The organism is Tolypothrix sp. PCC 7601 (assembly GCF_025677855.1).
GTDB lineage: Bacteria > Cyanobacteriota > Cyanobacteriia > Cyanobacteriales > Nostocaceae > Aulosira > Aulosira diplosiphon.
This window is the reverse complement of sequence record NZ_CP064879.1, coordinates 8,304,693-8,535,378: the sequence shown is the minus strand read 5'-3', so window position 1 is coordinate 8,535,378 and position 230,686 is coordinate 8,304,693. Positions and strand designations below refer to the sequence as shown.

At 40.3% G+C, this 230,686-nt stretch carries 202 protein-coding genes, 3 pseudogenes and 1 CRISPR repeat array (1 of these 206 running past the window's edge); of the genes and pseudogenes, 111 read left to right on the top strand and 94 right to left on the bottom strand.

Annotated elements, in window-relative coordinates; genetic code table 11:
• Positions 1–986, top strand: the 3' portion of a protein-coding gene (locus tag HG267_RS34665) for a caspase domain-containing protein (protein WP_045870182.1). 1,081 nt of this gene lie to the left of the window's left edge; the window shows 986 of its 2,067 coding nt (coding positions 1,082–2,067); its start codon lies off the left edge, out of view; the stop codon is at positions 984–986.
• Positions 987–1,121: 135 nt separating this feature from the next.
• Here HG267_RS34665 and HG267_RS34660 read toward each other — a convergent pair whose 3' ends face one another.
• A complete protein-coding gene (locus HG267_RS34660; protein ID WP_155539206.1) occupies positions 1,122–1,367 on the bottom strand; it encodes a hypothetical protein in 246 nt (81 codons plus the stop codon).
• Positions 1,368–1,858: 491 nt separating this feature from the next.
• Between HG267_RS34660 and HG267_RS34655 the strand changes: the two genes are divergently transcribed.
• From HG267_RS34655 to HG267_RS34645, 3 genes are read left to right on the top strand one after another with little or no spacing between them, the layout of a single operon-like run.
• Positions 1,859–4,108, top strand: a complete 2,250-nt coding sequence (locus tag HG267_RS34655; protein WP_045870184.1) for a dynamin family protein — start codon at positions 1,859–1,861, stop codon at positions 4,106–4,108.
• Between the two features lie 11 nt (positions 4,109–4,119).
• On the top strand, positions 4,120–5,151 hold the full coding sequence (locus HG267_RS34650) for a hypothetical protein (RefSeq protein ID WP_045870185.1): 1,032 nt from the start codon (positions 4,120–4,122) through the stop codon (positions 5,149–5,151).
• Positions 5,152–5,167: 16 nt separating this feature from the next.
• A complete protein-coding gene (locus HG267_RS34645) occupies positions 5,168–6,460 on the top strand; it encodes a hypothetical protein (protein ID WP_045870186.1) in 1,293 nt (430 codons plus the stop codon).
• Positions 6,461–6,648: 188 nt separating this feature from the next.
• Here the strand turns inward: HG267_RS34645 and HG267_RS34640 are convergent, their stop codons facing one another.
• Both HG267_RS34640 and HG267_RS34635 read right to left on the bottom strand, forming a co-directional pair.
• Positions 6,649–9,171, bottom strand: coding sequence for a hypothetical protein (locus HG267_RS34640; RefSeq protein ID WP_045870187.1), 2,523 nt, complete (start codon positions 9,169–9,171; stop codon positions 6,649–6,651).
• 810 nt (positions 9,172–9,981) lie between these two features.
• Complete coding sequence (locus HG267_RS34635; protein WP_155539208.1) at positions 9,982–10,287, bottom strand: hypothetical protein; 306 nt, start codon at positions 10,285–10,287, stop codon at positions 9,982–9,984.
• 37 nt (positions 10,288–10,324) lie between these two features.
• On the opposite strand from HG267_RS34635, the gene HG267_RS34630 reads away from it, so the two are divergent.
• Positions 10,325–13,201 (top strand): GAF domain-containing protein, encoded by a 2,877-nt coding sequence (locus HG267_RS34630; protein WP_045870189.1) that lies wholly within the window; start codon positions 10,325–10,327, stop codon positions 13,199–13,201.
• A 198-nt stretch (positions 13,202–13,399) separates the two neighbouring features.
• Positions 13,400–14,371: a CHAT domain-containing protein gene (locus HG267_RS34625; RefSeq protein WP_228045243.1), complete on the top strand. Its 972-nt coding sequence runs from the start codon at positions 13,400–13,402 to the stop codon at positions 14,369–14,371.
• Between the two features lie 166 nt (positions 14,372–14,537).
• On the opposite strand, the gene HG267_RS34620 is transcribed toward HG267_RS34625, so the two are convergent.
• The gene (locus HG267_RS34620) at positions 14,538–14,744 is read right to left on the bottom strand and encodes a hypothetical protein (protein ID WP_045870190.1); all 207 of its coding nucleotides are present in this window, start codon (positions 14,742–14,744) and stop codon (positions 14,538–14,540) included.
• A 297-nt stretch (positions 14,745–15,041) separates the two neighbouring features.
• Between HG267_RS34620 and HG267_RS34615 the strand changes: the two genes are divergently transcribed.
• From HG267_RS34615 to HG267_RS34605, 3 genes are all read left to right on the top strand, one after another.
• Positions 15,042–15,947: a hypothetical protein gene (locus HG267_RS34615; protein WP_096621701.1), complete on the top strand. Its 906-nt coding sequence runs from the start codon at positions 15,042–15,044 to the stop codon at positions 15,945–15,947.
• Between the two features lie 57 nt (positions 15,948–16,004).
• Positions 16,005–17,663: a CHAT domain-containing protein gene (locus tag HG267_RS34610; protein WP_052335173.1), complete on the top strand. Its 1,659-nt coding sequence runs from the start codon at positions 16,005–16,007 to the stop codon at positions 17,661–17,663.
• A 282-nt stretch (positions 17,664–17,945) separates the two neighbouring features.
• Positions 17,946–19,688, top strand: a complete 1,743-nt coding sequence (locus HG267_RS34605) for a serine/threonine-protein kinase (RefSeq protein ID WP_081584013.1) — start codon at positions 17,946–17,948, stop codon at positions 19,686–19,688.
• Positions 19,689–19,698: 10 nt separating this feature from the next.
• On the opposite strand, the gene HG267_RS34600 is transcribed toward HG267_RS34605, so the two are convergent.
• Positions 19,699–19,998 (bottom strand): 30S ribosomal protein PSRP-3, encoded by a 300-nt coding sequence (locus HG267_RS34600; protein WP_045870192.1) that lies wholly within the window; start codon positions 19,996–19,998, stop codon positions 19,699–19,701.
• Positions 19,999–20,258: 260 nt separating this feature from the next.
• Here HG267_RS34600 and HG267_RS34595 point away from each other — a divergent pair, with 260 nt between their 5' ends.
• From HG267_RS34595 to HG267_RS34585, 3 genes are all read left to right on the top strand, one after another.
• Positions 20,259–20,624, top strand: a complete 366-nt coding sequence (locus tag HG267_RS34595) for a four helix bundle protein (protein WP_045870193.1) — start codon at positions 20,259–20,261, stop codon at positions 20,622–20,624.
• Positions 20,625–20,678: 54 nt separating this feature from the next.
• Positions 20,679–21,473 (top strand): TIGR01548 family HAD-type hydrolase, encoded by a 795-nt coding sequence (locus HG267_RS34590; RefSeq protein WP_045870194.1) that lies wholly within the window; start codon positions 20,679–20,681, stop codon positions 21,471–21,473.
• Positions 21,474–21,883: 410 nt separating this feature from the next.
• On the top strand, positions 21,884–23,530 hold the full coding sequence (locus tag HG267_RS34585) for a purple acid phosphatase family protein (protein WP_045870195.1): 1,647 nt from the start codon (positions 21,884–21,886) through the stop codon (positions 23,528–23,530).
• Positions 23,531–23,667: 137 nt separating this feature from the next.
• Here the strand turns inward: HG267_RS34585 and HG267_RS34580 are convergent, their stop codons facing one another.
• Entirely contained in the window at positions 23,668–24,936 is a 1,269-nt protein-coding gene (locus HG267_RS34580) for an ATP-binding protein (protein WP_081583999.1), read from the bottom strand.
• A gap of 330 nt (positions 24,937–25,266) precedes the next feature.
• Here HG267_RS34580 and HG267_RS34575 point away from each other — a divergent pair, with 330 nt between their 5' ends.
• From HG267_RS34575 to HG267_RS34565, 3 genes are read left to right on the top strand one after another with little or no spacing between them, the layout of a single operon-like run.
• On the top strand, positions 25,267–25,752 hold the full coding sequence (locus HG267_RS34575; RefSeq protein WP_045870500.1) for a DM13 domain-containing protein: 486 nt from the start codon (positions 25,267–25,269) through the stop codon (positions 25,750–25,752).
• Positions 25,753–25,793: 41 nt separating this feature from the next.
• On the top strand, positions 25,794–26,591 hold the full coding sequence (locus HG267_RS34570) for an SDR family NAD(P)-dependent oxidoreductase (protein WP_045870196.1): 798 nt from the start codon (positions 25,794–25,796) through the stop codon (positions 26,589–26,591).
• A 12-nt stretch (positions 26,592–26,603) separates the two neighbouring features.
• Positions 26,604–27,173, top strand: a complete 570-nt coding sequence (locus HG267_RS34565) for an NADPH-dependent FMN reductase (RefSeq protein WP_045870197.1) — start codon at positions 26,604–26,606, stop codon at positions 27,171–27,173.
• Positions 27,174–27,799: 626 nt separating this feature from the next.
• Here the strand turns inward: HG267_RS34565 and HG267_RS34560 are convergent.
• From HG267_RS34560 to HG267_RS34520, 9 genes are all read right to left on the bottom strand, one after another.
• Positions 27,800–28,114 carry a hypothetical protein gene (locus HG267_RS34560; protein WP_045870198.1) on the bottom strand — a complete coding sequence of 105 codons (315 nt, stop codon included), beginning with the start codon at positions 28,112–28,114 and terminating at the stop codon, positions 27,800–27,802.
• A 488-nt stretch (positions 28,115–28,602) separates the two neighbouring features.
• Positions 28,603–28,929: direct repeats of the CRISPR family, unit length 35 nt; unit sequence GTTTTCAATTCATCACCCCTCACGGGGATGGAAAC.
• A 582-nt stretch (positions 28,930–29,511) separates the two neighbouring features.
• The gene (locus tag HG267_RS34555; RefSeq protein ID WP_045870199.1) at positions 29,512–29,787 is read right to left on the bottom strand and encodes a hypothetical protein; all 276 of its coding nucleotides are present in this window, start codon (positions 29,785–29,787) and stop codon (positions 29,512–29,514) included.
• 723 nt (positions 29,788–30,510) lie between these two features.
• A complete protein-coding gene (locus HG267_RS34550; protein WP_081584000.1) occupies positions 30,511–33,735 on the bottom strand; it encodes an efflux RND transporter permease subunit in 3,225 nt (1,074 codons plus the stop codon).
• Between the two features lie 11 nt (positions 33,736–33,746).
• Positions 33,747–35,060, bottom strand: coding sequence for an efflux RND transporter periplasmic adaptor subunit (locus tag HG267_RS34545; protein ID WP_228045567.1), 1,314 nt, complete (start codon positions 35,058–35,060; stop codon positions 33,747–33,749).
• A 480-nt stretch (positions 35,061–35,540) separates the two neighbouring features.
• Positions 35,541–36,155, bottom strand: a complete 615-nt coding sequence (locus HG267_RS34540; protein ID WP_045870503.1) for a nitroreductase family protein — start codon at positions 36,153–36,155, stop codon at positions 35,541–35,543.
• Between the two features lie 342 nt (positions 36,156–36,497).
• Positions 36,498–37,520 carry a tRNA-dihydrouridine synthase family protein gene (locus HG267_RS34535; RefSeq protein ID WP_045870200.1) on the bottom strand — a complete coding sequence of 341 codons (1,023 nt, stop codon included), beginning with the start codon at positions 37,518–37,520 and terminating at the stop codon, positions 36,498–36,500.
• 167 nt (positions 37,521–37,687) lie between these two features.
• A complete protein-coding gene (locus tag HG267_RS34530; RefSeq protein WP_052335174.1) occupies positions 37,688–37,939 on the bottom strand; it encodes a hypothetical protein in 252 nt (83 codons plus the stop codon).
• Between the two features lie 82 nt (positions 37,940–38,021).
• Entirely contained in the window at positions 38,022–38,501 is a 480-nt protein-coding gene (locus tag HG267_RS34525) for a hypothetical protein (protein WP_052335175.1), read from the bottom strand.
• 128 nt (positions 38,502–38,629) lie between these two features.
• Positions 38,630–40,915, bottom strand: coding sequence for a response regulator (locus HG267_RS34520; RefSeq protein WP_045870201.1), 2,286 nt, complete (start codon positions 40,913–40,915; stop codon positions 38,630–38,632).
• Between the two features lie 722 nt (positions 40,916–41,637).
• Here HG267_RS34520 and HG267_RS34515 point away from each other — a divergent pair.
• Positions 41,638–45,108, top strand: a complete 3,471-nt coding sequence (locus tag HG267_RS34515) for a PAS domain S-box protein (RefSeq protein WP_052335176.1) — start codon at positions 41,638–41,640, stop codon at positions 45,106–45,108.
• Between the two features lie 435 nt (positions 45,109–45,543).
• Here HG267_RS34515 and HG267_RS34510 read toward each other — a convergent pair whose 3' ends face one another.
• Positions 45,544–45,831 (bottom strand): Mo-dependent nitrogenase C-terminal domain-containing protein, encoded by a 288-nt coding sequence (locus HG267_RS34510; RefSeq protein ID WP_045870203.1) that lies wholly within the window; start codon positions 45,829–45,831, stop codon positions 45,544–45,546.
• Positions 45,832–45,974: 143 nt separating this feature from the next.
• Between HG267_RS34510 and HG267_RS34505 the strand changes: the two genes are divergently transcribed.
• The 3 genes from HG267_RS34505 to HG267_RS34495 all read left to right on the top strand — a co-directional run bounded on the left by HG267_RS34505 (position 45,975) and on the right by HG267_RS34495 (position 49,671).
• Positions 45,975–46,196, top strand: a complete 222-nt coding sequence (locus HG267_RS34505) for a hypothetical protein (RefSeq protein ID WP_071989390.1) — start codon at positions 45,975–45,977, stop codon at positions 46,194–46,196.
• 306 nt (positions 46,197–46,502) lie between these two features.
• A complete protein-coding gene (locus tag HG267_RS34500; protein ID WP_052335177.1) occupies positions 46,503–47,963 on the top strand; it encodes a family 10 glycosylhydrolase in 1,461 nt (486 codons plus the stop codon).
• Positions 47,964–48,264: 301 nt separating this feature from the next.
• Entirely contained in the window at positions 48,265–49,671 is a 1,407-nt protein-coding gene (locus HG267_RS34495) for a sensor histidine kinase (protein ID WP_045870204.1), read from the top strand.
• Between the two features lie 136 nt (positions 49,672–49,807).
• Here HG267_RS34495 and aroF read toward each other — a convergent pair whose 3' ends face one another.
• On the bottom strand, positions 49,808–50,680 hold the full coding sequence (aroF, locus tag HG267_RS34490; RefSeq protein WP_045870205.1) for a 3-deoxy-7-phosphoheptulonate synthase: 873 nt from the start codon (positions 50,678–50,680) through the stop codon (positions 49,808–49,810).
• Positions 50,681–51,611: 931 nt separating this feature from the next.
• Between aroF and HG267_RS34485 the strand changes: the two genes are divergently transcribed.
• Entirely contained in the window at positions 51,612–52,094 is a 483-nt protein-coding gene (locus HG267_RS34485; protein ID WP_045870508.1) for a hypothetical protein, read from the top strand.
• A 928-nt stretch (positions 52,095–53,022) separates the two neighbouring features.
• A complete protein-coding gene (locus HG267_RS34480) occupies positions 53,023–53,727 on the top strand; it encodes a pentapeptide repeat-containing protein (RefSeq protein WP_045870206.1) in 705 nt (234 codons plus the stop codon).
• On the opposite strand, the gene HG267_RS34475 is transcribed toward HG267_RS34480, so the two are convergent.
• Complete coding sequence (locus HG267_RS34475; RefSeq protein WP_263420005.1) at positions 53,714–53,923, bottom strand: hypothetical protein; 210 nt, start codon at positions 53,921–53,923, stop codon at positions 53,714–53,716. The genes HG267_RS34480 and HG267_RS34475 overlap by 14 nt on opposite strands.
• Positions 53,924–53,928: 5 nt before the next feature.
• Here HG267_RS34475 and HG267_RS34470 point away from each other — a divergent pair, with 5 nt between their 5' ends.
• Positions 53,929–54,414, top strand: coding sequence for a glutathione peroxidase (locus HG267_RS34470; protein WP_045870207.1), 486 nt, complete (start codon positions 53,929–53,931; stop codon positions 54,412–54,414).
• Between the two features lie 29 nt (positions 54,415–54,443).
• On the top strand, positions 54,444–55,271 hold the full coding sequence (locus HG267_RS34465) for an SDR family oxidoreductase (protein WP_045870208.1): 828 nt from the start codon (positions 54,444–54,446) through the stop codon (positions 55,269–55,271).
• Positions 55,272–55,478: 207 nt separating this feature from the next.
• On the opposite strand, the gene HG267_RS34460 is transcribed toward HG267_RS34465, so the two are convergent.
• The 5 genes from HG267_RS34460 to HG267_RS34440 all read right to left on the bottom strand — a co-directional run bounded on the left by HG267_RS34460 (position 55,479) and on the right by HG267_RS34440 (position 60,498).
• The gene (locus HG267_RS34460) at positions 55,479–56,846 is read right to left on the bottom strand and encodes an NAD(P)/FAD-dependent oxidoreductase (RefSeq protein WP_045870209.1); all 1,368 of its coding nucleotides are present in this window, start codon (positions 56,844–56,846) and stop codon (positions 55,479–55,481) included.
• Between the two features lie 273 nt (positions 56,847–57,119).
• Positions 57,120–57,371: a hypothetical protein gene (locus HG267_RS34455; RefSeq protein ID WP_045870210.1), complete on the bottom strand. Its 252-nt coding sequence runs from the start codon at positions 57,369–57,371 to the stop codon at positions 57,120–57,122.
• A 387-nt stretch (positions 57,372–57,758) separates the two neighbouring features.
• Entirely contained in the window at positions 57,759–58,364 is a 606-nt protein-coding gene (locus HG267_RS34450; RefSeq protein ID WP_045870211.1) for a DUF2231 domain-containing protein, read from the bottom strand.
• Entirely contained in the window at positions 58,361–58,855 is a 495-nt protein-coding gene (locus HG267_RS34445) for a DUF2231 domain-containing protein (protein WP_045870212.1), read from the bottom strand. The genes HG267_RS34450 and HG267_RS34445 overlap by 4 nt, the downstream gene beginning before the upstream one ends.
• Positions 58,856–59,448: 593 nt before the next feature.
• Positions 59,449–60,498 carry a sensor histidine kinase gene (locus HG267_RS34440; protein ID WP_263420004.1) on the bottom strand — a complete coding sequence of 350 codons (1,050 nt, stop codon included), beginning with the start codon at positions 60,496–60,498 and terminating at the stop codon, positions 59,449–59,451.
• A gap of 160 nt (positions 60,499–60,658) precedes the next feature.
• On the opposite strand from HG267_RS34440, the gene HG267_RS34435 reads away from it, so the two are divergent.
• Together HG267_RS34435 and HG267_RS34430 are read left to right on the top strand one after the other, a co-directional pair.
• Positions 60,659–61,555, top strand: coding sequence for an alpha/beta fold hydrolase (locus HG267_RS34435; protein ID WP_045870214.1), 897 nt, complete (start codon positions 60,659–60,661; stop codon positions 61,553–61,555).
• 166 nt (positions 61,556–61,721) lie between these two features.
• The gene (locus HG267_RS34430) at positions 61,722–62,456 is read left to right on the top strand and encodes a glutathione peroxidase (protein WP_045870215.1); all 735 of its coding nucleotides are present in this window, start codon (positions 61,722–61,724) and stop codon (positions 62,454–62,456) included.
• Between the two features lie 68 nt (positions 62,457–62,524).
• Here HG267_RS34430 and HG267_RS34425 read toward each other — a convergent pair whose 3' ends face one another.
• Together HG267_RS34425 and HG267_RS34420 are read right to left on the bottom strand one after the other, a co-directional pair.
• On the bottom strand, positions 62,525–62,800 hold the full coding sequence (locus HG267_RS34425; RefSeq protein WP_045870216.1) for a hypothetical protein: 276 nt from the start codon (positions 62,798–62,800) through the stop codon (positions 62,525–62,527).
• 27 nt (positions 62,801–62,827) lie between these two features.
• Positions 62,828–63,301 (bottom strand): hypothetical protein, encoded by a 474-nt coding sequence (locus tag HG267_RS34420; protein ID WP_045870217.1) that lies wholly within the window; start codon positions 63,299–63,301, stop codon positions 62,828–62,830.
• Positions 63,302–63,593: 292 nt separating this feature from the next.
• Here HG267_RS34420 and HG267_RS34415 point away from each other — a divergent pair, with 292 nt between their 5' ends.
• Together HG267_RS34415 and HG267_RS34410 are read left to right on the top strand one after the other, a co-directional pair.
• On the top strand, positions 63,594–65,879 hold the full coding sequence (locus tag HG267_RS34415) for an ATP-binding protein (RefSeq protein ID WP_081584001.1): 2,286 nt from the start codon (positions 63,594–63,596) through the stop codon (positions 65,877–65,879).
• A 55-nt stretch (positions 65,880–65,934) separates the two neighbouring features.
• The gene (locus HG267_RS34410; protein ID WP_045870218.1) at positions 65,935–66,378 is read left to right on the top strand and encodes a response regulator; all 444 of its coding nucleotides are present in this window, start codon (positions 65,935–65,937) and stop codon (positions 66,376–66,378) included.
• On the opposite strand, the gene HG267_RS34405 is transcribed toward HG267_RS34410, so the two are convergent.
• Positions 66,345–66,557 (bottom strand): hypothetical protein, encoded by a 213-nt coding sequence (locus HG267_RS34405; RefSeq protein ID WP_155539211.1) that lies wholly within the window; start codon positions 66,555–66,557, stop codon positions 66,345–66,347. The genes HG267_RS34410 and HG267_RS34405 overlap by 34 nt on opposite strands.
• Positions 66,558–66,616: 59 nt before the next feature.
• On the opposite strand from HG267_RS34405, the gene HG267_RS34400 reads away from it, so the two are divergent.
• The 3 genes from HG267_RS34400 to HG267_RS34390 all read left to right on the top strand — a co-directional run bounded on the left by HG267_RS34400 (position 66,617) and on the right by HG267_RS34390 (position 69,056).
• On the top strand, positions 66,617–66,742 hold the full coding sequence (locus HG267_RS34400) for a hypothetical protein (RefSeq protein ID WP_255325205.1): 126 nt from the start codon (positions 66,617–66,619) through the stop codon (positions 66,740–66,742).
• A gap of 49 nt (positions 66,743–66,791) precedes the next feature.
• Complete coding sequence (locus HG267_RS34395; protein ID WP_045870219.1) at positions 66,792–68,462, top strand: ATP-binding protein; 1,671 nt, start codon at positions 66,792–66,794, stop codon at positions 68,460–68,462.
• Between the two features lie 321 nt (positions 68,463–68,783).
• Complete coding sequence (locus HG267_RS34390) at positions 68,784–69,056, top strand: hypothetical protein (protein ID WP_045870220.1); 273 nt, start codon at positions 68,784–68,786, stop codon at positions 69,054–69,056.
• A gap of 282 nt (positions 69,057–69,338) precedes the next feature.
• Here HG267_RS34390 and HG267_RS34385 read toward each other — a convergent pair whose 3' ends face one another.
• Positions 69,339–70,142, bottom strand: a complete 804-nt coding sequence (locus tag HG267_RS34385) for a class I SAM-dependent methyltransferase (RefSeq protein WP_210403090.1) — start codon at positions 70,140–70,142, stop codon at positions 69,339–69,341.
• A gap of 374 nt (positions 70,143–70,516) precedes the next feature.
• Between HG267_RS34385 and HG267_RS34380 the strand changes: the two genes are divergently transcribed.
• The 7 genes from HG267_RS34380 to HG267_RS34350 all read left to right on the top strand — a co-directional run bounded on the left by HG267_RS34380 (position 70,517) and on the right by HG267_RS34350 (position 77,129).
• Positions 70,517–71,341, top strand: a complete 825-nt coding sequence (locus HG267_RS34380) for an alpha/beta fold hydrolase (protein ID WP_045870221.1) — start codon at positions 70,517–70,519, stop codon at positions 71,339–71,341.
• 186 nt (positions 71,342–71,527) lie between these two features.
• Positions 71,528–72,121 carry a TetR/AcrR family transcriptional regulator gene (locus HG267_RS34375; protein WP_045870222.1) on the top strand — a complete coding sequence of 198 codons (594 nt, stop codon included), beginning with the start codon at positions 71,528–71,530 and terminating at the stop codon, positions 72,119–72,121.
• 20 nt (positions 72,122–72,141) lie between these two features.
• Positions 72,142–72,531: a tautomerase family protein gene (locus HG267_RS34370; RefSeq protein ID WP_045870223.1), complete on the top strand. Its 390-nt coding sequence runs from the start codon at positions 72,142–72,144 to the stop codon at positions 72,529–72,531.
• A gap of 337 nt (positions 72,532–72,868) precedes the next feature.
• Positions 72,869–73,318, top strand: a complete 450-nt coding sequence (locus HG267_RS34365) for an acyl-CoA thioesterase (RefSeq protein WP_045870224.1) — start codon at positions 72,869–72,871, stop codon at positions 73,316–73,318.
• Between the two features lie 515 nt (positions 73,319–73,833).
• On the top strand, positions 73,834–74,595 hold the full coding sequence (locus HG267_RS34360; protein WP_045870512.1) for a M48 family metallopeptidase: 762 nt from the start codon (positions 73,834–73,836) through the stop codon (positions 74,593–74,595).
• Positions 74,596–75,509: 914 nt separating this feature from the next.
• Positions 75,510–76,859 carry a glutamate-cysteine ligase family protein gene (locus HG267_RS34355; protein ID WP_045870225.1) on the top strand — a complete coding sequence of 450 codons (1,350 nt, stop codon included), beginning with the start codon at positions 75,510–75,512 and terminating at the stop codon, positions 76,857–76,859.
• Between the two features lie 84 nt (positions 76,860–76,943).
• Positions 76,944–77,129, top strand: a complete 186-nt coding sequence (locus tag HG267_RS34350; RefSeq protein ID WP_045870226.1) for a hypothetical protein — start codon at positions 76,944–76,946, stop codon at positions 77,127–77,129.
• Here HG267_RS34350 and HG267_RS34345 read toward each other — a convergent pair whose 3' ends face one another.
• A complete protein-coding gene (locus HG267_RS34345) occupies positions 77,130–77,600 on the bottom strand; it encodes an Hsp20/alpha crystallin family protein (protein ID WP_045870227.1) in 471 nt (156 codons plus the stop codon).
• A gap of 303 nt (positions 77,601–77,903) precedes the next feature.
• Positions 77,904–78,599 (bottom strand): rhomboid family intramembrane serine protease, encoded by a 696-nt coding sequence (locus tag HG267_RS34340; RefSeq protein ID WP_045870228.1) that lies wholly within the window; start codon positions 78,597–78,599, stop codon positions 77,904–77,906.
• A 217-nt stretch (positions 78,600–78,816) separates the two neighbouring features.
• Between HG267_RS34340 and HG267_RS34335 the strand changes: the two genes are divergently transcribed.
• Entirely contained in the window at positions 78,817–80,937 is a 2,121-nt protein-coding gene (locus HG267_RS34335; RefSeq protein ID WP_045870229.1) for a serine/threonine-protein kinase, read from the top strand.
• Between the two features lie 147 nt (positions 80,938–81,084).
• Here the strand turns inward: HG267_RS34335 and HG267_RS34330 are convergent, their stop codons facing one another.
• The 6 genes and pseudogenes from HG267_RS34330 to HG267_RS34305 all read right to left on the bottom strand — a co-directional run bounded on the left by HG267_RS34330 (position 81,085) and on the right by HG267_RS34305 (position 88,913).
• Entirely contained in the window at positions 81,085–82,131 is a 1,047-nt protein-coding gene (locus tag HG267_RS34330) for a CHAT domain-containing protein (protein ID WP_052335179.1), read from the bottom strand.
• Between the two features lie 47 nt (positions 82,132–82,178).
• A complete protein-coding gene (locus tag HG267_RS34325; protein WP_045870230.1) occupies positions 82,179–84,968 on the bottom strand; it encodes a GAF domain-containing protein in 2,790 nt (929 codons plus the stop codon).
• 470 nt (positions 84,969–85,438) lie between these two features.
• On the bottom strand, positions 85,439–87,199 hold the full coding sequence (locus tag HG267_RS34320; protein ID WP_045870231.1) for a serine/threonine-protein kinase: 1,761 nt from the start codon (positions 87,197–87,199) through the stop codon (positions 85,439–85,441).
• 390 nt (positions 87,200–87,589) lie between these two features.
• Complete coding sequence (locus HG267_RS34315) at positions 87,590–87,844, bottom strand: hypothetical protein (protein ID WP_045870232.1); 255 nt, start codon at positions 87,842–87,844, stop codon at positions 87,590–87,592.
• Positions 87,845–88,114: 270 nt separating this feature from the next.
• Entirely contained in the window at positions 88,115–88,273 is a 159-nt protein-coding gene (locus tag HG267_RS34310) for a hypothetical protein (protein ID WP_263420003.1), read from the bottom strand.
• An 82-nt stretch (positions 88,274–88,355) separates the two neighbouring features.
• A pseudogene (locus HG267_RS34305) lies at positions 88,356–88,913 on the bottom strand (HAD family hydrolase).
• A gap of 87 nt (positions 88,914–89,000) precedes the next feature.
• On the opposite strand from HG267_RS34305, the gene HG267_RS34300 reads away from it, so the two are divergent.
• The 3 genes from HG267_RS34300 (at position 89,001) to HG267_RS34290 (ending at position 93,582) form a co-directional block, all read left to right on the top strand.
• Positions 89,001–90,035: an isopenicillin N synthase family dioxygenase gene (locus HG267_RS34300; RefSeq protein WP_045870233.1), complete on the top strand. Its 1,035-nt coding sequence runs from the start codon at positions 89,001–89,003 to the stop codon at positions 90,033–90,035.
• A 352-nt stretch (positions 90,036–90,387) separates the two neighbouring features.
• Positions 90,388–91,308 carry a 3'-5' exonuclease gene (locus tag HG267_RS34295; protein WP_045870234.1) on the top strand — a complete coding sequence of 307 codons (921 nt, stop codon included), beginning with the start codon at positions 90,388–90,390 and terminating at the stop codon, positions 91,306–91,308.
• A gap of 1,431 nt (positions 91,309–92,739) precedes the next feature.
• Complete coding sequence (locus HG267_RS34290) at positions 92,740–93,582, top strand: tetratricopeptide repeat protein (protein WP_045870236.1); 843 nt, start codon at positions 92,740–92,742, stop codon at positions 93,580–93,582.
• Positions 93,583–93,927: 345 nt separating this feature from the next.
• Here the strand turns inward: HG267_RS34290 and fusA are convergent, their stop codons facing one another.
• Positions 93,928–95,937, bottom strand: a complete 2,010-nt coding sequence (gene fusA, locus HG267_RS34285; protein ID WP_045870237.1) for an elongation factor G — start codon at positions 95,935–95,937, stop codon at positions 93,928–93,930.
• Positions 95,938–96,468: 531 nt separating this feature from the next.
• On the opposite strand from fusA, the gene HG267_RS34280 reads away from it, so the two are divergent.
• Positions 96,469–97,398 carry a carbohydrate ABC transporter permease gene (locus HG267_RS34280; protein ID WP_045870238.1) on the top strand — a complete coding sequence of 310 codons (930 nt, stop codon included), beginning with the start codon at positions 96,469–96,471 and terminating at the stop codon, positions 97,396–97,398.
• A gap of 345 nt (positions 97,399–97,743) precedes the next feature.
• Here HG267_RS34280 and HG267_RS34275 read toward each other — a convergent pair whose 3' ends face one another.
• Both HG267_RS34275 and HG267_RS34270 read right to left on the bottom strand, forming a co-directional pair.
• Entirely contained in the window at positions 97,744–98,391 is a 648-nt protein-coding gene (locus HG267_RS34275) for a PEP-CTERM sorting domain-containing protein (protein WP_045870239.1), read from the bottom strand.
• A gap of 1,000 nt (positions 98,392–99,391) precedes the next feature.
• On the bottom strand, positions 99,392–100,066 hold the full coding sequence (locus HG267_RS34270) for a response regulator transcription factor (RefSeq protein ID WP_045870240.1): 675 nt from the start codon (positions 100,064–100,066) through the stop codon (positions 99,392–99,394).
• A gap of 1,132 nt (positions 100,067–101,198) precedes the next feature.
• Between HG267_RS34270 and HG267_RS34260 the strand changes: the two genes are divergently transcribed.
• From HG267_RS34260 to HG267_RS34245, 4 genes are all read left to right on the top strand, one after another.
• The gene (locus HG267_RS34260; protein WP_045870242.1) at positions 101,199–103,361 is read left to right on the top strand and encodes a Tex family protein; all 2,163 of its coding nucleotides are present in this window, start codon (positions 101,199–101,201) and stop codon (positions 103,359–103,361) included.
• A gap of 74 nt (positions 103,362–103,435) precedes the next feature.
• Positions 103,436–103,759 carry a 2Fe-2S iron-sulfur cluster-binding protein gene (locus tag HG267_RS34255; RefSeq protein ID WP_045870243.1) on the top strand — a complete coding sequence of 108 codons (324 nt, stop codon included), beginning with the start codon at positions 103,436–103,438 and terminating at the stop codon, positions 103,757–103,759.
• Between the two features lie 292 nt (positions 103,760–104,051).
• Positions 104,052–104,450 carry a phage holin family protein gene (locus tag HG267_RS34250; protein WP_045870244.1) on the top strand — a complete coding sequence of 133 codons (399 nt, stop codon included), beginning with the start codon at positions 104,052–104,054 and terminating at the stop codon, positions 104,448–104,450.
• A 147-nt stretch (positions 104,451–104,597) separates the two neighbouring features.
• Entirely contained in the window at positions 104,598–104,789 is a 192-nt protein-coding gene (locus HG267_RS34245) for a YqaE/Pmp3 family membrane protein (protein ID WP_045870245.1), read from the top strand.
• Positions 104,790–105,455: 666 nt separating this feature from the next.
• Here the strand turns inward: HG267_RS34245 and HG267_RS34240 are convergent.
• Positions 105,456–106,256, bottom strand: a complete 801-nt coding sequence (locus tag HG267_RS34240; RefSeq protein WP_045870246.1) for a hypothetical protein — start codon at positions 106,254–106,256, stop codon at positions 105,456–105,458.
• Positions 106,257–106,433: 177 nt separating this feature from the next.
• Here HG267_RS34240 and HG267_RS34235 point away from each other — a divergent pair, with 177 nt between their 5' ends.
• The 3 genes from HG267_RS34235 (at position 106,434) to HG267_RS34225 (ending at position 108,214) form a co-directional block, all read left to right on the top strand.
• A complete protein-coding gene (locus HG267_RS34235) occupies positions 106,434–106,658 on the top strand; it encodes a hypothetical protein (protein ID WP_045870247.1) in 225 nt (74 codons plus the stop codon).
• A 38-nt stretch (positions 106,659–106,696) separates the two neighbouring features.
• On the top strand, positions 106,697–107,044 hold the full coding sequence (gene petJ / locus HG267_RS34230; RefSeq protein WP_045870248.1) for a cytochrome c6 PetJ: 348 nt from the start codon (positions 106,697–106,699) through the stop codon (positions 107,042–107,044).
• A gap of 150 nt (positions 107,045–107,194) precedes the next feature.
• Positions 107,195–108,214, top strand: a complete 1,020-nt coding sequence (locus HG267_RS34225) for an aldo/keto reductase (protein ID WP_045870249.1) — start codon at positions 107,195–107,197, stop codon at positions 108,212–108,214.
• 477 nt (positions 108,215–108,691) lie between these two features.
• On the opposite strand, the gene HG267_RS34220 is transcribed toward HG267_RS34225, so the two are convergent.
• Positions 108,692–109,147, bottom strand: a complete 456-nt coding sequence (locus HG267_RS34220; protein WP_045870250.1) for a rhodanese-like domain-containing protein — start codon at positions 109,145–109,147, stop codon at positions 108,692–108,694.
• A gap of 197 nt (positions 109,148–109,344) precedes the next feature.
• Between HG267_RS34220 and HG267_RS34215 the strand changes: the two genes are divergently transcribed.
• From HG267_RS34215 to HG267_RS34200, 4 genes are all read left to right on the top strand, one after another.
• The gene (locus HG267_RS34215) at positions 109,345–109,944 is read left to right on the top strand and encodes a helix-turn-helix domain-containing protein (RefSeq protein WP_263419991.1); all 600 of its coding nucleotides are present in this window, start codon (positions 109,345–109,347) and stop codon (positions 109,942–109,944) included.
• Positions 109,941–110,546: a transposase gene (locus HG267_RS34210; RefSeq protein WP_045870252.1), complete on the top strand. Its 606-nt coding sequence runs from the start codon at positions 109,941–109,943 to the stop codon at positions 110,544–110,546. The genes HG267_RS34215 and HG267_RS34210 overlap by 4 nt, the downstream gene beginning before the upstream one ends.
• 1,191 nt (positions 110,547–111,737) lie before the next feature.
• On the top strand, positions 111,738–112,454 hold the full coding sequence (locus HG267_RS34205) for a response regulator transcription factor (protein WP_045874146.1): 717 nt from the start codon (positions 111,738–111,740) through the stop codon (positions 112,452–112,454).
• A 347-nt stretch (positions 112,455–112,801) separates the two neighbouring features.
• A complete protein-coding gene (locus HG267_RS34200; RefSeq protein ID WP_045874145.1) occupies positions 112,802–113,869 on the top strand; it encodes a DMT family transporter in 1,068 nt (355 codons plus the stop codon).
• A gap of 126 nt (positions 113,870–113,995) precedes the next feature.
• Here the strand turns inward: HG267_RS34200 and HG267_RS34195 are convergent, their stop codons facing one another.
• The gene (locus tag HG267_RS34195; RefSeq protein WP_045874144.1) at positions 113,996–114,916 is read right to left on the bottom strand and encodes a DUF4351 domain-containing protein; all 921 of its coding nucleotides are present in this window, start codon (positions 114,914–114,916) and stop codon (positions 113,996–113,998) included.
• Between the two features lie 252 nt (positions 114,917–115,168).
• Here HG267_RS34195 and HG267_RS34190 point away from each other — a divergent pair, with 252 nt between their 5' ends.
• A complete protein-coding gene (locus tag HG267_RS34190) occupies positions 115,169–116,038 on the top strand; it encodes a DUF5895 domain-containing protein (protein WP_045874143.1) in 870 nt (289 codons plus the stop codon).
• 100 nt (positions 116,039–116,138) lie between these two features.
• Here HG267_RS34190 and HG267_RS34185 read toward each other — a convergent pair whose 3' ends face one another.
• Positions 116,139–117,398 (bottom strand): murein transglycosylase A, encoded by a 1,260-nt coding sequence (locus HG267_RS34185; RefSeq protein WP_045874142.1) that lies wholly within the window; start codon positions 117,396–117,398, stop codon positions 116,139–116,141.
• Positions 117,399–117,653: a hypothetical protein gene (locus tag HG267_RS34180; RefSeq protein WP_045874141.1), complete on the bottom strand. Its 255-nt coding sequence runs from the start codon at positions 117,651–117,653 to the stop codon at positions 117,399–117,401. It abuts the gene before it with no gap.
• Between the two features lie 369 nt (positions 117,654–118,022).
• Between HG267_RS34180 and HG267_RS34175 the strand changes: the two genes are divergently transcribed.
• The 4 genes from HG267_RS34175 to HG267_RS34160 all read left to right on the top strand — a co-directional run bounded on the left by HG267_RS34175 (position 118,023) and on the right by HG267_RS34160 (position 128,415).
• Positions 118,023–118,253 carry a hypothetical protein gene (locus tag HG267_RS34175; RefSeq protein WP_045874140.1) on the top strand — a complete coding sequence of 77 codons (231 nt, stop codon included), beginning with the start codon at positions 118,023–118,025 and terminating at the stop codon, positions 118,251–118,253.
• Between the two features lie 617 nt (positions 118,254–118,870).
• On the top strand, positions 118,871–122,041 hold the full coding sequence (locus HG267_RS34170; protein WP_045874139.1) for a thioester reductase domain-containing protein: 3,171 nt from the start codon (positions 118,871–118,873) through the stop codon (positions 122,039–122,041).
• Between the two features lie 464 nt (positions 122,042–122,505).
• Positions 122,506–127,914 carry an ATP-binding sensor histidine kinase gene (locus HG267_RS34165; protein WP_045874138.1) on the top strand — a complete coding sequence of 1,803 codons (5,409 nt, stop codon included), beginning with the start codon at positions 122,506–122,508 and terminating at the stop codon, positions 127,912–127,914.
• Positions 127,915–128,253: 339 nt separating this feature from the next.
• The gene (locus HG267_RS34160) at positions 128,254–128,415 is read left to right on the top strand and encodes a hypothetical protein (RefSeq protein ID WP_210403138.1); all 162 of its coding nucleotides are present in this window, start codon (positions 128,254–128,256) and stop codon (positions 128,413–128,415) included.
• 124 nt (positions 128,416–128,539) lie between these two features.
• Here the strand turns inward: HG267_RS34160 and HG267_RS34155 are convergent, their stop codons facing one another.
• Positions 128,540–129,328, bottom strand: a complete 789-nt coding sequence (locus HG267_RS34155) for a hypothetical protein (RefSeq protein WP_045874137.1) — start codon at positions 129,326–129,328, stop codon at positions 128,540–128,542.
• Between the two features lie 476 nt (positions 129,329–129,804).
• Between HG267_RS34155 and HG267_RS34150 the strand changes: the two genes are divergently transcribed.
• A complete protein-coding gene (locus tag HG267_RS34150) occupies positions 129,805–130,083 on the top strand; it encodes a Calvin cycle protein CP12 (RefSeq protein ID WP_045874135.1) in 279 nt (92 codons plus the stop codon).
• A gap of 136 nt (positions 130,084–130,219) precedes the next feature.
• On the opposite strand, the gene HG267_RS34145 is transcribed toward HG267_RS34150, so the two are convergent.
• The 9 genes from HG267_RS34145 to HG267_RS34105 all read right to left on the bottom strand — a co-directional run bounded on the left by HG267_RS34145 (position 130,220) and on the right by HG267_RS34105 (position 135,027).
• Positions 130,220–131,035: a TlyA family RNA methyltransferase gene (locus HG267_RS34145; RefSeq protein ID WP_045874134.1), complete on the bottom strand. Its 816-nt coding sequence runs from the start codon at positions 131,033–131,035 to the stop codon at positions 130,220–130,222.
• 83 nt (positions 131,036–131,118) lie between these two features.
• Positions 131,119–132,504 carry a transposase gene (locus HG267_RS34140; protein ID WP_045874133.1) on the bottom strand — a complete coding sequence of 462 codons (1,386 nt, stop codon included), beginning with the start codon at positions 132,502–132,504 and terminating at the stop codon, positions 131,119–131,121.
• A 300-nt stretch (positions 132,505–132,804) separates the two neighbouring features.
• Positions 132,805–133,212: a hypothetical protein gene (locus HG267_RS34135; RefSeq protein ID WP_045874132.1), complete on the bottom strand. Its 408-nt coding sequence runs from the start codon at positions 133,210–133,212 to the stop codon at positions 132,805–132,807.
• Complete coding sequence (locus HG267_RS34130; RefSeq protein WP_045874131.1) at positions 133,209–133,436, bottom strand: hypothetical protein; 228 nt, start codon at positions 133,434–133,436, stop codon at positions 133,209–133,211. The genes HG267_RS34135 and HG267_RS34130 overlap by 4 nt, the downstream gene beginning before the upstream one ends.
• Positions 133,433–133,621, bottom strand: coding sequence for a hypothetical protein (locus tag HG267_RS34125; protein WP_045874130.1), 189 nt, complete (start codon positions 133,619–133,621; stop codon positions 133,433–133,435). Before HG267_RS34125 ends, HG267_RS34130 begins: the two co-directional genes overlap by 4 nt.
• 7 nt (positions 133,622–133,628) lie before the next feature.
• Positions 133,629–133,934 carry a hypothetical protein gene (locus HG267_RS34120; protein WP_045874129.1) on the bottom strand — a complete coding sequence of 102 codons (306 nt, stop codon included), beginning with the start codon at positions 133,932–133,934 and terminating at the stop codon, positions 133,629–133,631.
• Between the two features lie 3 nt (positions 133,935–133,937).
• Positions 133,938–134,126 carry a hypothetical protein gene (locus HG267_RS34115; protein ID WP_045874128.1) on the bottom strand — a complete coding sequence of 63 codons (189 nt, stop codon included), beginning with the start codon at positions 134,124–134,126 and terminating at the stop codon, positions 133,938–133,940.
• Between the two features lie 134 nt (positions 134,127–134,260).
• Entirely contained in the window at positions 134,261–134,629 is a 369-nt protein-coding gene (locus HG267_RS34110; RefSeq protein ID WP_045874127.1) for a hypothetical protein, read from the bottom strand.
• Positions 134,626–135,027, bottom strand: a complete 402-nt coding sequence (locus HG267_RS34105) for a hypothetical protein (protein ID WP_045874126.1) — start codon at positions 135,025–135,027, stop codon at positions 134,626–134,628. The genes HG267_RS34110 and HG267_RS34105 overlap by 4 nt, the downstream gene beginning before the upstream one ends.
• Before the next feature lie 595 nt (positions 135,028–135,622).
• Here HG267_RS34105 and HG267_RS34100 point away from each other — a divergent pair.
• Together HG267_RS34100 and HG267_RS34095 are read left to right on the top strand one after the other, a co-directional pair.
• A complete protein-coding gene (locus tag HG267_RS34100) occupies positions 135,623–135,874 on the top strand; it encodes a helix-turn-helix domain-containing protein (RefSeq protein WP_045874164.1) in 252 nt (83 codons plus the stop codon).
• A gap of 56 nt (positions 135,875–135,930) precedes the next feature.
• Entirely contained in the window at positions 135,931–136,494 is a 564-nt protein-coding gene (locus HG267_RS34095; RefSeq protein WP_052335416.1) for a hypothetical protein, read from the top strand.
• Here the strand turns inward: HG267_RS34095 and HG267_RS34090 are convergent.
• The 3 genes from HG267_RS34090 to HG267_RS34080 all read right to left on the bottom strand — a co-directional run bounded on the left by HG267_RS34090 (position 136,433) and on the right by HG267_RS34080 (position 137,869).
• Complete coding sequence (locus HG267_RS34090; RefSeq protein WP_155539622.1) at positions 136,433–136,735, bottom strand: hypothetical protein; 303 nt, start codon at positions 136,733–136,735, stop codon at positions 136,433–136,435. The two genes, HG267_RS34095 and HG267_RS34090, sit on opposite strands and share 62 nt — an antisense overlap.
• A gap of 364 nt (positions 136,736–137,099) precedes the next feature.
• Positions 137,100–137,288 carry a hypothetical protein gene (locus HG267_RS34085; RefSeq protein WP_045874125.1) on the bottom strand — a complete coding sequence of 63 codons (189 nt, stop codon included), beginning with the start codon at positions 137,286–137,288 and terminating at the stop codon, positions 137,100–137,102.
• Complete coding sequence (locus HG267_RS34080; protein WP_045874124.1) at positions 137,285–137,869, bottom strand: tyrosine-type recombinase/integrase; 585 nt, start codon at positions 137,867–137,869, stop codon at positions 137,285–137,287. The genes HG267_RS34085 and HG267_RS34080 overlap by 4 nt, the downstream gene beginning before the upstream one ends.
• Positions 137,870–138,082: 213 nt before the next feature.
• Between HG267_RS34080 and HG267_RS34075 the strand changes: the two genes are divergently transcribed.
• The 11 genes from HG267_RS34075 to HG267_RS34025 all read left to right on the top strand — a co-directional run bounded on the left by HG267_RS34075 (position 138,083) and on the right by HG267_RS34025 (position 146,035).
• On the top strand, positions 138,083–138,415 hold the full coding sequence (locus tag HG267_RS34075) for a hypothetical protein (RefSeq protein ID WP_045874123.1): 333 nt from the start codon (positions 138,083–138,085) through the stop codon (positions 138,413–138,415).
• 1 nt (position 138,416) lies between these two features.
• A complete protein-coding gene (locus HG267_RS34070) occupies positions 138,417–139,193 on the top strand; it encodes a hypothetical protein (RefSeq protein ID WP_045874122.1) in 777 nt (258 codons plus the stop codon).
• Positions 139,190–139,702, top strand: a complete 513-nt coding sequence (locus HG267_RS34065; RefSeq protein WP_045874121.1) for a hypothetical protein — start codon at positions 139,190–139,192, stop codon at positions 139,700–139,702. Before HG267_RS34070 ends, HG267_RS34065 begins: the two co-directional genes overlap by 4 nt.
• A gap of 2 nt (positions 139,703–139,704) precedes the next feature.
• Positions 139,705–140,343 (top strand): hypothetical protein, encoded by a 639-nt coding sequence (locus tag HG267_RS34060; RefSeq protein ID WP_045874120.1) that lies wholly within the window; start codon positions 139,705–139,707, stop codon positions 140,341–140,343.
• Complete coding sequence (locus HG267_RS34055; RefSeq protein ID WP_045874119.1) at positions 140,336–142,879, top strand: collagen-like protein; 2,544 nt, start codon at positions 140,336–140,338, stop codon at positions 142,877–142,879. Before HG267_RS34060 ends, HG267_RS34055 begins: the two co-directional genes overlap by 8 nt.
• Positions 142,880–142,885: 6 nt before the next feature.
• Complete coding sequence (locus HG267_RS34050; RefSeq protein ID WP_045874118.1) at positions 142,886–143,707, top strand: hypothetical protein; 822 nt, start codon at positions 142,886–142,888, stop codon at positions 143,705–143,707.
• Between the two features lie 113 nt (positions 143,708–143,820).
• Complete coding sequence (locus HG267_RS34045) at positions 143,821–144,177, top strand: hypothetical protein (protein ID WP_045874117.1); 357 nt, start codon at positions 143,821–143,823, stop codon at positions 144,175–144,177.
• Between the two features lie 39 nt (positions 144,178–144,216).
• Positions 144,217–144,582, top strand: coding sequence for a hypothetical protein (locus tag HG267_RS34040; RefSeq protein WP_045874116.1), 366 nt, complete (start codon positions 144,217–144,219; stop codon positions 144,580–144,582).
• The gene (locus HG267_RS34035; RefSeq protein ID WP_045874115.1) at positions 144,575–144,940 is read left to right on the top strand and encodes a hypothetical protein; all 366 of its coding nucleotides are present in this window, start codon (positions 144,575–144,577) and stop codon (positions 144,938–144,940) included. Before HG267_RS34040 ends, HG267_RS34035 begins: the two co-directional genes overlap by 8 nt.
• Positions 144,941–144,945: 5 nt before the next feature.
• A complete protein-coding gene (locus HG267_RS34030; protein ID WP_045874114.1) occupies positions 144,946–145,266 on the top strand; it encodes a hypothetical protein in 321 nt (106 codons plus the stop codon).
• Positions 145,267–145,555: 289 nt separating this feature from the next.
• The gene (locus HG267_RS34025) at positions 145,556–146,035 is read left to right on the top strand and encodes a hypothetical protein (protein ID WP_045874113.1); all 480 of its coding nucleotides are present in this window, start codon (positions 145,556–145,558) and stop codon (positions 146,033–146,035) included.
• Between the two features lie 491 nt (positions 146,036–146,526).
• Here HG267_RS34025 and apcB read toward each other — a convergent pair whose 3' ends face one another.
• Positions 146,527–147,036 (bottom strand): allophycocyanin subunit beta, encoded by a 510-nt coding sequence (gene apcB / locus HG267_RS34020; protein WP_045874112.1) that lies wholly within the window; start codon positions 147,034–147,036, stop codon positions 146,527–146,529.
• A 357-nt stretch (positions 147,037–147,393) separates the two neighbouring features.
• Between apcB and glnA the strand changes: the two genes are divergently transcribed.
• Entirely contained in the window at positions 147,394–148,809 is a 1,416-nt protein-coding gene (gene glnA / locus HG267_RS34015; protein WP_045874111.1) for a type I glutamate--ammonia ligase, read from the top strand.
• 251 nt (positions 148,810–149,060) lie between these two features.
• Here glnA and HG267_RS34010 read toward each other — a convergent pair whose 3' ends face one another.
• Entirely contained in the window at positions 149,061–150,791 is a 1,731-nt protein-coding gene (locus tag HG267_RS34010; RefSeq protein WP_045874110.1) for a GAF domain-containing protein, read from the bottom strand.
• A gap of 1,228 nt (positions 150,792–152,019) precedes the next feature.
• Between HG267_RS34010 and HG267_RS34005 the strand changes: the two genes are divergently transcribed.
• The gene (locus HG267_RS34005; protein WP_045874109.1) at positions 152,020–152,979 is read left to right on the top strand and encodes a cobalamin-binding protein; all 960 of its coding nucleotides are present in this window, start codon (positions 152,020–152,022) and stop codon (positions 152,977–152,979) included.
• A gap of 297 nt (positions 152,980–153,276) precedes the next feature.
• Here the strand turns inward: HG267_RS34005 and HG267_RS34000 are convergent, their stop codons facing one another.
• The 4 genes from HG267_RS34000 to HG267_RS33985 all read right to left on the bottom strand — a co-directional run bounded on the left by HG267_RS34000 (position 153,277) and on the right by HG267_RS33985 (position 157,527).
• Positions 153,277–153,576, bottom strand: coding sequence for a protealysin inhibitor emfourin (locus HG267_RS34000; protein WP_045874108.1), 300 nt, complete (start codon positions 153,574–153,576; stop codon positions 153,277–153,279).
• A gap of 164 nt (positions 153,577–153,740) precedes the next feature.
• A complete protein-coding gene (locus tag HG267_RS33995) occupies positions 153,741–154,823 on the bottom strand; it encodes a M4 family metallopeptidase (RefSeq protein WP_045874107.1) in 1,083 nt (360 codons plus the stop codon).
• A gap of 323 nt (positions 154,824–155,146) precedes the next feature.
• Positions 155,147–155,314: a hypothetical protein gene (locus HG267_RS33990; protein WP_155539620.1), complete on the bottom strand. Its 168-nt coding sequence runs from the start codon at positions 155,312–155,314 to the stop codon at positions 155,147–155,149.
• 68 nt (positions 155,315–155,382) lie between these two features.
• Positions 155,383–157,527: a peptidase domain-containing ABC transporter gene (locus HG267_RS33985; protein ID WP_045874106.1), complete on the bottom strand. Its 2,145-nt coding sequence runs from the start codon at positions 157,525–157,527 to the stop codon at positions 155,383–155,385.
• Between the two features lie 333 nt (positions 157,528–157,860).
• Here HG267_RS33985 and HG267_RS33980 point away from each other — a divergent pair, with 333 nt between their 5' ends.
• Positions 157,861–158,388: a hypothetical protein gene (locus HG267_RS33980; protein WP_045874105.1), complete on the top strand. Its 528-nt coding sequence runs from the start codon at positions 157,861–157,863 to the stop codon at positions 158,386–158,388.
• Positions 158,389–158,438: 50 nt separating this feature from the next.
• Here HG267_RS33980 and HG267_RS33975 read toward each other — a convergent pair whose 3' ends face one another.
• The 7 genes from HG267_RS33975 to HG267_RS41795 form a co-directional block, all read right to left on the bottom strand.
• On the bottom strand, positions 158,439–159,194 hold the full coding sequence (locus HG267_RS33975) for a phosphate ABC transporter ATP-binding protein (protein ID WP_045874162.1): 756 nt from the start codon (positions 159,192–159,194) through the stop codon (positions 158,439–158,441).
• 47 nt (positions 159,195–159,241) lie between these two features.
• Positions 159,242–160,081: a phosphate ABC transporter permease PstA gene (gene pstA, locus HG267_RS33970; RefSeq protein ID WP_045874104.1), complete on the bottom strand. Its 840-nt coding sequence runs from the start codon at positions 160,079–160,081 to the stop codon at positions 159,242–159,244.
• Positions 160,074–160,928, bottom strand: coding sequence for a phosphate ABC transporter permease subunit PstC (gene pstC / locus HG267_RS33965; protein WP_228045578.1), 855 nt, complete (start codon positions 160,926–160,928; stop codon positions 160,074–160,076). The genes pstA and pstC overlap by 8 nt, the downstream gene beginning before the upstream one ends.
• Complete coding sequence (locus tag HG267_RS33960; protein WP_045874102.1) at positions 160,909–161,763, bottom strand: phosphate ABC transporter substrate-binding protein; 855 nt, start codon at positions 161,761–161,763, stop codon at positions 160,909–160,911. Before HG267_RS33960 ends, pstC begins: the two co-directional genes overlap by 20 nt.
• Before the next feature lie 20 nt (positions 161,764–161,783).
• Positions 161,784–162,092, bottom strand: coding sequence for an ArsR/SmtB family transcription factor (locus HG267_RS33955; RefSeq protein WP_045874101.1), 309 nt, complete (start codon positions 162,090–162,092; stop codon positions 161,784–161,786).
• Positions 162,093–162,681: 589 nt separating this feature from the next.
• Positions 162,682–162,909 carry a hypothetical protein gene (locus HG267_RS33950; protein ID WP_045874100.1) on the bottom strand — a complete coding sequence of 76 codons (228 nt, stop codon included), beginning with the start codon at positions 162,907–162,909 and terminating at the stop codon, positions 162,682–162,684.
• 160 nt (positions 162,910–163,069) lie between these two features.
• Positions 163,070–163,255, bottom strand: a complete 186-nt coding sequence (locus HG267_RS41795; protein WP_052335415.1) for a transcriptional regulator — start codon at positions 163,253–163,255, stop codon at positions 163,070–163,072.
• Between the two features lie 176 nt (positions 163,256–163,431).
• Between HG267_RS41795 and HG267_RS33940 the strand changes: the two genes are divergently transcribed.
• The 7 genes from HG267_RS33940 (at position 163,432) to HG267_RS33910 (ending at position 169,186) form a co-directional block, all read left to right on the top strand.
• Entirely contained in the window at positions 163,432–164,007 is a 576-nt protein-coding gene (locus HG267_RS33940) for a TetR/AcrR family transcriptional regulator (protein WP_045874099.1), read from the top strand.
• A gap of 90 nt (positions 164,008–164,097) precedes the next feature.
• Positions 164,098–165,387, top strand: a complete 1,290-nt coding sequence (locus HG267_RS33935; protein ID WP_045874098.1) for an ABC exporter membrane fusion protein — start codon at positions 164,098–164,100, stop codon at positions 165,385–165,387.
• A gap of 95 nt (positions 165,388–165,482) precedes the next feature.
• Positions 165,483–165,818, top strand: coding sequence for a DUF2834 domain-containing protein (locus tag HG267_RS33930; protein WP_045874097.1), 336 nt, complete (start codon positions 165,483–165,485; stop codon positions 165,816–165,818).
• A gap of 14 nt (positions 165,819–165,832) precedes the next feature.
• Positions 165,833–166,999 carry an ABC transporter permease DevC gene (gene devC, locus HG267_RS33925; RefSeq protein WP_045874096.1) on the top strand — a complete coding sequence of 389 codons (1,167 nt, stop codon included), beginning with the start codon at positions 165,833–165,835 and terminating at the stop codon, positions 166,997–166,999.
• 114 nt (positions 167,000–167,113) lie between these two features.
• Positions 167,114–167,827 carry a DevA family ABC transporter ATP-binding protein gene (locus HG267_RS33920; protein WP_045874095.1) on the top strand — a complete coding sequence of 238 codons (714 nt, stop codon included), beginning with the start codon at positions 167,114–167,116 and terminating at the stop codon, positions 167,825–167,827.
• A gap of 317 nt (positions 167,828–168,144) precedes the next feature.
• Positions 168,145–168,798 (top strand): MotA/TolQ/ExbB proton channel family protein, encoded by a 654-nt coding sequence (locus HG267_RS33915; protein WP_045874094.1) that lies wholly within the window; start codon positions 168,145–168,147, stop codon positions 168,796–168,798.
• Positions 168,782–169,186, top strand: a complete 405-nt coding sequence (locus HG267_RS33910; RefSeq protein WP_045874093.1) for an ExbD/TolR family protein — start codon at positions 168,782–168,784, stop codon at positions 169,184–169,186. The genes HG267_RS33915 and HG267_RS33910 overlap by 17 nt, the downstream gene beginning before the upstream one ends.
• A 298-nt stretch (positions 169,187–169,484) precedes the next feature.
• Here the strand turns inward: HG267_RS33910 and HG267_RS33905 are convergent, their stop codons facing one another.
• The 4 genes from HG267_RS33905 to HG267_RS33890 all read right to left on the bottom strand — a co-directional run bounded on the left by HG267_RS33905 (position 169,485) and on the right by HG267_RS33890 (position 171,895).
• Positions 169,485–170,579 carry an AI-2E family transporter gene (locus HG267_RS33905; protein ID WP_045874092.1) on the bottom strand — a complete coding sequence of 365 codons (1,095 nt, stop codon included), beginning with the start codon at positions 170,577–170,579 and terminating at the stop codon, positions 169,485–169,487.
• A gap of 212 nt (positions 170,580–170,791) precedes the next feature.
• A complete protein-coding gene (locus tag HG267_RS33900; RefSeq protein WP_045874091.1) occupies positions 170,792–171,235 on the bottom strand; it encodes an NUDIX hydrolase in 444 nt (147 codons plus the stop codon).
• Positions 171,236–171,269: 34 nt separating this feature from the next.
• Positions 171,270–171,668 carry a hypothetical protein gene (locus HG267_RS33895; RefSeq protein ID WP_045874090.1) on the bottom strand — a complete coding sequence of 133 codons (399 nt, stop codon included), beginning with the start codon at positions 171,666–171,668 and terminating at the stop codon, positions 171,270–171,272.
• Positions 171,669–171,727: 59 nt separating this feature from the next.
• Complete coding sequence (locus HG267_RS33890) at positions 171,728–171,895, bottom strand: hypothetical protein (protein ID WP_155539617.1); 168 nt, start codon at positions 171,893–171,895, stop codon at positions 171,728–171,730.
• 53 nt (positions 171,896–171,948) lie between these two features.
• Here HG267_RS33890 and folD point away from each other — a divergent pair, with 53 nt between their 5' ends.
• From folD to HG267_RS33875, 3 genes are all read left to right on the top strand, one after another.
• On the top strand, positions 171,949–172,842 hold the full coding sequence (gene folD / locus HG267_RS33885; RefSeq protein WP_045874089.1) for a bifunctional methylenetetrahydrofolate dehydrogenase/methenyltetrahydrofolate cyclohydrolase FolD: 894 nt from the start codon (positions 171,949–171,951) through the stop codon (positions 172,840–172,842).
• 115 nt (positions 172,843–172,957) lie between these two features.
• Positions 172,958–173,887, top strand: coding sequence for a geranylgeranyl diphosphate synthase CrtE (gene crtE / locus HG267_RS33880; RefSeq protein ID WP_045874088.1), 930 nt, complete (start codon positions 172,958–172,960; stop codon positions 173,885–173,887).
• Positions 173,888–174,307: 420 nt separating this feature from the next.
• Positions 174,308–174,778 carry a divergent PAP2 family protein gene (locus tag HG267_RS33875; protein ID WP_045874087.1) on the top strand — a complete coding sequence of 157 codons (471 nt, stop codon included), beginning with the start codon at positions 174,308–174,310 and terminating at the stop codon, positions 174,776–174,778.
• A 172-nt stretch (positions 174,779–174,950) separates the two neighbouring features.
• Here the strand turns inward: HG267_RS33875 and HG267_RS33870 are convergent, their stop codons facing one another.
• From HG267_RS33870 to HG267_RS33825, 10 genes and pseudogenes are all read right to left on the bottom strand, one after another.
• Positions 174,951–175,586: a hypothetical protein gene (locus tag HG267_RS33870; protein ID WP_045874086.1), complete on the bottom strand. Its 636-nt coding sequence runs from the start codon at positions 175,584–175,586 to the stop codon at positions 174,951–174,953.
• 209 nt (positions 175,587–175,795) lie between these two features.
• Positions 175,796–176,125 carry an MgPME-cyclase complex family protein gene (locus HG267_RS33865; protein ID WP_045874085.1) on the bottom strand — a complete coding sequence of 110 codons (330 nt, stop codon included), beginning with the start codon at positions 176,123–176,125 and terminating at the stop codon, positions 175,796–175,798.
• A gap of 63 nt (positions 176,126–176,188) precedes the next feature.
• Positions 176,189–176,551: pseudogene (locus tag HG267_RS33860) on the bottom strand (SnoaL-like polyketide cyclase); the annotation flags it as partial.
• A gap of 86 nt (positions 176,552–176,637) precedes the next feature.
• On the bottom strand, positions 176,638–178,212 hold the full coding sequence (locus tag HG267_RS33855) for a group II intron reverse transcriptase/maturase (protein ID WP_045874084.1): 1,575 nt from the start codon (positions 178,210–178,212) through the stop codon (positions 176,638–176,640).
• A 603-nt stretch (positions 178,213–178,815) separates the two neighbouring features.
• Positions 178,816–179,172: pseudogene (locus HG267_RS33850) on the bottom strand (SnoaL-like polyketide cyclase); the annotation flags it as partial.
• A 243-nt stretch (positions 179,173–179,415) separates the two neighbouring features.
• Positions 179,416–180,138, bottom strand: a complete 723-nt coding sequence (locus HG267_RS33845) for a pyridoxine 5'-phosphate synthase (RefSeq protein WP_045874083.1) — start codon at positions 180,136–180,138, stop codon at positions 179,416–179,418.
• A 26-nt stretch (positions 180,139–180,164) separates the two neighbouring features.
• Positions 180,165–180,359 (bottom strand): hypothetical protein, encoded by a 195-nt coding sequence (locus HG267_RS33840; RefSeq protein ID WP_210403139.1) that lies wholly within the window; start codon positions 180,357–180,359, stop codon positions 180,165–180,167.
• Between the two features lie 35 nt (positions 180,360–180,394).
• On the bottom strand, positions 180,395–181,603 hold the full coding sequence (locus HG267_RS33835) for a glycosyltransferase (RefSeq protein WP_045874082.1): 1,209 nt from the start codon (positions 181,601–181,603) through the stop codon (positions 180,395–180,397).
• Between the two features lie 593 nt (positions 181,604–182,196).
• The gene (locus HG267_RS33830) at positions 182,197–183,408 is read right to left on the bottom strand and encodes a glycosyltransferase (RefSeq protein WP_052335414.1); all 1,212 of its coding nucleotides are present in this window, start codon (positions 183,406–183,408) and stop codon (positions 182,197–182,199) included.
• Positions 183,409–184,142: 734 nt separating this feature from the next.
• Positions 184,143–185,438, bottom strand: a complete 1,296-nt coding sequence (locus HG267_RS33825) for a chloride channel protein (protein ID WP_045874081.1) — start codon at positions 185,436–185,438, stop codon at positions 184,143–184,145.
• 263 nt (positions 185,439–185,701) lie between these two features.
• Between HG267_RS33825 and HG267_RS33820 the strand changes: the two genes are divergently transcribed.
• Positions 185,702–185,920: a hypothetical protein gene (locus HG267_RS33820; RefSeq protein WP_045874080.1), complete on the top strand. Its 219-nt coding sequence runs from the start codon at positions 185,702–185,704 to the stop codon at positions 185,918–185,920.
• Positions 185,921–186,417: 497 nt separating this feature from the next.
• Here HG267_RS33820 and HG267_RS33815 read toward each other — a convergent pair whose 3' ends face one another.
• The 3 genes from HG267_RS33815 to HG267_RS33805 all read right to left on the bottom strand — a co-directional run bounded on the left by HG267_RS33815 (position 186,418) and on the right by HG267_RS33805 (position 188,758).
• Positions 186,418–187,224, bottom strand: a complete 807-nt coding sequence (locus HG267_RS33815; protein ID WP_045874157.1) for a basic amino acid ABC transporter substrate-binding protein — start codon at positions 187,222–187,224, stop codon at positions 186,418–186,420.
• A 132-nt stretch (positions 187,225–187,356) separates the two neighbouring features.
• On the bottom strand, positions 187,357–187,782 hold the full coding sequence (locus tag HG267_RS33810; RefSeq protein ID WP_045874079.1) for a hypothetical protein: 426 nt from the start codon (positions 187,780–187,782) through the stop codon (positions 187,357–187,359).
• Positions 187,783–187,798: 16 nt separating this feature from the next.
• Positions 187,799–188,758, bottom strand: a complete 960-nt coding sequence (locus HG267_RS33805) for a hypothetical protein (protein ID WP_081584149.1) — start codon at positions 188,756–188,758, stop codon at positions 187,799–187,801.
• A 369-nt stretch (positions 188,759–189,127) separates the two neighbouring features.
• On the opposite strand from HG267_RS33805, the gene HG267_RS33800 reads away from it, so the two are divergent.
• The 4 genes from HG267_RS33800 (at position 189,128) to hisC (ending at position 193,171) form a co-directional block, all read left to right on the top strand.
• A complete protein-coding gene (locus HG267_RS33800) occupies positions 189,128–189,436 on the top strand; it encodes a hypothetical protein (protein ID WP_045874078.1) in 309 nt (102 codons plus the stop codon).
• 152 nt (positions 189,437–189,588) lie between these two features.
• On the top strand, positions 189,589–190,026 hold the full coding sequence (locus HG267_RS33795; protein ID WP_045874077.1) for an arsenate reductase ArsC: 438 nt from the start codon (positions 189,589–189,591) through the stop codon (positions 190,024–190,026).
• A 17-nt stretch (positions 190,027–190,043) separates the two neighbouring features.
• Positions 190,044–191,858: a PAS domain S-box protein gene (locus tag HG267_RS33790; RefSeq protein WP_045874076.1), complete on the top strand. Its 1,815-nt coding sequence runs from the start codon at positions 190,044–190,046 to the stop codon at positions 191,856–191,858.
• Between the two features lie 245 nt (positions 191,859–192,103).
• The gene (gene hisC, locus HG267_RS33785; RefSeq protein ID WP_045874075.1) at positions 192,104–193,171 is read left to right on the top strand and encodes a histidinol-phosphate transaminase; all 1,068 of its coding nucleotides are present in this window, start codon (positions 192,104–192,106) and stop codon (positions 193,169–193,171) included.
• Positions 193,172–193,193: 22 nt separating this feature from the next.
• Here the strand turns inward: hisC and HG267_RS33780 are convergent, their stop codons facing one another.
• Complete coding sequence (locus HG267_RS33780; RefSeq protein WP_045874074.1) at positions 193,194–193,388, bottom strand: hypothetical protein; 195 nt, start codon at positions 193,386–193,388, stop codon at positions 193,194–193,196.
• A gap of 118 nt (positions 193,389–193,506) precedes the next feature.
• Here HG267_RS33780 and HG267_RS33775 point away from each other — a divergent pair, with 118 nt between their 5' ends.
• From HG267_RS33775 to bioU, 4 genes are all read left to right on the top strand, one after another.
• The gene (locus HG267_RS33775; protein WP_045874073.1) at positions 193,507–194,757 is read left to right on the top strand and encodes a hypothetical protein; all 1,251 of its coding nucleotides are present in this window, start codon (positions 193,507–193,509) and stop codon (positions 194,755–194,757) included.
• Positions 194,758–194,827: 70 nt separating this feature from the next.
• Complete coding sequence (locus HG267_RS33770) at positions 194,828–194,998, top strand: DUF305 domain-containing protein (RefSeq protein WP_309227650.1); 171 nt, start codon at positions 194,828–194,830, stop codon at positions 194,996–194,998.
• A 28-nt stretch (positions 194,999–195,026) separates the two neighbouring features.
• Positions 195,027–195,221, top strand: a complete 195-nt coding sequence (locus HG267_RS33765; protein WP_045874072.1) for a heavy-metal-associated domain-containing protein — start codon at positions 195,027–195,029, stop codon at positions 195,219–195,221.
• A 252-nt stretch (positions 195,222–195,473) separates the two neighbouring features.
• Positions 195,474–196,496 (top strand): (S)-8-amino-7-oxononanoate synthase BioU, encoded by a 1,023-nt coding sequence (bioU, locus tag HG267_RS33760; RefSeq protein WP_045874071.1) that lies wholly within the window; start codon positions 195,474–195,476, stop codon positions 196,494–196,496.
• 218 nt (positions 196,497–196,714) lie between these two features.
• Here bioU and HG267_RS33755 read toward each other — a convergent pair whose 3' ends face one another.
• The 4 genes from HG267_RS33755 to HG267_RS33740 all read right to left on the bottom strand — a co-directional run bounded on the left by HG267_RS33755 (position 196,715) and on the right by HG267_RS33740 (position 202,008).
• Positions 196,715–197,272 (bottom strand): hypothetical protein, encoded by a 558-nt coding sequence (locus tag HG267_RS33755; protein WP_045874070.1) that lies wholly within the window; start codon positions 197,270–197,272, stop codon positions 196,715–196,717.
• A gap of 103 nt (positions 197,273–197,375) precedes the next feature.
• Complete coding sequence (locus HG267_RS33750) at positions 197,376–198,596, bottom strand: type II secretion system F family protein (protein ID WP_045874069.1); 1,221 nt, start codon at positions 198,594–198,596, stop codon at positions 197,376–197,378.
• Positions 198,597–198,822: 226 nt separating this feature from the next.
• The gene (locus tag HG267_RS33745) at positions 198,823–199,947 is read right to left on the bottom strand and encodes a type IV pilus twitching motility protein PilT (RefSeq protein ID WP_045874068.1); all 1,125 of its coding nucleotides are present in this window, start codon (positions 199,945–199,947) and stop codon (positions 198,823–198,825) included.
• A 45-nt stretch (positions 199,948–199,992) separates the two neighbouring features.
• Positions 199,993–202,008, bottom strand: a complete 2,016-nt coding sequence (locus HG267_RS33740) for a GspE/PulE family protein (RefSeq protein WP_045874067.1) — start codon at positions 202,006–202,008, stop codon at positions 199,993–199,995.
• A gap of 419 nt (positions 202,009–202,427) precedes the next feature.
• Between HG267_RS33740 and grpE the strand changes: the two genes are divergently transcribed.
• The 9 genes from grpE (at position 202,428) to HG267_RS33695 (ending at position 215,219) form a co-directional block, all read left to right on the top strand.
• On the top strand, positions 202,428–203,174 hold the full coding sequence (grpE, locus tag HG267_RS33735; RefSeq protein ID WP_045874066.1) for a nucleotide exchange factor GrpE: 747 nt from the start codon (positions 202,428–202,430) through the stop codon (positions 203,172–203,174).
• Positions 203,175–203,506: 332 nt separating this feature from the next.
• The gene (gene dnaK / locus HG267_RS33730; RefSeq protein ID WP_045874065.1) at positions 203,507–205,465 is read left to right on the top strand and encodes a molecular chaperone DnaK; all 1,959 of its coding nucleotides are present in this window, start codon (positions 203,507–203,509) and stop codon (positions 205,463–205,465) included.
• A 782-nt stretch (positions 205,466–206,247) separates the two neighbouring features.
• Positions 206,248–207,366 (top strand): molecular chaperone DnaJ, encoded by a 1,119-nt coding sequence (gene dnaJ / locus HG267_RS33725; RefSeq protein WP_045874064.1) that lies wholly within the window; start codon positions 206,248–206,250, stop codon positions 207,364–207,366.
• Complete coding sequence (locus HG267_RS33720; RefSeq protein WP_045874063.1) at positions 207,366–207,623, top strand: sulfurtransferase TusA family protein; 258 nt, start codon at positions 207,366–207,368, stop codon at positions 207,621–207,623. The genes dnaJ and HG267_RS33720 overlap by 1 nt, the downstream gene beginning before the upstream one ends.
• On the top strand, positions 207,620–208,720 hold the full coding sequence (rsgA, locus tag HG267_RS33715) for a small ribosomal subunit biogenesis GTPase RsgA (RefSeq protein WP_045874062.1): 1,101 nt from the start codon (positions 207,620–207,622) through the stop codon (positions 208,718–208,720). Before HG267_RS33720 ends, rsgA begins: the two co-directional genes overlap by 4 nt.
• Positions 208,721–209,391: 671 nt before the next feature.
• Positions 209,392–210,981 carry a glycoside hydrolase family 57 protein gene (locus HG267_RS33710; protein WP_045874061.1) on the top strand — a complete coding sequence of 530 codons (1,590 nt, stop codon included), beginning with the start codon at positions 209,392–209,394 and terminating at the stop codon, positions 210,979–210,981.
• Positions 210,982–211,432: 451 nt separating this feature from the next.
• On the top strand, positions 211,433–212,848 hold the full coding sequence (locus HG267_RS33705) for an NAD(P)/FAD-dependent oxidoreductase (protein WP_045874060.1): 1,416 nt from the start codon (positions 211,433–211,435) through the stop codon (positions 212,846–212,848).
• Between the two features lie 63 nt (positions 212,849–212,911).
• Positions 212,912–213,427: a DoxX family membrane protein gene (locus tag HG267_RS33700; protein WP_045874059.1), complete on the top strand. Its 516-nt coding sequence runs from the start codon at positions 212,912–212,914 to the stop codon at positions 213,425–213,427.
• 235 nt (positions 213,428–213,662) lie between these two features.
• A complete protein-coding gene (locus tag HG267_RS33695) occupies positions 213,663–215,219 on the top strand; it encodes a GMC oxidoreductase (RefSeq protein ID WP_045874058.1) in 1,557 nt (518 codons plus the stop codon).
• Between the two features lie 45 nt (positions 215,220–215,264).
• On the opposite strand, the gene glpK is transcribed toward HG267_RS33695, so the two are convergent.
• Positions 215,265–216,749 (bottom strand): glycerol kinase GlpK, encoded by a 1,485-nt coding sequence (gene glpK / locus HG267_RS33690; protein WP_045874057.1) that lies wholly within the window; start codon positions 216,747–216,749, stop codon positions 215,265–215,267.
• A 1,016-nt stretch (positions 216,750–217,765) separates the two neighbouring features.
• On the opposite strand from glpK, the gene HG267_RS33685 reads away from it, so the two are divergent.
• Entirely contained in the window at positions 217,766–218,533 is a 768-nt protein-coding gene (locus tag HG267_RS33685; RefSeq protein ID WP_045874056.1) for a phosphatase PAP2 family protein, read from the top strand.
• A 649-nt stretch (positions 218,534–219,182) separates the two neighbouring features.
• Here HG267_RS33685 and HG267_RS33680 read toward each other — a convergent pair.
• Positions 219,183–220,271, bottom strand: a complete 1,089-nt coding sequence (locus HG267_RS33680) for an aromatic ring-hydroxylating oxygenase subunit alpha (RefSeq protein ID WP_045874055.1) — start codon at positions 220,269–220,271, stop codon at positions 219,183–219,185.
• An 811-nt stretch (positions 220,272–221,082) separates the two neighbouring features.
• Between HG267_RS33680 and HG267_RS33675 the strand changes: the two genes are divergently transcribed.
• From HG267_RS33675 to hpnK, 5 genes are all read left to right on the top strand, one after another.
• Complete coding sequence (locus tag HG267_RS33675; protein ID WP_235623129.1) at positions 221,083–223,392, top strand: HD family phosphohydrolase; 2,310 nt, start codon at positions 221,083–221,085, stop codon at positions 223,390–223,392.
• A 1,178-nt stretch (positions 223,393–224,570) separates the two neighbouring features.
• A complete protein-coding gene (locus tag HG267_RS33670) occupies positions 224,571–225,401 on the top strand; it encodes a squalene/phytoene synthase family protein (protein WP_081584148.1) in 831 nt (276 codons plus the stop codon).
• A gap of 73 nt (positions 225,402–225,474) precedes the next feature.
• Positions 225,475–225,612 carry a hypothetical protein gene (locus HG267_RS33665; RefSeq protein WP_155539615.1) on the top strand — a complete coding sequence of 46 codons (138 nt, stop codon included), beginning with the start codon at positions 225,475–225,477 and terminating at the stop codon, positions 225,610–225,612.
• 12 nt (positions 225,613–225,624) lie between these two features.
• Positions 225,625–227,076 (top strand): hopanoid biosynthesis associated radical SAM protein HpnJ, encoded by a 1,452-nt coding sequence (gene hpnJ, locus HG267_RS33660; RefSeq protein ID WP_045874053.1) that lies wholly within the window; start codon positions 225,625–225,627, stop codon positions 227,074–227,076.
• Positions 227,077–227,230: 154 nt separating this feature from the next.
• A complete protein-coding gene (gene hpnK / locus HG267_RS33655) occupies positions 227,231–228,088 on the top strand; it encodes a hopanoid biosynthesis-associated protein HpnK (RefSeq protein ID WP_045874052.1) in 858 nt (285 codons plus the stop codon).
• 97 nt (positions 228,089–228,185) lie between these two features.
• Here hpnK and HG267_RS33650 read toward each other — a convergent pair whose 3' ends face one another.
• Positions 228,186–228,557, bottom strand: coding sequence for a DUF2237 family protein (locus HG267_RS33650; RefSeq protein ID WP_045874051.1), 372 nt, complete (start codon positions 228,555–228,557; stop codon positions 228,186–228,188).
• A gap of 597 nt (positions 228,558–229,154) precedes the next feature.
• Between HG267_RS33650 and HG267_RS33645 the strand changes: the two genes are divergently transcribed.
• Both HG267_RS33645 and HG267_RS33640 read left to right on the top strand, forming a co-directional pair.
• Positions 229,155–229,445: a hypothetical protein gene (locus HG267_RS33645; RefSeq protein WP_045874050.1), complete on the top strand. Its 291-nt coding sequence runs from the start codon at positions 229,155–229,157 to the stop codon at positions 229,443–229,445.
• A gap of 418 nt (positions 229,446–229,863) precedes the next feature.
• A complete protein-coding gene (locus tag HG267_RS33640) occupies positions 229,864–230,301 on the top strand; it encodes a DUF6918 family protein (RefSeq protein ID WP_045874049.1) in 438 nt (145 codons plus the stop codon).
• Positions 230,302–230,686 lie beyond the last annotated feature (385 nt).

Here is a 230,686-nt window from a genome sequence, read left to right as displayed (position 1 = left end):
CTATTCTCACTGGAACTCGTGCCGTAGAAGAAGCTCATTCCTACGGTCGGATGTGTTTGAAGGTCGAAATTCAAGCCCCTATAAATTATGAAACAGTCGCCAGCGAGTTGAGGGCTTTAATATCAGCGTCTAGTTTGATACAAGAAAACTCTCCAGAAGAAACTCCTGATGCACGCATTTATCTGATTCCACCACGCACAGAAGTAACACCAGAGGATGCAGTACCACAACTGGGAATTGTCACTCAACCTATATGGGCTGTCGTTGGCAAAGATGGTCAATTGATCATTCCCCTGCAAGTCGTTAAAAACACCAATGCTGCCCAAGTAGTCCGTGATAACTTGGAGAAGGTAGTGCGCTATCGTCAAACTTTATCTTTGCAAAACCCTAATCTAGATTCCCTCCTCAAAGATAAAGTTAAATTTATTCTCAAGCGGCAAGCAGCAGATAGTTCTTGGGTAGTCGCAGAACCAGAAAATAGTAGCGGACAAATTGTTTTTCAGGATGGCGAGCAGATTGCTTTGGAAATTGTTAATCAACATCATGTTCCTGTATATATTGGTATTCTCGATTTTGGTTTGACAGGAGCAGTTAGTTTACTCCACCCAATTGAGGGGTCTAACGAGCAGTTGGCTCCTGGACAATCTATTGAGATAGGCGTGCGTTACGGCGATGAAATTTATCTGTCCATACCTTCTGATTTTCCTTTCGTTCCAGTTAACAACAAGCAACAACTTATTGGGGAAACGGAAACTTTCAAACTCTTTGTGTCAACTCGTGAAACTGACTTTACCCTCAGGGTACAAGACTCTTTTGAACGCAGGCAAGTTGACACCAACCCCTTAAGACAATTGCTAGACATTGCATGGATGGGGGATGATGGACGCGATGTTATCCGCAGTCGTCTCCGCAATCATCGCCTTTCAGAAGAGGAATGGATAACGGTAGAGCGATCTTTTTTTCTGAGAGCGTTAATTAGCCCTTGAGAATAGCACTCTATATAGCTTGAATTGATAGATAAGGGACTTCCAGAAAATAAATTATCCAATAACTATTTTCTTTCTCCCCTCTGCTCCCTGCTCCCTGCCAAGAAAGCGATAGTATATTTTAGTTGGAAGTCCCTAAGGTATTTTCAAGAAATAAATTATTCCATCTTGTGGGGCGGGCATCTTGCCCGCCACATAAACTGGGCGGACAAGATATCCACCCCACAATAAATACTGGGGTATTTTTTTTAGTTGGAAGTCCCTAAATTCAGGGAAAATATCTAAAAGCAATAGCCCCGGAAGATATTTAGCACTGATGCCCAAGAGAAAGTACATTGTCACCTTTGATAATGGAGCAACAAATGTTGCTGTTGTTCGCATAGCGTTCCGCAGGAAAGGAATTAACCACAAATTGAAGTTTATTAAAAACTCTGTTTATAGATTTAGGAATTTTGAAAATTTTAGAATTAGATGTTTATTAAATTGAACTTAAATTATTAGTTTTGCATTTCAAGTAATGAAGAAACATAAATATTTTATATCAAGAATAATTCATTATCCTATTTTATACTTAAAGTTACTTGATATAATTTTTTGTAATTTTATTGCAATAAATAAACTTACAAATATTAAATTAAACCAAAGTTTTATAAATGGATTGGAAAAATATAGTAACTATGTTGTAGTAATTTTATAACAATCGTTTTATCTATAATGAGTATAAATTTTATATATAGTTAGTATGTATTAACTACTGCTAACATCGAATCATAAAATAAACTTTGTATTGCATCCATTGATGAAGCATTAAAATTTTATTTTTTTTGATGTCTTGTAACCATAAAATTCCACTCTCTATATATTTTTAAACAATGGCAGATATCCAGAAACAAATCAGTCAAGTAATCAACAAACGTCGGGAACAGCTACCACGAATTGAGGTACGCATTAAGCAAGCAGAAGAAGTAGAAAAAGGATTGAAAGAGTTAAACAACGCACTTGCTGATCTTGCCAATCACCCGAAAGCGACAGATGAATTACAAGTTTATATACGAGACTTTCAAAAGCATCAATTTAGCCAATGGATTACCAGCAGTATTGACCAATTAATAATCGCTAAAGCAAGGCTATTACGCGAAACTATTAATATAGGTGTTAGTGGTCAAGCGCGAGTTGGTAAGAGTACACTTTTACAAACAATTGCTGGACTTACAGACGAACAAGTTCCTACAGGATCAGGTATTCCAGTAACAGCAGTACGTAGTCGCTTACGTCATTCTACTACTCATTCACGAGCTATTCTCACCTTACACACCTTTGAAACATTTAGAGAGCAGATTCTTGAACCTTATCACAAAGAACTGAAGCTCTCCTCATGTCCCATTACACTTGCAGATTTTCAATCTTTTAATTATTCTCAACCGAATATTTTAGGTGATAATTCGCCTCACAGTTCAATAGTCTTATTAGAGCGTCTCCGCAAAATGCAGAAAGCTCTTCCTTCCTATTCCAATTACTTAACAGGAGAGACAAAGGAAGTCAGTTTACAAGGATTACGTTCTTGGGTTGCATATCCAACAAATGAGGAAGAAAAAAATCCCAATTGTCCACGACTTTACTTAGCTGTACGGGATGTTTTAATCGAATGTTCTTTTAAGGCTACAGATGTTGAAAATTTAACTATTATTGACCTTCCCGGATTAGGAGAACTTGATGCAAGTGCAGAAGAACATCACGTAGCAGGGTTGAAAAATGAAGTTGATTTAGTTTTATTAGTCAAGCGTCCAGTGGAAGGGTTAGCTTTTTGGAAAGCCGAAGATGGAAAAGCAGCCAATATTCTTGATCTAGCGCGTGGCGCTATTAAGCAACGTCGGGATTTTGTGATTCTTGTAGTTAATGGTGATGCAAGTTCACAACTTTTGCAGGTACTCTTAGACGACATTACCCGTCAAGCTAATGAAGGAATTCCTGATAAACACTATAAGGTATTACAATGTAACGCTACAGATTCATCTAGTGTGCGTGATTCCTTACTTAAACCATGTCTTGAGCATTTAGCAGAGCGACTGACCATAATGGATCAAGAAGTAATTGAATCAGCTAAGAGTGAATGGCTAACTACAATACAGCGTATTCAAGGAGTATTAGAAGATTTAAGAAAGGGATTAAAATCACAAACACCAAATTCAGTTGCATCACCTGAACTTTTTGATGAATTGGTTGGAAAACTACGAGAAAATATCGCAGTATCTTTAAAAGAAGAAGTTGTCCAAGAGCTATTCCAACAAGCTCGCAATTCGGAAGAGGAAGATACTAAATTAATTGAAACTATTCGTTTTATAGATAAACAAATTAATCAATGGGTAGAAGATGAAGGTTTTGGAATTGGCAAAGAACAATGGATTAGCAAAGCATATAAAAAGATACAGCTAGATACAAGTGAAGCTAAATTTGCAGTAGATGAATTGAACAGAATTAGAGTCGAAATTAGTGAAAGATACTGTCAAATAGATGATTACTTAGATACCAAGGTAGAAGATTTATGGGCAAAAATTAGTTATATTATTCGCAAACATACAGGTCAGCTTCTAGAAGCTACTCAAGATAGTAGAGAGTCCCTAGAAAAATTGGCAGAATTGTTAAAGAACGGCAGTGAATTTTGCCCCAACTTACAAAAAGCTGTAGATGAATTATTATCACTGAATATCAGTTATCGAACACATTTTCATCCACGAGTGAGAAAACAATTAGATTCACTAAATTTTAATGCTTTGCAACATATTTTGGTGACCAAATATAAATTTGGAGAAGAAAAGAAATATTCTGAAGAATTGTTTAAGAGAATGTCCGAACTTGCTATTCAAGCATCTGACAAAACAAAAAAAGCTCTTGTATCTGAAACCTTAACACCAGTATTAATCCTCCATGCAGCCGCAGAACAATTTGAAGATAGTCTAATTCGATCTGGAGAATCTGAAAAGGAATTTAAAAGGTTAGGACGATCCTATAGAGATGAAATCTGGCCTAGTACATTTAGTAATATTGATGCTGAAAATGCAAAAGTAACAAAAGTCCACCGAGCCATTGATATGTTAGAAAAAACGGTTAGGAGTTTTAATTAAGGAAATCACAAATGACAAATAATAATCAGGGATTAAATATTCAATATAAAATAGGAATTATTGGCCCAACTCGTGTCGGTAAAACCTCAATAATTACTGCTTTACTTGAGCAAGGAAAAGACTTACTGACAGGAACAGGTGTTTCCATAGAAGCTGTTGGTAATGCAACAAAAGCACGTATAAATGGCTATCGTGACAAACTACGAGGTTCATTAATAGCAGAGGAATTTAATCCTGGTGGACTAAGTGGAACTGAAGAGCCTTCTAGGCTAGAACTAACTATGCGTGTAGATAACAGTAACAGCAAACTTACCTGGGCTATACTGGATTATCCCGGTGCTTGGGTTGATGAAAGGTTCCGTCCTCCAGAGAGACAAAAAGATTGGGAAGATTGCCTAGCTTGGATTAGAGAGAGTATTGTCCTGTTAGTTCCCATAGATGCCGCTATAGTTATGGAGTCTTCAACTCCAAGCGAAAAACGAGCAGCTAATACTACTTTACAAATCAGTCAAACAGGAGATGTTGCACGTGAATGGGTTAAAGGAAGGATAAATAAAAAAGAACCAGGTTTATTAATACTTGTACCTGTAAAATGTGAAACATACTTTAGTGATAATGGAGGTCAAAGAAATCAAAGCGAAGAGCTACTAGAAAGTATCCAGCAGAAATACTATCAGGATTTATTGAGTTCTGTACACAAAGAAATAAATGGTGCTACAAATACACCACAAATATTAATTCAATATCATCCTATTGATACTATTGGATGTGTTGAAATTAAAAATACTCAATGGACTGTAGAAAATAATGACGCAGTATTTCAAGCAAATTATTTAGTTCGTCCTCCCCGTAAGTTTTCTCCCAAGGGTGCAGATGGACTAATTATTACTATTTGTCGTCAAATTATTAATCTAGAGAAGAATAAACAGCGAAATATAGTGAGCAGTTTGTGGCGATGGCTCACAAAAGAAGATAAAAAGCTACAAAATGCCATTGAAAAACTTCACTCCAAACCATTTAGTGAACGTGTAAAAGATTTGTAAATTGGAGATTAGTTAAATGTCTCAGATATTTATTCAAACCAGGGGAACGTCAATAGACTACAAATTCCTGATTAAATCACCATCGCCAACTTGGTGGAGGGATTATCGTGACTTGACTTCCTTTGAAGATCCAACTCTGATTATTGAAAATATTGATGGTAGCCCTCGTATTTATCTTAGTGCCATACCTTCGGAAAGAAAAGATCGTGTTAACACTCGTATCAGATACACATTAGTTGTGGAAATAGAAAAAGATGATCACACTTTAGATGATTTTGTTCTTAAATTAGTATCAACATGGGTAAATGAAGTAGGTCAATCATCTAAATATAAACCAATAAATAGCAAAATTGGTAATATGCTAGATAAACATTTTTCAGAAGAATTTGTAGATGGATTTTTGGGTTTAAAATATCCTGAAAATCAAAATATTGACGAGTTGAATGATAAATTAAAAAATTTCCAACAAGAAATTTCTAAATTGACCAAACCAGAAACGATATACGATAATGCTTCTTGGTGGGGAGGAATAGGTAATGAAAAAAATCGCCAAGATTGGATTGCATTAGTTGATAAATTAGTCTCAAATAAATCATATGGAAAAGCTTTATTTTTGAATCTAGCAGCAGAAGAAAACGATATACAAGATATATTAAGAGATACAACAGGACAAATAATTTGTTTAATAAATGGAAATTCTGATCAACAGCAGTTTTCTGTAATAGAAAAAATCAAAATTTTTATAAGCAAGCTCAAGCATCTAAAGTCATTTGTTGTGATATCTGTTTGCATATTGTTTGTATTCTTAATTACTTTTAATTTAATTGGTTTTTCAGGAAATAGATTGAGTGAAAGTAAGGTGATTCAGTATGTTGCAAAATCCTGTAAAGAAGAAAAAACATCTGCAAATTCTACTCCAACTTTACCAAAACCAGAAACTCAATCCACTGCTTCAAAGACTACTCCAAATTCACCAAAACCAGAAACTCAATCCACTGCTGCAAACTCTACTCCAAGTTTACCAAAACCAGAAACTCAATCCACTGCTTCAAAGACTACTCCAAATTCACCAAAACCAGAAACTCAATCCACTTCAAATTCACCCAAACCAGCAATTCCAGTCACAAAAGAAGAAATAGTTACAACAGAAGAACTAGCTGAAAAGTTAAACGTAAGTAAAGATGAGCTGCTTTCTGAGGTAAAAAAATGTCATGAAAGCTTCAAAACATGGTCAAAAAAATTTGAAAAAGGAACATGGGATTTTAAAATCAATGGTTCTCAACTAACCTTTAAAAAGGTTAATTTTTAATATGTCAACATCATGTATCTATCGGTTAAGGGGAAAAAGGGGAATGGGAAAAGGAAAAGAAAAAACCTTTAACCCTTCACCTTTAACCTTTTCCCCAAAATCAATTTTGAGTTCAAAACGCTTAACCGAGTAGTATTGATACAACCAGCAATATTAAAGTAAGGATGATTGCTATAGTTGCAATTAGCTTAAACTCGCCCAAGCCAAACTTTTTTTTCAATCAGTTCAGCAATTGGATGTTTAGTAGTGGCTCCAGGCTCAGTATCGTGATGCCATTTCTGCCAAATGCTGGCGGCGAGTTGAGAAAACTCACCCCCTACTTGATACCAACTCGGATTATCTTCTCTACTCCAGAGTTTACATAGCAAATCTAAAACTTTTTCAGAAGTGAGATTGTGCATGGGGTTCAATTTGTTTGCGTTGGATTTAGTTAAGCTATCTTCTTCCCTAAAAACTCTACTCAATCCTTCTTTGACGCTTAAATTGCTAATCTTTTCTGAACACCTGGAAATATTGAAAAGTGCGTCACAAATCCGTCTATTCAAACTTAAATATACAGCCCCTTTGAGTGCCTTTAAAAAAATCTCTAACGCATTGGTCGCATCATCTTGAATTAATAATAAATATTCTCCATCAAGCAAATAAATTTCTGAAAGCACGGCTTGCCAAAAATTATTACTGTGACCAGCAGTTAAATCCGTTTTAGCAAGTTTATCAGCAAACTTAGATGCCTGTTTTGGTAAATTCGTTTCTCCGACTCTGATCCAAGCTCTGCCTGCAAATGCTAGCCATCGAGAAGCTCGTTGAGCTAAACCAATACGTAATGCGTAGTGAGCTGCTCTGAGAAAATTTTCTGCGGCGGCTACAAGAGAGCTTTTCTCATCAGCAAGATAAAACTCTATACGGGCAACATTTCCATACATTTCCGATAATGCTAGATACACATCCCAACCAGGATCTTTGTAACAAGATCCTGGTTTAATTGCAGCTCGAATTTCCCTATCCCAGATTTCTAATCTCAGCCACTGACTTCTTTTAGTTTTATCAAATAAGTTTGGCTCGTGCCCACAAGAAAGCTCATATAGGTAGACTTCTGAACGAATCAGAGCTTGGATAGGAACAAGCTCTTGCTTGACTTTTTGGTCTTCCTCAAGGACTTGGTTCATTTCTTGAATGAGCAGTTGGGCGTTGCTGATGTTTCCTTGAAAATTGGATTGTCTTAGCTCTAAGCGTTTTGTCAGAAAATAGCAGCGATAAAAGTTGAGTCGATATGAAAAGTAAATATCCTCTTGAGGAATTTTCTTCAATTCTTCCCTAGCAGTAGAAGCGATTTTCTTAATTTCAACAGTTTGACATTCTTCATCAAGAAATTGAAATTTTTGAAAAGCTCTCCTGGCTCTTGTTAATCGCTTTCTCAAATCAGAGAGAGCTTTACAGGCTGAAGTATAAATTTGCAGATCTAGTTTGCCGGATGTACTTTGATCGCCTATCCATTGCTTAGTAGCATAGACGATCGCTTGCAACATCGTGATCATCGAGTCGCGATCTACCCAAATTCCTTGATAATGTGGTCTATTACCTAGAATTACTGTTGTTTCAACTAAAGAATCAATACTACTGTCTAGAGTTTTTGTTGATATGCTGACGTTGGCTATATGCTCTGCCAAGCCCATGTGTAAGCTCAAAGCACCTATCGCATTCTCAACGATTGTATTACCAGAAGTGTACATCCATTCAATCAGCTCGTGAGATTCGCCATCATAACTAAAGCTACAAGTCACTAAGGCCATAATCACAGGAGTGAGGGAATCAAGAGACTTGGCTTGTGGTTGCATTGTCCAGCATGAACCTGGAGTTTTCAGGGCACACTCTGCTTGATGACCTATTTGTACAAATTGAGCGTATAAATCACTATATTCCTTTTCTGCATTCACATATCGAGATAAAGTTTGAAATTCTGTCTTTTGCACTCTCAGGTGAAGATTGGGGAGATTTTTGAGCATTTGCTCTTTGATCGCAATGCTGATGAATAATCTGATAGCTTCTTGCTGGGTGAACTTTGTCTTACCTCCAGCTCTCAGCCTGTCCCTAGTCCGCTCTAGCTTGTCAATTACTTCCAGTCTTAGTTTTAAACCAAGTGTTGGGTGAGATTCCCAAAGATTATCAATCAGAGATGTGAGATAGTCGTTCTCTTGATATTTAAAATGTCCTTTGTTAGTAATTGCTATTTTGTGATTTGCGATCGCTAAAAACTCTTGAGTCGTAGGTACTAAGTCTTCAACCTCTAAAAACTCAAGCAATGCCACCACTTGAGCAATTTGAAAAAACCTTTTTGGGCTGACCTTAATAATACTAGCGTTATTTGGTAAGAAACCAGCCGACTCTAATAGTTCGTCAGTCCCAATCTCTCCCAATAATTCTCGTAGTTCGTTAGCATGAGGATGAGAGTCGATATCTTGGGAGGTTTTTTCACCCTCTGCTTTTGATTTTCTTTTCGATGGTTTATTGTTTTGCAGAGTTGTGCAAAGTTTGATTAAGTCTTGGCGATTAACTGGTAACCTTTTTTTTTCCTGATTGAGAAATTCAATCACAACTGGTCGGCTCACATCCATCCCTTTTGAGAGTTCTACCTGAGTTGCTCCCATTTTTTCTAGGAAGAAGTGAAGCATCTTCCTGAGCTCTTCTTGGTCTTCCATACTGTCTTTACTCATACTCTTGATTCTAGAGCTAGTAGTTGTCAATATAATTTACAGTAAACCTCAAATATATTCATTATTTGTAATCTCTTATACATAATTTATTTATTTTGCATCTTTTTTACGACATGTCATTTTAAACAGGCTTTTTTCAAATTTATACTCCTTATATTGTATATATAGCTACAATTTGCTGGTAAAATCTTGTTTATATATTGACATGTACATAATTATTTGCTAAATAAATTAGCAACCATTTATTCAGCAGTTGTAAGTTTTCTTAACACTGTGAAAAGAAAATAGCTAGGTTTAAACAAATCAATCAAATTGGATTCAGAGAAATTCAATGGGGCCTGAGTTAAGGCTAAGACAAAGTTGAGTGTTGTTGTGAGGATGTGAAGAGTTTCCTGATTCCGTGACCAAACCTAGCGCTTAAAAATGCAGCATCATCTAATACGAGAGGTAAAACGGTTTCAGCATTCGCCATTAGTAGCCCACAAAATTTAAGCTTTATTTTGCAAGTGATGAGAGCATAACTCTAACACATACATTTTTGTGCTGGATTGCCTTCATGAAAGTATTTGCAAACAATTAAATATTTGTTCACAAAACATCGATATAAATCACCAAATCGATGCCTCAGCTTTGCATATCCATTGCTAACAGATACTGCCAATTAATTAAATCTGGGAGAGTGCAAAATGCATAAATTTGTGGTGTGAATTAAGCATTTGTCCATGACAAATAAATTGAATTACAACTAATCTGATTGGAGTTTATAGCCATGACACCAAGACACTATAGTTTGCTATTGCAATTTACTGCTCAGTTCCTCAAATATTTTTTGCTAGCAATATTCGCTTTTGCGATTATGTCTATTTTATTCATTAGTTTTGGAGCTTCACATACTGTTGTTATGCTACTGCCTATTGCAGGCCATTGGTTTTCTAAGCTGGGAATTATCTTGTTGTGTTTAATCACCACAACGGTCATTTTAGAATCTTGGCGGTAAATATCGCTTGACCCGAAACCCAACGGGGTAAGGAGTTCTGGAGTGCGTTCGTCCTTGATGTTGCTGTAGGTATTCTCTGCATTATCCATCAAGGAGCGATCGCCAATCGCTACACCCACCCAACCTTTAGTAATTCATCACTTACAGGAAATGTATATGCATAATTCTCAACATTTTCCCGAAGATTTCAAAGCATTTGAACAGCAAATTCTCCAAGCTGAAAACCAAATAGCCAAAGCGACAACTGAACTCTTTCGCTTAGAATTAATTCTCGATCGCATTTGCCATGAAATTCAAGATTCATTGGGATTTGATTTTGTCAATATCTCCTTAGTCATGCCTGCATCAAACACTATTGAAGCAGTACATGGAATTGGTATCGGTAAAAATTGGGTGAATCGAGCCAGACATTACCTGGAGGACGATCCAGAATTACGAGATATTCAAGCAGATATAGTTAAAGAATGCCACACGGAGATTATCTCCGGGCAAAATGAACGCTTTGATAGTTGGATTTTTGAAACATTTGACCATCATCATCTTGTCCGCATTTTTACGCCGATTATTCTGATTCGAGATGAAAGCGGCAAAATTCTAGAGGATTGGTTTGAACAGTATGATTGGCAAGAGAATTTTGTTGCCAAGCAAATTGGGACTGAAAAGCAACATACTATTATCACTATGAAGCCAATACCAGGTTATGCTCCACCTAAAGTAATTGGCTCTGTAGAAGCAGGTTATGAGAATTGTGACACCAAAATCACCCATAAACAAGCGATCGCATTAGCTAAACTTGTGGCTCAAAGAGCGCTAGATATTCGTAAAGCACGTCTGCGTTATGTATTAGAAACTGTTGCTGAAAATGCTAGGCACATTTTAAAAGCTGACTTCACTACACTACACTTTTTGTGGGAACCACAGAAAAACCATTATATTTACGAAGTTTGTGCAGGCTGTATTGACCATCAGCTTCTCAAAGACTTTCCACCGCGCAAGCCAAGTTTAAATGGGTTAGGCTGGCAAGCTATTCTTGAGGGTAAACCTAAATTTTTACCAGATTTACCCAAAGCCAACGAAAATTCACAGCCAAGCTCTTTTAACCCAATAGCCCTGAAAGAAGGTTCTCGAACTTATGCAGCTTTTCCCTTATTACTCAATGGTAGCAACGCAAGTATAGAGGAAATCACTGCTCTTGATCGAGATAGTAGTAATCATCAACATCAAACTAGCCAAGGGCAACTAGAGCCTATTTGTGTAGGAGTTTTATACGTACACTTTCAGCGCGAACATCAATTTAATCAAGAAGAGTTGCAATTGGGCAAACAGTTTGCTCGTAATGCAGTTGATGCCATCTGGCACGCAATCACCTATCAACAGATGCTTGATAAAGCACGTCAATTAGCCACGATTCATTCAGTTGCTCAATCACTCAGTCGGATACCAGAAAATGCCGATTTATTAGGAGATATTGCCTGGAACACTTTAAATGTCCTTGCAGCCGATGTAGTGACCATTTATGCATATATTCAGACCGAAAATCATTTTTTACCTGAAGTTAGTTATGCAGGTCGTCTGAAAGAAGAGCAAAAAATGAAAGATACAAAGCTTGATCAGCAAGATGTACCATTTTTACTGATCAAACATGGAGAAAATATCTATGCTTCAATAGTTTCAAATGAGCCTATATTTAAAGACTCAGCTTTTAGTCAACGAGAAAAAATTCAGTCTGTAGCTGGAGTTTTACTCAGGGTAGAGCGAGACATCGTTGGAGTTATGTTCATTAATTATCGGCGACCTCATGATTTTTCGGGCGAAGAGAAACAAATTATTAATACTTTAGCTTCCTCCGCCGCAACTGCTATTAAAAATCAACGATGGTTACAAACATTAAGCAGTATTGACCGCCAGATTATTACTACATTAGAAGAAGATGAACTGTTGAAATTGATTGTACAGCAATCAGTACAAATCACGGGAGCCGAATTAGGAACCATTCGGTTGTTAGATTCTGTGAATAAATTGCTAGTCACGAAGGTTAGTTATCCTGAAAGCATACCAACTAGTCAAGCTCCAAAATACGGCACTCTAGACAAAGGAATTACAGGTTGGGTTGCTACTCATCGTCAGCCTGCATTAGTCAATGATGTTCAATCCGATATCCGCTATCAACCCTGCTTTACTAATGTGCGCTCAGAATTATGTGTGCCTTTGTTAGATAAGGATCGTGGTGTACTAGGTGTACTTAACGTAGAAGGACGTAAACCACAAGAATTTGACCAAGGGGATTTACGCAGGTTAGAAATTTTAGCAGATCTAGCGGTTATTGCGATCCAAAACGCAGAAACTAAAGAACAACTTGTGAAAACAGAAGCAATAGCTACCTTAGGTGAACTAGCAGGCCCGTTAGTTCATAAGATAAATAATTATGTTGGTGCTATTCGTATCTGGGCGCAGGATATTCTTGATGAAAATGATGATGGCGATTGCAGCAAGGCATTTGAAATTTTTTCCTTAGCAAATAAGGTGTTAGAGGATGCTGAATGTTTGAAGATTTGGCTGCAAGAACAACGTCAACCTCTTCATCTCAAAAAAGTAGTAATGCAAGCAATAAATCGAATGCAAATAAGTTCAAATATTCAGCAAAATTTGCACATTTTTGCCAGCTTACCGGAAGTATTTGCAGGTAAACAGCAATTGATATATGTCTTCGATAACCTCATCCAAAATGCGGTAGATGCCATACTGATGAAAAGTGAGCTAGGAGGTGAGTTATCACTTGAGGCTAGAATTGACGAAGAAGGTTTTGTGAAAATCACTGTTACTGATTCTGGTGTAGGTATTGCACGAGAAAATTTAGAAAAGATTTTCCAGCCTGATTACTCAACAAAGGGTGCTAGAAGAGGCATGGGTTTTGGACTATGGTGGACAAGATTTTATGTTGAGCGATTAGGAGGAAAAATATTAGTGAATAGTACCCTTGATGCAGGAACAAAGTTTTCTGTAATCTTGCCAATTTACAAATCGGGTATCTGATACCAATTTGAAGAATGATCGCTACAAATGTAAGTAGGAGAGCTTCTTATGGGGCGGACAAGATGTCCACCCCACAAGAGTTTTAATAATGCACTATTTTAGGCTTGCCATGCCACTACACATCTGTCGCATTCTTGTTTAAATTGGTATGAATTTGTAGCAGTAACTCCAGTTACAAAATTAAGTGCAGGAATTGAGATGAAATATTTGAAAGTGCTTCTGGTTGAAGACGGATCAGAATGGCAGAGTATTCTTCAAGAAAAGATTCGTCGTGCTCTGCAAGATACTAATAACTTAGACATTAGAGTTGTGAAAACTTTTGCTGAAGCTTATAAGTCCCTTAACGAAAGCCAATGGGATTTGTTAGTTACTGATATTGGTTTAGGGGATTCATTGATTTCGTCGCAAAAATTGGGAATTCAATTAATCGAATTAGCTAGCGAACGACAGATACCAGCAATAGCAGTTAGCGGAACGCCCCATTTAACTACTCAAGATTCTGCTGATTTAGTTACCGAGAATGGAGCTATTTTTTTTAGTAAGCAAAATTTTGATAGTAAAAAATTTATTGCTAAAATTCAGACGCTGATGTGTAAGCAGCAGGATTCAACGATGAAGGTAATTTTAATTTTGGCATCAAGTCCAGTTAATAAAGCAAGGCTGCGTTTAGACAAAGAAGTGCATGAAATTGATGAAGGTTTACGTCGTTCCGAGAAGCGCCATCAATTCAAATTAGAGCAAAGATGGGCTGTAAAAGCTGATGATTTGCGTCGAGCTTTGCTAGATATCGAGCCACAAATTGTCCATTTTTGTGGACATGGAAATGGTGAAGACGGACTGTTGATCCAAGATGAAGATGGCAATTCAAAACTTGTAAGTACAGGAGCTTTAAAAATATTATTTGAATTATGTGCTCATCATGTCGAGTGTGTTCTGCTCAACGCTTGTTATTCTGAGGTACAGGCAGATGCTATCGTCGAGCATATTAATCATGTAATTGGTATGAGTAAAGCGATTGGAGATCAAGCTGCGATTAAGTTTGCTACAGGATTTTATGATGCTATTGGGGCGGGTAGATCAGTGGAGACTGCTTATAAATTTGGTTGTAATGCTATTCAATTAGAAAATATTCCCGAACACTTAACTCCTAGACTGAAAAAGAGACAATAGTTTAATAATGCCCACTCAACGAAATTAGAATCGCCCAAACTTAGATTGTGGTTGGATAAATGACAGCTTGTGAACAGCGATACCTACGACACACTGCGTGAACGCTGGATTATTCCCCCATCCCCAACAGTTATAACTTCCGCTCCGCGACGGAGATGATCAACACCTACTTCCCAAAGGATATTGTCAGGCTTGAGCCACCCTGCGAGGGTGGAATGATATAACTACCATGTTGATCACGGCGATACGCCTCTGGAGTCGTTGCGCGATCGCCTACACTTAAAATTTGACGCAGAGTGTCTATATCTATTTCTGTGTGGGTTCCTCTGGCAAAGCGATTAAGAATGCTGTTAATGTTATTAGAATCCACCATCTCTCATAAGTTCTTAGTTTTATCTTACACAATTCAATGATTAAAATACTTAAGATTTTATTTAGTTTCTCTGTGTCTAAAAGCTGATATTAGTATGCTTTATGTCATATCTTGATCAAGATTAAAAATGTCTTCTTATTAATTTCGTCTAATACCAAAATATTCTTGTAATGTAAAAATTATACTTATGATCCTAAAAATATTTAGGAATCACAGAATCTACCTTGGTAGATTCTATTGATGTCACCAAATGCTTATTTATTCAAAACGGAAGTTTTCACAAAGGAGACGGTGTAGATGAACGATGAGCTAACCCCTCCAAACCCAGAACAGACAGATGCTTTATTATCTGACTTGCTACAAGAAGTTCAAAAATGGGAGGGAACTCTCGCTGGTGGAACAAAACTAGGCGTTGGGGGAGAAGCTGTTGACAGTCTGTTTAAAACAAAAGTCAGTTTTGGCAATCCTCAAGATAAGTTAATTCGCCTTACAGAGGAGACATTTAAAAATAGCGGTACTGAACTGATTGACATTTACAAGCAGCAGATACGCAACCAGTTCGACTTTTATTACATGACTTTTACCATAGATTTACGCCCTGAGCGAGGCGCGCAGTTTTGGCGGTTAACCTGCGAGCTAGATTTTGGGCCTAAAGGAAGCAAAGAACCAATTATTCAAAGCCTATTCCCATCTGATAAATGGCGTTCAGTGATGAGTTTTGGTGTAGGTATGGATGTGGGCTTGGGTGGTGACTTGGAATGGAGTGTAGGAATAGATAGTTCTCAATTGGCTAAATTGTTACCATCAATTCCCGATAATCTGAAAGCAAGCGTGTCAACTAAGGATAATTTAAAGGCTTTTCTTGCTGTTCCTGCTTACGGATATCAACTTGGTTACTCGGAAATTATTACCAATGGTGAAGGTAACTCTCTGTGTTACTGGCGTATTAATGATGACAATTTACAACGAATTGGGACAGCAAAATTTGCGATCGTCTTTAAAGTACCTCAGGGAACTGATTCTATAACTGTGAGGGGTACAGCATGGGCTGAACCAAAGATGAACTGGTTAACTTCTGCTTTAGAAGATGTAGCTGCTGCTTTATCGGAGCGTTTTCAGAGATTTTTGGGACAAGGGGATGATGCTGCAAGTAAATTCGCCCGTGGTGATGCCGAATTCTGGACTTTAAAACTTCCCAAATAAGCTGAATTTAAATCATTAAAATGTATTGCTAAGGCAAGGGTAAAAGCTAGTTTTGATATGAATAAAGGTTATTATACTTACCGCATCCGTATAGCTAATGTTGAGCGCGTGCAGGTAGAAAAATGGGACGCTCAACACAAGCTTTTGGGAGAACCTTCTGGTGTCTTTCGTTATCAAGATAACTTAGAAGAAATTAAATCCCTAATTAATACAGCACGAAATGACGAAATCAAAAACTCCAAGCAAGCACGTCTGATTGGAGAAGTTCTATTTAATAGTTTATTTGACGATACGCTGCGTCAGGACTTTGTAAATTTTCATTTCCAGGTTGTACAGCAACAAAGCCAACTGTTGCGAATCGAATTGGATATTGATGAACAAGGAATGCCTGAAATTGCTGCATTACCTTGGGAATTTATGTGTTTACCTGGGAATGCAAACTTAGGTGAAATTTGGATAGCTACAGATCCAAACTTAGTCTTTTCTCGCCGACGCGCCCAATGGCATCCAGCCCCACCTATTCAGCTAGAACAGGGAGAAAAGTTAAGAATTGCATTGGCGATCGCTTCTTTGCAAGAGTTAGGAGAAGTCGAACACGAGACAGTACAAACAGCATTGCAAGAACTAGCAAAAAGCCAACCAGAACATATTGAACTTTTGCCTGTTGTTAACCCAGCTACTCCCACAGCAATTGATGATTTGCTAGAACAAAAACCTCATATTTTTCACTTTATTGGGCATGGACGCTTGCAGAATGAAGATGGGGAAAATGTGGGTGAAATTGCTTTAGTAAAAAAAGTTTTTAATCAACAAAAAGTAAATTGGGTAGACGCTAGTTTTTTCGGCGGGCTTTTTAATCGTCATCGTCCAGGGATTGTATTTTTACAAGCTTGTGAAAGTGGAATGTCTTCTGCATCACAAGCTTTTGTAAGTGTAGCCTCGAAAATTGTGCAGCAGAATATATCTGTAGTCGTGGCGATGCAGTACGAAGTCTCTAATTTAACGGCAAGTCAGTTTGCTTACGAATTCTACGAGCGATTAGCCAAAGATTATCCGGTAGATATTGCCACGCAAAATGGACGGCGTACAGTAGCACTCGATACGCAATATCGCAAACGCGATTTCGCTATCCCTGTGATCTTTATGCGTGTGCAGGATGGGTATTTATTTAAACGTCAGGTTGTGAATCAGGTTTCCAGCGAATCTAGCCAAAAAGGTACTGCATTCCAACCAGGTAAGTATAACGTCAATATTGGAGAAGGTAATGATATACATATAGGCGATCGCATATACCAACAAAAATTTACATCTCTAGCTTCAGAATTGATTGCCACATTAAGTAATGCTAAGTTTCAGGGTAATGAAGGAGAGCAAGGTGGTACAGGAAGCTTTTATCAGTATGAAATTTTCTTAGAGAATGTAATTCTGGAGAATGAGCAAAATCAAGATCATTATCAAGAGTATAAGCTTAGTGGCAATTGGTCATCTTTTGTTTATAAATATGTCTATTTTTTCAACAAAGTGGTTGATACACCTTGGGGACATAACAGCAAACCTTATGGTCGCTTCCATATTGTAGTTAAAAGTACAAATGAAGTTTTGGATCAGATTCTGGTTAAAGCTGACCGAAAGAACGATGATCCAAATAACTACGCAGCTAACAAAGTTGAGCAATTTATTGAGTCGAAAATAAAGGAAATAAAACGCAAAAATTAACAGGAATACGGTGCAGTGAATGTTCAATCTGTGGAATATTCTCAGCAAGTCACAGCATTAACTTCTAAACTTTTGAGGTTAATGGTAACCCAATACTGCTCGGTTAAGGATTTTCAACTCTTAATTTGGTTTGGGGAAAAGTTGAAAGGGTAAGGGTTAAAGGTTTTTTCTGGCCCTTTTGCCCTTAACCGACAAGTATTGAATGGTAACCGAGCGTTAACTGAAATTAGCCATACTACATTTACCATAGATGTAATCTGGCTGAAAGTTTGGCAGGAAATTTTGCTGATACAAAACCGTTATCGTTTACTCCAGCTGATTGGGAAAGGGGGATTCTGTAAAACCTACCTCGTTGTGGATGAAAATCAATTTCCTCCTGTTCCGTGCGTTGTGCAACAATTTTCGTATTACAATCAAACACCAGAAAGCTTTGTAAAAGTAGCACAGCAGCTCAAGCTACTAGGCGAACATCCTCAAATTCCGGCTTTACTTTCCCATTTTCAAGATGACCAATATTGCTACTTAGTACAAGAATTTATCGCAGGTAGTAATTTAGCTACCATACTGGCAGCAGAAGGAAATTTCAGCGAAAATCAAATTTGGCAACTGTTAGCAAATATATTACCTGTTCTCAAATTTATTCGCGATCGCAATATCATCCACTGCGATATCAAACCCGAAAATATTATCCGCACTGCTGCTGGCGAATTCGTCTTAGTTGATTTTGCTGCAGCTCAACTAGTCAGTGTCATTGACCAGTTGATCAGTAAAATTTGTATAGGTAGCCCGGAATATATCGCACCAGAACAAGCGAGGGGAAAAGCAGTTTTTGCTAGCGATATTTATAGTTTGGGTGTCACTTGTATTTACCTACTTACCGAAGTTTCGCCATTTGATTTATACGATGTCGCCAATGATTGCTGGGTTTGGCAAGATTATCTGAGAAATCAGGTAAGCGAACGACTCACGAAAATCCTCAACAAACTGCTGCAACCATCCATCAGCCGCCGCTTTCAATCTGCTGATGAAGTCTTGCTAGCAATGGGAATTACAGACAAAACAAATCATCTGCGTTCATCTGCGTTCATCGGCGGTTGGCAATGCATACATACCTTGAGTGGCATTCCTAGCGCCTGTGCAGGGATAAACTGTGTTAGCTTCAACCCTGATGGTACAACATTAGCCAGTGGTGACGACAAAATTATTAAATTTTGGGACGTAAATAGTCAAAAACCCCTAGCTACCCTATCAGGACATTCTCAAGCAGTAAAATCAGTCGCCTACAGTCCTGATGGTAAACTATTAGCCACAGCTAGCGACGATCGCACTATTAAATTGTGGGATGTCAATCAATTACAAGAAATTTACACCTTAGCTGGACATTCACACGCCGTTAAATCCGTGGCTTTCAGTCCTGATGGGCAAATTTTGGCTAGTGGGAGTTGGGATAAAACAGTCAAACTGTGGGATGTCAATACTGGCAAAGAAATTTCTACTCTGAGTAAGCACCAATTACAGGTAAATTCCGTAGCATTTAGCCCTCAAGGGCAGCTTTTAGCCAGCACCAGTTTTGATCGGACAATTTGCTTATGGCAGCTTTCGCAAACGAGAGAATTTAAAAACCGCCCAGATTACACCTTGTTAGGCACCCTTTCGGGTCATGCATGGGCGGTTTTGACTGTCGCTTTTAGTCCCGATGGAAAAATTTTAGCGACGGGTAGCGACGATAACACGATTAAATTGTGGGAGGTAAACACTGGTCAGGTAATTACCACACTGTCAGGCCATTCTTGGTCAGTTTTAGCCTTGGCTTTCACATCGGATGGCACAATGTTGATTAGTGCCAGTCGCGATCGCACTGTTAAACTTTGGAATGTTAGCACAGCAACAGAAATTGCTACTCTCTCTGGCCATGCCGACTCTGTATCTACCATTGCTGTCAGCCCTGATGCACAACTGATTGCTAGTGGCAGCAGGGACAAGACCATCAAATTGTGGCACCTTGTAAAACAGCAGGGCAGCTAATGCGGCAATATCAGGCGCTACCTGTAAATGCCACTTCGGGAAACTTCAGTTGCGCTTCTGCCATCGGACGGTTTCTACCTTCCTCTTGCCAGTAGTTAATCACTTCTGTGGCTTTGTTGAGTAACTCAACACGATCCAAGTCACTAATCCAGTGTTTAGATTCTAGTTCCTTCTTTAACTCTTCCCAAGCATCGTTTCTAGGCCAGAAAAAGTACTTGGTTAAAGGACTGGTGCCTTTACCTACAACTTGGTCTACTGCGAGAGCAACGTTCTCGTCTAACCAAAGAATTTTCAAAATAAACTTGGTCAATCACACCTCCGGAGTATATCCCAGCATTACTTAACTAAGTCAGCGATCGCTTATTTTAACGCAATACCATACCAGATGGGTAAATAGTTTGGGCATTGGGCATTGGGCATAGGGCATGGGGCATGGGGCATGGGGCATGGGGTAGTTATGAGGGAATTCTAAAAAATAAATTATTCTGCTTAAATTCGTTGGTTGTGAACTGTCAATAATAACTATGGAATATTTTTTGAATTGGCAGTCCCTGAGTTTAGAGGAATTGTGTGAGAAGGCCTGATTTTGAAGATTTAGAGGTTTATCGATTAGCTGAAAAGCTAGCGAATGAAATTTGGCAGATTGTGAAGGTATGGGATAATTTCTCTCAAGATACTATGGGTAAGCAAATTGTTCGCTCTGCTGATAGTATTTGTGTGAATATAGCAGAGGGCAGAGGTAGGTATAATGACCAAGACAATCGGCGTTTTGTCAAGATTGCTAGAGGTTCTTTATACGAAACTATCAACTGGTTGCGATTAACCTACACCAGAAAGCTATTGACAACTGAACAGGTAAGCATCTTAAAACCGTTTCTGGATCAACTATTACCCAAACTCAATGCTTATCTCAAAGCTATCGGCAATAGAGAATAGAACAAACTTCTTTATGCCCCATGCCCCATGCCCCATGCCCCATGCCCTATATTTATGACAGAAAAATTATCACCAAAAGCGATCGCAGTTTTTGATATTGATGGCGTGATTCGCGATGTTAGTGGTTCTTATCGTCGCGCGATCGCAGATACTGTTGAGTATTTTACCAATCAAGCGTATCGTCCTACACCATTAGATATTGACCAACTGAAGTCTGAAGGTATTTGGAATAATGATTGGGAAGCATCCCAAGAGTTGATTTACCGTTATTTCCAAAGTCAAGGACAGCTGCGAGAACAACTACAACTTGATTACAACGATATAGTTACCTTTTTTCAATCTCGTTACCGAGGTACAGATCCCAACAATTTCACTGGATATATTTGTGATGAACCCTTGTTATTGCAACCCAGTTACTTAGAACAACTCACACAAGCGAATATTGCTTGGGGATTTTTTAGTGGTGCTACTCGTGGTTCGGCTAACTATGTTTTGCAGAAACGCCTGGGTTTACAGTCTCCTGTATTGATTGCAATGGAAGATGCGCCAGGTAAACCCGATCCCACAGGACTTTTTGCGACTGTACAAATCTTAGATAATGGCTGCGATGCTTTACCTACTGTGGTGTATGTAGGAGATACCGTAGCTGATATGTACACAGTAGAAAAAGCGCGCAATCAGCAGCCGCACCGCACTTGGATTGGTGTCGGCGTTTTACCCCCTCATGTGCAGGAAACAGCAGCGCGTCGTGATGCTTATGCTGAAACACTCAAAAAAGCAGGCGCAGCTATAGTTTTGAGTAATGTGCAAGAATTAACACCAGAGCAGATTCAAGACTTAGGCGGTTAAGCTTTTGCATCTGACTTTCATAATTTCATAGGTAATACCAAAATATAATTTTGAGCGAACCTAGAAACCTTTATGGGATCAGGAACGTTTTTGATTCATATCCGCCGTAAATTACGAATTACGAATTGGTATTACCCATGATTAAAAGTTTCCGCCACCATCACAAAATGGTAGCCCTAGTACAGCACGGCGGAAATCAACCATCTATTTGGAATGGGTAAAAAGCTTGCGGTATAAGTATTCTTTCTTTTTACTTTTTACTCCTGCGGAGTTCGCCAGTTGCTTTATGCCGGGGAACCCGTCCACCGCACTGGCTCACTTTTTACTTTTGCCTTGTTGTACTAGCCCTTTTATTTCTGCTTACTGTATGCTTTACGCTGGTAAGCGTGCGTTCATTTGGGCAAACAATTATGACATCAGCACCGCAATTGCTGACTGATCCATTTTTGCAACTACCAACTGAAACCTCAGTGCGAGTAGTTTGGTTTACAGAGTTCGCTGGTAGTAAACATACAGTCAATTACGGAGAAAATCTCAATCAGACTGCCCGTGCAAGTACAATGAAACTGAGTCGCGCTAGAGAAGATCAGCGATCGCATATCGGTAAGCAAGCTGGAGATGGTCAAGTTTATCAAAAACCTGTTTGGCGTGATATTTGGCGACATGAGGCTGAGGTAAGTGGGTTAACTCCTGGTGTGCGGGTGAATTATCAGATTACGAGTGTGCGGGAAGATGGGGAAAGCATCAGCAGCGATATTTTTACCCTTGCAGCTAATCCTAAACCAGGAACACCATTGAAAATTTTACTCACCTCAGACCATCAACTGAAGCCGATGACAGCAGCAAATCTGCAAAAGGTGGTTGAGACAGTAGGTAGAGTAGACGCTGTGTGGTTTGCTGGTGATTTAGTTAATATAAGCGATCGCGCTTCCGAATGGTTTGATGATCATCGCGGTGGTGCGTTCTTTCCTGGATTACAAGGGCGCGCTAACTATGAAATGAACCATAATGGAGTCAAAACTTCCTATACTGGCGGTAAAATCATTCAACACGCACCCTTGTTTCCCTGTATTGGCAATCATGAGGTGATGGGGAGATTCCAAAGAACAGCAACTTTAGATGATGAATTTAATGATACGATTCCCCGCGCCGTAGCTCAAAGATTATATAGCGGTAAATCCCTAAAAGATAATTCTTTTAATACTGATACTTACGAAGAAATTTTTACATTACCAACAAGTAAAACAGGCGGAAAGCGATATTATGCTGTTTCCTTTGGTGATGTGCGTTTAGTAGTTCTTTATGCCACTAATATGTGGCGCAGTCCTTACTTGAATGGTACATATAAAGGGAGATATGACGAAATTAGCCAAGATTTAAATAATCCTGAAAATTGGGGTTATGGACAGTTAATTTATGAACAAATTGCTAAAGGTAGCCAGCAATATAATTGGCTAGAAGCAGAACTTAATAGCAATGAATTTAAACAAGCAAAATACAAAGTTGTGATGTTTCATCATCCACCCCATACTTTAGGTGATAACATCGTCCCAGCTTATACAGAGCCAGTACAAATAATTGAACGAGATAATTTTGGTAATATCAAAGCAGTGCGTTACGAATATCCTAAAGATGCTGATTATCTCATCCGCGATGTCATGCCTTTACTAGAATCTGCGAATGTACAATTTGTTTTATATGGGCATTCTCATTTATGGAATCGCTTTGTTAGTTCTAGTGGAATGCACTTTTTAGAAACATCCAATGTTGGCAATTCTTATGGTGCAGCTTGGGGTGAGAGAAAGCGAGAAGTCCCATCTGGATATCAAGAAGAATATGTGGTATCTGGTGACCCAAATGGTCTAGAGCCAATAGTACCAACAATCGCTCCATTATTAGGAGAAGATGGTAAACCGATGCCTTATATTGCCAGTAACGACATCACAGTTTTTAGTATTTTCGACACAGCCACAGGTACAGTTAGCAGCTATCGTTTTGATACTCGCAAACCCGATTCTGAAGTAATTAAGTTTGATGAGTTTACTTTTAAAGCCTGATGTAGGGTGTGTTGTCGCGCAGCGCAACGCACCAAAATTGTTGTGTTTCGCTACAGATAATATTTTATATATTTCAAAGGGATAAAATCCAAAATCTTATCATTTTGTGGGGTGGACATCTTGTCAGCTTTCCAAGTTCAATTCAGAACAGGTAATTGCACAGTAACATCAGTTCCAGTTAACGGCTGAGACTGGATACATAATTTACCACCATGAGCATTTACAATGCGTTTAGTAATCGCAAGTCCCAACCCCGTACCTTCAGCTTTTGTCGAGAAAAATGGTTGAGAAAGCTTGCAGAGAATTTCTGGTGGAATAGGATTACCATCATTATGCACATTAATATAAACTGCATCAGGTAGCACAGTATTCACTTCCCACTTGATAACATCTCCATCTGCAACAGCTTCGCAAGCATTGCGGACAATATTAATAAAAACTTGTTTCAGCTTGTCCCTATCCCCAGAAATTTTTACCACAGAAGATGCAGGAATAAATTCAATTTTTCGATTTAACGCTTCTGGCATTTCCTGGATGGTTAACAGCAACTCCTGAATAAAATCATTTACATCCAATTCGCAAAGCTGCAATACTTGAGGTTTAGCGTAGAGCAAAATTTCGCTTAATAGCCGTTCTAAACGACCAGCTTCGCTCAATGCTAAAGATAATCTCTCTTGAGAAGCTTCCGTCAAAATAGTTTTCTTAAAATACTTCAATCCCATCACCATAGTAGTTAAGGGATTACGAATTTCATGGACAATAATCGATGAAAATTCACCAATAGCAGCTAATCTTTCCTGTTCAACTAACTTAGCCTGTACTGCTCGTAATTCTGCCGTCCGGTTTTCTACCTCTGCTTCTAATTTTTGATTAAATTCACATTGTTTTTGATATAAATGATAGTGATCAATTGCCGTAGCTGCGCGTTCCGCAAATAGTTCTACAATTTGAATTTCATCACTTGTAAATTCACGTGCTTGTTGATGAAAAGAGCAAATTGTCCCAAATACTTGACCTTCAGAAGTTTGTAAAGGTATGCCTAAATATGCACGATAACCAGGTGCAGGTTTGCCATATTTGGGATTAGCAATAGCATCCTCAACGGCTAACGTCCGCTTAACTTCCATGACTGTACCAATTAACCGACCATGTAATGCATAAACACGCGGTGCATCTTCCGGTATTTCAAGACTACTGGCTAGGATAGTTTCAAAACCTTCTTGGCAAAAGGTAACAACTGTCCAATCAACTGCTATTAACTCGCTAACTCCGCAAGCAATATTATGCAAATAGCTGCTTAATTCACCAGTCCGATAATTTAAAGAAGATAAAAGCTCGATTATTCTGCGTTCACGCTGCCAAGATTGGTGTTGTAACAACATTTGGCTATTACTGGTGTTACTCATGGATATAAGTTACCAAATTTATCAAAAAGAATGAAAAAATTAATGAATAAATTTTCTCTACCCACTAAAAAGTAGAGATTACAGGAATTTTATAGCCAAATTCTACTAGAGATAGATGCCGTGCGTATACAGCACAATTATGAATATTTGCTTAAATTAACTTAAAAATATGCAATCCCAACTCAAAATTGAGATTTTGCTGAGAAAACTATAAGAAATTTCAGGGTAAAATTTCAGCTTCAGCCCTGAAATTCCTTAGTTACGCATAATTTTTATCTTGAGTAACAAAGCAATAATTACTTTAAAGGTTAAACAAGAGGATTTTGAGTGATGCAATTCAAACCTTTATTAATAGTTAGTGCTGTTTCTTTAATCGTAGTTAGCTGTGTAGGAAATGTCTCGAAAAATCAGGATATTGTTAATGCATCTGTGAGTCCGATAGCAACGGCTCAAAATGTCTCTGCACATAAATCTGGTGCTTTTATTTCTGGTGAACATACAACTAAAGGCATAGTTCGCATTACTACCAAAAATGGTAAATCTATTCTGGAACTAGATAAGTCTTTTAAAACTTCTACTTCCGGCCCAGATTTAGTAGTCATCTTACATCGTTCAGATAACGTGCTGAAATCAACTCAAGCACCATCATATCCTTTAAAAAAAGATGATTATGTAATTATTGCACCTTTACAAAAATATAGTGGCGCTCAAAGTTATGCCATTCCTAACAACATTAATTTAGCTGATTATAAATCAGCCGCTATTTGGTGCCGGAAGTTTAATGCTACTTTTGGCGTGGCGCGTTTGAGTAGTTAAAACTTAGCTAAAAACTGAGAATTGCTGACAAGGAGATAATTATGAAATTAGCAGGAAAAGTTGCTTTGGTTACTGGTAGTAGCCAAGGAATTGGTCAAGGAATTGTAATACGTTTGGCTCAAGAAGGTGCAGATGTTGTGATTAATTATCGCTCTCATCCAGAGGGAGCAGAGGCAACTCTAGCAAAGGTGGAGGCTGCTGGTGGTAAGTGTTATATGGCTCAGTGTAGCCAAGCTCACGGTTACACAATTCAAGCAGATTTAGGAAGTGTAGATGAAGTCCAGCAATTAATTGCAGAAAGCATTCAGCATTTTGGCAAGTTAGATATTTTGGTGAATAATGCTGGAATTGAAAAACATGCACCATTTTGGGAAGTCTCTGAAGCTGATTATGATGCTGTGATGAATGTCAATTTAAAAGGAGTTTTCTTTGCGACGCAAACTTTCGTAAAACATTTGCTTGAAACTAAAAGAACCGGAAAAATTATTAATATTAGTTCCGTCCATGAAGAATTACCATTTCCTAACTTTACGGCTTACTGTGCCAGTAAAGGTGGGATGAAAATGCTAACTCGCAACTTGGCTGTTGAATTGGGTTCTCTGGGAATTACAATTAATAATGTTGCGCCTGGAGCAATAGAAACTCCCATTAATACTAAACTTTTAAACAACCCTGAAAAATTGGGGGCGCTATTACAAAATATTCCCCTTGGGCGTTTGGGACAACCACAGGATGTTGCTTCTCTAGTTGCATTCTTAGCTTCTGCTGATGCTAACTACATTACAGGTAGCACCTTCTTTGTGGATGGTGGATTGTTGTGGAATTATCAGGAACAGTAGATAGAAAAAACTATGGTAAATTCATCTTTATTTATTCCAGTCATCCTTGGCACTCCCCGTCAAGGTCGTCAAAGCGAATATGTTGCTAAATTTATTGTGGAACAAGTTGCCACACGCGATCGCCTCCAGACCGAACTGATAGATATTAGAAATATTGCGATCGCAACTGATGATGCAGGTGAATCAATCAAAGATCCTCAATTTTCCGCCACTATGGAACGCGCCGATGGCTTAATCATTGTCGCACCCGAATACAATCATGGTTATCCAGGTTTGCTGAAGCACGTACTCGATACCTGTCTTAAAGAGTACATCCACAAAGCTGTAGGAATATGTGGCGTGTCAGCAGGTTCTTTTGGCGGTACCAGAGTCATCCAAAACCTACTACCTGTAATGCGGGAGTTGGGACTAGTGACAATTTTTTATGACCTTAACTTTAGCGAAGTTCAGAACCTATTTGATGAGTCAGGTAATTTAATTGACAAACCAACATACATTCGTCGAATGTCAAGGTTTATGGACGAGTTAATTTGGATGTCAACAGTCCTCAAATATGGACGGGAAGTAATGAATTTGGAATGAGGGGATTGGGGATTAGGGATTGGGGATTGGGGATTGGGGATTGGGGATTGGGGATTGGGGATTAGGTAATGGGTAATGGTGATTTAAAACTATGAAATAGGCTATAACACCTGTTATAGGTCTATAAAGTTTCCATCCCCGTGAGGGGTAAGTGATTTAAAACATAATGCAGGATGGCATTCCTACAGGAGGTCATAGGAGTTGTTTCCATCCCCGTGAGGGGTAAGTGATTTAAAACCCTACTCTTGCAGAAAGCTTACCAAATAAGGCTTACATAACTGTAAAACTGAGGGGGGTCTGTTTTACCTGTCAATAGACTATAATTATTGACAATAAATACAGTCTTTAAGTAACTCAAACCCTTATACAGTAGGTTACCTGAGGGGGTCTACGAAACAATCAGCCTTTAAGACTTTGGACGACCCCCTCAGTTTACATTACTTAACAAAATGACTGCAGGAAACTAACTAATAGAGAATGTTTTAAAAGTCTTGCGGTTGATAGCAAAACGTTTTAGCTTCTCCTAAATCCTTTTTAAAAAGGGAGCTAGTACGATTTAGTTTTCAAGGTGCAGATTTTGGTATAAACAGTAGCATAGCGACCTACAAAATTCAATCTCTCAATTATTAAGAAAGCAAAAGCAGATATTGTTTTCTCAAAATGCCCTTTTGCTTTCTCGTTTGATGATATTTAGTAAGTAAAAGCAGATATTGTTTTCTCAAAATGCCCTTTTGCTTTCTCGTTTGATGATAGTTAGTAAGTAAAAGCAGATATTGTTTTCTCTCAATGACCTTTTGCTTTCTCATTTCAGTATATTCAGCAAGTAAGAGCAGATATTGCTTTCTCAGAATGACCTTTTGCTTTCTCATTTCGGTATATTCAGCAAGCAAAAGCAGAGATTGCTTTCTCCTTTGCGTCAGTGCATCACCGAACACCATCATCACTGTGTAGCCAAAACTATCAGAGATTTGCTAAAAGTACGTTAGCCGTTCGCCCTAGCGTTGCGTAGCAAAGAGAAGGCTTTAGCGGAGCGATCGCTCTTAATTGATATGCTAACTTTTATTATTGTTTTGGCTTTTGGTTTGTCTGTAATACTGAAAAGTTAATGTTTTCGGCTTTCAAAATTCTAAGTGTTTTGTTATACTATTACTCAACATTACAGTACCTCGAAAACTTAATATAACGTTTCCTAGTGAAAGTTAAAGTATTAGCTTTTACCTTTCACACGCAAATTTTTAGCGGGGGTATGCCAATGCTGGAAACCCTTATTCTTTCGTTGACCCCCGCTAATCGCTTACTGAGTAAGGCTTTAAGATGCTTGTCGTGGTGGCTTATTGTCAGTAAAGTATGCTTATTGATAGTAAAATTAGACCCCCCGCTAAAATGACACTTTCAAACCCAGTCATAGCAAGCGTTCTAAAAGGGTAGGGTTTTCAATTCATCACCCCTCACGGGGATGGAAACCTGTCGCTTGTGCCTGTTGCATACCAATTGTATAAAGTTTTCAATTCATCACCCCTCACGGGGATGGAAACTGTTATTAACTGCTTTAGCAGTTTTAATAACTGTAATGTTTTCAATTCATCACCCCTCACGGGGATGGAAACTGTTGTGTAAATAAATAAACCAAAAAAGAATTGGAGTAGTTTTCAATTCATCACCCCTCACGGGGATGGAAACGTCGACTTAATCAAAGGCAAGCATGGATTACCTTTGATTTTGTTTTCAATTCATCACCCCTCACGGGGATGGAAACCATACTTATAGGGATAGGGGGGAGGCATTCGCCATATGTGTCAACTTAAGCTTAAAGCTATATACGGCGCGTGTTGTACAAATACCTCGCGCCCTCATCCCCTAACCCCTTCTCCCGCAGGAGAAGGGGAACTAAATTTCTTACTCCCCTCTCCTGGTGGGAGAGGGGCTGGGGGTGAGGGCAGAACCTTGTCGCCAAGCGGGTTTCACGTTAAGTTGACACCAATGGGCATTCGCTTCCCTCGTTTTCAATTCATCACCCCTCAAGGGGATGGAAACTAGCAGTTATATGCACATTATCCTGTCTGCTTTGTAACTTCTTTGTCACCCTGTCGAGTATTTGATATAAAAAAATGAAGTATTCAAATTTGAACACTTCCTAAAAAGCATTGAGATATTTGGTATAGCTATTTCCGTGGTACTGATGATTGCAAGGACTCACACATATATCTGTCCTAATACTGCTCGGTTAAGCGATTTGAATTCAAAATTGGTTTTGGGGTAAAGGTTAAGGGTTAAAGGTTTTTTCTTTCCCTTGAACCATTCCCCTGTTCCCTTAACCCACAAGTATTGATATCTGTCGTTACTTTTCTTTATTTGTACTAGAGCGAATAGCTTTATCTAAATCTCGCAGTAATTCTTCTTCTGCATCTCGTTCTTGCTTGAGTTCGCGAACCATTTCTTGACTGGAGCCAATCAGCAAACCAGCAGCGCCACCAATAATGGCGTATTTTGCCGCCAAATCCTTATACATTGGGCTTGTATAGGGGGAAGGAAGTAAATAGGCAATAATAAAACCTATTCCTGCGCCTAATAGTGCGGTGACAATTCCAGAGAAAGCGATCAGTTTGGCGTTCATTTGCTTTGCTCCGATACTCAACACCCCTGTTATATCTTGTTTGGTTAAAGACTCATCATGAAGACTATGGGGAGCAAGGGGAAACAGAGAAACTCTGTTTTTGCACAGATACCCGTATCATGAATTAATTAACCGGACTTGATATGAAATTATTGGGGTACACTTTCATTGTCTCAGTGTATTTCTCAGTCGGATCGGAATCTTTAAAATTTTTTAATCAGCTGATATGGGTTTAGAGTTAGGTGTGTTAAGTACGGAGTCGGCATAATAGAAATTTGCGATCGCTCTTGGCTAGGATTTTAATATCACCTAGCTGGGGTTAAGCTCATTAGCGATTGATTTGTGACTTATTAAAGAAGCCGGCAGAATTGGGGGATTCTCCCCCAAACCCCCGATTGGGTGACGGTTGCGTCCCCCAAACCCCCTCCAAAATGATTGTTCGGTTTTTTGTTGAGTTAGTAGTTTTTTGGTTTTGTTAAGCTAAACCACATCTAATTTGCAATTGTATATTTATTGTGGGGGAGCCACTGTGTTGCGCGGGTTCCCCGCGTTGTAGCAAGTGGCGTTGGGCATCTTGCCCGCCCCATATATGCAAGTTAAATATGGAAGGTTAAGGGGGAAAGGGGAATGGGGAATGGGAAAGAAAAACCTTTAACCCTTAACCCTTAACCCTTAACCTTTCCCCCTTAACCAATTTTGAGAGCAGTATTGCTCTGCTCACATTTACCTGGAATCACCGGAACCGCGCTCATCACCACTCCCCACCCCAGCAGCTACTTGTTCCTCTTGTATATCAGAGTTAGGCGATTTGGTTTGATGAGCAGGTTTGCGTTTTAAGAAGCGTTCTTCTAAATTCTTGATGATGACATACAAAACTGGCACAATTAGTAAGCTTAAAACTGTTGCTACCAGTAATCCCCCAAATAACGCTGTTCCTAAAGACCAACGGGAGGCGGAACCTGCACCGGAGGCGATGACGAGGGGGAAGAATCCCAGCAATGAGGCGCTGGATGTCATGACGATGGGTCGAAATCGCTCTTGGGCGGCTGTTAAGGCTGCTTGGGTAATTGTCATTCCTTGCTCAAAGGCTTGGTTGGCGAACTCGACAATCAAAATTGCGTTTTTGGAGGCGAGTCCGATTAACATTACCAAGGCGACGTTGGCGTAAACATCGTTTACCAAACCGCGCAATGATAGCGCACTTAATGCACCAAACAAGGCTAAGGGTACAGTTAACAGAATAATTGCTGGGTCAACATAACTTTCATACTGAGCAGCTAGGGTGAGGAACACCATAATAATCCCGAAGCCGAAAATCAGAATCCCTAAGTTACCTGCGGATAATTCTTCGCGGGCGGTTCCTGTCCAATCGCTACCTACGCCTGGTAATGCGGTGGCGGTTACTGTTTGCTGCATGGCTTGGATTGCTTGTCCGCTACTGTAACCCTGTGCTTCTCTACCTTGGATACTGATGGAACGGAAGCCGTTGTAGTGAGAGATCACAGATGGCCCTGTAATGGGTGTGAGTTTGGCTACTTCACTCAAGCGCACCATTTGGTTGTTTGCCGATCGCACATAAAGTTGATTAATATCATCAGGCGATCGCCGATAATTGCCCTCGGCTTGGACGTAAACGCGATAGCTCTGCTGTCCCAAGGTAAAATCATTGACATACTGGGAGCCGATGGCTGCGCCCAAGGTGTTGACAGCTTGCTGAAAATCAACATTGAGTGCTTCTAGGCGATTGCGATCGAAGTCAATTTGAAACTGGGGTGTACTGGCGGTAAACTGCGTAAACACTCCACCTGCTAGGGATGGTTGTTGGTTGGCTTGAGCAATCACCGCTTGGGCGTTGGCGAAGAAGTCATCTATTGTCAATCTGCCATTGGTGCGGTCTTCTAGTTGTAACTCAAATCCCCCCAAGGTGCTAAAACCTTGAATTGGCGGCGGATTGACGGCGGTAATAATTGCTTCTGGGATGGTTTGAAATGCGCCATTAATTCGCTTTAAAATTGCTGAGGCGCTTTGGTTTGGGTTGGTGCGTTCCTCCCAAGGTTTCAGTTTGGCAAAGAAGACACCGCGATTTGAGCCGCTACCAGCAAAACCAAATCCGGAAGTTGCAAAAACGTTTTCAATTTCTGGTTCTTTTTGCAGAATTTGTTCAAGTTTGGTAATTACTTCATCTGTATAATTGAGGGCAACTCCATCGGGGCCTTGAATAATCCCTAAAACAATCCCCTGGTCTTCATTGGGTACAAATCCTGTGGGCACCTGGGTGAACATAAAATAAGTTCCAAATAATCCCACCACAAACAAGGCGACGACAGCATAACGCAGGCGAATTAAAAAGCGGACAATTGCCAGAAATCTATCGATAATCCATGCCACAACCTGATTAAATTTGGTAAAAAACCAGCCCAAGGGGCCGCGTTTGGGTTGCGGTGGACGCAGCAAAATCGCCGCCATACTGGGACTGAAGGTAAGGGCGTTAAATGTGGAAATCACAATAGAGAAGGCAATGACTAAGGCGAACTGCTGATACATTTTTCCGGTAGAACCTGGGAAAAATGCCACGGGAATAAATACCGCCATTAATACCAGCGATGTTGCAACTACCGCCCCCGTCAATTCTTCCATTGCTTCAAAGGAAGCTTGCAGCGGCCTGACTCCCTGTTCAATTTTGCGGGCGATCGCTTCCACAACGATAATTGCATCATCCACAACTAACCCTGTGGCTAAGATTAAGCCGAATAAAGTTAAATTGTTGAGGGAAAATTTGAATATGTAAGCAAATGCTAATGCACCAACTAGGGAAACCGGAATTGCTACCAGGGGAATAATTGTGGCGCGCCAGTCTTGGAGAAACAGAAAAATCACCAAGACAACCAGAACAATTGCTTCCACCAGAGTTTTCACTACTTCTTCTAGGGAAGCTTGCACAAAACCCACGGTATCGTAAACCACCTGGGTTTTTAATCCGGGTGGAAACTCTTTGCTTAACTCTTCCATCTGCGCTTCAATGTTTTTCGCCACATCTAGCGCATTACTTCCCGGTGATTGATAAATTGCCAGTCCAATCGCAGGTTTACCGTTATTTCTGGCATTGCTGGCGTAAGTCTCCGAGCCGAGTTCCGCACGTCCTACATCTCGGAGTTTTATTAAATCTCCATTACTCCCAGCTTTAATAACTAGGTTCTCAAACTCCGCCGCATTTTGAAACTGACCATTTACCCGCAACGGAATTTCATAGCTTTGTCCTGGGGGTATGGGTGCTTGTCCCAAGGTTCCGGCCCCAGCGAGAATATTTTGCGATCGCAGTGCTGTCGCCACATCTGCCACAGTTAATTGCCGACTCGCCAAGGCATTAGGATCGAGCCATAGCCGCATAGCATAGCGTTTTTCCCCAAAAATCGTCAAATCTCCGACTCCTGGCGTTCGCAGCAGTTGATCGCGTAAATTTAGGTCAATATAGTTACTAATAAATAGCGGATCGTACTCGTTATTTTCGGCATAGAAGGTATACACCAACAAAATACTTGTGGAAGCCGTTTGTGCTGTCACACCCAGTTGTTGCACGCTGGTGGGTAAGCGGGGTGTTGCCCTGGCGATGCGATTTTGTACGTTAACCTGAGCAATATTTTTATCAGTTTCTGCACCAAAATATACTGAAATTTGACTGCTGCCTGCGGAACTGTTCGAGGTCATGTATTGCATACCCTCGACACCGTTAATTTGCCGCTCTAGGGTTGTAGTCACAGCACTTTCAACGGTGGCAACATCTGCCCCGGTATAGTTCGCTGATACCTGAACCCGAATTGGGGCAATATCTGGCAGATAATTAAGTGGTAGTAGCGGAATACACAGGCACCCCAAAAGCAGAATCACTAGGGTACAAACGGTAGTTAACACCGGGCGTTTGATAAAGTTGTTCGCGATCGACACGCTCAAGTCTCCTGGATTTAGGATTGGGGTTGAATGGGTGTGCCTTCTCTCAGTTTGAGAATGCCAGAGGTAACAATGGTTTCGCCTGGTTTAAGTCCTTCCAGAACTTGATAATTCGTTCCTTGAATATCACCAAGACGCACTAAACGCTGATGCACAATTTGCTGTGGCTTGCCGTTAACAGTTGTATTTTCTGTGACAAAGACAAAACTTTGTCCGCCAATCCGAGAAATAGCCACAGTGGGAATCAATACCCCTGGTTGGCGATTCCAAATAATCCGCGCTTGCACATATTGCCCATCGCGCAATCTTCCTGGGGAATTATTAAAACGTGCTTTGCTTAAAATCGATTGTTGATTAGAACTAACTGTAGGAGAAATATAGTTAATTGCCCCCGTACCAATTACTTGCTGCGTCGTTGGATCGACTAACTGCACAGGTAAGCCAACTCGTAGTTGCTTCAAGCGATTGGAAGGTACAGAAAGATTTAAATCTAGGGCATCATTTTGAATAATGGTGGTGATAGTTTGCCCAGTGGAGACATAATCCCCAATTTTTACAGGAAATTCACCGACTATGCCATTAATCGGTGATACTACACGTTTAAGATTCACATTTACTTGCGCCGCAGCCGTACCTGCTTGGGCTTGGCGGATATTCGCCTGAGCTTGCCTAATACCAGCATTCGCGGCTGCAACTTCCTTATCTGCGGCTTGTAAATCCGCGATCGCACTTTGCACATTATTCCTAGCAATATCTAACTGCTGCGCTGCTAACGCCCCCTCTCTGACTAATTGTTGAGTGCGGTTCAATTGGGTTTGCTGAAGCTGAAGATTTGCAGCTACTTTAGTACGCTGTGCCTGGGCTTGTTGTAGCTGTGCTTGCGCCGTTTTTAACCCCGCTTGGGCAGCATTAGCGGCGGCGATGGAACTAGCAACATTTGCCTGAGTCTGATCCAAACTCAAAGATGCAATGGGCGTTCCCTTCTGCACCCGTTGCCCGCTAGACACGAGAATATTTTCAATTCGCCCCTGAATTTGCGGTTGTAGCGTCACTTTTTGCTGTGCTTCTAACGCTCCCACAAAATTGGTACTTTCTTCAGTCGTACTAGTGGCAACTTGCTGAACTTTTACTGGTAATGCGGCATTTTTAGCACCTGCGGCGGGAGCAGATTGAGTGGGAGCAGCTGCACGCTGATTCCCAAAACGAGAAAACACAGTCATCCCGCCAATAGCTAAGACTACACCCAGCCCCAACCCTACCAGCAGCCCTTGTTGTCCCGAAAGCCTTTTGAAAGCGGAATTATTGATTTTCGGATTAGGAGTTTCCATTAGCGCAACCTTCCACTGCCCAAGCAAAATTAACTGAATGTAAATTGGTAATTTACAGCGTTGTTCAGGTAAATGAGGTACGCAGGTAGGGGCACGGCACTGCCGTGCCCTTACAATTATCTGTACTTCGCCAACTTGCAATCTGCTGTATTTATGAACTAGTGATTTATCGTCAAAGTTATGAGAATTTGCTAGGGTTCAGATCCCCGACTTCTTGAAGAAGTCGGGGATCTCACAGCCCCACATGATTAACGCGATAGACCACTAAAGCGGAACAATTAATTATTAGCTGAACTAAATAATTAGTCCTCCAACCTGAGTAGGAAAATATTCATCTCAACTCTCAATACTTGTCGGTTAAGGAGAAAAGGGGAAGGGTAAAAGGGGCAAGAAAAAACCTTTAACCCTTACCCTTTCACCTTTTCCCTAAACCAAATTAAGAGTTTAAAATCCTTAACCGACAAGTATTGCCTCAAAACTTCAATCTTGGCTGTTGATAACTGGTGAGACTTGATTCCAACTACCAGAGAACACATAGGTTTCTAAAGGTTTGCGGCTGCGTAGCGCCAACTCTCGTTGCTGTAACTTTTCTGAGAGAGTTTGCGGATCGCCAAGATAGCCAAGGGCGATCGCAGCTACAGGCTCATAACCATCTGGAATGCTGTATACTTCTTTGGCTTTAGCTACATCAAATCCCGCCATTTGGTGAATAAATAGCCCTAATGCCATAGCTTGGATTGCTAAAGTAGTCGTCGCTGCACCGACATCATGAAAGGCGTGCCGATTTTCTGCACCGTTGCGCTCAAAGTTAAGTTTGGCTACGGAAATCATCAAAACTGGGACATTTTTCGCCCATTCTTGATTTCCTTCTACTAGGCAATCTAATAAACGTTGAAATTCTACTGGATTGTCTTTAGTAGCAACAATAAAACTCCACGGCTGCTCATTGTAAGAAGATGCTGCCCATCCTGCTGCTTCTAAAACAGTGCATAATTTATCTGTTTCCACTAGTTCCTCAGAAAACGCCAAAGGACTCCACCGTTCCCGCAGCAATTCTTCAACTGGATATAGAGTATCAGCAGTTTTGTTAGTCATGAGCAGCTCTTTTCTGGTAGCAATATTCATTACACCTTACCTCAAACTTTTATGCGCGCAGCAATCTATTAATAGTGTGAGTCACAGCTAGCTAAAAAAACTCCACCCTTAAGGGGATGGAGTTTGAAAATGGGCATTGGGCATGGGGCATGGGGCATGGTAATTTATTCTCTCCCAATACTACAAGGGATAGCGTTTTGAACTCAAAATAGCTTTTGGGGAAAAGGTGAAAGGTTAAGGGTTAAAGGTTTTTTCTTTCCCATTACCCATTACCCATTACCCATTACCCATTACCCATTACCCATTCCCCATTCCCCTTAACCGAAAAGACTTGGAAGTCTCTTACACACCTTGATAGGGTTCTAGGGCTAAAGTTTTTGTTTCTTCACCTAGGAGAAAGCGATCGCAAATTTTAAATAGTTCTACCTCGGTTTGTGCCTGACGCATCAGTCGCAGGAAATGCCCTTGGGCATCTACACTTAAAGCAATGTAATTGAGAAACATTTTTAGGTAGCCGACGCGCGCCCGCTCTGGTATATTGGGTGCTTCTGGGGTTTGCCATAAACGCTCAACATAGTTGCGTACTTCTACTAATGGCATGGGTGCGATCGCTTCTTTTCGCAAAGCTTGGCGAATTTGATTAAATAGCCAAGGATTCCCAATCGCCCAGCGTCCCACCATCACACCTGCTGCGCCAGTTTGAGCAAGTATTTCTAAGGCTTTTTTCGCTGAGTAAATATTACCGTTAGCCAGCACTGGACAATTTACCCACCTTACAGCTTCCGCAATCAAATTATATTTGACTGGGCCGTGGTACATATCTTTGACCGTACGACCATGCAAACTCAGCAAATCAATGCTGTGGCGATTAATTAAATCTAGAATCTTGTAAAAAGTATCTGTATTTTCAAAGCCTACACGCATCTTGACAGTCAAAGGGCGATCGCTAACGGCTTGTCGTAATTCTCCCAAAATCCGATCCACTTTTTCTGGCGTAAGCAGCAATCCACCCCCGACTTGCTTGCGATAGATTCTTGGTGCTGGACAGCCCATATTCAAGTCAACGCCAGCAATATTATATTTGCAGAGTTCCTTTGCTGTTCTGACCAAATCTGGAATACTTTCGCCAATCATTTGAGCAAAAACCGGGCGGCCTGTGTCGTTTTCGGTGATTGCTGCCAGAATGCTCCGATTTAGCCGTGAAGTCTCATTAACGCGGAAATACTCGGTAAAGAAATAGTCAGGGCTACCATATTGGGCAATGACTTTCATAAACCACAGGTTTGTCACATCCTGCATGGGTGCAAGCGCAGTGAGAGGTAAGCCTGTTTGCAGCGATTGAGGGAGCGATACCTGGGACGACATATAAGATGAAGAGCATTCGACAAAGCATCACTCTATCAAAAAATCGTTGCTGCGGTTCCAGCTATTGTGAGGGACTTCATATTAAAATCTAAAAAATCTGCTTATCTCTGCTGATAACTGCTTCAAAGCCAGCCAATTTCTACATTATCAAATTGAAAAATACTGTATCAAACACGTGGCTTTAAACGCTTTTCTCTACCGAGTAAAAAAACTAGATAAAAACGCTTTTTAAAAAAGGGAATGGAAAGCCTCATATCCACAGCATGATTCCTACTCACCCGATTTTCAAACACCCTTTTTAGCTCCGCTAATTGGACAGATGTAAAAGTAGCTGCTGTTTGAGGAGGAATACGGGCGAAGAATTTTTGTACAAATGGATCGGGTTGTGAATTAGGTTTGGTAAAACGGTTTTTTGGCATATTAGGTTCCTGGTAATAATCAATTTGGCAATTCGTAATTCGTGATTACAAAATAACTCAGTATTTAGATTTCATAGTATTATTAGAAATCGGGGCTGTGTTGATAATCCCAACACTTATCATCACGCCAGACTCTATTTGTATTTTCACATTCTGATTGGTCAGAAATCCAAGGAATTGAAGTTGGATAATAAGCACTGGATTTGGCAGCGCGAGAAGATAAAGCAAAAGAAAATATAGTATAGCTAGAAGCAGATATAATTCCGAGAATTGCTATGATAAACAAGATATTTTTAATAGTCCAAAAAGGATATAACCCTTTTTCATAGCGTAAACGCTTTTGAGAACGACGTTCTAAACCTCCTAGCAATACCAGATAAAACCTTAATCCTGGAATTGGTACTGTAACTCTAATGTCTAAAGGATGACGATTCCAAGAACTAGAGCCAAAACCCCTGTGTATAGCTGCTAATTGCTCTGCCGTAAAGGAATTTGCTATTTGGGGGTCAATTTCAGCGAAAAGCTGCTCAAAATTAGGATCTATATACTGAATATTTTTCATAATATCGGTGTTGGAATATACATAGTTATTACATAAGTCCTCTCTTTCATTCCGGACAGATGCTTCGCTTCATCAGGAACATAATTAGGCTTTAAAATTAATTCACATACAAGCAGGGAAAAGCCTTTTTAAAGACCAATGGCAGCTTGATATAAAGATTGAATGTTTTGTCCATCTTGAGGATACTCAACCACAGCACAATTGCAAACGGCTTGAAAGCGATCGCCATTGGCATCTGTGAATATTTGCTGGCGGAGAGTAGTTAAAATATTACCTAAGCGGTCTTTGACTTCTGGTTTGGTTAACCCAGAAAATCCGATGACAAATTCTCCATTGCCCCAATAACCAAGAACTTCGCCGCTACACAATGTAGATTGAAATAGACGACTCCATCGTTGCAATACTTGGTTACCAGTTTCATGTCCATATTTGCTGTTGATTTGGCGTAAATCTGTGATACTCAATATCGCCAAGCAAAGGGAATGCTGATGTTTTTGGGCTTGAATAATTAACTGCTGCAAGTCGCGGCTAGACTGTAACTGATTTGCTAATCCGGTGAGCGAATCTTTAGTAGAAAGCGACTGGAGTAAGCGACTGCGTTCTAAGCGATGATTAATCCGCGCTAATAGTTCTGCGCCTACTACTGGTTTAATTACATAGTCATCTCCGCCAACCGCAAACACCTGCTGCACGGTTTCTATGTCGCGGTGTGCGGTGAGAAACATAATCGGCAATTCCTGCCATTGCGGATCTGTGCGAACTGCTTGGCATAATTCTATGCCACTGATATCAGGCATTTCCACATCCAAAATCAACAAATCTGGTGTGGTGGATTGCAGTAACTCCCAGAAACGCAACGGCTTGTCTAATGCTGTCACCCGCATCCCCCAAGGTTCCAACATTGAGCGCAATGCAGCTAGAATCACAGGATCGTCATCGACAACCAAGACATTCACTCGTAAATCGTGAGTGCGCTGTAATAGTTGAGATGCAACATCCCAAATTTGAGCGGCTGTTACAGGTTGAGCTAAAAAACCCCGTGCGCCATACTGCGCCAAAGTTACGCGTTCTGCTAACTCATCAGCAGCTAGTACCACAACGGGTATAGGCGGAGTCCGAGTAGCTAAATCTGATAGCAACGCCAAACTTTCTTGTCGATGTCCCATTTCACTGACATTTAGCACCACTAAATCTGGTGATGTAGTTTGTAGTAGGTTTTTGGCTTCCGCTAACTTGGTAATTTGTTGCCAGTCTATACCTAAGTTGCCAACAAGTTGTTGCAAATGCGAACTCAGTTGCGGATTGGGGTCAATTAATAGTAATCGCTGACTAATTTCTTCTGCATTCAAGGTGGTAGTTGGATTGGAATTTTGCCCCATCAAATTGATTAAGTTACCCAACTCTTGAATTTGCGATCGCAATTGCGTTTTTTGAGCCGCAGATAATTTGGCATTTTTCCCCAAAATCTGCTCAATTTCCCGCGCTATCTGAGTACCCGTCTCTAGCTCAAACATTCCTAACACACCAGCTAGCTTATGAGCTTCTTTTTCTGCGGATTGGCGTAACTCTAGAGATAACTCTCCAGAAAGTGCAGCGGCGGCTGCTTGCAGTACCGCCATCCGTTGCTGCATCAACCCTTCATATTGATGCCACAACTTACTCATTGCTTGGTTAAACTGCTGTTGAATATTAGAGACGGGTAATTTTGGTTTATCCTCTCTTCTCTGCTCCCCCGCTGCTTTCACCGCTGGGTGCAATCGATATCCCAAACCATATACATTTTCAATCCAATCGACTGCGCCGACTGCTTTTAACTTTTGCCGCAAGCCTTTAATGTGCGATTTAACACTTTCTTCTTGGGGTGGATCGTCAAAAGTCCAGAGATGCTCGATAATATTTCCCCGGCTAAAAACTCGGGAAGGGTTGCGGATAAATAACTCGAGCAGGCTGTATTCTTTAGGTGTTAAATCTAGGAGTTTACCGTTAAATATTACTTCGCAACTACTTGGATCGAGACTTAATCCGCCAATTTCCAGCACTAGAGAAACAGGAGTATCACCCCGACGTAACAGCGCCCTCACCCTGGCTTGCAGTTCTCCTAAATCTAACGGTTTGATCAGGTAATCATCAGCACCAGCATCAAGCCCACGGATGCGATCGCTAGTTGCATCTTTGGCGGTAATTAACAAAATCGGGGTGGAGTTACCAGCAGAACGTAAGCGTTGACATAAACTAATACCGTCCAGTTTCGGTAATCCCACATCAATTAATATCAAATCGTAGTTATAAGCTTGACTATATTCCCAACCCGCATATCCATCTGGCGCGATGTCAACAACATAATTGTTTTGGGTTAAAGAATTTGCTAAGACACTGACTAAAATCTCGTCGTCTTCAATCAGCAAGATTTTCATTAATTCATTAAGTAGCTCGTGTTAAAAATTATCGTTATGGCAATGCAGAAGGCAGTCTAGATGAAAAAATTTTACAGCCAAGCATGAAAAACTCCACCCACAAGGGGATGGAGTTTTTGGGCATGGGGAATAGGGGATGGGGCATGGGAAAGAACATACCAATGCCCAATGCCCCAAGCGGCGGGGCAGCTATCCCTCTCCACCCACAAGGGGATGGAGTTTCCCGCCGCTTTCAATGAAAAGAACTCTTGTATAGAGGCGATTAATCGCGTCTCTCCAACTCAGCACTCTTCAAGTTCTATCGCAGGATAGATAAACACATACACCCACTGAAAGATAATCACTGTTAGCAAATGCTATAGAATTAGCGAATTTCTTCAGTTTTCCGTTCCTACTCGAACTCTTCTAAGAGCAGTTGGCTACAAAATTGAGAATCGTTGTGACGATAGTTACATTGAATCTTAATGTATTGACCAATAGTTCCTTGATGGTACAAGCCCCCAGATTTATCTGTGGAATCAATCCAAAATCCGTCTTGAAAAGTTTGCTCAACGGGGGGAACCCCCGCACGCAACTTTTCGCAAAATCTAAAATCTAAAATTGTTTGACGCTTAAGCAACCTCACACCAGCTCAAGAAATTGAACCATGCACCAGAGATTAACCCTCAGGAGTAGATTCAGATACTAGAACAGTACTTTCCAGAAACGGAGTTAAGTGTTTGATGACTGAGGCACATTCACAATTGCTCAAGGGCGATCGCAGCAGGTGGAAGGTATTGCTCACTAAACTGTTACACTATGGCGTTGCCTTATTATCAGTTGTCTTAGCACTGGTGATTAACCTGAAGTTAAGTCCGTATCTGGATGCAACACCAAGTCCACTATTTTTCGTCGCAGTCATGGTGAGTGCTTGGTATGGAGGTTTAGGGCCAGGACTACTAGCAACTGCTGTGTCTACAGTAGTAATTCATTACTTCTTTGTTGAGCCTGTCTACTCATGGAGTGTTTCTTATTCTGGCAGTTTGGTGCAACTGAGTGTTTTTCTCATGGCAGCTTTGCTGATTAGTTCACTGAACGAAGCACAAAGAGCAGCCAAAAGAAAGGCTGAGGCGAATTTGGGAGCATTAAGGCGGAGTGAGGCTAAGTTTGGTTGTTTGGCAGAGTCCAACATTATTGGCATTATTGTGGCGGATTTAAACGGCCCCATCTTGGAAGCCAACGACATATTTCTGCAAATGGTGGGCTACACCCAAGAGGAGTTACGGTCTGGGCGAATGCGTTGGCGGGAGATGACTCCGCCAGAATACCTGGAGGTGAGCGATCGCGCTGTTGAGGAGCTGCTCACAACTGGAGCCTGTAAACCTTTTGAGAAGGAGTATATTCGTAAGGATGGTTCTCGGATTCCGATACTGCATGGCGCTGTGATGTCGGGAGAAAATACCGTTGTTGGTTTTGTGCTTGATATTACTAACCGCAAACAAGTAGAGGAAAAACTACAGCGTACGAACCAGACGCTACAAACTCTCATTGATCTCTGTCCAGTTGCCATTGCTTTTCTTGATCCTCAAGGGATTGTCAAGTTGTGGAATCGCGCCGCCGAGCAAATTTATGGTTGGAGTGCAGAGGAGGTAATTGAGCAATTTATGCCCACTGTTCCCCATCGCCACCAAGAATTTCTAGCCAGTATTCAAACAGTATTGAGTGGGCGATCGCTCCATGCAATTGAAGTCCAGCATCAGCGCCAAGATGGGCAAATGATCGATGTGGAGATTTGGTCTAATTTAGCCCATGATGCTGAGGGAAATCCTGGTTGTTTGGGTATCGGTTGGGACATCACCCATCGCAAGCAAGTAGAATCGGCACTCCGCCAAAGTGAAGCTAGATACCAGGTACTAGTTAGTAATATGCCAGGAATGGTTTATCGCTATACGCCCTCAACCGATGGTTCGGCTGCTTTTACCTATGTCAGTTCCGGCGCAAGAGAATTGGTAGAATTGGCACCGGAGACGATTCTTCGAGATGCCAATGCTTTTTTCAGCTTAATTCATCCTGATGACTGGGCATCCTTTACAGATTCCGTGGCGATCGCTATTGCTAATTCACTACCTTGGGAATGGGAAGGACGGCTGATTACACCATCGGGACAACTGAAGTGGGTTCAGGGCCGTTCTCGTCCTGAGCAAACGGAATCTGGTAAAGCTTGGGATGGTCTGTTTTTTGATATTACTGATCGCAAACGCGATGAAGAAGCTTTACGCCGCAGTGAAGAACGCCTCCGCGTCAGTCAAGAACTTTCCCTTGATGCCTTTACTATTTTAGATAGCGTACGCGATCAAACCGGAGCAATCAGAGATTTTGTTTGGACTTATGTCAATCCCAAAGCAGCCGAAATTCTCAAGCATCCTGTGGAAGAACTGGTAGGAGCATATTTGCTGGAAGTGCTTCCTGGTAATCAATTTAATGCCGAGTTGTTTCAACGCTATGTCCAGGTTGTAGAAACGGGCAAAGCCCACGACATTGAATTATTCTACAATGCCGACGGGATTACGGGATGGTTCCGGAATATGGCCGTGAAGCTAGGGGATGGGGTAGCCATCTCGTTTAGCGATATTAGACGTAAGCAAACCGAGGCGGCGCTGCGCGAAAGTGAAGAACGCTTGCGATTGGCTTTAACAGCCACCAATCAGGGACTTTTCGACCTCAATGTGCAAACAGGTGATGGTGTAGTCAGCCCAGAATATGCTCAGATGCTAGGTTACGAGCCAGAACAATTTCAGGAAACCAACGCTCAATGGCGCGATCGCCTGCATCCCGATGACTTAGCATCAACTTATCAAGCCTATGAAGATTATATTGCGGGCAAAATAGATATTTATCGTGCCGAGTTCAGACTGCGAACAAAATCAGGTGCTTGGAAATGGATTCTTTCCATAGGTAAAATCGTCTCTTGGGATAGCCAGGGTCAACCTTTGCGAATGTTGGGAACCCATACGGACATTACCGAGCGTAAACTCTCCGAAGCAGAGCGAGAACGACTACTAGAAAGAGAACAAGCAGCCAGAGGAGAAGCCGAAACCGCCAACCGCATCAAAGATGAATTTTTAGCGGTGTTATCCCATGAATTGCGATCGCCTCTCAATCCCATTCTCGGTTGGTCACAGCTACTGCTGGCAGGTAAACTAGATACCACAACCAGCCAACGCGCGATCGCAACTATCGAACGCAACGCCAAACTGCAAACCCAACTAATTGACGATTTACTCGATGTCTCCCGGATTTTACGCGGTAAACTGGCTTTGCAAATTTCTCCAGTCAATATCGTGACAATTGTGGAATCTGCTTTAGAAACCGTGCGCCTAGCAGCAGAAGCAAAACATATTCAAATTCAAACAGTTTTTATAGATGATACTTTACAAGTATCTGGAGATGGGGCAAGACTACAACAAATAGTCTGGAATTTGCTGACTAATGCCGTTAAATTTACACCAGAAAATGGACAAGTTGAAATCTTTGTAGAGCAAATTGGCAACCATGCCCAAATTCAAGTAAAAGACAATGGTAAAGGTATCAGTCCAGAGTTTTTACCTTACGTTTTTGACTATTTCCGCCAAGAAGATAGCAAAACCACCCGCAGATTTGGGGGATTGGGTTTAGGTTTAGCGATAGTTCGTCATTTAACTGAACTACATGGCGGAACCATTTATGTAGATAGCCCCGGAGTTGAACAAGGAGCAACCTTTACAATTCAACTCCCACTCATATCTAGTTCCGTTTTTATTAATCAGGATGGCGAAACATCGCCACAAGTTTTCAGTTTAAAAGATATCAAAGTTTTAGTCGTTGACGATGAGCAAGATGCCCGTGAATTTGTAGCTTTTTTATTAGAGCAAGAAATGGCAACAGTCGTCATGGCTGCTTCTGGAAATGAAGCTTTAACAGCTTTAACCCAATTTCAACCCAACATCATTCTCAGCGACATCGGAATGCCAAATATGGATGGCTATATGTTGATGCAAAAAGTGAGAGCCTTACCACCAGAACAAGGCGGATTAATTAAAGCGATCGCTCTCACAGCTTATGCAGGAGAATATAACCAAAAACAGGCTCTCAAAGTCGGTTTTCAAAAGCATATTGCCAAACCCGTAGAGCCAGAAATTTTAATTAAAGCTATCTGTGAAATGATTAGGGCATAGGGCATAGGGCATAGGGCATTGGTAAGCTAAACCAAATCTAGTTTGCATAATCTGAAATTGTATATTTATTGTGGCGTTGGGCATCTTGCCCGCCCAATATATGCAAGTTAAATATGGAACAGACAGATAAATTCTTCGTAGGGGCACGGCATCCACAATCTTTTGGCATGTCCAATATCTTACAGGTGCCGTGCCCCTACAATCTGTCGCATTCTTGAAAATATTAGTGTATTGCTTTCAATAATATTCATATATAAATATGTTTTTCATCCTTGTCCCAGCATTTGAATGCAAGGAAAGGAGGTTAGCTGAATGTTCAAATACTATTACTACCTATAATAATTCAAAAACTCAATAAATTTGTAAATAACTAATGACAAATGACCAAAGACAAATGACAGCCTCAGCCAATTATCTTTAATTTCGCCGACATCCTTAGCAGTATTTTGTTACATCTTCTCCACATTCATCTACTAAGTATGACAAACACTTAAAACGCAGACCAACTACTTCTTCATAGAAGGGGTTGATTTTACACAAAGGTGGGATTTGAAAAAGTGTATGACCTAAAACTTTGACAGTTTTTTCAAAAGGGCAATGAGAGGGAATAATTGTGCATAATAGTTTAGCCAGATGAGAATTATGGATTTCGATACCATCAATTTGATATCGTATGTGATTTAATAAACTGTTATTCAATTGAGATTTATTTAGTACTTCCATTGCTCCAATTCCTCTGATTAATTTGTTGCACCTCTAAAAGTACAACTATCTTCAGAGAAAAACATCGTATAATTACTAAACTATTTTTTTATTTTTTGAAAATCAATTTTTGATTCAGTAAAATTACTGAAAGAACAGCCGCAATGTCAACACATTCCAACCAGCACCCAATTCTAACCCCAATTTTGCGATCGCCTGTACGTTGTACCCGTGAAACATTTTTTGATGTGATTGAGTTCTGGGTGGACAACAGAATCATGATTGAACTGCTAACAACAGAAATGGCAACTCAATACTTACAATTTACAACTTACCCAAAAACCAAAAAAATGTTTACAGCAGAATTGGTAGTAGCTAAAGTGTAAGTCATGTCAATAACATTGGCTGAGTTGTTAATTGATTAAATTGTCAGCATTATACTGAACTTAAAACTTCTCCTCTTAATCAAGAAGAGGAGAAGTTTATTATTTAGGAAATATCGTAAAACCTGGATGTAGTGCCCATACGTGCAATCTTTAGAATTTTTTAAGCTGGTTCTTTTATAATTCTCATCACACCGCCGTCTTGAACATGGTAAATTTGCTACTTGAAGATTAAGTAATGGGTAATTGGCAATTAGAACAAACATCCAATACTAAACTCCAAGCCAAGCATCAAACTCAACATCATTTATGGAAATTCGCGGCATTTGGCTCACCACAACAGATAGTAAAGTATTAGACGACAGAAAAAATATTGCCGAGGCGATAAAATTTCTCGCTGAAACTGGATTTAACGTTGTATTTCCTGTTGTCTGGAATCAAGGCTCAACTAATTATTCTAGCCAAGTGATGAAAGAAAAATTTGGCATAGAAATCAAAGAACGTTTTCGAGATAAAGTTAATAAAACAATTAAAGATCCTTTACAAGACCTAATTGAAGAAGCCAAAAAATTTGATATTGCGGTAATTCCTTGGTTTGAATATGGCTTTATGAGTTCTTATAAAGGAGATGGCGGAAAAATTATTCAAGCAAAACCTCAATGGGCTGCCTGTGGTGTTGATGGTAAACCCCTGGTTGTCAATGATTATTATTGGTTAAATGCCCTCGATCCCGAAGTCCAAGAATTTATATTAAGTATATTTTTAGAAGTCGTAAATAAGTATGGTGATGGCATTGCAGGCATTCAAGGAGACGATCACTTGCCTGCTTTTCCTATGGAAGGTGGTTATGATGAAAAAACTATTAAACGCTATCAAGATGAGTTTGGTCAACCACCACCACCACCACCAAAAAGAAGAAATCCTCTAGATCCAAAAGAACCACTAGATCCACTCTGGCAAAAGTCAGAATGGAGACAACAATGGCGACAATGGGTAACATGGCGAGCTGATATTCTTTCCCATTTTTTACACCGCCTCTATCGTGCAGTAATTAATGTCAACCCAGACTTAATTATTTCCATGTCTCCAAATAATTATCCTTGGTGTTATGAGAACTACCTCCAAGATTCGCAAACTTGGATTGATTGGGGATTAGTTGATTTAATTCATCCACAGATATATGACAAAGAATTGCAACTTTATCAAACAGGGATAGATAAGGTAATATCTAAACAATTTACACAACAGCAATTGCCACAATTAATTCCAGCTATTCTTTTAAAGAAAAGTACCTATAAAATTACTCCAGAATATTTAGAAACTGCCATCAAAACTAATCGTTGTCTGGGTATTCAAGGAGAAGTTCTGTTTTTCTATGAAGGTTTACGAGAAGATAATGATGCTTTAGCTAACGTTCTCAAATCTGGTGTTTACTCTCAACCAGCCGGAAAATTAGACCCAAAAGAAATTAAAAAAAATACTTTTACTCATCGACGCATTAATAATTATACAGAGATAAGTACATCACCAGAAAATATTATCAAGGTAGAATTTGATTTGGTTGAGCCATTTTCTGAAGGTTTAGCAGCCGTTAAAATGGGTTACAAATACGGCTACATTGATACCACTGGTAAACTCGTTGTCCGTATGGAATATGACAAAGCTGAACCTTTTTCAGAAGGAGTAGCTCTCGTCAAAATTGACGAAAAAGATGTCTATAGCGGCTATATTGATCAAAATGGAAAATTTATGAAGTTGCTGGCTAATTGATAGGCTATGCCAACTATCAATTTAACCCCTTTATCCATGCTATATGAAGATTAGTTTTTGTTAATCAATACCTGAGATTGCTCCTTAGCTGTTGGGAATACTAAACCTGAAAACATACAGCAGATTCGATGTTTATGAGGTACAGCAACTAATTGAAAAAAGTAATGAGAAATAAGTAGTGAGTAATAAGTAAATGTCCTATTCATTACTCATTACTCATTACTCATTACTCATGATGTACCTCACCTACTTCAAAAGTGCTGTAGGTTTATAACTCTGACTTAAGGTTTAGTTCACTACGATGCTGACTCAATCATCCTCAGAAACTTCCACTCAAGAACACAATCAACAGCTTGACAGAGAATTTATCAACTTGAAACTGATTGTAGAAGGGATTGCATCCCAAATTGGTGAAGCATTCTTTCAAGCTTGCGCCCATTATTTAGCAGAAGTACTGCAAATTCGGTATGCATTAATTGCCGAGTTTGTCAATGATAGTCAGCCCAGAGCTAGAGTTTTAGCATTTTGGGCAGGAAAAGACTTTGGTGAAAATTTTGAATATGACTTAGCAGGGACTCCTTGTGGTGTTTTGTATGAACAAGGACTGCAAATTTATCCTCAGTTGCTCCAACAACAGTTTCCAGAAGATCAAGATTTAATAACCTTGAATGCAGAGAGTTATCTGGGAATTCCGATTCTCGATCCTCAAGGTAAGCCTTTAGGACATATTGCGGGCTTGCATACTCAGCCATTAGAACATAACTATCAAGAACAGGAAGCTATTTTAAAAATATTTGCTGCTCGTTCAGCAGCAGAAATTGAGCGTCAGTTAGCTGAAAAGGCATTAAAACAGCAAAATATTTATTTACAAGCAACCTTGAAAAAGTTGCAACAAACCCAAGCGCAACTGATTCAGGCAGAAAAGATGTCAGGCTTGGGACATCTAGTTGCAGGGATTGCTCACGAAATCAATAATCCCATTGGGTTTATTCATAGCAACATTACTCATACTCAAGAGTATTTTAATACCCTGTTAGAATTGCTAGCAGCATATCAATCAGAATGTCCTCAACCATCTGCATTACTGCAAGAAAAAATTCAGGCAGCAGATTTGGAATTTATCCAAGAAGATGCTTCTAAAATGCTCAGTTCTATGCAAATTGGTAGCCATCGCATCCGTGATATTGTGCTGAGTTTACGGAATTTCTCACGATTTGATGAATCAGACAAGAAATCGGTAGACTTACATGAAGGTATTGAAAGCACTTTGCTAATTTTACAACATCGGCTGCAAGCAGAAAAACACCTACCAGAAATTACCATCATTAAGGAATATGGTAAATTACCCCAAGTCAACTGCTATGCTAGCCAAATTAATCAAGTATTCATGAATATTTTGAGCAATGCAATTGATGCTTTGAAATCTACCTTCCCCAGCATTTCATCACCAACTATTCGAGTCAAAACAGAAGCGATCGCAGATAGTAAAGCAGTCAGAATTTCAATTATAGATAATGGTGTGGGTATGGATGAAGCCACATTATCCCAAATATTTAATCCTTTTTTCACTACTAAACCCGTTGGTTCCGGTACTGGCTTAGGACTCTCCATCAGCTATCAAATTATAGTTGAGCAGCACGGTGGGAAATTAAATTGTGTATCTTCTTTAGGGCAAGGTGCTAGGTTTGTCATTGAAATTCCTGTTTAATTGGCGATGAAGTAGATGAGGGAGATGAGGGGGATGAGGTAGATGAGGAGGATGAGGAGGATGAGGTAGAATTACTTATTACCCATTACCCATTACCCATTACCCATTACCCCTTCCCCATTCCCCCTTCCCCACCTTACGCCGCCGCACAAAAAATAGGAGCAGATTTTACACCTACCCCTAAATCGGAAATATTGCGTCCAACTGCTGTGGCTACGGGCTTTAAACTATCAACCAAATTCACCATGTCTTCTAAAGACAAAGCTTGGCGTGCATCAGATACAGATTTTTCTGGTTCTGGGTGACACTCAATAATTAAGCCATCTGCGCCACAAGCTATAGCAGCCTTAGCCATAGGTGCTACTAATTCCCGTTTACCTACGGCATGGGATGGATCTACAATCACGGGTAGGTGAGTAATTTGCTTGAGAGCTGCGACTGCGCCTAAATCCAGTACATTGCGGGTGTAATTATCGAAGCTGCGGATACCTCGCTCACACAGCACCACATCCGAATTACCGTGACTCAAAATATATTCAGCAGCCATCACAAATTCTTCAATTGTCGCTGCTAGTCCGCGCTTGAGTAATATTGGCTTCCCAGCTTGTCCCAAAGCTTTGAGTAAGTCGAAGTTTTGCATATTGCGGCTACCAACTTGCAGCATATCAGCATGAGCCGCGACTACTTCAATTTGAGCAATTGACATTACTTCTGTGACGACTGGGATATTGTAACGCGATCGCACTTCTGCTAGAACCTCTAATCCTGCTTCTCCCATTCCTTGGAAAGCGTAGGGAGATGTGCGGGGTTTGTAGACACCACCGCGCAAAGCCTGTACAGGTGCAGCTGCTAACTTTTGGGCGACTGTTTCCATTTGTTCTAAGCTTTCCACTGTGCAGGGGCCACCAATAATCACTAATTCCTCACCACCGAAACTGACTGTTTCTGAGAGTTTGACAATTGTCTGATGGCTAGGATGGGATTGGGCGGCGAGTTTAGCATTAATCACGGTGAAATTCTCCTTGTATTTGGATTATGAGGTTGATGGATAACAAAAAACCCGGAATCTCATCTTGTGAGTTCCGGGTGCGTTGTGATGAATCGACATGACGCTATTTACCCGGAACTTGCTCTGGGCCAAAAGTAAAAGCTATAAAACCAGCTACCGCAATAGATCATGACGACGAAATACTCCTGAAAAAACAAAAACCGCAGAGGTTGCTCTGCGGTTCACCTGGCGGTTTCCATTAGGAAACTATTCACCGCCGGTGAACCGCCTTTTGCCAAAAATAAAAATAGGATTTGCTGCTAGAAATCATTACAGTACTTAACTAGATAATCTTTGATGTAAATTGATGTAAACCTAATATAAGAGCCACGATAACAGACACAGTTCCTTGCGTCAAGGCCCGCTCTCGTGTGAGGTTAAAAGCTGCTCGTGAAGAGAAGCGGAGACGCAGGGAAGGGGAATAACTTTCAATACTTGTCGGTGAAGGGCAAAAGGGTAAGGGGAAAAGGGGCAATAAAAACCTTTAACCCTTACCCTTTCTCCTGCACAGACGCTACGCGTAGCTTGCTTCCCCGCAGGGGTACACCTTTTTCCCAAACCAAATTCCGAGTTGCAACTCATCCCTTGGTTATGGGTTTTCCTGTCACCCACTTGTAACTATTAAGATTTAGATAAGCTGATAAATATTTTTAGGTGATGGGTATGGGAATTGCTGAAGTCTCAAAAATTTGACAATTCCGCGACTTACAAAACTGGCAAATATATTATTCTGCTATGGAGGTAATAATCAAAGGTCAGTCCTTGAGCCTTTTGAGAGCAACCCACAGGTGGCGCGCCACCCATTACAAATGTAATCACTACTATTACTTAGCCCGTAACTGCTAACTGTTGCAGCAACTCAATCACATTACTAGCCTACTTCTGTTTTATGATGCGTCGTTCCAAAATTTTAGCTACATCTTTCGACTACCAAGGAGCTTACCCCTGCCCAGTCTGTCGAGTTGGTAAAATTGCTCGTATGCCATTGATGGAAGCTATGGCTTGTGACTTCTGCCAAGAAATTTTTACTGTCAATTTAGAACAGCAGCAACTGAAAATGCCTTCTAGACAACCGCCATTGATTTGGCGTTGGAATGGTTTTAGTTGGACAGAAGCTCAATTAGAAGGTGTGGAACTCGGTTGGGGCTATGGGCTAGCTGCGATCGCATTTATTTTCCTACCTACCACTTTAATTGGCATCGTCGCTTACAATTTTCCCCCCACTCCCCATGAATTTATTACCTGGCTGCCATATATCTGGACTATATTAACTTTTTTGTTACATTTAGCAATTATTCTTTGGATTTGTATTGAGGTTTATCAAATTCCAATTGCCGCATATTTAAGAGCTATAAATCGTTGGCGAAATGGATAAATGGACAAATAGACAGATGGAGAAAAATGAATAATAACTATCGACTCCTAACTATCTAATTTTGCCAATAATTAAGTAACCATTAATGAACTGCGGACAGCAAAACGAAAGAAAATTTATTGTCTATACTCAAAAGTCAAGGTTCAAATAGATTTCTTAATGAACAGACTTTGAATTGTTTATCTGCGTTGTCTTCCTTCTACTTGCCAATTTTCAGTACCTAATACCTATTTATCAGTCAGTTGATTGCGGTAAAATCCTACAACCAAGGCTGAAAATTTTGCTTTTCTAGTCCTTAGGCCATAGTCCCTACTTATTAAATCAGCCATTATGAAGTATTTACACCCAGACAGATGAAGAATTATGATATTGCCTCTAGGTGTAACCAGTTCATAGTGGCCGATTAATAGCCCTTAAGCTAAGAGAAAGGTTATTTATGGACTGAGTTAGTCACTCTTGGCTTGTATAATAACCTATGTGAAAGTTTTTTCTGTGGGACTTGGCTATACAAGTAGTTGCTACAGAAATCCCCAGTCTCTCATCTCAAATTTAGAGAAAGGGTAAATTTGGCTTGCTATGAACTTAAGCCCATAATCAGCAGCCAGTATTCTATCTAGTGAGATTATCTACAATCATAGGAGCGTCGCTAAGAATTTATTGTCCAGTCAAGCAACAAAAAATTTGTTACCATTTTTAGACAATGTTAAAAGAGCAAATCATTAAGCACAAAAATAAAGGGCAGGTGGCTTTTACAATTACTAAAGCACCTGATAAAATTCCTCTACTTTATTAGAGAGAGTATTTTAATACGCTATCTTAAATTAGATGAGATATAAAATATTCGTAAAAAGTCGAAATTTAATAAATAATTAAGCCAACAGACGGATGCATCACTAATTATTAACTTGATTGTCCATAAAAACACCCTATGAGCGAGTTGGAGCGGTATTATAGAGTCTTGGAATTAGAGCCTGGAGCAACACTTGAAGAAGTAAACCAGGCTTATAAAGATTTGGTTTTTGTATGGCATCCCGATCGCATTCCCCAAGACAATCTCCGTTTACAACAAAAGGCGCAAGATAAGCTAAAAGCGATTAACGAAGCGCGTGATAAATTGCGTTCTATCAAAGTTAAGCATCAACCAACAACATACTCACAGCCGCATCAGCATCAACCGACAACATACTCAACGCCACATCCGTCACATCCGCCACATCCGCCTCAACCGAAAAAGTCACCGCCAACTAGCTATGAGCCATCATCTAAAAATACAGATTTGAGTGGCAAAGATTTTAGTCGAGCCAACTTGAGCAACAAAGATTTATCGGGGAGAAACCTGAGTTTTGCCAACTTGAGCGGTGCAAACCTCAGCGATACATTTATGCACAAAGTGAATCTCAGAGGTGCAGATTTATCGGAAGCCAATTTATTTAGAGCTAACCTCTTATTAGCAGATATGAGAGAAGCAAATTTACGTTCAGCCAACTTAATTGGAGCAGATTTGAGTGGCGCTGATTTGCGAGGCGCTGACTTAACAGGAGCGCGGATTCGCTCAGGCGATCGCCTTTTGGTTAAATTAATAGGAGCCAACCTCGCCGGCGCTATTATGCCTGATGGTTCTATTCATCATTAAAGTTGGGGCATAGGGCATAGGGCATGGGGCATGGGGCATGGGGCATAGGGCATAGGTAATTCCCAATTCCCCCCTCATCCCCCTCATCCCCCTCATCTCCCTCATCCCCCTCATCTCCCTCATCCCCAATCCCTTTTTCATCAAAAAACTTTGCCTGCAATGTGGGAAACTTGGCAATAGTTATCAAAAAATCCATTTAAGATGAGTACCAACATTTCTGACATTGCAGTCAAAACCATCAACGGTGAGGATAAGCTACTGAGTGAGTATGCTGGCAAAGTACTCTTAATTGTGAATGTGGCTTCCTACTGTGGTTACACGTCTCAATATGAGGGATTAGAAAGATTGAACCGAGAGTATAAAGACGCTGGCTTAAGGATTCTGGCGTTTCCTAGCAATGACTTTGGCGCACAGGAGCCGGGCAGCAACGAAGAAATTGTACAATTCTGTACGAGCAAGTACGGAGTTAGTTTTGAACTGTTCGATAAAGTTCATGCTAAAGATTCGGAACAGCACCCACTTTATACCCGGCTCACCAATGCAGTTGAGCCTACGGGGCCTGTTGCTTGGAATTTTGAAAAATTTTTAGTGAATAAGCAAGGTGAAGTTGTAGCTCGTTTTAAAAGCAGCGTCAAACCATATTCACCTGAATTAATTGCCACAATTGAAAGCGAATTAGCAAAATAGTTATCTAGACGAATTTGTTTTGAGAAATCATGAACATTGCAATCATTGGTTGTGGTTATGTAGGTTCTGCAGTTGCTCAATATTGGCGGCAAAAAATGAATTTTGTAGTGACTGCAACCACAACTACACCAACACGTGTATCCTCATTAGAACAAGTAGCCCAAAAAGTTGTCGTAGTTAAAGGTAATGATGCAGATGGGCTAAAAAAAGTATTAGAAAATCAAGATGTAGTGCTGTTAAGTGTGGGTGCAAAAGGTGCTGATTTTTATGAAGAAGCTTATTTACAAACTGCCAAAACTTTAGCCTCTATTTTGCCAGCATTTCCAAATGTACGGCAACTCATCTACACAGGTAGTTATTCTGTGTATGGTGACAAAAATGGTGAGTTTGTAGATGAAGAAACTACAGCTAACCCTAGCACTACCAACGGTAGAATTATGAAGGAAACCGAAGATGTTTTGCTATCAGCAGCTAGCGAACATCTGAGAGTTTGTATTTTACGCTTAGGCGGCATTTATGGCCCAGGTAGAGAACTAATCAAAATATTTGGTCGCCTTGCTGGTACTAGTCGTCCTGGTAATGGTGATGATGTCGCCAATTGGATTCATCTGGATGATATTGTGGGTGTGATTGAGTTTGCGCGCCAACACAATTGGCAAGGAATTTATAATGTAGTTGACGATGCACATCTCAGTAGCCGTGAATTCTTTGATAATGTGTTAAAAACACACAATTTACCGCCGATTAATTGGGATGCTTCGCTTCCAAGTAACCGTCCCTATAATGCTTGGGTATCAAATCAAAAAATTAAGGATGCTGGATATCAATTGATTCATCCACAAATGATATTTAAGTAAATATTTGATTCGAGATATAGTAGGATGCGTTAATAACGCATCCTACTATTAGGATTCATATTTGATTTCTGAACTAGACGTAGGGTGTGTTGTCGCGTAGCGCAACGCACCAAAGCTGAGAATACGGTGCGTTACACTTCGTGATAACACACCCTACACATACTTAGATTTTTCAATAATCAAATCGGATTCCTATACAAACGCATTCTACTGATTTTTATCCTCATCGCCCAGCATTTTCAATAATCTTCTGGCAGCTAACACACCTACAACTCCAGCACCTACTAATTCTGCTGCTTGTAAAACTTTTTTACCGACATCTTGATTGTTTAAGTGATGGTGAAAAATCTCATCATGCACCCATTCTTCAGTAGCTTTAAAGTCATGAATTGGTGTTGGTAATAATGTTAAATAAGTGCTTTGACGAATTAAGTGCGCGGGTTCGCCTGCAACTTCAAAAACATTGAAAAGGTTAGCAGCAGCATCATTTAACCCCAACTTTAAGAGAGTTCCCCGGATATTCACTTTCACAGGTTTCAGTTCTTCTCCGAGAGCGATCGCTTTTAAATTTTTGGCAATAGTTGCACCTTGTTGATAAGCGACTTGGGCTGTAGGTGGTAGGGAATTTCCCTGAACTGCTACACAATCACCACCCGCGAAGACTTCGGGAAAGTCGAGCAGTTGCATTGTAGGCGTAACGAGGGGGTGATTATGGCGATCGCGGTGTTCTTTGGGAATGGGTAAGTCTTGAATTAATGGATTGTTTGAGGTTCCGGCTGTCCAGATTGTGGTGTAGGTTGGTAAAGTTTGAACTTGCTCGTTAGTTTTATATTCAACAGAGTTGGAGTCCACCGCAGTAGCTTCAGCACCCCTAAGAATTTCGATTGGTACAGTGCGTTTTTGTAATTCTTGTTCGGCGTTGTGACGGAGTGGATCGTTAATATCGCCGTCGAGAATTTTTTCACCATGATTGAGCAGAACCACACGGATTTCCTGAGGATTTCCCCCTAAAGCGCTATACCAAAGTGGGAGAAAATCTGCCAAAGTTGCGGCCATTTCTACACCGGAAGCACCACCACCAACTATCACTACAGTTAGCAATTTTCGGCGTTGTTCTGCATCTTCAGTTTGCAAGGCTCTTTGTAAACAATCACGCAAATGTTTATCGAGTGCGATCGCATCTGCTTGTGTCCAAAATGGGAAAGCATTTGCTTTCGCACCCTTAACCTGATGATAGCCAGTCACACTACCCAAAGCTAAGACTAAATTACTGTAGCTATAGGAATTTCCCGAAACTAATTTTACTTCTCGTTGCTGCAAGTCTATAGAATCGACGGTATCTTGAACAAAAATTACCCCACTACCTTGAAGTAATTCCGAAAAGCGGGGTACTACTTGAAAACTATCCATCTCGCCATCAAAATATTCATAAAGTAAGGGCTTAAAACAAAAGCGTTCATTTTTATCAATTAATATCACAGAGCGAGGATAATGCTCGTGAGCTAAATGTAAGGCTGTAAATAAACCTGTAAAGCCACCACCTAGAATCACAGTTTGATACACTTGGCTGCTCATAAAATCTCCTATCTTGCAAAAGTTTTAGATAGTTAAATTGCTATTTTTTTCACGCCTAATCTGCTGAGTTAAATGAAGTACGCGGGTAGGAGCACGGCACTGCCGTGCCCTTACAAGTATTTGTTCCTCACCAACTTTTAATCTGCTGTATCTGCGTTTATCTGCGTTTATCTTCTTCCATCTGCGGTTAATTATTTATTCTCGTACCCCCCCCAATATTTCAACCGCTATAAATAGTTATTTGTATTGACAAATAACTCATGAAATATTCGCTTAGAGAAATAAGAAAAAGGCTATTAAACCCAAGCTGAGAATAACAGCTAGCAAAATCGCATATTCAACTCTGCGACTAAAAAAGCCCACCGCAGCAACTAGTGCGATCGCCAGCCCAATAATCCCCACATACTGCCCTTTTTGCAGATTTTTGGCAATGAGCGGGTCTTGTGCTGTACCTGGTGATGGGGTTTCTTGAATTGTTTTAGGTGCAAGCTCTGAGCCTGGTAATTGTTGTAATAACAAGTTCATTGAATACTCCTGAAAAACATCGATTTTCCGAATGATTTTATGCTTGACAAATGTAGAGCATAAAAAATAAAAACACTCATACTGCTTCATTGGAAAAATGATACGCATAGGCAAGCAGATGAAGTAATTTGTAGCAGTCAGTTATTGAATTGGTATCATACAACATCAACAAAATACTGAAATAATACCAATTCAAATAATGTTTACAACAGATAAATTCTTTGTAGGGGCACGGCACCAGTAAGATATTTAATATGCCAAAATATTGTGGATGCCGTGCCCCTACCTATCTGTCGCGTTCTTGTTTCAAAATGGTATAAAGTAGCTGAATTGACACTGAAATTACCTTTGCTATAGTTACCACAATCAAAGAACAAACAAGCATAATTATTTGAAGAACAAATCAGGATTTGTACCCTGTTGAAGTAATTTTGCAGCAGTAACATGAATGCCAAACTCTTCTCCTAATTGCGCCCCTAATGTTCCGTGAACATATAAAATGCCGAGGATGACAATTCCTAGTAACAAGTAACTCCACTGCACCTGTCTTGGTGAATCTTTGCGCCAACGGTAGCGTTGTAAGCCTCGCCACACAGCCATTCCCACCATAGTTGCTAACAACAACACACCACCTAAACCATGTAACAGCATTGTCAAAGGAGCGCTCAAACCCCAAGCACTCTTTTCGTTAACTGGTGGGTTTGCTAACAATAGCTCAAAAAATCCCGCCGCCACAGTGAAAAAAGTTACAGTCGCCGCCGCTAGGAGATTGTACCAACCGACATCAAACAGACCCGCACGGATAGCAGGAAGACCTAAAAATTTAAAAATCGGTTTTTCTATAGGAAAAAGTGTGGCTGCAATATCAAAGAGGATGGCAATAATAAATAAACCCAATGTTAGATGCACTAGTTGGGGATGCAGAGGAATTTCGTAGGGTAGTCCGTTAGCAGTGAGTTTTAATCCCAACTGATCGATAAGCTGCGAGTTCATCCCGAGACTCCCCGCTTCATGGCTTCCACAACTGGCTCTACATGAAAGCCATACACCCAAAACAGCTTGCTTCCTAAATACACTTGCAAGAACATCAAACAAATTAAAAATGTTGCTGCACCGAGATAAGCTGGTGGTATTTTTTGGGTACGGCGGTTGCGAATTACTAACCGCCAAGCTGCGATCGCCACTACAATGGCCGCTAACGACCAACCCATGATTATATGAAAATTCAGCGTTGGTTGAGCAGCTGCGTAAATATTAGCTAAACCCGCTTCAAACTGACCAAATATGACCGCCATAAAAATAGCGATCGCAGCCACAAACATATTCCAGAAACTCACCTCCAATAAACGCACGTTGCGGGTGAAATAGCCCACAACATCGCAGAAAAACGAGAAAAACACCATCGCTATCACAAAGTGAACAATGATGGGATGTAGAGGATCGGGGTACGGGAGATTCTGACTATTGAGAGGTAAAGCAGACATCACTTTTTCCTTGGCATATTCAGCGCTGTGATTACTGAAAGTTAGTAAACAAGTGCTTGAGCAAAATTAAAGTTCCAGGTGAAGGCAAAGGAATAGAGGATGTGTAATTAATTTTATTGAGGTAATTACCGCATTCAGTATTGGCTATTTAAGAAATTTAAATTATGCAATACTGTCAAAAATATATAATTACTAAAATAATTGATATATAAAATACAGGTATAAAACTACTATCTTAGGGATGATTTACAGCTTAATCAGTGTTGGTTTTTTATGAAATTATAAAATTTTATTATCAAAATTACTATATAGATTAATATATGCATTTCCATATCAGCGAACTTTGTAGTCAGTCATGCCCACAATATCAGGTCTTTGATTTAATTTTTACTTAGCAAAAGCTTGTCCGTAAATCAGTTCGCATTCACAAGTAACAATCATTTCCTACTGCAGCAAGATGCATTATAAGTCTTTATAGAAAATCCACTCATGTTATGTAATTTACTATTTCTTTAGATAGATATAAACCACCAGTACCAATCCATATCATGGGGATGAAATCCAAAATACGATAGCTGCTCATTATACCAACCTCAAATTTTAGCATCTATAAATAACGGAATTTCAATGACGAACTCTGCCCCTTTGCCTGGTGCTGAAATGCATTTCAAGGAACCTTTGTGTGTGTTGACAATAATTTGATAACTAATAGATAATCCCAAACCTGTTCCCTTTCCAACTTCTTTAGTTGTAAAAAACGGGTCAAACAATTGTCTCTGAATCTCTTCATCTATCCCTTGCCCATTATCTTTAATACTAATGACAACTACATTTTCATGTAACAAATGCGTGCGAATTTCAATAATACGGTCATCTTTTGAACTATGATTTTCTAAAATATCAATAGCATTGCTCAAAATATTCATAAATACTTGATTTAACTGGTCTGGATAGCATTCCACATTGGGTAATTCACCATAGTGTTTGATAACTTGAATACCAGAATTATCCTGTTGAGGGTTCAGTCGATATTGCAGGAGTAACAAAGTACTATCAATACCATCATGAATATCTACAGATTTTATTTCTGCTTCATCAAGACGTGAAAAATTACGCAGTGCCAAGACAATTTTATGAATACGTCTTGCACCTCTTTGCATCGACTCTAAAAGGTTTGGGATATCATTAACTACAAATTCTAAATCGTATTGTTGATTCAGAGCTTGAATTTCAGCATCCATCTGAAGGTAACGTTGCTGATAAATTTCATTAATAGCTACAAGGGCTTGAAAATATTCACCGAGATAAGAGAGGTTAGCCAAAATAAAATTTACAGGATTATTAATTTCATGGGCAATACCAGCCACTAGCTGTCCTAGGCTAGACATCTTTTCAGCGAGGAGCAATTGAGGTGCTTGCTGAAGCTTTTGTGTGATCTGCTCGAGATTTTGAGTTTGTTGTTTTAAATGATTTTCTGAGTTTCTTAGTTCTTTTTCTATCAGTAATTGCTCTGACATTTGAAGATTCAAGGGACGGTAAAGGAAAAAATATAACGATGGTGTAATGAGGATTGTCAGTAGCGTAGAATCTAAAAAAGTCTCAAGCAAATCCGGTATTTTTGGTAAAACCAGGAATAGTAACATCACAAATGTCTCGGCGCAGAATATTGATAATGCCATCCTGCTCAAGAAAAACCAAGGAGATTTTTGCATTTTGCATATCTAAGTAGATTTATTAATAAGATGCCCAAATCTACCGAGGAATTATATGATAAAAATGATTTTTCAGTGAATATCTAAACGTATGGCAGCAAATTATACAGAGTTTTACACTTGGCACAATTATCGCTGTGCTTACGAAGTTCATCAACCTAATAATGTAAATTCTGCAGGTATTCCTTTACTATTAATTCATCCCATAGGTGTGGGCTTATCACGGCAGTTTTGGCAAAGATTTTGTCGTGAATGGTATCAAGCAGGGCATCGTAATCCTATTTATGATCCTGATTTATTAGGATGTGGTGAAAGTGATATGCCTCACGTCGCCTATACTCCTAGCGATTGGGCGGAACAATTGCATTATTTCTTAAAAAATGTTGTGCAAACACCTGTAATTGTCATAGTGCAAGGTGCTTTATTAAGTAGTGCAATTAAATTAGTGCAAATAGAACCAAACTTGATTGACTCCCTAGTATTTGCTAGTCCTCCAGCTTGGCCGATTATGACGAAAGAATCACCAGTTTGGCAGCAAAAGCTAGCTTGGAATCTCTTTGATTCACCGTTGGGTAATGCTTTTTATCGCTATGCACGCACTCCCAAATTTTTGCGTTCTTTTTCCACTCGTCAACTATTTGCTAGTAGTGAGACAGCCGATCAAGAATGGTTAAATACTTTAGTTCAAGGTGCAGAAAATAGCGCCAATCGCTATGCAGTATTTTCTTTTTTAGCTGGGTTTTGGCGACAGGATTATAGTCATGATATCGCTGCTATTAAACAACCAGTGTTAGTAGTTGTTGGAGACAAAGCATCAAATATTAGCAAAGAAGGGCAAACAGAAACACCAGACGAACGTTTAGCTAACTACCTTGCTTATTTACCTCAAGGACAAGGAGCTAAATTGCCTGGACGCAATGTCCTACCCTATGAATCTACAGCAGAATTTGTAACTGCGATCGCACCTTTTATTCACTCTAGAGCTTAGAGGCTATTCCCTGGCTTTTACTACTCAGGAAAGTTGTTAATAAGTTGACAATTATACTAGTATATCCCGGCAGAAATGTAATCTCATGCACAACAGGAGAAAAGCTAAGAATATCAGCCTTTTGACTGTTGAAATTCTCAATAAATTGATTATCTAAGGAGGCCTGATGCTGTCCAATCGCCGTGGTCAACGAGTTCCTAATGTTACGTTTCGTACTCGTAAAAACAACCAATGGGTAAATATAACCACTAATGACCTGTTTGCCGATAAGACAGTGATTGTCTTCTCCTTACCAGGCGCTTTTACACCCACTTGTTCTTCTACCCACCTACCTGGTTATAACCAGTTGGCTAATGTATTTAAAGAAAATGGCGTGGATGATATTGTTTGTATTTCCGTCAATGATGCCTTTGTCATGAATGAATGGGCTAAAGACCAAGAAGCCACTAATATTACTTTGATACCTGATGGTAACGGAGAATTTACCGAAGGTATGGGAATGCTAGTAGATAAAACAGAACTGGGCTTTGGTAAACGTTCATGGCGCTATTCTATGCTTGTCAAAAATGGTGTAATTGACAACATGTTCATTGAACCGGAAGAGCCAGGCGATCCCTTTAAGGTATCCGACGCTGAGACAATGCTGCGATACATTAACCCTGAAGCTGTAAAACCGAAGCTAGTTTCTCTGTTTACTAAAGTAGGTTGTCCTTACTGCGCCCGTGCAAAAGAATTGCTCAAAGAGCATCATTTGGATTATGAAGAAATTGTTCTAGGTAAGGATGTTACTACGAACTCTTTAAAAGCAATTACAGGTGCAACAACAGTTCCCCAAGTATTTATTGATGGGCAACTTATTGGTGGTTCTGAGGCTTTAGCATCTTACTTTGGCGGAAGATAGATTTTTTGATTATTTCAAGTTCAGCGTTGCTTCTCAAAAAGCAGCGCTTTTTTATCAAAATTAAATTCTTATTGTATGGTAGATCTCATTCTTACTTCACTTTCTCCTGTTCTCGCAATTACTGTTTTTAGTAATGAGCCAAAAATCCGCCAACCCGTTAAACCAAGACTTGCGTGTCGAGTTGCTAGGTGTTCGCGTAAAATAACACCCTCAGAGCCAAAAATTATCTGTCTGTTTTTTGTATTGCCAAGATTTTTAGCAAATTCTTGGACAATTTCAATAGCAGTTTGGTCATGTGAGTGGTGTTGTAGTTTTTCCTCTAGCTCTTTTAGTTTTTCCAGCATTTAAATCAAAGTTAGATGTCTTGACTGTTATTTTTCTAATTGAGCTAGAGATTCAGCTTTGATCAAACGTTCCAACTCTTCAGGATCTGTTATTACTTCATCGTTCTCATCCAATTCGCTAATCTCAATTTTTAATGGCTCAAACTTTTGACGTGTGGGAAGTGTCGGTAAGCTACCTAACAAACTGACACTTTCAAGTAATACATTGATAGTTTCTGCGTCTTCTGGATGTTTTTTTACAGCACGAGCCGCACTGACAACGACTCTTAATCCACCTTGTAAGCGTTCTACATCACGAGCAAGACCATAGAGCATTTGAAAATCGCTTTCCTCCAAAATCCGATATTGTCCTGTTTTTGTCTGAAAAATACCTACAATACCGTTTTTGACAGATTCTAGAGCTTTAGCACCTTCTTGACGAAACTTTTCAAAAGACCTCCAAGTTGGGCCAGCTTGTAGTCTAAATTGTTTTTGTTCTTCTGTTCTTCCTAATAAATTCATACAAAATCTAACCCCCTCAAAGGCAGAAATCTACATGAATGCTTGAAATTCCAAAGCCCATAAAAACAACTGGACATTGTTTTTATCACTTATAGGCACTTATGTATAGATAAATTATATGATAACCAACGAAAACCCAACGAAAAAACAACGCCTTTTTTGTCAGCTTGTTCGCATTTCCATTTTTAAGCGTGCTTTATTGCGTTGTGTATAGATTTTTCTGTTATGGTTTAAAGAAATGTAAAATTTAATTACGGCATTGCAAGAATAAGCTTGCAATGATAGTAAATATATGAGCCAGTCAGAAGAGACTACAGCCCAAAATCCTTTTTTGACTAACCACGATCGCAGAGCGATTCATCTAGCTGGCTCAATTCAACCTCATGGTGTCCTACTGGCACTGAATTCCCAGTTAGAGATTCTGCAAGTTAGTAACAATACACAGCAATACTTTGGCAAAGCTACCCAAGATTTGCTGGGTCAATCTTTAGACAGCTTATTTGAGGAACGACAAGTTGCAGTTATCAAGCAGTGTTGGGAAAAGAATATTGGTAGTGTCAGCAGTTATAAAGTAGCAATCATCACCAATCATCAAGAACAATTCTTTGATTGCATTGTCCACCGCACAGCAGATGTTTTGATTGTGGAATTGGAAGCGATGTCTACGACGGGCTACGCCTACGCATCTAATTCCGAAATCAGTTTCTTGAGTTTTCATGCTGTGGTGAGTGATGCGATCGCCCAAATGCAAAGCACTGCTAATCTGGTAGAATTCTTAGATTTAGTGGTGACAGAACTCCGCAAAATCACAGAGTTTGACCGAGTCATGGCGTATCAATTTGATGAGCAAGGGTCTGGTGCTGTAGTTGCGGAAGCCAAACGGGAGGATTTACCACCATATTTAGGGCTACATTATCCCGAAACAGATATTCCTATCGAGAGTCGAGAGTTATATACTCGCTGCAAACTGCGATTTATTCCAGATTTCAATGCTCAAGCAGTTAACCTCGTACCTATAAATCATCCCATAACCCACCAACCTCTAGATTTAAGCTTGTCTGTACTCAGGGGTGTGGATGCTTGCTGTGTGGAATTTCATCAAAATATGGGTGTGAGGGCGTTATTGGTAATCTCGCTGATGCAGGAAGGGAAGCTTTGGGGCTTAATATCTTGCCATCATCACACGCCCAAGCATCTGGCTTACGAAGTGCGAAAAATCTGCGAATTTCTCGGACAAATTGTCTCTTCAGAGTTAGCACACAAAGTTAGTTATTCGGAATGGGATTATGAGGTGAAGCTAAAAGCCCTCCAGTCTGAATTATTAGCTTCCATTTCCCAAGCTGATAACTTTATCGATGCTTTGATTAAACCAGAAATCCGCTTGCTGGATGTTGTCAGTGCTGCTGGTGCCGCAGTTTGTTTGGATAATGAAATTACGCTGGTGGGTGCAACACCCAATCTTGAGCAAGTTCAGGCTTTAATTGAATGGGCAGATACTCAGGTAAGGGAAAATTTATTTTATACCGATTCTTTAGCCAAGCTTTACCCCGATGGGATTGTCTTTAAAGATACTGCTAGCGGCTTGTTGTTGCTGCGGATTTCGCAAGTGCGGCGCTATTATATTCTCTGGTTTCGCCCGGAAGTGATGCAAACGGTGAATTGGGCAGGAAACCCCAATGAATCTATTTACCTTGATGTTGATGGTAATGTTACCTTAGGGCCGCGAAAATCCTTTGCCAAATGGCAGGAGACGGTGCAATTAACGTCCCTAGCTTGGAAAAAATCTGAACTGGATAGTGCGATCGCTCTCAGAAATGCGATCGTGGGGATTGTACTTTCTAAAGCCGATGAGTTAGCCAAAATTAACCTAGAGTTGGAACGCAGTAACCGTGAACTCAGTTCCTTTGCTTACGCTGCGTCTCACGATTTAAAGGAACCTTTGCGGGGTATCTATAATTACTCAACTGTGCTAATAGAAGACTATGCCCATGTACTGGATGCTGAGGGGATTGAATACATAGAAACAGTAGTCACCTTATCTGTCAGAATGGAAGCGCTGATTAATGCTTTGCTGCGACTGGCACAATTAGGAAAAGCACAATTACGTGCCAAAGCTACTGATATTAATGAATTAATCACCCAAGTAATTGATATCTTTTATGCCAGTCGCCAATACTCTCAGGTTTTGGATATTCGCATTCCTCGACCTTTACCAACAATTTCCTGTGATGCTGTGTTGGTAAACGAAGTTTTTAGTAACTTGGTTGGCAATGCGCTGAAATACAACGATAAACCAGAACAATGGGTAGAGATTGGCTATCTAGACGCTGCACAACAACAGACAGGCGAAAATTCTGCACCTGTATTTTACGTGCGCGATAACGGCATTGGCATTCCCGATCATCATCGAGAAACTATCTTCCGCTTGTTTAAGCGCCTCCATTCCCAAGAAAAATTCGGGGGAGGTGTTGGTGCAGGATTAGCGATTGTCAAGAAAATTATTGAGCTGCACAATGGGCAAATTTGGCTTGAGTCTACTGTTGGCCTTGGCTCAACGTTTTATTTTACGCTGGAATAGTTTAAGATAAGTAACAAAAATCTCTTTTAATGATTACATTTTGTTAAGACAACTGATGACAACGAAACTTCATGAACCTCTGCTCGTGGTTGAGGACAGCAATGAAGATTTTAGGATGCTGCAACGGTTAATGCGACGCATGGCTGTGCAAAACCCTATCTATCGCTGTACCAATGGAGACGAGGTCTTAGATTTACTTTATCAAGAGGGCAACAATGAAAAATCTTCTGTGGGTATTAAACCTTCTGTGATCCTGCTTGACCTCAATTTACCGGGGATTGATGGTCGTGACATTTTGGAAAGGCTTAAGCAAGACACCTGTTTTAAAGAAATCCCGATTGTGGTTTTCACTACTTCATCAAATCCTAAGGATATTGAATTGTGTTACCAAAAAGGCGCAAATGGTTATCTTGTTAAGCCGATGGATGCACAAGAACTCCAAAAGACAATTCAAGCGTTTGTCGCTTATTGGCTAGAGGCTAATACTCCGCCAGTCTGAGAGTAGCTTTGTGTATATTCGATAGCTGAAATACTAGATAGCAACTCCGGATGCGGAACAGGATACAGCAGCAAATTGTATCCGTCGGTGAGTGCTGGCGTTGAATATTCACACTGGATGGCTGTTCTCAGTGTGTCTAAATTTCTATGTCTGCGCGATCGCTTGGCTCTTCGCGTCACGTTTTTTCCCCCTCTCAGTGGCTATTTCTAGGATTTACCCACTAGTTGCTGACAACTAAATGCTGATAACTAAATACTGGAGTGATGTTTCCGGCAAGTTAGCCGATCGCTTTAAGTTTTTTCAACAAATTTTAGATTTTATTTATATTTATTTTAGATTATTTTTAGAATTATGCAATAGCTAATCACCTAGTTCCCAAAAACTCTATTAATCTCCCAGATCCTCATACTTTTATGTTGGACACCTCGACGCTACTGATCATTGATGATTGTGCAGCGGATCGGAAAATCTATCGTCGATATCTTTTACAAGATCCCTATCAGTCCTACCAAATTTTAGAGGCAGACTGTGCAGAAAGCGGCTTGGCATTATGTCAAGAATTTGGCTGTGATGTGATTCTGCTGGATTTTTGCCTGCCTGATATGAGTGGCTTGGATTTTTTTGATAAGTTAAAACAGACAATACTGGATACTTGCGTATCAGTAATTATGCTGACTGGACGCGGAGATGAAGAAGTAGCCGTTCAAGCCATGAAACAGGGTGCTCAAGATTATTTAGTCAAGCAATACCTCAAACCAGAGGTACTGCAACTAGCTGTCCGTAATGCCACCAAGCAATCTTATTTACAAGCCCAACTCTACAAACATCGAGAACGACAGCGTTTAATAGCCACAACAGCGCTGCGAATTCGCCAGTCTCTTGACTTAGAGCAGATTTTAAACACAGCAGTAGTAGAAGTACAGCAGTTGCTCAAATGCGATCGCGTCATGGTTTATCAGTTCACCTCCGAAATTGAGGGTAAAACTGTAGCTTGCTCCATTGAGTGTTGTAGAGGTCTCCAAGCATACAATAACATCCAAAATGTCTGTAATCGGGTGGGGGGTGAAAACCAACATTGGGGATGTAAATTACCCATGTCTGATTTCTACAATGCTGGCTGGAGTAATTTTTATTTGCAGTTGTTAGAACAATTTAAAAACGAGGAAAATTTAGTAGCTCCTATTCATTTAAGTAACAACGATCAGCAAGAAGATCAGCTTTGGGGCCTATTGATTGCTCACCACAGTTCCGGAGAGCGGGGTTGGCAAGCTGATGAAGTAGAAATGCTCAATGAATTATCGGTACAATTAGCGATCGCAATTCAACAAGCAGAATTACTCGCCCAAACTCAAGCCGCCCTAGCCAAAGAAAAACAACTCAATGCATTTAAATCTCAAATTGTCGCCACAGTTTCCCACGAATATCGCACCCCATTAACTTCGATTTTGGCAGCAGCATCGACTGTGATTAAACATGGCCAGCATTTAGACGATCCTAAAAAACAGAAGTTATTAGGAATCATTGAACAAAAAGCTAGGTCTATGGCCAAACTGGTGGATAATATGCTGATGGTCAACCAAATCGAACTGGACAAAACCAGATTTCAGCCCGTACCCCTAAATCTGCTGCAATTTTTCAGTGATTTGATGGAACAAGAGCAAGAACTAATTAGCGATCGCCATGAATTAATTTTTCATAGCAGTGGAAATTACCAAGATTTTTGGGGCGATCGCGGACTGTTGCAGCAAATATTTGTGAATTTAATGTCCAATGCAGTTAAGTATTCTCCCCAAGGGGGTAGTGTAGAAGTTGACTTAATGGGAAAAGAATCAGAAGTGGTGTTTTCCATCACAGACCAGGGCATTGGCATACCAATAGCAGATCAAGAACACTTATTTCAATCCTTTGGTCGGGGAAGTAACGTCGGGACAATTCCCGGTACAGGTTTAGGATTAGCGATCGCTAAATCTTGCGTGGAGTTACATGGCGGAAAGATTACATTATCCAGTCAAGTTGATCAAGGAACTACTGTGACAGTCACCTTACCCAAGCAACATAGAGCTTATTATGCCAAACACTGTTAGCGAGAATTGGAATCCTTCAAACTAAAGCGAAATTCCTGACTATAAATCTTTTTACCAATTTCAATCTTGTTAGCAAAATATCAATCATTTCTAGGGACACCAGATTTTTTGCCCTACCTCATCACCAAAAGAGGCTACAAAAAACAAATGAATATATAATTGATCGGTTCAATGAAATCCTAGCTTTATGGAACCATAACCAAAAAAGCAGAATCTATAAATGCCGTTATGTATGCCAGGGTAAAAGCATCAACATAACTAATTTATAGAGTTAGGTTTCATGGACTTTAAACACCAACATTATTCCAAAGCATGACTACAATGTCTAAACTTTACTATAACGCTGAACATGACTCTGTTCCTGATGGATTAGCAGAAGACTTCGCCTTAAAACTACAAGGTGGAGATATTGTCACCTCTAATTATTTAGTTGTCCTCGCAGCTAAAGTTTTGGCAAAAGAGAAAAGAATTAATCCATTTACTCTAGTCTGGTTAGATGGCAATGAATATCCTTGCTCAGATAATGGCATGATTGAAAATGAGCCTTATTTCGATAAATATACAGAATTATTGCAAAGGTTGAGTGCAAGCTAAACAAGTAATAATAACAGTTACAACAAAGGCTATTTGACAAGCTTTAAAGATGTGATTCTTAGCATGGTGGAGAGTCACATCTTTTAGTTGCTCAATTATGTGATGAAATTTAAAACTTTTTATTCTCTCTGCATCTGTGCATAATACCAATTTGCAAAAATAATGCCACAGACTCTAGGGGCAAGGCACTACCTTGCCCTCTAAAGATATTAATGTGTCGCCAACATTATTGGAATTAGTATTAAGATAAATCATCCCCCATTGATGCAACGCCAAAATAAATTATGCAGATTGTTGCGCCACAACTCCCACAGTGGCGTGATAAATAGCCCAAGTACTGGGATCATCTGCAAATTGGCAATACAGTTCAATATCCTCATGATTAGCTTGACCTGTTGCAATATAAGCCTGTGCAAGTTGCATAGCAGACATCTTCATCACTGTTGCTATACCAAAACCACCATTAGCTACGGGTGTATCATTGTCTACAGATAACAGCTGTAATCCTTGTCTTTGGCAAATAGCAGGTAACTTCACACCCAAAGCATAATCAAGTCCTTTATTCGCAAACATCCGCAAGATAGCTTGATTAACTCGATTCACTGACTGCAGTGCTTGTGAATTTCCCACAATCGCCCTAGCAGCAGCAAAATCAGGCTCCTCCAATACAATCCATCCACCCGGTTTCAACATACTGAGCATTTGGGATAATGCAACTCGAAAGTCAGGGATATGGACGAGAACAAAACGAGCATGAATCAAATCAAAAGAATGCTTCTCCAGTTCTAAATACCGAATATCCTTTTGTAAGATTTCTACATTCGATGGCTGGGAGTCTTGTAAAAACCGAGTATCCATGTCTACAGCCACAACATTGCCGCTTTCACCAACGATGTCTGCCATCCATCGCATAATAGAACCAGCCCCTGCGCCTACTTCCAGACATCGCCAACCTGTTGTTAGGCCTGTTGCTAGTAATCGTTTGCGAGTTGCTGGATCGAAGACTTTTTCGATTGTTTGCAGTCTTTTTAGTTCCGGAGAATTTTGTGACTTAGCAAATACGTAGCTAGAGTCTGTCACTATCATGTTACCTTACACTCTCTAATTAAACATACCCTGACAGTCTCAAGACTTAGTTGACCGACGAAAAATAACTTTAAGAGTACATCAGCAATAATCTAATAATTTGTACGGTGCGGTAATCTTTTAGACTGACTCTACTTTTTTAACACATAGAAATCTGTTAGGTAAGAGTCCATATATAGGAGCAACCTACGGGAAAGAACTTTAACACAGAGAAAAATCTGTCTTTAGGAAGAATTTCAGCGCAGGACTAGCAAATTACGTTTTAAATCAATAAATTCAGTGGTATGTATTAGATGCCTGAAGAATAACGACTATAGATTGAAATCGGAGTTAAACCTTTTACCTCCCAAATAATTTTCAGTGAGGCTTTCATAATGAGTACAATCACGACCCAAGACGGCACCCAAATTTATTACAAAGACTGGGGTGCAGGACAGCCTGTTGTCTTCAGTCATGGCTGGCCCTTAAGTTCCGATAGTTGGGAAGCGCAGATGTTGTTTGTGGCAAACCACGGCTATCGAGCGATCGCCCACGATCGCCGGGGACATGGTCGCTCAAGCCAACCCTGGAACGGTAATGAAATGGATACCTATGCCGATGACCTGGCGACTTTAATTGAAACCTTAGATTTGCACGGAGTTACTCTGATCGGTTTCTCCACAGGTGGCGGTGAAGTCGCCCGCTATATTGGTCGTCATGGTACAGCACGAGTTAGCAAAGCTGCATTGATATCTGCAGTGCCCCCGCTCATGCTCAAGACTGCAAATAATCCCGATGGACAGCCCATCGAGGTGTTTGACGGGCTGCGTGCTGCTTCCCTTGCTGACCGATCGCAACTTTACAAAGACCTCGCCAGCGGCCCATTTTTTGGTTTCAATCGCCCTGGTGCTCAAGTCTCTCAGGGGATGAGTGATTGGTTCTGGTTGCAGGGGATGCAGGGAGGTCACAAAAACACGTTTGACTGCATCAAGGCATTTTCGGAGACAGATTTCACCGCAGATCTGAAAAAGTTCGATGTGCCAACGTTGATTGTTCACGGCGATGATGACCAAATCGTGCCTATTAATGCTGCAGGGATCGCTTCCGCCAAAATTGTGAAGAATGCCACATTGAAAATCTATCCTGGCGCGCCCCACGGACTGACCAATACCCACCAAGACCAACTTAACGCTGACCTTTTGTCCTTCCTCAAGGACTGAGTGAAAAGGTAGGGTAGGGATTGGGATTAAGGGGAATAGAGATTGGGAGAATTAATTCAAAATTCAAAAAAATGCCCTGTTCTCTCTTCCCTCGCACCATCAGCAATTACCAATTACCCATAACTTTTGACTCCTGAGAGTTGACCATGATAAATTACTTAAGACCAAGCGGTCTGAAATAATTAGATGTCCAAAGGCGAAGAAACCAAAGCAAAAATTATTCGACAAGCAGCAGAACTGTTTAACCAACAGGGTTACACTGGCTCGTCAATTTCGGACATCATGCGGGTTACAGGATTGCAAAAAGGAGGAATTTACAATCATTTTCAAAGTAAGGATGACTTAGCACTACAGGCTTTTGATTATGCGATCGCTTCTGTAAGTCAGCAAACTAGAGCTGCATTGCGTAGTAAACGCCATGCCATTGAACGTCTACAAGCCATTATTGGGGTATTTAGCAGTTTTGTAGATAACCCACCCATCAAAGGAGGTTGTCCAATACTAAATACTGCAATTGAAAGTGATGATGCTCATGCCGCCTTACGAGAACGCACTCAAAAAGCAATGGATTCTTGGCGAGAACTGATTCGCTTAATTATAGAAAAAGGAATTTCTAGAGGTGAAATTCGCTCTGAGGTAGATGCTGATGAAGCTGCCACTATCATTATTGCCACCCTAGAAGGAGCGATGATGATCAGTAAGTTATATGATGATGCCATTCATATGCAAAGGGCGATTAATCACCTAAATCAATACATCAATAATCAAAGGAATTCGTAATTTTAGCTCATATAAAAATTATGGTACAAGTCAAAGTATATGGTTTAGCAGATAAATTAAACCCGATTAAGGCGGAGTTATCCAATACTATTCATAGTGTTTTAATTGATGTATTACAAATTAGCCCGGAAAAACGATTTCATCGGTTCTTTCCCCTAGCAGCTAATGATTTTTACTATCCTTCGGATAGGTCGCAGCAATATCTCATTATCGAGATTGTGATGTTTGAAGGACGCTCTGTAGAAACTAAAAAACAGTTAATTCACCAATTATTTAAAAAGATTAATGAACAATTTAATATTGTTGTAGCTGATATTGAGATTACTTTTTTTGAAACCCCTAAATATAACTGGGGTATTAGGGGCTTACCAGGAGATGAATTAATCTTGAATTATCAAGTCGAAGTTTAAGCATTGCAAATTTTGTAGCTCATTGTATCTGTGTATTGTACAGCATAGCTATAGCTCAATACCCTTGGTTTAAGCTCATTAGCGATTGATTTGTTAGTTATTAAAGAAGCCAGAAGAATTGGGGGATTCTCCCCCAAACCCCCGATTGGGTGACGGTTGCGTCCCCCAAACCCCCTCCAAAATGATTGTTCGGTTTTTTGTTGAGTAACTAGTTTTTTGGTTTGGTTATCAATTAATTTTCTTAACTGAACTGTATTTAGCTATAGCTACATTGATTATGCTTTTTTTTGTAAATAAAAAGACCGTATGGTCTTAACTTTTCTAAGCAGGAGAAATTATGTTATTGATTGACAACTTGCAAAGACCATTGGAAGTAGAACTTGCCATTCCTGTGAGAACTTATGATATTGATTTTGCTGGTATTGTGAGCAACATCGTTTATATCAGGTGGCTAGAAGATTTACGTTTAAAGTTTTTACATGAACATTTGCCGCTTGATGAACAAATTGAGCAAGGATATATACCTATTCTTGCTGGGACTGAAATTGAATATAAACGTCCAGTAAAACTGATTGATAAGGTTATAGGTCGTTTATGGGTAGGTAGTTTAGGGCGGTTGAAGTGGACTGTACAAGCAGAAATATTAGCTAACAATGTGATAGCTGCGGTAGCTATACAAAAAGGAGCATTTCTCAGTTCTCAAAATAATCGTCCTGTCCCAGTCCCCGAAAAATTACAACAAAAATATTTAGATTATCAAAACGCAAATTTAACAACTTCAACATAATTACTAATTCGTAATTCGTAATTAAACAGAGGATTAGAGTCCCTAAGCTAAGACAGGTTGTGCCGTTATGGGTGGGGTTTAAATCCTCATTCATGACGTAATTACGTAGGTGTTAGCTAATGCTTATGCAACGCTACAACTTGAGGAGTAAGAGTTGAAAGGAGTGCGTTACGCTGACGCTACGTTAATTTATACGTGAATTTCAAAAATTCAATATAAGCAAGCTCATTCATTTTACATTTAGTCGCTTTGGGCAACTGACTCTGGACTGATAGTAAGATGATGATTTTGCAAAGCAAATTACTCCTTTGTGCTGGCTCGTTTGGCAGTTTTTTAGTTAAAATATTAAATAGAGATTACCTATCAAGGTAAATAAGCTAACTGCTATTAGCTCTTAGCTAGCATAATTGCATCAAAGATTTTTTAATATTTTTTGATAATAACTGGTAATTTACTGCATAGATAAAATACACAAACTAGACTTTTCATTTGTTGTTAACTTTTCATTTTTGGTTATGCTTCCGAAATTACGTAAAGGTGTTTCTGTACTACTTGGCATGGGTACTGCTGTAGGTGTGGGATTAACTTCTCTTGCGCCAGCTAGTGCAGTTCCCTGGGGTCAGTTACTATTTAATGGAATTCAGTTGTTGCAACTTTCCAACGTTTCCCCAAAGCAAACAGTTACACTAGGTCAAAATATTCACCAGCAGGTCAAGCAAAATTACAGATTAAATTCAAATTCTCAAACTAATGCTTATGTTAACCGTGTTGGTCAACGGTTAGCTAGAGCTAGTAATTGCTCAGAAATTCCTTTTCACTTTTATGTAGTCCAAGATTCTAGTATTAATGCTTTCTCCACTACAGGGGGTTATGTATATGTTAATACTGGGCTATTAAAAGCAACGGATAACGAAGACCAACTAGCAGCAGTTATGGGTCATGAAATAGGTCATATTTGCAACAACGACCTGATCAATAAATTGAAGCAATCCCAGTTAGCGCAAGGCGCAGCTTCACTAGCTGGTTTAGACCAAAGCGCTGTCACTGCGATCGCCTACAAGCTGGCTGTAGATTTACCCAATAGCCGCGAAGCCGAATATAACGCCGATGACAAAGGCTTGCAGTATATGAAAAGAGCCGGCTACAATCCAAAAGCTATGCCTGCATTTTTAAAGAAGTTACTTAACCAGTCTTCCCAACCATCATTTTTAAGCGATCACCCAGGAACAAAAGAGCGAATTTCTGTGATTGAAAGAAAAATTGCTGCTGGTAGGTAATTTGTAAAGGGTGTCAAAAGGTCAAGGGTCAAGAATCCAAAATTAGTAGCGTGTCAAGCCTAAAGTAGTGCATGAAAAAAACTCTTGTGGGATGGGCATCTTGCCCGTCCTGGGCGGACAAGATGTCCACCCCACAAGAAAATTATATTGCAACATTTTAGCTGTGTTAGTCCAGTAGGATGCGTTAGCCGCGAGAGTACGGCATCATTGTCAATCCTCACGTTAACCCATTGGTAGCGAGCCTGAAGGCATTTTTAGTTAACGCCTTCAGGTTTTTGATTAACGAGTTCTCATTCATAGAAAACATCAACTTATTTATAAAAAACAAGTTGACCTTGTTTATGAACGAGTTCTCATTCATAGAAAACATCAACTCATTTATAAAAAACAAGTTGACCTTGATCATGAACAAGTTCTTGTGTATAGAAAACATCAACTTATTTATGAAAAACAAGTTGACCTTGTTTATGAACAAGTTCTTGTTTATGGAAAACATCAACTCATTTATGAAAAACAAGTTCTTATTTATAGAAAACATCAACTCATTTGTGCCCAACGCCTTGATGTAATACTTATCTGGTTAAGGAGAAAGCCAGAACCCTTTTACCCTTAACCCTTTACCTTTCCCCAAATCTTCCTCTACCCGACTTTGTAGGTGTGTTGCGAAAGTGATATCGGTGGAGGCTGATATAGGACAATAAAGCTTGTTCAGAATTTGAGCATTATTTTTTGATAAATCACAACTACCTACGAGTATTAATAAGCTCGTTGGGTATTGAGATATTTACTGATAGGGTCTTCCAGTTTTGGAGTTAATGCGATCGCTCAACTGCTGAACTGAACAGTTACCTTTCTCTCAAGGATTTCCAAACGTTGGTAAGACCCGTAACCTCATTAACAAAATATTTGGGATTATGGATGTATTACAACGTCGCATGGGTCTTGAGCAAGAGTTTTTCCTAGTAGATGAGACGGGCGAACTCAGCAATCGTGGCGATGAATTTTTGCAGGGTTGTCATTTGATGGCGGAGACTCAAGGCTTAAACCCTAATTACTTTGTGCCAGAGTTCGTCAAAAGTATTGTAGAAATTAATACTCCACCAGCTTACTCTGGTTCAGAGCTAGCTACAGAGTATTTAAAAAATCTCAAATTGGCGTTAGTTGTAGCGCGGCAAATGGGTTTACGGCTTTATCCTCTCTCTAGCTACCCTTTGCATATTATGCCTGTGATGCGCGACCATCCAAATTATCATATTCAAGCGCGGACAGTCGGCTACGATCGCTTTTTGCACGCCGGGAAATGTACGGGTGTACACCTGCATTTAGAAGTACCGCCTGGAGTCATCGATCCGCGTGTGGCTGTATCCTACAACTCTACAGCAACCGAGCGAGAGGAATTACTTAATATCTACAACTTAGCTACAGCTTTTGACTCAGCCTTAATTTCTTTGGGGCGTGCTTGTCCTTTTTATGAAGGTGAGGCGATTGGATTAGCTGCCCACACAATTCGTTATCGCGGTAGCGAAATCTTTGGTTGGGATGGTGTATATACTTATTTACAGCCAGTCGGTGGATTGATGCCTTATGCCGAGAACGTGGAAATCTTAGTTGAGCAGCAATTTGCCCGCTATTATGCTTGGCTGCAAGCCTTAGATAAAGCCGGAATTGAACGCCAGCAGTTTTTAAAGGCGGGAGGAAGCTTATTGAAATCAGCATGGAATCCCATCAGGCTCAATAAACTGGGTACTGTAGAAATTAGATGTATTGACAGCAACTATCCATCAGTAATTATTGCTGTAATTGCACTTTTAGAAAAAGCTGCCCATCGAGTCAGAAGCCAGCACTTAAAAGTTAGACCAGCTAAGGAATTATATACCTTTGAAGTTAGCGGAAAGTACCTGTGGGTGCCAGATTTTGAATATTTAAATGGCGAATTACTTTATGCTGCGGCGACAGAAGGAGTTAAACACCCGAAAGTTCAAGCTTACCTCGATTCTGTGTTGCAATTTGCCATTACAGATGGCGGCGAAGGTACAAAGTATTTAGCAAAATTGCGATCGCAACTAGACCATTATCACAGTATAGAAGCGGATATTTTGGCAGAATTTACCCCCACCACCGCCAAACTTTCGCGAGATGACGGTTTGCGTTTGGTAAGAGAGTGTTGTGACAAATTAGAAGCACAGGTATTAAGGCTGGATACTCAGCACCCCCTAGCAGCTTTAGATCGGGAAGTTGAGGTTGTTAATTCCGTGAGGCGTTAGGGGTTGGGGAACTCGGGGCCCCCTCTGGGGATAAGGGAGATGAGGGAGATGAGGGAGATAAGGGGGATGAGGGGGATGAGGGGGATGAGGGGGATAACACCAAACCCCCATTACCAATTACCAATTACCAATTACACATTACCCAATGCCCAATGCCCAATGCCTAATGCCCAATGCCCAATGCCCAATGCCCCATGCCCACTTCCAACAAAAAGCGATCGCACCTCAATGATGAGTCAAAGTGCGATCGCCACCTTAGCCAAAACCTAATTAACCGATATTTACCTTGACAACTTTTTGTTTGTCGGCTTCTGCTTTCGGTAAAGTGAGTTTAAGAATGCCATCTTTATATTCAGCTTCTACTTTTTCATGTTGAATTTGGGACGGTAGGGGAATCACCCGTTGGAATTTACCATAGCGGAATTCCGAGCGAGCTACACCGTTTTCTTCTGTCTTAGTTTCAGATTTCCTCTCACCGCTAATAGAAACTGAATCGGTAGTGACTTCTACATTAATATCTTTTGCTTCCAAACCAGGAATTTCCAGTTTTAGGCGAATTGCATCATCAGTTTCTTCCATTTCCGCAGATGGAACGAAGCCAAATCCAATACCTTCACCACCATTAGTTGTTGGCATTAATTCCTCGAACAAGCGGTTCATTTGCCGTTGTAAAGTATCAATTTCGCGGAATGGTTCTAGACGGTCAATATCTCGAAATAGATTCCAACGCATAAGTGCCATACTATCACCTCTAAGAAGCAATGTTTGGTTTGAGGAAGCTTAATCTCAAGCTTGGTTGTAGGTAAAAACTCTTGTTGTTTTCAGCAATTAACTTTTTATTTCTTAAAGCTTAGTCTCAAGCTTCCTAATTAATAGATTAGTGCAAATTTATCAGTTAGTAAGTTCGGTTTTATGACAAAAACTATAGCAATAGCCGTACCTGTTTGTAGGCTGCACAAGCCATAGTAATTTTGGGGGAGAGGGAAAAGGGGAAGGGGGAAAGGGGAAAGGAAACTACCTTGAAACTTAAATACTACCCCCTACTCACTTTTGTAATCGCATGAAGACGGCACCAATTACTAATCCTGCTGCTTGCGCCCAGTAAGCAATACTGAATTGATTAACCCCCGCAGGGGGAATATTTAAACTACCAATTCCATAAAATAACTGTTGGATAAACCACCAAACTAAATAGGCAAATGCAGGTAATTTAGCAGGAATATAAATGAATATTAGGGGGAGAATACTGTCAATTTTGGCTTTAGGAAACTTTACAATATAAGCCCCTAAAACAGCTGCGATCGCACCATTTGCACCAATCAAGGGAACTGTTAAATTAGGTTCAGAAAATATTTGTACTAATTCTGTAAAAATGCCAGTTAATAAATAAAATCCTAAATAGCGTCCATGACCGAGAATATTTTCTAGACTTTTACCAAAAACCCATAAAAAAAGTAGATTACCTAATATTTGGCTAAAACTACCATGTAGGAACATTGCTACTGGCAAAGAAAGCAATCGCCAGCCTACCACTACCCAAGCTGCGGGGTTAACACTCGCATTGATAATTCCGTCAATAATCTGCGCTGGTATCACACCCCAACTTTGAATAAATGCGCCTAATTGATCGCTTAATTCTAATTGGATTTCCCAGAAAAATATTGCAATATTAATACCAATCAGCCAGTAAGTAATCATCGGTCGATGACGAATGCGAATATTATCATTAATAGGAATCATTATTTGTCATTTGTCATTTGTCATTTGTCATTTGTCATTTGGTAATTGGTAATTGGTAATCGGTAATCGGTAATGGGAATTCCTCCCCTACTTCCTCGGCTTCCTCATCTCCCCAGTCCCCAATCCCCAATCCCCAATCCCCAATCCCCAATCCCCATCCGGTTCTCCTGTGCCAATATTGAAATCAGATAATATTGCACTTAACTAGGCAAACCTGATGCTGGGAAACACACTTGTAGGAAGATACCAAATTATTAGCCACTTGGGTGGTGGGGGGTTCGGGGAAACCTTTGTTGCTTGTGATACTCAATTGCCGGGATCTCCTCAATGTGTTGTCAAAAAACTCAAGCCTCAGGCAAACGATCCAGTAACTTTAGAAACGGCTAGACGTTTATTTGATACTGAAGCTCAAGTTCTGTATAAATTAGGTACTCATGATTGTATTCCTCAACTTTTAGCATACTTTGAGGAAAATGCAGAATTCTATCTCGTACAAGAATTCATTGAAGGACACAATCTCAGTCAGGAATTAACACCAGGGAAAATTCTGACTCAAACTGAGGTAATTTCTTTGTTGATGGAGATTCTCGAAATTTTAAAGTTTGTTCATCAACAAAATGTAATTCACCGCGATGTCAATCCCTATAATTTATTGCGACGCAAATCAGATAGGAAGTTGGTGTTAATCGACTTTGGTGCAGTTAAGCAAATTTCCTCACAAGTAATTACACCACAAGGACATACTAAATCTACTGTTGCTATTGGGACTCCGGGATATTTACCAGGGGAACAAGCACAAGGAAATCCTAAATTTAGTAGTGATATATATGCGGTGGGGATAGTCGCGCTGCAAGCTTTAACTGGATTACCACCAGAACAATTAGAAAAGGATGCTGATACTAATGAAATTATCTGGCAAAGTCATACTAAAGTATCGCCAGAGTTTGCCCAAGTGTTAAACAAAATGGTATGTTATGATTTTCGGCAGCGCTACAATTCCGCAACAGAAGCATTACAAGCACTGCAAGATTTAACACGACCTGCGGCTAAAACAGTCGCTTTAATTCCAGCTTTGCCATTTAAAAATTTGCCCAATCCTCAATTTAAAAAAGAAATTCTACACAAGATTTTAGCAGCTACATTTATTTTAGGTGTGAGTGGGGCAATTGGGATATTTATTATTGATGGGATTCATACAAATAACGCTACAGAATTATATAAGCAAGGTAATACATTATATGATTTACAACGCTATCAAGATGCTCTAGCTGTATATGATAAAGCAGTTGATATTAGACCAGATTACCCTCAAGGATGGTATGGTAAAGGCAAAAGTTTAGCAGAATTAAAGCAATATAAAGAAGCACTAGCAGCTTATGATAAAGCCATTCAAATTTTGCCAGATTATGTAGAAGCTTGGAGCGCTAGAGGTTTGGCTTTGGCAAATTTACAGCGTTACCAAGAAGCGATCGCCTCTTTTGACAAAGCCTTACAATTAGAAGGCAATTCTCCCGAAATTTGGAATGCTAAAGGAGAAGCTTGGAGTAGTTTAAAACAATATGATAACGCCATTAAAGCTTACAATAAAGCAATTGAATTACAGAAAAATTATGAAATAGCTTGGGAAAATAAAGGTTTAGCGCTGCACAATTTAAAACGCTATGACGACGCAATTATAGCATACGATAAAGCCTTAGAATTAAAACCAGATGATGCGTCATTCCATTATAATCGCGGGAATGCCTTAGTAAATGTGGGTCGCTACGAAGATGCTTTAAAAGATTACGACCGGGCAGTACAATATAAATCCGATTATTATCAAGCTTGGTTATCGAGAAGCAATATTCTCATGAGTTTGCGGCGTTATCCAGAAGCAGTAGAATCATTTGATCAAGTCATTAAATCTAATCCCGGAAATTTCCAAGCCTGGTATAGTCGAGGTTGGGCACTACATCAAAGCCAACGCTATCAACAAGCAATTGATTCTTATAATAAAGCCATTTCTTTGCGGCGTAACGATTACCAAGTTTGGTATAACTTAGGAAATTCGCAATACAATTTACAGAAATACGAAGATGCGATCGCATCCTATAATCGCGCAGTTCGTTACAAACCAGATTATTACGAAAGCTGGTATAGCAAAGGCAATGCCCTAGTAAACTTAAAACGCTACCAAGATGCGATCGCAGCTTATGCACAAGCTATCAAATACAAGCCAGACTATCAACAAGCCATCGAAGCCAGCAAGCAAGCACAAAATCAACTACAAGCGGAAAAATCACAGCCTCTAGTTATTCCCATCATTACCATTCCTAACCCTCTCGCACCAAAACAATGAATTATCCTATTTTGGATCTGAGATTTTGCCTTCGTGTATCTCAGTGAGAGTTTCCCACTTCCAGGTTCCGTGGCTTTAACAACACACTATGCCAACAGAGATTCCACATCCTGCTAGCAAAACATTAATCTGTCCGTTCACTGATTTTCACCTTTTATAAATAACAGGAGTTAAATTCTCCGCTATACCATGTAATTTAATTTCGGTACAGCCAAACTGGTAAGCTTTCTCTATAGAACGATTGGCACCCAGTGCTTTGTAAAATCCCACAGAAAATGCGATCGCGGCTTGATCGCCAATTAAATAATTCATTCCAATCACAAACGGAATGTATTTAGCAATAGCTTCCGCTTGAGTTTTGGAATAACAAGCATTCAACACTACACAATTTACCTGGTCTTCTACAAGTTCAAATAATGAAGCTAAAGCATCAGGCTTAATCGGTTGAATTTGACCTAACTCATTTTCTACATACAATTCCCCAGTATTCATCCCATGTCCAGAAAAATGGACAATATGAGGCTCAATATCCAGTAAAGCCTGACTGATATCCCCAGGACGAACTGACAAGCGTTGTTCTAGTAAAAAGTTGTCTCTTTGTTTAGCTAATTGCAATCTTTGCTGAATCTCTCGCAACTCTTGTCCTAGACGTAACCTAGCAGCATCTGTAGGGTCAGATGATAAAAACAAGATTTTCAACGGATTAGCTGCGATCGCAAGTAGTTGATGATCATCATTTGAACTTTTGAAAACTGCTTGATGATTCCGAGATTTTTGAAGTTCATTATTTAAAATATCCTGAACTTTATTAATAAAATTTCTACTGTCAAAATCGCTTTTGCTAAAGAAATCAGATGCTTTATATTCCAGCAATAAGTCGCGAACATCCTGAGTGTTTACCACAGGTGTTCCACTGACAGCAATAGCTGGTATCTGCCGAGCACAAGCAAGTTCAACTAAATGTATTCCTAACTTTTGACGACGAGAAAGAGATGAATCACCCAAACCAATGTCAGTAATCAACAAATGCCAATCGCTATCTCTAAAAGCTTTAGAAGCTTCATCAAAAGTCCTGACAATCTGAATGATATCCTGAGGATGACCAATATTGCGTAAAGCTGTCCGAATCTTCCCTTCAAGAATATCTTGCCAATCAGAATCATCCTCAACCAGAAGAACTTTGAAAAATATCATCGGTTCCTCCTTGCCACCACTTGTGGTAATTAATGCCTAGGTTCTGCTTAAGTTTCTGGTTTATAGACTGGCAAGATCATAATAAAATTAGTCCCTTGATTGAGTACGCTATTCACATTTAAACAACCTCCTAAACGTTCTACGTATAATTTTGTCCACCACAATCCGAAACCCATACCTCTTCTCGCTGTTTTGGTGGTGTAATCAGGCTGGAAAATCTTTTCTAGATTTTCGTAAGCGATACCTACGCCAGTATCACATATTCGCACTTCTACCAAACACTGTATTTCTCTTTGGACACTAGTGCCAATAATCGATACCCTACCACCTTGGGGCATTGCTTCCACAGCATTTTGAATTAAGTTATCAAAAACATATATTAATTGCTGTTCACCACCTAATACCTTGGGTACATCAGTTGCTATTTCTATATATGTAGTGATGTTAGTAGGTATGGACATTCTAGCTAGTGCATTTACCGCTATGTCAGATAAATCAATGGCACGAGGCTTTTCTTGAATCCAAATTGTCATTCGTTCCGCACTTTGCAAAACCTTATCTGCTCTTGATACAATTCGCTGTGCTTTATTTTTGCTATTCTCATCACCTTCATCCAAAATATCTTGCGCCCAGACTCGGATTGCACCCACATCATTATTCATACGATGCACTAACGGGCCAGCTAAATCACCCAAAGTGACCATTGTTTCCATATTCACCAGTTGTCTTTTGTTTTCTAAGTTTTGAATCCCAATTACTGCTTGGTCTGCTAAGGCTTCTAACATTCGCTGGTGTCTCTGGTTGAAAGCAGAAATATACTGGCTTTCTACGTTCAGTACACCTAGTAAGTGCTTATCTTTGTCTAGGAGTGGCACACATAACTCCGAACGGATATTGGGAAAGTAAGCTTGGTAACGCGGATCGGTTTGGACGTTATTTACCAATGCTGACTGGCGATTTCTGGCTACCCAACCTGTAATTCCTTCATATATACTATTGCGTCTTTCGATGAGGTCAATGAAACGATTGACAGCATACTTAGCTTTAGTAACTAGCTCCTGCTGGCTAGGATCTAGTAAGCGGATATTACCGACATCAGCACCACAAATCTGCACTGCGCGCTGTACAATCAGCTTCAGGAGTTCCTTTTGATCTAGAGTCGTGATAATCTTGCGATCAACATCACTGAGAGTTGCTAGCCAGCGTTGATTTTTAATGGCGATCGCAGCTGAAGAAGCCAGAGTTTCAATCATCTTTTTCTCATCTTCAGAAAAACTGTGAGGTCGGCGGTAATTAATAAACATTACTCCGACGATATCTTTATCAGCTTCTAGCAAAACACCAGCAGCAGAATGGATTTTTTCTCTACGAGTAAAAGCTGAATTCTGAAATATCGGTTCTGTTTCCAGTTGTGTAGCATAAACGTTTTCTCCCCGTTGAATCAGCAAAAATGGTACATCGTGTTCAATAATCTCATCTTGCATTTTCTGCTCTTGTCTCAATCTTCCTGCTGTTTTTGGAGGAGTTGTAAATTGCCTTTCAGTCTGGATATATTCGTAAATATTCACTACATCTGCACCTAAAACATTCAAAGTATTCCAAGCAACACGATGTAAAAGATTATCTTCTGGTATGCGACCGAGAGATTGGGTGACAGAGTAGAGTGCTGCTAACTGGCGTGCTTCATCACGCATTTGTTGGATTCTGATCGTGTGCCAAATTGCATCAACAGCCCACTGTCGGACAAATAGTTCTACTAAGCGCAGCTTACGTGAAGACAATATATAGGTGCGCCGAAATAGAACATAAAGTATTCCTTCTTTGTTCTCAACCTGCAACGGAAAAGCTGCCATTGCTTTAATCCCAGAGGAAAAAGCTTGGGGGTTAAGCTTTGCCATTTCCAGTTTTTCATGACCTTGAGATACATCTGGGATAAACTTGTACTTTTTTGCTTGAATCGCTTGTCGTCCCAGTCCATTATGACGCGGTGGAGAAGCTTTGAGAAATTGCTTCCCAATGCCGTCAGAAAAGACTTCATAAATGTAACGACCCTGTTCTAAATTTGACTCGTATAAAAAATGCAGCGTAGCTGCATCAGCATCGAGAATTTGTTTGGCTTTCTCTGCGATCGTTTCTAAAACCCTCGGTAGTTGTGCTTGCCAAATATCCAAAGATTGCCGAGCAATATATTGTAGTAATCGCGATAATATCTGTTCCTCAATTCGCCTTTCTGGAGAACTATAACCCGCTTCTACTGTACCGATAACTATCACTTCTGGATTGCGCCCCTCAGATTGTAGATCTGGTGGTAGGCGCAATTTGTAAACTTCATGTTGTCTTTCGCTATTCTCTTCAAATTGAGGGTTGATTTTCTGCCATTTACAACGCTCAAACCAATTTTTAATGACTCTGCCGTTATAATCTTGAACCAAGACTATGGGTGTAAATACACGAACTAACTTTTCATGACCATACTCTTGATAAATCCAGCGATCAAAGCGTTTGTCCCACCCAGAAATAATTTCAGTTTGCTGAGTTTGGACTATATCTGCTTGAATATCTCTGAGTTCTGGGTCGGGTTCCAAGTAATGTTTGCCCAGATTAGCCCATACTACTCCCGTACCACTTCCATGTACGCCTTCAATAATATTTTTTTCTAGAGAAATTAAAGATATGTTGGCAAAATCAAAACCCAGTGCCAGGATGTTTTGACAGACTGCTTCTAGAATATCTTCCAGCTTAAACAGTTTTGAGGTAGCTCGTTCTACCTGGTCTAAAGCCTCCAAAATAGATGTCTCAAAAGCTTTTAACTGTGATTTTCTGCGAGCACCCACCATAGCACCTCTCTTTCTTTGCCTTATGAGTATAATGCTAGACAATAGCTCGCTTGAGCATCAAAGCTGGTATATGTAATATCCTTAATCTACAAGCTGAGACTGTGAGAAAATAAAGAGTTGAGGAATTTTATACTCAAAAAAATTTAAACAAAATGTTTGTCGATTGCTAAGACTGACAAATATATTTGTTATTTAATTACATACTCTAGCCAGAGAAAAATAAGTAATATCAAATTGTGATAGTTAATATTGTTTGAAATTTCTGTAACTGTCTGATAGCAAGGATTTATAACCTTTGCATATCTACAAATTTCGATAAATCTTGTGGGACGTACAGCCCGTCAGAATAATGCATTCATGAATTGCTATCAATTATTTTTCAAATTTGTATTAACACAGCATTAAGGGCGCACAGCTGTGCGCCCCTATTGAGATTTAAAGAGTTTTGCACGTGTAGCTTGGGGTATTGACTAATATAAATTGTCAATCTTACTAGCTGAGTAGTAATGGGGATCAGCTTGTGTCTTTCTTGAGGCTGAATTTACTTTTGATACAGCTACTTTACTACTTGGGCCGCGCAGACGTTGTTTTTGTGCATACTCATTGAGTTTCATTTGTGCTTGTGCGTAAACAGTAGTATTTTTTGGAACCTTGTGCAGGAATTTGACCGCATCATCAAATTGACCAGCAGAGGCTTTGTTGTAAGCTTTTTGTAAAAAGTAAGTAGCTCGAATTTGCTGCTTTTTATCGTACTCAGCCAATTTTTTCTGCACGATCGCACCAGCAGCACTTTCTTGAGGGATTTGACGCAAATAGCTGATAGCAGTAGCAAAATCTTTATTATTTGCGCTTGCGTAAGCTTTAGCTAATAAATCTTGCGATTGTGCTTCTATGTTGACTTGTGCCTGCTGCACTAGTTTATCTGTTTTAGATTGCCAATATAAAATATCAGGAACTTTAGGCGCGATCGCTAAAACATCTGACCATCTACCAGCTTGGAAGGCGGTTTCTGCAAATTGGTATTGTTCAGCAGCTACTTGCCATTGCTGTTGCCATTCTTCAACTGTGGCTTGAGCTTCTGGATAAATTTTACTTTGGGTGGGAATTGATTTGACGAGTGCGATCGCTTCATCTAAATCTCCCGATTGATATTCTTCTGTCGCTTTATATAAAGTTTCTTTATCAGAGTAGGCTGGAGAAGTTGTAAATAAGGAATATACACCCAATCCCAGCAATACAGAATTAGCCGCCAAACCAACTCTCATTCCTGTGAGTAATGGCGCAGACTTCTGTGGTGTTACAGGAGTGGCGACGATATTGCTATTGCTAGGTTCTTCAGGTGGTAAAGACAGGCTATATAGTGCTTCTAATTGGGGTAACTCATTTTCCCACCGCATTTCTTGGATTATTTGCAATACCTCACCCGCAGATTGGAAGCGGTCTTCGTAATCGTAGCGAATCATTTGGCTGAGAATAGCAGCTAAATAATCGTTAACTTGTGTTTGAGGAGTATGCCAAATAATTTCATTTGTATAGGGATCTAATTGAAATTGTAATGGTGCCATTCCGGTTAAAGCTTGGATGGCAATTATACCTAAAGAATAAATATCGCTATTAGGCTGTGTTTGACCAATAAATTGCTCTGGTGGGATATAACCCAACGAAGTAACCGGAACATTCTGAATAGGTAATTCTGTATCCTCGCCAAAATCAACTGGCTGGATGGAACCAAAATCAATCAGTACTAATTTGCCATCCGCAGCACGTCTAATTAAATTTTCTGGTTTGATATCGCAATGGATCACTCCCTGAGAGTGAACAAAATCCAGAATTCCTAAAACATCTTCTAAAAACTCAACAACTTGGACTTCACTCCAAATCTCACCACATTTTTTATTGATGGGTAGTTCTTCAGTTAATGAATGTCCTTCAATAAACTCTTGCACTAAATAGAAACGTTCGTTTTCCTCAAAGCAAGCAATGAGTTGAGGAATTTGGTCGTGACATTCCAAACGCTTGAGAGTTTCGGTTTCCGTGAGAAAACGTAACCTTAAGTCATCCAGGTAACTAGGTTGACAATTGCTCACCTTGAGCTGTTTAACAACGCACTTAGGGTTCTCGGGGTAATCTATGTCTACGGCAATATAGGTTTGTCCAAAGACTCCTGCACCTAGGCTTTGAACGATTTGGTAACGCCTTTGTAGTACTTTACCGATCATGTGGTGGATCATGAGCTGGTTACTTCGTAAGTAGTCCTAATCTACTTTTTCTGTAATTTCCACCCAATTTCCGGAACTACCTAGAATTAATTCTGTAGGCGGTTGACTCGTCTAATCCAAACCTTAGCGGTGTCAGTATTTTTTTTTGACTAAAAAATATATTAAGATTTTTATACCTTCAACAGCCATTGCTGATTAAGTATTAAATCGCCTCATTTTAGCATCATCTGGCACTTTCTCCGGTGTGCCTATTGAGCCATTAGTATTGTAATTTCCAATCCAAAATTGTATTACCATTGTCAAGTCAGCCATTCACGCCCAGTTTTGGCACAATCTAGCATAAAAATCTGTCTTTTCCATGCTCTAGGGCCATTTTTCAGCTAGCTTCCCAACACCCAAATTTTAATTATTCATCAGAGATACAAGCCGAGAAAACCAATAAACAATTTCTGGATCGCAGAAGGTTGTCAGTCGAGCCATTTCTCTGGCTAGCTGATACGCTTCCTCACCCTTAGCATGGCTTGTCAGTCCGGCATGATTGAGTAATGCGGCTTTCAAGTCTCCGGGATAAGTGGGTAAACTTTGACCTGTGGCATAGTTCATTCGGCTGAGAATAGGATTCCAGTCGATTTGGTTAGTAGTAATATGTGCATTCATAAAGTGTGTTGCATTTTTAGGATGATATAGCAATATTCCCTAAGTTATAAAAAAGAAATTATTTAGAAGCCTAACTATTTTAAAGTCGGGAATGAATCTGGTTTTGATAATTTAGGATTGCTATATTTCTAATTTATGCTGCTCAATCAGTAGTAGCAAATATATTTTCTTTTTATATTAATAAATATAAGTTATAGAAAAATATTCAAAGTTTACAAGTTTACATTACTCAAATTTTATCTCTAAGATAGCAGCGCGGATATATTTTATTTACCAAGAAGCAACGATCCCAGGCAATTCGCTTAAATCATCAATAATCGCATCCGGATGTTCTGGTGCTTGCCATCCTAAGTCTCTCTTCCAAATACTTTTCATCCCCATCCTCTTAGCTCCCATCACATCCAATACTGCTCGGTTAAGGATTGTCAACTCTTAATTTGGTTTGGGGAAAAGGTGAAAGGGTAAGGGTTAAAGGTTTTTTATTGTCCCTTTTCCCCTTCGCCTTTTGCCCTTAACCGACAAGTATTGCCATCACATCTGTTTGAGGATGATCTCCGATAAATACGCTTTCATTTGGTAGTATATTCAAGTTACGTAAAGCGCGCAGAAATATTTCTGCATCCGGTTTGCGAACTCCTTCAAATTCTGAAATTAAGATTGTTTGAAAATATTTTTCAATGCCTAAACCTTGAATGGTACGCTGCTGAAACTTGCCAAGACCATTAGTAATAATTCCTAATAAATATCCTGCTTTAGTAAGAGCTTCTAGTGTCTCTAGCAGGTTGACAAAAGGTATACAAGAATGCATGAAATTTATTTCATAATCCTCAAGCAAATCTGCCCATGAAATCGCTTCAATGCCAAATTCTCTAACAAGAGTTTGGTAAACTTTATCTTTCCAAACGTACCCACGGCAATCTAATTAGATAAATCTGCTAATATAATCGGGCTTGGCAATTTTAGCTAATTCCGCCGGAAATCGGTCATATTGATGAGCAATAAAATGTTGGATAGAAGCATCTCTATCTAGTAAAGTTCCATCTAAATCAAACAGAATAGCGCGAATCATTCAATTTTAGATTTTGGATTGATACATAGTTGAAGAAGAAAGTCCCAATGAAAAAATTTCACAGCACACAACGAGGAGGACAGTAGCATGAATAGCTTACAAGTTGTGGATGAAGGATTTTCACAAGTGCCGCTAATTGATATTAGCGCCTTGGTTTGTGGAAAAGGCGATCGCCTACAAGTAGCATCGGAAATTGGGCAAGCTTGTCGTGAGTGCGGATTTTTTTATATTGTGGGACATGGTGTAGATGAAGGCTTGCAGCAACGGCTAGAACAACTCAGCCGCCAGTTTTTTGCCCAGGATTTAGCAACTAAAATGGCAATCCGTATGGCTTTGGGTGGTAAAGCTTGGCGGGGGTATTTCCCAGTTGGGGGCGAACTCACATCGGGTAAGCCTGATATCAAAGAAGGTATTTATTTTGGTGCAGAACTAGGAAACAATCACCCACTCGTACAAGCAAATACCCCTATGCATGGTGCTAATCTCTTCCCCGAGAATATCCCTTTATTCCGCGAAACCGTGCTGGAATATATGGAGGCGATGACTCAACTAGGGCACATTTTAATGGCTGGTATTGCTCTGAGCTTAGGGCTAGAAGCAGCTTATTTTGCTGAACGTTATACATCAGATCTCCTCACCTTATTTCGGATTTTTAACTATCCCCCAGATTTGTCACCTGCTGATGGTGAAAATCGCTGGGGTGTGGGTGAACATACAGACTACGGCGTTTTAACTATCCTCAAACAGGATGATTCCGGCGGATTGCAAGTTAAATCGCGATCGCGCTGGGTAGCTGCGCCGCCAATTCCCGGTTCCTTTGTCTGCAATATTGGCGATATGCTTGATCGCATGACTAGAGGTTTGTATCGTTCAACGCCTCATCGGGTGCAGAATTTATCAGGACGCGATCGCCTTTCGTTCCCTTTCTTTTTCGATCCCAACTTTGATGTCGAGGTAAAGCCAATTCCCCTAGATGGGGTAATAGCCAAAGATGATCGCGCAGAACGTTGGGATCAGTCTAGCGTTCACGACTTTCAAGGAACCTATGGGGATTATGTGCTGAGTAAAGTATCTAAAGTTTTCCCAGAGTTGCGGCGGACGGTTTTAGAGATTACCCAGTAAATAGTTATCGCTTTGGCGAGCAGGGGAAGATGAGGGGACACAGGGGACAAGGTGACAATAAGAAAATACAGTTCAGTGAAGAAAATTACATTGATAACAAAACCAAAAACTAGTTACTCAACAAAAAAACCGAACAATAATTTTGGAGGGGATTTGGGGGACGCAACCGTCACCCAATCGGGGGTTTGGGGGAGAATCCCCCAATTGATCTGGCTTCTTTAATAAGTGACAAATCAATCGCTAATGAGCTTAACTGAGCCGTATTAGAAAATAAGAGGCATTCCAATTACCAATGCCCCAAAATTCCATTATTTTAATTGAAGTATCTGTAAATCCGAGGAAATTTTAGCCCATGCCCTATCTTACTTACGCCAGGGACATTTACGCCATTATTGCTAAATATACCAACGCTAAAACTCTCTGGATTGATACAGAAGTCGCTGATTATAAAAGTCGTCAACCGAAACTCTCGCTTATTCAGGTATTAGATGATCCTTCAGATATGAGTGGCGATCGCGTTTATCTTTTGGATGTTCTAGGAAAACCTGAAATCGTGGGGGAATTTATTGACAGCATTATGCTCAATCCTAGTATTGAAAAGGTATTTCATAATGCTAGTTACGATTTGAAATTTCTGGGTAATAAGCAAGCTAAAAATGTTACTTGTACCTTAGAAATCGCTAAAAAAATCCCTTACTATCTTTTGCCAGTACCTAACTATCAACTACAAACTTTAGCTACGGTACTTTGCGCTTTTAATAATATTGATAAAGAAGAGCAAATTAGTGATTGGGGACAGCGTCCTCTCACTGATTCACAAATTGATTATGCGTATTTAGATTGTATATATCTTGCTCAGGTACATTTAAAATTATTAGAGTTGCAATCCCAAACGAATCCCGATCCGGCTACAGAAGATTTAGCATTACTTGGTGCCAGATATACGGAAATTGAACAGCAGCATCATATATTAAACTCTGAGTTAGAGCATCTGCAAGAACGCATTAAAAAAGCTATGCAGATACAAAATGTCTCGGAAACATCATATTGCAAGCTGACTAAATATGAGCGCAAAACAGTAAAAGTTGCATTTACTGAACTCATGAGGCTAGTAGAAACCGCAGGTATTGATTTAGATTTTCCCATCCCCCTGACTCAGAAATTGCAAAAAGATTTAGGTACAAACCTAGAACAACTCTCTGTAGAGGTGGATGAAACTACCTCTTGGCGTTTAACACCGAAAAGTCCAGAAAGCGCGGCTGAGAGCGATTAAAAAATTACGGAGTTACATTTATTTTTAAATAATATAGTTACTTCAATAGCAACAAAGCTACTGACAGATAATGGTATATGCAACTAATTAATTTAAAATCTAAAATCTAATACCAATTTGAAAAAAGAATGTGACAGATGGTAGAGGCACGGCGTGCTGCGCCCTCTGGAATATATTGATGCGTCGCAAACATTTTTTGATTTGGTATCACTTATTAAAGAAGCCAGAAGAATTGGGGGATTCTCCCCCAAACCCCCGATTGGGTGACGGTTGCGTCCCCCAAACCCCCTCCAAAATGATTGTTCTGTTTTTTTGTTGAGTAATACCAATTGGAAAAAAGAATGCGACAGATTGTAGGGGCACGGCGTGCCGCGCCCTCTGGAATATATTGATGCGTCGCAAACATTTTTTGATTTGGTATCACTTATTAAAGAAGCCAGAAGAATTGGGGGATTCTCCCCCAAACCCCCGATTGGGTGACGGTTGCGTCCCCCAAACCCCCCTCCAAAATGATTGTTCTGTTTTTTTTGTTGAGTAATACCAATTGGAAAAAAGAATGTGACAGATTGTAGGGGCACGGCGTGCTGCGCCCTCTGGAATATATTGATGCGTCGCAAACATTTTTTGATTTGGTATCACTTATTAAAGAAGCCAGAAGAATTGGGGGGATTCTCCCCCAAACCCCCGATTGGGTGACGGTTGCGTCCCCCAAACCCCCTCCAAAATGATTGTTCTGTTTTTTTGTTGAGTAATACCAATTGGAAAAAAGAATGTGACAGATTGTAGGGGCACGGCGTGCTGCGCCCTCTGGAATATATTGATGCGTCGCAAACATTTTTTGATTTGGTATAACATTCTCATTCATTCTCATAGATACACGTAAATTTAAGTGTATGCGGCTCTCTAACTGGAAATTTTATATAGATAAAGATTTTGTGAAAATAATAAAAATTTTAATTTAATTGGCTTTAAAACGTATAATGAAAAGCGGCAAAAATAGGACTCGCAGCGTATAACATAACTTTGTGCAAGCGAGAACTAAATATATGATGGGGAAAATAACAGTTTTTATACTTTATTTTGTCTGTAAACAGCCACTCTGGGTCTAATAGGATGCTACATAGAGTGTTATAGCAGCAAATATTAGTCACATCTACGCAAGAAAAAGATGAAATAAGTGGGAAAGCTGAGGCGGCAAATTTATACTTCATCCTGTATCTAAACCTAGAGTAAATAGCAGTTATTGACGACTTATGCAATCGCCTTTCTCTTCCTTTACTTGGCGTTATTGGCGCTTCACATCTACATTAAAAAGGTAAGATTCATAAATTAGATGGGATTGCTAGATGCATTTACAATTAATCACTATTTCCAGATATAGCTAAAGTTAGTCAGCATGAATTTAGGGAGGGTGGCGGATTAAAACGACGTATGAAACTGCAATTATTTGATCGAGAGTGGACAAGGTTAGGCAGAGCATTTACCATAGCTTTGTTAACAATATTGAGTACAATTACTAACCTTTCCTGTAGTAAAAATAGTAATGTATTAGTAACAGAAATTGGCGTAACTCCCCCCAGCCGTCGCCCAGCCAAAACATCAAAGGCAGTGGAATTTTATCTTCAAGGGCAAAGTCAACACGCTAAAGGTAACTCAGAAGCAGCGATCGCATCCTATGATCAAGCAATTAGCCTGAATCCCCAATATGGTGTAGCGTTCAAAGCGCGGGGATTGGCTAAATTTGACGCGGGAAAGAAACAAGAAGCGATCGCAGATTATAACGAGGCGCTGAAGATTAATCCTAATGATGCCGAAGCCTACAATAGCCGCGCTAATGCCAAAGCCTCAATCGGAGATAATAAAGGCGCGATCGCAGATTATAACGAAGCAATTCGTCTCGCTCCTAGTTATGCGGAAGCTTATAATAATCGTGGCAATGCTCGTGCTACCACAGGCGATCGCAACGGCGCGCTAGAAGATTTTGATCGAGCTATTCGCATCAATACCAGATATGCGATCGCCTACAATAATCGTGGCAATCTCCGCGCTGCTAAGGGAGACCAACAGGGCGCAATCTCTGACTACAATCAAGCTATCCGCATCAATCCTAACTTTGGCCCCGCCTACAATAACCGTGGAAACGCCCGCGCCGCCCAAGGCGATAAACCAGGCGCACTCAAAGACTTACAACAAGCCGCAGATATTTTTCAAAGTGAGGGTAACAAGGATTTGTACCAACAGGTGATGAATAATATTAAGGAATTGGGACAGTAATCAATACTTGTCGGTTAAGGGTAAAAGGGGAAGGGGAAAAAGGGCAAGAAAAAACCTTTAACCCTTACCCTTTAACCTTTTCCCCAAACCCAATTCCGAGTTGAAAATCCTTAACCGAGCAGTATTGGGACAGTAATACTAATTCGTAATTCGTAAGTAGCTAGGTGCCGAATTTTAGACAATTGGTACAAGTCTTGAGTTTTTACAGATGAGAAAGGGCACAGCATTGTTTGTGCCCTTTTGACATCTATAAGTATGAGAACAAGTCAACCGTCAACCGTCAACCGTCAACCGTCAACAGTCAACAGTCAACAGTCAACCGTCAACCGTCAACCATCAACAAAATTACGTACTTGCTTGCCGATAACAAGCAAATTCCATCGTGAAAGTTGCCATTCCCGCAGTTTGCGATCGCAAGTCTGTAGAATAACCAAACATTCGTACTAGGGGTACTTCTGCCCGAATGATAGAGTATGCTTGCATGGTTTCGGAACCTAATAGCAAGCCTCGACGGGAGGAGAGATCCCCCTGGACTCTACCTAAATACTCGTTGGGTGTTTCCACCTCTACCAACATAATTGGTTCGAGGATGTAGGGTTTGGCTTTGGCGATCGCTTCATCCAAAGCTTGATGGGATGCTGATCGGAATGCCAATTCGGAGGAGTCAATGGGGTGAAATGAACCGCCCTCTAGCACAACTTTTATCCCTGTGACGGGATAACCTTCCAAACGGCCTGATTGCATGGCTTCACGGAAGCCTTTCTCGCAAGCGGGAATAAATTCTTTGGGAATTACTCCGCCAACTACCTTGCTTTCAAATACAAACGGTTCATCTGTCGGTTCAATCCAGCCTGTGACATGGGCGTATTGTCCAGAACCCCCAGTTTGTTTTTTCAGTCGGTAATCGAAGCGCGTCTTTTGCCCAATGGTTTCGCGATATGCGACTGCGGGTGTACCAACGTATACCTCAGTGTTATATTCCCGTTGAATGCGCTCTAGGTAGATTTCTAGGTGCAGTTCGCCCATACCAGAAATCAAAGTTGCCCCTGATTCTGGGTCAATGCTGAGTTTGAAGGTGGGATCTTCTTTTTGGAAGCGGTTGAGGGCTTTAGAAAGGCGATCGCTATCTTCTTGTTTTTTGGGTGTAACAGCCAGTGTAATTACTGGGTCTGGGACAAACATTTTCTCTAAAGATATCAGTGGCTCTTGACCACAGAAGGTATCACCAGAGGCACAATCTACGCCCAATAGAGCGATAATATCGCCAGCTTCCGCAAATTTCACCTCTTCGCGCTTGTTAGCGTGCATTCTCACCAAGCGGCCAATTGGCACTCGTTGTCCGGTGCGGGAGTTGTATACAGTATCGCCTTGTTTGAGAGTTCCCGAATAAATTCGGGTATAGGTTAACTGTCCAAAGGACTCCACAGTCAGTTTAAATGCCAAGGCGACTAAGGGATCGTCAGGATTGGGGTAAAGGTTGACAGACTCTACCGTTTTGACGACTTCCCTATCTATGGGAGATGGGAGATAAAGGGCGATCGCATCTAACAAGTTCTGCACACCTTTGTTTTTGAATGCTGAACCCAGAAGTACAGGTGTGAGTTGCAAACTCAAGGTGGCTTGGCGAATGGTTTGCCAAATAAGTTCTTGGGGAACTTCTTTACCTTCTAATAGCATCTCCGTCATGGGTTCGGAGAATAGTGACAAAGCATCCAGTAATTTTTCCCTTGCTTGTTGCGCTTCTGCCAGCAGTGCATCAGGAATTGTCGTTTTTATCCAATTTTCGCCGTTTTCGCCTTCAAAGTAAGAAGCTTGCATTTCTATGAGGTCAATAACCCCGAGAAATTTGTCTTCACTACCGATAGGATACTGAAGTAACAAAGGATTTAACTGTAAGCGATCGCGCATTGCTTGCACTACCCGAAACGGATTAGCACCAATGCGATCCATTTTGTTGATAAATGCTATACGCGGCACACGATATCGCTTCATCTGGCGATCGACGGTAATCGACTGGGACTGTACGCCTGCTACAGCACACAGCACCATTACCGCCCCATCCAATACCCGCAAAGCACGCTCAACTTCTATCGTAAAATCCACGTGTCCCGGTGTATCAATTAAGTTGATTTGCGTATCGTGCCATTGACAGGTGGTAGCGGCAGAGGTAATTGTAATGCCATGCAATTTTTCCTCTGGCATAAAATCCATCGTCGCACCCTTGCCGCCTCCCCGCACCTCCTCAATGGCGTGGATTCTGCCTGTATAGAAGAGAATTCTCTCTGATAATGTAGTTTTACCAGAGTCAATATGAGCAGAAATACCAATATTGCGGATGCGTTCTCGGGGAATCATAAAATATCCTTTTGCTCAAGCAATAAACAGTTTCAGCCTATTCCTATTAGGCTTTAGAGCAATCTCACTTGTATTATACTACATTTGTATTACAAATGTCATCACTGCTTAAAAGTTCATCAAGATTCTCAAACATCACTCAATACGGTTCGTATCAGTATTTTGCATCTCCCTTGTAATTTAGGAAAAGGGTAAGGGTGAATTCAATCCTTTTCCCCCTTCACCAAACTGTATTGAACCACCACTGACATTTCCCTGTGAAGTTCTTAGTGTGGGGCTGACCCGAAATCTGACTCGTGTAATATAAATTAGCGTCGTTAGCAGATGTAGGTTGGGTTAAGCGCAGCGCAACCCAACATAGATCTTGAAAGCTAAACCAAATCTAGTTTGCAGAATCTGAAATTGTATATTTCTTGTGGCGTTGGGCATCTTGCCCGCCCAATATCTGCAAGTTAAATGTGGAACAGCTTATTTCGATGTTGGGTATCCTTACGTCAAACGCCAGCCCTTTAATTCATCTTTCATCCTTCTATGAATCAATTGTCATCTAAAGATTGGGTGTTAATCAAACAGAGGCTAACCCCTTATTTATTTTTGCTACCCGCCTTACTAATTTTAGGGTTAACCGTTTTTTGGCCTGCATTGCAAGCATTTTATTTGAGTTTTACTAGCTATGAAGATATTTCCCAACCGCCGCAATGGATAGGTATTGCTAACTTCCTCAAGCTGTGGAAAGATGCTGTTTTTTGGCAAACTTTAACCAATACTTTTCTTTATCTTGTCGGTGTAGTGCCAATTCTTGTAATTGCGCCTTTGGGGTTAGCTATTTTAGTTAATCAAAAACTTAGGGGAATGAATTGGTTTCGAGCTGCATACTATACACCAGTAGTCATTTCTATGATTGTTGCTGGTATAGCATGGAAATGGCTTTATGCAGAAAATGGCTTACTGAATCAATTTTTCAAAGCCTTGGGAATGTTTCCCGAAGGAATTCCTTGGTTAACTAGCCCTAATAAAATTTTTGGCATTCTGCCAATTTCTTTGGCAAGTGTAATGGCTGTGACTATTTGGAAAGGCTTAGGCTATTACATGGTAATTTACTTAGCTGGACTGCAATCCATTCCTGGCGATGTCTACGAAGCCGCAGCTATTGATGGTTCCGATGGTATTCGCAAACATCTGGATATTACAATCCCTTTAATGAAACCATATTTAGCTTTGGTAGCGGTGATTTCTGCCATATCAGCCACCAAAGTATTTGAAGAAGTATATATCATGACCCAGGGAGGGCCACTTAATAGTTCAAAAACTATAGTTTACTATTTATATGAGCAAGCATTCACTAATTTAGAAATTAGCTATGCCTGCACAATTGGGCTAGTGTTATTCTTGATAATTTTGGGCTTATCGATTTTGCGATTAATTATTAGCCGGGAAAGCACTGATAATATCAAACTTTAATTGCTGCATATCTTGAGAAAATTAATTGGTGATAGATAGGAACTTGTGTAAATAATTAGAACTTGCTTGATGTATTTTCTTATTTCTCAGGGCTTGATTGAATCTTGAAGAAAATACACCCTGTAACTATCAAGTACTTGAATCACCTGCTGATTACAGCATTTCGTCAATTAGTGCAATATGGCAGTAAATCCCATAAAACTACAAAGCGAAATACAGAGAAGTGGCGTTCTTTCTTTGGGTAGAGCAATGGTGAGATGCAACTATGATAATCCACGTAAATAACAGCATTTCGGGATTTCTGGAATTTCAACTACTCATTATTAGAGCCTTTGAAATTAGGAATTAAGCTGTTACCTTTTCTTTTTTTAGCTTTTGAATTTGCTTCTTCTTCAACACAACTCCCATGCCTAAAGCTGTTACCGAGCCTAAAATGGTGAAAGGCTCGGGAACTGCTTCAGCAGTCATAGAGAAAGATCCATCTGATTGGATTTGGTTAACAGTCAGAAGCCCGTTGCCTAAAAAAGTCTTATCTTTAACAAATGAACCAGTAAATTTTGGCATAATGCCAAAGGCAAATGTTCCACTGGATGTTTTAGTAACTTCAAATGGGTTAGATATATTAAAAATCAGCCCATCAGCAAATTGAATGAATGGGTTGTTTGCTTGTCCTGAGTAATTAGCTACTGATCCGTCTCCTGAGGAAGTATAGCTGATTAATTTCAAAGCAATGTCGGATATGGTAACGTTTTGCCCAATATAACCGGCAAACATACCATTTGATGACTTTTTAACTGTAGCATCAGTGGCATCGAATTTAATTGTGTCAGTAGCAGCTGGATTTTTCTCCGCCCCGTTTACAAAATTAGCTGAACCAGCAATATTAACTCTGCCTAATGAAAATGCTTGAGCGGATGAAACATTAACAGTATTACTTACAGCAAAGGTGCCGCAAGTTAAGGCTAATCCCAGCCCTATTGTTTTAAAAGCCATGATTGTCTCCATTAAAAATGATTGGTATCAGGTTTTTGCCATCTGCAAAATGTCCTAATGAATTGCATACATTAGACTCTTTTGAAGTTGGTAAACATTCATCTGCTGAGTTGTTATGCTGTGACCCAAATTTATACAGAAAAGTTGCGTGGGTTTCCCGAATTTAGCAAACTTTTCAAGACAGATTTTGGATTGAAAGATTGAGATTTAAAAAATGGTAAAAGACCCTAATCTTAACGCCACTTGCTTCTGTTGGTATTTCCCTAAGACCAAAGTAGCTCAACTAAAAAACTTGTGTTGCAAAGTTATAAGCAAAGGTAGCTTCTGCTTAGACTTGCTGTAAAATCCATCATCCAAAATTCTGTCTTCCTGTCCCTGCTGTCAAGCCTGGGGGAAATCTCAAATTGAGAAGTTATTACTCAGCAATCACATGCAGATGCCCACCTGATTTTTGCATACCCTTCCATTATTTAAGTAAAAACTCGGACAGGCGTAAAGCCTTTGTAAAAACCATACATATATCTGTGAATTTTGTATAAAGTATTGCATTTCAGCATCAAGAACACTTTATCTAACCTAAAGGTAGATGACGGCAACTTTTTATACTAATAGTTGTAGGAAATTTAAGCTTTGTTATATCAATTGAGCTTGAAAACCTTTAATAGAAGGCTGTTTCAAGCTGATCAAGCCATACTAGCTACGACCATTTAATGTTACAGGCTGTAAACAAACTTCATCTTTTATCGTTGAAGCAGACTGTTGAGAATACAACCCACCAAAGAAGTATTTCTGAAATGCAATGCAGACATTCAGTAGTCAAATTTCACCTATATAGCCATGTACTTGCTTGATAATTAAAAGTGCGATCGCACTTTTAATCACATCAGCAATTTTTTCCATATCAGAAATTTAAAGGAAAAGTGAACCAAGGTAAAACCCTTAAACGTTCCCGTAAAAAATTTATATAGTTCAGTTTCATCCCGGCTATTTACCTTTTGCTCTACTCTCGTAATGAGTAACCAACACCACGCACAGTATAAATTAAGCGTTTTTCTTTATTTTCTTCCAATTTCAGGCGTAAATAGCGAATATAAACTTCAATAATATTAGAATCTCCCATAAAGTCGTAACCCCAAACTTTCTCGAGAATTTGGTCTCTAGTAAACACCTGGCGGGGATGACTCATGAGATACTCTAACAGGTCAAATTCTTTTGCGGTTAACTCAATTGCCCGTTTACCGCGAAAGACTTGACGAGTGCGACGGTTTAAACTCAAATCCTCAAACTGGGAAACATCCTCATCTGTTTCTTGGGTGCGGCGGAGATGGGCGCGAATTCTCGCCAATAGTTCTTCGATGCTAAATGGTTTAACTACATAATCATCAGCACCAGCATCTAAACCAGCCACGCGATCACTAACTTCATCTTTGGCTGTTAATAAGATCACCGGCATTGAGTTACCAGTGGCGCGCAAACGACGACAGATTTCTAAACCCGTAAGCCCTGGTAGCATCCAATCGAGAATTGCTAAATCCGGAGACAAGTCTCTTGCCAAGGTCAAGCCGAGGATACCATCATTGGCTACACTTACTTGATATCCTTCACTATTCAATTCCAATTCCACAAATCGCGCCAGCTTAACTTCATCTTCAACTAAAAGGATGTGCGCTGTCATATTTTTTCCTCAAGTAGCCTCATCGATGCAGGTAATGGGTAATTGGTGATTGGTAATTGGACTATTCTCAATTCTTTGCCTACAAAGGACAGAGAAATATTGATGTCGTAGTTCAGGTGTAGGAAGTGATGTTAGCAGCATCTGTATGCTCAACCTCTAAGCAGTTCATAATTTACTTTTATCGATAATTATGGAGAATTTTAGATTAATTGGGATATTTCCACCAGCATTTTATCTATTAATATCCCTTAATCTAATTCACGCTGCATCTTTCCCTATTTTTATACCTAGACAATTATATGATTATTTACAAATGAGAGTCTGAAAATCTCTCTCCTCTGCTTCTGCTTCTGCGAATCTTACAAATTACGAATTATTAATTACTAGCTTGGCACAACACTAATATTTAGGTATAATAATTTTGTGGCACTTGCAGTTAAGGAAACAAGTGCAAACAAAAAAGTGCCCACACACAATTTAACCCCATCCAAAATAGAGAAAAGGGCAAGCAGTGGGACACAAGACAAATCATTCAAAAACCAATACACAGCATTTTTAAGCCCAAAGGAATAAAGATTAATTTCTAGGCTGTGCGACTTTATATTAAGTAGAGATTTGTTTCGGTTCTATGTATTAATTTGTTTCATCAGCTATGTTGTTTTTTCCTAGCATCCTGTAAGCAGATCATTGCTTAGACAAGAGCCTGTTAGTACCTAGCAGGACTACAATCAGCAATAATAGCTGGATTTGCCAAGGTGCTAATACCAAACTCAAAATAAAACAAATGAATCCAAATACACCAGCGATGTATGCTATTTCATCAGTAGATTGTTTAACAAAATAGCCAGTTATCAAAGCGGTACATAGTGGAACCAAAAAAAACAAAGCCATTTTTCCTAACCTCTGAAATCAAAGGTGTAACGTTGATATAAACAGATTAAATCTGTTGTTGACAATTGGTTTATTTTACCTCTCTGTAAGATTACCTTACAACAGAGTATGTAAAATAATCATGTAAAAAATTCATATTTGATAATCATCTGGTAAATTAGCTTAACGCTATTGTGCTGGCATCTGCCGAACGATATAGCATAATTACCTACTAAATTTAAGTTTTTGATTTAGACACTCAATGCTGAACATTCCTCAATTACTGGCAACTGAACTAGACCTTAAACTTTATCAGGTGCAAAATGCGCTGGAACTTTTAGCAGAGGGTGCAACAATCCCTTTTATTGCACGCTACCGAAAAGAGCGCACCAATGAAATGGATGAAGTTCAATTGCGTAATTTATCGGATAGGTATACATACTTAACAGAATTAGAAGAAAGAAAAGCGGTAATTCTAAATGCGATCGCCAATCAAGGTAAACTCACTGATGAACTAAAAGCGCAGATTACTTCTAGTTTACAAAAAACAGAACTTGAGGATTTATACTTACCATATAAACAAAAGCGCCGCACCCGCGCTACTATCGCCAGAGAGAAAGGTTTAGAACCACTGGCAGAATTTATTAAATCATTGAATGTGAAAAATCCTGTGTCTGCTTCTTTAGAAACAGAAGCAGCTAAATATATTTCGGAAACTCAAGGCGTAAAATCTGCACAAGAAGCGCTCAAAGGTGCATCTGATATCTTAGCGGAGGAAGTTGCCGAAAGAGCCGAATCAAGGGCATATATTCGGGATTACTTATTAGAATCGGGGATATTTACCTCTCGGATTAAAGATGAACATCCGGAAGGCACAACGAAATTTGAAATGTACCGCAACTATCAAGCTAAGGTGAAAAATATTGCACCTCATAATATCTTGGCTTTGTGTCGGGGTGAGGCAGAGGGAGTATTAAATTTTGAAATCGCCTTTGATGAAGATATCGTACTTTCCTACCTCGAATCTCAGGAAATTAAAACCAAAGTCCGTGCTATTCGCGATTTTTACCAAGGGATGATTAAAGATGCATTTAATCGCTTGATGAAAACTTCTTTAATGGGAGAAGTAATAGCCGAAAAGAAAGCCTACGCTGATTTTGAGTCGATTAAAACCTTTGAAACGAATTTACGGGAATTGCTATTATCTGCACCTGCAGGGATGAAGCCAACTTTGGCAATTGATCCTGGGTTTAGAACTGGGTGTAAAGTAGCAGTAATTAACCAAACAGGGAAATTTTTGGAATATCAAGCGGTATTTCCCCATCAAGCAGCAGAACAACGAACTAAAGCTGCACAAACTCTCAAAAATCTCATTGAAAAGTACAAAATTGAATTAATTGCCATTGGTAACGGTACAGCTTCCCGTGAGACTGAAGAGTTTGTCTCCCAAGTACTGCAAGCTATGGAACGCAAACCGACAAAGGTAATGGTAAATGAATCGGGTGCATCTATATATTCTGCTAGTAAAGTGGCACTAGAAGAATTTCCCGATTTAGATGTTACCGTACGTGGTGCCATTAGCATCGGTCGGCGGTTACAAGATCCCTTGGCGGAACTGGTGAAAATTGATCCCAAATCGATTGGTGTAGGACAATATCAGCACGATGTTGACCAAAAGTTGCTCAAGAAAAAGTTAGATGAAACTGTAGAAAGCTGCGTCAACTATGTCGGTGTAGACTTAAACACGGCTTCTAAGGAACTTTTAACTTTTGTCTCGGGAATTACCCCAGCAGTTGCCAATAATATTGTTACCTATCGCAACGAGAACGGAGCCTTTAAAAATCGCCGTCAATTGTTAAAAGTGCCAAAACTAGGGCCAAAAGCCTTTGAACAAGCAGCAGGGTTCCTGCGGATTCGCAACGGTGAAAATCCCTTGGATAATACAGCCGTGCATCCAGAAAGTTACTCTGTAGTAGAAGCGATCGCATCTGACCTCAACGTACCATTAAATCAGGTAACCCAAATCGCCGCTAAACTCCAAAAGGCTAACCTTAAAAAATACGTCACCGATACTGTAGGCGAACCAACACTGCGCGACATCCTCAGCGAACTCGAAAAACCCGGTAGAGATCCTCGTGCTGAGTTTAAATATGCCACTTTCAAAGAAGGAATTACAGAAATCAAAGATTTACAAGAGGGAATGGAATTAGAAGGTATCATCACCAATGTCGCTAACTTTGGTGCGTTTGTAGATATCGGCGTACATCAAGATGGCTTAGTACACATCTCCCAACTGGCGGATAGATTCGTTGAAGATCCCAAAAAGATTGTCAAAGTTGGACAAGTTGTGAAAGTTAGAGTACTAGAAGTCAATGAGAAATTGAAGCGAATTAGTTTGTCAATGAAAGCCGTAAGACAAGGCTAGTCGTAGTGTGCGTTGTCGCGCAGCGCAACGCACCACCAAGAATTCAAAGTATCTTACCTGATGGGTAATAAAATATGGCAGTTTATCAAGTTCGACTCATCAACTCGACAATGGGGTTAGACCGCACTATTCAAGTACCAGATGATCAATATATTCTCGACATAGCAGAAGACAACGGTATTCGCCTACCATCTGGTTGTAAGCAAGGCGAATGTTCTGCCTGTGTTGCCAAACTCATTAGTGGCGAAGTCGATCAAAGTGAGCAGAAATTTCTTCGTCCCCAGGAAATACAAGCTGGCTATATTGTTACCTGCGTGACTTATCCCACCTCTGATTGCACTCTCGAAACCCATCAAGAACAAGTTTTATATAAATCTTCGCTTTACTATAAGCAATAATTTGTTTTAATTAGAGATTTTGGAATTTATTTATAAACTAAATACTCAGAGCTTCAGATATAAATCAATTGTCAAAAGTTAAGGTTTTCTTTATAAATTGGATTACATAGAATTTTCCATCATAATTAAGAATTTTAGCAGAAAACTATCAAATGGTAAAATTACAGCCGAATTTTTCATCCAAACGATAGAACAAGAATCTATCCTCTTATTGATGTACCAACAGCTTGATTAGTTCATGATAGTGACATGAAGTTCACACGCTTAATCAACTGTTTCTGAGGTAAAAACAATGTTAGGGCCATTTTTAACAGCAATAGCAACAGCTTTGAGTCTATTAATAGTAGATTTAGTTGTACCAGGCGTTAATATTGCTAATTTCCCTGCCGCAATAATTGCAGCATTAGTGATTGGTTTGATTAATGGCTCAGTTAAGCCAGTACTTTCTACCTTATCTATGCCGCTTAATTTCTTAAGCTTTGGTGCTTTTTCGCTGGTAGTTAACGGCATTTGTTTCGCTATAGCAGCAGCCTTAGTTCCTGGTTTTTCTGCTCACGGAATTCTCGCTTTTATTTTGGGGCCAGTAATTCTCTCTTTTGCTAACACCTTCATTAACAACTACTTTGCAGAAAAGAACCTGGCTTTAGGTAGTGGAAATGCAAATAACAAGGGAGAATTACCCTCCAGCTAATAAGCAGTTATGGTAGAGATACTACTGCTCTCATGCTTCGCTATCAATTAGCAGTCGTCGAATTAATTTAATTCCGTAAGTAGATTTAATAATTCGGTGACAATCATACAAACGCAAGTACCCACATCAATCATTAGAATCAAATCCATGAAATTAACACGCTTACTTCTTGGTCTGTTGTTACCCCCCGTAGGAGTTTTTCTAGAAGTTGGTATTGGCCCAACTCTGATCATTAACATCTTGCTCACATTGTTAGGTTGGCTTCCCGGTAGTATTCATGCAGTTTGGGTAATTGCCAAGCATGAGGAGCAATTAAACAGACAGGATGGCATCTACTAACACTGCTAAATTGGTAATGAGTATTAACTAATTCTCGACAAGTAATTACCATTACCAATTTACATATCCATTATTCAAAATGACACTGGTTAAATTAATTTTGTAGTTAAACACAATTCAGCCAGAAATAAAAGCTCCTATTTAGAACAGTCATCAATTCCCAAATAAAAGCCTTTTTAAATTGTGACTTTTAATTTTTGATTTTCGGGCTACGGTATCAGGGTTTCATCGAATTTCTCCTCTCAATCAAAGTAATATTAGGGTGGCATTTCTCCACCCTAATTTTCTGTTTTAAATAATTTCAATTAAACAAAAGTTGTCACCCAAACCCCCAATTTTTTGAAAAATCCGGGGTTATAAATCTTGCTAGAGTGCAATTATATATAGGGTGCGTTAGCCTTGGCGTAACCCACCGGACATAGCTTATACCATTTGGGAAAAAAAACGCGAAAGATAGGTAGGGGCACGGCACCAGTAAGATATTTGATATGCCAAAAGATTGCGGATGCCGTGCCCTTACAAAGAATTTATCTGTCGCAAACATTATTTGAATTGGTATTAGATAATGCAGTGCATTACTGAAAATTTTTCTACACATAAAACAATATCCCCAACTTATTTAATCAGCCAGGGATATATATCTATGATGGAAAATAAGCAAAGGTATTAAGCAGGGGGAAGTTTGTGCTTATCAGCAGTATTATCTTTGTCCTTAAATAATTCTGCCGCCGCTAATAGCAACTCTCTTAAAGCCTGTTTTAGCTGACGTTCCTTTTTCGCGATCGCACTTCCAGCTTCACCCAGTTTATCATCGAGCTGCGATCGCTTCTGTTCAACTTGAGTAGCGATGTTTTCGGCTTGGGGACGAGCTTGATTATACCAATGCTTTGCGTCTTCCAAGTAATCTTTAACTTCTTCTGAACGTCCGCCGTAGCGCGCAGCTAAATTAGCTCTCACAATAGCTAGTTGTGCTTGCAGTTGAGCATAGCGCTTCTTGAGCAAAGCTGCTTCTTCACTATCTTTAATCCCATCAATGACAGAATCAAGCACAGTCTTTGTGGAAGTAGAAGTTTCCTTACCAGTCTCTTCAATCTCAGCCAAAATTACATCAACATCTTTTTGGAGTTGTTCTTCTTCACTATCTAGTTGAGACTGTAGCTTTTTAATTTCTGTCTGAGTTTTAGCGATGTTTTCATGTCGGTGGCTATTCACACCTTCCAATACACCTTCAATAGAAGCTGTTACTTCTTCTTTGATTTCGCTACCTCTTTCTTGGAAAGTTTCAATGACAGCCGAAAGTGCATCTTTCACAATAGTACGCAGTTCTATAGAACCCGTCTTAAATTCAGAACTGACTTGAGATACTGCGGCTTTCACAATTTCTCTAATGCGATCGCTTCTTAGCTGTCCAGTTTCTTTAGCTTGTTGCAAGTCTGCTTGAATTTTCTCTTTGATATTACTAGCCATTTTCAACTCTGGGTATTTAGGTAATTTGGATAAAATTTTCTAGATATCATCCTCTATTCACATTATGGTGTAGCCTTTTGGAGTCGGGCACTTCCTTTAGACAGAAAATGACTGGATTTTTCACAAATTCCCTTTTGTGAGATGATGAATATTTGTTGATACGCAAATAAAGCTCTTATGTGGAAAGTAAATATCACTTGTTCTGGTCAAGCATGGAAAATCTATGGTAGTGAATTTAAAGCACTAGCAGATAAATATTCCGGTAATTGCATTACTTCTAAAAAAATGCCAGATGGTCAGCGAATTATGGTATACAAAATTGAGGATGTGAGTGACGCTGAGTCTTTTGTGGAAGAATGTCAGCAGTTTGTTGGCTTTACTTCAGATTTTGAATCTTTATAAAATGCCAGTTGATATAAGTAAAAAATGATGTTGATTATATGAAAAAGCAATTAAACAAACTCATAAAGTTGCTATTGATTACTTGTTTAAGCTTGACAAGTATTTTCACATCTTCTGCTCATGCAGCAGATTTAGTTAATGGCGCACAAATATTCGAGGTTCATTGTGTGGGCTGTCATATTAACGGTGGTAATATTGTCAGGCGTGGTAAGACCTTAAAGAAAAAAGCTCTCAAGAAATATGGTATGGATTCTCTAGAGGCAATATCATCCATTGTCACCAATGGTAAAAATAATATGTCAGCTTATAAAGACCGCCTCACTGCAGAGCAAATACAAGATGTTGCGGCTTATGTTTTAGAGCAATCTGCAAAAGACTGGCGTTAATTTATAATTCATCCTTCCCAAGTGACCTAAGAAAATAAGGATACAATCCCGTAAATTCATTTAGAAAAAACCGTGAACCAACATTAATTAAAACCCCAGATTTATCCGTAATGTCTTTAATTTTGAATTTAGAATTCGGAGCGAAGCAACGTGACTCTACCAACAACAAGCTATCTGCAATTCACCCCAGATTTAAATATCTGCCGTATCTTAAATGGAATGTGGCAAGTTTCTGGTGGACATGGACGCATAAATCCCAAATTCGCAATTGCAACTATGTTCAAATATGTAGATGCAGGCTTTACTACCTGGGATTTAGCAGACCATTATGGCCCCGCCGAAGATTTAATTGGGGAATTCCGCCGTCAAATTATTGCTACTCGTGGTCAAGAAGCTTTAGCTAATATCCAAGCCTTTACAAAGTGGGTGCCTCGCCCTGGTAAAATGACCAAAAAAATCGTCGAGGACAATATTAATATTTCCCTCCGCCGGATGGATGTGGAGTCATTAGATTTAATGCAGTTCCATTGGTGGGAATATCAAGATAAAAACTACCTCGATGCGCTCAAATATATGGCAGAATTGCAAACTGAGGGCAAAATTAAGCATTTAGCTTTAACTAACTTTGATACTGAACATCTGCAAATTATTGTGGAAGCAGGAATCAAAATAGTTTCTAACCAAGTGCAATTTTCTTTAGTTGACCGTCGTCCAGAAGTAAATATGATCGAGTTTTGTCAACAGCACGATATCAAATTATTTACTTACGGCACAGTTTGTGGTGGCTTGCTCTCAGAAAAGCATTTAGGTAAACCAGAACCCCGAGGATTTGATCTAACCACAGTTAGCTTGAAAAAATATAAAAATATGATTGATGCTTGGGGTGGTTGGCAATTATTTCAAGAGTTGCTTACGACTCTCAAATCTATTGCTGATAAACACAAAGTCAGTATTTCTAATGTGGCAGTACGCTATATCTTAGATAAGCCATCTGTCGGAGGTGTGATTGTTGGTGCAAGGCTAGGCATATCTGAGCATATAGAAGACAACGCCAAAATATTTAGTTTCAACTTAGATGAGGAAGATTTAAATAAGATAGATACAGTGTCTCGCCAATCACGGGATTTATATCAGTTAATTGGCGATTGTGGTGATGAATATCGACGATAACAATTCACTATCAATACTGCTCGGTTGAGGATTTTCAACTCTTAATTTGGTTTGGGGAAAAGGTGAAAGGGTAAGGGTTAAAGGTTTTTTATTGCCCCTTTTCCCCTTAACCGACAAGTATTGAATTCACTATACCTCTGGCAAAAAGCACTTTTGCCAGAGGTGGGAAAAGGTTAAAGGAGAAGGGGAAAATATACAACCTTTCCCCCTATTCCCGACTTCTGCAAGAAGTCTACTATACTTGTCTCTGCATTCTTTGCTTCGTCAAAGACATTTTCGCAGGGTAGGCGCAGAGAGGGAATCTATAAGTGATTAGTTAATAACTAACCACTCATGACCCATGAAAAATCTCAAGCTAAGTAAGTCGAGGGAAATAAACCAAACTATGTTAAGAAACCTATATTGGTTTGAAATCCTTGCCAATGACAAATGACCAATGACAGCCTCAGCTAGTTATCTTTAATTTCGCCGACCTACTTATACGTCTTTACTTTGAGTTTCTGTATGTTCTTTTAACCGAGATACGACGTTATAGTCACCACGACCTGGAGGGGTCATAGCTTCAATAGAACCTTCAGTTGGGCCGCCAATTGCCTTCCATGCACCAAGTCCGCCCTTTAGCTGAGATACATGCTTAAACCCAGCAGAACGCAGAGATTGTGCAGCTTGAGCACTTTGTTCTTCATTAGCACCGTAAACATAAATATCACGGCTTTTATCTATAGATGATGCAGCTCGTTCTACAACTTCATCTGTGGGCATTGGCATTGCACCCAAAATGTGACCTTCATTAAAGGATTCGCGATCGCGCACATCTAGTATTGTAAAAGCAGGTTCGCCCCATTCTAGACGAGCTTTCACAACATGAGCATCAGATTGTGGTTCAATGGGTGGCTGTTCGGGAATGATATTATCTACTAAATTGTTAGCCATAACTGTCTCTTGCTGATTACGTTAACAGCAATTTATCTAAAAAAATAGTTTGATTTTCTCTTTCCCTGGTATGAAGCTTACCAAACTCTCTCTTGAGATAGACTAGTACAACACGGCATAAATAAATAGACCATATTGGTGGGAGAATAAATAATCAGGTTAAAACCCGTTTTGGGCGCGGATTAAGGAATCAAGGTGTGGCTAGATTAAATCCTAAAATATTAAATTTAAGCGATGGCGAGCGGGATCAACTCCAACAGTTGATAAACAGACACAACACGCCGCAACAGATAGCGCTACGAGCCAAAATAATTGTCATGGGATCAGAGGGTCAAAATCATCGTGAAATCGCCCGAAATTTAGACATAAATCGTCAAACGGCGCGTTTATGGCGAAATCGGTGGTTGGAAACTGAGGGGAAAGAATTATCAATTGAGCAGAGATTACAAGACTCTGAGCGTGTTGGCGCACGCCCGAAGTTTAGTATGGAACAAGTAATCGAGTTGTTTGCATTAGCTTGTTCCCCACCATCCGATTATGGAAGACCAATAAGTCATTGGACAGCAAGAGAACTAGCGAACGAAATCATCAAACTTGGAATTATTGAAAGCATATCTGTCCGCCATGTTGGAAGATTACTTGAAGAAGCAGAACTTAAACCTCACCAGAGCCGCTACTGGTTAACCCCCCTGAGGACGAAGAATTTGACGCAAAAGTTGAAGATATTACTGGTTTATACATCAATGCGATTGAGCGGCATCTTCAGGGAGAACGTACAATATCCATTGATGAAATGACAGGAATTCAAGCTACTGAGCGCTTAGAAAAAGACTTACCTGTGCGACCAGGCAAAGTCGAAAGAAGGGAATTTGAGTATATTCGTCACGGCACGCAAAGCTTAATTGCCAGCTTTGATGTTGCCACTGGTCAAATTGTCCAGCCGACTTGTTCAGATACCAGAACGGAAGTTGATTTTGCCCTTCATGTTCGCCGAACAATTGAAACTGACAGTGATGCTAAAAAATGGCATCTGATTATGGACTGCCTTAACACTCATCAGTCTGAGTCTCTAGTTCGTTTAGTTGCACAAATTGAAGGTTTGAATATTGACCTGGGTATTAAGGGAGAAAGTGGCATCCTTAAATCAATGAAATCCCGCACTGCTTTTTTGAGTGATCCAACACACCGGATTGTGTTTCATTACACACCTAAACATTCCTCTTGGCTCAATCAAATTGAGATTTGGTTCAGTATTTTGGTTCGCAAGTTACTCAGAAGAGCCAGTTTCGTCAGTCAGGATGATTTGAAAAATCGAATCCTCAAGTTTATCGACTACTTTAATCAAACAATGGCTAAACCTTTTAAGTGGACATATAAGAGCAAAGTTTTGGCTATTTAATGGTCTGCTTATTTCCGCCGTACTGTACTAGTACCGCAAGACGGAATTCAAAATTCTCTCTTGGAAAGTTCTGATCGGAGGAAACCTCCGCTCAGACTTTCCGCAAAATTCAAAATTAAGACAGAGTAATCTTTTTGTTGATTTTGTAGACGCAAAGTGGCTTCCCGTAGGGTATGATTTGTTTCTTTATGCCGTGTTGTACTAGTACAAATAGCTCAAGTCTAAAGTCTGAACTATCAAATAAACAAAGTTTTATATTCATCCTCACAGTAATTTGTCACAGCTAATTTATTAATGCAGTGGTTGTTTTAGTCGGGCTGTGGATTTAAAATTACAAATTGAATTATGTATAAATAGTAAGTATTTCATTGATTGAGAAGAAATGCGTTAAATTTATGATTTTTTCTTTTCATTTATACGCAATCTCTGATCAATATTATTTCTTACTTTGAGGTTAGCGCTCATTTCATTGTGTAATTTTCAATATTGAATCTTAAATTAAACCATAAATGGTGTCTTTCCAGGAAAAATATATGACTGACTCCAGAATTGGAATTGACCTCAACTTTGAACCGCAATATTTCAAAAATGTATTATAAAACACTTATACAAGTAGCAAGTATTATTTAAACTGACACTTGATGAATTTTAATAACCAATAAATTGAGTTGTGTAAATGGGTAAGACAAGTTAAATAAATTACAAATTATATAAGTGAAGTCAGGCTGGCTGTTTATGATGATTTCAAGAATCAAGAATATTGTCAAAAACATTACGTTGTATTCAATTAACATTAACCAATAATTATTAGATTTTTCAAGTGTTTGAGAGCTTGCTCTCAATTGATTTCTGAGTAGAAACTTTACTGACTGGTGATTAAAAATATCACAGGCTCGGCAAAAATATTCCTTTGTAGGATAATAATTATGGTCAAGTACTTCACTAGATATATTAAAAAGTTAATTGCGGCCAAATCAAGTACTATAATGACTAATGTTTGGTGAGCAAACGCTACCTGACGACAAGTCATAAGTATATACGTAAGCACCTGAGGACAGGATGGGAATAATTCCAGCACTACATAATTTATTTCGAGTGCAAACAATCTCTGAAGGTAGCATTTCACAAAGTAGCGATCGCATATCAAATCGCCACATAGACAATAGACTATAAATAATGGGCTAGACAGTTATGGTGATGGTTCCTGCTACTAATCCCAAAGTTCTGGTTGTAGATGACGACTACGGTGTCCGAACTCTCATATATCGCTTTTTAAGTCGAAAATATCATATTGAGTCGGCAGCAGATGGTAAGACTGCTTTAAATTTATTCGATCAATTTCAACCAGATTTAGTTATCCTCGATTGGAATTTACCAGACAGCACAGGCTATACCCTTTGCCAAGAAATGCAACGGCGCACTAACGTTTTAGTGATGATACTCAGTAGCCGAACTGACGAAGCTGATAAAATTAAAATCTTGGCTGCAGGTGCTGATGATTTTATGTCCAAACCCTTTAGCCTAGCTGAAGTAGAAGTCCGAGTCCAAGCTTTGTTGCGGCGGATGCGTACAGTCAACACCTCACCAGCACAACGCCTTGTCTTTCAACAGTTAGCAATTAATCCTGATGGGCGAGAGGTGACACTTAACGATAAACCTCTATCATTAACTGCCCTAGAATTTAATATTTTACATTTTTTGGCTAGCCACCCAGGTCAAGCGTGGAGTCGTCCTCAGCTAATCCAGAAAATTTGGGGTTGCGATTATGTGGGAGATGGAAGAGTAGTTGATGTACATATTGGTCAACTCCGCAAAAAAATGGAAGTTGATACCAATATCCCCGAATTTATTAAAACTGTTCGGGGTTACGGTTATAAGTTTGAACCCCCAGAAAAACCTCCAGAATAGAAATTCACAAATACTCAAACCCTTCTCTAATAATGACGTACTCGCATTTTCATAATTGCTAATTCAAAATTTCAAAAGTCATCGCCCAATCACCAATCAGGAAGATGGAATCAGTTTCATTTCACGTTTTCGCTTGTTCATAAATTAATTTAATGCCAAATCATAGCTAAAGCTTATTGAGATTTTAGAGATGAAATTTTGCAGAAAAGGGCACAAGCCCTTATTTTTTTGCAAATTGGCAAAATCCAAAATCTAGGTATGAGTATTGTTTTCTTCACAAAAAGACATAATTAGGTAAAATTAGTTAAAGCAATTTTGCATCTGTAAATCTAGGCATCAGCAAAACCATGCAGCTGAAAATCAGTGCATCTCGATTTCCCTTAGCTTACTTACTACTCATTGCTCCCTTTTTCTTATGGGGTACGGCAATGGTAGCAATGAAAGGAGTGATACCCCACACCACACCACTATTTATGGCAGGAGTGCGGTTGCTACCAGCTGGGATATTAATTCTCGTAGCAGCAGCGTTGATGGGTAAATCCCAACCCAAGGGATGGGGTGCATGGTTATGGATTACCTTATTTGCTTTAGTCGATGGAACTCTTTTTCAAGGGTTTTTGGCAGAGGGACTAGTGAGAACTAGCGCCGGATTGGGATCTGTGATGATTGATTCTCAACCATTGGCTGTAGCTTTACTGTCGTTATGGCTATTCCAAGAACGGATTGGTTTTTGGGGATGGCTGGGCTTAGGATTGGGAGTTTCTGGTATTAGTTTAATTGGTTTGCCCGATGAGTTGATTTTCCATCTTCTGGGTTCTGGTGTAAATGTCACAATCGGTAATTGGCAACAGTTATTTGCTAGCGGTGAGTGGTTAATGCTGCTAGCTGCGTTATCAATGGCGGTAGGAACAGTATTGATTCGGTTTGTCTGTCGTTATGCAGATCCCGTAGTAGCTACAGGATGGCACATGATTATCGGTGGATTGCCATTATGGGGGGTGTCATCAGTTGTAGAATCCCAGCAATGGCAAAATCTTGCTACATCCGATTGGCTGGCATTGGGTTATGCCACAATATTTGGTAGTGCGATCGCTTACGGATTATTTTTCTACTTTGCTTCTAGCGGTAATCTCACCAGTCTCAGTTCTCTTACCTTCTTAACACCAATTTTTGCGCTACTTTTTGGTAATCTCTTCCTCTCAGAAGTGCTTAGTCCCTTACAGTGGATGGGAGTTTTCTTAACTTTAATTAGTATTTATCTCATCAACCAGCGCGATAATTTAGCAGCCAGCAAAAAGGTTATTCTGGCTGAAGCAACTACAAATCAGCAACCTATTTTAGAAGCATCTAATGCTCAGAAACTTAGCCCTGTTACTTTAGCCGTGAGAGAATCTGAGCCTGAAGTATTACCTTAAAGTTCATCAATATTCCTAAGTGAATAGATGTGCATTGTTAGTAGCCAGTCCCGATGAAAAAATTTCACAAGCCTTGCATGAAATTTGGAATGGGATTTTTACTCAGCAACGCCACTTTCAAGATTGTTATCTATCTCCTAACCAATTCTCCAAATCCGCAACACTAGCAAAATCTAGCAACGCCTCACCCAAATCTTCTAACTCTACAACAGACAAACCCTGAATCCGTTCCTGTAATTGAGGAGTCAAAGAACCACAGCGGCGGTTTAGTTGGCGTAGAACAAGTGTTAGCGCCTCTTGCTGTCTTCCCTGCTGTTGACCCCTTTCAATTCCTTCTCTCATCCAGCTTGTGACAATTTCCATAACTTGTTCCTCTTGTCTTGGTTCAATACTAGCAAGCTGTTCTTGAAATGCTGCTAGTTCTTGAGCATTCAACTGTAGGTAGGTATCAATAAAACCAGAAATCAACTGTACTTGTGCGGGATTCAATCCCAAGCTTGCTAGTAATTGTAGTGATAGCAGCTTGACTGTGGGACGTTCTTGAGTGTCCATCCGCATTTTAGACATCAAAGCACTGGCTACAGGATTTTGGAGATTCACAAAATCCTGCCACTGTAGTCTGTTTAACTGGATGACGCGATAGTTAAATTCCAGCACTGTCCATCCAGGAAACGCGACTTGGTAAGAGTTTGGTTCTAGACGCTGCGGAGAATCATGGGAATAAATGACTACTGGATAAACTGGGAGGGCAAATTTTTCATGCAAGCGTGCGAAATAGCAGAACATTCGCTGGTTAAAATCTGCTTGGGAAGCTGACTGATGTTCTGTATGGATAATAAACAGAGCATCCTGATTTCTAAATGAGGCTCGCACAACTAAATCAACAATTTTGCGCTCACCTTCAGTCACATCGGTAAATACCTCTTGTGGTAAAAACTCCACAGAATCCCTTTCCCAGTAGGCGCTGACATCGGGAAAAAAGAGTTCGATGAACTCTGGAAAAAAATTAGTGAGTAGTTCTTTAAACAGGCGGTCATGGTCAATCATCAGCAGATTTTAGCGAATTTTGCATTTAAATTCATAAATACGTAGTAATTTGTAGCCACACATCATCAGAGAACTGCTGCAAGATATGAACTTGAGAATTGACTCGATATACTAGATAGGTGGTACAAAAGTATTATTAGTAGCCGAATTATGAAAGCAGTTAAAGATTTAACCCTTGAGGTTTAACTCTTGACTGTTTCCTGTTGACTACTGATACACTTATTTAGCAAAACACTTCGATAGCCTAAAACGATGAAAGCATCTGCTAAGTTCGACTTTGAGGACGAGAAATTTAATGCACCGCCTTCTCAAGTCATCCCCTGGTGTCAGATGATTAATCCTCGGTATGGCACAGATGGTATTCAATCTTACGGTTTGGCAATTAAGCTTGATAATGCCCAAGCTGTAGGTTTTCAGCCAGACGATAATTGGCAACAGGTAGAGCATGAATTTAGCTCTGGAGTGGAAACTGTATTTATTACTCCTACTCCCAATTTAGTGATCGTGCGACGAGGGCCATTGTCGGTAAAAGACCGAGAAACAGGTCTGAAGTTGGGTACACTTAAAGAGAATTACGATGCTTTTTTAGCAGATAAACTTAAATTTAAAACTTTTACTCGCTACTTAATTTTTATAGTTGGTGAAGATAAAAAATTTCTACATGATACACCATTACAATTAACGCTTAATGGTGCGGCTGGGGCAAGTTTTGCTAAAACTTACTGCGAATATCAACAAGGTAAAGTTGTAAGTGGTTTTGTGGCTGAATTAGAAAAGGCTTATGCTGGATATAGAAAGCAACCTGTAACGCCAAAAGGCCCATTATTCCACGCTCATGGTATTTTTTCGCCCATAATTGAATGTGAAGAAAGAGGCATTGAACCAAATACAGTACTGGTGGCTTCTACTGTAGATTTTAAACATCCAACAATTGGGACATTAACACAATATTTAATAGCTTCCGATTCGCCTGAGTCCGCAATAATTTGCAAGTCTTTTGAAGACCACAAAGAGTTTGGTAAGGAAGCTGTGAAAATAGAAACACCTAAGGTAGAAATGGCAGGTGTTTCTAGTTCTTATATTTATGCGGATGAGGATGATTTTGGTTATCCGCCGTATTAGGGATTGGGGATGAGGAGGCAGGGGGGTAGGGAGCAGGGAGCAGGGGGAGAATAAATTACCAATGCCCCATGCCCTATGCCCTATGCCCTATGCCCAATATTTATTCTTTTAAAAGTAAATAATATAATGAGCCGTTACCGCCTGTGATACCGGCGCGATCGCCTGCTAGTTTGCCGGTTCCCATGAAATAATCTACCCTTCCTGGGCCTTTGATGGCACTTCCGGTGTCTTGATCCAGTACAAAGCGGTTAACTCTACGATACTCTAAGCTACCTGAACCATTAGGATAAGGAATAGAGGCAGCAATCAAGGCTAGCGCACCTGGAGGCATCAAAGATTTATCAGTAGCAATAGAGCGCTCTGCTGTCACGGGTACATTAATACTACCTGTGGCTGCACCACCGCTGGTTTCTTTAAAGAAGACAAATCGCTCCCAGCGAGGTAGATAGTTACTTAATTCTTGGGGATTTTGATTAAAAAACTGGATTAAACGTGGCATAGTTAATCCATCAAGGGGCAATTTGCCATCTTTTGCCAGTTCTCTACCAATACTTGTCCAGGGGTAATCTGTGCCACCTGCATAACCGATAGAGGTTCTTTTACCGTCACTTAACTGGATTTGAGCAGAACCTTGGATGTGAACCATGTATGCATCGAGGCGATCGCGGAACCATAAAAGTTCTAGACCTTTTAACTGGCTTTTTTCACCAAGTAAGCCATCTTTCCCTTCTAAATCAACTCTTTTTGGGTGAGGTTTAACCCATTTATCAAAATCAGGTGGTAGGCGATAAAGGGGATACTTGTATTCAGCAGTCTTGACGCGGCTAGCTTGGTAAACTGGCTCGTAGTAAGCAGTAAATTTAACAGTACCCTTGCCGTCATTCCCTATAGATTGATACAAGGTAAACTCTCGCTGCACAGCAGCTTGTAGTTGTGCTGCTGACTTAGATTTAACCACTAACTGACGGAAGCGAATTAAACTGCGGCGCACCCGATCTAAGGTAATTTCTTTAATTGGATATTGTTGATAAGCAGCGATCGCCTTATCTTTTTCTAAGTAACTTAAGCTGTTATCAATGGCTGCTAACAGCGCTTTGCGATCGCCGCGTTTCACCCTGCTACCCCAAATTTGCTCATCCCAACCCAAACAAGCAGAGCTAGGGGTACAATTGCTTTCTAAGTCTATCGGTTTAAGTGGTAGCTCAATTTCGGGAGTGATTGGCGGTACTGGGATGGGTATCGCTGGCGGAGTCTGTTCTGGCGGTGGATAAATAGGAATCTGAGCAACAGCTGACCAAAATGTATTTAAAAATGTAATTCCTAGACTTAAAGAAAGCAAAGCAAGGGTTTTTCTGTTCATTTAGCTAAATCTTTCAACACTAGAACTAAAAATTGGTTCTACTCGAATTGCGACAACCCGAGATGGGCGTACTACCATATACTCCCCTTGAATATTCTTGATCGGCACGCTAATAAAGTCATTAGAGGCAGACTTGGGAACAAGCTCGCCACTATACCACTTCTGGAACTCTTGAATAGTAGGAAAACGTACTTCTTCGCGGTGGCCACTTTCCATTAGTAGGTAGACTGCGTATTCATTCGGTGTTCTAGGCATAAAGTTGAATCATTTGAAACACATTCAACCCATTGTTAACTACCTCACCCCAGAATGAAAAGGGGAACTATACGGTAGCAAGCAAAGCTGTCTGGAAGAGTTTTAAGTTAATAACTCACCTCTCAGCGAAACAGTTTTGAGTGTTGAGTCATGAGTGCTGGGTAAAAAACTAAAATTAATTGCACCCCTGAACAGTCTTCACTATTAACTTGTTCTTCCGCCCATGACGCTAGTTTACCTGAATCCAGTTCCCAACAAATTCTTCAGGAAAAAATCTTGTGATGGGATTGATATTTTGAGTTGTGCGGTTAATATTCGCTCAAGGGTCAAAGAGATGCGATTAATTGCGTCTCTTCTCAAAAGTCAAAAATGTTCCCTTCAGGGAATGCTAGTCGCCGACAGAGGGAAACCCTCCCGCAGTGCTGGTCTCACTTTGTCTCCCTTCCAACCAATCACGGCTTGACGTTAGATGGTTTAGCTTTGGAAACGCCGCGTTGGGAATTTAAAAATGGTGGGATGGGACAGTCTAAGGTCATGGCGATCGCTCTCAGTAAATCGGCTTCTGGTGGTATTACTTTGTTATCTATTAAGAGAGTGTGAGCGCAAGTATCTACAATACCTTTACCTCAACAGGCTGAACTTGGTGCAACCATGTAATTTGTCGTTCTTGTATCTGGGGATTTTCTGTATCTAACGCCAGTGCTAAAGTGATCGCAGATTAAACTAATACCAGCGATAACCATTAATCCTAGGGCAAAAGCCCAAATCTTTTTTTATTCGCTCATCTGGATTCAATGAAATTATTGAGCAGATACTTGTCCATTTCTATAAAAAATTAAAAAATATATAAATTCTCTCAGTAGTTACTCTTAAAGAAACAGAATAAGTAGTGAATTTACTGATAAATCAATAATTTAAAAAGCTGGTTTTGTTTTATTAATGAAGATTGAATTAACACGATTTATTTCAATAAAGTGTATGCCATAATCTATTTGGGCACTATATTAATGTGATTAAAATTCTCAGCATTTGATATACATGAAAATATTTTAATAGTAACGAACAAGGTTAATTTCTTAATTAAGAGTATTTATATCTTCAAGCAATAAATAGCTAAAACTGCTTGACATCAATCAAATGATTAGATGTCACGAAAAACAGCATTCATAAAAAGAGACTGTAGTACTAATTAAGGATAATTAATTCAATTAAGAAATATGTCTGTACAAAACAACAATTTAAAATATTTACCATCTCATTCATCGATAGTGTCCCTACTTGATTTCATTTGTCAACAATATCCAGACCAAATTGCATTAGTGCTGGAAGAGCAACAGTTGACTTATGGAGAGTTATATCAGCGAGCAGAACACTTATATCAATATTTGACAGCCAAAAATTGGTTAACATCTAACAGTTTAATTGGACTCTGTATAGAACCTTCTTTTGAAATGGTTATTGCTATCTATGCAGTTTTAAAAGCAGGTGCAGCTTTTGTTCCCCTTGATCCAGATTTACCTCGTCAGAGGCTCAGTTATATGATTGTTGATGCCAAACTAACCACTGTTTTGACACAACAAAAGTTTGCTTTTGATATTGAGCCGGCATTACGCCAGAGTGGTATTGATGGGAATATATGTTTTTTAGATACACCTTCTGTCTGGCAGGAATCAACTATACCTCTCGTCACACCTCAATTAGTAGAAGCAGAGCAACTAGCTTACATTATTTATACTTCTGGATCTACTGGTGTACCTAAAGGAGTAATGTTGACCCATGAAGGTTTACTAAATTTAGCATTAGCAAGCTGTAGTACTTTTGAAATTAAACCAGGGTTGCGTTTACTTCAGTTTGCCTCAATTAGCTTTGATGCTGCGATTTGGGAAGTAGTCACAGCCTTATGTGGTGGAGCAACTTTGGTTCTGAGTGCAAGAGAGCAAATGCTTCCTGGAAAACCGTTGGCCAATTTTATTGCTAGACAAAAAATAAATTGGGTGATGCTACCACCTTCTGTACTATCAACGCTCACTCAGTTTCGGGATCAGTTGCCTGATTTACAAACAGTGGTAGTAGGTGGCGAAGCTTGTCCCACATCACTTGCTAAGGCATGGGTTTCACCTTTGTTAGGCAAAATCAATACAATACTCAACAAGACTTGCCCAACATCACTCGCTCAATCATGGATTTCACCTCATACCCGCTTTTTCAATGCTTATGGGCCAACAGAAATCACAGTTTGTTGCACAATTTACGAGTTTCAGCCCCAGGATATTAATTTACCCATTGGTTACGCACTACCGAATGTGGAACTCTACATTCTTGATGAAGAACTCAAACTTTGTCATAGAGGTGAAAAAGGCGAGTTATATGTAGGTGGCGTAGGAGTAGCTAAAGGCTACCTTCACAAACCAGATATCACAAATGTTTCTTTTATAGATAACCCCTTTGGTGCGGGCAAGATATATAAAACTGGTGATATCGTTTATGAAGATCCTGATCATCTGGGGCTACTACATTATGCTGGTAGAACTGATAATCAAGTCAAAATACGAGGCAAGCGGATAGAATTAGAAGCTATTGAAATGGTACTTGCCCAACATCCTGGTGTACAGGCGAACACAGTGAAAGCAATTAAAACTGTACAAATAGAAACTAGCAATATACCAGGAAACTATGGGATTTCAATGCTTGTTGCCTATATCGTTCCGAAAACTGGAGAGTTTTTGACTGACAAGCATCTGCAACGATTTGCTGCGGAACAACTACCAGATTATATGGTACCTGCCCGGTTTATTTTCATTGATGAATTGCCTTTGCTACCTAACCGCAGTAAAGTAGACCGTAATGCTTTACCTGAACTACCACAAACACCATATTTTATCGCTAATACTATAGACAACGCTGTTAAAATTGCTGCGATTTTTGATCAAGCTTTACAGCTACCTACTGGCAGTTGTACTCCTGACACTAATTTCTTTCATATAGGTGGCAATTCACTCTGTATAGCCCATGTATTATATGCGATTGACCGTGATTTTAGTGTATCTCTTCCTTCTCGCTTAATTTATGAATATCCTACTCCATCCGATTTAGCAAAACTGTTAGAAAAATATAAACTCAAAATTAACAATATAGCTGATGAGCAACAGATTGACTTACAAGTAGAAGCTCAACTTTCTCCACAATTAAATATATCTGTTTGGCAACAGACACCACAAAATAAATATGATTGTGCATTAATTACAGGTGCAACAGGTTTTCTAGGAGCACACCTTTTACATGAACTTCTGCAAAAAGGTAAATATCAAAAAATTTACTGTATAGTGCGAGCAGAAAGCGATACAGTTGCAATGACAAAGCTCCTTGCAACCTTTGTTAAGTATCAGTTGCCAACAGCAGAGTTGTCACAAGTATATGCGATCGCTGGAGATATTGAGCAGCCACAATTGCAACTACCATCAGCCCTCTTTGACAAACTAGGCGAAGAAGTTGATCAAATCTATCATGTAGCTGCTGACACTAATTACATCAAACCTTATTCAGCAATTAAAAAGCCAAATGTCAATGGTACTGCTAACATAATTGCTTTAGCAGCGCACTATCGCCACAAAGTTTTGCATTACTTATCAACTCTCGCTGTCTATGGATCATTAACTTCATTACTAGGTATTAATGAAGTTGCTGAAGATTTTGATATTGATATCAGCGCACCAATTATGTCCGTGGAATGTGGCTATATACGGTCAAAATGGGTTGCTGAACGTATGGTAAAAACCGCAAGAGAACAAGGATTAGCCGTCTCTATTTACCGTCCTGGTTTTATTTCTGGACATAGGCAAACAGGCTTTGCTAACCTCAATGATACATTCTACCGCTTTATTAGAGGTTGCATTCAGATGGGTATGTACCCAGATTGGCCCGAAAAATACTGGACTCCCGTACCTGTTGACTATGTTGCTGCTTTGATAGCCTCTGTTTCCCTAGATCCAAAGCGGACAGGTGGTAATTACAATATTGTTGTCCCTCGGGAAAATGAAATAAGTAATGTGGAGATATTTGAGTTCATTAACGAGTTAGGCTATCCTTTACAAAAAATTTCACCCAAAAACTGGTTGAATGCGCTCTCCACTTTAACACCTGTTAATTCCTTGTATCCTTTGACTTCCTTCTTCCAAGAAAAAGTTTACCAAAACCGGAGCACTATTCTGGAAGTACATCACCGAACTCTTATATTAAAAGTAGATGATACGTTGAATGCCATAAAAGATTATGGCATCCAGTGCCCAACAATAGACAGAGCTTTGATTTATAAATACATGCCTAGCTTTGTTGCTGACACCTCTACAGAAGCCATAAAGGTTCATACACCATTTATAGAAGTTCCTTAGCTTAATTGTATTGGTGCGTTATAGCCTTCTCAAGACTAATATGAGGTTTTAAGAAGGCTCGATATTTCAGTATATAGTTCATAAATTTTGTTACTAAGTTATAGCTAATTGGGGGTATGACAAAATACGTGCAAAATTACCCACGTTGTAAATTTCTGTAATACAGAATCTCAAAACCTTTGATTATTCGAGATTTCAACATCCAACTTTGGTATGTCTTCAGACTAAAACATTCCCAAAAATGATTGCTTATGGGCAAGTTGCAGAAACGGAAAGTTGCAAAGAGGTGATTTTAGCGTCCAAATGAGAATTCTAAACTTATACTGTTTCTGTGGGAAACTGCGCTAAATTGTCTTAATCTCTTATTTTCTGGTGTACTTGGTGCTGTTGGGGGCTTGTTTTTTTTGTAGGCCGGCCTTCATACAAAATTGGTCTGATAAAAACTTACTAAGAAGGGTATTGTAATGCTGACATTTTCTTTTATGCAAAATTACGAAATCAACGAAATTCTCTATGAAGGAGATGATACAGTTATTTATCGTGCCAAATCAAAAATTGACAAACAATCTGTTATCTTAAAAATTCTCAAAGCACAGTATCCATCCTTAGATGCAATTATTAATTTAAAACATGAATACAAAATTACAGAGAATCTTAATTTAGAAAATGTTGTCAAAGTTTTGAGGCTAGAAAACCACGAAAATCGATTAGCACTGGTATTTGAAGATTTTGGTGGACAATCACTTAAACAACTACTTAGCACTAGGAAATTAGAGCTAGATAGTTTTATAAATATTGCATTTCAAATGACACAAGCTCTAGTGTCAGTACATAGTTATCATATCATTCATAAAGACATTAAACCAGGCAATATTATTATTAATCCGGAAACAGGTGTTGTCAAACTTACAGATTTCAGTATAGCCTCACAACTCAATAAAGAAACAACACAATTAGCTAATCCCAAAGAATTAGAAGGTACTTTGGCTTATATGTCTCCAGAACAAACTGGGAGAATGAATCGTACTCTCGACTACCGAAGTGACTTTTATTCTCTGGGTATTACCTTCTATGAAATGCTGACTGGAAAACTACCTTTTCAAAGTGATGACCCCTTGGAATTAATCTACTGCCATATTGCCAAAGAGCCTGTAGAAATTAAGGAATTAAACCCAGAAGTTCCGAATACCATTGCGGCGATTGTTGGAAAACTAATTGCAAAAAATGCTGAAGATCGTTATCAAACAGCAAAAGGACTTTTAGCAGACTTAGAAATTTGTTGGAAAGATTTAAAAACAACAGGCCAAATCATTGACTTTACACCTGGTCGTTTAGATGTTTTGAGCCAGTTGCTGATTCCTCAAAAACTTTATGGTAGAGATTCTCAAATCAATTCTCTTTTGGAGTCTTTTGAACGAGTTAGCCAGGGAAGTCGCGAACTTATATTGGTTTCCGGTTATTCAGGAATTGGGAAATCTTCTGTTGTTAACGAAGTCAATAAACCTATTACTCGCGCTCAAGGTTTCTTCATTAGTGGGAAGTTCGACCAATTTCAACGTAATATGCCCTATGCATCCCTGATTCAAGCTTTTAGTGGATTAATAAGGCAACTCTTGACTGAAAATCTCACTAAACTTGAAGAATGGCGTAGTAAGATTTTAGCGGCTGTAGGCTTTAATGGGCAAGTTATTATTGATGTAATTCCTGAATTAGAATTGATTGTAGGTAAACAACCAAACGTAGCTCAATTAGCAGCATCAGAGTCACAAAACCGCTTCAATCAGGTCTTTAGCGAATTTGTTCGTGTTTTCGCTAAAAAAGAGCATCCTCTAGTCATATTTTTAGATGATTTACAATGGGCAGACTCAGCAACTTTGAAGCTAATGGAACTGCTGATTACTGACATTAACAGCGAATATTTACTTTTAATAGGAGCTTATAGAGATAATGAAGTTAGCTCTGTACATCCATTAATTCAAACATTAGAAGAAATTCAGAAAAACAATATTATTGTTAATAATATTGTTTTACAACCGCTTTTGATAAATGATGTAAAAGATTTAGTTTCTGAGGCATTAAATGAATACTCTGATCAAATAGTAAATTTAGCAGATTTACTTTATAATAAAACGGGTGGTAATCCTTTTTTCTTAACACAGTTACTGTTAGTACTTTACCAAGAAAAATTATTAAAATTTAACTTTTTAACTGGTTCATGGCATTGGAATATCGATGAAATTCAAGCAATAGGTATTACTAATAAGAGTGTAGTAGAACTGGTAGCTAGTAGAATTCAAAACTTACCAGCGAATACACAAAATATACTAAAGTTAGCAGCATGTATAGGCAATAGATTTTCTCTAGATGTTTTGTCAATAGTAAGTGAACAATCTCCTATCAATAGTGCTAATGAGCTTGATTATGCCTTGCACTCTGGGTTAATTTTACCTTTAAATGATGCTTATCGTATACCTTTAGTTTTTGAACAAGAAGATTCAGGTAATTGGACTTTTGATAGTAAAAAAGTCGGTTATAAATTCTTACATGATAGAGTTCAGCAAGCTGCTTATTCTCTAATTCCAGAGGATAAAAAACAGGCAACTCATTTAAAAATAGGTCGGCTACTACTACAGCAGACACCATCTGAATCGCTAGTAGAAAATATTTTAGATATTGTCAACCAGCTTAATTTTGGTTTAGATTTACTTACTCAACAATCTGAAAAAGATGAACTAGCCAAACTGAATCTTATGGCTGGTAAAAAAGCTAAACAAGCTACAGCTTATGAAACTGCGGTCAAATATTTAAATACAGGTTTAGAACTTTTAGCAATAGACAGTTGGCATAAAGACTATACATTAACACTAAATTTGTATGTTGAAACTACAGAAGCAGAGTATCTAATTGGTAATTTTAATCAATCAAAATCATTAGGTGATTCAACCATTAAACAAGCCAAAAATATATTAGATAAGGTGAAGATATATGAGATAAAAATGCTAAGTTATATGGCAGAAAATCAAATGCCAAAAGTTTTAGAAATAGGTGTAGAAGTCCTCAAAGAATTAGGAGTAAAATTACCAAAACAACCAACCACAATAGATGTTATTTTAGCAATAATTCAGACTAAATTAACATTATTAGGTAAACCAATAGAAGACTTAGCTTTCTTGCCAGAAATGTCTGACCCACATAAATTAGCAGCTATGCAAATTTTGTTACAAATTGTACCTGCTGCTAGTCAAGCTGGGTCTCTAATTTTTGTACTTTCTGTATTGGCAATGGTAAGGTTATCTGTTAAATATGGCAAATCGCCTGTTTCAGCTTATGGTTATGTAGCTTACGGTTCAATTTTATCTGATAAGTTCAGTGATTTTGATGCAGGATATAAATTAGGAAAGTTAGCAGTAGAGTCCTTGGCAAATAAGAATGCTAACTCACTGAAAGCAACAGTTTACTTTGTATTTAATGCCACTATTAGATTTTTTAAAGAGCCTGTTAAAGACACAATAGCTTCTCTTGTAGAGGGGATGCATAGTGGACTGGAAATGGGAAACATAGAAAATGCTGGCTATTGTGCGGTAATTGCAGGTTACCATTCATTGCTGTCTGGAGAAAACTTAGAAATTGTAGATAAGAAGATTCTGGGCTACATCAAGTTAATGCAAAAGTTAAAACTTGAAACACTAGCAGCCGCTACAAGTATTTTTAGACAAGCCGCTTTAAATTTACAGGCTATATCATTGAATAAAGCTGCCTTAATTGGCGAAGCTTTTGATGAGAGAACGATGGCGAAAGAAGTAACAAAAAATTATTCTTTTAAAGGATTTTATTATGGATGTAAAACAATTATATGTTATTTATTTAATGAATATGATTTAGCAATAGAAAATGCATTAATAGCAGAAGAAACCCATGCTAATAATGCAGGATTACTAATTTATGTTGCCAATAATTTTTATTATTCTTTAGCTCTTTTAGCTCTCTACAATAATGCCTCAGTAGAAAAACAAAGGCAATATTTAAAACAGGTAGAGTTGAATCAAGCTCAAATGAATAAATGGATGAAACAATCATTGAGTAATTTTAAAAATAAATATGATTTAGTTGAGGCAGAGAAAGCACGAATATTAGGTAAAATCCAAGTAGCAATAGATTTATATGATATTGCTATTGCAGGAGCTAAAGAGAATGGTTATATCCAAGAAGAAGCTTTGGCAAATGAACTAGCAGCAAAATTTTATCTGAATTTGGGTAAAGAGAAGATTGCCAAAATATATATGACTGATGCCTACTATAGCTATATACATTGGGGCGCTATAGCAAAAGTGCAAGATTTGGATGAACGCTACTCTAATCTGATAATTCGTAATGAAGTTATCAAAGATATAGAAATGGATGCAACTAGAACTATTGCTACAACAAAGATTAATCACTTAGACAGTAAAAGCCACAGCAATGGTGTTTTGGATTTAGCGACTGTAGTTAGGTCTTTGCAAGCAATTAGCAGTGAAATAATTATAGATAAATTACTAAATACTCTTTTAGAAATAATTCTAGAAAATGCTGCAGCTCAAAAATGTTGCCTCATGTTAATGAGAGGGAATGAATTGTTTATAGAAGCGATAAAAACTGCAAACAATTCTTCCGTGGTTCGGCAATCTATCTCAGTTAGTGATAGTCAAGATATTCCTATTTCTATCGTTAACTATGTTACTAGAACCCAGGAACCTCTAGTGTTCAATGATGCTATTGCTGAGGCGATTTCCCAATCAGATCCTTACATCCAAGAATCTCAACCAAAATCGATTCTGTGCACTCCTATTTTTTATCATGGTAAATTCATTGGTATCTTGTATTTAGAGAATAAACTGGCGACAGATGCATTTACTAGGGATCGCATTACTATTTTGAATCTGATCACATCCCAAGCTGCTATTTCTTTAGAAAATTCGCGACTTTATCAGCAAGCACAAGACTATGGTAAGCAATTAGAAATTTCTCTCTCTGATCTCAAGCATATGCAATTGCAATTGGTACAGAGTGAAAAAATGTCTACTTTAGGTGGTTTAGTATCAGGAATAGCACATGAAATCAACAACCCAATAGGTTTTATTGCTGGTAACTTAGAACCAGCCACAGAGTACGTCCAAGATTTGCTAGGGTTAATTAGCTTGTATCAAAAGCACTATCCTGAACCTATTGCAGAAATTACCAAAAAAATTAAAGCTATAGATTTAGATTATGTGCGTGAAGACTTACCGAAACTAATTGCTTCAATGCAAGAAGGTATAAATCGCATTTATGACGTGAGTGTCAGCTTGCGTACTTTTTCTCGAGCAGACACTCAGAAAGCAATTACATGTAATATCCATGAAGTCATCGACAGTACGATTTTAATTCTCAAGCACCGTTTAAAAGCCTCAGACAGTCGTCCTGCTATTGACATAGTAAAAAAATATGGCGAACTCCCTCCAGTTCAATGTTTCCCTGGTCAACTTAGTCAGGTGTTTATGAATTTGATAGCCAATGCTATTGATGCTTTGGAAGATTCAAATATGGGACGGAGTATGGATGAAATGAAAGCCCATCCCAATTGTATTACCATAATTACCCAGCCAAGTGAAGACCAGGACAATATTGTGATTCAAATTAAAGATAATGGTCTTGGAATGACAGCAGAAGTCAAACAGAAAATTTTTGACCATTTATTTACTACTAAACCCGTAGGTAAAGGAACGGGGTTAGGATTAGCAATTTGTTATCAGATTGTGGCTGAAAAACATGGTGGAAGAATAGAGTGTATTTCTTCACCGGGAGAAGGCGCTGAATTTATCATTCAGATTCCCATCAAGGTTTTAAAGCAAGTATAAAATCAGATGTATACATACAGCACTTTTGATGTAAGTGAGGTACATCATGAGTAATGAGTAATGAGTAGGAAATTTACTTATTACTCATTACTTTTTTCAATTAGTTGCTGTACCTCATCAACATCGAATCTGCTATAGTTTTAATACCAAAAGGAATTAAGGAACCAAGACACAGGAGACAGATTTAAATCAAATCCTAGCTGTTTTCAACTTGCACAAATTGAGCATCTGGATTTTCAGCCCCTACATTCATGTTAAAGGTTTTTTCCTGCCCTCTAACGTAGGCACAGTAGTTTGCGGTCTTTCAGTGCAAGCAACAGCCCTTGGTTTATTTGCCAAATGGCAGGCTTTGATGCAGGCAAAGTAAAGGGATTATACAAGATTCCCCAAGGGTATGAACCAGTAGCTGCGATCGCACTTCACTATCCAGGCGATCCGCAAACCCCAACAAAGCTTTGTGTTCATTGGTGGTTGGGGATTGGGAAGATCAGGGGGATGTAGACGCGTAGCGGCTACTCTTACGAGAACACTTTCAGCGAACCCACAGGGTGGGAGATGAGGAAACTAATTTTGTAATTATCTGTTCCCTGTTCCCTTTTGGAAATGATCTTTCACCCTTCATCCTTTACTGAATACTTGCAAAAACAAGTTGAATAGCTTTGACTCTCCTATTTTGATCTAGCGCAATACAAGACCAACGCCAGCGTTCTGACATTAAAGGATAAGTCTGCAAGCGGGTTTGATAATAGGTGTTTTGAGGGTTTGCACATATACCAAACAAACCTATATAAACACCTCTTTGGAGATTTATGTTGCCAGCTGATAGTTCTCCAGAATCATCGCGAAAAGCCTCTACACGTGCCCACAAAATCGCTTCTTGTCCCTGCAATCCTCGATTAAGTGCTGCACGATAGGTTGTAGGGAATGCATCACTAACTCTGGGAGAGGCTTGATTCCATAAGTCAGCTGCATTTACAAATGCTTCTTCATGTTGTTCAGGATTGAGTCCTACACGCTTCATTCTCTCGAAGAGGCGGGGAATACGGCTTTTTGTGCGACTGAGACATCCAGCATCTGCATTTGCCAGATTAGAACCACCTCTTCCTTGATCCGAACACCAACCTCTATTTATCAAGCCGTTACCTGGATCAATATTTTGAAAATAGTTCTTGGTTTTGCTGCCATCAATCTGACAATTGCCCTCGGCTACACAAATAGCCAGTACTCCAACAGAAGAATTATTGGCAAATAGAGAGTCGAGTCTTCCAGAATATGAGGCGCTAATTCCTGAAATAAACCCGACACCACTAGAAAGTAAGTTAATACTAGGTGCGCTGGCGATAAAAGTACCAACAATGGTTAACAATAGGGTGCTGAGTAAATCCCAAACAATCCCTAATAACGGACGGTTCATTCTGACATTAATTACCTATCTTAACAACAAAGAAAAGATTAATTTTTGATTGCTTACCTCCATTTGTAAAGAAAAGTAAATGGCAAATATCACATTACTTATAAACAAAAAAATCTATTTAAACAACAGTGGCAAAACACCCCAAAAAGTAAAAAATATAAATCGCTTTCAGCCTCTACTGAGGCAGAATAAGCATTTTCACGCTATAACTAAGTCAGTAAAAATAGAGAAAATAGTTACTTTGTTTATCAATAATTTCTCGTATACCAAAAGATATCAGCAAATTTATATCTATTGATTGTTGTATTTTTTATATTTACTGATTATTTTTTACATCCAGCTATTTTCAGGAAATATTGAAATAATCCCTTATATTGAAGCTATTTCTAATAATATTTGTCAAAATAGAACGTACTGCGAAAGAATCTTTTACAAGCAGTCTCATTTCTATCGCAATACATAAAGGTAAAAGTATCATGCAGACAAATTTAGAAGTAGTTCAAGCTGCTGTCACTGCCGATCAAAATGGCACTAAAACTTTGCAACAAGCGATTTTAGAAGCTATTAATGAAGCCCGTTCTACCTGCGATCGCAACGGCAGTGATTCTACTAATTGCACTGTAGCATGGGAAATTGTCGAAGAATTGCAAGCTGAAAAAGCTCATCAACAACAAGCTAAAAAACGCAAAACCTTTTTAGAAAGTTACTGCGAACAACATCCAGAAGCAATCGAGTGCTTGATATACGACGTGTAGGAAGGGTCAAGGGTCAAGGGTCAAAAGTTGCAGAGACGCGATTAATCGCGTCTGTACTCAAAAGTCAAAACTTATTTTGCCGTTTTCCCTGTTGTCTTCCCAATCACCAATCACTAATCCCCAGTCCCCAGTCCCCCTATTCCCTCAAATCAGCCACAGCTGATTTAGTGATTTGCTGAATTGCTTCTAAATCTGGCGATGGTGTTTCGCTGTCCATTCTCAACCATAAAAGATATTCGATATTTCCTGCTGGCCCAGTAATGGGTGACCAAGTTAAGCCTTGGTATTTCCATCCTAATGCTTGAGCTGCTTGCAACACTTGGAAAATCGCGTCTGCTTGGTCGTTTGGATCGCGCACCACGCCTTTTTTGCCTACACGGGATTTGCCAACTTCAAATTGAGGCTTGACTAATAATACTGCTTCACGGGGTGGTTGAGTGAGTTGCCACAAGGCGGGCAAAATTTTAGCTAGGGAAATAAACGATACATCTACGACTGCTAAATCAGGTATAGGGTCAGCCTCAGCGTACAATTGCTCTGGTTGTAGCTGGCGTAAGTTGGTGCGTTCTCGCAAAATCACTCGCGAGTCATTTCGCAATCGCCAGTCAACTTGTCCATAACCAACATCAATGCCGTAAACTAATTTGGCTCCAGCTTGTAGCAGACAATCGGTAAAGCCACCTGTGGAAATCCCCCCATCTATACAAATGCGCCCTTCAACAGGAATGGCAAAGCTTTCTAAGGCTTTAACTAGTTTCTCGCCACCTCTGGAAACAAACCGCGATCGCTCTTTAATCTGAATATGAGATGTAATATCTATTTCTGTGCCAGGCTTGTCAACAACCTGCTGATTCACGCTAACTTCTCCCGCCTGGATGAGTCGCTGTGCTAAGGCGCGAGAACTACATAAACCTAATTCTACTAAGAGTGTGTCGAGTCGTTGTTTAGCCAAATAATCAACTAGATGAGCGTGAGCATTTTCACTTTAGCCTAAGAACTAATGATTTTTAAACTCCCTGTCAAGGGAGTTAATTGTTAGTCAATAGCGCGCTTAATTTCTTTAAACATAAGCCTGAGTCCGTAAGCAGCAGTTTGACTGATGATTAAATTGCCAAAACCGCGTTTAATTTCCCGTTCCTTTACAGATGAGGTTTTACCAGCAAGCGATTGGTCAAGTGACAACTGCATATTTTGCAGTGTCAAATTGAGAATTGCTTCAATCTGTGGTTGTTGGTCTTTGGGAAGCATGGGTAGTAAGGATTCCTTAAGCGATCGCCTAAGTTCATCCATTGCTTTTTTCTGGGTTCTGCTAAGTGCTTTTTGTTTCCACAGTTCCGGGTTGTCTTGAAACTGGGATTTACGCTGATCGTAAAAATCACCTAACTTCTGTCCCATCTCGTTTTTCGGTCTGGCGTGGTGTGGAGCAATGCGGTTAAATACCCACAGGTATAGCTGCGCTCTACAAAATCTTGACCCACCAGTTTTGTAAGCTTCCTTATCACCGGATGATTCCTCATCTTTGGCCATGCCCAGCCGCCGCTTGAATCTCCCAAGTGATTCAAACTTTGTGATTGGGTAAATTTGGGAAATAAACAGAGCTTGTTGTCTGTCGCCAATTCCAAACTGAGTCATTACTTTGCGGTAAGGCATAAATTCAGGAGCATTAAGCAGTTCCAGAATTTCAGCTACCATCTTGTTTTCCCAGTCACGTAAATCACACAGCAAGTTTGCCAGGGTACGGGTAAAATCGGAAATTCCGACTCCGTACTTTGGAGCGATGGATTTAGAATAAAGCCGATCGTAATAACTGGATTTACGCTGAGTATTCCTTTCTCGCCCGGCTAGCCATGCCCACAAGGGAACCATACCATCTTCACCAGGTTTACTAGCAGATAAAGCGGCTTCAGGAAATTCCTTAGCTAACTGTTGGCGAATGCGGTTAATTGGTGGTGATTGTATGCGGTTAATAGACTGCAATTGCAACCACAATTCTCTTAACCTTGCCACATTTCCAGCATTGAAATGTAAGAAGAACTCATCATTATGCCAGTGTATGAAAGCATACAAAGCTAATGCAGCTGCATCTGCTTGGTCGTTCTTATCAGGTAGTTTATTTTGCTTCCTGAAATGTTTAACTTCAGCATGACCAACCCAACGAACTTCTATATTTTCCATGCTGCAAATATGCGCCCAAATCCAACTGTAATGTATTCCAGTAGGTTCAAGGATAATTGCATCTGGTTTGAGTTCTAACAGTGCGTTAACGCCCGTGATATGAGCCTTAAAAGTTAAAGGGTCATTATCCTTTGGGCGGCGATGCTTTCTGAAGTATTCCCGAAAGTTTTTTGGAAGATTTTCTTCAGTATTAATCAACCAACTGACGACGCTATTTTTACATACGTCTAAGCCTAATATTCTCATTTCAAGGTTCAGTAATTGGTGATTTTTTTGCAGCAAGAACTGTGCTAAAATGAGTCACGAATCACCCAAATTAGTGTAAACAATTCACTTTTAAACTCAAGCACAGTGGAAATAATTAACAGCAGTGGATTCATGAAAATGCGAAACCTTTAAGGTCATTTCTATTGAAAAATCCGTGCTGCTGTTGTTATTTCCCTCTGGTAAACCAGAGGCGAGTTGAATTGCGCGACTCAACCCGCGACGGTAGCTTTTTTGCTACCGTTTCGGCTACTGAGTCAAGGTAGCCATCATCAGGCGGATTTAATAACCATCTTCGTCATCTTCGTCATAATCATCATCTTCGTCATCTTCAGTGGTCACAACTTCAGATTCAACTGTGACAGCACTGAGAAGATTACGAAACTGAGGCATTGAAGGTGCATCAGGGTTTAATCCTTGAGTTTTTAAGAATTCAGCCGTGGCATCCCATTCTTTGCGTAGTTTATTTAATCTGTCTTCCAAATTTTGCACTTCACGAGCGATTTTAGTTCTCTCGTCGTATAATTCAACAGCTTTTCTACCGACAATCTTTTTAGCACGTTCTCTCAAGTTAATGACAGTTTCTTCAAGGGAGTCATTGTCATATAATTCGACAGAAAAACCGATTCTCTCATTACTGTAATTACCAGTTGAGATAAGAAAGTGTGCATGAATTGTTTTGATTTTCATTTTTCTTCCTCCTCAAGGTCAAACTGAATTTCATTCAATTCATAGATTGCATGAGAAATTAATTCATCGCAATCTGCATTAATAGCAGTATTTTCCTCTTCTTGTTTACTCATGAGCGTTAAAGCTTGTTCAATTTTGGCTTTAGCTCTCATGCATCTATGCCAGATAATGTAGTAATCCCATGCTGCATCTGGGGTGTAATTCGGAATATCAGAATTTGTCATGTTTCATCCTCTTGAGTTGTATCGCAGTTGCGACAACTCCATGTGCTGATATAGTCAAGCCAGCAAAGTTGTTGACCACAATCTGGACAGAGATAATCGCTCATATCTCCCCATAAGACCATTTCTAAATGACCGGGTAGTGGTTGGATAAATTGTGGTGCTGGTAGATAAGAAAAGTCACGCATAATTTAATTACCAAGCATCTTCTGAACCAGCAGATGTTTCTGGATTTGGGGATGTAGTTTTAGTTATCCCTTGGTCTATCTGCTGTTTTATTTCCTGTTTAAGTTCATGCAATTGTTGCTTAAGGCTACTGATTTCTGCTTCATATTGTTTAGCAGCATTCTCTCTGATTTTTCGCTCTACTGTTTCCATAAGAGCGGAAGTTTCAGAGTCTATATCATCATCTGGATGCAGTTCTGCAAACATTTCTAAGCGTTTACTTTCGTAATTGCCCAGGTTAAGCACGCGCTGATAACTGATAGTTTTGATTTCCATAGGTTAAACTTCAACTTGAGCGTGGGCGAAAACTAGTTTAAGTTGCAATTGGGGTACATACTTACCCATGAAGTTTAAGTAATGTTCTGCGTCTCCACGAGTTCCAAATCCTTCATGAAAAACCCATTTACCAGATGGGTTTTCTTGTCTCATTACTTGCCAGGGTAGATATTGCTTTTCAAGTTTGTTCATAGTCATTGGTCAAAAAGTTTATTGGTCAAAGAAAAGCCAGCAACCAGTGCTGCTGGCTGGACATCATGGTTAGTAAATCTGTGACGGACGTAAAATCACGTTTTTTCTTATACGTAACCTCCTTAACGAAACGATTAAGCTTTGGGTGGGCGGGGTGTAGCGATATGTCGCCCATTTTGATTTCTGACGATCACCAAATCTGCACGGGGTGCTAGTGGTAAATTTCGCGGCGGGCGCTGCGGGGTAATTTTTTTTCTGGTGATTTTCCCCATCAGTTCTTGTGGCATTTCTGATGGCAGTAGATTTTCATCATGTTGAAGATATTCATGCATATCTCGCTCAACAGCACGCGCCAATCTAGGACGCGATCGCAAAAGCATGGCGTTTGTTCTGTCCAGCATTTCGGTGAGAATTTTCACCTGAGTTTTGAGTTGCTCAATTTCTGCTTCTAGTTGGCGAATGCGTTTTTTTCTGGTTACATACTTTGTTTTGGGTTGATTCATGCGCGTTGTTCCTGGCGCTGATCGTCTAAATAAGCCGGCTCAAGCCCATATTTTGCAGCTAGGTATAAAACGCTTTCAGGAAAACTCATACCACTGAGCATGGCTAGCAACAAGCAATTGCCTTTGATAACGCCTTTGTTCCAAGTGACTGAAAGTCGTTTGTCTACAAAATGAAGCTCATCTCGGAAATAGCCATATAACCAGTCTGAAGATTCAAATAGCCTGTCAGTGCATCCCGAAGGATATTCATAACAGCCATCGTGAATATAAGCAGCAAAGCTGTTATTCCCGTAAACTTCAATGAATCCGGGTAATCTGTCTGATAAATCTGCTAAGACTTCAGAAACTATGGCGACTTCTTTGATTTTTTCAATAAAAAATGGATGTAATCTTTTCATTTTTCAAGTTACATATTTTTCCTCTTTCATAAATAAAGTGCCAGCGCTGGCGGGGTTTTGCGCGCTTTTGTCTTGAAAACTGCTATCCATCACTAACTACACAGTAATTAGCAATTTCATGCGTGCATCTGTGCGTGAGCCATTACCTACACGCCAGCCTCTACGGGATTTTCACCCAGGTCTTATACCCACAGTCCACCGTGTCACCACGTCGGCAATTAGCCCTTGGCTGTTGTGGAATGCCTTACTAAGGTCTTTTACAGATTGCAGCTGCAATACAAATGCACGTCATCAGCTTTGACTAAGCTGCGACTAATACAAGACAACACCAATTCATCTCTCCCAAGTTCAGCCACTACTACACAGGACACTGTTAGCCTGAATCACCCTTCATCGGTTTTCAACGGCTATTGCATTAAGAGTGCTACTTTCCTGGTTTTGCTTTGACTATCTAGGTGAGAGACTTTTGGAACCAGCCAAAATACCTGTTTCTTTGCCGAGACTGATATCGGCTGGTGTTTTTTTGTCGTTCAACATGAATGATACGTCCTGCCATGCCTACTGTCAAGACGTTTCATTCATGAACTTTACGTCTATGATAGAAGATAACCAACAAGAACAGGAAAAGTCTCCCTTGAGGCTACTAAGAGAAGAAGCAGGACTAACACGTCCTCAAGTTAAGCAAATAATAGGTGTTTCAGAAAGGCGACAAGCTGACTGGGAATCTGGGAAAGCTATGCCAAGTGCTGAAAACATCGCATCATTATGCCGATTGTACAAAGTGTCTTTAAAGACTATGTTCAAATCGCTAGGGATTGATGTGTCTAGCATTCCTAATGATGAATAACTGATGAGAAACACGCCACAGTGCCAACTGTGGCGGCAGATTAACCTAAGCTCATTATGACGAAATCAGGTGATCCAGGTACAGCCTACCAACTGACATTATTTGCCCTGGAAGCTGTGGCGACGGCTGCCCCCACAACTCATGATCGTGATAAAGTTGACCATCAACTAACCTGTCATAAGGTAGATAATTCCGCTTCCGCTCCTGGCTTACCACTTGCCCAGGAGCATTTTACTGTTCCAGAACAACAAACTGGGGATGCTGCTGTTCTGGAACAGGATACACAGGAAGCTTTACCAATAGTTGAATACTTGGAGAAAATCGCGGGCGTTGTTCTGGAACGTGATACCAAAAATGCTGTTCCAGAACATACTCAATGGGTGGAAGAGTACAGACCATCAACTCGTAAAGGTCATTTGTACTACCGCTACTGCTATAAGCAAAGCCGGAAGATTAAGCATATTCATATACCCGGCGGGAATACGCGATCGCACTTGGCCCAAAATCGAAAGTCGCAAGTTGAAATTGCGATCGCATCTGGTAACTCGCCGGGGGAAATTAGGAAGCTGATTTCTTCTTGGAAATGCGATCGCACTCCAAGAAGCGCCGGAACTCATTGAAAATTTCCCAGCGTACACCAGCAGTCATTTCACTTTCATGATTAATGGGGCGGGAGTATTGCCGACGCTTAATTTTTAAAAACTCGGTGATTAATTGCTCTACTGGGTCAACGCCTAAATCTACAGTCCTGGCGTAATCCATAATCGGCTGTTCCAGAACAATCGGAACCCGAATTGTCTTAGTTTCACCACTGCGCCAACTGCTACCAGTTGGCCAACTGCTGCTAGTTCTTCCGCCCATAACTTAAACTGCCGTGTGACACGGCAATTTTACCTCATCTCCCTTATCCCCAGTCCCCAGTCCCCATTACCCATTACCCAATGCCCAATTGCCAGCTGGCAAGTTACTCTACTCATCTAGTGTCAAGCATTCTCAATAAGTAAACAGTTGGCGATCGCCAAACCTAGAGGCCCGCGACCAGGGGTGAAAGTATTGATTTTTCGTGGTAATTTCTTTGTAGAGTGCTTAAAAGCAAAAATATTATTGCGATTCAGTATCATTTAGTTGCTAAAACATGAAAAATGCGATCGCAAAAAAAACTTGAGTAGGGTACAACTCAAAATGCGATCGCACAACAACAATGAGCAGCTAGTTCCCTAGCCAGTCATGGGTCAATCCTAAGCGATGGGGGGAGTAGTTCAGCCATCTCCAGCAATTTGTCGCATTCTTCCCAAGCTTTATCAGCAATGCCTTGTAGCGATTTAGCCAAAACTTCCGGGTTATCCATTTCACCGCTCAGGATTTGGCCAATTAGATAGCCAAGGGAGAGTACAAAGTCAGTTTTGTTAATCATAGAGTTGCGATCGCTCCTTTGATTTCATCAATGTCTACTTCCAAATAAGGGTCAAGCCCTTTGTTGTCTCTATGTCCGGTGATGCGGCGAATAATTGCTTTATCCGTACCATTTTTACGAAGTTTATTTACCAAGCTACGCCGGGTAGTGTGAGTTGAGATTCCTTTTGTCCCCAGCCCAGCCGCCTCAGTTGCCCGCCGGAGGATGTCATAGGCATTGCGCCAGGTAATCGGCTTTGTGCCACACCGCGACGGAAACAGCCAAACCGTATTAGAGGAGTAATCAAATTTTGACAGCGATTCTCTCAGGTTCTCATGTACTGGGATTTCCACCGTATCCGCAGTTCCATCGGGCCTGTGCTTACGAATAATCGCCGGAAAAACCAAAACTTCTTTGGGGCGGCCATTGCGATCGTAAACATCACTCACCCTCAACTGGAGGAGAGCGCCCCACCGCTCGCCAGTGTACCAAGCCAAATCAAGCAGAAGTTTATACCTGTCAGTTTTAATTTGTTTTCGGATTTTTACAAAATCAGCATCATTAATTACTGCCGCTTTACCGGATCTGTTATTTTTAGGCATACAACAATTAGATTTTGAATATTCCGCTTTTACCCAAAAAAAAGGTGAAAGCGGAATTTTGTGTATAAGTACTATTAGTAAATATTTGCTCAATCCTAAGCGCTGCAATAGTTCCGCGTCCTCAGTGAATATTCCACTTCTACATAAAAGTGGAAGATTTACTATTTTTTATGCTGCTATTACAACGGATTTATTCACTTCAAAAAATCCGACATGGCAGAACCAACTTTACAGCAAGTTTTCGGTGCAGGTGCTACACAAGACGCAACGAGTATCACAATACTAAAAGCAGATTTAGTTAGTACTGGTTTTACCTCTGCTACTTCTAATCGTGCCGAGCAAATTTTTGTAGCCATATTGCTTAAAGCTGACGATTATCTTAATGAAACAAATCAGGGAACAGATAACGATATTCAAGTAACTATTGCTGATAGTGGATATCCTTCAATTGTTACTAGGAACAACGCACAGTACAGGCAAACAACCTACAACGTTAATCTTCAAAAAGCCGACTCAGGGTCAACCGTAGATCCAAACGATTACTAAAATGGCAATTGCGACTAGAACCGATAGCAGTTTGAGTGCAACGGTTACTCAAACAACATTAGTAAATGCTCTTAAAACTGCTTTTACTAATGCTGGATACAGTTCCCCAATATCTGATTACACATCAGGAACAGATAGAATACTTGTCTATCAATGGGATGTTGATAATACAAAGGTACAGGGTATTAATTACTTGCGAGTAAGAATATCAAATACCCTTATTATTTATCAGCAACTATATACGACTTGGAACACTGGCACTAATACAGGTACAAATAGTAGTAGTGAAGTAACCTACACTACGCTAGCAGCAACAAATACTATCGGTTTTGTCTCACTTAATGGCAGTACAGAATATAAACTTGTGCTGATTACACAGGGTACAACTTTTATTCCATTGGGGTTATTAGTACCTGCAAATAAACCTGATTGGTGGGATTTAAACAATTGGAGTTATGGTTTTATCTTTCTCACTAGTACTATGCAAACATTACGAACTAGTAATGCAAACCCATACTCTAATACTGATTTTGATTACCTTACTAATACTACTAGAATTGCTAACGTCAACGGCCAAACAAATCGACGTGATATTTTTTCTGGCTTAGTTCTACTATCGCAATCAAATCAAGGTAGCGCTGGTAGAACTTCTGATGATGTTGGTCAATACTGCGGTAATGGTAGCGCTAGGTATGATACGGCACCCGTTTTCGGAACATCACAGCAATACCTTGTTGTTGTGAATGCCGCTAGTGGAATAATTATCAGGACGGCATGAATCGCACTGTTTCTCCTAACGTGAAATTCTCACAACTTAGCACAGTAACAACGAAGGTATTACCACCTAATTTATCTACAGTGCTAACTATTTCCTCGTCTCAGAAACTTTCCTATTCACCAGTTTTGAAATATGCCAACAATAGCGGAATATCTAGCAATATTATTGGGGTCTTGCCTCGTAATTACCCTACTACTTATTTTGTATTTTTTGGTGATGATTTTGTCCAAACCGCTACTCAAATAAAGATACAAAAAAGTGCTTTATTGGGCTTAACACTGACTAACAATAATCGTGCTGAATCATTATTTGTTGGTTTGCTTGCAAGACTTATTAACTATACCGCTAGCGATACAGTCGGTAATGTCACTGCTAACCTATGGGGGGTTAATTTCACCGAGAATAAGCGAATTACCACAATAGAAATAGATTTATACAATCAGCTATCACTCACTAATGGATATGAAACACCAGACCTTACAACCACTGTTACACCAGGAAGTTACTAATTATGAGTTATTGCAAAGCAGGTGATAAACCGACAGTAAGGTATAAATTTGGAACTGGTAATGAAAAAACTTTTAAAAGCCCGTATGCACCTATAGAAGTAATTACTAAAAATACTCCTGTTGATGCTACTAGTAATTACAATCAGCAAGGTTTTAGGATAGGACTAAGTAGCATTAATGCAGGGAATATTGGGCTAATTATTACAGATTATAAATTTGTAACAGCCCAAGGCATACTTTGCTTTATTTGGAAAGCTTGCGGTGAGTATTCTTGGGGTACTGGTTCCAGTTGTCCAGCAGGTTCTATTGAATTAGCCGCAGGTTGTCCAGCGCATTTAGTGACTGCTTATAGTGCTAGTTTTTACGAATTTAATACCAATGTAAAATGCCCATCACCGAACGTTGATAAAAGTTCGATTGAGGTTAGATATAACGGCTTGACAATCTTTCAAGACCAAGGCAATGGAACAGTAACTTTTGATGTGCAATGCTCTAATTGTCCCGATGGTCAGTGTGAATGCAAAACCTCAGAATACCCTGGATACTGTTGCAGTGATTGCAATTCATTGACGGGTGAGATAGCAACAATAAAAAGCGCTGTCAAAGTTTTAAACAGTAAGGGTAGTGTGTCTCATGTCTAGCGAATGTACACAGTTGAAAGCAGAAATTGCCGCATTGAGACAAGAAGTAGCAAAGTTAAGAACGATTGACGAGAACGCTATTATTACTGCTGCTGTAAAAAAATCTGAAGCTTCCATTGTTCCTCAAATAGCGCCAGCAGTAGCAGCAGGTTTAACGATTGCTTATAACAAATTGGAACCGCAAATTAATAGCGCAGCGAGTAAAGCTAAAGACGCACTAGAAAGAACATTCAAGAATGAATCAGCTATCACTAATAATGAAAAAAATACTCTAGAAGCTAAGAAATTAGCAGAGAAAGGAATATCGGAAGCGGTAGAAGCAAAACGCATCGGCAATGAAGCCAAAGGAGAATCAACAAGTGCAAGTAGGGAAGCAAAGACAGCTAGTGATGCTGCTAAAAAAGCTGATGCGACTGCTACAGGAGCTAAACAACGTCTAGATGTTGCGGAGCCTAAAATATTTTCAGCAGATGAACGCTCTAAAATTGCTGAGACACAAGCAAAGCTAGCTAGAAAACAGGCACAAGAAACAGCAGGAGACTTAAAGCTAGTAGAGGGTGTTGCTAATCAGGCGGATTTAAAAGCAGGTAAAGCTATTAATAAATCAACTGATGCTATTAGTGATGCTGCAAAAGCTATTAAAGCCTCTGGTGATGCAGCTAGCGAAGCAAGAGATGCAAAGGGATTAATTGATGGAGTCAAGAAAACTTTAGGTGGACTAGGGGAAAAAATAGAGAAAGCTGAAAAATTAGCAGGTACAGCGATTGTTAATGCTGCTAAAGCTGTAGGTATTAGTGAGAACGCATTAAAAGCAGTTGCCAAATGGGGAGGAAGAATTTTAGAAATTCTTGGTGTAGTAGCAAATATTCTTACCCTTATTGAGCAGATAGCAGTACTTGAAACATTAGGCGCAAGAATTGACGCAGTAGAAAGGGGTTTGGATGCATTAGGAAATAGTGTAAGCGGTGTATTGGGTACACTTTTTACCTTAAAAAGAAGAATTGAAGCAGTAGCCGGGACGGTTCCACCAGTTCGAGAGTTAGCTGACCAAGCAAGAATTGAAGCACTTAACGCGAGTAACCAAATACCTAAGATTAGGGAAGCTGCAAACAGTGCTTTAGGGATTGCTACTAATGCATTTCAGAAAGCGGTATCAGCACAAGGTACAGCTAATACTGCGGTTACTGTTGCTAGTGGTGCGAGTAGTGCAGCTAAAAAAGCTCAGGCTGATGCACTAAGGGCACAGGCAAAAGCTGAATTGGCTGATCAAAATGCCGGACTAGCCAGAAAAATTGGACAACAAGCCCTAAATATTGGTGGTAAAGCATTAGATTTGGGCGGTAAAGCCTTAACAACAGCACTCACAGCTATTGCGATCGCCCAACTAGTCAAAGGATTGCGGGGACTTCCTGGCCCGCGTGGACTTCAAGGACTACCCGGACTAAGAGGCCCTAGAGGTTTTACAGGATTGCAAGGGGCACAAGGCATTCCTGGTAGAGATGGCGTGACAGCCGTTGTACAAGTGCAAGTACCAGGACAGCCAGGGCCGCAAGGGCCACCAGGCCCACGGGGGGACATTGGCATTGGCAGAGATGGTAGACCAGGAATTAATGGAAGGGATGGGAAAGACATGAACCCAGTAGACTTGGCAGAAATTAAAGCTCAACTTCGAGTCATAAACGCACAAACTACGGCTAATTTAGCCCTAACAAATTCAGCCAATAGTAAATTAGGCAGTCCTGGGGCGGGTGGAATTTCAGGAATGCTTACAAGATTTCAAAATGCTTTTGACAAATTCGACCAGTGGAGTAAAAAAACTCAGCTTTACTCATTAATCACAATGTTTATTACTTTGCACAATGCCATGATGCTTAGTAATAATTTGGGTCAAACTTTAATTTCAATTGTTAATACTGGACTGCAAACAATCGGACTTAAAGACAGTAAAGACCAACCCTATGATGTGGGTAGCATAATTTCTAGCACCTTTGAAAACATGATTAAAGGTGTAATTGGTGAGGAAAATTATCAAACACTTTCACAAGATTGGGCATTAGCTAACAGAATTTACCAAGCCACCGCAAATTTAATCAATCAAGTTTGGAATTTAGCCAACACGGTTACATCTGCACTTGAGATGATTGCTAGCTGGAATAATAAAGTTGGCAATGCACTAAGAAAATGGGGTGTTGTTGGTGGCAATGCATACTCTTGGATGCCAGAAAATCCTTCATTCCAGGATTCAAAATTAATTCGGGGATTAAATTTAGCTAACGAAGCTGCAAATACAGTCCAAGCTGTTGTTCAAGTTCCGCTTGATGTTATAACCCAAGTTCAAGATATCCAGCAAGCAAGAATCGAATTACAAAATTCAGCAACTCAAACGTCAGTAACTAACAATGGACAAACCATACCACCTTTAAGTGGTGTCCCAGTAGGAGAAGCCTCCAAAGTTAAAGAGACTGCTGATGCCAATAAATTAGTAAGTGCTGGATTAATTACAGACATTACAGACCAATTCAATGCTAATGAATAATTAAATATGGCGTTACCTGAAGGTTTTTCTCCATTTGAACATTTACAAGATATGATTCGCCTCAATCACAACAAAATAGTTAGAAGCTATTTTAGTGATGTAGGTGATGATGATTGGGTTCCAGAGATAACATCAACTAGAGGAGCATTGCGTACAGCTTGCACAATGCTTGATTCAGATACAGCCGATATGACGTTAATGAGGTTATATTTCCTCTACGATGTTTTGGGCTATGCTCGGTCAAATTTAGCAGTGTTTTATGGTAGTCATGATAGTGTTGAGGCTCCAGTAACAGGACATCCTAAAGTATGTTTTTATTTCTCTCAAGATGCTGAATCTGTTGCTCAAGGTAAACAGAAACTTGACGCTGAATATAGCTTTCGATTGGTTGATGAAACTCAAAGTACTATTACTGAAACAAAAGCTAGAACATTAGCTACAGAAATTAAAAACTTATTTATAAGTGCTAGACAAGGAATAGTACTAACTAAAAGTAAAACCCAGTATTTATATTTCCATAAAGAGCGTGGTTATCGCTTACGAATTTATGGCAATACAGAAGCTGATGCTGTAGATATTATTCAAAAATTACTACAATTAACTAACACTACTTATGACCAAGATAGATTGACAGTAGCAGTTCCTAAACGCTCAAATACTGCTACCCCAGAGACACAAGTTGTCTATGGTAAATCTACCAAAAAGAAACAATTCCGACCGACAGCAAATGTTCGTTTTAGATATGCTTATATGGAAATACCAGGTAAGCCCATTCCAGTTTTTTTAGTAGATACTACATTCCGTTATGGTGGCTTAGTTGCAATCTGAGCAAAATTTATATCATCACTCTTGGATCTAAGGAATCTTTAAAAGTTTCCTAAAACCCAGAACGTCTGTATCCGTTGATATAACTGGTTTACAGACTTTTTTGATTATTTATTATGGCTTCAAGAGTTCGTGGTGTTGAAAATGCGCCTCATGTAGTTGGTTCCGGGACTAATGCAGTATTGCTTGTACTACCCGATGTCTATGAAGGAATTGGCACTTCCTTAGGGGTCACTAAAATTACTGGAGATGCTCCGGCGGGAGTCCCCTCAACTACAGTTGGTCGAGCAATTGCTGAAGGTTTATGTCGCAAGATAAAAGTTTCATATATTGATGGTACAAAGCGTAAGACTGCCACCTTAATTGTTAGTGCAGACAAAGCTCCTCAAGCGCGTGCCACTCTTACGGGTAAAACTTACAGAACAAAAGTTATTCGCACCGCATACTATCCCACCAGTATTACTCTGGGTTAATTCTTTTCATCTTTTTGCATATAGGAAACTAAATAAAAAATGGCAAAGTTAACAAGACTCGTTGCAACCATTGGTACTGTCAAATATCCATTTAAAGGTACTTCTGGTTTATATGTTGGAGCCAACGCTACTTCTACTGGAATTGAATCACTAGATGAGGCAGACCTTGATTTACCAGATTATCCGGTTAAAGAATTACTTTTAAAAGGTATTCTTCGCAGGGTGAGTGCAACTGTCTTAAATTCAAGTACCAATAAAAGAACTACACTAAAACTACTCGTTGCTAAAGATAAACTAGCTACAGCTTTAGACGATTTAATTGATAATACCGTTACGATTCCTGGCGGAACTTCTGGTGTTATTAAATCAGTCGGCTTTGCCCGTCGTGTAGTTTCCCGTGGCTAATTGGAATTTAATAGGGGAATTAACTGTTACAAATTTGTGGCAACAGTTCCCCTCGACTTTTGGTGATACTTTTCGGGTCACAACCACAATTTTAAATCAAGACGATTGGCACAAGTGGAAATTTAGAAGCGCTGCTTATCTTCGATTTATTTATGGTGATGGCAGTGCTTCTGTTAAGTACTACATTAGGGTGTTAGATGTCCCAACTGTTTATGTTTGTGCTATTCCTGATGATTTGAGAAATCCAGCTTACAGTTTGCGAACACCAGAAATTATTAGGGCTTCTAGATATCTACCAATTACGCCTAATAATAATTTTGCACAGTGGAAGCTTAAGCTTGAAAAAATAACTGATTAATTAATATGAAACAACACCTAGACACAATCGTGAGTATTTGTGCTTTGGTGGGTATTATTTGGCGAATAGCTGAATTAAAATCAAAAATTTATTCAGCTATTGAAGACTTGCGCGACGAAACCGAGAAAACAACTTCCCGGATTGAACATAAATTAGATATTCATCTCACCGAATATGGTGAGAAAAAGATGTTTACTGAGTACTTGTTGCATAATCTTGATGCCAAGATTGAGCATAAATTTAAACGATTGGCTAACTGGGTAAGACAGATTGGCGGATTCCTGAATAAACAATCGGACTTTCAGATCCGTGACGATGAGTACTAAGGTACTAATGCTACTCTCTGGGGATTCTATTGTGCCGGATTTGGGACTTCCAAGGAATAAATTACTCAATTCCGGCATCGACTATTGTTTTGAAAATGGGCATTGGGCATTGGGCATTGGGCATTGGTAATTTATTCTCCCCCTGCTCCCTGCCCCCCTGCCTCAACAGAAAATCTTCTTAAGTGAACCGTATTGGCTTCTAACTTAGGAACCTATAATTCTGTCAAAATTACCAAGGTGAGCATAAAACGTAATTATAATTACAAGGTTACATAAATAGGAACAGAACATGGCTAAAACAACTTCTTTCGCGATTCTGGCATCTGTTCCGGAGATGCATTTGCTGTCTGCATTAGACACAATGGAGAAGCTGGAAAGTGAACTCAGCGATGAAATCATCAAAGTCGCTTTCGGTAGCATGGCTTTTGAAGTTTTCCGCAAAGCGGATGAATTACGTGGAGAAAAGACGGTAGAGGTATTAATTTATGCTTCTGACCGTGCGGATCAACCTCTGAACTCAGAAGTCTCTTGGGGAGGTTTATATATTGGTCATGCAAATTCTCGCAATGGCAGATATGCAGGTAAATCGAAGTTTCTGCCGCCATCGACTACAGCCGATAAACCCCGGTGGGCGGTTTTTTGGGAAATTCAAGAGTTAACAAAGCTTAAGACTCCAATTGCGATCGCGGCTTTTAAACCTTTAGGTAAAAAAACTAACCTTGTTTCGCGTTTTATCCCTGAGGAGCCAATGCTAATCGAATATTACTAATTTTTGTTACTGAATATGACTGTGAACTGCTGAGGAGGGTTTGTGAATTAATATGAAGCGATCGCCTCTGAACAGATAAAGTCATATTCACAGTTGAGGGCATATTCCTCAAAATTTTTAGCACAATTGCTCATTGACAAATAAAGAATTATTTAAATCTTTTACCAAGATTATGGATTCACTGAAGGGATGTAAATCAAACTTAGAAAATATTAAATTTTATTTTTAAGTTGATAATTTATCGTATTTTATGCATTAGCAAAAAACGAACTGCTAAAGGAATGTAGATTAAATAAAATGCAAAACTTTTGATGTAAAGTGCCAAGTGCGAAATCGTCACCTCATGACCCCAGATTGTTGATTAATCAGTTACCTATCGCACCCTACAAATATTGCAGGTTATTTAACCCACATTCCTCAATTTAGCTGCCTCCAAAGGAGGTTTGTTGTTGATATTTTTAGGGGTTGGACATTTGTCCTGCCCCAAATATCTAGATGTTGTTTTCGCTTAATTCACGACTGATATGGTCAAAAGGTTCATCTACAAAAGCGGTATTAGTGACACCTGCTGCTGCTACTTGTGCCTTGACAATTTCCTTCATAATCTGCACACCACGTACTGTAGGGCCGATGGGAACTCCCAAAGAATTGTAAGTTTCTCTTAGCCCTTGCAGGACACGCTCATCTAAGACATTGGTGTTACCAGCAACCAAAGCATAAGTAGCGTAGCGCAAGTAGTAATCTAAATCCCGCAAACAAGCAGCATAACGACGAGTTGTATAAGCATTGCCGCTAGGACGAATCAATTCTGGTAGTTCATCAAATAATTGAGAACCAGACTGCTTAACAATTGCAGCCGCATTAGAATTGATGGTTGCCGCAGCTTGGATACGTGCGGTACCACTTGCAAAATAGGATTTAAGGCTGTCGAGCGCATCCCGGTCAAAATACCGACCAACTACGTCATAATTCTTAATTAAACTTGTTACTGCATCGCGCATTCCGATTTCTCCCAATCATTACTATCTATGGTTTGATATTAATTTGGCTGCTTCATGCACCAGTCATTTTTTGTGCCAATTACAATATAGAATCGGCACAAAACAATCTACCCGCTATTTAAGGATTCTATGCCAAAGTTGACCCCTCTGAGATGGTATGTTCGATTTTTGTACAGGTATGAGGCAAAGGTTAATAGAAACTGTAAACCGGAGAATCTGTAACAAAGACTACAAAAATTCTTAATGTCATATCCTTAGGATATTCCAGGTGTGTCACAATTGGGTTCATCTCAGCAGGGTCAGCGTGGTTTAAAGATTCTAGTTTGAGTTTATTTAATTGGCAGAGAAGGAGTAACAATGACAACCCCACAAGAAGTCTTGAAATTGATTCAAGACCAAAAAATTCAGATGATTGATCTGAAATTCATCGATACACCAGGGACATGGCAGCACCTAACCGTGTACTACAACCAAATCGATGAAAGTTCATTCACTGATGGCGTACCTTTCGACGGTTCCAGTATTAGGGGTTGGAAAGGCATCGAAGAATCAGACATGACAATGGTTTTAGATCCAAACACTGCCTGGATCGACCCATTCATGAAAGAGCCAACTCTAAGTATAATTTGTAGCATTAAAGAACCTCGCACAGGCGAATGGTATAACCGTTGTCCCCGCGTGATTGCCCAAAAAGCCATAGACTATTTAGTTTCTACTGGCCTTGGTGACACAGCTTTCTTTGGCCCAGAAGCTGAGTTCTTTATCTTTGATGATGCCCGTTTTGACCAAACTGCCAACTCAGGTTATTACTACGTAGACTCCGTAGAAGGTCGTTGGAATTCTGGTAAAGATGAAGGCCCTAACCTCGCTTACAAACCACGCTTCAAAGAAGGTTACTTCCCAGTTGCGCCCACTGATACTTTCCAGGATATGCGTACAGAAATGCTGTTGACGATGGCAGCTTGCGGCGTACCCATTGAAAAACAACACCATGAAGTTGCTACTGGTGGTCAGTGCGAATTGGGTTTCCGCTTTGGTAAGCTCATCGAAGCTGCTGACTGGTTGATGACTTACAAGTATGTCATCAAGAACGTTGCCAAGAAATATGGTAGAACCGTGACCTTTATGCCAAAACCAATTTTTGGTGATAATGGTTCGGGGATGCACTGTCACCAGTCTATTTGGAAGGATGGTAAACCTCTATTTGGAGGTGATAAGTATGCTGGTTTGAGTGACATGGCACTGTATTACATCGGTGGTATCCTCAAACACGCACCAGCATTGTTGGGCATCACAAACCCCACCACCAACTCTTACAAGCGCTTAGTACCTGGTTATGAAGCACCTGTTAACTTGGCTTACTCCCAAGGTAACCGTTCTGCTTCTGTGCGGATTCCTCTGTCTGGTACTAACCCCAAAGCTAAACGTTTAGAGTTCCGTTGCCCAGATGCTACCTCTAACCCTTACTTGGCATTTGCTGCTATGCTTTGTGCTGGTATTGATGGTATCAAGAATAAAATCCATCCTGGTGAACCCTTAGACAGAAATATCTATGAACTTTCTCCAGAAGAACTAGCAAAAGTTCCTTCTACTCCTGGTTCTTTGGAACTGGCATTAGAAGCACTGGAAAACGATCACGCCTTCTTGACTGAAAGCGGTGTATTCACAGAAGACTTTATCCAAAACTGGATCGAGTACAAGCTAGTTAACGAAGTTAAGCAGCTACAATTACGTCCTCATCCCTACGAATTTTACCTATACTACGATTGCTAATTGCGATCGCTAGTATTCTTGTACGTAGTAAGCACTTTGCTGCTTACTACACAACTTCAAGCTGTACTGATAATTTTTTGCCACCCACTGGGGCGGCTTTTTTTGACAAAAATTAGCTTAAGCACTCCGAAATCTTGAGCTTTATGCCTGCAGTTCGCTCTTGCTCAATCTATAGCTTACTTTCGTAATCATTAATTACCAATTACCAATTACCCATTACCAATTACCAATTACCAATTACCAATTACCCATTACGAACCACTATAAGGTTGATCTGGCAGAAACAACGTAAACCGACTTCCTTGACCCAAAGCCGATTCCACTGTAACATCGCCACCATGCAAACGTGCTAATTTGCGTGTTAAGGCTAGACCCAAACCCGTACCTTCATACTGACGATTTAAGCGACTATCAAGCTGTTTAAATGGTTCAAAGAGAAATTGAAAGTTATTCGGATCAATTCCTATACCAGTATCAGCAACTGTAAAAGTAATACCATTATTGACTTTTTTAACTTCTAAGGATACCTTACCTGCTGGTGTAAATTTAATTGCATTTGTCAGTAGATTGAGTAGCATTTGCTTGACTCGCCGCTCATCTCCAATAAAAATCTCGGTTTCTGAGTCAATTTCGTTGCTCAGTTGCAATCCCTTATCTAAGGCTTGGTCTGATACTGTAGATATCACATAATTACACACATCTCTAACTAGCAAAGGTAACTGCAACAGTTCTTCTTTCCCTGCTTCTACCTTAGATAGATCCAAAATATCGTTGATTAGGGCTAAGAGATGTTGACCACTGCTATATACACAACTTATATATTCTTGCTGCTTTTCATTGAGAGGGCCGACCATTTCTTGTTGCAACAATTGCGATAAACCCATAATCGCGTTCAGGGGTGTTCGCAGTTCATGGCTCATGGTCGCTAAAAATTCACTTTTGGCACGACTCCCTGCTTCTGCGGCTGCTTGGGAGGCGCGCAGTTTTAACTCAGTTTGCTTGCGTTCGGTAATATCTTCAACAATAGCTAAGAAAAACTCAGGGTTACCGTAGCTGTCACGGATAACTGAAACTGACAGATGAGTCCAAACTAACCCTCCTTGTTTATGAAGGAAGAGTCTTTCCATCTCAATGCGATTTCTTTGTGCAGGTTGTTCTGGATCTTTATTAATACCAGAAACAAGTTGTCCAAAAAGCTCTAAATCTCCCTTCTGCTGGGAAATATAATTGGTAAACCTCTGCCCAAATAGTTCTTCACGGCTGTAACCTAGCATCTGGCATAGTGCTGGATTAGCATCCACTATTTCTACTTTCATATCTATGAGTCCGATACCGATTGAGGAACACTCAAAAATCGCTCGGAATTGAGCCTCGCTCTGACGCAGTGCGGACTCTGCAGCGTTACGCTCACTGGCTTCTATCGCTAGGCTGACAAAATCTGCCATTGAACCAGCAAAATTCTCTTCTTCCAAAGTCCATTGGCGAATCTCGCCTAAATGTTCGTGAGAAACTACTCCTACTAACCGACCTCCTAGCCAAATTGGTGCATTCAACAAAGACGCAATACCCAACATAGACAAATAAGACTGGGATAATTCTTGAGTTCTCATATCGTTGATGGCATCATCGGCAGCAATACTGCGTTCCTCTGATAAAGCTTGGAAATAATCAGGGTAATTGGCCTTCAAAAGCGACAAGCCGCAGGTATGTTCTTTTGTTTTAAAGTCGTATAAATCAATACATTCTAATGTTGAGTGGTCTTCGTTGTATAACCATACACCAACTCGCTGCACATTGAGCGTGCGAGCAGCAGCTTCTGTAATCTCTTGGAATGCTGCATTGAGATTACCTTGTTGGAATGTTTTACTTCTTGCTAGCTGCACCAATGTTTGACTTTGTTTTCGGCGAGCATGTTCTCGAGTTTGCAAAGCTCCCGGGGACTGCTTGGCTTCTGTAATATCTCTAGCTGCCACCACATGCATTTTTTAACCTGCGTAAGAAATAATTTTGCTTTGGAGTTCTACGGGGAAAGTAGAGTCATCTTTAATAAATACAATTACTTCACAGGTTTTTTCAGACCCGGAAAGTATATTTTTTACTATCAACTCCTGTGATTCTAGCGTGACGCTCTGGAGGCTAGTATTGTTACTCAGGTTTGCAATTTAGATTTGATATAAATTAAAAATGCCTATTTCCCCTTCAGGGCTTCAATAACTGTTAAAAATCGTGGTTTGAAAATTATCGACAAAATTACAAAATTTGTGGTAATCAGTTTCCATTAGACGTAATTTCATCACCTGTCATTTCTGCCAGAATTTATGCTTTGCATAGACAATCATTCCTCTATGATGTAAGATGACTCATTAAAACGTTGTTGAAGCCGAACAATGCTTTGTTTTGGCGCTCAGTCAAATTAAATAAAGACGATAACTGTACTTCATAACTGGCTTTGGGTGTAGCATACAGTTACTCTTGGTGTTCAGTATTCATTCATGCTGTTGGTGGTCGCTTGCTTAGGCAACCGCCACGGCAAAAGTTGAGGCGTAACTCACTTTTTATTCAATAGTTCTGTGCTAATCAACTCAGAGCTACTAAGCTGCAAACCTTATCTCCCATCTTAGCGATCGCAATGATTGCCACTTTGGAAGCGATGTCTATTAATGACCCGCTATTACGCATCTCAGGAGATTGAAATACGGTTTTTACACAATTAGCATTATTTAAGAATAAATTCAAGAACATTACATCTATTGATAAATTTTTCAGCCTAAGACAATTAAAAACACACTTTATATATGCATTAAACTTATGAAATTTCACCCAACTAGTATATATACTTATAAATAAGTTAACAATTGTCTATCAATATATTAAGAAAGTGAAATAAAACAAGGATCAACTTTGTGATCGTTTCGGTTTTCTGCCTTGTCATAAAACTTTACATTCTTGGGTTTAATCGCGCTAACTTGCTGATTTTGTTGTGCTACGGAACTTAAGAGTGAAGTGAGAAGAGTCTAGGTTTTTTGAAATGTGAGCTTGACAAAATGTTGCAAATTTATTGTTTAAATTCTCCTGATGCTTGCTATTCAAGTTATTGCTAATTTTTGCTAAAAAAATCCTTGAAAAGCCAGTGTATTCTTCTAGAGAGATACGCTAGGTCACAAATTTTGCGACAATTGTGATTAGAGCAGCTGTTACAGAGGTGGAGCAATGAAAGATAGCAGCGTCAGAATTGTCTCTCTCATTCCAAGTGGAACAGAGATTTTAGCAGCACTGGGTTTGAGTAACGCAATTGTAGGGCGATCGCACGAATGTGATTATCCCCCAGAGATTCAGGATCGCCCCATTTGTACCACAGCCCGGATTAATACTAATGCCTCCAGCCGGAAAATTCACGATGATGTGAATGATTTATTACAATCAGCTCTCAGCATCTATGAAATTAATACGGAGATTTTAGAGCAATTACGGCCCACCCATATTGTGACTCAAGACCAGTGTGATGTCTGTGCAGTCAGCCTCGAAGAATTAGAAAAAGCAGTTGCCAGTCTCATCGACAATTCACCCCAAATTATTTCTCTGCAACCCAACGTGCTGCAAGATATTTGGAATGATATTGAGCACATCGGTAATATCTTCCAGGTAGACTCAGTGAAGTTGTTAGAAAACCTAGAAGCTCGTGTCAAAATTTGTCAACAGAAAATCCAAGGACTCTCTTTAACAGAAGTGCCTACAGTTGCTTGCATTGAATGGATCGATCCGTTGATGACAGCTGCTAATTGGATTCCGGAATTAGTTAACTTGGCAGGTGGGCAAACGCTATTTAGTTCCCCAGGTCAACCATCGGCTGTTTTACCTTGGGAAACACTCATAGCCAGCAATCCCGATATCATTATCTTTATGCCTTGCGGTTGGGATTTAGAACGCACTCGCCAAGAAGCACAGTTATTAACCCAACGTTCCGAATGGCAACAACTTCATGCTGCCCAAACTGGTAGAGTCTACATTACCGATGGGAATGCCTATTTTAACCGTCCAGGGCCAAGGCTAGTAGATTCTCTAGAAATTTTGGCAGAAATGTTGCATCCCGAAATTTTTGATTATGGCTACAAAGGCACAGCTTGGGAAGCTTTAACAACTGATGAAGTGATGGCTTTATCCCGAAGTTAAGCATACAAGGGTTGAATGGCACTTACTTTAGCAAGATTTAGATCCCCGACTTTTTCAAAAAGTCGGGGATATTGGTAGTAATGTTTATTTAAATAATTGCTATTTCACTTTACTGGCGCGACAAGGCTAAAATGTGGCAATATAATTTTCTTGTGGGGTGGACATCTTGTCCGCCCAGGACGGGCAAGATGCCCATCCCACAAGAGTTTGAATAATGCACTATTTTAGTCTAGACAAGCCACTACTGCCTGTTTTTCTCCCCTGCTCCCTGCCTACAAAGTTTTTAGTTAGAAGTCCCTAAGAACGCTTGGCTAATTGATTCAGCCATTCAATCAGGGGTCTTAAAGTTCCGGGTAAGGCGGCCTCACTGACAGTAACAGTATGTTGCTTACCTTGGTCTTCTACTGTCAACTTATATTGAAAGCGATCCGCTTGGGGATTAGGTGAAGTAATTTTTTCAGGTAGGTTAAATAAACCAGCAGCTTCCACTAGTCGCGGGAGTTCGTTTGCTTCATGAGGCGGGAGATTAGCGGTGTCAACAGTTGTTTTCTTGCTAATTCCAGCAAAGCCGCCTGTGCGTTCAAAGGAGATTCTCATTTTTTGCTCTCCGTTGTGCTTTCTAGGGGAAGAAATAAAAAAACTGGAAGATTTCGATGGTTATCTTCCAGTGTAACAACAAAGGACAAGACAGTGTAAATTTTGAATCACGAATGATGAATTATGAAAATTTTACTTGTTAATGATTCATCATTCACCATTCACTATTTGATCACACCTACCTTTTGCCAAGCATTCTGTACAGCTTTTTGTTCTTTACTATCGTTACCGTAAAGTTCGCTAGCAACTTTGATAGTTGCAGTAGCTGCTGCTTTAAAGTTAGCATTAGCACGCAGGCGATCGCGCAAAGTTATGTACCAAATTTTGCCAGATTTTTCCCAAGCATAGCCGCCAATCTCCATTGCAGCTAGATAAAAAGCATAGTTGGCGATACCTGAGTTGATATGCACGCCAGCGTTATCTTCTGTACCTGTGTACTTGTCTTTCATCACAGCAGGTTGCGGATCTTTACCCATGACTGGATCGTCGTATGCTGTTCCTGGTGCTTTCAGGGAACGAATCCCAACACCTTTAACAGTCGGAGCTAAAAGACCTTCCCCAATAATCCAGTCTGCTTGCTCTACGGTTTGATTTTTGCTTTTCTGTTTGACTAAAGCGCCAAAAACGTCAGAAAATGACTCATTAAGCGCCCCTGGTTCGCCGTAATACTGTAGACCAGCCTCATATTGAGTCACGCCATGAGTCAGTTCATGGGCGATTACATCAATGGATTTAGTGAAGCGTTGGAATAATTGTCCATCACCATCACCATAGACCATCTGGTCGCCATTCCAGAAAGCATTTTCATATTTGACACCGTAATGCACGGTAGAGTCTAAACGTAATCCTTTATCATCAATGGAATTGCGATCAAATATTTCATGGAATAAGTCATAAGTAGCGCCAGCATAATCATAAGCTTCATTGACTGCGGGATCGCTACTTGGTGGATCTCCTTCACCGCGCACCAATATCCCAGGTAAATTTTCGGAATTTTTAGCATCATAAATAGTCCGGCGCTTCACACCTGGGGATGGCGCAAACGAGACAGAACCGATGACATTTCTTCTACCACGTAACTGTGCAGAAACGTTTAATGTTTGAAAAGCCCAACTGCGTTGCTCAGGGTTACCATTAACAGCAACATTTTCTAGTATGTGTGGTGGAACAATACAACAGATAGGGCATCTGGAATACCCTGGATGTTCACAGTTAAAACCTCTTGATTTCTTATTATTTCGAGCCATATTCAGGTATTCTCCCTTTTAAACTAAGTGATGACAAACAGTGGCAATAATCCACCGTTCAAAGGAGCAAAAAACTAATGCAGGTGGTGTGTCCCTATTTTGTTTAATCTAGAAAACTTTCTACTTTATGTTTTAGAACAGGTTTTTTAAGAGTACAGAGTTCTTGTCTAGGGCATTTTTACGTTGGGACATGACATAGAAACACAAGACAAAATCAGATTCCGTAAATTCCAGCCAAAATCTTGGTCTTGTGATGCACAACCTCCCTTAAATACCCAACGGCTTTATATAATAGGTCTTGCTAAAGGTAAATGTGTAAATTATTACTGATTTGTTACTAAAGTTATGGGTAATGGGCATTGGGCATTGGGCATTGGGCATTGGGCATTGGGCATTGGTAATTGGTAATTGGTAATTGGTAATTGGTGTTTGTGATTTTCCTTCCTCTCCCTCATCTCCCTAATCCCCAGTCCCCAGTACCCAATCCCCAATCCCCATTACCCCTTATCCCCAGAGGGGGCCCCGAGTTCCCCAGTCCCCAGTCCCCAATCCAGGTTGTCTAAAAATTTAAGAAGAATAAGGGGTTGTGAGGTTGAGCTTGCAAATCTGTGAAACATCCTTGGGCGGTTAATTGGCCTTCGTTCAACACAATTATCCAATCTGCGTGTTGAATCACATGAGGGCGGTGACTAATGAGAATTGTAGTCTTACCATAGCGATCGCTCAATAATTTCTCTAGGAGATAAGATTCGCTGGCGGGATCTAAAGCCCCTGTGGATTCATCCATAATTAAAATCGATGGGTCAGAGACAATGGCCCTAGCTATGGCTAAACGCTGACGCTGTCCGCCGGAGAGGTTCGCACCAAATTCACCTAAGACAGTTTGATATTTATCGGGTAGGCGACTAATAAATTCATCAGCGCCAGTGATTTTACAAGCTTGAACGATAGCTTCAAAGCTTGTATATGGAGCATTTAAACGAAAATTCTCAATAATAGAACGACTCCAAAAATGCGCTTCTTGGGGAATTAGCACTACTTGTTGACGTAGTGAATCTAAAGATATATCTGGCAAATTGTAATCGCCAATCCGAATATTGCCAGATTGCAACGGATACAATCCAGAAATTAGTTTGGTCAATGTACTTTTACCACAGCCTGATTGACCAACTAACGCTACTATTTTCCCTCCGGGAATTGTCAAGGAAAAATCCTTTAATAAGTCAACTCTGCCAGCGTGGTGAAAATTAATATCAAGGCAAACAATATCGGAATTAGCCGGAATTTTTACCCAAGGTTTTTGCTCATCTCCTTGATTTTCAGGAGTGGCATCAATAACTTCTGCTAATCGCTCAATGGAAGTTCTAGCGCGCACCAACCCATTAGCAAAGCCAATGACTGTGCTGAGAAACCCTAGGAAATTAGCGTTCATGCTATTAAAAGCGAGTAATTGTCCTATGCTTAATTCTTTAGCGATCGCCAGACTGCTGCCAAACCACAAGAGGATAACGCTACTAACTGTAAATACCAAGCTCGAAAAAATATTATTAATTGCAGAAATCTGCATAGTTCTAAAGCCTAAATTGGCAACTCTGCCATATTTAGTCTGTAATTCTTCCCACAATTGTGGGGCAGCAGATAAACTTTTAAAGGTGATGGCTCCTTTAAAAGTCTCAACAAGTATGCCTTGGTTTTCTGCTTCTAATATTAATAAATTTTGGAATTTACGTTGCAATATAGGTAAAAATAGCAATGTAGATAATGTCATCAACGCTGAGAAAGCTAACGCCAGAAAAGTTAGCTTCATGCTGTAGAACAACATAAAACCCAAGGAAATCAGCGCGATAAAAAACTGACTGGGTAATCCAATTACAGATTGCGAAACTAACTGATTAATTTCTTGAATATCTCGCAGCCGACTCATAATTTCTCCACTGCGATGAGATTCGTAGTATGTCAGAGGTAAGCGCAGAATTTGCCGACAAAATTCTAATACCAATCCTAACTGCAGCCGCCCTGCAAAATGGGTAATCAGATTAGACTGCACTAGTCTGAGACTGCTACTGAGCAAATTCATCACAATCGCTGCTAAGACAACATTTACTAGCAGTTTGGTATCACCACGCACCAGCACATCATCAGTGAGAATTTGCAGCAGAAACGGAGAAATCAGCGACAGCAGTCCTACAAAAATATTGATTAGAAATGCTTCGCCGAGGATAGCGCGATAATTCCAGACTGGCTGCATAAACCGCCGAAAATTACCAATGCGATCGCTTTCTTGCTCAAAAAAGCGATCGCTATCTGGTTCGACTAACAGCATCAGCCAATTTCCCCACCCCGCCATCAGTTCATGCTTTGCTAAATAACGCAGTCCCACAGCCGGATCTGCAATTACATATTTCTTACCCCGTCGCCCATACAACACTACCCAGTGGTAACCTTGCCAGTGAATAATCGCTGGTAGGGGTAGTTCTTGTAATTTATCGAGAATTTCTGGTGCAGCTTTGACTCCTCTAGCATTAAACCCTAAAGTTTGCGCCCCACGTTTTAACCCCAACAAAGAAGTACCAAGTTGTCCCGTTCCTACAGCCTCACGGACACGGTTAAGGCTAAAAATCCGACCGTAGTGTTTGGCGATTGTAGCTAAACAAGCTGCGCCACAATCTTCTTCACTGTGCTGACGAATGAGTTGATAACGCATAAAATATCAATCACACAATCTGGCAATAATTGCCGTCAAATTAACCATCTTGAGCATTAATGACATAAACAAATTAGCCTGTGGCACAGGTAACGATGATTGCTTATATTGATAATTCCCAGATGCAAACCCAAAAAGCCAGTTATAGCAATTTTGGGTAATGGGTAATGGATAATTGGTACAAACACCAAACACCAAAAACCGAGATAAATCAACTTGTTTTGGGCATATTGAGAAATAACAGTTAAAAATTTCTTGGGAGTGTTAAGTTATTAAGCCTCATCTGAAGCGAAAAAGCGAGAAATAATTTTAGGTTTAGGGAGTTATTACAGAATGGGCGAAGCTAAGGACAGGAAACCGTTAGATGCAAATTATGAAAAACAGACTATCAATGCTGATGAAGCTAATTGGGTAGGCTTTCTAATTGAAAGATACTCAGAAGGTAAAATTTTATGTATTGATACGTTAGATAGAATCTTGCATTTCTGCTTTTGGGATGAAGATTCAGTGGCAAACATTAGAATGCAGCGAGAGGATATTTTATCTCATTTGATTGAGAATGCTTCTGAGAATAATGCCAATGGCGATCAAACTAAGCTTTCTGGTATAGCTGATAGAATTATTTCGGAGTTAACTACACAGGCAATACAACAATTACCAGAATTTATTGAGGCGCGGAAAGCACTTCTTAGTAAAGGATTTTTCAAATTCCAAAACGGCTCAACTATTGAGTGGAATCCTTCAGAAGCAGATTTTTATAAAGCTCAATATGCTGAAGAATTTTTAGATAAATGTTCTATTTTAATTCCCTATATTGAATATCCTAAACATTGCCGAATTTCTGGTAATGATAAACATTAAGATGATAGGTAATTGGTAATTGGTAATTTTGAGTTTTGCTTGATAATAAATTACCCGCGAATACCATTTACATAAGCAGCTGTTAAATCTTGTTGTGGATTTGTAAAAATCTGCTCGACTGTACCATATTCAATTAATCTTCCTACTTCTGTTTGTACCCAAAATAGGGCAGCATAATCGCCAATCCGCCTCGCTTGAGCGAGGTTGTGAGTGACAATTACCACGGTGTAACGTCCTCGCAGACTGGCAATTAAATCTTCAACTACGCCGCTAGAAATGGGATCGAGGGCGCTACAGGGTTCATCAAATAGTAATACTTCCGGTTGCAAAACTAAAGCCCGGGCAATACATAAACGCTGCTTCTGTCCACCAGATAAAGATAAGGCAGAACTATGCAACCTATCTTTAACTTCTTTCCATAGTCCGACATCTTGTAGAGTAGTTTCAATTAGCCAATTAATTTTTTCCCGGTTTTTAACGCCATGTTCTTGGAGGGGAAAGACGAGATTTTTCCAAATAGAAAAGGGAAAAGGATTTGGCTTTTGGAAGATGGTTCCCACACGCCGACGCAGGGCGATCGCATCTATCCGGCTGTTGAGAATTTCTAAATCATCTAGGCGAATGCTGCCGCTAACTTTGGTATGGGGGATTAAATCAGTTAAGCGATTTAGACAAGTTAAAAAACTGGTTTTGCCACAGCCAGAAGGCCCCACTAAGGCAGTAATTTTACCTGCCTGAATTGGCATAGTAATATCTGTAAACGCGGCTTTTTTACCGTAATATAAACTCAGCTGCTCCGTTTGCATTGCAGGCAGAGATAATGGGGCATTTTGCGTAAATTGAGTTTTTTTGCTCAAGATGTGATTCTCCTCGCTAACCAAAATTGAGCTGTCCAAATTGCGATGCCATTGATCAGCAACAATAAAATCAACAACACCAAAGCAGAGGCGTAGGCGTTAGCATCTCCGCCGGCGACATTCATTGATAAATCGAAAATGTGAACCGATAGCGATCGCCCAGAATCGAGTAAAGACTCTGGCATTCGATCCACATAGCCACTGGTAAAAATTAATGCAGCGGTTTCTGCGATCGCTCTGCCAATTCCCAGCACTAAACCGACAACTAACCCTGGTGTGGCTGCTGGTAATAAAAGTTTCCCTAATGTGGTGGTGCGTGATAATCCCAAAGCCGCAGCCCCTAAACGATAATCCTGGGGAACAGCCCGCAGCCCTGCTTCTGTGGAACGAATCAAGATAGGCAAAACCATACAAGCTAATGTCAACCCACCAGACAATATCGAAAAGCCCAATCCCAACTTGATGGAGAAAAAAGCATTACCAAATAAGCCAAAAACTATAGATGGCACTCCCGCTAACACATCTAAACTACGACGCACTAAACGCCCAAAAACACTTTCGCTGGTGGTAAATTCGGCTAGTAGCACGGCAGTACCAACACCGAGGGGGAGAGAAACTGCCATACAAACGCTCAAAATCAAACAGGTAGAAATCAAAATCGGCGCAATTCCCCCCTCGCGCCCGGCATTTTCCGGTGCTGTTGTCAGAAATTCCCAAGAAATTTGCCCTAAACCATGCCCTAAGATATCGCTGAAAATCCAGCAGAAAACTGCGGTAATCAAGAATGCGATCGCCCACAGTACTAAGGTAGGTAATGGCAGAGATTTTTTAGCCATAAATGTTTCTTTGGCTAATAGTTTCCGCCACAGCTACTAAAATGGCGATCGCTACCATTAGCAACAAGCCACTGACAAATAAGGCTGAACGGTGATTGCCTGTGGCATAAGCCATTTCTAAAGCTATATTGGCAGTTAGGGTGCGAATGGGGTCAAATAAACTCTTAGGTGTTTGCACGACATTGCCACAAACCATCAACACCGCCATTGTTTCTCCAATCGCCCTTCCCGTTCCCAAAATCAAACCTGTAAATAAGCCAGATTTAGCTGCTGGTACAACCACGCTGCTAATTGTTGCCCAGCGAGAAATTCCCAAGGCGGCTGCACCCTGGAGATACTCAGCCGGTACTTCTGAGAAACTAGCTTCTGCAGTTAAGGCGATCGTCGGCAGAATCATCAATGTCAAAATAGCGATTCCTGCTAGCAAGCTGGTTCCTGGTGCTTGCAGTTTCCCAATTAGAGGCACAAGGACAACTAAACCCCAAAAACCGTAAACTACGGAAGGAATGCCAGCCAGTAACTCAATTAAGGTGCGATACAATCTGGCAATTACAGGCGGCGCATAATATTGACAAAATATTGCTGAACCAATGCCTAAAGGTGTTGCCAACAGTATAGAACCGAGTGTTACTAACAAACTTCCCCACAGCATCGGCAGCAAATTATAAAATCCTTGTACTGGATGCCAAGATGGATCGCTGATAAAACGCTGCCATCCTAGTTGTTGCAGGATGGGCAAAGCTTCGAGTAATAAGAATGTGGTAATTAAGACAACAATAATACCTGTAATTAAAGCTAATAGCCGTAATATCCACAGGAGAAGGTTATCACTTTGAGATGGGGACAAAATCCTGTTTTTTAACAATGTCATGGACTTGTGGCGACTGGGCAAAATCGATAAATGCTCGTTCTAACCCTTGCGGCTGGGTTTTGGTAACCAAATTCAAAGGGCGAGCAAGGGGAAATGTGCCATTTTTAATATTCTCTGTGCTAGCCGCGACTCCATTCAGAGGTAATAACTTAATTGGTACGCCATTGTTGATACTAAATTCAGCAGTGCCAATAGATACATAACCAATGGCATTGGGATTACCTGCTACTGTCTTAATCCCCTGCTGATTGTCCCCAATTACAACCGATGATTTGATATCGCTATTTTTGAGTTTGAAATAGCTGAGAAACAATTCCAGGGTAGAACGTCCCTCTGCTTTATTCACAACTGTGATGGGTGCATTCTTACCACTAACTTGTTGCCAGTTGTTAACCTTACCCGTGTAAATATCGATAACTTGTTGATTTGACAGCGATTTTACCGGATTTTCTTTGTGCAAAATCATGCCAATACCATCGCGGGCGATCGCAAAAGCTTTTAAGTCTTTTTCTTCTGCTTTCAGACTCCGAGATGCCATGCCAATATTGGCAACACCTGTACGTGCATCAGCAATCCCACGAGAAGAACCACCTGTTTGCACATCGACTCGCACATCCGGATGTTCTGATTCAAATTTCTTCCCGATTTCTGCTGCCAAAGGTGCTACTGTACTCGAACCTGTTAAAACTAACTTTCCTTGTAATTTATTGGTTGCTTGATTTGCTGTTTTGTTAGATTGCGTACAAGATTGTAGTCCGAAACCAATTGTTAAACCGACAGTAATTAACGCTAGAGTTTTAAATTTTGTCATCGCCAAATTGCTGCTAAATTTTATTCAAAAGAAAGAAGACAACAACCTAAATCTATTGCCTTACCAGTGTTGTCTTGGCGATGAGTAGAAACAAAATGGTAAAGTACTGCCTTCCCATCTCGCCTTGCCTCTACAAAGCCTGCATCCCGCAATATTTTTAAATGGTGAGATAGTAAACTCTGCTCTAACTTTAAGACAGAATTTAGCTCCCCTACATGTTGGGGGCCTTCCATGAGAATTTTCAGCACAGATAGGCGTGTCGTATCTGCTAAAACTTTTAGTTGACGTGCACAAAAGTTTGGAGATGATAAATTTTTAGAGTCTGTCATTCACTCTGAGATATGATTTGAATTATTATTGATATGAATTTTTTTTCAAGTATTTTAGAGTCTATCATATTTATTGACTCCATAATCAAATAAATTTTAGAGTGGGGGCTAGAGAAAGACGATTTAATTGGCAAAATATAGCTCTTTGGGTTTCCTATAGAAATCCATTTTGATGTGTAAAATTATTTGACTAGAGAGGGAAGGGAAAATAGGGAAAAAGCAATAAAAGTAGTAGGATGCGTTACGCTATCGCTAACGCATCCTACATTAATTTAATCTGAGACAAAAATCATCCCATCAATCAGCAACGCTGATTATTTAAATATTTTTTGTAAGTCTATAGCTAAATATTTAGCAAATTTTATAAATAGTAATTTATTGAAGATAACAATAAGTTGAATTTATTAACTACAGGAAATAGTGCTTAATTCTTAAAACGTTTGTGGTCTTACAGCTTTATGTAAAACTTGCTGCAAGACCACTTTAAATGAAATCTCAACGAGATTAACCAGTATGGAGATGACCCTAAATTTAACATGCTCACCAATTCACAAGAATACCCAGAGAATCAATTTTTGATTATTTTTTCCTATCTCCCTGGCTCTTCATCATCAATAAATTTGATGAGTTGGATGATTTCCAGCAAACTTTTCCAAAAACCTAATCTTGGCTGTTCTTGATCTGGATCTTCATTGAGTGTTGGTTGTTCAGGGTTTTCGAGCCTTTGATTGTGAAAAGTGAGATTATTATTACTCACTTCTTCATTGGCGAAATTCTCCCTAAGATGTGTTTTCAAGCCTTTATCTTGAAGATTCACGATATTCCACCTCTTATCTTCTATATTTTTAGTCTACCGTTTTATGACATTAAAATTTATTGTTTTTTGATTATATTTTCCACGTAAGTGTTAAACATCTTCCCGTAGTTGGAGCGTAAGTCTATCTTCGGCAGAAATAGAGGCAGTTGGTTGTTTGTGGTTATCGATATAAACTTAACTTGCCACCCGCGTCCTGAAATGATTGCCCGATAGTCACTTCTCTCCAATGTTCTGAAACTTTTTTGTAAAGGTTGATATGAGCTAACGCAGACATCAAACGCAAACGGTTGGGATCGGACAAGGCACTAAAAAATTCTGCCATCTGTTGCGCCCGATTGATCGGCATCACCTCTGACTGCACCTGACGTACCTGCTCAAGATAGAGATGTTTTTAGTGTTTTCTTTCGCTTTTCCCATTCCCTTTTTTCCCCTTAACCCAAAAGTTAGGCGGTATCTTGACAACTCCGTGTGAAGGATTGTATTTTTATATATAACGAGCGTTCGATATAAATAAGCTCACTTATGCCCAAAATTGTTGATCATGAACAATACCGTAAGGAACTGCTCGGCAAGTGCTTCGATTTATTTGCCCAAAAAGGTTACAGCGCCATCACTATGAGGCAAATTGCTCAAGGTTTAAAGGTTTCTACTGGGACGCTGTATCACTATTTTCCCAGTAAACAAGCTTTATTTGAGCAATTACTAGAAGAAATTTGTCAGCAAGATGTGACCCTAGCATTAGCAGAGTTAGGAGAAAAAAAATCAATACCAGAGTCGATGGAAGTATTGGCAAAATATTTAGAAAAAAACGAAGATTATTTTATTAAATGGACTTGTATCTGGGTTGATTTTTGTCAGCATCAAGATTCTAAAACTATCCAAAGTAGCGGTGTGCTGAAGCGTACTAATCAACGATATCAACAGGCAGTTTATGAGTTTTTAGGTATTAAAGACCCAGTTTTAGCTTCTTTCGTATTGAGTTTTGTCAATGGCTTAATTTTGGAAAAATTATGGGGTGATGAAAATATTGATTTTCACGAGCAATGTGCATTGTTGGGGAAAATGCTGATGGGATACTTGGTGGTTGGGAATGGGTAATGGGTAATGGGTAATTGGGAATGGGTAATTGGGAAGAATATTTATATGTCCTCGATGTAACTTTCTACAAAATCTAAAATCAAAAATTGTATGAGTTATCGGCTGTCATTCAAACCAAAAAATCAAGGGGTAATTGCCTTAGTAATTGCGGCTACTGCGATTACAGGGACAATTGCTGTTTATGCTGTTTCTGAATTTGGACAGTTGGGTAAAACAGCTTCATCGGAAACGGTTCCAACTGCGCCAGTTGTACAGAAAGTAACTGCTTTAGGAAGACTACAACCGGAAGCCGAGGTAATTAAGTTATCTGCACCGTTAGCTTTAGATGGCGATCGCATTGCCCAAATTTTAGTTGAAGAAGGCGATCGCGTGAAAGCTGGGCAAGTTGTCGCAATTTTAGATTCACGCGATCGCTTGCAAACGGCGGTACTACAAGCGCAAAAACAAGTGCAAGTCGCCCAAGCTAAACTCGCGCAGGTGAAAGCGGGGGCGAAAACGGGTGAAATTCAGGCGCAGCAAGCCACTGTGGAACGTTTACAGGCGCAATCGATTGGCGATCGCCAAAGTCAAGAAGAAGCGATCGCGCGTTTAGAGGCACAATGGCAAGGTGATAGAATCGCCCAAGCTGCGACAATTAAAAAACTGAAAGCGGAACTAAATAACGCCCAAGCGGAATATCTGCGTTACCAACAGTTATATAAGGATGGGGCGATTTCTAATTCTGCATTTGATAGTAAGCGTTTGAGTGTGGAAACTACCAAACAGCAACTAGATGAAGCGCAAGCTGTTCTCAACCGCATCAATACCACTGCGAAGAGACAAATCGCTGAAGCCAAAGTAGGGCTTAACCGCATTAACGCCACTGGTAACAAGCAAATTAGGGAAGCCAAAGCCACACTTAACAGTATTGCCGAAGTCCGACCCGTGGATGTCGCCGCCGCCCAAACGGAAGTGGAAAATGCGATCGCATCTCTCAAACGCGCCCAAACTGACTTAACCGCCGCCTACATTAAAGCACCCACAACCGGACAAATTCTCAAAATACATTACCGCGCTGGGGAGAAAATCGGGGATTCTGGGATTGCAGACTTTGCCCAAACTGACCAAATGATTGCAGTTGCAGAAGTTTATCAAAGCGATATTAACAAAGTCAAACTGGGGCAACAAGCAGTAATTAGCGGCCAAGCGTTTACTGGAGAACTGCGCGGTAAGGTTTCCCAGATTGGCTTGCAGGTAAATCGGCAAAATGTTTTCAGCAACCAACCGGGAGAAAACCTCGATAGTCGAGTGATTGAGGTAAAAATCCGTCTCAATAAAGAAGATAGCAAACAAGTTGCAGGTTTTACGAACTTGCAAGTACAGACAGCCATTGAACTATAAAGTTTGTTTGCTGTAAAGGATAACGAATGTTCGATATAAAGTGAATTTTGGCGAAATATTCCGGAAATCAGTAATTATCGAAGGTGAATGTCATCATGATTCAATTTATCTATCTTCTCCTTTGTATTCTGGGCTTCGTTTTACCTTACTCACAATTTCTGCCTTTTGTTATAGAACATGGGCTAGATATCCAGCTATTTTGGCAACAGCTATTTGCTAATAAAATTTCTGGTTTTTTTGGTATGGATGTGATTGTTTCCTCCCTAACTTTTTGGACATTGATATTTTGGGAAGGGACACGTCTAAAAATGCAAAATCTCTGGGTTTACGTCATATGTAATCTTTTGGTTGGCGTTTCCTTTGGCTTGCCTTTATTTCTATTAATGCGACAACGCCAGCTAGCACAACAAGCCCAAACACCAATTTATTAAGGAATAATTTGTAGATGTTGTCTAAATTCTTCCGCAAAACTCCGCTAGCTTGGCGGCAGTTAATGAAAGAAAAAACACGGTTGGCAGTGGCGGTGGCAGGTATTACCTTTGCCGATATGCTGATGTTTATTCAGTTAGGTTTTGAAGGTGCGCTATTTGATGCAGCCGTTAAACCTCATCGGAATTTACAAGCAGATTTAGTTTTAATTAATCCGCAATTTCAAACTTTATTTTCAGTAAAAAGCTTTTCTCGTGAGCGATTGTATCAAACATTAAGTTATGACGGTGTGCAGTCGATAAATTCGGTTTATATTAGCACCGGACAATGGCGAAATCCTCAAACAAGGCTGGATCGTGCAATTTTGGTGTGGGGGATTGATCCAGCAAAACCAGCTTTTTTATTCCCAGAAGTTCAGCAACATCAAAATGATTTGAAACAGTTATATCAAGTCATGTTTGACCAAGCAGGACGGCCGGAATATGGGGATATTGCCACTATTTTTAACAAAACAGGTAACTTTGAAACTGAGTTAAATGGTAAAGCCATCAATGTCAAAGGTGTCTTTAGTAATGGTGCTTCCTTTGCTGCGGATGGAAATGTCATTGCCAGTGACTCTACCTTTTTACAACTTTTTCCTGACCGCAAAGCCGATCAAATTGAAGTAGGGTTAATTACCCTCAAACCTGGTGCAAATCCTGAACAAGTGCGATCGCAATTAGCGGCTGGTTTACCTAATGATGTCATAGTTCTGACAACTGAGGGATTTGCCCAAATTGAAAAAAGTTACTGGGCTAATGGTACTGGTATTGGCTTTATTTTCGGCTTGGGTGTAGGTGTTGGGTTTATTGTCGGGATTGTAATTGTCTACCAAATCCTGTATTCCGATGTCTCCGAACACTTACCAGAATACGCCACCCTCAAAGCAATGGGTTATAGCGATCGCTATTTATTAGGAGTGCTGTTACAAGAGGCATTATTTTTAGCTTGTTTAGGTTTTTTACCCTCATTTTTCCTCTCCTTGGGACTTTATCAATTAACCTACGCTGCAACATTATTGCCCATTTTTATGAAAGTAGAACGGGCAATTACAGTCTTTATTTTGACTATCATCATGTGTACTTTTTCGGGTGCGATCGCCATGCGAAAATTACACGCCGCCGACCCCGCAGATATTTTTTAATTTTGTTGACTGTTAATTGTTGACTGTTGACTGAGGAATAAAGTACAACCTCCTAACTTAAGTATGAGGATTGTAATTTTGAATTTTGAATTTTGAATTCCCGCAGGGTTGATTATGCTTTCTGAATCCACATCCACAACTTTATCTTTAAAACCAGTCATTAATATTAGTAACCTCAACCATTACTTTGGTGAAGGTTCGCTGAAAAAACAAGTTTTATTTGATATTAATTTAGAAATTCAAGCTGGCGAAATTGTGATTATGACTGGCCCCTCTGGTTCAGGTAAAACTACCTTGTTAACTCTGATGGGTGGATTGCGATCCGCACAATCAGGTAGTTTAACAATCTTAGAGGAAGAAATTTGCGGTGCTAGTAAGCAGCAGTTAACTAAACTACGCCGCCAGATTGGGTATATTTTTCAAGCCCATAATCTCATGTCATTTTTGACAGCTAAAGAAAACGTGCGGATGTCTTTAGAGTTACATGATGAGTTTCTGCATGAGGACATCGACAAAAAAGCGATCGCCATGCTGGAAAGTGTGGGATTGGGACACCGTGTAGATTACTACGCAGAAAGCCTTTCTGGGGGACAAAAACAACGGGTTGCGATCGCCCGCGCTTTAGTTAGTCATCCTAAAATTGTGCTAGCAGATGAACCCACAGCCGCACTCGATAAAAAGTCAGGACGCGATGTAGTGGAATTAATGCAAAAATTAGCGAAAGAACAAGGCTGTACAATTTTGCTAGTTACCCATGATAACCGCATCCTTGATATTGCCGATCGCATTATTTATATGGAAGATGGACAACTAAAAAATAATTCGTAATTCGTAATTCGTAGTTCGTAATTAAACTCTTTGCTTAGACACAAATTCAAGGTAAAACATCAATCATCTGGCTTTGACGTATTGTCAAAGATTGACAGATACATTAACTCACAGTAATGTCTTGAGAGTTATCATATAGCCATCCTAAAATGATGTGTGAAATATTTTATGCTTGTTGACTGCTAACACTCAACAGTCAACAGTCAACAGTCAACAGTCAACAGTCAACAGCCAAAACCGATTTATTTCACAACTGCAATAGAATTTCTATAGCAGTTTGCTACTTTAAAGAGAGTTGAGGAGTAGAAAAATAATAAATGCCATTTAATAACTTATTTACGGCTGGCGGCGTGGTCATGTGGCCACTGCTAGGTTTTTCGGTGTTGGCGGTGGCGCTAATTATCGAACGAGTTAAGTTTTGGATTAAGATAAATACTCGCCAAAATCGCGTAGTGCGAGAGGTATTACAACTTTATCGCCTAGATAATGTAGTTGGTGCTTTAGATAAGTTGCAGCAAAATTCCGATTTACCGATGTCGCGAATTTTTCTCGCCGCTTTAGAATTGGAAGAACCAACCCCAGAGGAATTTCGTTTAGCATTAGAAAGCGAATCTCAAGCCGAAATTCCCTTACTTAAACGCTTCCAAAACATATTTGATACTATCATCGGTCTTGCGCCTCTATTAGGACTCCTCGGTACTGTTTTAGGATTAATTACCTCATTTGCTTCCTTAGATATTGGTGATGTTGGTGGGACAAAAACATCAGGTGTAACTAGTGGGATTAGTGAAGCCTTAGTATCTACAGCATCAGGATTAGTCGTTGCTATCTTTACACTTTTCTTTGCTAATACCTTTCGGGGACTCTATATGCGCCAAATCGCTTGGATTCAAGAGTATGGCGGTCAGTTAGAATTGCTTTACCGCCGTCGTTATGAACGAGGAGAGAAACCCTATGCGCCTACCAGATGAACCCGATTTACCAGCTCAAATTAATATCGTCCCGATGATTGATGTCATTTTCGCGATTTTGACATTTTTTATCATGTCAACCTTGTTTTTAACTCGGTCGGAAGGTTTACCAGTTAATTTACCCAAGGCTGCTTCTGCACAACAACAATCATCTAGCGAACCTATTAATGTCACAGTAGACGCAACGGGAAAAATTAGCGTCAATCGCCAACAAGTTGACCTGAATGTATTATCAGCCCAAGTGCGTACATTGATGGCTGATAAGCAAGAAGCGCTGGTAATCATCAACGCCGATGAACGAGTTAACCACGGTCAGGTGGTAGCTGTCATGGATAATTTACGTCAGGTACAGGGGGCAAAATTAGCGATCGCCACCCAAAAACCATAATCAGTAGGTCGGCGAAATTAAAGATAATTGGCTGAGGCTGTCATTCTTACAAAGTTCTGATGCCTGCGGCAAGCCGCTACGCGTCTACGGAGGCAACCTCCGCTCAGACTTTGCGCTTTGTTCTTAGTCATTAGTCATTGGTAGGGATTTTAAGCTTATTTACGTTTATTAGCATAGTGTGGTTTATTTCCACCGACTTACTTAATAAACAGGTAATTATAAGAAAAATCTGACAAATCGAAGGGGCACAAAATTTTGTACCCCTTCGATTTATTTTATTTGGAATTTTGAATTCGTATTATTCCCCTACCTCAACTGGTGAATGATGTTTAATATTGTCATTCGATACAATTACTTGACTAAATACACCATCACGCCAGCCATCTGCTATATCTTTAATAAAACTAGCGATGGGTATCGCAATTAATAAACCTAATACTCCGCCTAATTTAGCTCCTAATAGTAAAGAAATTACTACCCATACAGGATTTAAACCTGTTAAATTACCAAGAATCCTAGGGGCAATAAAATTAGCATTTACTTGGTCAATTGCTACTGCTATCCCTAATACTTCTACCCCTAACCAAATATTTTGTAATGCTACTAGAAAACTAACTATAGTGATACCTATACCTGTACCAAAAGGGAACAGGGAGAAAAAGCCAATCCCAATCCCAAAAAGTAGCGCTAAGGGAACTTGTAGCGAGAAAAATGCCAAAGTCATCGCCACACTTAACACTGCACCTAATGTCGCCTGACCAATAAAATAATTATGAAAATCTTCTCTTAAAAATTCCCGCACTTTTGGGCCAATATAAGGCGGAAACCACTGAAAAACTCCATCCCATAAACGCTTGCCATTTAATACCATGTAGACAGTCAAGACTACTGTTAGCAGCACATTGACAACAATTCCAATAGTATCGAAAGCAACACTAACAACTCTGCCAGTAAAAGATTGCAGTTGATTAGAAAATCTATCTAATATTTGCGTCGCTATACCAGATAAATTTACAGGAAGCTGTTGTGTCGCCGCCCAATTTTGAAAAGCTTGGATTTGTTCACCAGCAGAATCAACCCAATAAGGAAGAATATTAGCCAATTCATTTAGCTGTTCTATAATTAGCGGTACTAAGATAATACCTAAAGCGACTAAAATCACTACAGCTAAAAGTAGAACTACACTAATAGCTAAGTTACGTTTTACCCCACGTTCTTGCAAAAATTGGATGGGATAATTCAACACAAAAGCTAATAAAATAGCGGCAACAAAAATACTTACTAAAGGTTGAAAATATTGCACAACCTGAAGTAATAACCAACCATTAAGAATAATAATAGGAAATGCCAATCCTATATTTAACCATCGCGGTAGTTTGTTTAGTGATTGCATTAGTGGTTACTCCGGGGGATTGGGGACAAATCAATTCAAAATTCGTCTTGAAAAGTTTGCTCAACGGGGGGAACCCCCGCACGCAACTTTTCGCAAAATTCAAAATTCAAAATTACGGAACTCCTGGAAGGGGTAATAATTGAATGACTCGTGAGTCAAGACGCGATGAATCGCGTCTCTACAATTGTTGACCCATGAAATGGTTGAAATCTTTACGCTTCACAATGTAGATTGCTTTCTAGAAAATCCAGCATAATTCGCTGATGCATTGGCCCTAAAGGTCTGACTTCAGCAGCAATTGTTGAGTAACAGGTACCCTGGCGAATATCTGCTGGTGTTAAAAAGCCCATGTCCCAGCCTTCATTTAACACGAGTTGATTTGAATCCACTAACAGCGGTGCATGAAAGACATGACGGATGACTTGATCATCCCAATAACAGCAAAATTCAGAGAACTTTGGGTAATCGTAGCCAATTTCTTCTAAAACTTCGCGCTTAACAGCAACATTTGGCATTTCTCCAGACTCGATATGTCCACCAAAAAGTGCCCAGTAGCCAGGATAAAGAATATTTGGGTTATTATCCCGCAGCTGCATGAGAAACTTGTTGTTTTGGTAGAGAATTGCGATCGCAACCTGTACCTGCTGATTTTCCATAAATTTTTATATAAGTTATATAATTCGTCCCAAATTAAGAATCTTCTTCTAAATAAACTTCGCCAAACTCCTTACCAGCAAGGGGTATGCTTTTATAGCGAACTTTACCTTTAATCACTATTTGGTCTCCCTTCGCTAACTTAGTTTGATTGGTAACTACCCAAATTTTGCCAGTGGAATCATCAATTTGATACGCCCAGCGTTTTGCTAGGGGTACTTGCCTTTCTACTTTACCTTGGATATAAACTGTAGCCTGGTTGTTTTGCTCTGGTTGAATCTCCCGAATTGGCGTAACGTTACTACCAATACGCAAATTACCCACACCAAAACCAGACTGTGTGACGTTACCACAACCAAAAAGTCCTACTACCAGAAAAAATAACAACCCTAATCGATAAGCAAAAATACTGGAAATCTGAGAAAATTTTGGCATTAGTTATTTGTCCTTTGTTATTTGGCATTTGTCATTTGTCATTGGTCATTTGTCATTTGTCATTTGGCTTTTACCCCCATTACCCATTCCCCATTCCCCATTCCCCATTCCAATCCCCAACCCCCAAAGATAATATGATTTTGTTGTTTGAGAGACGCTAAGGCATAAAATAACAAGACCATCATAGTCAATAGCCAAAGTTGACTGTTGACTGTTGACTTTGCCACAAACGGCTAGATGTTGGTCTTTGGACTTAAGGCGAATATAGCTGGAAATTCTTATGGAAACAAAAACTGCCAAACTTCTTGATGGTAAAACCTTAGCTGAAAAAATTCAGCACAACCTTTTAGAACGTATTGCAGAGTTACAACCAAAAATTGGTCGTCCCCCTGGTTTAGCAGTGCTGATGGTTGGTGACAATCCCGCATCAGCTGCTTATGTACGCAATAAAGAGAAAGCTTGCGCTAAAGTGGGTATTGCCTCTTTTGGTAAGCATTTTCCTACCCAAACCACTCAAGCAGAATTGGAAGATGCGATCGCAGCACTCAATCAAGATGAACAGGTAGATGGCATTCTTGTACAGTTACCCTTACCTCCACATTTAGACTCTATTCGCTTGCTGCATCAAATTGAGCCAGATAAAGACGTTGATGGATTGCACCCGGTAAACATGGGGCGATTGGTGCGCCAAGAAGCAGGTTTACGCAGCTGTACACCAGCTGGTGTGATGCGGTTGCTGCAAGAATATAAAATTTCTTTGCCAGGAAAACAAGCAGTGGTAGTGGGACGTAGTATTTTGGTAGGTAAGCCAATGGCGTTAATGCTTGTGGACGCTGATGCTACCGTTACCGTTGCCCACTCACGATCCCAAGACTTAAAAGCGATCGCCCAGAATGCCGATATTCTCATCTCAGCTGTAGGCATTCCAGGATTGATTACTGGTGAAATGGTGAAACCGGGCGCTGTTGTGGTAGATGTGGGGATAAATCGTGTCACCGATGCTAGTGGCAAAAGTCGTTTAGTCGGCGATGTCCACTGGGAATCGACAGCTGGCGTGGCGGAGTTTATCACCCCAGTTCCGGGAGGCGTTGGCCCTATGACTGTCGCTATGTTGTTGCAAAATACATTTGCTAGCTACTTAAGGCGGCACGGAATCAAGAGCGATGAATTATGAATTATGAATTATTCTTCCTAATTCTTAACTCTTAATTACTCGTGTTTTGAGATCCAAAGCCCCTTAAAATTGTGACGTATATGACAAAAATACCAAAATTTCAGGATTTTACAGAATGGTAGCAACTGATAAGTTTAAAAAGATGCCAGAGACAGCCACGTTTAACCTATCAGCGTATCTCAAAGAGCGTCAACAGCTTTGTGAAACTGCTTTGGATCAAGCGCTTCCCGTTTCCTATCCAGAGAAGATTTACGAGTCGATGCGCTATTCTCTCTTAGCTGGTGGCAAACGTGTGCGTCCTATCCTGTGCCTTGCTACCAGTGAAATGATGGGCGGCACAATCGAAATGGCAATGCCAACAGCTTGTGCGGTGGAAATGATCCACACAATGTCATTAATTCATGATGATTTGCCAGCGATGGATAATGACGATTACCGTCGGGGTAAGCTGACAAACCACAAGGTTTATGGCGAAGATATCGCGATTTTAGCTGGCGATGGTTTGTTGGCCTATGCTTTTGAATTTGTTGCGATCGCCACCCCTTTAACTGTCCCTAGAGATAGAGTATTGCAGGTAGTAGCGCGTCTTGCTCGGGCATTAGGGGCTGCTGGCTTGGTTGGGGGCCAAGTAGTGGATCTAGAATCAGAAGGTAAAACAGATACTTCCCTAGAGACTCTGAATTACATTCATAACCACAAAACAGCTGCCCTTTTGGAAGCTTGTGTTGTTTGTGGTGGTATTTTAGCGGGAGCATCTGTTGAAGATGTACAAAGACTAACTCGGTATGCTCAGAATATTGGTCTGGCATTCCAAATTGTTGATGATATTTTAGATATCACCGCTACTCAAGAACAATTAGGCAAAACTGCTGGCAAGGATTTGAAAGCGCAGAAAGTTACTTATCCCAGCCTGTGGGGAATTGAAGAATCTCGCGTTAAAGCCGAACAACTCATTGAAGCAGCATGTGCGGAATTAGACGTATTTGGAGAAAAAGCACAACCTTTAAAAGCGATCGCTCATTTTATTATCAGCCGCAATCACTAAGTCAACCCCTACGGGAATTTTACTCATTAATTCCGTAATCTCACTTAGCAGCCCGTAGGGTAATACCAATTCAAAATGCAAAATTCAGAATTGAAAAACTTAGACAGCATCTAGGTTTTGGAGTTTGAATTTGTTACCTGCTTGTAATGAATTGGTATAAATTGTCGTCAGACATCAGAACTTTGTGATTTTAATTGCCAGCTTCGCGATGATCAATTTTGGATGTGAGACTCACTGAATTGCCAATTTTCCTCCAGTCTTTATATCAAATTGGCAGAGGTACTATGTTTGAAAATTCAAGATTTTCAATCTAAAATCCAAAATTGGTATTAGCAAGTGGCTTAATGTTGTTGGGTTGCATCCAAAATGTTTTTCAAAAAATAACTGCTGCTAATATTTACTAAACATCCCCAAAATACCATGCAGGACATAGGCGACATCTTAGACAACCGGGTGCTGCTGGTTGCTCTGATAGCTTGTTTAATTGCTCAATCGATGAAGCTCGTCATCGAACTAGTTAAAAATCGCAAACTTAATGTACGTGTTTTAGTAACCACTGGCGGTATGCCTAGTGCCCATTCGGCTCTAGTTACCTCTTTAGCAACAGGTGTTGGGCAAACTCTGGGTTGGGCATCGCCTGATTTTGCTCTGGCTACCATTTTTGCCATCATTGTTATGTACGATGCAGCTGGAGTTCGCCAAGCCGCCGGTAAACAAGCGCGGATACTCAATCAAATGATTGATGAATTATTTGATGATAAACATGACTTTACCCAAGACCGCCTGAAAGAATTGCTGGGACACACACCAGTTCAAGTAATAGCTGGGTCGGCTTTGGGAATTACCATATCTTTCTTAGCTAAGTCTTTTTTATTAGCCAATATTCCATAGTTAATAGTCAATAGTTCAGCCTCCAGTAACTATTGACTCTGGACTCTTGACTCTTAATATTGCAATCCGATTGATTTCGGAGAAATGACTTTTTTTAGGGAGGGAACAAGGGACAGGAAACAGGGAACACAGAATCAAAGATAATAGTTTCCCAAGCCTTATCTAGCTACTGTCAACGCACATTTGAACGTAGTAGCGTCACCTTACGGCTATCAACCAAATAAGCAACAAAACCGCGTTCATTGAGCTTTTTCAATGTGTTATGAGCTTCTTTTTGGTTAGTAGTGTAAACTGCCAACAAGTAAGGGCGTTGTCCATAGGAAGCAAAACCTATATCACCTTCCACCACTTTTTCTACATCAGATGCCAATTCTGGGCGGTTGAAATAATCTACTAATACGGCGTAACCTTCTCCCAGCGCTTGTGGCTTAAAGGTAACATTTTGAGGTGCTTGTACATCTGCCGGTTTAGTGGTGATAATGCCAGATAAGCCGACAATATTGTTGATATATCTTGCCCATCTTTGAGCATCATCAATTTTATTAAAGCCACCTATCCTAGTAACTGTATCGCTGAGGTATTGACAGGTGGTACTTTTTAGTTCATTGGGCAAGGCATTACGCAGTTGCTTTTGATTATCTGGTGTGGGACTAACTATTAATAAAAGATATTCACCAGCATTTGGAGGTTGACAAGCAGGAAGAGTTTGTTGAGCGTTAACAGAACTCATACTATGAATCAATCCTGCGATCGCTAATACTACAGTATGTAGTAAATACGGAAATCTCTGCACAACAGCCTCACACATAAAGAAGATTTTCTTAAAAGATTTCGTCAATGTATATTTTGTTCCCTGGGGGAGGGAGTAGAGGGGGCAAGGGGAAAAAGGTAAAAGGGTAAAAGGGAGAACAAGTAATTACGCATTACCAATGCCCAATGACGGCAGTTGCTACAACGCGGGAAACCCGCGCAACGCACTGCCTCCCCCATGCCCCATGCCCCATGCCCCATAGTATATTAAGACACGGTAGCCAATGATGCTAAAGGATCGGAGATTGTTGCTGAAGGTGCTTCAAACTCGCCTACAATTACATATTCCAATCGCAGTTTCAACCAAGTAATAAATGGTTTGTCGGTAGAAATAATTGCCGCCGCAGGTTGAGGACACTTGGCTTTAATCTCAGCCATTTCTGGTGCTTCTAAAAACGCAGGTTGCTTTACTAACCAAAAATCAATTTCTTTTTCTTGTTCGTGGTAGTGACGGGTACGTTCTTTAAGTACCTCATCTAAGGGTTCTTCTTGTATTAAAAATTTTTGACTTGCCAAAACGTAATAGTAAGTTGCCATTTTGATCCTTTGGTTATTAATGATTAACTCAAGGGTACAGTTTATATACTGTACCCTTAAAAATTAACTCTTCTTGAGTTTTTTAAACCAAGAACTGAAGGGACAAGCACTTGCCTTGTTTTCACTACTTGAGAGTTTGCCGCCAGCTGTCAGCTTCTCTAAAAACAGCGTATTGTCAAAGTAGTGTTCTACAGAAATTATCCGCAAGTCATCGGTAACTTTGGCAACGCTCATGCCGATAATTTCTACTGTCTCTCCAGTTGGTGCATGGTCTTTATATGCACCTTGAAAATGTCCCCAGTGCCGCCACTTAAATGTTACGGTTGGTGGCCCAGAGTACACTTCCAAAACTTCCCAAGGAAAGCCTTGTGGAAATGTTGAGTGGAAGATTTGAGCGGATGATTCAAAGGTTTCTGCAGAAGCTTTGGTTGAGTCGATGGAGAGTATTATCTCGCGCACCTCTCTGTTAAATCTGGGCGTGCGACTTTCACCGCACCCAGCTTCCGATGTTCTCAGCTTGCGCTTTTGCTCATGTGTTTGTAATCGTGGCAACTCTCATGAATTGCTTCAAGATTATTTTTCTTCCAGTTGGCGTGATTTCCGTCGATGTGATGCAGGTGAACCCGTTCCTCATCGATGAATTTTAAGCCGCAGGATGCACATTTATGGTTTTGCTTCTTAAGAGCTTTAGAGGTTTCGCCATCATAGAGTTTACTGTTGCGTTCGCTCCAGTAGGCTGTATCTCCGTCATAGGGGGATTTTGTTCCTTTGACTATGACGTGTTTGTTTTCGGAGTAGGAAATTGCTGGGAATGCTTTGTCTAGTAATTTCTTGCTAGAGTAGCGGTTTTGCTTGGTTTCCTTGTTGAATACCTTGTAGGCTCTTGTTTCGATGTGGTACAAGGAGTTCCTGGAACCACTCATCTTGCAGAACTTATGGTAATTTCTCCAACCTCTAACTACCGGGGCTAATTTCTCAGCCTTTGTGGTAGCACCATAATTCGAGTTGTTGACGATGTGTTTTACTTTCTTATGGAACGCTTTGAAGTTGTCCACTGAAGGGATACTTCTGAGCTTTCCGTTTTTCTGGACTTTGAAGTGCCAGTCGAGGAAATCAAACCCATCTGTCGCGGCGGTAATTTTGGTTTTCTTTTGGCTTACATTCATTCCGCGTTTGCGGAGGAACTCGCTGATTCTTTCAAGTATTTCTGTCGCATCATCTTCGGGTCGGAGTATGATAACCATGTCATCCGCGTATCGGACGGATGGTTCGGTGATATCACTGGCTGAGGTTTTGTCAGTGATTCTCTGTCTTTTATTCACATGGTATCTGTGTATACTCTCAATCCCGTTGAGCGCAATGTTAGCTAGCAAAGGGCTGACCACTCCCCCTTGGGGTGTCCCTTGTTCGGGGAATTCTGGGTTGACTCCAGCCTTGAGGCATCGGAAGATACCGAGTTTTAAGCCAAAAGGGGCAATGAGTTCGTCCATTATTGCTGAGTGGTTAATCCTGTCGAAGCACTTCTCAATATCGAGTTCAATAACTCGTTTCTCTATTCCGTTGACTCTGGAGTTGAGGTTGTTAAAGATGTATTGTTGTGCATCATGGGCAGAACGCCCAGTTCTAAACCCATAACTCCTGGCGTGGAAAGTGGCTTCGTGTGCTGGTTCGAGTGCGTGTTTTGCTAGGCATTGCCAAGCCCTATCCGCGATGGTAGGTATCTTGAGCATTCTGATAGTCCCGTCCTTTTTGGGGATGGGGATTTCTCTTAGCCCTTGATGTTTCCAATTTCCACTGTTCACTCTTAGTAATTCTTCAAGGTTGAAGCGTTCCTCGAATGAGAGGGATTTCTTTCCATCAATACCAGCCGTCTTTCTACCAGCATTTAGCTGTGATACTTGTCTTATTGCAAGAAATCGAGCCGAGGTGGATTTTAGAATGAGCTTTTGGAGTAACCGCGCTTTCCGCTTGTCTCCAACTTGAACAGCTTTAAATACGCGCTTTTGAAGGCGGAAAAGATTTCGGCGGAATTTCTTCCACGGTAAGGCTTTCCAAGATTCACTAGTTTTGTAACTGTGTCTAATCATTTTCTCTTCTCTAGTTTGTATTCTCTGAACACCTCAGACCAATTACGGTCTGTCCTACCCTAACTGTGGGGATTCCTCCGCTCGTCTGGTCTACCTGAGATTCGACTGTCTCAAGACCCACAATTAGTTTTTATTCGTTCCCTCGGAGAGATTGATGAGCCACTGCGTTGCCGGGGTTTCCCCGGTTGAAGTATGTGGCGTTGTTCCGTTAGATGTAGCCAATTCAACTACTGGATTCCCTAGACTCTTGCCGCTACCCATTACATCTTCGGCGGGAATGAACTCCAGTGAGGTCAGGGATTTTGCGTTGCGCCCTGCCTTCAGTTAAGTCGCTTTTGTAGGCTCTGTTTCATCATAGGAACTCCCTGTTAGCGCCAGTGTCAACCCGCAACGGTCGTCTGATTACGCCCTGTTCCCAGCTTCACTCTACAAGAACCGAGCTTGTTCGGTGTGGGCAGATAAGGAGTCAATTCTGAGTCTGAATGGCAAGACTTTCACTTGCATCTGACCGAGAGTTCAGCCTTTGATGACAGTAATCTGCTGTCAGGCTGGTTTAGTTATGTACGGACTGATTACCGTGATTCACTAAACAACGAATCGCACGTAATGCTCTGAATCAGCCATAAATAAATTGTAAGTACCTTGGGCTGCTAAATCTGTAGCGGTATATTCTTGACCTCCATTAGTACTCACACGAAATTGGTCATTAACAACAGACAACCACTGTTGTGGGTTGGTTTTGAAAGATACCTCCATCTCAAAGCTTCTGACTAAATTTTGTACGATCGCTTCTAGAGTACCATCTAGGTGATTACGCGTACTTTCTTTAGCCAAATTCTCTTTAGAGCGAGAATAATCAGGAGGTTCTTGATAGCGCCATTCGGCACCAGTACTTCCTTCAATAACTTTATCTCGATCCTGTACCCAAAGTGGCAAACTGTTAGATTGTGTTGCGCTCATAGAAGTCTTTGCTTAAAATTGTGTCCCCAATTCTTGGATTACGCAGTTAAGACCCCTCTAAGCAATGATTGAGTAATGAGTGCTGAGTAAAGTAAAAAGTACTCACTCGTGATACACAAGGCACTTACCGCAGTGCTTGTGGCTGGTTTTTTTAACTCAGCACTCAGCACTCAGCACTCAGAACTGAAAACTCAGCACTCTTCATAGTTAACTGTTAGCTGTTAACTGTTTACTGTTCACCGTTTACAGTTCTCCTCGGATGGCTTGCTTCATCTCACGCACAGCTCTTTCTAAACCTACCAAAGCTGCTCTACTAATGATGGTGTGACCAATATTGAGTTCTTCCATCCCTGGCAGAATCGCCACAGGATAAACATTCCAGTAAGTCAGCCCATGACCAGCGTTAACTCGCAACCCTGCTTGAATTGCTTGCTCGCACCCTTTAGCTAACACGGCTAACTCGTGCTGGCGGCTTGTTTCATCAGTAGCCTCAGCATATTGCCCAGTATGCAGTTCTATAAACTTCGCTTTCACTTTAGCAGATGCTGCAATTTGTGAAGGTTCGGCATCGATAAATAAACTTACTGGAATGCTAGCACTCTGCAATTTATCAACTATCTCAACTATTTTAGCAATTTGCCCAACAATATCTAAACCACCTTCTGTAGTGACTTCTTCCCGTTTTTCTGGTACTAAAGTTACATAATCTGGTTTGATATCGAGAGCTATGCCTAGCATTTCCTCGGTAGCAGCCATTTCTAAATTTAAGTGCGTTCTCACCGTTTGCCGTAAGAGTCGCACATCTCTATCTTGTATATGCCGTCTATCTTCCCGCAGATGCACAGTAATCCCATCTGCACCCCCCAATTCTGCCAACACTGCTGCTGCTACGGGGTCAGGTTCCACCGTTCGCCGTGCTTGTCGAATAGTCGCAATGTGGTCAATGTTTACGCCGAGTGTAGACACCCCTAATTTCTCCCGATCCACAGTCTTTAGGATCTTGATTTTACAGGAAAAGTGGGAATGGGGCATTGGGCATGGGGGAGGCAGTGCGTTGCGCGGGTTTCCCGCGTTGTAGCAACTGCCGTCATTGGGCATTGGTAATGGGTAATTACGTTTTCCCCCTCATCTCCCTCATCCCCCTCATCTCCCTCATCCCCCTCATCTCCCTCATCCCCAGTCCCCAATCCCCAGTCCCCAATCCCCAGTCCCCAATCACCTACTAACGAACCAATGATGTATCAGACAGATGAATCTGATTGGCGAGATTTTTTAACTCAGCTTCTCTAGATAACATGATTTCGCTAGGCTGAACGTCTATTGCCTCAAAGATTGTTCGTAAGCGATATACCCAATCATGTCGCAGTAGGGAGTTGACAACATTTTCTTTTCTAATTCTGGTTAAGCGATCGCTCTGAGCATCTAAGTCAGTTACAATTTCACCGATGTCAGGAGAATCAAAGGGAACTTTGATAATTGCATCAGGCCAATCAAAATATTTGTAAAATTCCTCTATTTTTGGCGGTTCGCCAATCATCACTGCACCAGCAGCAGCACCTTCAAAGAAACGAGAACCAAACTCTTGGTTAACTTTTGCTGTGTTCAGTTCATTAGCGCGTGAGCGATTAGCAAAGAAATAGCGGCTTCTTTTAATTAAATTAGCTAATAAACTGCGGTGTTCTTGGTGATTGTTAACCGCAAATGTTTGTTGTTTAGCGGCATTTTTAGTTCCGGAGGCTTTGATTGTATCGTAGTAATAAAAAATTGGTTGGTGTTGTGCAAATTCTAATAGGGCTTTATGGGTTACCGATGAACGACGACCCAAATAGGAAACATCAATACTACGATAAGGTAAGAGGGGATAGGGACAGAATTTTAATGTATCAATCCCAGGTGGTAGATAGCTACAAGGGCGACCTGTAATTTTAGCAACTGCCTCTACACAATTTTTAGTACCAAGAAAAATATGGTCGAAATCCTTTAAAAACTCAAAGAAGTAGTTATTGGATGGCTTAAGATACCATTCCCAGCATTCAACTATGTAACAGACAGACTTATCGCATTTTTGCTGCCAATTTTTAAACGAATGCAGCGCAAACAGTTCAAAGGGAGAATTAAATATGGGAAAGAATAGTTCATACTCTTGCTCAAGTAAGTATGGATTATTCCCTGGAAGGAGGAACTCAGCCAATTGCTTGGAGTTAGTTAAATATTTAGCTAGCTTGTAGATTTTCCTGAAGATACCGTCGTTAGCACTCAATGGTTGAACCATATCAACAGCATCTGTATCATATAGTACATCTTCAAATTCATATAAGGTACAAAAAGCTACTAAGTTAGCAATTTCACGCATTGATACTAACAAAATGCGTGATTTTTCATTAGAAAGAGAATTAAATTTAGGTTTTATTAAATATTTATTGTTGTTCATGATATTACCCTGATTTAATAAGTGTTTTAAAGCAAGTTACTTGTCGCTAGTAAATTGTTTCTTTTTCCAATTTAAGATTATGTATTATTGAAAATTGAATTTTGAAATGTGATTTTAGACTTTCACAGGCTTTGAAGAACTTCTTATATCAAAACACGTAATCTACAGTTAGAAACTAAAGAATTATGAAATTTGAGAACCTAATAGCTCAAGAATAAATTTTAATTATATCTATACACTACTATCTAAAAATAGACAAGGAGTAAGAGGATTTCGGTAATTTAGAAAAACTTATAGGTCAATTGCTAATCTTTTGGTGAAACGCTTCTTAAAATTTAATCAAATAATGTTTGCGACACATCAATAATATTCTAGAGGGCAAGGCAATACCGTGCTTCTACTGTCGTATTCTTTTCTCAAATTGGTATGATCTCAATCATAAATTTAGATCAGCCAAATATTCTAGTAAATATAATTTGATTCAGCAAAAAGAAAATGGGAAAAGTGTGAATTTACTTTCCCCATACACAAGGCACTTAAAATGGCTTATACAAAAAAGATAATACCAATTAGCTAAAAATCATTATGAGTTTCTAACTAACTAATGATGCATCTAAAGCGTGCTGGATTTCATAAGCTAGTTTCTTTAACTTAGCTTCTCTAGCTAACATGATTTGGCTAGGTTTAACATCTATTGTTTCAAGTACTGTGCGTAAGCGATATACCCAGTCATGTCGGAGTAATGTATTGACAACATTATCTCTGCTAATTCTTGCCAAGCGATCAGGCTGTGAATCCAAATCAGAAATAATCTCGCCAATTTCTGGAGCATCAAAGGGAACTTTGATAATTGCATCAGGCCAATCAAAATGTTTGTAGAATTCCTCTGTCATTGGTGGATCGCCAATGAGGACTGCACCAGCAGCTGCTCCTTCAAAGAAGCGTGGGCCAAACTCTTGTTTATTTTTTGTCGCTTCTGCTTCGTTAATGCGTGCGCGGTTAGCAAAGAAATAACGGCTTCTCTTGTTTAAATTAGCAAACAAAATGCGGTGTTCTCGGGCATTATTCACCGCAAATGTTTGTTGTTTAGCAGCATTTTTAGTTCCGGAAGCTTTGATTGTATCGTAGTAATAAAAAATTTGTTGCTGTTGTGCATACTCTAATAGAGCTTGATGAGTTACAGGTGAACGCCGACCCAAATAGGAAACATCAATACTGCGGTGAGGTAACTGTGGATAGGGACAGAATTTTAATGTATCAATCCCAGGTGGTAGATAGCTACAAGGACGGCCTGTAATTTTAGCAACTGCTTCGACTGAATTTTTATTGCCGAGAAAAATATGGTCGAAATCTTTTAAATATTCAAGAAAATATAGACTGGATGGCTGCAGATATGTTTCCCAAAATTCATCTATATAACAAACTGCTTGGCTACATTTTTGCCGCCAATTTTTAAATGCGTGCAGTGCGAAAAGTTCAAAAGGAGAATTAAATACGGGAAAAAATAGTTCATACTCTTGTTCAAGAAAGTATGGATTAGTTCCCGGTACTAAGAAATTAGCTAATTTTTGAGAATTAGTTAAATACTTAGCTAATTTGTAGACTTTTCTAACGATGCCATCATCTGTACTCAAAGGTGTGAGCATATCAGTAGCATCGGCATCGTAGATGACATCTTCAAATTCATATAAGCTACAAAATCCTACTAACTTAGCAACTTCACGCATTGATACTATCAAAATGCGTGATTGATTACGGGAAATAGAATGTAGCTTGGGTGTCATCAAATATTTTTCTTGATTCATGTTCATACCTTAATTAAATCCAGGAATTGATAAAGTGATTTGTTCTAGCTGGCGATTGTTGCTAGAGCTATGTAGACAATTGATTTGAAATTTCAGTATTAATTATGAATTGGAGACCTGAACATAAAAAGCTGCCGATTACTATTCATTTGGAATTAGTAATCAGCATTTTGGCATTAGGGAGAAGAAAACCAATGATGTACATAGAGAAATATAGAAGCACCTAGACACCCTAAGGAGGAATCAGCTGATGACCTTTGTTACCTAAGCATAAGAGTTTCAGGGAAAATCCCCGATACTGTCATGACTAATCAATAAAACGTTTGTTTGTATTTTTATTGATTACTAATTTAGACAATTCATGATTAATACTTAAATTTTATGAAAATTTATCATGTACCAGAGAAATATCCCAGTATTTTTACGAAGGTTAATGTATTCTTAATAGATAATTTATCTAGTCTTTATAAAAAATGATTGACGTTTGGTTGGATACCCTTAAATCCCGTTAAAAAGGGGAGTCAGGGGGATCGAAACGTTACGGGGCTAAGTTATAAGACTTGTGGGTACACCGTAGCCCTGTTCTGTCACTCTCCGCGAGGGTAATCCCTAGAAACCTCATCAGGCAATCAATACAAGCTATCCTATTAGAAAAAAATCGTGTTAACCCTTGGTAGATAAAAGCTCGCTTAATTCAGAAATGGCAAATGTTTTCGGAGAGTGACAAAAGCGGGTTAATTAGCTACCTCTGTTTGATGCTTGAGTTGAGATGCAATCAAGGGAACTTTTGGAGCGAGGAAAAATCCCATTAAACTGGCAAAGAGTATTGGTGTGAAGGGACTGAAGTTAGTGAGTTTTGATAGCAACAAAGTTGTGCTAATGGGTGTGCGTGTCACGGCTGCATTAATCGCCGCCATTGTACAAATCATTGCTAAAGCAGGATGAACTCCGGGAATTAAGATGGCTACGGCTTTACCTATACAAGCGCCAGTAAAAAATAAGGGGATGATAAATCCACCCCGCCAACCGCCTGTAACTGTCATGCTGATAGCTGCCATTTTACCCAAGGCTAATATCAACAAAAACATCGCCGGAAGATTAGTATTGACGACAGATTCTAATTCTTCATGGCCAAAATAACGGGTAAGCGGTAAGACAACGGCTAAAGCGCCTAATCCTAAACCTGCTAGTGTGGTACGGAAATATATGGGGCCAGGAATACGAGAAAAAGCGCGATCGCAAAACCGAAAAATCGCTATAAAAATCCAGCCCGCAACTGCGCCTAAAATCCCAAAGGCGATCGCTAAAGCAAAATCATCTATGTTGGCTAAGTTATATTGGGGAAAATTCCAGGTAGGTGCAATTCCTAAATGTGTAATTGCAGCAAATACCAAGTAGCTAGCGCAACTCGCAACAATCGCTGGCATCAAAGCTTCGTAATATTCCACAATATGCTGATGATGCAAAATCTCTAAAGCGAACATTGCACCACCCAAAGGAGAACCAAACAAAGCAGTAAAACCAGCCGCCATCGCTGCTAAACTCATGGATCTCAAATCTTCTCCTTGGAGTTTAAGGCGATCGGCTACCCACGTACCAAAAGAACCAGTTACTTGCACTAGAGGCGCTTCTGGCCCAGCACTACCACCAGCTGAGATACTAACTAGGGAAGCAAGAATCATTGAGGGATTTTTGCGAGTATCCAGCCTTCCGCCGCGAAAGTGGATATTATCGACAATCAACGCGATTTCGCCTGGATTTCCCAAAAAATGAATCACCAAGCCCACTAATAAACCGCATAGTGGCATTACTAGCAGCAGACTCAAACCCTCAAAGCGTTGGAGTTTGTGAATAATTAGTTCTAGAACATTCCAATACAAACCAGCAAATATACCACTCGCAGTCCCCACAGCAGCCCAACATAGAACCCACCTAGAAATCATGAGTGGATTGCGCCTTGCCAAGCCAAAAAGTTGCGACAATGTCCAACGTTGAGTTTTATTCCCCCCTGGGGGCTTATTTGGTAGCACTGCTGAATTTCCTGTTTTGAAACGAAATATACAGAACCTTTACGTCTTCTATAGTAAAGGTTATTGGCTGCGCTCAATCATTGCTAATCCTAAACTGTAGACTAAGCACCAGTTATCATCATGGGTTTTACTCTTGTACAGACGCGATTAATCGCGTCTGTACAACTCAGCACTTTCCAGCTAATAATAATTTAAGCCTCCAGATAGTGTGTGCTTAGTAACTAGAAAATCTAAGCTTGGCGTATAAATTTGGGGAAATATTCATGAATAAAGAAACTGTTCCTAGCCAAGCCGAAAAGATGAATCCGGAGGCAGATGCATCAGAATTAAGTCCAGAGGTACTGGATAAAATTAAGCACCCAGCAAAAATGGATGATGTGATTCGAGAACAATCAGCAGAAGAACGTAGATCTAACCCTGCTTTAGTACCAGAAATGCTGGATGAACCAACTGATGAAATGATTGGATTTACTAAAGAATAGACAAATAAATTCTTTGTAGGGGCACGGCATCCACAATCTTGTGGTATGTCAAATTATCTTACTGGTGCCGTGCCCTACTACTTATACCAATTCAAATCATGTTTGCGACACATCAATATATGTATGCTAGAAGGCACGGCAATGCCCATACGTGTCAACTTAAGCTAAAAGCGATATAGGGCGGGCGTTGTACAAATACCTCGCGCCCTCATCCCCTAACCCCTTCTCCCCGAGGAGAAGGGGAACTAAATCTCTTGCTCCCTTCTCCCTGTGGGAGAGGGGCTGGGGGTGAGGGCGAAACCTTGCAACCAAGAGGGTTTCACGTTAAGTTGACACCAATGGGCAATGCCGTGTCCCTACAATCTGTCGTATTCTTTTTTCAAATTGGTATTACATACCCATCTCATATTTGATTTTTGAATTTGATATATGATGCGTTAGCGATAGCGTAACGCATCCTACATATAAATATATTTTGTTAAATTTTAATCGGATTACTATACTTTTTCTGGTAATTGTGGCGGCTTGATATTAAACCATTTTTGATAAATTTGTTGATAAGTGCCATTGGATAACAAAATACCTATACCTTGATTAATTGTTGCCAAATAAGGAGAATCTTTAGGTGTAGCGATTCCGTAGAATTCTTCTGTGAGTAAATTGGTAACCACTTTAATACCTTTGAGATTACCATTTTTAATTGCGTATAAAGTAGCAAAGGCATCGCCAACTACCGCATCAACATTACCATTAAGTAAATCTTGAAAGAAATCAGGGCCGGAGTTGTATGTACTAATTTTGGCATTGGGGATTGTTTTAGCAAAATCTGCACCCGTTGAACCAATTTGTACGCCTATCTTTTTACCTTTGAGGCTATCTAAATCTTTGATATCTTGCTTGTTTTCTCGAACTGCGATCGCAAGTCCAGCTTTAAAATAAGGTCGGGAAAAGTCAATGGTTTTCAAGCGTTCCGCAGTAATTGTAATACCGTTAATAGCTGCATCTACTCTTTTGGCTTGCAAAGTAGATATCATCCCGTCAAACGGGAGGCTTTCCCATTGAACTTGTAAACCGACTACCTGTGCGATCGCATTCATCAAATCAATGTCAAACCCTTCTAAATACCCATTGGCATTTTTCATCTCAAAGGGTACAAATGTAGGGTCTGTAGCCACTTTCAGAGTTGTTAATTCTAACTTCGGGCTTGTGGTGCTTGTAGGTTGCAATCCATTACAAGCAATTATGAGTAACAAGCAACTTAAGCCCAAAATTAGTTTACGCCATGTCCTGTTCAGTAATTTCACTTGCAATCAAATGCTCAGGGCGCAGAGTTTATCTTGATTATGAGTTAAATATGATTTTTATTCTTACATATTGAAATATGCATTGCAAGAATTGAGATGCATAATTTAACCAAACATAATATTTTATGTTCACTACATAAACAATTTCCGCATAAAGCGAAGTACATAAACAATATATTCTACCTGCGATTGAGTTTGAGAATTTGACTTAATTTCCTGCAATATTTTTTGCATTTCCGCTAAATTAGCAGGATTAATCCCGATAATTGTGGCTCTAATAATTGCGGCTCTCACACTGTTGAGTGTGTCTTTACATTCTCGCACTGCTTCTCTTAACTTATTAACTTGTTGCCAATTTTTTTCTTCTTGAGCATTGAGCAGTGCAAACTGAAGCTGCGGCAGAATATTTTGTAAATCTTGTTCTAGGTTATCTAGATTTGACACATCTATATAATTGTTAGGAACGGCTTTTAATTGCAGAATTATATCTCGTAATTTTTCTAAAATATCATTACTTTCTGTAATTACAGAATCATCAAAATTGTCTAGATTTTTCATATCTGATTAATTCTTATTAATTTTGACATAATTGAGATTTTAAAGGTTGCGAACGTAAATTATTTTGAGATACTTCTTGGAAAAACCCTTGCAAAGTTTTATCTGCGTTGATCGATTGTTCGATACTATTAATTCTCGATAAAATTGAACTGTAGTCTCTACCAGTAACGGTGTTAGCTACTCCAACAATTTTAGTAATTCGAGTTGCGATCGCTTCAAAACTCAAAGAAGGGTATTCATCAATCAGTTTTGAGAGTTTTCTACCTGTATCAGCTGCTATTAACAGCCTAGATATGGATTCATTTAGTATTTGCTGTTCGGCAGCATTTACTTTTAACCACGCATCTATTTGTTCAGCAACTTGACGCTTAATTTCTTCTGGGCCGATTTGGGAATATGTATTAGGATTATTATACTTTCTCTGAAGCTGTTGTAGTTTCAAACCAATTAGTACCCGTTGCGGATTGTTTGGTTTTGGTGGCTTCTGCTGAATTTGTTTAGCTAAAAGCAGCATTTTGACTGTTAAACATCGCGCTGGTTGGGCAGTTTGAGCTACTATTTTGACACTACCATAGTCGATTGTTTCTAAATTGTTAAAAATCTCTATAGCGGTGTCATATTCTGACTGCAAAGCATCAAGTTCTCGCTCCAAATCTGAAGGCTGATTATTTGATTGATTTTCTCCCGTAATAATTTTATCTACTTCCCTCGGATCGCCAAAATTAATTCTGCGATCGCTAAGTAATTGCTCAACTACAAAATCACGAGAAATCTCAGGTTCTAGAGGTAAGTCATTCAGTTGGTAGATTTTTTTTACTGATGCGATCGCCTCAACCGCCTGATTACGAAAAGTCTCTGCAGTTAATCGCAACATAGTTCTTTTTTCTGGCGTACAACTGCTAAGAGTAGTACTCAGAGTCAAAGCTATGATGAAAATTTTGGCTAAAGATGATTTGTGACTGATTTTGTCTTTCATATTGATATAGTAGGATGCGTTATTAACGCATCCCCCAAGCTTTTGATAAATATAAATTTTTGTATGACTTTAGTCATGGGTAGATTCGTGACTTTTGTCTGAATCATTTTTGATAAAAACCAGCTTTAATAATAACTTGAATCTACCACTTGAGATGGAAACAGTTACTACGGAGCAGATCAGGAAGAGTAGTAACTATCAATTTGCCTCTGAAAGCTTAAGGTGTACTCTACTCGATTCATAGCTAACATCAAGGCAACAGATAAGTCAACAGCAATTAGTGTTCATGTTCCTTATGTTCTTAGAAGCTACTCATTAGTGGCTTCTTTTTCTTCCATTAACTTTACATTTCATTCAAGGATTTTCTTTATGAAAAGGATTCTTGCATCCGGTGTATTAGGTGTTGTGCTAGCTTCAAGTGTGTTAGCAAAACCAGCTTCGGCTCAAATTCAAGTAATTCTTGGAGGTAATGAACGACATGACTGGCGAGAACAGCAATTAGAACGCGATCGCCAGCATAGACTAGAACTCGAACGCGAACGTCAACGCAAACTAGAAATTGAACGCGATCGCCAGCATAGACTAGAACTTGAACGCGAACGTCAACGCAGGCTAGAAATTGAACGCGAACGTCAACGTCGCTTTGAAGAACAACGCCGACACCGCGATCGCTTCTAAAAATTGTTCATATAGAATTTCAAAAATCACAACAAGGGAGGCTAAAAACCTCCCTTTTTCTGAATATTTATCGGTTTGTGTATTTTCCCTGACGGCAAAATCAAGTATGTAAAGTTAAGATTTAGAGTAATATTTATTGCTGAATATAGAAGATGGATTTACCACTTCTCTTAATTCTTTGTACTGGTAATTCTTGTCGTAGCCAAATAGCTGAAGGGGTATTGAAAGAGTTAGCTGATGATTTATTCACAACTCAAAGTGCAGGAATGAACCCAGCTAAAGAAGTACATCCTTTGGCTATAAAAGTAATGCAAGAAATAGGAATAGATATTTCTCAAAATTATTGTAAGCATATCAATCTTTTTCTTGACCAAAAAATTGATACTGTCATTACAGTTTGCGATCATGCAGACCAAAGTTGTCCTACTTTACTATCATCTATTAAACGTCATCACTTTAGCTTTCCTGACCCAGCAGAAGCCACAGGTACAGAAATAGAAAAACTGCAAATATTTCGTCAGGTGCGCGACGATATTAGTAAGCTGTTTTTGGCATACGTAGCAGGAAGACGTGATGCTTTTTCAGCATAGTTACAGGAGTTATGGGAATGTTAATTGATTCACAAAATTTACCCTTAACTATGTTTAATGCCTTAGCTAGCCGCAACGATTTATTTATGGCATTAACAGATAGATCTGGACGTATAGAGTGGGTCAATGAAGCATTAGTGCAACGGGCAGAAATACCAGCAAAAATTTTAATAGGAAAAAAGTTTTTCTCTGTACTGGCTGCTCATGAAAAAACTAATATACAACAAGCTTATATCCGCGAACAATTACTAAAAGGCGAAAGCTTTAAATTTGAGTTTTCTTATATATCAAATAATCAGCAAGAACATTGGCTATTTGTAGATGGTCAGGCTATTTCTAATGCCGAAGGTATCACTACTAACTATGCTGTGATCGCCAATGATATTACACTACGTAAGCTGACAGAAAAAGACTTAGAGCAAACTCGCCAACGTCTCAAGCGACTGGTAGAAAATGTTAAATTAGTACCTTGGGAAGCAGAGGCTAGCACTCATAAATTTACTTATGTAGGGCCACAAGCAATTGATTTATTTGGTTATGAATTGGCGGAATGGTATCAACCACAATTCTGGCGATCGCATATTCATCCTGAAGATTTACCCCATGTGTTAGAACATCAGCAAGTTGCTGCACTCCAACAAGATGACTACATAGTTGAGTATCGGTTTTTAGCTGCTGATGGTAACTGGATTTGGGTCAAAGATATTGTCAATATTGTGCGTTCTCAAGGAGAAGTCACACAACTAATCGGTTTTATTATAGATATTAATCAACCCAAACAAACAGAACTTTCATTACAAGAAGCCTTAAGTAAATTAGCACAAGTAAATCAAGAATTAGAACATCGTGTACAGCGACGTACAACTGATTTAATTCAAGAAAAAGAAAAACTCCAACAAACTCTACAGCAACTACAGCAAGCTCAAGCGCAACTCATTCATCGAGAAAAAATGTCTAGCTTGGGTCAACTGGTAGCTGGGATTGCTCATGAAATTAATAATCCTATTAATTTTATCTATGGTAATCTGAATCCTGCTACAAAATATGTTGAAGATATACTCTATATATTGCAATTATATCAACAGCAATATCCTCAAGCTGATACGACACTACAAGCGACAATAGAAGAGGCCGATCTCGATTTTATTATAGAAGATTTACCCAACCTATTAAATTCTATGAAACTGGGTGCTAACCGCATTCGGGAAATAGTACTATCTCTGCGAAATTTTTCTCGCCTTGATGAAGCGGAAATCAAACGGGTAAATATTCATGATGGCTTGGATAGTACTTTAATGATTTTGCAAAACCGTCTTAAAGCTAAAACTGGTTGTCCCCAAATTCAAGTCATCAAAGAATATGGCCAATTACCGCTACTAGAGTGCTATGCAGGACAACTCAACCAAGTATTTATGAACATTATTGTTAATGCTATAGACTCCTTAGAAGAGTACGATCGCCAGCGTTCGCCTCAAGAAATGTTAGAAAATCCCAGCCAAATCAAAATTTGCACAGAATTAAACAAAGGTGACCCTACTATTGAAGGTAGAGAGGAATTTTATCATAAACCCTACAATATCCAGTCTGCACCAGCAGTTGTAATTCGGATTATAGACAATGGCCCTGGTATTAGCGAAGCTGTTCGCCAACGTTTGTTTGACCCCTTCTTTACCACCAAAGGTATTGGTAAAGGTACAGGATTAGGCTTATCTATTAGTTATCAAATTGTCGTTGAAAAGCATCAAGGACAACTGGAATGTCATTCTACTCCTGGTTATACAGAATTTGCGATCGTGATTCCCCAAGAAAGAATTAAAACAAACTATGCATGACCTTTGAAAAATGCATAATTTCTGTATAGTAAAATCTACAATGGAAACAATACGCCACACTCATCATTGTATTGTCTACCTCTTGTTCACCAAAAAACGATATCTTTAGGAATTGTAGGTGGGAATTAATCTTGGAATTTTTAGATGATAAATTCGGATGCGAGATTTAGACAATCCAAAATCCAAAATCCAAAATCTAAAATCTAAAATTACTTAACCGCCTGTTTTTCTAAGATACCTAGGCTATGACAAAATATTTCCGTTCCAATGTAGATGCAATGGCTAGCTATGTCCCTGGCGAACAGCCACCACGGGGGACAAAAATTATTAAACTCAACAGCAACGAAAACCCTTATCCACCCTCACCAGCAGCATTAGAAGTACTGCGGAATATTGATGGTGAATGGTTGCGGCGCTATCCTGAACCATTTGGGGGAGAGTTTCGCCAAGCTGCTAGTAAAGTTTTAGGCGTTCCTAGCGATTGGATTATCGTTGGTAATGGTAGTGATGAAATTTTAAGCATCATCATTCGTGCTTGTACTGAACCAGGACGTAAGGTAGTTTATCCGATGCCAACTTATGTGTTATATCGCACATTAGTTGAGATGCAAGCAGCAGATATTTTAGAAATTTCTTATCCAGAAGATTATAGTTTGCCTTTAAAAGAATTAATTGCGGCTGATGGTTCAGTCACATTTATTGCATCTCCTAATAGTCCATCAGGTCATGTAGTTCCAAATGAAGATCTGCGAAAATTAGCCAGTCAATTATCTGGGATTTTAGTAATTGATGAAGCTTATGTAGATTTTACAGAATCAACTGCTTTAGATTTAGTCCATGAATACGAAAATGTCATAATTATCCGCACACTTTCTAAAGGGTATTCTTTAGCAGGATTGCGTTTAGGTTTTGGCATAGCAAATCCTAAGTTATTAGATGGATTATTTAAAGTCAAAGATAGCTATAATATTGATGCGATCGCCTGTGCTGTAGCGACAGCCGCTATCACCGATCAAGCCTATAAAAACGCTTGTGTCGCCAAAATTAAAGCATCACGAAATCAGCTAGCATCAGACTTGAAAAAATTAGGTTTTCTAGTTTGGGATTCCCAAACAAATTTTTTACTAGTCCAGCCTCCCCAAGGAAATGCAGAATACCTCTATCAAAAACTCAAGGAACAGAAAATTTTAATCCGTTACTTCAAACAACCAAGATTGGATGATAAATTACGCATCACTATTGGTACTGATGAACAAAATCAAACTTTAGTGCAAGCATTGACTAATTTGCTGGATAGTAAACATAAAGAATAGCGTGATTAGCGATCGCACAATATCACGCAGGTTGATTATCATCAGTTTGAGCCTGTAATTGTTCAACTTGCTCAACCGTTAAACCAGTAACGCGAGCAATTAATGCGATCGCCATTCCCTCATTGAGCATATTTTTGGCAATCTCCTGCGCTTTTTGCTCAATACCCTGTTCTAGTCCTTCTTGTAAAATATCTTGATAAATTACAGATTCGCGCATAATATCACTCCGCAAAGTCTGCAATTATATCAATAGTATCGTGCGTTCTTAACTTAGGAACGAATTACTTAATTTTTTACTCTTAACCATATAGCTTTCAACTGTTCACTATTAACTCATGACTCCAGTAGATATTCTCATTCTCTCCAATGGCCCAGGGGAAGTAACAACTTGGGTACGTCCAGTAGTGAAAGCATTGCGGGAACAACTGGGTAACGATCGCTCTACTGTGAGGATTTCTGTAATTTTATCTCCCTGTCCTAATGCTAGTGGTAAAGAAACTGCGATCGCTCTTTCTTACCCAGAAGTTGATAGAGTTCAGGGAGCAGAGCATTTCTGGCAATTTTTACTCTGGGGAAAAACTGTTGATAATTGGGATTGGAGAAGTCGCGGAGTTGTAGTTTTTCTGGGTGGCGATCAAATTTTTCCGGTTGTCATCGGTAAAAAACTTGGTTACAAGACAGTAATTTACGCTGAATGGGATGCTCGTTGGTACAGCTTGATTGATAGCTTTGGGGTAATGACACCGAAAGTTGCTGGACGTATTCCTCAGAAATATGCTCACAAATTTACTGTTGTGGGTGATTTGATGTTAGAAGCGCAGAGTTCACTTCACACTCAAGACTCAGGAGTCAGTACTGAAATCATTGGTTTATTACCGGGGTCAAAAGCTGCAAAGTTAGCGCAGGGAGTACCATTAACATTAGCGATCGCAGAATACATCCACGCTCAAAGGCCCCAAACTAAGTTTGTCATTCCCGTAGCACCCACTTTAGATTTACAAACTTTAGCTAGCTTTGCTGATGCTCAAAAAAATCCTTTTGTAAAAACCTTTGGCTTCTCTGGTGCTTCCTTAATTGTTCCAGAAGACAGCCAACATCATCCCGTACTCAAAACCGCTAACGGCTTAACTATAGAACTTTCACAAGAAACGCCAGCCTATAAATTATTATCTCAATGTCGTATTTGTTTAACTACTGTAGGCGCAAATACAGCTGAACTTGGTGCTTTAGCTGTGCCGATGATTGTTTTACTCCCCACCCAACAGCTTGATGCGATGCGTTCTTGGGATGGTTTACCAGGCTTGCTAGCTAATTTACCAGGATTGGGTTCGACCTTTGCCAAAGTCATCAACTGGCTATTTCTGAGACGCAAAGGTTTGTTAGCCTGGCCGAATATTTGGGCACAGTCAGAGATAGTACCTGAACTCGTGGGACATCTCCAAGCGCCGGAAATCGGAGAAATGGTCTTAGATTTATTGATTCATCCTGAAAAATTAAAGGAAATGCAACTCAAGCTACGGAATGTCCGGGGTGAAGCCGGCGCAGCGCAAAAATTAGCCAATTTGGTAACAGCAGCAAGTAAATAAATATTAACTTTTCCAAGAATGCTTTTAATCTAGCTAGACTCTCCACCTGACTAGAGAGTTTAGGATAAGTATGGAATTTATCCGGCAAATGATTCCTCACCATGAATCATCTGTAATGATGGCACAGATGGTTGGCGATCGCGCTAACCATACACAAATTCTTGACCTCGCTCAAGCTATCATCAAATCGCAAACTGCTGAAATTCAACAGATGCAGCAATGGTATCAAGCTTGGTCTTGATTAATTTTTTCTTCAACATTTGAAACTTATGACACTTCAACTCACAATTCCCAACATGGCTTGTTCGGCTTGTGCAAACAATATTACCAATGCACTTAAAGTAGTCGATGCCAATGCAAATATTCAAGCAGATCCTCAAACTAAGCTTGTCACTATAGATACTCAAGCTTCAGAAACAGTAATTAAAGAAGTATTAGCTGCTGCTGGCTATCCAGCTAGCTGATTCTTCGGAAATACTGACATCAACTAATTCAGGGGAAAGGTTAAAGGTTTTGTCTTTACCTTTTCCCATTCCCCTTTTTCCCCTTAACCAAAAAGTACTTACCAAGAAATTTTAGTAAAAAACAATTTTAGGAATGGTAGAACCCCGGATAATGAATGATAATTAACCTCTATAGCTAAAAGCCATCAGCCACAGGCCACAAGCTGAAATGCTGAAGGATAAAGGCTGTCGATTCAACTCTACAAATTGACTATGAATCCAGAACAAGTCAAAAGTTCTCTAAATATTTCACCAGCGATACGCGTAGGAGTACTGGGTTTCGGTGGACTCGGACAAGCAGCCGCCAAGGTACTGGCTGGTAAACGGGAAATGATTTTAGTCGCAGCAGCAGATCAAAAGGGTTACGCCTATGCTGCTGAGGGTTTAAAAACAGATGCTTGCATTAAAACCTACCAAGCTCAGGGTTCTTTAGGTTATTTAGAGCCTGTAGGCACTTTAACAAACAATAGTATTCAAGATTTAATCGCCAGCGCTCAACCTGTAGATGGTTATTTTCTAGCTTTACCCAACCTACCCAATGATTTTATTCCCTCAGTAGCCAAAGAATTTATTCAATCTGGCTGGCGGGGTGTATTGGTGGATGCAATTAAGCGTACCACTGCCGTAGAACAACTGCTATCCATGAAAGCAGAACTGGAAGCTGCGGGAATTACTTATATGACAGGGTGCGGTGCAACACCAGGACTATTAACAGCCGCCGCCGCTTTAGCCGCCCAAAGCTATGCCGAAATTCACAAAGTGGAAATTACCTTTGGTGTGGGAATTGCCAACTGGGAAGCTTATCGCGCCACCGTTCGCGAAGATATTGGTCATATGCCTGGTTATACAGTAGAAACAGCCAGAATGATGACCGATGCTGAAGTAGAAGCCTTACTAGATAAAACCAATGGCGTGCTAACTTTAGAGAATATGGAACACGCCGATGATGTAATGTTAGAGTTTGCTGGCATAGTAGGGCGCGATCGCGTTACTGTTGGGGGTGTAGTCGATACACGTAATCCCAAAAAGCCCCTCAGCACCAACGTTAAAGTTACAGGGCGTACTTTTGAAGGTAAAATTTCTACCCATACCTTTACCCTAGGGGATGAAACCAGCATGGCAGCCAACGTCTGCGGCCCAGCTTTTGGCTATCTCAAAGCAGGTAAACAATTGCATCAACGTGGCATCTATGGTATCTTTACCGCCGCAGAAATTATGCCTCAATTTGTGAAGTAATGGGATTTGTTTGTGATTTCTCGGTTTTAATCTAATCACTCCTAAACATCTCTAGAAATAATCTAGGGGCGAACAGCTGTTCGCCCCTAGAAAAGATTTTTTGCAAGGCACTCCCAATGAAAAAAATTTCATCGCCAAGCATAAAAATCTGCCTCCCCAATGTCCCATGCCCCATGCCCATTTTCCATACAGAATTAATTTTCACTAATCTCTAGTTCCTAATCCATAATCTCTAAACCCTCTTCATTCCTGCTTTCTTCTTCAAGATGATGTTGGGGTTTTTGGATGATAAATGGCAATTCTGCTCCTAAAAGACCTCGCTGAATGCGTTCTGAAGTCTCACTAAAAAGTAAAAATAAAGGATATACAGTATTGGCTCCTTCACTCAAAATATGACTGTGACGTTCAGGCATGAGCCACTCATAATCTGTGTCTAAGAGAACTTGAGTTTGTCGCCAACGTCCCAATAATTCCGAAAAATCTTCATGGGGACGATGAATAAAAATTACAATCTCGGCTCCCGTTTTTACTTTCCATTCTGGATCGCACATCAGAATTGCCACATCACAGGGTAAGCAAGTTGTGTGGGTGGCAGTGGTTTCAATTTGCCGCAGACGCACAATAGGCAAAGGAATGGCGATCACACTTTCATCGGGACGGCGCAGGCTAGGAATCATCTCTAAGTAAGGTCGATGCTGTTTTAATAAAGCGATCGCAGTGAGATGATGACTATATTCTGCCAAGCTAGCTTCGTAATCAGATTTTTGCACAAGCATATTTCTGTGAAAGATGAACTATGAAATATGAATTAGAAAATGTTAGGTCTAAGGATGAAATATGACTTATGAGATAATTTCATCCTTTAGCCTTGAGACATTATTAGCCCATCTTTTCAAATACCTTGAACATAGGCAGATACATTGCTAACAAAATTGTACCGACCATACCCCCTAAAACCACAATCATTAGTGGTTCTAAAACACTAGTTAATGCTTTAACTGATTGCTCAACTTCATCTTCATAAAAGTCAGCAACTTTCATTAACATTCCATCTAATTCCCCAGTTTCTTCGCCAATACTAATCATCTGAATTGCCATAGCGGGAAACACTGCGTCTTTTTGCAAAGCAACGCTAATCATGCCCCCTTGTTGAATTTCTATCCGAGCTGCATCGATAGCATTAGCAACAATTTGATTTCCTGATGTATCTCGGACAATTTCTAAACAAGTAAGGATAGGTACACCAGAACGAGTTAATGACCCAAAAGTACGGCTAAAGCGGGCAACTGATGATTTTTGAATCAAATCACCAAATAAAGGCACCTTTAAAGAAATACGGTCGATAGTTAGTTTACCAACAGCAGTTTTGTAATACTGCTTATAGGCAATCGATAAACCGATAAATCCAGCAATAATTACTACAGACCATAAACTGCGGAATATTGCACTACAATCCATTAAAAACTGTGTTAGAGGAGGTAAATCTATACCTATATCTTTAAAGATTTTGGCAAAAATTGGAATTAGAAAAACAGTCATCCCGACAAAGATTGATGTTGCTAAAACACCAACAACCACAGGATAAGACAATGCAGCTTTGATTTGGTTTTGTAGGCGTGCTACATCCTCTAACAACTTCGCTAAACGATTTAATACATCGTCTAGCACCCCACCAATTTCCCCAGCTTGCACCATACTGACATACAAATTATCAAAGCAATCAGGATGTTTCCGCATGGCATCGGAAAGATTTGTCCCACTTTGAACATCATTGCTAATATCATTCAAAGCGACTTTTAATTTAGGATTGCTACATTGCTCAGAAAGTACTCCTAAACTTCTAACAATCGCTACACCTGCATTTGTCAAAACAGCAAATTGGCGAGAGAAAACCGCTTTATCCTTAACAGACACTTTGACCATTGATGTCTGAAATTTCTCAAAATCAAAGCTGAATCCGCCCTTAGACTCTTTCAAGTCTTGAACAACTAAACCTTGGTCTCTCAGATTAGTACGGGCTTGAGCTAATGATTCAGCCGAAAATTTTTCTGTTCTAGATTTTCCTTGTGAGTCCCGCACACGGGCAACATAGGTAGGCATAGATTAATCAATTTCAAATAGTTTAAGGGTCAAAGGTCAAGGGTCAAGGGTCAAGGGTCAATCAATTTTAGATTTTGGATTTTAGATTTTAGATTTGTTCCGTCCCTTGTGGGAGGGGCTTGTACCAAATAAATAATCCAAAATTCAAAATTTAAAATCTAAAATTGGCGCGGTCAAAAGCAATTAATTATCTTGTTCTCCCTTGCACCCTGATTTTTACTCTTCATTAATGAGCTTTTGCAACACCTGCAGCAGGTTTTGCACCTGCTGCTTGTGGTGCGCCACCGATGAGACGTTGAATTTCATCGGGTTTAGAAGTTTTAGACATAGCAGCTTCAAAGGAAATAGTTCCGGCTTTATAATAATCAGCTAAAACTTTTTCTAGTGTTTGCATACCCAATTTACCCCCGGTCTGAATTGCAGAGTAAATTTGAGATGTTTTCCCTTCTCTAATCAGGTTAGAAATAGCAGGAGTAATGATCATAATTTCTTGAGCCATGACCCGACCATATTCACCTGGTTTGGGGTTTTTCTTTGGTACCAAAGTTTGGCTAAACACAGCTACCAAGGAGTTAGATAACTGCACCCTTACTTGGGTTTGTCTTTCATGGGGAAAAACGTCAATAATCCGGTCAACCGTCTGTGCCGCTGAACTGGTGTGCAAAGTTCCAAATACTAAGTGACCTGTTTCCGCCGCAGAAATCGCCAAGGAAATCGTTTCCAAATCCCGCATTTCCCCCACCAGAATAATATCTGGATCTTCCCGCAAAGCTGCCTTCAAAGCATTAGCGAAACTCTTAGTATCTTCACCAAGTTGTCGTTGGTGAACCAAGCTTTTAATTGGTTCATACACAAATTCAATTGGATCTTCTACTGTCAAAATATGCTCTGCCTTGGTGCGGTTAATCAAGTCAATCATTGCTGCCAAGGTAGTGGTCTTACCAGAACCAGTGGGCCCCGTCACCAAAATCAGTCCTCTGGGCTTTTCTGTCATTTCCCGGACTACATCTGGCAACCCTAATTTTTCAAAGTTGGGAATTTTGGAGCTGAGGGCGCGTAAACAAGCAGCGTAGGAACCACGATCCTTATAAACATTGACGCGGAACCGCGCCAAGCCTTTTACACCATAAGAACAATCGAGTTCCCAGGTCTGCTCTAAAGTTTTACGCTGAGTATTGTTGAGCATACTAAAGATCAGCCTTTGACACTGATCCACAGTCAATACATGGTCGCCGATGGGGGTGAGTTTGCCACTAATGCGGAAATAGGGTGGTAAACCGGCGGATAAATGCAGATCTGAACCCCCCATTTCAATCATCTGCTCCATCAAATCTTCAATCATCATCTCCATAATTTTGTCTCCCTAGTTGTTAGTTATTTGACTTTTGATGTTTGACTAATCGGTAAAGCGAGGTGTTAGACAGTAGGGACAATCTAGCCATTCTGGTTGTAATGTGGCATCACAAGTGCGGCAAGTCAGACCACTCTTGCGTTTAGCTTTTAATTCCGCTTCTAAACCGGTATCAGTAAAGGTGACTCGTTCAACTTCTTCTAGGGTGGTGGAGCCTTGACGTACTAAATCTAAGCTGTACGCCAGCAAGGTTTTCATCCCTTCTTCTACTGCTACTTCCTTAATCCGTTCCGTTGGTGCTTCTTCGTTGATGAGAGTTTGCAAGTTTTCGGTAATTCGCATTACTTCATAAACACCACAACGTCCTTTATATCCAACGCCATTACAGGTGGAGCATACTTGTTGACCTTTAGCTTTGGCATCCGCTTGGACTTCGTTGGGCAAAGAGTTAGCTTTGTAGAAAGTGACATTCACTTCCTGAGAAGCAGACATACCATAACGAGCCAGTTCTTCGGTTGTAGGAGTATAGGGAATACGACAATCAGGACAAACACGCCTAACTAAGCGTTGTGCCAACACACCAATCAAAGAACTAGAAACCATGAAAGGTTCAATGCCCATTTCTCCCAAACGTGCGATCGCACCTGGGGCATCATTGGTATGTAAGGTGGTTAATACTAAGTGACCTGTTAAGGCTGCCTCAATCGCTGTTTTGGCAGTTTCCTTGTCTCTGGTTTCACCCACGAGTAACACATCTGGGTCTTGCCGCAAAAAAGCCCGCAAAGCGGTAGCAAAATCTAGTCCTTTTTCCCGAATTACCTGTACTTGAGTGATGCCTGGCAAACTGTACTCAATTGGGTCTTCTACTGTACTGATGTTAACTCCGGGATCGTTCTTTTCTGACAATGCTGAATACAGCGAAGTGGTTTTACCAGAGCCAGTTGGGCCGGTAACTAGAATCAAACCAAAGGGACGACTGACCATGTCCTTAACAATATCTAAGGTTTCTTGGTCGGTAATCAGCTTATTCAATCCCAGTTGAGTAGAGGAGTTATCTAAAATCCGCAGACAAATCTTTTCCCCGTAGCGACTGGGTAAGGTGTTGACGCGGAAATCCACTTTACGTCCCTCAAACATCCGCCGGATACGTCCGTCTTGAGGTAAACGTCTCTCAGCAATGTCTAAGCTGGAAATGATTTTAAACCTGGCTGTCACCGCAGCCACGATTTTTTTCGGCAAGGGGTCAAATGCTTGACGCAGTACCCCATCCTTACGAAAGCGAATCCGGAGATTTTCTTCCTGCGGTTCAATATGAATATCCGAAACCTTTTCATGCAAGGCTTTGGCCAAAATTCTATTGACGAGATTGATAACTGGTGCGTCTTCTGCACCCTTCATTGCTGCGCCTAAGTCAGCTTCCATCTCATCAGGAGCATCATCTATATCAAGATTATTCAGGTTTTCTAAATCTTGATTGATATCTGTAAACTTTTCTTGTTCTAGATGTTTTTGCCTAATTGCTAGTTCATCTAAGTATTGATTAATCAGCTGTTGGTAATCTTCCTGGGTAATTACCATGCGCTGCAAAGCTAAACCTTGTGGGCGCAAGATGCGGTTGAGGTCATCCGAAGCTTCCAGGTTATCCGGATCGACCATCGCCACCAAAACGCAAGGTGGGGTTTGGTCGTCATGTTTTGATAGTGGGATTAAGCGATGGCGACGACAAATGTCTACGGGAATGAGGGTTTCAATTAACCTCCCCACCATCGTATTAGCAAGTTGGTTGACTTCCGGATCAAGGAATTCAACCCCGTATAGTATTTTTAGTTCAAATAACTGCTGTTTTTTGTATTGTCTAACTAATTCAGGTGAGAGTTGCCGCCCGGTAATTGACTCTAGTACTTCCGTTAAAGGTGTGCCAGATTTGCGGCTTTCAATGAGTGCCTGTCTCATCTGTTCGTTATTAACATAGCCAGTCTGTACTAGCTTGTTGCCAAAGGGCGAAAACTCTGTTTTTGTGGTTAGAGCGGTACTGCGCCGTTGCGGTGACGAGTAAGTCATATATGAGCAATGGGTAGGGAAAACCTATGAATAAAGTATTCCCAGCCTGTGCCACAGAATTCTCATTTACAGAGAATAAATTATCACTAAATATTTTTCATGCTGAGGGATGGGGACTAGGTAATGGGTAATTGGTAATGGGTAATGGGGAGAAATACCAAATGACAAACGCTCCATACCCATGCTCAATATGGTAAAAAAAATAACTTATAAGTAAAATAATTGAGGTAAAAGGCGATCGCAACTCACTCCCGCAACGACGTTCGGGTTACCGCCCTAGGAGCATATACGCTAATACGTTCACCATTTGTCACAATAAGATGACGGTGACATCACTTCCAGGAAAAGTATGAGCAAGAAAACCACACAAATTAGGGTGGTGAAATTTTGCCGTAAATAGTATCTGGGATGAGTGGACAATGATAGACGAAAATAAACAGGTAAACAATACAAGCCAGCAATTGGGTGAACCAATAGAGGTAAAGCAAGCAATTATGAGCGACTCCGCAGCCCAAATCAACTTAAACGAATCTGGCAGCGACGTGACTGAGCCAGTAGCAGCCACAACAAATGTATCAGGAGATACATCAGCCACACCTGACAATGGTGTTGCAGCTTCTGAGAGAAATGAAGAGCAAGCTGCGGCTTTAGCAGCATTGACTCAACAAATTGAGTCTCTCAAAGGCCAACTAGAAGAGCGCAGTACTCAATATCTGCGAATTGCGGCAGATTTTGAGAATTACCGCAAACGCAACCAAAAAGAAAAAGAAGATTTAGAAGCACAGGTGAAGCGGAATACGATTACGGAATTGCTGCCAGTAGTCGATAATTTTGAGCGGGCGCGATCGCACCTCAAACCCCAAACTGATAGCGAAATGACAATTCATAAAAGCTATCAAGGCGTTTACAAGCAATTAGTGGACTGCTTAAAACGCTTAGGTGTATCGCCAATGCGTCCCGAAGGTCAAGAATTCGATCCTAATCTGCATGAAGCCGTAATGCGCGAACCTACGGATGAACATCCAGAAGGAACAGTGTTAGAAGAGTTAGTACGCGGATATTACTTGGGTGAACGCGTACTGCGCCATGCAATGGTCAAGGTGGCGGCTCCCAAGGAAGATACATTACCTGCACAAGATAATCAGTCGAGTTCTGACAACTCTTAATCTGTAGTTGCTCGCCTCACTGACCAAAAGTGCCTTGGTTGTTGCAAGGGCGAGCATCACAGATCCTAATCAAAGTAGGTCTGTTGACGGTTAGCCGAAGTTTAGCAAGCCGTTATTTAGTGGTAGCTCTCACACAAGGTGCGGCTCTGTGAAAAGAAGCCGCCCCAAAGTCAAAGTAACCCCTCACCGATCCAATGCTGTAACTTCTTGCTTACCCCCAGTCACCTGATTTTCTTAGGCGGTTTCGTGAGTGTTAGCCTGTAGCAAAAAAATAACATAAGATAGTCCGCAAAGCCTCACGGCAGCATAAGTACGTAAATATACTGGATAGTATGGGAAAAGTTATTGGGATCGATTTAGGTACTACGAACAGTTGCGTTGCAGTTTTAGAAGGCGGTCAACCGGTGGTGATCGCTAATTCCGAGGGTGGACGCACTACTCCTAGTATTGTGGGATTTGGTAAGGGGGGCGATCGCTTGGTTGGACAGCTGGCTAAACGACAAGCCGTTACAAATGCCGAAAACACAGTATTTAGTATTAAAAGATTTATTGGTCGTCGCTGGGAAGAAACCTCAGCAGAACGCGAGCGATCGCCTTATCAATGTGTGAAAGGGCGCGATGATACTGTTGATGTGCAAATTCGTGGACGGAACTATACACCGCAAGAAATTTCTGCCATGATTCTGCAGAAGCTCAAACAAGATGCAGAAAATTTCTTAGGTGAAACTGTTACTCAGGCAGTAATTACCGTACCAGCATACTTCACAGATGCCCAAAGACAAGCGACCAAAGACGCAGGTACAATTGCTGGGTTAGAAGTTCTCCGGATCATTAATGAACCCACCTCTGCTGCACTAGCCTTTGGTTTAGATAAGCACAACGAAGAACAGTTAATTTTAGTCTTTGACTTGGGAGGCGGTACTTTTGATGTATCGATCCTGCAACTGGGAGATGGAGTTTTTGAAGTCAAAGCCACCAATGGGAATAATCAATTGGGTGGTGATGACTTTGATGACTGCGTGATTCGCTGGATTATCGAACGTTTCCAGCAACAAGAAAGCATTGACCTTACTCAAGACAAGATGGCGCTGCAACGCCTCAGAGAAGCGGCGGAAAAGGCAAAAATTGAACTTTCTAGCATGGCTAGCACCTCGATTAACTTGCCTTTTATTACTGCTGATGAAACAGGGCCAAAGCATCTAGAACTAGAACTCAGTCGCTCGAAATTTGAAGAACTCACAGCCCATTTGATTGAAGCCACCATTGAACCGATGATTCAAGCGCTCAAGGATGCCGATCACAAAGCGCAAGATATAGATCGGATAATTTTGGTTGGTGGTTCTACTCGCATTCCGGCTGTCCAAAACGCCCTCATCAAGTTTTTCAATGGTAAAACACCTGATCGCTCTATTAACCCTGATGAAGCAGTTGCCTTAGGTGCGGCTGTGCAAGCGGGTGTGATTGGTGGAGAAGTCGATAATCTCCTGCTATTGGATGTAATTCCCCTGTCTTTAGGAATTGAAACTTTAGGAGAAGTTTTTACCAAAATTATTGAACGTAATACGACAATTCCTACTAGCAGATCCCAGGTGTTTTCCACCGCAGTGGATGGGCAAACTTCAGTAGAAATTCATGTCCTACAAGGTGAACGTGCAATGGCGCGGGATAACAAAAGTCTTGGTAAGTTCCTGTTAGCAGGAATTCCCCCAGCCCCCCGAGGTGTGCCACAAATTGAAGTATCTTTTGAAATCGATGTCAATGGCATTCTGAAGGTTGCTGCTCAAGACAAAGGTACTGGTAGAGAACAAAGTATTCGCATTACCAATACAGGTGGCTTGAGTACCCAAGAAGTAGAGAAAATGAGGCAAGCAGCTGAAGCTTTTGCTGAAGAAGATAAACGGCGTAAAGAACTGGTAGAACTTAAAAATCAAGCCGAGAATCTATTCTTCAGTTACGATTCGACTCTCAGAGATAATAGCGACTTAATTGGCGAAGATATGAAAGTTTTGGCCCATGAAAAAGTCAATCAACTGCAAGCTGCAATGACTAACCCGAGTATTTCCATACAGGAATTTCAGCAGTGTTTAGATGACTTCCAAAAAACTTTATTTGCCATTGGTGCTAATGTCTACAACCGTGCTAATAACCAACTTGAAGAGGGGCAAGAAGTCTCCGAAGAATTGTTTACTTCACAACCAGAGCAACCAATTAGTGGCACACTAATACCAGAATTTAACTTTGATTTTGATGACGAAAACACTGCACAGGCTGATTACGAGGCGATAGATTAGGGATTGGAGACTGGGCACTGGGGATTGGAGACAGGGAATTGGCAATAGAAAAAAGGCGACAGACAATTAATTACTAACTCTGAGAAATTACAGATTAACTTCTAATGCGAATTTAGCCGTGAAAGTTTGTAGTTTTGTAGATAGAAACAAAAATCAGACTAAAAGCTAACTTAGAAACTCTTATGTCTTCATAGGCGTTTTTAAATTCACATGAAGCGCAATTAAATATTGAGTATGAGAAATTGGCTATTAAGTAATGGGTATTGATATCAGCAATTAATTAAGAAAGGTATTTTCCAGTCCCTAATCCCTAGCCCCTAGTCCCTAAGACCAAATTTTGCTAGATTGTAGAAGCGAATTGCCGTGGGCTAGAAGGTGTCCCAGCACAGATACCAAAATGCAGATGGGGGGTTTTCCACACCTATTAGTGCGGGTAGCCCCTCTGGTAGATGGCGGGGTTTTTCCTATCTAGGTAGCACAATTGTAAAAGAGACAGCCTCAGGCAATGAGAAAAGAGAGCAGAAATTTGCTTTGCTCATCATTTCCATCGCTTTGATTGTCTTCCACGATCAAAGCACCTGTTGCTAAATATATGCTGGTGATTTTTGTAAAGGGGAAAAGGTAAAATCAATTATTAACAAAAATTAACTTCTACCTTTCGCCCTCTTGCTTCTACCATGCCATGTGCTAACCTGCGGGAATACCTCCTTTCAACAAGCCAGGAAACCCGTTTACAGCATAGGCTCTTCTGCTTTCTTCCTTCTAACTTTTACCTTTGCTATATGGCCCGCGACTATTATGAAATTCTGGGTGTCTCTCGTGACGCCGACAAAGAAGAAATCAAACAAGCCTACCGCCGCCTAGCCCGGAAGTATCACCCAGACGTGAACAAAGAACCGGGAGCAGAGGAGCGGTTTAAGGAAATTAATCATGCTTATGAAATACTTTCTGAGCCAGAAATCAGAGAACGTTATAACCGTTTTGGTGAAGCCGGAGTCTCTGGTGGATCTGCTGGCTTCCAAGATGTAAGTGAAGGCTTTGCTGATATCTTTGAAAGCATTTTCAGCGGCTTTGCTGGTGGAATGGGTGGTCAAACACAAAGAAGACGCAGTGGGCCTGTACGAGGTGATGACCTGCGCTTAGACCTGAAGTTAGATTTTAGAGAAGCGGTATTTGGCGGAGAAAAAGAAATTCGCATCTCTCATCTAGAAACCTGTGATATCTGTAGCGGTTCTGGTGCAAAACCGGGAACTCGGCCGCGGACTTGTTCGACTTGTAGCGGTTCTGGTCAAGTACGTCGTGTAACTAGAACACCTTTTGGCAGTTTTACCCAAGTTTCAACTTGTCCTACCTGTAATGGTACGGGGATGGTGATTGAAGATAAATGTGAAGCTTGTGATGGTAAGGGTACAAATCAAATCACCAAAAAACTCAAAATTACCATTCCCGCTGGTGTGGATAATGGTACGCGCTTGCGAATCTCTCAAGAAGGAGATGCAGGACAAAGAGGAGGCCCCCCAGGAGATTTATACGTCTACTTATTCGTGAATGAAGACGAAGAATTTCATCGGGATGGCATTAACATTCTTTCGGAAATTAAAGTTAGTTACCTGCAAGCAATTTTAGGCTGCCGTTTAGAAGTAGATACGGTAGATGGGCCAGTGGAATTAATCATCCCCCCTGGAACCCAGCCGAATACAGTGATGAAGTTAGAAAATCGTGGTGTCCCACGCTTGGGTAATCCTGTGAGCCGGGGTGACCATCTGCTGACGGTACTAATTGATATTCCTACCAAGGTAACCCCAGAGGAGAGAGAATTGTTAGAGAAGCTCGCTAAAATTAAGGGAGACCGCACTGGTAAAGGTGGTCTAGAAGGATTCTTGGGTAATCTGTTTAAGTAATGCAGCTATCTTCTCTCTCATCTCCTGATGCTCAACTTGATTTACGCGGGACTCCTTGCCCGATAAATTTTGTGCGGACAAAATTACGTCTAGAAAAAATGCCACCAGGGAGTTTGCTAGAAGTTTGGCTAGACCCTGGGGAGCCAATTGAGCAAGTTCCTGATAGCTTGGTAATGGCAGGCTATCAGGTAGAACAAATTGCAGATTGCGCTGGTTATTTTTCCTTGTTAGTACGCCGTCCTGCGATCGCCCAATGACAGGAGAAGTTAATTTTGCTACTGGACAGTTACTCGGTACGGTTCTAGCTGTACAGGCAAATTTTTATCAAGTACAGCTGGATTTAGGGGACAAGGAGGAAAAATCAGATGAAAATTTCAGTGCCTCCCCCTATCCCTCCATGCTGCTCTGTACCCGCAGAACACGCTTGAAAAAAATTGGGCAACAGGTAATGGTAGGCGATCGCGTCGTTATTGAAGAACCCGATTGGGCTGGGGGACGTGGGGCGATCGCTGATGTTTTACCTCGTCAAACTGAGTTAGACCGTCCACCAATTGCTAATGCCAACCAACTTTTGCTGGTATTTGCTGTTGCCGATCCGCCTTTGGAACCCTATCAGTTAAGTCGCTTTTTGGTGAAAGGGGAATCTACTAATCTAGATGTGCTGTTATGCCTGAACAAAAGTGATTTAGTTTCACCACAGATGCAACAGGAGATTAGCGATCGCCTGGTTGGGTGGGGATATCAGCCAATATTTATTAGTGTAAAAAATGGTATAAATATTGGCTATTTATCTGAATATTTAAATAATAAAATTACTGTAATTGCTGGCCCATCGGGAGTTGGTAAATCAAGTTTAATTAATTTACTAGTGCCCAATGTTAATTTGCGTGTCGGTGAAGTTTCGGGTAAATTAGCTCGTGGTCGCCACACTACCCGCCACGTAGAGTTATTTGAATTGCCCACTCAAGGATTACTGGCTGATACTCCCGGTTTTAACCAACCTGACCTTGATTGTACTCCCGAAGAATTAGTTCATTACTTCCCCGAAGCCAGAGCGAGGTTAGCTACAGGTAGCTGTCGGTTTAGTGATTGTTTGCATCGAGAAGAACCTGATTGCGCCGTGCGGGGAGATTGGGAACGCTATCCACATTATTTGGAATTTTTGTCTGATGCGATCGCCTATCAAACTCAGCGTCAACAACAAGCAGATCCTGAATCAACACTGAAGTTGAAAACTAAAGGCAAAGGTCAGGCTCAATACGAACCAAAATTAGAGAGTAAAAAATATCGTCGTGTGGCTCGTAAGACACAACTGCAAGCGTTACAGGATTTATACCAAGACAGTGAAGAATGAAGCGCCTAAACGCGCAATACCTTGCCTATAAAGGCTTTAGCATATTTTAATGACGGTCATATTAACATGAGAAAACCTACAAAGTAAAGACTTTGTAGGCAAGATTTACATTATAGGATAGCTTTATCGTAACACTTGCCTAATGCAACTACTTGCTTGATAGGAAAATTATACGAACTTGATCTAATCGATAAACTTTTTAAATTAATGCGTAAATAGCTTTAAAGCTATACAGTTTTATTTTAATTGTCAATTCTCATCAAACCATAAAATTTATTTATTAATTGTCAAACTAAAGTCTTACAGGTGATAAAACATATCAGTATTTGGCGCTAAGAGAGTCTGGCATCTTGAAGACTCAATATGCTTTGATGCAGGCAATATTTAATATGTATTTAGTAGTTTGACCTGAGGGCTAGAACTTGTAATTCTCAGTGAGAATTGTTCATTCCACATTATTAGGATTTGGCGGAATGAGACAGGAACCGAACAGTCTCTCGCCACTACACAACATAATTTGTGGTAGAGATAGCGATTATTTTGTTGTGCAACGATATTTTCTAGAGAAAAAATCATTAATTAATGTCACAACTCCAATAAAGTCTTAAAATATTGTTAATTTCTGCTAAACCCCTCGACCTTCAATTTCCACGTACCACCCCAGAATAATTATGGCTATAGGCTACGTCGCGCTTGTTCTCCACGCACATCTACCCTTCGTTCGTCACCCAGAAAGTGATTATGTGTTGGAGGAAGAATGGCTATATGAAGCCATTACTGAAACTTATATTCCCTTATTGAAAGTATTTGAAGGACTAAAGCGAGACGGTATCGACTTTAAAATCACGATGAGCATGACACCACCTTTGGTATCAATGCTCCGCGATCCCTTGTTACAAGAACGTTATGATGCACACTTAGCCCAACTAGAAGAACTGATCGAACTAGAAGCGGAGCGTAATATTCATAATGGACATTTGAAGTATTTAGCAGAACATTACGCTACTGAGTTTAATGAAGCGCGTCAGATATGGGAACGCTATAAGGGTGATTTGGTAACTGCTTTTAAGGAGTACCAAGATACAAATAACCTGGAAATTATTACTTGTGGTGCTACCCACGGCTATTTCCCACTTATGAAAATGTATCCACAGGCTGTGTGGGCACAAATTCAAGTAGCTTGTGAACACTATGAGGAAACCTTTGGTAAACCACCAAGAGGCATTTGGTTGCCTGAGTGTGCTTACTATGAAGGTGTCGAACGGATGCTGGCAGATGCAGGGTTGCGCTACTTCCTCACCGATGGTCATGGTATTCTTTATGCCCGTCCCCGCCCTCGGTTTGGCACCTATGCCCCCATCTTTACCGAAACTGGTGTGGCTGCTTTTGGACGCGATCACGAATCTTCTCAACAGGTATGGTCTTCTGAGGTGGGCTATCCTGGTGCAGCAGAATACCGCGAGTTTTACAAAGATTTGGGCTGGGAAGCAGAATATGAGTATATTAAGCCCTACATCATGCCCAACGGACAGAGGAAAAATACGGGCATCAAGTATCACAAAATTACTGGACGTGGGTTAGGTCTTTCCGATAAAGCCCTTTATGACCCCTACTGGGCGAGAGAAAAAGCAGCAGAACATGCCGCTAACTTTATGTATAATCGGGAACGGCAAGCTGAACATTTACATGGGATCATGCAGCGTCCGCCGATTATTGTTTCGCCCTATGATGCAGAGTTATTTGGACATTGGTGGTATGAAGGCCCCTGGTTTATTGATTACTTGTTCCGTAAATCATGGTATGACCAAAAAACCTATGCCATGACGCACTTAGCAGATTATTTACGCGAACAGCCGACTCAACAAGTTTGTCGTCCTTCACAGTCGAGTTGGGGTTACAAAGGATTCCATGAATATTGGTTAAATGATACCAATGCATGGATTTATCCCCATTTGCACAAAGCGGCGGAACGGATGATTGAAATTTCGCACTTGGAACCAGAAGATGAATTGCAGTGGAAAGCTTTAAACCAAGCAGCGCGGGAATTATTATTAGCACAATCTTCCGACTGGGCATTTATCATGCGGACAGGAACAATGGTTCCTTATGCGGTGAGAAGAACGCGATCGCACTTGATGCGCTTCAATAAAATTTACGATGATGTAAAAATTGGCAAAGTTGATAGCGGTTGGTTAGAAAAAGTCGAATTGATGGATAATATCTTTCCGAGTATCAACTATCGCGTTTATCGTCCGTTGTAATTAGGGATTGGGGATTGGGGACTGGGGACTGGGGACTGGGGACTGGGAATTTTATTCTGAACGGGTGGTGAGCCGCCCGTTAGATGTTTCCAAATAAATATATATAAAATTAGGGTGGGCATTGCCTATCCTAATTTTTTTTGGTGAAGTGTTCGAGCGATCGCTGTAATTTTCTCAATTACCCATTACCCATTACTCATTACTCATTACTCATTACTCATTACTCATTACTCATTACTCATTACTCATTACTCATTACTCATTACTCATTACTCATTACTCATTACCCATTCCCCATTCCCTCCTTATCTGAAAAATTGCTGAGAAAATCGTGAAAACTAAATCGGAAATTCCATTAAATTTCTCAGCCAAGCTTTAGGTGTTCATAACTTAAGGGTTGCTACGTACCGTGATACTGAAAGCAGTTCACAAGGCAGCAACTCATAAACTTATGCAGCAAGCGTCTCAAGCTACAGTCATCTTGGGTGGTGGCTTCGCTGGATTGTTTACAGCTTTACACCTTAGCCAGCGAAAATATACACATCAGGTAATTTTAATTGAACAGCGCGATCGCTTCAGTTTTAAACCGTTGTTGTATGAACTACTCAGCGGTGAACTGCATAGCGCCCAAGTTTACCCTCGCTACAAAGAACTGCTAGCAAGTAGTAGTGTCACTTTTGTGCAAGATACGGTGAAATCAATTGATTTAGAGCAAAGCCGAGTAACTCTAACATCAAGTAGGATTTTTAACTACAGAAACTTAGTATTAGCACTTGGTAGCAAAACAACCTACTTTAATACTCCCGGTGCGGCAGAATATGCCATGCCTTTTACATCGGGAGAACAGGCGATCGCACTGAGAAAACACTTACGTCACCGTCTACATCAAGCAATTCAAACTTCAGATCCAGCACGGCGGCGGCTACTGCTGACTGTTGCTATTATCGGGGCGGGGCCTGCTGGTATTGAATTAGCTTGTACATTAGCAGATTTGTTGCCTATTTGGTACGACGAATTAGGCGGTGATGCGGCGGAAATTCGGGTGGTGTTAATTAACCGCAGTAAAGAAATTCTCAAAGGGGATGTAAATAGCCATTTGCGTTGTACAGCTCAACGTGCGCTGAAAGGGCGTATAATTCCCGTCGATTTTCTCTTTGATGCAGCTGTCAGCAAAATTCAAGCTGACAGTGTTGAGTATCAACAAAATAATAAAACGCAGATTTTGCAAGTGGGAACCATCGCTTGGACGGCGGGAACAACAGCTAATCCCTTGTTGATGAATTTACCAGTTGCAAATAATCGCGGGCGATTGCTGGTGACACCGACATTGCAACTTCCAGATTTTCCCGAAGTATTTGCCGCCGGAGACTGTGCTGCAGATAGCGATCAGCCTCAACCACCAACTGCACAAGTAGCTTATCAACAAGGAATTGCGATCGCGCAAAATATCCAGCATCAGCGCGAAGGAAAATCGCCTATTCCTGTAGAAATCAAGATGCGCGGGACTTTGATGAAACTGGGACTCAATGAAGGTGTGGCGAACTTGTTCAATAAAGTTCAAATTCCAGGACAACCCGGCCATCTAATTCGGGAAGCCACATACTTACAACTATTACCAAACGCTGCTCATAATCGCAAAATTACAACTGAGTGGCTTACCGATGAATTATTCCAGCGTCATCGTCCTGCTTCTTATATGCAACTAGGGCAAACGCCTTGGTTATCTGGGGTTGCAACCTTAGCTGCGGGAGTAATTTTCGCTACTCCCTTAGTATGGCGCGCTGCTCAACCTATGCAATTTCAGCAAAATCTGCATTGGACAGGGGTACCAACTCTACTCAATCAACTTGCACCCCCTCCTCAATAAGCTTTGCTCTCAGCCTTCTTTTCTGCGTGAAATCAACTTTATTTTATCTTCAGGAGTACATCAATGAGATACTTACTTAACCTGCGGACTGCTGTTAGCGTCAATCGCATTATCATGGGGCTTTTCTTTTTCGTTTCTGGGATTGCTAATTATCTCAACTTTAATGTTGCTAACGGTTTCTATCAAACTGTCATCACACAAAAACTACAAATAATTGGCCCAGGAATTCCTCCGGGATGGGAAGGGATAGGGCCGCTACCTTCATTAATTGCAATTCCTTATGCTTGGTTACTACCTTTAGCAGAAATTTTAGTAGGTGCATTATTTGCACTTAACTATTGGGTGCGGTGGACAGGTTTACTATTAATTCTCATGACTTTTAGTATCATTTTGGCATTTGGTATTATCCCCGCTGGTACTTTATTTCCTAATGGCGCAGAAAGTTTTAACAAAAATATTCTCTTCATGACATTGATTTGGATATGTATTGCCTACGATGCTTATGAGCAGAAAATGAGCCGCCGCCGCACTGAAGCAATGGCTAATTATGCTGTTAATAATGCGATGGATGATATGTGATGGGATGGGGAATGGGGAATGGGGAATGGGTAATTGGTAATTGGTAATTGGTTATCAGTTGAGTCTGTTCCAAGATTGCTAAAATTAAACTCTGAACAATTGGTGATTACTATTAAATAGTACATGTAGTTTGCCAAAAAAAATGTAATTTTTGCGTGACTAATCATTAATTACGAATTACGAATTACGAATTACGAATTAGTAATTTTTTCTCTCTTTTACTGGAATAAAATTCATGGCTACTGCACATTACGATGTCATCATTATTGGTACTGGTGCCGGTGGTGGTACACTTGCTTATCGTTTGGCTCCCACTGGTAAAAAAATTCTAATTCTGGAACGTGGTGCTTTTTTACCGCGTGAAAAAGCTAATTGGGACACGGTGGAAGTGGTGCAAAAAGACCGCTATCATACTAACGAAGTTTGGTATGACCAAAAAGGAAATGCGATTCATCCTGGCACAGGGTATTTTGTCGGTGGTAATACTAAAGTTTATGGTGGGGCGCTATTTCGTTGGCGTGAACAAGACTTTGAGCAAGTGATTCATAAGGGTGGAATTTCACCCGAATGGCCTTTAAAATATCGGGATTTTGCACCTTATTATATTGAAGCTGAAAAGCTTTATGAAGTACATGGTCAGCGAGGTTTAGATCCAACTGAACCAAATGCAACAGAAGATTATCCCTATCCTGCGATTCAACATGAACCACGGATTCAAGAAATACATGATTCGCTCAAAATAGAAGGCTATCATCCGTTTTATTTACCACTTGCTATTAAGCTAAATGAAGTTAATCGTCGTTTAAGTAATTGCATTCGTTGCAATACTTGTGATGGATTTCCTTGTTTAGTAGATGCGAAAGCTGATGCAGATGTTAATTGTGTGCGTCCAGCAGAAAAGTATGATAATGTCACCCTGATCACGAAAGCTAAGGTAAATCGATTACATACAAATTCTTCTGGGCGAGAAGTCAATGCTGTAGAAGCTGAAATTAACGGCGAAATTCACTTTTTCTCTAGTGATATTGTCGTTGTTGCTTGCGGTGCAATTAATTCTGCGGCTTTGTTGTTGCGTTCAGCTAACGATCAGCATCCCAATGGATTAGCGAATAGTTCCGATCAGGTGGGACGCAACTTCATGAAGCATCAAAATGGCGCGATTATTGGAGTCAGTTTAAAATCCAATCCTACGTCTTTTCAAAAAACCCTAGCAATTAATGATTTTTACTGGGGAGATGAAGATTATGATTATCCAATGGGTCATGTGCAATTACTAGGCAAAGTCAATGCTGATATGATTGCTCAAGAATCGCCATCGGTTTTAGGGCTATCATTTCGAGAACGACATACATTTGAAGCGATCGCAACTCATTCGGTAGACTGGTGGCTGACTGCTGAAGATTTACCCGATCCTAACAATCGCGTCACGCTGAGAAATGATTCTGTACAGTTAAATTACACCGAAAACAACACCGAAGCCTACAACCGACTACTCAACCGCTGGACGCAAGTACTAAAAATGATTGGTTGCGGTGAACGGATTATTCCCGCCTCCTTCTATTTCCGCAAAAAACTACCTTTGCAAGGCGTAGCGCACCAATGCGGTACTTGTCGCTTTGGTGAAGATCCCAAAACTTCCGTATTAGATATTAATTGCCGCACCCATGACATTGATAATTTATATGTAGTTGATGGTAGTTTCTTCCGTTCTAGTGCTGCTGTTAACCCGACTCTGACAATTATCGCCAATGCTTTACGCGTAGGCGATCGCTTAATCGAACGTCTGGCTTAGAGACTTGTAATTCTTAATTACGAATTACGAATTACGAATTACGAATTACCGATATCTTGTTTGCGCGATCGCCTGATGCCATGAGTCTAGTAAACTTAAGCGATGATCAGCGCTAATTTTCGGCTCAAACCATTGATCGGCTTGCCATTGCTGCAAAATTTCGGCTTCACTTTCCCAATAACCAATCGCTAAACCTGCTAAGTAAGCAGCACCCAAGGCTGTAGTTTCAGTAATTTTGGGACGCACAACGGGTACACCTAAAATATCTGCCTGAAATTGCATTAATAAATTATTGCGAGATGCACCGCCATCTACCCGCAATTCTCGCAGATGTAGCTGAGAATCTTGGCGCATCGCCTCTATCACATCAGCCGTTTGATAAGCTATGCTTTCTAAGGCTGCACGGGCAATATGGGCATTAGTTGAACCACGAGTTAAACCAGTAATCGTACCACGAGCGTAACTATCCCAATAAGGTGCGCCTAAACCGACGAATGCAGGTACAAAATAAACGCCACCAGTATCAGGAACGCTAGCTGCTAAGGCTTCAACATCTTCACTGTGCTTGATAATTTCCAATCCATCACGCAACCATTGCACAACTGCGCCAGCAATAAAGACGCTACCTTCTAAAGCGTAGTCAGTACGTCCATTGATGCGCCAGGCGATGGTTGTTAGTAACTTGTGCTTGGATAACATGGGCTGATTGCCTGTATTCAGCAGTATAAAGCAACCTGTGCCGTAAGTATTTTTCGCCATGCCAGATTGCAATGATGCTTGCCCAAATGTCGCTGCTTGTTGGTCTCCAGCAATGCCTGCAATGGGAATGCGGCTACCAAAAATCCCTTCAGATGTATATCCATATACTTCTGACGAACTCCGCACTTCTGGCAGCAGGGAACGGGGAATATTGAGAATGGACAGCAATTCCTCATCCCATTGCTGAGTATGAATATTGAATAACAACGTCCTGCAAGCATTAGTAACATCTGTGATGTGGAGTTCTCCCTGAGTGAGTTTCCACATTAACCAGCTATCGACAGTGCCAAATACTAGTTCTCCACGTTCGGCTTTTTCGCGGGCGTAAGGTACATTATCAAGTAACCATTTAACTTTAGTACCGCTAAAGTAAGCATCGATTACTAATCCTGTTTTTTGCTGGAATGTTGTTTCATATCCCGCTGCTTTCAGTTGATCGCAGTCAGCAGCAGTGCGACGATCCTGCCAAACGATCGCATTGTAAATCGGCTTACCTGTTTTACGATCCCAGACTATAGTAGTTTCTCGTTGATTGGTAATGCCAATAGCTGCAATATCACTGGCTTTAATACCAATGCGCGCTAAGGCTTCATTCGCCACACCAACTTGCGAAGACCAAATTTCATCAGCATCATGCTCTACCCAGCCAGGTTGCGGAAAGATTTGTGTAAACTCTTTCTGAGCAACCGTCAGCATATCGCCATCACGGTTAAATATAATAGAGCGCGAGCTAGTAGTACCTTGGTCAAACGCCAGAATATATTTAGTCATAGGATTAGCATGAATTGATTCATTCCCAGGTGAGTGAACTGCACAAAGCGCATCTCAAAATATAGCGCGATCGCACTCACCCTCAAGTTGTCAATTTTGAAACTTTTAAGTTATACCAATTCAAATAATGTTTGCGACACATCAATATATTCTAGATGGCACGGCACGCCGTGCCCCTACAATCTGTTGCATTCTTGGCGTTGCTGATTGATGGGATGATTTTTGTCTCACGCATTCGACGTTCGCGCAGCGTCTCGTAGAGAAGTCGTTCTCGCAGAGTAGGCGCAAAGGCAAGCCAGTGCGTTGGGCGGCTCTGCCGACTTGAAGCAACTGGCGCGCAAAGAATCGACTTTTAGCTTTTTCCAGAAGTCTGAATTCATCCCGCAAATATGCAACGCCGCATTCTTTTTTCCCATTGGTATTACTCAACAAAAAACCGAACAATAATTTTGGAGGGGGTTTGGGGGACGCAACCGTCACCCAATCGGGGGTTTGGGGGAGAATCCCCCAATTCTTCTGGCTTCTTGAATCAGTGATACAAAATCAAAAAATGTTCGCGACGCATCAATATATTCCAGAGGGCACGGCACGCCCATTGGTGTCAACTTAACGTGAAACCCGCTCTTGTGCAAGGTTTCGCCCTCACCCCCAACCCCTCTCCCGGCGGGAGAGGGGAGCAAGAGATTTAATTCCCCTTCTCCTGGGGGAGAAGGGGTTAGGGGATGAGGGCGCGAGGTATTTGTACAACGCCCGCCCTATATAGCTTTTAGCTTAAGTTGACACGTATGCGGCACGGCGTGCCCCTACAATCTGTCGCATTCTTTTTTCAAATTGGTCTTACTAGTTCGCCAAGTTTCCTTGGCGGGTAAAAGGTGAAGGGTTAAGGGTTAAAGGTTTTTATCCCTTACCCTTTTCCCTTTCCCCTTTTCCCATAACTTTTTCTGTACTAAGGTAGTAGACTGCACAATAGTCTTTAGATGAAAATACTATAAATCGACAGCCATAGTGTACTTAAGATGGAAGGGACAAATAAAGCTAATCCAGAAGGTTTTTGGCCGCTAAATTTTCTTAAAAAGCTGCTTATAGCTCATTGGCGTTCTTTATTAATCTTGTTAATAGGAGTTTATTTACCTTTTCAGCTGTTTGAACTTTTGGCAGTTAAGGTATGGCAGAATGCAGGCGGTTTTCCTTGGGATGTGCCGATATTGCTGGCAATTCATTCTCAAGCCATACCACAATTGGATGAGATCGCAGTCATCCTCACAAAGTGGGGGTCTTTTTGGACTGCATTACCCATATTTACTACAATCGCCATCGTCTTCTGGCAAAAGCGCCGATGGCGATCGCTAACTTATTTACTCACCACCGCATTCGGAAGTTTGATCATCAACCGCACTGCTAAAGAATTAATGCATCGAGTCCGTCCGCAACTATGGGTGTCTGGTGCGCCGGAATTTGATTATGCATTTCCCAGTGGTCATGCTATGACGAGTATGACTTTGGTAGTAGTTTTAGTAATTTTGAGCAAGGATAAACCCTGGCGCTGGTTAGTTATGCTTTTTGGCGGTTTATATGTCTTGGCGATCGCTTGGACAAGGCTTTATTTAGGGGTTCACTTCCCCAGCGATATTTTGGCAGGTTGGATGGTTGCGATCGCCTGGTCAATCGGAGTTAGTTTAATTATCAAACCTCACTTGATTGCAGCTAACCCCTTAAATAATGTTCAACCTGTAGAAGAAACTTCTTTATTACCAAAGGAAAAACAAATTTTAGCAGAAGATTGATCAGCTGTTACGCATTGAGGGACTTCCAAGTAAAAAATATTCCATTGCTATTGTTTACTGTTGACAGTTGGCTGTTAACTGTGAACCGTCAACAGTCAACAGTCAAGGACTTGAACGGAATAATTGATTTTTTGGAGTTTCCTCAACTTGCATAGTTACTTATCAGGATTGTCCAGAGTCAAATATCCTTGACAACCCAAACAAGATGTAGGCGCAATATTCAGTCAGCATAGCAATTATGCTTACTAGAAAATTTAGATACTGTAAATCAGTGTTAATTTATACGATTTCGAGTTTTTAGAATGGTTATACTCGTTTCTAGGTTCTACCTGGGAATTACGAAGTGGCTTTGCCACTTCTTTTTATGTAAATGGTAGCCTAAAAAATAATTAAAAACAAAAATGCAAACCATAAATGTAAATGTAATTACGTTTATTTTTGCTCTTATAGATTCTTATCCAATACTTGGCGGTTAAGGGGAAAAGGGAAAGAAAAAACCTTTAACCCTTAACCTTTAACCTTTTCCCCAAAACCAATTTTGGTTTCTAGATGTGATGTAGGGTGCATTCAGGTAAATGCGATCGCCACTCAGCAGCATCCAACACCCTACAATACGTGAGAAAGTTTATTTTGCGGTATTGGCTAATAGCTAGTCATTAAAATCATCTCGCCATTTATCGCGATTGTCTCTCATTTCTGCATCACGGAGCGATCGCGCTGGTTGCCAAGTTCCCCAACACAGTGCAGTTTGCCTTTCTAGGTGGTTGACAAATTGCATAATTGGCTGATCTATTTTGAGTGGAGTTTTTAAATCAAACTTAATTGTCTCAAAAATTTTAGAATCATCGTTAAAAAAATCCTGACCCAAAATATTAACTAGCCATAGCATAAATCGATTGTACAACTTACCAAAAATTCCCTTACGTTTCTGTATCATTAATATCGTTCGCCCTTCAGCCTTTCCCCCGTCAAGCAGGCGTAAGGTAAACATGATATATAAGTGCAAAAAATCGGGGCCAATTGTAACTATGCTAGTGCTACCGTACCAATAGCAAATACTATAGGTAATGGCATTTTTGTAAAAAGGACGAATCAGCTTAATTAGCCAGGAATCTTCGTTACCTCTTGTAGTATTGCTAAAAGTAATCGCATTTTGATTGAGTTCTTCTTTTTCAAAGACTATTTCTATTGGTAGCTTGTGAACTGTATGGAAATGTTGAGTATCAATGGCATTAATTACCACCACATTAGGGTGACATTTAGCTACAAAGTGACAAACCATTGTCACATCACATTCCTTGTGTTCTAACTCAGGAATAAAAGGTAGAGGCTGTAGCGGAATTTCTCCAGTCCAAATCCAAATTATGCCGTATTTTTCGGCAGTAGGCCAAGCATTTAACTTTATAGAAAGCGGTGCGTCTAAACAAGGTATCTCAACACAAAATCCTTCACGATCAAACTTCCAATGGTGAAAAAAACAGCGCAATTCATTACCTTCAACTTTACCCTCAGCTAAATGAGCACCTAAATGAGGACAATAGGCATCAAAGGTAATTGCTTTTTTGTCTTTTCCTCGATAAATTACTAGTTCTCTGCCTAATAAAGTGATAGCTTTTACTTCACCTACCCGCAGATGATGAGAAGGAATTGCCCAATACCACCCCTCTACAAAACGTTCTGGGTTATTGAAATTTTTAGATTTACGCTTTGAGCTAACATTCTGCGAGTTAAAGTTCATTTTTAGATTTCACTGACAGTGAAGGTCTGCATTATATAGTTCCTAATTCGGCAGCTATAAAAATGTAATCAGAGTTACTCTCAGCATTTCCTCACAAAATAAACTTTCATTTTCATCAGCCTAGTGAATTACATATATTGCATTTTAGATACCAGCATTAAATGTTGATTTTTCTGGAATCCTATTCTTCAAGTTATTTGCAAAGTAGTTGCGTAAACTGCCAAAGAAAGCTGTGTCTGTTTTTTCCTACAAATTTCAGTAAACTCAATTTCTTCCTGAAACGAAAGAGAAAAAATTAATTTTTACTTAAGCAAAGTCTTGATATTTTAAGTATTATTACTCTACGATGCTTATGTTTAATTTTGGAATCCATGTAGGAGGCGTTATTAACGCATCCTACATAGATAATCAATGCCAATTAAATTAAAAATTTCTACTGATGTTTAATTTTGGAATCCATGTAGGAGGCGTTAGCGTAACGCATCTGTGTCAATGCTGATTTAGAGAAATGTTGTAGTAAATAATCTGCTATAAATGTGATGCATTCTTTTTGCTGAATTTCCCTAAGGGATTTCTATAAATTAAATTATTCAGTTAAGTAAGCGAAAGTCATAATTGTATTTTTCCTCCTCTGCTTCCTCTGCTTCCTCTGCTCCCATGCTCAAGGGAGCAATAGTATATTTTTTCAGTGGCAGCCCCTAATGTTATACATGGAACAAATCAACCGATTTAGCTATCCTTGAGTAGGAGCGATAATGTTTGATAATCTGCAAAAAATTCTCGTCAACATCACTGAAAAGTTATCAAAATTGTGTTAAGTCCTAAATATTACAGGCAAACTACATTTCGGGGTAAGCAATCCTATCTGAAAAACCGACTGTTTACTGCTGGGATGTTAGTGTTGGTTGTAATATCTCTCTCCAGTGGATTAGGCTACCGTTTTTATAATCAACCAAAACTGGATGTGGGAAAGGTAGCGCCTCAAACTCTCACCGCGCCTAATTCAGTCCATGTTGAAGATGTAAAAACGACAGCGGAAAAACGCCGAGAAGCGCGTAGTGGTGCATTGGCGGTGTGGGATGTCGATTCACAGGTGAATGAGCAAATTAAACAACATCTTGAGCAATTATTAGCAACAGGTGACCAAAGCCGCGATCAGTTGGGAAAATTTCCTATTATTAGAACTGCAATCTTGTCCACAGCCACGCAAACTTACTTGCGACAAGCACCAGAAACCCAATGGCAAACAGTATTGCAAACCTTGGAGAAAAATAGCAATCTGACTGGCTTAAATTCTGCTCAACAGCAAGCAGTCAAGAATTTGCGAAGTTATCGACAGTCTAACTCTTCTGTGGCTTTATCTCAAGTTTTAAAAGCGATCGCTCAAGCTCGTCAGCGCTATACTACCGCCCTCAATTCTCTGAGCGAAAATACCAGCGCTCAACCTCAAACCCTTTACGATGCTACTTTTTTGAATTTGTCTGATGCAGATTGGCAACAGGCTAAAATCCAAATGCATCAAACTTTAGAGCGGATGTTAGCACAGGGTATCTATCCAGGTTTATCTGCTCATAACTTGAACTCTGCGATCGCAATGCAGGTAAGTGTCTCTGTTCCCAAGACAGCGCAACCTTTAGCAAACCGATTGCTATCAACGGTAATTATTCCCAACCTAATTAAAGATATTGAGCAAACTAAGGTAATTGCAGAAAAAGCAGCACAAGCTGTAGAACCGACAATAGTCAGCATTCAAAAAGGTGAGGCGATTGTTAAGGCGGGAGAAAAAATTACTCAGGCTGATTTTGTACTATTAGACTACTTTCGCTTGAGCCAACGCAGCATCGACTGGCTGGAGCTAACGCGTTTCACAGCAATAGTAGGATTAGCAGTAGCTGTGTTTAGGTTAGTAGAAAGACGGTTTTATGCCAAGTTAAGAAGTAGCGATTATGCCTTAATCATTCTCCTCACGCTCAGTGCGCCGTTGCTGATATTTTTGACCAAATCATTTACAGGCTTACCAGCCATCGGTTTACTGCTGGGTAGCTTTTACGGTTCGGCAATTGGCGGTACTGTGATGGGGTTGCTAGGAATATTACTTTCAATTGGCACAGAACTGAGCTGGCATGATTTAATACCTAGCGCCACCAGTGGAATTCTGGGCGGATTAATGGCGGGACAATGGCGATTTCCGGGGAGAGAAGCACCACGAATGCGAGAGGAATTAGCTACCTTGGGAATTTTAATTGGGTTGACCCAGGGAGGTGTTTACTTATTAGTGAATACTGCGATCGCTCCTCTTTGGTATGCTGTTCTGGGTACAGCCATGCTCAATGGTTTGGCTGGGTTACTTTGGAGCATCTTAGCCCTAGGAATTAGCCCTTACCTAGAAACTGTATTTGATTTAGTCACACCAATTCGTTTAGCTGAATTGTCCAATCCCAATAGGCCTTTATTAAAACGCCTCGCCCATGAAACTCCAGGGACTTTTCAGCACACATTGTTTGTAGCCACCCTAGCAGAAGCAGCAGCCAGAGCATTACATTGTCATGTTGAACTGGTACGGGCTGGAGTTCTCTATCATGACATCGGGAAAATGCACGATCCCCTAGGGTTTATTGAAAACCAAATGGCAGGCCCGAATAAACATGATGCGATTAACGATCCCTGGAAAAGCGCGGAAATAATTAAAAAGCACGTGAGTGAAGGGTTGGTTATGGCTCGTCAGTATAAGCTACCTAGTGCTATTCAGGCTTTTATTCCCGAACACCAAGGCACGATTTTGATTGCATATTTCTACAATGAAGCCCAGAAACAACAGCAACATCATCCTGAAATAGTGTTGCACGAATCAGATTTTCGCTATGACGGCCCGATTCCCCAGTCAAAAGAAACGGGAATTGCCATGCTAGCTGACGCTTGTGAAGCCGCGTTGCGATCGCTCAAAGATGCAACCCCAGAAGCAGCACTAGCAATGGTCAACAAAATCCTGAAAGCACGTTGGCAGGATCATCAGTTGGTAGATTCAGGATTAACCAGGGAAGAAATGTCTCAAATTGCTTATATTTTTGTCCAGGTTTGGCAGCAATTTCATCACAAACGCATCCCTTATTCTAAATCCTAGACATACGCTAAGGATGCTACCGGCAATAATTCCACAGGTAAACAACTTTTTGAAAAAGTCGGGTATTTAAATATCGCCAAAGTAAGTGGCATTAATCATTGAGTTTAAAAAATATATAGTATTCCCTATTCTTTAAACTTATTTTATTTGAACAATAAATTGTTGATTATTTATATTATTTACCCACCAATTTGATGTTTGCTATAGACAATCTCATCTGTATGATTATTCCTTCCTGCTTTTAGCGCTGATAATTTGATTTTACTCTCCCCTGATCACAAAAGCTCCAAGAATGCGAGAATAAAGTGTGGGGTTGAGCGCCTGCAATCAATAGTCGAGTCTGATTAACTTATACAAATTAAATCTCAATTCTATAGTATGGTTATTGGCGTACCAATACAGTTCGGTTAAGGGGTAAAGGGAAAAGGGGAAAAGGATTGAATTCACCCTTACCCTTTTCCCTTTCCCCTTTTCCCAAATCACGAGGGAGATGCAAAATACTTATCCGAACCGTATTGAGTGCCGTACTGCTTTAATAAACAAAATATCTGTATTATGATGGTTGGTTTTGATTTGATATTCAAGATGCGATCGCTTAAATTTTTTCGCTTCAATATCCGGGAACTACTTGTGCGCGATCGTCGTGATTAATATCTATACATGACCAGTACTGGCGGTGATATTTGTGTTCACCAACTATTTTTCCCTAAAATTCACCTGGCTACTCTTGCTCACAATCTAGACCTTGGTGTAGTCTGAGGTTTTTATTATCCTTGAAAAAATCTTTGCTTAGTTGTCTCTATAGATACAATAACTATGCTATTCTAGTCAATTTCATATAGACATCAGGGCTATTAACCATCTAATATTGGCTGTTCATTACTGGAAAACTGTGCTGTTAATTGCCCAATTTTCAGCATAATAGTTCATCTTTACAAGAAAAGTTGATGATAGCTATACCATCCCATATACTATGCATTTTCGTCACTAAATGCCTATATACTAGACTAGACTTTGAACAAGTTGATATTTTTGTTAATTGTGATACCAGCAACTATTAATTTTTAGAGGAAATACTAGCAAAAATACATTTTTTAAGGTTTAGTAAAAACTAGATCCAGTATCATCAAACAACCGAAAACTTCATGTGGTGTGATAATCAAGAGAGGAGTGAAAACATGGATTTACGTCAAGACGCACTGCAAATCCTGAAGGAAACTAGTCGAACTTTTTATATACCAATTAGTATTTTACCATCGGGATTACAAGAAGCAGTAGCGTCAGCATACTTGTGTATGCGAGCTATTGATGAAATTGAAGATCATCCAGAACTGGATAACCAAACTAAAGCGCAGCTATTAAGAACAATTAGCTTGACATTACAAGCAGGCGTAGATGGCTTTGCGGTTGATGCCTTCTCCTCAGGATTTAGTGGTTACGAGAATACTTTAGCAGAAGTTACCCTCGGAATTAGAGAATGGTCAATATTAGCACCTGAATCGATCGCACCTCGAATTTGGGATGCAACCGCTGCAATGGCAGACCGGATGGCGTACTGGGCCGAACAAAATTGGCAGATTAAAACAGAATCGGATTTAGATCGTTACACATTTGGGGTTGCAGGGGCGGTGGGGTTACTATTATCAGATTTATGGGCTTGGTATGACAGCACAGAAACTAACCGCACTCAAGCTATAGGTTTTGGACGTGGCTTACAAGCAGTGAATATCCTACGTAATCACGCGGAAGATTTGAAACGGGGTGTAGACTTTTATCCTGAAGGTTGGACTGCCGCAAATATGCATGAATACGCACGCCGCAATTTAGCCTTGGCTGATGCTTACACTAAACACCTGCCACCCAGCCCTGCTTTAGACTTTTGCCAAATTCCCCTCACTTTGGCACATGGAACCCTGGATGCCTTAGCTAACGGTAAAGAAAAACTCAGCCGTCACGATGTTTTGGCACTCCTGAAGAAATTTATCGATGTGAATATGAAAGCTAGCTGATGAGGGACTGGGGACTGGGGGCAGGGGGATGAGGTAGATGAGGGGGATGAGGAAGATGAGGGAGATGAGGGAGATGAAGGGACAACGAGACAGGGAGAAATTACTCATTACCCATTACTCATTACTCATTGCCCAATGCCCCATGCCCCATGCCCAATGCCCAATGCCCAATGCCCCATGCCCAATTTCCATTACCCATTACCTTAACTAAGGAGAGCTATCAATGAAGAAAACTTTGTTCCTCAGTCCTCCTTCTTTTGATGGATTTGACGGTGGTGCAGGTTCGCGATATCAAGCTAAACGCGAAATTACTTCCTTTTGGTATCCCACATGGCTAGCGCAACCGGCGGCTTTAGTGCCGGGTAGTAAGCTTGTGGATGCGCCGCCGCATGGACAGACTGTGGAAGATGTGCTGAAAATCACTAAGGATTACGAATTGGTAATCATGCACACTAGTACACCTTCATTAGCTAATGATGTGAAGTGTGCTGAGGCCATTAAAGCCCAAAATCCAGATGTGCAGATTGGTTTTGTTGGGGCCCATGTGGCAGTATTGCCAGAGCAAACACTGCAGGATCATCCAGTTATTGATTTTGTTTGTCGCAATGAATTTGACTATACCTGCAAAGAACTAGCTGAGGGTCTACCTTGGGAAGACATTAAAGGTCTTAGCTATCGCGATAAATACTCTAATATCCGCCACAATGAGGAACGTCCATTAATTCATGACTGGGATGCTATGCCCAGTGTGCTTCCTACCTATGCCCGTGACTTAGATATTACCAAATACTTCATCGGCTACTTACTGCATCCTTACATTTCCTTCTACACTGGGCGCGGTTGTCCGGCAAAATGCACCTTCTGCCTTTGGCCGCAGACAATTGGCGGTCACCTCTACCGTCATAAAAGCCCAGAAGTTGTAGGACGGGAAATGGAAGAAGCTAAAGCCATCTTTGGTGACAAGGTGCGGGAGTATATGTTTGATGATGATACCTTTACCATCGACAAACATCGTGCGATCGCAATTAGCGAACACATGAAGCGGCTCAAACTCACTTGGAGTTGTAACGCTCGTGCCAATTTAGACTACGATACCCTAAAAACTCTGCGCGACAACGGTCTGCGCTTGCTGCTTGTTGGTTTTGAATCTGGTAACCAAGATATTCTCAACCGCATTAAAAAAGGCATCAAGCTGGAAGTGGCGCGGGAATTTATGAAAAACTGCCATAAGCTAGGGATCACTGTGCATGGCACTTTCATTATTGGTCTACCAATTGAAACTCAAGAAACAGTAGAAGAGACAATTCGCTTCGCTTGCGAACTCAGTCCCCATACAATTCAAGTCTCAATTGCTGCACCATATCCCGGTACAGAACTTTACGAACAAGCCCAAGCTAACGGTTGGTTTACTAACCAATCTTTGGTAGCTAACTCCGGTATTCAAACCTCAACATTGCAATATCCCACGCTTTCCAGTGAAGAAATCGAAGACGCAGTTGAGCGTATGTATCGGAAATTCTACTTCCGTCCCAAAGCAATTATCCCCATTGTCAAGGAAATGCTTACAGACCGCCAGATGATGGTACGTCGCCTGCGCGAAGGCGGAGAGTTCTTCTCCTACCTGAGAGAACGCCGTAATCAGCAGACTGCTGCACACGCGGGGGTTGGGGAGTAGGGATTGGGGAGATGAGGGGGATGAGGGGGATGAGGGGGATGAGGGAGAAATAACAAAAACCAATTACCAAATGACAAATGACAAATGACAAATGACAAATGACAAATGACAAATGACAAATGACAAATGACAAATGACAAATGACAAATGACCAATGACAAAAGCCCGCCATGTAATTATTAATGCTGATGACTTTGGCTTTTCTGCTGGGGTCAATCAAGCAATTATTCAAGCTTATGAACAGGGTGTATTAACTAGTACCAGTTTGATGGTAACTGGAGATGCTGCCGGAGATGCGATCGCTTGGGCAAGTAATCACCCTAATTTGGCTGTTGGTCTGCATTTAGTGCTGGTGTGCGGTCGGGCTGTTCTCCCACCCTCCCAAATTCCCCATTTGGTAAACTCTCAGGGTAATTTCTCCGATAGTCCTTTTCACGCTGGGTTACGCTATCAATTTAATTCTGCTGCTCGTGAGGAATTGCGGCAAGAAATCCGCGCCCAGTTAACAAAATTCCGCGACTCTGGGCTGACTCTTTCTCATGTGGATGGGCATTTACATTTACATACTCATCCCGTAGTAATGCGGATATTAGTGGAATTAGCCCAGGAATTTAATATTCGCGTCATCCGTTTGCCATCGGAAGAACTAGCAATGACTCTCAAGCTTGACCGCACTGGACTATTTAATAAATTAGTCTGGTCAGGGGTATTTGGCAGACTCCGCAGCTATGGTGAAAGTTTACTCAAAGCACACGGTATTAAATACGCCGATCGCGTTTATGGATTGCTGCAAACTGGAAATATGAGTGAGGAATACTTGCTAGGTCTAATTCCACAAATTCAAGCAGACTTAGTAGAGATTTATTCCCATCCCGCAGTCATTCAACCAGGCGAACCACTAAACGGCCCATCAGGAGCCGGTGAAGTAGAACTTGCAGCGTTATTGAGTAAGCAGGTGCGCCAAGCACTGACAGCTAGCGGTTTTGAATTAACTAACTACTACCAAATTTAAAATCTGCTTTGTTTCAGGTGTTTGGTGTTTGTCACTATTACCAATTACCCATTACCCATTCCCCATTACCCATTACCCATTACCCATTCCCCATTCCCTATTTCCCCCCTACAGCGTGTTTTTTCATATCGTCTAAATTACAGACTTCCAAAGCTCGAGAATGGGTTGATGCAAGCACAACGGGGGGAGCAACGCCAGCTTCTAGCGCTTCTTGCCAACGAGCCGCACATAAACACCAGCGATCGCCTGGCTGCAATCCGGGAAAATTAAATTGAGGAACAGGTGTGCTGAGGTCGTTTCCTTGAGATTTAGTAAATTCTAAAAATTCTGCTGTCATTTGAGCACATACAACGTGCATCCCAAAATCTTGACCCCCTGTATTGCACACCCCATCTCGGTAATAACCAGTCATCGGAGAAGTACAACAAATCTCCAGATTGGTTCCTAGTACGTTCTTCGCTTCTGCCATAAACACCTCAGCTTTAGTCAGTTCATCCTGTTATTAAACTAATACCAATTGAAGGGGCATGGGGCATGGGGCATTGGGCATTGGTAATTATCCATTAGTGTCAACTTAAGCTAAAAGCTATAGAGGGTGGGCGTTGTACAAATACCTCGCGCCCTCATCCCCTAACCCCTTCTCCCGCAGGAGAAGGGGAATTAAATCTCTTGCTCCCCTCTCCTGGTGGGAGAGGGGTTGGGGGTGAGGGCAAAAACCTTGCACAAGAGCGGGTTTCACATTAAGTTGACACAGGTGGTAATTATCTCTCCCCTTGTCTCCTATCCTGCAGGTTCGCCTTTAGGCATTCTCGTAGAGTAGCCGCAAAGCGTCTACATCCCCCTCATCTCCAAATAGAGGTTTTAATCTACACACTAAATGCATAAGCAATCGACATTCTCTAAAGATGTAGACTCTGCCATATAAGGAATAAATTGAATACTCTAAAGGCTTATCTCTTAAGGAATAGGTGATTTTGCACTTAATAATTACGTACTTTTACTGTAGCAACACAGTGTAACACCCGTGTAATCTGGAGCGCAATGTCTTTTCATTATCTCAACCATTGTGAAATCCATCCTACAGACCTATTTAGAACAAGAAATCTGGGTATTAATCAGAGATAAATGGTATTTCGCCACAGTTATCGGAGTTTGGGATGATTTGTTGTGGTTCAAGCACAGAACTTACAACAAAGAGACAGAGGAAGATACTCTGTGGGAAATGATTGTCAAAATCAGTGAAGTAATTGCGATTGATAAAGTTCAGTCTGTTGTTAGCAGAAAACCAGACGTATTTATTTCTCGTCTACTGGAAACTGATAAAAACATAACTAATCCTCAAGAGCATGAAAGCTAGCGCTTGATATGTTAAGAGGAAAGGGGTCATGGGGAAGGCGTAAAGACGATTTCGTAATTTCTCCCTTGTCTTCTAAATATGTAGGACTTACGCAAAAGTCACGGAATTACGTCATTACGAGCGTAGCGACGTAATCCCCTAAAACTATGGGATTGCTTCCCTACACTACGTTCCGGTCGCAATGACAAATTTTGCTTGCGTAAGTCCTGATATGAATAATCCGGAATTGATCAACTTAACTTGAAGTGTTAATTGTCTTTTTCATACCTTGTGTATGGCAACGCACCCAGGAATTCGTTTAGAATTTCTGGGTGCGCTTAGTAGGATTTGAAACATCCTATCCTAGGTTGTATTTTCCTGGCTGCTCAGAAAACTAGTTGAATAAAAATTAAGTAGTGTGAAATTAAGGAGGAATTAAATGGGACTGAGCGAAGAACTCTTGAACCCAAACAAAAAAGACTTGCTTGTAGATGACTGCTGCACGATGATCGAAAAACAGATCGCTTCAAAGTCAGGTTTAGGTGGTATGGCCCTCAAAACTGCCTTTGCTGCACTTAAGGGCGTTAAACCAGGATATATCCCTTACGTTGTTGAGCAGCTGCTACCACAGTGCTTCACAGCAATCGATCCCATCTGGAGTGAAGGCGTACAGAAGGGCGATCCGGTAGATTACTTGGTTGAAAGCCGCTCTCGCGCCGCTGATGCACTGCTAAGTGTTACAGATCAGAGGGTACAAAAGAGTACTCGCTCCATTGTTCGCGGGACTTATGACAAGTTTCGCGGTTCTGCCAAGCAATATGTTGAGGACGCAGTGCCGGATTTTGCTCAGGTTATAGGTAAGCACGCTCAAAACTAAGCAAATAATTAGTAATTCGTAGTTTGTAATTCGTAATTAAATTAACTACTGGCTTACCTAAATGGGATGGGGCATTGGTGTCAACTTAATGTGAAACTCGCTCTTGTGCAAGGTTTCGCCCTCACCCCCAGCCCCTCTCCCACAGGGAGAAGGGAGCAAGAGATTTAGTTCTCCTTCTCCTGGGGGAGAAGGGGTTAGGGGATGAGGGCGCGAGGTATTTGTACAACGCCCACCCTATATAGCTTTTAGCTTAAGGGATTTACAAGAAATAAATTATTCCATCTTGTGGGGCGGGCAAGATGCCCGCCACATAATCTGGGCGGACAAGATGTCCACCCCACAATAAATACTGGGATATTTTTTTATTTGGAAGTCCCTAAGTTGA

What these genes read in the sequence shown, in the direction of transcription:
- HG267_RS33875 (WP_045874087.1), top strand. Translation starts at nt 174,308, where the DNA reads ATGCAGGACATAGGCGACATCTTAGACAACCGGGTGCTGCTGGTTGCT.
- HG267_RS34325 (WP_045870230.1), bottom strand. Translation starts at nt 84,968, where the DNA reads ATGGTGGGTGCTCGCAGAAAATCACAGTTAAAAGCTTTTGAGACATCT.
- HG267_RS34210 (WP_045870252.1), top strand. Translation starts at nt 109,941, where the DNA reads ATGACAGGAATTCAAGCTACTGAGCGCTTAGAAAAAGACTTACCTGTG.
- HG267_RS34430 (WP_045870215.1), top strand. Translation starts at nt 61,722, where the DNA reads ATGCTGTCCAATCGCCGTGGTCAACGAGTTCCTAATGTTACGTTTCGT.
- HG267_RS33695 (WP_045874058.1), top strand. Translation starts at nt 213,663, where the DNA reads ATGGCTACTGCACATTACGATGTCATCATTATTGGTACTGGTGCCGGT.
- bioU (WP_045874071.1), top strand. Translation starts at nt 195,474, where the DNA reads ATGAATCCAGAACAAGTCAAAAGTTCTCTAAATATTTCACCAGCGATA.
- HG267_RS34060 (WP_045874120.1), top strand. Translation starts at nt 139,705, where the DNA reads ATGAGTTATTGCAAAGCAGGTGATAAACCGACAGTAAGGTATAAATTT.
- HG267_RS34105 (WP_045874126.1), bottom strand. Translation starts at nt 135,027, where the DNA reads ATGAAAAGATTACATCCATTTTTTATTGAAAAAATCAAAGAAGTCGCC.
- HG267_RS34125 (WP_045874130.1), bottom strand. Translation starts at nt 133,621, where the DNA reads ATGCGTGACTTTTCTTATCTACCAGCACCACAATTTATCCAACCACTA.
- HG267_RS34390 (WP_045870220.1), top strand. Translation starts at nt 68,784, where the DNA reads ATGTCTAAACTTTACTATAACGCTGAACATGACTCTGTTCCTGATGGA.
- HG267_RS34275 (WP_045870239.1), bottom strand. Translation starts at nt 98,391, where the DNA reads ATGGCTTTTAAAACAATAGGGCTGGGATTAGCCTTAACTTGCGGCACC.
- HG267_RS34295 (WP_045870234.1), top strand. Translation starts at nt 90,388, where the DNA reads ATGCCCTATCTTACTTACGCCAGGGACATTTACGCCATTATTGCTAAA.
- HG267_RS34435 (WP_045870214.1), top strand. Translation starts at nt 60,659, where the DNA reads ATGGCAGCAAATTATACAGAGTTTTACACTTGGCACAATTATCGCTGT.
- HG267_RS34395 (WP_045870219.1), top strand. Translation starts at nt 66,792, where the DNA reads ATGTTGGACACCTCGACGCTACTGATCATTGATGATTGTGCAGCGGAT.
- glnA (WP_045874111.1), top strand. Translation starts at nt 147,394, where the DNA reads ATGACAACCCCACAAGAAGTCTTGAAATTGATTCAAGACCAAAAAATT.
- HG267_RS34220 (WP_045870250.1), bottom strand. Translation starts at nt 109,147, where the DNA reads ATGGCTAACAATTTAGTAGATAATATCATTCCCGAACAGCCACCCATT.
- HG267_RS34590 (WP_045870194.1), top strand. Translation starts at nt 20,679, where the DNA reads ATGACAGAAAAATTATCACCAAAAGCGATCGCAGTTTTTGATATTGAT.
- HG267_RS34460 (WP_045870209.1), bottom strand. Translation starts at nt 56,846, where the DNA reads ATGAGCAGCCAAGTGTATCAAACTGTGATTCTAGGTGGTGGCTTTACA.
- HG267_RS34380 (WP_045870221.1), top strand. Translation starts at nt 70,517, where the DNA reads ATGAGTACAATCACGACCCAAGACGGCACCCAAATTTATTACAAAGAC.
- HG267_RS34030 (WP_045874114.1), top strand. Translation starts at nt 144,946, where the DNA reads ATGAAACAACACCTAGACACAATCGTGAGTATTTGTGCTTTGGTGGGT.
- HG267_RS34270 (WP_045870240.1), bottom strand. Translation starts at nt 100,066, where the DNA reads ATGACAGCGCACATCCTTTTAGTTGAAGATGAAGTTAAGCTGGCGCGA.
- HG267_RS33710 (WP_045874061.1), top strand. Translation starts at nt 209,392, where the DNA reads ATGGCTATAGGCTACGTCGCGCTTGTTCTCCACGCACATCTACCCTTC.
- HG267_RS34330 (WP_052335179.1), bottom strand. Translation starts at nt 82,131, where the DNA reads ATGATATTTTTCAAAGTTCTTCTGGTTGAGGATGATTCTGATTGGCAA.
- HG267_RS34625 (WP_228045243.1), top strand. Translation starts at nt 13,400, where the DNA reads ATGAAATATTTGAAAGTGCTTCTGGTTGAAGACGGATCAGAATGGCAG.
- HG267_RS33870 (WP_045874086.1), bottom strand. Translation starts at nt 175,586, where the DNA reads ATGTGTGAGGCTGTTGTGCAGAGATTTCCGTATTTACTACATACTGTA.
- HG267_RS34005 (WP_045874109.1), top strand. Translation starts at nt 152,020, where the DNA reads ATGAAAGATAGCAGCGTCAGAATTGTCTCTCTCATTCCAAGTGGAACA.
- HG267_RS34535 (WP_045870200.1), bottom strand. Translation starts at nt 37,520, where the DNA reads ATGTCGTCCCAGGTATCGCTCCCTCAATCGCTGCAAACAGGCTTACCT.
- HG267_RS33820 (WP_045874080.1), top strand. Translation starts at nt 185,702, where the DNA reads ATGAATAAAGAAACTGTTCCTAGCCAAGCCGAAAAGATGAATCCGGAG.
- crtE (WP_045874088.1), top strand. Translation starts at nt 172,958, where the DNA reads ATGGTAGCAACTGATAAGTTTAAAAAGATGCCAGAGACAGCCACGTTT.
- HG267_RS33755 (WP_045874070.1), bottom strand. Translation starts at nt 197,272, where the DNA reads ATGCTTGTGCAAAAATCTGATTACGAAGCTAGCTTGGCAGAATATAGT.
- HG267_RS34195 (WP_045874144.1), bottom strand. Translation starts at nt 114,916, where the DNA reads ATGATTGACCATGACCGCCTGTTTAAAGAACTACTCACTAATTTTTTT.
- HG267_RS34110 (WP_045874127.1), bottom strand. Translation starts at nt 134,629, where the DNA reads ATGAATCAACCCAAAACAAAGTATGTAACCAGAAAAAAACGCATTCGC.
- HG267_RS34240 (WP_045870246.1), bottom strand. Translation starts at nt 106,256, where the DNA reads ATGGCTAGTAATATCAAAGAGAAAATTCAAGCAGACTTGCAACAAGCT.
- HG267_RS33830 (WP_052335414.1), bottom strand. Translation starts at nt 183,408, where the DNA reads ATGAATCAAGAAAAATATTTGATGACACCCAAGCTACATTCTATTTCC.
- HG267_RS34155 (WP_045874137.1), bottom strand. Translation starts at nt 129,328, where the DNA reads ATGAACCGTCCGTTATTAGGGATTGTTTGGGATTTACTCAGCACCCTA.
- HG267_RS33790 (WP_045874076.1), top strand. Translation starts at nt 190,044, where the DNA reads ATGTTAATTGATTCACAAAATTTACCCTTAACTATGTTTAATGCCTTA.
- HG267_RS34585 (WP_045870195.1), top strand. Translation starts at nt 21,884, where the DNA reads ATGACATCAGCACCGCAATTGCTGACTGATCCATTTTTGCAACTACCA.
- HG267_RS34170 (WP_045874139.1), top strand. Translation starts at nt 118,871, where the DNA reads ATGTCTGTACAAAACAACAATTTAAAATATTTACCATCTCATTCATCG.
- HG267_RS34370 (WP_045870223.1), top strand. Translation starts at nt 72,142, where the DNA reads ATGGTACAAGTCAAAGTATATGGTTTAGCAGATAAATTAAACCCGATT.
- HG267_RS34090 (WP_155539622.1), bottom strand. Translation starts at nt 136,735, where the DNA reads ATGGGCGGAAGAACTAGCAGCAGTTGGCCAACTGGTAGCAGTTGGCGC.
- HG267_RS33740 (WP_045874067.1), bottom strand. Translation starts at nt 202,008, where the DNA reads ATGACTTACTCGTCACCGCAACGGCGCAGTACCGCTCTAACCACAAAA.
- HG267_RS34610 (WP_052335173.1), top strand. Translation starts at nt 16,005, where the DNA reads ATGAATAAAGGTTATTATACTTACCGCATCCGTATAGCTAATGTTGAG.
- HG267_RS34660 (WP_155539206.1), bottom strand. Translation starts at nt 1,367, where the DNA reads ATGCGAACAACAGCAACATTTGTTGCTCCATTATCAAAGGTGACAATG.
- HG267_RS34095 (WP_052335416.1), top strand. Translation starts at nt 135,931, where the DNA reads ATGACGAAATCAGGTGATCCAGGTACAGCCTACCAACTGACATTATTT.
- HG267_RS34615 (WP_096621701.1), top strand. Translation starts at nt 15,042, where the DNA reads ATGAACGATGAGCTAACCCCTCCAAACCCAGAACAGACAGATGCTTTA.
- HG267_RS34570 (WP_045870196.1), top strand. Translation starts at nt 25,794, where the DNA reads ATGAAATTAGCAGGAAAAGTTGCTTTGGTTACTGGTAGTAGCCAAGGA.
- petJ (WP_045870248.1), top strand. Translation starts at nt 106,697, where the DNA reads ATGAAAAAGCAATTAAACAAACTCATAAAGTTGCTATTGATTACTTGT.
- HG267_RS33975 (WP_045874162.1), bottom strand. Translation starts at nt 159,194, where the DNA reads ATGCAAACGGAGCAGCTGAGTTTATATTACGGTAAAAAAGCCGCGTTT.
- pstA (WP_045874104.1), bottom strand. Translation starts at nt 160,081, where the DNA reads ATGGCTAAAAAATCTCTGCCATTACCTACCTTAGTACTGTGGGCGATC.
- HG267_RS33895 (WP_045874090.1), bottom strand. Translation starts at nt 171,668, where the DNA reads ATGCCAAAATTTTCTCAGATTTCCAGTATTTTTGCTTATCGATTAGGG.
- HG267_RS34040 (WP_045874116.1), top strand. Translation starts at nt 144,217, where the DNA reads ATGGCAAAGTTAACAAGACTCGTTGCAACCATTGGTACTGTCAAATAT.
- hpnK (WP_045874052.1), top strand. Translation starts at nt 227,231, where the DNA reads ATGACAAAAGCCCGCCATGTAATTATTAATGCTGATGACTTTGGCTTT.
- HG267_RS33980 (WP_045874105.1), top strand. Translation starts at nt 157,861, where the DNA reads ATGGGCGAAGCTAAGGACAGGAAACCGTTAGATGCAAATTATGAAAAA.
- HG267_RS34055 (WP_045874119.1), top strand. Translation starts at nt 140,336, where the DNA reads ATGTCTAGCGAATGTACACAGTTGAAAGCAGAAATTGCCGCATTGAGA.
- devC (WP_045874096.1), top strand. Translation starts at nt 165,833, where the DNA reads ATGTTGTCTAAATTCTTCCGCAAAACTCCGCTAGCTTGGCGGCAGTTA.
- HG267_RS34245 (WP_045870245.1), top strand. Translation starts at nt 104,598, where the DNA reads ATGAAATTAACACGCTTACTTCTTGGTCTGTTGTTACCCCCCGTAGGA.
- HG267_RS34075 (WP_045874123.1), top strand. Translation starts at nt 138,083, where the DNA reads ATGGCAGAACCAACTTTACAGCAAGTTTTCGGTGCAGGTGCTACACAA.
- HG267_RS34260 (WP_045870242.1), top strand. Translation starts at nt 101,199, where the DNA reads ATGCTGAACATTCCTCAATTACTGGCAACTGAACTAGACCTTAAACTT.
- HG267_RS33765 (WP_045874072.1), top strand. Translation starts at nt 195,027, where the DNA reads ATGACACTTCAACTCACAATTCCCAACATGGCTTGTTCGGCTTGTGCA.
- HG267_RS33775 (WP_045874073.1), top strand. Translation starts at nt 193,507, where the DNA reads ATGACTCCAGTAGATATTCTCATTCTCTCCAATGGCCCAGGGGAAGTA.
- HG267_RS34250 (WP_045870244.1), top strand. Translation starts at nt 104,052, where the DNA reads ATGTTAGGGCCATTTTTAACAGCAATAGCAACAGCTTTGAGTCTATTA.
- HG267_RS33640 (WP_045874049.1), top strand. Translation starts at nt 229,864, where the DNA reads ATGGGACTGAGCGAAGAACTCTTGAACCCAAACAAAAAAGACTTGCTT.
- HG267_RS34500 (WP_052335177.1), top strand. Translation starts at nt 46,503, where the DNA reads ATGGAAATTCGCGGCATTTGGCTCACCACAACAGATAGTAAAGTATTA.
- HG267_RS34085 (WP_045874125.1), bottom strand. Translation starts at nt 137,288, where the DNA reads ATGATTAACAAAACTGACTTTGTACTCTCCCTTGGCTATCTAATTGGC.
- HG267_RS34000 (WP_045874108.1), bottom strand. Translation starts at nt 153,576, where the DNA reads ATGAGAATCTCCTTTGAACGCACAGGCGGCTTTGCTGGAATTAGCAAG.
- HG267_RS33915 (WP_045874094.1), top strand. Translation starts at nt 168,145, where the DNA reads ATGCCATTTAATAACTTATTTACGGCTGGCGGCGTGGTCATGTGGCCA.
- HG267_RS33720 (WP_045874063.1), top strand. Translation starts at nt 207,366, where the DNA reads ATGCAGCTATCTTCTCTCTCATCTCCTGATGCTCAACTTGATTTACGC.
- HG267_RS34065 (WP_045874121.1), top strand. Translation starts at nt 139,190, where the DNA reads ATGAATCGCACTGTTTCTCCTAACGTGAAATTCTCACAACTTAGCACA.
- HG267_RS33865 (WP_045874085.1), bottom strand. Translation starts at nt 176,125, where the DNA reads ATGGCAACTTACTATTACGTTTTGGCAAGTCAAAAATTTTTAATACAA.
- HG267_RS34100 (WP_045874164.1), top strand. Translation starts at nt 135,623, where the DNA reads ATGATAGAAGATAACCAACAAGAACAGGAAAAGTCTCCCTTGAGGCTA.
- HG267_RS34120 (WP_045874129.1), bottom strand. Translation starts at nt 133,934, where the DNA reads ATGGAAATCAAAACTATCAGTTATCAGCGCGTGCTTAACCTGGGCAAT.
- HG267_RS34280 (WP_045870238.1), top strand. Translation starts at nt 96,469, where the DNA reads ATGAATCAATTGTCATCTAAAGATTGGGTGTTAATCAAACAGAGGCTA.
- HG267_RS33800 (WP_045874078.1), top strand. Translation starts at nt 189,128, where the DNA reads ATGAAAAGGATTCTTGCATCCGGTGTATTAGGTGTTGTGCTAGCTTCA.
- HG267_RS34190 (WP_045874143.1), top strand. Translation starts at nt 115,169, where the DNA reads ATGAAAGCATCTGCTAAGTTCGACTTTGAGGACGAGAAATTTAATGCA.
- HG267_RS34150 (WP_045874135.1), top strand. Translation starts at nt 129,805, where the DNA reads ATGCAGACAAATTTAGAAGTAGTTCAAGCTGCTGTCACTGCCGATCAA.
- HG267_RS34455 (WP_045870210.1), bottom strand. Translation starts at nt 57,371, where the DNA reads ATGAACTTGTTATTACAACAATTACCAGGCTCAGAGCTTGCACCTAAA.
- HG267_RS34360 (WP_045870512.1), top strand. Translation starts at nt 73,834, where the DNA reads ATGCTTCCGAAATTACGTAAAGGTGTTTCTGTACTACTTGGCATGGGT.
- HG267_RS34345 (WP_045870227.1), bottom strand. Translation starts at nt 77,600, where the DNA reads ATGGCACTTATGCGTTGGAATCTATTTCGAGATATTGACCGTCTAGAA.
- HG267_RS33780 (WP_045874074.1), bottom strand. Translation starts at nt 193,388, where the DNA reads ATGCGCGAATCTGTAATTTATCAAGATATTTTACAAGAAGGACTAGAA.
- HG267_RS41795 (WP_052335415.1), bottom strand. Translation starts at nt 163,255, where the DNA reads ATGCCGATCAATCGGGCGCAACAGATGGCAGAATTTTTTAGTGCCTTG.
- rsgA (WP_045874062.1), top strand. Translation starts at nt 207,620, where the DNA reads ATGACAGGAGAAGTTAATTTTGCTACTGGACAGTTACTCGGTACGGTT.
- HG267_RS34115 (WP_045874128.1), bottom strand. Translation starts at nt 134,126, where the DNA reads ATGAACAAACTTGAAAAGCAATATCTACCCTGGCAAGTAATGAGACAA.
- HG267_RS34530 (WP_052335174.1), bottom strand. Translation starts at nt 37,939, where the DNA reads ATGCCAAAAAACCGTTTTACCAAACCTAATTCACAACCCGATCCATTT.
- HG267_RS34510 (WP_045870203.1), bottom strand. Translation starts at nt 45,831, where the DNA reads ATGGAAGTACTAAATAAATCTCAATTGAATAACAGTTTATTAAATCAC.
- HG267_RS33855 (WP_045874084.1), bottom strand. Translation starts at nt 178,212, where the DNA reads ATGATTAGACACAGTTACAAAACTAGTGAATCTTGGAAAGCCTTACCG.
- HG267_RS34375 (WP_045870222.1), top strand. Translation starts at nt 71,528, where the DNA reads ATGTCCAAAGGCGAAGAAACCAAAGCAAAAATTATTCGACAAGCAGCA.
- HG267_RS34640 (WP_045870187.1), bottom strand. Translation starts at nt 9,171, where the DNA reads ATGAGTAAAGACAGTATGGAAGACCAAGAAGAGCTCAGGAAGATGCTT.
- HG267_RS34415 (WP_081584001.1), top strand. Translation starts at nt 63,594, where the DNA reads ATGAGCCAGTCAGAAGAGACTACAGCCCAAAATCCTTTTTTGACTAAC.
- apcB (WP_045874112.1), bottom strand. Translation starts at nt 147,036, where the DNA reads ATGCGCGATGCAGTAACAAGTTTAATTAAGAATTATGACGTAGTTGGT.
- HG267_RS33795 (WP_045874077.1), top strand. Translation starts at nt 189,589, where the DNA reads ATGGATTTACCACTTCTCTTAATTCTTTGTACTGGTAATTCTTGTCGT.
- HG267_RS34505 (WP_071989390.1), top strand. Translation starts at nt 45,975, where the DNA reads ATGTCAACACATTCCAACCAGCACCCAATTCTAACCCCAATTTTGCGA.
- HG267_RS34445 (WP_045870212.1), bottom strand. Translation starts at nt 58,855, where the DNA reads ATGTCTGCTTTACCTCTCAATAGTCAGAATCTCCCGTACCCCGATCCT.
- HG267_RS34545 (WP_228045567.1), bottom strand. Translation starts at nt 35,060, where the DNA reads ATGGAAACTCCTAATCCGAAAATCAATAATTCCGCTTTCAAAAGGCTT.
- HG267_RS33750 (WP_045874069.1), bottom strand. Translation starts at nt 198,596, where the DNA reads ATGCCTACCTATGTTGCCCGTGTGCGGGACTCACAAGGAAAATCTAGA.
- HG267_RS34255 (WP_045870243.1), top strand. Translation starts at nt 103,436, where the DNA reads ATGGCAGTTTATCAAGTTCGACTCATCAACTCGACAATGGGGTTAGAC.
- HG267_RS33700 (WP_045874059.1), top strand. Translation starts at nt 212,912, where the DNA reads ATGAGATACTTACTTAACCTGCGGACTGCTGTTAGCGTCAATCGCATT.
- HG267_RS33910 (WP_045874093.1), top strand. Translation starts at nt 168,782, where the DNA reads ATGCGCCTACCAGATGAACCCGATTTACCAGCTCAAATTAATATCGTC.
- HG267_RS33940 (WP_045874099.1), top strand. Translation starts at nt 163,432, where the DNA reads ATGCCCAAAATTGTTGATCATGAACAATACCGTAAGGAACTGCTCGGC.
- HG267_RS34515 (WP_052335176.1), top strand. Translation starts at nt 41,638, where the DNA reads ATGACTGAGGCACATTCACAATTGCTCAAGGGCGATCGCAGCAGGTGG.
- HG267_RS33995 (WP_045874107.1), bottom strand. Translation starts at nt 154,823, where the DNA reads ATGGCTCGAAATAATAAGAAATCAAGAGGTTTTAACTGTGAACATCCA.
- HG267_RS34385 (WP_210403090.1), bottom strand. Translation starts at nt 70,142, where the DNA reads ATGATAGTGACAGACTCTAGCTACGTATTTGCTAAGTCACAAAATTCT.
- HG267_RS34470 (WP_045870207.1), top strand. Translation starts at nt 53,929, where the DNA reads ATGAGTACCAACATTTCTGACATTGCAGTCAAAACCATCAACGGTGAG.
- dnaJ (WP_045874064.1), top strand. Translation starts at nt 206,248, where the DNA reads ATGGCCCGCGACTATTATGAAATTCTGGGTGTCTCTCGTGACGCCGAC.
- HG267_RS34180 (WP_045874141.1), bottom strand. Translation starts at nt 117,653, where the DNA reads ATGCCTAGAACACCGAATGAATACGCAGTCTACCTACTAATGGAAAGT.
- HG267_RS34315 (WP_045870232.1), bottom strand. Translation starts at nt 87,844, where the DNA reads ATGAATGCACATATTACTACTAACCAAATCGACTGGAATCCTATTCTC.
- grpE (WP_045874066.1), top strand. Translation starts at nt 202,428, where the DNA reads ATGATAGACGAAAATAAACAGGTAAACAATACAAGCCAGCAATTGGGT.
- HG267_RS34205 (WP_045874146.1), top strand. Translation starts at nt 111,738, where the DNA reads ATGGTGATGGTTCCTGCTACTAATCCCAAAGTTCTGGTTGTAGATGAC.
- HG267_RS34050 (WP_045874118.1), top strand. Translation starts at nt 142,886, where the DNA reads ATGGCGTTACCTGAAGGTTTTTCTCCATTTGAACATTTACAAGATATG.
- HG267_RS34440 (WP_263420004.1), bottom strand. Translation starts at nt 60,498, where the DNA reads ATGTTACTATTCCTGGTTTTACCAAAAATACCGGATTTGCTTGAGACT.
- HG267_RS33835 (WP_045874082.1), bottom strand. Translation starts at nt 181,603, where the DNA reads ATGAACAACAATAAATATTTAATAAAACCTAAATTTAATTCTCTTTCT.
- HG267_RS34475 (WP_263420005.1), bottom strand. Translation starts at nt 53,923, where the DNA reads ATGGATTTTTTGATAACTATTGCCAAGTTTCCCACATTGCAGGCAAAG.
- HG267_RS34525 (WP_052335175.1), bottom strand. Translation starts at nt 38,501, where the DNA reads ATGAAAAATATTCAGTATATAGATCCTAATTTTGAGCAGCTTTTCGCT.
- HG267_RS34400 (WP_255325205.1), top strand. Translation starts at nt 66,617, where the DNA reads ATGCTGATAACTAAATACTGGAGTGATGTTTCCGGCAAGTTAGCCGAT.
- fusA (WP_045870237.1), bottom strand. Translation starts at nt 95,937, where the DNA reads ATGATTCCCCGAGAACGCATCCGCAATATTGGTATTTCTGCTCATATT.
- HG267_RS34410 (WP_045870218.1), top strand. Translation starts at nt 65,935, where the DNA reads ATGACAACGAAACTTCATGAACCTCTGCTCGTGGTTGAGGACAGCAAT.
- HG267_RS34140 (WP_045874133.1), bottom strand. Translation starts at nt 132,504, where the DNA reads ATGAGAATATTAGGCTTAGACGTATGTAAAAATAGCGTCGTCAGTTGG.
- HG267_RS33805 (WP_081584149.1), bottom strand. Translation starts at nt 188,758, where the DNA reads ATGAAAGACAAAATCAGTCACAAATCATCTTTAGCCAAAATTTTCATC.
- HG267_RS34565 (WP_045870197.1), top strand. Translation starts at nt 26,604, where the DNA reads ATGGTAAATTCATCTTTATTTATTCCAGTCATCCTTGGCACTCCCCGT.
- HG267_RS34495 (WP_045870204.1), top strand. Translation starts at nt 48,265, where the DNA reads ATGCTGACTCAATCATCCTCAGAAACTTCCACTCAAGAACACAATCAA.
- HG267_RS34135 (WP_045874132.1), bottom strand. Translation starts at nt 133,212, where the DNA reads ATGAAAATCAAAACAATTCATGCACACTTTCTTATCTCAACTGGTAAT.
- HG267_RS34300 (WP_045870233.1), top strand. Translation starts at nt 89,001, where the DNA reads ATGAATAGCTTACAAGTTGTGGATGAAGGATTTTCACAAGTGCCGCTA.
- HG267_RS33900 (WP_045874091.1), bottom strand. Translation starts at nt 171,235, where the DNA reads ATGGAAAATCAGCAGGTACAGGTTGCGATCGCAATTCTCTACCAAAAC.
- HG267_RS34080 (WP_045874124.1), bottom strand. Translation starts at nt 137,869, where the DNA reads ATGCCTAAAAATAACAGATCCGGTAAAGCGGCAGTAATTAATGATGCT.
- HG267_RS34045 (WP_045874117.1), top strand. Translation starts at nt 143,821, where the DNA reads ATGGCTTCAAGAGTTCGTGGTGTTGAAAATGCGCCTCATGTAGTTGGT.
- HG267_RS33680 (WP_045874055.1), bottom strand. Translation starts at nt 220,271, where the DNA reads ATGAACTTTAACTCGCAGAATGTTAGCTCAAAGCGTAAATCTAAAAAT.
- HG267_RS34185 (WP_045874142.1), bottom strand. Translation starts at nt 117,398, where the DNA reads ATGAACAGAAAAACCCTTGCTTTGCTTTCTTTAAGTCTAGGAATTACA.
- HG267_RS34425 (WP_045870216.1), bottom strand. Translation starts at nt 62,800, where the DNA reads ATGCTGGAAAAACTAAAAGAGCTAGAGGAAAAACTACAACACCACTCA.
- HG267_RS33705 (WP_045874060.1), top strand. Translation starts at nt 211,433, where the DNA reads ATGCAGCAAGCGTCTCAAGCTACAGTCATCTTGGGTGGTGGCTTCGCT.
- HG267_RS33810 (WP_045874079.1), bottom strand. Translation starts at nt 187,782, where the DNA reads ATGAAAAATCTAGACAATTTTGATGATTCTGTAATTACAGAAAGTAAT.
- HG267_RS33955 (WP_045874101.1), bottom strand. Translation starts at nt 162,092, where the DNA reads ATGACAGACTCTAAAAATTTATCATCTCCAAACTTTTGTGCACGTCAA.
- HG267_RS34070 (WP_045874122.1), top strand. Translation starts at nt 138,417, where the DNA reads ATGGCAATTGCGACTAGAACCGATAGCAGTTTGAGTGCAACGGTTACT.
- HG267_RS34025 (WP_045874113.1), top strand. Translation starts at nt 145,556, where the DNA reads ATGGCTAAAACAACTTCTTTCGCGATTCTGGCATCTGTTCCGGAGATG.
- hpnJ (WP_045874053.1), top strand. Translation starts at nt 225,625, where the DNA reads ATGAAGAAAACTTTGTTCCTCAGTCCTCCTTCTTTTGATGGATTTGAC.
- HG267_RS33665 (WP_155539615.1), top strand. Translation starts at nt 225,475, where the DNA reads ATGAAGGGACAACGAGACAGGGAGAAATTACTCATTACCCATTACTCA.
- glpK (WP_045874057.1), bottom strand. Translation starts at nt 216,749, where the DNA reads ATGACTAAATATATTCTGGCGTTTGACCAAGGTACTACTAGCTCGCGC.
- HG267_RS34350 (WP_045870226.1), top strand. Translation starts at nt 76,944, where the DNA reads ATGAGGGGGATAACACCAAACCCCCATTACCAATTACCAATTACCAAT.
- HG267_RS33670 (WP_081584148.1), top strand. Translation starts at nt 224,571, where the DNA reads ATGGATTTACGTCAAGACGCACTGCAAATCCTGAAGGAAACTAGTCGA.
- HG267_RS34420 (WP_045870217.1), bottom strand. Translation starts at nt 63,301, where the DNA reads ATGAATTTATTAGGAAGAACAGAAGAACAAAAACAATTTAGACTACAA.
- HG267_RS34650 (WP_045870185.1), top strand. Translation starts at nt 4,120, where the DNA reads ATGACAAATAATAATCAGGGATTAAATATTCAATATAAAATAGGAATT.
- HG267_RS34365 (WP_045870224.1), top strand. Translation starts at nt 72,869, where the DNA reads ATGTTATTGATTGACAACTTGCAAAGACCATTGGAAGTAGAACTTGCC.
- HG267_RS34320 (WP_045870231.1), bottom strand. Translation starts at nt 87,199, where the DNA reads ATGATCCACCACATGATCGGTAAAGTACTACAAAGGCGTTACCAAATC.
- HG267_RS33985 (WP_045874106.1), bottom strand. Translation starts at nt 157,527, where the DNA reads ATGCGTTATCAACTCATTCGTCAGCACAGTGAAGAAGATTGTGGCGCA.
- hisC (WP_045874075.1), top strand. Translation starts at nt 192,104, where the DNA reads ATGACAAAATATTTCCGTTCCAATGTAGATGCAATGGCTAGCTATGTC.
- HG267_RS34655 (WP_045870184.1), top strand. Translation starts at nt 1,859, where the DNA reads ATGGCAGATATCCAGAAACAAATCAGTCAAGTAATCAACAAACGTCGG.
- HG267_RS33905 (WP_045874092.1), bottom strand. Translation starts at nt 170,579, where the DNA reads ATGCAATCACTAAACAAACTACCGCGATGGTTAAATATAGGATTGGCA.
- HG267_RS34290 (WP_045870236.1), top strand. Translation starts at nt 92,740, where the DNA reads ATGAAACTGCAATTATTTGATCGAGAGTGGACAAGGTTAGGCAGAGCA.
- HG267_RS34450 (WP_045870211.1), bottom strand. Translation starts at nt 58,364, where the DNA reads ATGAACTCGCAGCTTATCGATCAGTTGGGATTAAAACTCACTGCTAAC.
- HG267_RS33685 (WP_045874056.1), top strand. Translation starts at nt 217,766, where the DNA reads ATGGAAGGGACAAATAAAGCTAATCCAGAAGGTTTTTGGCCGCTAAAT.
- HG267_RS34555 (WP_045870199.1), bottom strand. Translation starts at nt 29,787, where the DNA reads ATGAACGCCAAACTGATCGCTTTCTCTGGAATTGTCACCGCACTATTA.
- HG267_RS33960 (WP_045874102.1), bottom strand. Translation starts at nt 161,763, where the DNA reads ATGACAAAATTTAAAACTCTAGCGTTAATTACTGTCGGTTTAACAATT.
- HG267_RS34540 (WP_045870503.1), bottom strand. Translation starts at nt 36,155, where the DNA reads ATGACTAACAAAACTGCTGATACTCTATATCCAGTTGAAGAATTGCTG.
- HG267_RS34620 (WP_045870190.1), bottom strand. Translation starts at nt 14,744, where the DNA reads ATGGTGGATTCTAATAACATTAACAGCATTCTTAATCGCTTTGCCAGA.
- HG267_RS34200 (WP_045874145.1), top strand. Translation starts at nt 112,802, where the DNA reads ATGCAGCTGAAAATCAGTGCATCTCGATTTCCCTTAGCTTACTTACTA.
- HG267_RS33930 (WP_045874097.1), top strand. Translation starts at nt 165,483, where the DNA reads ATGATTCAATTTATCTATCTTCTCCTTTGTATTCTGGGCTTCGTTTTA.
- HG267_RS34485 (WP_045870508.1), top strand. Translation starts at nt 51,612, where the DNA reads ATGCGTCGTTCCAAAATTTTAGCTACATCTTTCGACTACCAAGGAGCT.
- HG267_RS34630 (WP_045870189.1), top strand. Translation starts at nt 10,325, where the DNA reads ATGCATAATTCTCAACATTTTCCCGAAGATTTCAAAGCATTTGAACAG.
- HG267_RS34520 (WP_045870201.1), bottom strand. Translation starts at nt 40,915, where the DNA reads ATGAAAATCTTGCTGATTGAAGACGACGAGATTTTAGTCAGTGTCTTA.
- folD (WP_045874089.1), top strand. Translation starts at nt 171,949, where the DNA reads ATGGAAACAAAAACTGCCAAACTTCTTGATGGTAAAACCTTAGCTGAA.
- HG267_RS34465 (WP_045870208.1), top strand. Translation starts at nt 54,444, where the DNA reads ATGAACATTGCAATCATTGGTTGTGGTTATGTAGGTTCTGCAGTTGCT.
- HG267_RS34340 (WP_045870228.1), bottom strand. Translation starts at nt 78,599, where the DNA reads ATGATTCCTATTAATGATAATATTCGCATTCGTCATCGACCGATGATT.
- HG267_RS34165 (WP_045874138.1), top strand. Translation starts at nt 122,506, where the DNA reads ATGCTGACATTTTCTTTTATGCAAAATTACGAAATCAACGAAATTCTC.
- HG267_RS34235 (WP_045870247.1), top strand. Translation starts at nt 106,434, where the DNA reads ATGTGGAAAGTAAATATCACTTGTTCTGGTCAAGCATGGAAAATCTAT.
- HG267_RS34480 (WP_045870206.1), top strand. Translation starts at nt 53,023, where the DNA reads ATGAGCGAGTTGGAGCGGTATTATAGAGTCTTGGAATTAGAGCCTGGA.
- HG267_RS34575 (WP_045870500.1), top strand. Translation starts at nt 25,267, where the DNA reads ATGCAATTCAAACCTTTATTAATAGTTAGTGCTGTTTCTTTAATCGTA.
- HG267_RS34335 (WP_045870229.1), top strand. Translation starts at nt 78,817, where the DNA reads ATGCTGGGAAACACACTTGTAGGAAGATACCAAATTATTAGCCACTTG.
- HG267_RS34175 (WP_045874140.1), top strand. Translation starts at nt 118,023, where the DNA reads ATGTTCCCTTCAGGGAATGCTAGTCGCCGACAGAGGGAAACCCTCCCG.
- HG267_RS33770 (WP_309227650.1), top strand. Translation starts at nt 194,828, where the DNA reads ATGGAATTTATCCGGCAAATGATTCCTCACCATGAATCATCTGTAATG.
- HG267_RS34355 (WP_045870225.1), top strand. Translation starts at nt 75,510, where the DNA reads ATGGATGTATTACAACGTCGCATGGGTCTTGAGCAAGAGTTTTTCCTA.
- HG267_RS34160 (WP_210403138.1), top strand. Translation starts at nt 128,254, where the DNA reads ATGGCAGGCTTTGATGCAGGCAAAGTAAAGGGATTATACAAGATTCCC.
- dnaK (WP_045874065.1), top strand. Translation starts at nt 203,507, where the DNA reads ATGGGAAAAGTTATTGGGATCGATTTAGGTACTACGAACAGTTGCGTT.
- HG267_RS33920 (WP_045874095.1), top strand. Translation starts at nt 167,114, where the DNA reads ATGCTTTCTGAATCCACATCCACAACTTTATCTTTAAAACCAGTCATT.
- HG267_RS33745 (WP_045874068.1), bottom strand. Translation starts at nt 199,947, where the DNA reads ATGGAGATGATGATTGAAGATTTGATGGAGCAGATGATTGAAATGGGG.
- HG267_RS34010 (WP_045874110.1), bottom strand. Translation starts at nt 150,791, where the DNA reads ATGCATGTGGTGGCAGCTAGAGATATTACAGAAGCCAAGCAGTCCCCG.
- HG267_RS33935 (WP_045874098.1), top strand. Translation starts at nt 164,098, where the DNA reads ATGAGTTATCGGCTGTCATTCAAACCAAAAAATCAAGGGGTAATTGCC.
- HG267_RS33650 (WP_045874051.1), bottom strand. Translation starts at nt 228,557, where the DNA reads ATGGCAGAAGCGAAGAACGTACTAGGAACCAATCTGGAGATTTGTTGT.
- HG267_RS34645 (WP_045870186.1), top strand. Translation starts at nt 5,168, where the DNA reads ATGTCTCAGATATTTATTCAAACCAGGGGAACGTCAATAGACTACAAA.
- HG267_RS34130 (WP_045874131.1), bottom strand. Translation starts at nt 133,436, where the DNA reads ATGACAAATTCTGATATTCCGAATTACACCCCAGATGCAGCATGGGAT.
- HG267_RS34580 (WP_081583999.1), bottom strand. Translation starts at nt 24,936, where the DNA reads ATGAGTAACACCAGTAATAGCCAAATGTTGTTACAACACCAATCTTGG.
- HG267_RS34560 (WP_045870198.1), bottom strand. Translation starts at nt 28,114, where the DNA reads ATGATGGTGTTCGGTGATGCACTGACGCAAAGGAGAAAGCAATCTCTG.